Source organism: Streptomyces sp. NPDC004134 (assembly GCF_042874195.1).
In the GTDB taxonomy this organism is placed as follows: Bacteria; Actinomycetota; Actinomycetes; order Streptomycetales; family Streptomycetaceae; genus Streptomyces.
The window spans coordinates 1-230,686 of record NZ_JBIAMS010000006.1 but is presented as its reverse complement, the minus strand read 5'-3'; the positions used below and the strand labels follow the sequence as shown (position 1 = coordinate 230,686).

Annotated in this window: 190 protein-coding genes (1 of these 190 cut by a window edge); 127 read left to right on the top strand and 63 right to left on the bottom strand. The window is 74.6% G+C overall.

Translation table 11 applies throughout. From position 1 onward, the window contains the following. The 3 genes from ACFYVJ_RS11250 to ACFYVJ_RS11240 form a co-directional block, all read left to right on the top strand. On the top strand, positions 1-669 hold the 3' portion of the coding sequence (locus ACFYVJ_RS11250) for a serine/threonine-protein kinase (protein WP_388889087.1). It extends 1,254 nt beyond the left edge of the window; the window shows 669 of its 1,923 coding nt (coding positions 1,255-1,923); the start codon falls outside the window, past its left edge; the stop codon is at positions 667-669. A 65-nt stretch (positions 670-734) separates the two neighbouring features. Further along, complete coding sequence (locus ACFYVJ_RS11245) at positions 735-2,201, top strand: hypothetical protein (RefSeq protein WP_388889084.1); 1,467 nt, start codon at positions 735-737, stop codon at positions 2,199-2,201. Continuing rightward, on the top strand, positions 2,201-4,198 hold the full coding sequence (locus ACFYVJ_RS11240) for an ATP-binding protein (protein ID WP_388889082.1): 1,998 nt from the start codon (positions 2,201-2,203) through the stop codon (positions 4,196-4,198). Before ACFYVJ_RS11245 ends, ACFYVJ_RS11240 begins: the two co-directional genes overlap by 1 nt. Here the strand turns inward: ACFYVJ_RS11240 and ACFYVJ_RS11235 are convergent. Further along, positions 4,111-6,024 (bottom strand): hypothetical protein, encoded by a 1,914-nt coding sequence (locus tag ACFYVJ_RS11235; RefSeq protein ID WP_388889079.1) that lies wholly within the window; start codon positions 6,022-6,024, stop codon positions 4,111-4,113. The genes ACFYVJ_RS11240 and ACFYVJ_RS11235 overlap by 88 nt on opposite strands. Then, entirely contained in the window at positions 6,021-6,968 is a 948-nt protein-coding gene (locus tag ACFYVJ_RS11230) for a TIGR02996 domain-containing protein (protein WP_388889076.1), read from the bottom strand. The genes ACFYVJ_RS11235 and ACFYVJ_RS11230 overlap by 4 nt, the downstream gene beginning before the upstream one ends. A 284-nt stretch (positions 6,969-7,252) precedes the next feature. Between ACFYVJ_RS11230 and ACFYVJ_RS11225 the strand changes: the two genes are divergently transcribed. The 4 genes from ACFYVJ_RS11225 to ACFYVJ_RS11210 all read left to right on the top strand — a co-directional run bounded on the left by ACFYVJ_RS11225 (position 7,253) and on the right by ACFYVJ_RS11210 (position 19,048). Next, positions 7,253-14,839 (top strand): amino acid adenylation domain-containing protein, encoded by a 7,587-nt coding sequence (locus ACFYVJ_RS11225; protein WP_388889074.1) that lies wholly within the window; start codon positions 7,253-7,255, stop codon positions 14,837-14,839. Positions 14,840-14,917: 78 nt separating this feature from the next. After that, a complete protein-coding gene (locus ACFYVJ_RS11220) occupies positions 14,918-17,320 on the top strand; it encodes an ATP-binding cassette domain-containing protein (RefSeq protein ID WP_388889072.1) in 2,403 nt (800 codons plus the stop codon). A gap of 97 nt (positions 17,321-17,417) precedes the next feature. Further along, entirely contained in the window at positions 17,418-17,642 is a 225-nt protein-coding gene (locus ACFYVJ_RS11215; protein ID WP_388889069.1) for an MbtH family protein, read from the top strand. Next, positions 17,639-19,048 (top strand): acyl-CoA dehydrogenase family protein, encoded by a 1,410-nt coding sequence (locus ACFYVJ_RS11210; RefSeq protein ID WP_388889066.1) that lies wholly within the window; start codon positions 17,639-17,641, stop codon positions 19,046-19,048. Before ACFYVJ_RS11215 ends, ACFYVJ_RS11210 begins: the two co-directional genes overlap by 4 nt. A gap of 7 nt (positions 19,049-19,055) precedes the next feature. On the opposite strand, the gene ACFYVJ_RS11205 is transcribed toward ACFYVJ_RS11210, so the two are convergent. Beyond that, a complete protein-coding gene (locus ACFYVJ_RS11205; protein ID WP_388889063.1) occupies positions 19,056-19,241 on the bottom strand; it encodes a hypothetical protein in 186 nt (61 codons plus the stop codon). A gap of 228 nt (positions 19,242-19,469) precedes the next feature. On the opposite strand from ACFYVJ_RS11205, the gene ACFYVJ_RS11200 reads away from it, so the two are divergent. From ACFYVJ_RS11200 to ACFYVJ_RS11190, 3 genes are all read left to right on the top strand, one after another. Beyond that, positions 19,470-19,682: a DUF5132 domain-containing protein gene (locus tag ACFYVJ_RS11200; RefSeq protein ID WP_388889061.1), complete on the top strand. Its 213-nt coding sequence runs from the start codon at positions 19,470-19,472 to the stop codon at positions 19,680-19,682. 60 nt (positions 19,683-19,742) lie between these two features. Further along, the gene (locus ACFYVJ_RS11195; RefSeq protein ID WP_388889059.1) at positions 19,743-20,828 is read left to right on the top strand and encodes an NAD(P)/FAD-dependent oxidoreductase; all 1,086 of its coding nucleotides are present in this window, start codon (positions 19,743-19,745) and stop codon (positions 20,826-20,828) included. A 200-nt stretch (positions 20,829-21,028) separates the two neighbouring features. Beyond that, the gene (locus ACFYVJ_RS11190; RefSeq protein WP_388889056.1) at positions 21,029-21,175 is read left to right on the top strand and encodes a hypothetical protein; all 147 of its coding nucleotides are present in this window, start codon (positions 21,029-21,031) and stop codon (positions 21,173-21,175) included. Here ACFYVJ_RS11190 and ACFYVJ_RS11185 read toward each other — a convergent pair. Beyond that, the gene (locus ACFYVJ_RS11185; RefSeq protein ID WP_388889054.1) at positions 21,130-22,731 is read right to left on the bottom strand and encodes an MFS transporter; all 1,602 of its coding nucleotides are present in this window, start codon (positions 22,729-22,731) and stop codon (positions 21,130-21,132) included. The two genes, ACFYVJ_RS11190 and ACFYVJ_RS11185, sit on opposite strands and share 46 nt — an antisense overlap. A gap of 108 nt (positions 22,732-22,839) precedes the next feature. On the opposite strand from ACFYVJ_RS11185, the gene ACFYVJ_RS11180 reads away from it, so the two are divergent. The 3 genes from ACFYVJ_RS11180 to ACFYVJ_RS11170 all read left to right on the top strand — a co-directional run bounded on the left by ACFYVJ_RS11180 (position 22,840) and on the right by ACFYVJ_RS11170 (position 25,263). Continuing rightward, positions 22,840-23,697, top strand: coding sequence for a helix-turn-helix domain-containing protein (locus tag ACFYVJ_RS11180; RefSeq protein WP_388889052.1), 858 nt, complete (start codon positions 22,840-22,842; stop codon positions 23,695-23,697). A 12-nt stretch (positions 23,698-23,709) separates the two neighbouring features. Continuing rightward, positions 23,710-24,513, top strand: a complete 804-nt coding sequence (locus ACFYVJ_RS11175) for a class I SAM-dependent methyltransferase (RefSeq protein ID WP_388889049.1) — start codon at positions 23,710-23,712, stop codon at positions 24,511-24,513. A gap of 63 nt (positions 24,514-24,576) precedes the next feature. After that, positions 24,577-25,263, top strand: coding sequence for a DUF899 domain-containing protein (locus ACFYVJ_RS11170; protein WP_388889046.1), 687 nt, complete (start codon positions 24,577-24,579; stop codon positions 25,261-25,263). 10 nt (positions 25,264-25,273) lie between these two features. On the opposite strand, the gene ACFYVJ_RS11165 is transcribed toward ACFYVJ_RS11170, so the two are convergent. Both ACFYVJ_RS11165 and ACFYVJ_RS11160 read right to left on the bottom strand, forming a co-directional pair. Further along, positions 25,274-25,801 (bottom strand): universal stress protein, encoded by a 528-nt coding sequence (locus tag ACFYVJ_RS11165; protein ID WP_388889043.1) that lies wholly within the window; start codon positions 25,799-25,801, stop codon positions 25,274-25,276. Positions 25,802-25,804: 3 nt separating this feature from the next. After that, the gene (locus ACFYVJ_RS11160) at positions 25,805-27,064 is read right to left on the bottom strand and encodes an SLC13 family permease (protein ID WP_388889040.1); all 1,260 of its coding nucleotides are present in this window, start codon (positions 27,062-27,064) and stop codon (positions 25,805-25,807) included. Positions 27,065-27,140: 76 nt separating this feature from the next. Between ACFYVJ_RS11160 and ACFYVJ_RS11155 the strand changes: the two genes are divergently transcribed. From ACFYVJ_RS11155 to ACFYVJ_RS11135, 5 genes are all read left to right on the top strand, one after another. Next, positions 27,141-27,929, top strand: a complete 789-nt coding sequence (locus ACFYVJ_RS11155; RefSeq protein WP_388889037.1) for an SDR family NAD(P)-dependent oxidoreductase — start codon at positions 27,141-27,143, stop codon at positions 27,927-27,929. Positions 27,930-28,056: 127 nt separating this feature from the next. Further along, positions 28,057-28,869 carry an SAM-dependent methyltransferase gene (locus tag ACFYVJ_RS11150; protein ID WP_388889034.1) on the top strand — a complete coding sequence of 271 codons (813 nt, stop codon included), beginning with the start codon at positions 28,057-28,059 and terminating at the stop codon, positions 28,867-28,869. 153 nt (positions 28,870-29,022) lie between these two features. Then, entirely contained in the window at positions 29,023-29,934 is a 912-nt protein-coding gene (locus tag ACFYVJ_RS11145) for a helix-turn-helix domain-containing protein (RefSeq protein ID WP_388889031.1), read from the top strand. A 94-nt stretch (positions 29,935-30,028) separates the two neighbouring features. Then, the gene (locus tag ACFYVJ_RS11140; protein WP_388889028.1) at positions 30,029-31,459 is read left to right on the top strand and encodes a dihydrolipoyl dehydrogenase family protein; all 1,431 of its coding nucleotides are present in this window, start codon (positions 30,029-30,031) and stop codon (positions 31,457-31,459) included. 116 nt (positions 31,460-31,575) lie between these two features. Beyond that, positions 31,576-32,292, top strand: coding sequence for a DinB family protein (locus tag ACFYVJ_RS11135; protein ID WP_388889026.1), 717 nt, complete (start codon positions 31,576-31,578; stop codon positions 32,290-32,292). A 60-nt stretch (positions 32,293-32,352) separates the two neighbouring features. Here ACFYVJ_RS11135 and ACFYVJ_RS11130 read toward each other — a convergent pair whose 3' ends face one another. After that, positions 32,353-32,889, bottom strand: a complete 537-nt coding sequence (locus ACFYVJ_RS11130) for a tellurite resistance TerB family protein (protein WP_388889345.1) — start codon at positions 32,887-32,889, stop codon at positions 32,353-32,355. 205 nt (positions 32,890-33,094) lie between these two features. Here ACFYVJ_RS11130 and ACFYVJ_RS11125 point away from each other — a divergent pair, with 205 nt between their 5' ends. From ACFYVJ_RS11125 to ACFYVJ_RS11115, 3 genes are all read left to right on the top strand, one after another. Next, positions 33,095-33,994 (top strand): hypothetical protein, encoded by a 900-nt coding sequence (locus ACFYVJ_RS11125; protein ID WP_388889023.1) that lies wholly within the window; start codon positions 33,095-33,097, stop codon positions 33,992-33,994. A gap of 114 nt (positions 33,995-34,108) precedes the next feature. Continuing rightward, positions 34,109-35,389, top strand: coding sequence for a cellulose-binding protein (locus ACFYVJ_RS11120; protein WP_388889022.1), 1,281 nt, complete (start codon positions 34,109-34,111; stop codon positions 35,387-35,389). 264 nt (positions 35,390-35,653) lie between these two features. Further along, entirely contained in the window at positions 35,654-36,772 is a 1,119-nt protein-coding gene (locus ACFYVJ_RS11115) for an aromatic acid exporter family protein (protein ID WP_388889020.1), read from the top strand. A gap of 77 nt (positions 36,773-36,849) precedes the next feature. Here the strand turns inward: ACFYVJ_RS11115 and ACFYVJ_RS11110 are convergent, their stop codons facing one another. Further along, entirely contained in the window at positions 36,850-37,674 is an 825-nt protein-coding gene (locus ACFYVJ_RS11110; RefSeq protein ID WP_388889017.1) for an LLM class F420-dependent oxidoreductase, read from the bottom strand. A gap of 219 nt (positions 37,675-37,893) precedes the next feature. On the opposite strand from ACFYVJ_RS11110, the gene ACFYVJ_RS11105 reads away from it, so the two are divergent. The 4 genes from ACFYVJ_RS11105 (at position 37,894) to ACFYVJ_RS11090 (ending at position 41,944) form a co-directional block, all read left to right on the top strand. Beyond that, positions 37,894-38,547 (top strand): endonuclease, encoded by a 654-nt coding sequence (locus ACFYVJ_RS11105; protein WP_388889014.1) that lies wholly within the window; start codon positions 37,894-37,896, stop codon positions 38,545-38,547. A 55-nt stretch (positions 38,548-38,602) separates the two neighbouring features. Further along, the gene (locus tag ACFYVJ_RS11100; protein ID WP_388889011.1) at positions 38,603-39,175 is read left to right on the top strand and encodes a GNAT family N-acetyltransferase; all 573 of its coding nucleotides are present in this window, start codon (positions 38,603-38,605) and stop codon (positions 39,173-39,175) included. Between the two features lie 81 nt (positions 39,176-39,256). After that, complete coding sequence (locus ACFYVJ_RS11095) at positions 39,257-40,291, top strand: Ppx/GppA family phosphatase (RefSeq protein ID WP_388889008.1); 1,035 nt, start codon at positions 39,257-39,259, stop codon at positions 40,289-40,291. Positions 40,292-40,381: 90 nt separating this feature from the next. After that, the gene (locus ACFYVJ_RS11090) at positions 40,382-41,944 is read left to right on the top strand and encodes an MFS transporter (protein WP_388889006.1); all 1,563 of its coding nucleotides are present in this window, start codon (positions 40,382-40,384) and stop codon (positions 41,942-41,944) included. A 22-nt stretch (positions 41,945-41,966) separates the two neighbouring features. Here the strand turns inward: ACFYVJ_RS11090 and ACFYVJ_RS11085 are convergent, their stop codons facing one another. After that, the gene (locus tag ACFYVJ_RS11085; RefSeq protein ID WP_388889004.1) at positions 41,967-42,545 is read right to left on the bottom strand and encodes a dihydrofolate reductase family protein; all 579 of its coding nucleotides are present in this window, start codon (positions 42,543-42,545) and stop codon (positions 41,967-41,969) included. 166 nt (positions 42,546-42,711) lie between these two features. Between ACFYVJ_RS11085 and ACFYVJ_RS11080 the strand changes: the two genes are divergently transcribed. The 8 genes from ACFYVJ_RS11080 (at position 42,712) to ACFYVJ_RS11045 (ending at position 51,019) form a co-directional block, all read left to right on the top strand. Further along, complete coding sequence (locus ACFYVJ_RS11080) at positions 42,712-43,389, top strand: lytic polysaccharide monooxygenase auxiliary activity family 9 protein (RefSeq protein WP_101420458.1); 678 nt, start codon at positions 42,712-42,714, stop codon at positions 43,387-43,389. A 286-nt stretch (positions 43,390-43,675) separates the two neighbouring features. Beyond that, a complete protein-coding gene (locus ACFYVJ_RS11075; RefSeq protein ID WP_388889002.1) occupies positions 43,676-44,866 on the top strand; it encodes a hypothetical protein in 1,191 nt (396 codons plus the stop codon). 29 nt (positions 44,867-44,895) lie between these two features. Then, positions 44,896-45,711, top strand: a complete 816-nt coding sequence (locus ACFYVJ_RS11070) for an SAM-dependent methyltransferase (RefSeq protein WP_388889000.1) — start codon at positions 44,896-44,898, stop codon at positions 45,709-45,711. Between the two features lie 378 nt (positions 45,712-46,089). Next, positions 46,090-46,992 (top strand): aromatic prenyltransferase, encoded by a 903-nt coding sequence (locus tag ACFYVJ_RS11065; RefSeq protein WP_388888997.1) that lies wholly within the window; start codon positions 46,090-46,092, stop codon positions 46,990-46,992. Positions 46,993-47,160: 168 nt separating this feature from the next. Next, positions 47,161-48,387 (top strand): FAD-dependent monooxygenase, encoded by a 1,227-nt coding sequence (locus tag ACFYVJ_RS11060; RefSeq protein ID WP_388888994.1) that lies wholly within the window; start codon positions 47,161-47,163, stop codon positions 48,385-48,387. Positions 48,388-48,688: 301 nt separating this feature from the next. Continuing rightward, entirely contained in the window at positions 48,689-49,195 is a 507-nt protein-coding gene (locus ACFYVJ_RS11055; RefSeq protein ID WP_388888992.1) for a PhzA/PhzB family protein, read from the top strand. Between the two features lie 116 nt (positions 49,196-49,311). After that, the gene (locus ACFYVJ_RS11050; RefSeq protein WP_388888989.1) at positions 49,312-49,665 is read left to right on the top strand and encodes a DUF1330 domain-containing protein; all 354 of its coding nucleotides are present in this window, start codon (positions 49,312-49,314) and stop codon (positions 49,663-49,665) included. Between the two features lie 217 nt (positions 49,666-49,882). Further along, positions 49,883-51,019 carry a methyltransferase gene (locus ACFYVJ_RS11045; protein WP_388888986.1) on the top strand — a complete coding sequence of 379 codons (1,137 nt, stop codon included), beginning with the start codon at positions 49,883-49,885 and terminating at the stop codon, positions 51,017-51,019. A gap of 278 nt (positions 51,020-51,297) precedes the next feature. On the opposite strand, the gene ACFYVJ_RS11040 is transcribed toward ACFYVJ_RS11045, so the two are convergent. Further along, positions 51,298-52,194, bottom strand: coding sequence for a S1 family peptidase (locus ACFYVJ_RS11040; RefSeq protein ID WP_388888984.1), 897 nt, complete (start codon positions 52,192-52,194; stop codon positions 51,298-51,300). Positions 52,195-52,978: 784 nt separating this feature from the next. Between ACFYVJ_RS11040 and ACFYVJ_RS11035 the strand changes: the two genes are divergently transcribed. From ACFYVJ_RS11035 to phzG, 6 genes are all read left to right on the top strand, one after another. Beyond that, on the top strand, positions 52,979-53,440 hold the full coding sequence (locus ACFYVJ_RS11035; RefSeq protein ID WP_101420450.1) for a PhzA/PhzB family protein: 462 nt from the start codon (positions 52,979-52,981) through the stop codon (positions 53,438-53,440). A 56-nt stretch (positions 53,441-53,496) separates the two neighbouring features. Further along, on the top strand, positions 53,497-54,666 hold the full coding sequence (locus ACFYVJ_RS11030) for a 3-deoxy-7-phosphoheptulonate synthase (RefSeq protein ID WP_388888982.1): 1,170 nt from the start codon (positions 53,497-53,499) through the stop codon (positions 54,664-54,666). A gap of 93 nt (positions 54,667-54,759) precedes the next feature. Continuing rightward, complete coding sequence (locus tag ACFYVJ_RS11025; protein ID WP_388888979.1) at positions 54,760-55,383, top strand: isochorismatase family protein; 624 nt, start codon at positions 54,760-54,762, stop codon at positions 55,381-55,383. Then, entirely contained in the window at positions 55,380-57,398 is a 2,019-nt protein-coding gene (locus ACFYVJ_RS11020) for an anthranilate synthase family protein (protein ID WP_388888976.1), read from the top strand. Before ACFYVJ_RS11025 ends, ACFYVJ_RS11020 begins: the two co-directional genes overlap by 4 nt. A gap of 77 nt (positions 57,399-57,475) precedes the next feature. Beyond that, on the top strand, positions 57,476-58,315 hold the full coding sequence (locus tag ACFYVJ_RS11015; RefSeq protein ID WP_388888974.1) for a PhzF family phenazine biosynthesis protein: 840 nt from the start codon (positions 57,476-57,478) through the stop codon (positions 58,313-58,315). Positions 58,316-58,379: 64 nt separating this feature from the next. Next, complete coding sequence (gene phzG / locus ACFYVJ_RS11010; RefSeq protein ID WP_388888971.1) at positions 58,380-59,018, top strand: phenazine biosynthesis FMN-dependent oxidase PhzG; 639 nt, start codon at positions 58,380-58,382, stop codon at positions 59,016-59,018. Positions 59,019-59,148: 130 nt separating this feature from the next. Here the strand turns inward: phzG and ACFYVJ_RS11005 are convergent, their stop codons facing one another. Further along, complete coding sequence (locus ACFYVJ_RS11005; protein ID WP_388888969.1) at positions 59,149-60,156, bottom strand: methyltransferase; 1,008 nt, start codon at positions 60,154-60,156, stop codon at positions 59,149-59,151. A gap of 87 nt (positions 60,157-60,243) precedes the next feature. Further along, the gene (locus ACFYVJ_RS11000) at positions 60,244-61,179 is read right to left on the bottom strand and encodes a sigma-70 family RNA polymerase sigma factor (protein ID WP_388888967.1); all 936 of its coding nucleotides are present in this window, start codon (positions 61,177-61,179) and stop codon (positions 60,244-60,246) included. Positions 61,180-61,289: 110 nt separating this feature from the next. On the opposite strand from ACFYVJ_RS11000, the gene ACFYVJ_RS10995 reads away from it, so the two are divergent. Together ACFYVJ_RS10995 and ACFYVJ_RS10990 are read left to right on the top strand one after the other, a co-directional pair. After that, positions 61,290-61,811, top strand: a complete 522-nt coding sequence (locus ACFYVJ_RS10995; RefSeq protein WP_388888965.1) for a pyridoxamine 5'-phosphate oxidase family protein — start codon at positions 61,290-61,292, stop codon at positions 61,809-61,811. A gap of 169 nt (positions 61,812-61,980) precedes the next feature. After that, positions 61,981-62,478: a lamin tail domain-containing protein gene (locus ACFYVJ_RS10990; RefSeq protein WP_388888963.1), complete on the top strand. Its 498-nt coding sequence runs from the start codon at positions 61,981-61,983 to the stop codon at positions 62,476-62,478. Between the two features lie 162 nt (positions 62,479-62,640). Here ACFYVJ_RS10990 and ACFYVJ_RS10985 read toward each other — a convergent pair whose 3' ends face one another. Continuing rightward, complete coding sequence (locus ACFYVJ_RS10985) at positions 62,641-63,444, bottom strand: N-acetylmannosamine-6-phosphate 2-epimerase (RefSeq protein WP_388888961.1); 804 nt, start codon at positions 63,442-63,444, stop codon at positions 62,641-62,643. Then, complete coding sequence (locus ACFYVJ_RS10980; protein ID WP_388888959.1) at positions 63,441-64,373, bottom strand: ROK family protein; 933 nt, start codon at positions 64,371-64,373, stop codon at positions 63,441-63,443. Before ACFYVJ_RS10980 ends, ACFYVJ_RS10985 begins: the two co-directional genes overlap by 4 nt. A gap of 193 nt (positions 64,374-64,566) precedes the next feature. On the opposite strand from ACFYVJ_RS10980, the gene ACFYVJ_RS10975 reads away from it, so the two are divergent. Then, positions 64,567-65,361 (top strand): FadR/GntR family transcriptional regulator, encoded by a 795-nt coding sequence (locus ACFYVJ_RS10975; RefSeq protein ID WP_388888957.1) that lies wholly within the window; start codon positions 64,567-64,569, stop codon positions 65,359-65,361. A 183-nt stretch (positions 65,362-65,544) separates the two neighbouring features. Here the strand turns inward: ACFYVJ_RS10975 and ACFYVJ_RS10970 are convergent, their stop codons facing one another. The 3 genes from ACFYVJ_RS10970 to ACFYVJ_RS10960 form a co-directional block, all read right to left on the bottom strand. After that, the gene (locus ACFYVJ_RS10970) at positions 65,545-66,894 is read right to left on the bottom strand and encodes a hypothetical protein (protein WP_388888954.1); all 1,350 of its coding nucleotides are present in this window, start codon (positions 66,892-66,894) and stop codon (positions 65,545-65,547) included. 135 nt (positions 66,895-67,029) lie between these two features. Next, the gene (locus ACFYVJ_RS10965; RefSeq protein ID WP_388888952.1) at positions 67,030-67,488 is read right to left on the bottom strand and encodes a hypothetical protein; all 459 of its coding nucleotides are present in this window, start codon (positions 67,486-67,488) and stop codon (positions 67,030-67,032) included. A gap of 130 nt (positions 67,489-67,618) precedes the next feature. After that, positions 67,619-68,875 carry a DUF6745 domain-containing protein gene (locus tag ACFYVJ_RS10960; protein ID WP_388888950.1) on the bottom strand — a complete coding sequence of 419 codons (1,257 nt, stop codon included), beginning with the start codon at positions 68,873-68,875 and terminating at the stop codon, positions 67,619-67,621. Positions 68,876-69,078: 203 nt separating this feature from the next. Here ACFYVJ_RS10960 and ACFYVJ_RS10955 point away from each other — a divergent pair, with 203 nt between their 5' ends. Both ACFYVJ_RS10955 and ACFYVJ_RS10950 read left to right on the top strand, forming a co-directional pair. Beyond that, positions 69,079-69,981, top strand: coding sequence for a phosphotransferase enzyme family protein (locus ACFYVJ_RS10955; RefSeq protein ID WP_388888948.1), 903 nt, complete (start codon positions 69,079-69,081; stop codon positions 69,979-69,981). A 72-nt stretch (positions 69,982-70,053) separates the two neighbouring features. Next, on the top strand, positions 70,054-70,710 hold the full coding sequence (locus ACFYVJ_RS10950) for a maleylpyruvate isomerase N-terminal domain-containing protein (protein WP_388888945.1): 657 nt from the start codon (positions 70,054-70,056) through the stop codon (positions 70,708-70,710). Between the two features lie 107 nt (positions 70,711-70,817). Here ACFYVJ_RS10950 and ACFYVJ_RS10945 read toward each other — a convergent pair whose 3' ends face one another. From ACFYVJ_RS10945 to ACFYVJ_RS10930, 4 genes are all read right to left on the bottom strand, one after another. After that, positions 70,818-71,411 carry a DUF4291 domain-containing protein gene (locus ACFYVJ_RS10945; RefSeq protein WP_388888942.1) on the bottom strand — a complete coding sequence of 198 codons (594 nt, stop codon included), beginning with the start codon at positions 71,409-71,411 and terminating at the stop codon, positions 70,818-70,820. After that, a complete protein-coding gene (locus ACFYVJ_RS10940; protein ID WP_388888939.1) occupies positions 71,408-71,953 on the bottom strand; it encodes a HEAT repeat domain-containing protein in 546 nt (181 codons plus the stop codon). Before ACFYVJ_RS10940 ends, ACFYVJ_RS10945 begins: the two co-directional genes overlap by 4 nt. Next, the gene (locus ACFYVJ_RS10935; RefSeq protein ID WP_388888936.1) at positions 71,950-76,467 is read right to left on the bottom strand and encodes a DUF6531 domain-containing protein; all 4,518 of its coding nucleotides are present in this window, start codon (positions 76,465-76,467) and stop codon (positions 71,950-71,952) included. The genes ACFYVJ_RS10940 and ACFYVJ_RS10935 overlap by 4 nt, the downstream gene beginning before the upstream one ends. A gap of 111 nt (positions 76,468-76,578) precedes the next feature. Next, positions 76,579-77,418: an alpha/beta fold hydrolase gene (locus ACFYVJ_RS10930; RefSeq protein ID WP_388888933.1), complete on the bottom strand. Its 840-nt coding sequence runs from the start codon at positions 77,416-77,418 to the stop codon at positions 76,579-76,581. 138 nt (positions 77,419-77,556) lie between these two features. On the opposite strand from ACFYVJ_RS10930, the gene ACFYVJ_RS10925 reads away from it, so the two are divergent. The 4 genes from ACFYVJ_RS10925 (at position 77,557) to ACFYVJ_RS10910 (ending at position 81,424) form a co-directional block, all read left to right on the top strand. After that, positions 77,557-78,309 (top strand): helix-turn-helix domain-containing protein, encoded by a 753-nt coding sequence (locus tag ACFYVJ_RS10925; RefSeq protein WP_388888930.1) that lies wholly within the window; start codon positions 77,557-77,559, stop codon positions 78,307-78,309. Then, on the top strand, positions 78,306-79,109 hold the full coding sequence (locus ACFYVJ_RS10920) for an SRPBCC domain-containing protein (RefSeq protein WP_388888928.1): 804 nt from the start codon (positions 78,306-78,308) through the stop codon (positions 79,107-79,109). The genes ACFYVJ_RS10925 and ACFYVJ_RS10920 overlap by 4 nt, the downstream gene beginning before the upstream one ends. Before the next feature lie 88 nt (positions 79,110-79,197). Next, positions 79,198-79,950: an SDR family NAD(P)-dependent oxidoreductase gene (locus ACFYVJ_RS10915; protein ID WP_388888925.1), complete on the top strand. Its 753-nt coding sequence runs from the start codon at positions 79,198-79,200 to the stop codon at positions 79,948-79,950. A gap of 121 nt (positions 79,951-80,071) precedes the next feature. Beyond that, entirely contained in the window at positions 80,072-81,424 is a 1,353-nt protein-coding gene (locus tag ACFYVJ_RS10910; protein ID WP_388888922.1) for an extracellular solute-binding protein, read from the top strand. Positions 81,425-81,450: 26 nt separating this feature from the next. Here ACFYVJ_RS10910 and ACFYVJ_RS10905 read toward each other — a convergent pair whose 3' ends face one another. Further along, on the bottom strand, positions 81,451-82,920 hold the full coding sequence (locus ACFYVJ_RS10905) for a PLP-dependent aminotransferase family protein (protein WP_388888919.1): 1,470 nt from the start codon (positions 82,918-82,920) through the stop codon (positions 81,451-81,453). A gap of 73 nt (positions 82,921-82,993) precedes the next feature. On the opposite strand from ACFYVJ_RS10905, the gene ACFYVJ_RS10900 reads away from it, so the two are divergent. After that, on the top strand, positions 82,994-83,815 hold the full coding sequence (locus ACFYVJ_RS10900) for a DMT family transporter (protein WP_388889343.1): 822 nt from the start codon (positions 82,994-82,996) through the stop codon (positions 83,813-83,815). Positions 83,816-83,945: 130 nt separating this feature from the next. After that, entirely contained in the window at positions 83,946-84,524 is a 579-nt protein-coding gene (locus ACFYVJ_RS10895) for a TerD family protein (protein ID WP_388889342.1), read from the top strand. On the opposite strand, the gene ACFYVJ_RS10890 is transcribed toward ACFYVJ_RS10895, so the two are convergent. Both ACFYVJ_RS10890 and ACFYVJ_RS10885 read right to left on the bottom strand, forming a co-directional pair. Next, positions 84,511-85,809: an MFS transporter gene (locus tag ACFYVJ_RS10890; RefSeq protein ID WP_388888916.1), complete on the bottom strand. Its 1,299-nt coding sequence runs from the start codon at positions 85,807-85,809 to the stop codon at positions 84,511-84,513. The genes ACFYVJ_RS10895 and ACFYVJ_RS10890 overlap by 14 nt on opposite strands. 212 nt (positions 85,810-86,021) lie before the next feature. Then, the gene (locus tag ACFYVJ_RS10885) at positions 86,022-86,810 is read right to left on the bottom strand and encodes an MBL fold metallo-hydrolase (protein ID WP_388888914.1); all 789 of its coding nucleotides are present in this window, start codon (positions 86,808-86,810) and stop codon (positions 86,022-86,024) included. Positions 86,811-86,895: 85 nt separating this feature from the next. Between ACFYVJ_RS10885 and ACFYVJ_RS10880 the strand changes: the two genes are divergently transcribed. Next, positions 86,896-87,495 carry a CGNR zinc finger domain-containing protein gene (locus tag ACFYVJ_RS10880; protein ID WP_388888911.1) on the top strand — a complete coding sequence of 200 codons (600 nt, stop codon included), beginning with the start codon at positions 86,896-86,898 and terminating at the stop codon, positions 87,493-87,495. On the opposite strand, the gene ACFYVJ_RS10875 is transcribed toward ACFYVJ_RS10880, so the two are convergent. Beyond that, positions 87,462-88,007, bottom strand: coding sequence for a SigE family RNA polymerase sigma factor (locus ACFYVJ_RS10875; RefSeq protein WP_388888909.1), 546 nt, complete (start codon positions 88,005-88,007; stop codon positions 87,462-87,464). The genes ACFYVJ_RS10880 and ACFYVJ_RS10875 overlap by 34 nt on opposite strands. 162 nt (positions 88,008-88,169) lie before the next feature. Then, positions 88,170-89,045: a peptidoglycan-binding domain-containing protein gene (locus ACFYVJ_RS10870; RefSeq protein ID WP_388888906.1), complete on the bottom strand. Its 876-nt coding sequence runs from the start codon at positions 89,043-89,045 to the stop codon at positions 88,170-88,172. Positions 89,046-89,638: 593 nt separating this feature from the next. Between ACFYVJ_RS10870 and ACFYVJ_RS10865 the strand changes: the two genes are divergently transcribed. Then, on the top strand, positions 89,639-90,730 hold the full coding sequence (locus ACFYVJ_RS10865) for a glycoside hydrolase family 5 protein (RefSeq protein ID WP_388888903.1): 1,092 nt from the start codon (positions 89,639-89,641) through the stop codon (positions 90,728-90,730). Positions 90,731-90,808: 78 nt separating this feature from the next. Here the strand turns inward: ACFYVJ_RS10865 and ACFYVJ_RS10860 are convergent, their stop codons facing one another. The 4 genes from ACFYVJ_RS10860 to ACFYVJ_RS10845 form a co-directional block, all read right to left on the bottom strand. Then, positions 90,809-91,495, bottom strand: coding sequence for a glycoside hydrolase family 11 protein (locus tag ACFYVJ_RS10860; protein WP_388888900.1), 687 nt, complete (start codon positions 91,493-91,495; stop codon positions 90,809-90,811). A 264-nt stretch (positions 91,496-91,759) separates the two neighbouring features. Next, positions 91,760-94,564, bottom strand: coding sequence for an ABC transporter substrate-binding protein (locus ACFYVJ_RS10855; protein WP_388888898.1), 2,805 nt, complete (start codon positions 94,562-94,564; stop codon positions 91,760-91,762). 15 nt (positions 94,565-94,579) lie between these two features. Next, positions 94,580-96,775, bottom strand: a complete 2,196-nt coding sequence (locus tag ACFYVJ_RS10850) for an ABC transporter substrate-binding protein (RefSeq protein ID WP_388888896.1) — start codon at positions 96,773-96,775, stop codon at positions 94,580-94,582. Beyond that, positions 96,775-97,626 (bottom strand): hypothetical protein, encoded by an 852-nt coding sequence (locus tag ACFYVJ_RS10845; RefSeq protein ID WP_388888893.1) that lies wholly within the window; start codon positions 97,624-97,626, stop codon positions 96,775-96,777. The genes ACFYVJ_RS10850 and ACFYVJ_RS10845 overlap by 1 nt, the downstream gene beginning before the upstream one ends. Before the next feature lie 401 nt (positions 97,627-98,027). Between ACFYVJ_RS10845 and ACFYVJ_RS10840 the strand changes: the two genes are divergently transcribed. Both ACFYVJ_RS10840 and ACFYVJ_RS10835 read left to right on the top strand, forming a co-directional pair. Further along, entirely contained in the window at positions 98,028-99,857 is a 1,830-nt protein-coding gene (locus ACFYVJ_RS10840) for an ABC-F family ATP-binding cassette domain-containing protein (protein ID WP_388888892.1), read from the top strand. 310 nt (positions 99,858-100,167) lie between these two features. After that, complete coding sequence (locus ACFYVJ_RS10835) at positions 100,168-101,388, top strand: PP2C family protein-serine/threonine phosphatase (RefSeq protein WP_388888889.1); 1,221 nt, start codon at positions 100,168-100,170, stop codon at positions 101,386-101,388. On the opposite strand, the gene ACFYVJ_RS10830 is transcribed toward ACFYVJ_RS10835, so the two are convergent. Beyond that, the gene (locus ACFYVJ_RS10830) at positions 101,328-102,731 is read right to left on the bottom strand and encodes a cation:proton antiporter (protein WP_388888886.1); all 1,404 of its coding nucleotides are present in this window, start codon (positions 102,729-102,731) and stop codon (positions 101,328-101,330) included. The two genes, ACFYVJ_RS10835 and ACFYVJ_RS10830, sit on opposite strands and share 61 nt — an antisense overlap. A gap of 4 nt (positions 102,732-102,735) precedes the next feature. Beyond that, on the bottom strand, positions 102,736-103,209 hold the full coding sequence (locus ACFYVJ_RS10825; protein ID WP_388888884.1) for a cation:proton antiporter regulatory subunit: 474 nt from the start codon (positions 103,207-103,209) through the stop codon (positions 102,736-102,738). Positions 103,210-103,480: 271 nt separating this feature from the next. Between ACFYVJ_RS10825 and ACFYVJ_RS10820 the strand changes: the two genes are divergently transcribed. Continuing rightward, the gene (locus tag ACFYVJ_RS10820) at positions 103,481-104,146 is read left to right on the top strand and encodes a response regulator (protein WP_388888882.1); all 666 of its coding nucleotides are present in this window, start codon (positions 103,481-103,483) and stop codon (positions 104,144-104,146) included. A gap of 126 nt (positions 104,147-104,272) precedes the next feature. Here ACFYVJ_RS10820 and ACFYVJ_RS10815 read toward each other — a convergent pair whose 3' ends face one another. Beyond that, positions 104,273-105,682: an MFS transporter gene (locus ACFYVJ_RS10815; RefSeq protein WP_388888880.1), complete on the bottom strand. Its 1,410-nt coding sequence runs from the start codon at positions 105,680-105,682 to the stop codon at positions 104,273-104,275. 90 nt (positions 105,683-105,772) lie between these two features. Between ACFYVJ_RS10815 and ACFYVJ_RS10810 the strand changes: the two genes are divergently transcribed. Further along, a complete protein-coding gene (locus ACFYVJ_RS10810; RefSeq protein WP_388888877.1) occupies positions 105,773-106,384 on the top strand; it encodes a TetR/AcrR family transcriptional regulator in 612 nt (203 codons plus the stop codon). A 33-nt stretch (positions 106,385-106,417) separates the two neighbouring features. Here the strand turns inward: ACFYVJ_RS10810 and ACFYVJ_RS10805 are convergent, their stop codons facing one another. Then, a complete protein-coding gene (locus ACFYVJ_RS10805) occupies positions 106,418-107,833 on the bottom strand; it encodes a hypothetical protein (protein ID WP_388888874.1) in 1,416 nt (471 codons plus the stop codon). Positions 107,834-107,990: 157 nt separating this feature from the next. Between ACFYVJ_RS10805 and ACFYVJ_RS10800 the strand changes: the two genes are divergently transcribed. The 7 genes from ACFYVJ_RS10800 to ACFYVJ_RS10770 all read left to right on the top strand — a co-directional run bounded on the left by ACFYVJ_RS10800 (position 107,991) and on the right by ACFYVJ_RS10770 (position 117,678). Next, on the top strand, positions 107,991-108,986 hold the full coding sequence (locus ACFYVJ_RS10800; RefSeq protein WP_388888872.1) for a sensor histidine kinase: 996 nt from the start codon (positions 107,991-107,993) through the stop codon (positions 108,984-108,986). A 1,205-nt stretch (positions 108,987-110,191) separates the two neighbouring features. Beyond that, the gene (locus tag ACFYVJ_RS10795; protein ID WP_388888870.1) at positions 110,192-112,696 is read left to right on the top strand and encodes a GH116 family glycosyl-hydrolase; all 2,505 of its coding nucleotides are present in this window, start codon (positions 110,192-110,194) and stop codon (positions 112,694-112,696) included. Positions 112,697-112,998: 302 nt separating this feature from the next. Next, complete coding sequence (locus ACFYVJ_RS10790; protein ID WP_388888867.1) at positions 112,999-114,285, top strand: ABC transporter substrate-binding protein; 1,287 nt, start codon at positions 112,999-113,001, stop codon at positions 114,283-114,285. Next, entirely contained in the window at positions 114,282-115,226 is a 945-nt protein-coding gene (locus ACFYVJ_RS10785; protein WP_388888865.1) for a carbohydrate ABC transporter permease, read from the top strand. The genes ACFYVJ_RS10790 and ACFYVJ_RS10785 overlap by 4 nt, the downstream gene beginning before the upstream one ends. Further along, the gene (locus ACFYVJ_RS10780; RefSeq protein ID WP_388888862.1) at positions 115,223-116,068 is read left to right on the top strand and encodes a carbohydrate ABC transporter permease; all 846 of its coding nucleotides are present in this window, start codon (positions 115,223-115,225) and stop codon (positions 116,066-116,068) included. The genes ACFYVJ_RS10785 and ACFYVJ_RS10780 overlap by 4 nt, the downstream gene beginning before the upstream one ends. Further along, complete coding sequence (locus tag ACFYVJ_RS10775; RefSeq protein ID WP_388888859.1) at positions 116,065-116,823, top strand: hypothetical protein; 759 nt, start codon at positions 116,065-116,067, stop codon at positions 116,821-116,823. Before ACFYVJ_RS10780 ends, ACFYVJ_RS10775 begins: the two co-directional genes overlap by 4 nt. 225 nt (positions 116,824-117,048) lie before the next feature. After that, complete coding sequence (locus ACFYVJ_RS10770; protein WP_388888856.1) at positions 117,049-117,678, top strand: maleylpyruvate isomerase family mycothiol-dependent enzyme; 630 nt, start codon at positions 117,049-117,051, stop codon at positions 117,676-117,678. A gap of 7 nt (positions 117,679-117,685) precedes the next feature. Here ACFYVJ_RS10770 and ACFYVJ_RS10765 read toward each other — a convergent pair whose 3' ends face one another. The 10 genes from ACFYVJ_RS10765 to ACFYVJ_RS10720 form a co-directional block, all read right to left on the bottom strand. After that, on the bottom strand, positions 117,686-120,112 hold the full coding sequence (locus tag ACFYVJ_RS10765) for a hypothetical protein (RefSeq protein ID WP_388888854.1): 2,427 nt from the start codon (positions 120,110-120,112) through the stop codon (positions 117,686-117,688). A 106-nt stretch (positions 120,113-120,218) separates the two neighbouring features. Then, complete coding sequence (locus tag ACFYVJ_RS10760; RefSeq protein WP_388888851.1) at positions 120,219-120,680, bottom strand: LamG-like jellyroll fold domain-containing protein; 462 nt, start codon at positions 120,678-120,680, stop codon at positions 120,219-120,221. After that, entirely contained in the window at positions 120,677-121,198 is a 522-nt protein-coding gene (locus tag ACFYVJ_RS10755; RefSeq protein WP_388888848.1) for a metallophosphoesterase, read from the bottom strand. The genes ACFYVJ_RS10760 and ACFYVJ_RS10755 overlap by 4 nt, the downstream gene beginning before the upstream one ends. A gap of 54 nt (positions 121,199-121,252) precedes the next feature. After that, on the bottom strand, positions 121,253-123,511 hold the full coding sequence (locus tag ACFYVJ_RS10750) for a glycosyl hydrolase family 28-related protein (RefSeq protein ID WP_388888845.1): 2,259 nt from the start codon (positions 123,509-123,511) through the stop codon (positions 121,253-121,255). Positions 123,512-123,554: 43 nt separating this feature from the next. Then, the gene (locus ACFYVJ_RS10745; RefSeq protein WP_388888843.1) at positions 123,555-124,394 is read right to left on the bottom strand and encodes a carbohydrate ABC transporter permease; all 840 of its coding nucleotides are present in this window, start codon (positions 124,392-124,394) and stop codon (positions 123,555-123,557) included. Then, entirely contained in the window at positions 124,384-125,337 is a 954-nt protein-coding gene (locus tag ACFYVJ_RS10740) for a carbohydrate ABC transporter permease (protein ID WP_388888841.1), read from the bottom strand. The genes ACFYVJ_RS10745 and ACFYVJ_RS10740 overlap by 11 nt, the downstream gene beginning before the upstream one ends. A gap of 10 nt (positions 125,338-125,347) precedes the next feature. Continuing rightward, complete coding sequence (locus ACFYVJ_RS10735; protein WP_388888839.1) at positions 125,348-126,643, bottom strand: ABC transporter substrate-binding protein; 1,296 nt, start codon at positions 126,641-126,643, stop codon at positions 125,348-125,350. A gap of 43 nt (positions 126,644-126,686) precedes the next feature. Further along, positions 126,687-128,285 (bottom strand): FAD-dependent oxidoreductase, encoded by a 1,599-nt coding sequence (locus ACFYVJ_RS10730; RefSeq protein WP_388888838.1) that lies wholly within the window; start codon positions 128,283-128,285, stop codon positions 126,687-126,689. A 59-nt stretch (positions 128,286-128,344) separates the two neighbouring features. After that, positions 128,345-129,367 carry a LacI family DNA-binding transcriptional regulator gene (locus ACFYVJ_RS10725; RefSeq protein WP_388888836.1) on the bottom strand — a complete coding sequence of 341 codons (1,023 nt, stop codon included), beginning with the start codon at positions 129,365-129,367 and terminating at the stop codon, positions 128,345-128,347. Positions 129,368-129,715: 348 nt separating this feature from the next. Further along, the gene (locus ACFYVJ_RS10720; RefSeq protein ID WP_388888834.1) at positions 129,716-130,597 is read right to left on the bottom strand and encodes a hypothetical protein; all 882 of its coding nucleotides are present in this window, start codon (positions 130,595-130,597) and stop codon (positions 129,716-129,718) included. Positions 130,598-131,178: 581 nt separating this feature from the next. Between ACFYVJ_RS10720 and ACFYVJ_RS10715 the strand changes: the two genes are divergently transcribed. Continuing rightward, on the top strand, positions 131,179-132,885 hold the full coding sequence (locus ACFYVJ_RS10715) for an FAD-binding oxidoreductase (RefSeq protein ID WP_388888832.1): 1,707 nt from the start codon (positions 131,179-131,181) through the stop codon (positions 132,883-132,885). A 48-nt stretch (positions 132,886-132,933) separates the two neighbouring features. Here ACFYVJ_RS10715 and ACFYVJ_RS10710 read toward each other — a convergent pair whose 3' ends face one another. Beyond that, positions 132,934-134,016, bottom strand: a complete 1,083-nt coding sequence (locus ACFYVJ_RS10710; RefSeq protein WP_388888829.1) for a hypothetical protein — start codon at positions 134,014-134,016, stop codon at positions 132,934-132,936. Between the two features lie 316 nt (positions 134,017-134,332). Between ACFYVJ_RS10710 and ACFYVJ_RS10705 the strand changes: the two genes are divergently transcribed. Beyond that, positions 134,333-135,385, top strand: a complete 1,053-nt coding sequence (locus ACFYVJ_RS10705; protein WP_388888826.1) for a LacI family DNA-binding transcriptional regulator — start codon at positions 134,333-134,335, stop codon at positions 135,383-135,385. A 112-nt stretch (positions 135,386-135,497) separates the two neighbouring features. Here the strand turns inward: ACFYVJ_RS10705 and ACFYVJ_RS10700 are convergent, their stop codons facing one another. Beyond that, complete coding sequence (locus ACFYVJ_RS10700) at positions 135,498-137,303, bottom strand: coagulation factor 5/8 type domain-containing protein (RefSeq protein ID WP_388888824.1); 1,806 nt, start codon at positions 137,301-137,303, stop codon at positions 135,498-135,500. Between the two features lie 244 nt (positions 137,304-137,547). Between ACFYVJ_RS10700 and ACFYVJ_RS10695 the strand changes: the two genes are divergently transcribed. The 4 genes from ACFYVJ_RS10695 to ACFYVJ_RS10680 are packed head-to-tail and all read left to right on the top strand — an operon-like array spanning position 137,548 to position 139,950. Beyond that, positions 137,548-137,763, top strand: a complete 216-nt coding sequence (locus ACFYVJ_RS10695) for a hypothetical protein (protein WP_388888821.1) — start codon at positions 137,548-137,550, stop codon at positions 137,761-137,763. Then, positions 137,760-138,221, top strand: a complete 462-nt coding sequence (locus ACFYVJ_RS10690; RefSeq protein ID WP_388888818.1) for a Clp protease N-terminal domain-containing protein — start codon at positions 137,760-137,762, stop codon at positions 138,219-138,221. Before ACFYVJ_RS10695 ends, ACFYVJ_RS10690 begins: the two co-directional genes overlap by 4 nt. Then, positions 138,218-139,114 carry an ABC transporter ATP-binding protein gene (locus ACFYVJ_RS10685; RefSeq protein ID WP_388888816.1) on the top strand — a complete coding sequence of 299 codons (897 nt, stop codon included), beginning with the start codon at positions 138,218-138,220 and terminating at the stop codon, positions 139,112-139,114. The genes ACFYVJ_RS10690 and ACFYVJ_RS10685 overlap by 4 nt, the downstream gene beginning before the upstream one ends. After that, entirely contained in the window at positions 139,111-139,950 is an 840-nt protein-coding gene (locus ACFYVJ_RS10680) for an ABC transporter permease (RefSeq protein WP_388888813.1), read from the top strand. Before ACFYVJ_RS10685 ends, ACFYVJ_RS10680 begins: the two co-directional genes overlap by 4 nt. A gap of 37 nt (positions 139,951-139,987) precedes the next feature. Here ACFYVJ_RS10680 and sigJ read toward each other — a convergent pair whose 3' ends face one another. Continuing rightward, positions 139,988-140,929: an RNA polymerase sigma factor SigJ gene (gene sigJ, locus ACFYVJ_RS10675; protein WP_388888811.1), complete on the bottom strand. Its 942-nt coding sequence runs from the start codon at positions 140,927-140,929 to the stop codon at positions 139,988-139,990. Positions 140,930-141,120: 191 nt separating this feature from the next. Here sigJ and ACFYVJ_RS10670 point away from each other — a divergent pair, with 191 nt between their 5' ends. Next, the gene (locus tag ACFYVJ_RS10670; protein ID WP_388888808.1) at positions 141,121-141,714 is read left to right on the top strand and encodes a flavodoxin family protein; all 594 of its coding nucleotides are present in this window, start codon (positions 141,121-141,123) and stop codon (positions 141,712-141,714) included. Between the two features lie 78 nt (positions 141,715-141,792). On the opposite strand, the gene ACFYVJ_RS10665 is transcribed toward ACFYVJ_RS10670, so the two are convergent. Both ACFYVJ_RS10665 and ACFYVJ_RS10660 read right to left on the bottom strand, forming a co-directional pair. Then, positions 141,793-143,742 (bottom strand): ABC transporter ATP-binding protein, encoded by a 1,950-nt coding sequence (locus ACFYVJ_RS10665; protein WP_388888805.1) that lies wholly within the window; start codon positions 143,740-143,742, stop codon positions 141,793-141,795. Beyond that, entirely contained in the window at positions 143,739-145,553 is a 1,815-nt protein-coding gene (locus ACFYVJ_RS10660) for an ABC transporter ATP-binding protein (protein ID WP_388888802.1), read from the bottom strand. The genes ACFYVJ_RS10665 and ACFYVJ_RS10660 overlap by 4 nt, the downstream gene beginning before the upstream one ends. A 259-nt stretch (positions 145,554-145,812) precedes the next feature. Here ACFYVJ_RS10660 and ACFYVJ_RS10655 point away from each other — a divergent pair, with 259 nt between their 5' ends. From ACFYVJ_RS10655 to ACFYVJ_RS10620, 8 genes are all read left to right on the top strand, one after another. Beyond that, positions 145,813-147,033, top strand: a complete 1,221-nt coding sequence (locus ACFYVJ_RS10655) for an FAD-dependent monooxygenase (protein WP_388888799.1) — start codon at positions 145,813-145,815, stop codon at positions 147,031-147,033. A gap of 292 nt (positions 147,034-147,325) precedes the next feature. Continuing rightward, positions 147,326-149,899, top strand: a complete 2,574-nt coding sequence (locus ACFYVJ_RS10650; RefSeq protein ID WP_388888795.1) for a nitrate- and nitrite sensing domain-containing protein — start codon at positions 147,326-147,328, stop codon at positions 149,897-149,899. Then, the gene (locus ACFYVJ_RS10645; protein WP_047019156.1) at positions 149,899-150,303 is read left to right on the top strand and encodes a roadblock/LC7 domain-containing protein; all 405 of its coding nucleotides are present in this window, start codon (positions 149,899-149,901) and stop codon (positions 150,301-150,303) included. Before ACFYVJ_RS10650 ends, ACFYVJ_RS10645 begins: the two co-directional genes overlap by 1 nt. A gap of 178 nt (positions 150,304-150,481) precedes the next feature. Continuing rightward, positions 150,482-151,696 (top strand): ABC transporter substrate-binding protein, encoded by a 1,215-nt coding sequence (locus ACFYVJ_RS10640; RefSeq protein ID WP_388888792.1) that lies wholly within the window; start codon positions 150,482-150,484, stop codon positions 151,694-151,696. Position 151,697: 1 nt separating this feature from the next. Further along, positions 151,698-153,791, top strand: coding sequence for a branched-chain amino acid ABC transporter permease (locus ACFYVJ_RS10635; protein WP_388888790.1), 2,094 nt, complete (start codon positions 151,698-151,700; stop codon positions 153,789-153,791). A gap of 136 nt (positions 153,792-153,927) precedes the next feature. Further along, positions 153,928-154,770 carry an ABC transporter ATP-binding protein gene (locus ACFYVJ_RS10630; protein ID WP_388888788.1) on the top strand — a complete coding sequence of 281 codons (843 nt, stop codon included), beginning with the start codon at positions 153,928-153,930 and terminating at the stop codon, positions 154,768-154,770. 8 nt (positions 154,771-154,778) lie between these two features. After that, positions 154,779-155,495 (top strand): ABC transporter ATP-binding protein, encoded by a 717-nt coding sequence (locus ACFYVJ_RS10625; protein ID WP_388888786.1) that lies wholly within the window; start codon positions 154,779-154,781, stop codon positions 155,493-155,495. Between the two features lie 160 nt (positions 155,496-155,655). Next, complete coding sequence (locus ACFYVJ_RS10620; protein ID WP_388888783.1) at positions 155,656-156,552, top strand: universal stress protein; 897 nt, start codon at positions 155,656-155,658, stop codon at positions 156,550-156,552. Between the two features lie 71 nt (positions 156,553-156,623). Here the strand turns inward: ACFYVJ_RS10620 and ACFYVJ_RS10615 are convergent, their stop codons facing one another. Beyond that, a complete protein-coding gene (locus ACFYVJ_RS10615) occupies positions 156,624-158,132 on the bottom strand; it encodes an MFS transporter (RefSeq protein WP_388888781.1) in 1,509 nt (502 codons plus the stop codon). 100 nt (positions 158,133-158,232) lie between these two features. Between ACFYVJ_RS10615 and ACFYVJ_RS10610 the strand changes: the two genes are divergently transcribed. Beyond that, a complete protein-coding gene (locus ACFYVJ_RS10610; protein ID WP_388888778.1) occupies positions 158,233-158,880 on the top strand; it encodes a TetR/AcrR family transcriptional regulator in 648 nt (215 codons plus the stop codon). A 618-nt stretch (positions 158,881-159,498) separates the two neighbouring features. Further along, a complete protein-coding gene (locus ACFYVJ_RS10605) occupies positions 159,499-162,693 on the top strand; it encodes a BTAD domain-containing putative transcriptional regulator (protein ID WP_388888775.1) in 3,195 nt (1,064 codons plus the stop codon). Positions 162,694-162,776: 83 nt separating this feature from the next. On the opposite strand, the gene ACFYVJ_RS10600 is transcribed toward ACFYVJ_RS10605, so the two are convergent. Beyond that, the gene (locus ACFYVJ_RS10600; RefSeq protein ID WP_388888772.1) at positions 162,777-163,373 is read right to left on the bottom strand and encodes a TetR/AcrR family transcriptional regulator; all 597 of its coding nucleotides are present in this window, start codon (positions 163,371-163,373) and stop codon (positions 162,777-162,779) included. A 19-nt stretch (positions 163,374-163,392) separates the two neighbouring features. Further along, positions 163,393-163,524: a hypothetical protein gene (locus tag ACFYVJ_RS10595; RefSeq protein ID WP_388888769.1), complete on the bottom strand. Its 132-nt coding sequence runs from the start codon at positions 163,522-163,524 to the stop codon at positions 163,393-163,395. A 159-nt stretch (positions 163,525-163,683) separates the two neighbouring features. On the opposite strand from ACFYVJ_RS10595, the gene ACFYVJ_RS10590 reads away from it, so the two are divergent. Then, complete coding sequence (locus tag ACFYVJ_RS10590; protein WP_388888766.1) at positions 163,684-164,808, top strand: M24 family metallopeptidase; 1,125 nt, start codon at positions 163,684-163,686, stop codon at positions 164,806-164,808. A gap of 74 nt (positions 164,809-164,882) precedes the next feature. On the opposite strand, the gene ACFYVJ_RS10585 is transcribed toward ACFYVJ_RS10590, so the two are convergent. From ACFYVJ_RS10585 to ACFYVJ_RS10575, 3 genes are all read right to left on the bottom strand, one after another. Beyond that, a complete protein-coding gene (locus ACFYVJ_RS10585; protein WP_388888763.1) occupies positions 164,883-165,548 on the bottom strand; it encodes a TetR/AcrR family transcriptional regulator in 666 nt (221 codons plus the stop codon). A 73-nt stretch (positions 165,549-165,621) separates the two neighbouring features. Beyond that, entirely contained in the window at positions 165,622-165,936 is a 315-nt protein-coding gene (locus tag ACFYVJ_RS10580; RefSeq protein WP_388888761.1) for a nuclear transport factor 2 family protein, read from the bottom strand. Between the two features lie 120 nt (positions 165,937-166,056). Then, complete coding sequence (locus ACFYVJ_RS10575) at positions 166,057-166,707, bottom strand: DUF427 domain-containing protein (protein ID WP_388888758.1); 651 nt, start codon at positions 166,705-166,707, stop codon at positions 166,057-166,059. Positions 166,708-167,074: 367 nt separating this feature from the next. Here ACFYVJ_RS10575 and ACFYVJ_RS10570 point away from each other — a divergent pair, with 367 nt between their 5' ends. From ACFYVJ_RS10570 to ACFYVJ_RS10540, 7 genes are read left to right on the top strand one after another with little or no spacing between them, the layout of a single operon-like run. Beyond that, the gene (locus ACFYVJ_RS10570; protein WP_388888755.1) at positions 167,075-168,613 is read left to right on the top strand and encodes a glycoside hydrolase family 3 protein; all 1,539 of its coding nucleotides are present in this window, start codon (positions 167,075-167,077) and stop codon (positions 168,611-168,613) included. Positions 168,614-168,652: 39 nt separating this feature from the next. Beyond that, a complete protein-coding gene (locus ACFYVJ_RS10565; protein WP_388888751.1) occupies positions 168,653-169,759 on the top strand; it encodes a phytanoyl-CoA dioxygenase family protein in 1,107 nt (368 codons plus the stop codon). Next, on the top strand, positions 169,741-171,054 hold the full coding sequence (locus tag ACFYVJ_RS10560; protein ID WP_388888749.1) for a DUF6271 family protein: 1,314 nt from the start codon (positions 169,741-169,743) through the stop codon (positions 171,052-171,054). The genes ACFYVJ_RS10565 and ACFYVJ_RS10560 overlap by 19 nt, the downstream gene beginning before the upstream one ends. Beyond that, the gene (locus tag ACFYVJ_RS10555; protein WP_388888745.1) at positions 170,997-172,280 is read left to right on the top strand and encodes a type III PLP-dependent enzyme; all 1,284 of its coding nucleotides are present in this window, start codon (positions 170,997-170,999) and stop codon (positions 172,278-172,280) included. Before ACFYVJ_RS10560 ends, ACFYVJ_RS10555 begins: the two co-directional genes overlap by 58 nt. Continuing rightward, a complete protein-coding gene (locus tag ACFYVJ_RS10550) occupies positions 172,243-172,770 on the top strand; it encodes a GNAT family N-acetyltransferase (RefSeq protein ID WP_388888742.1) in 528 nt (175 codons plus the stop codon). Before ACFYVJ_RS10555 ends, ACFYVJ_RS10550 begins: the two co-directional genes overlap by 38 nt. Before the next feature lie 2 nt (positions 172,771-172,772). Continuing rightward, positions 172,773-173,927: an MFS transporter gene (locus ACFYVJ_RS10545; RefSeq protein WP_388889340.1), complete on the top strand. Its 1,155-nt coding sequence runs from the start codon at positions 172,773-172,775 to the stop codon at positions 173,925-173,927. A 60-nt stretch (positions 173,928-173,987) separates the two neighbouring features. After that, positions 173,988-174,875, top strand: coding sequence for a 4'-phosphopantetheinyl transferase family protein (locus ACFYVJ_RS10540; protein WP_388888739.1), 888 nt, complete (start codon positions 173,988-173,990; stop codon positions 174,873-174,875). Between the two features lie 27 nt (positions 174,876-174,902). Here ACFYVJ_RS10540 and ACFYVJ_RS10535 read toward each other — a convergent pair whose 3' ends face one another. Next, positions 174,903-175,409 carry a DUF4188 domain-containing protein gene (locus ACFYVJ_RS10535; RefSeq protein WP_388888735.1) on the bottom strand — a complete coding sequence of 169 codons (507 nt, stop codon included), beginning with the start codon at positions 175,407-175,409 and terminating at the stop codon, positions 174,903-174,905. Between the two features lie 473 nt (positions 175,410-175,882). Here ACFYVJ_RS10535 and ACFYVJ_RS10530 point away from each other — a divergent pair, with 473 nt between their 5' ends. From ACFYVJ_RS10530 to ACFYVJ_RS10405, 26 genes are all read left to right on the top strand, one after another. Then, positions 175,883-176,524, top strand: a complete 642-nt coding sequence (locus tag ACFYVJ_RS10530) for an HAD-IA family hydrolase (protein WP_388888732.1) — start codon at positions 175,883-175,885, stop codon at positions 176,522-176,524. A gap of 90 nt (positions 176,525-176,614) precedes the next feature. Then, positions 176,615-178,177: an acyltransferase domain-containing protein gene (locus tag ACFYVJ_RS10525; protein WP_388888729.1), complete on the top strand. Its 1,563-nt coding sequence runs from the start codon at positions 176,615-176,617 to the stop codon at positions 178,175-178,177. Continuing rightward, positions 178,170-183,347, top strand: coding sequence for an SDR family NAD(P)-dependent oxidoreductase (locus tag ACFYVJ_RS10520; RefSeq protein WP_388888725.1), 5,178 nt, complete (start codon positions 178,170-178,172; stop codon positions 183,345-183,347). Before ACFYVJ_RS10525 ends, ACFYVJ_RS10520 begins: the two co-directional genes overlap by 8 nt. After that, positions 183,344-184,273, top strand: a complete 930-nt coding sequence (locus ACFYVJ_RS10515) for a 3-oxoacyl-[acyl-carrier-protein] synthase III C-terminal domain-containing protein (protein WP_388888722.1) — start codon at positions 183,344-183,346, stop codon at positions 184,271-184,273. The genes ACFYVJ_RS10520 and ACFYVJ_RS10515 overlap by 4 nt, the downstream gene beginning before the upstream one ends. Positions 184,274-184,327: 54 nt before the next feature. Continuing rightward, positions 184,328-185,704 carry a hypothetical protein gene (locus tag ACFYVJ_RS10510; protein WP_388888719.1) on the top strand — a complete coding sequence of 459 codons (1,377 nt, stop codon included), beginning with the start codon at positions 184,328-184,330 and terminating at the stop codon, positions 185,702-185,704. Then, positions 185,701-186,972, top strand: coding sequence for an alanine racemase (locus ACFYVJ_RS10505; protein WP_388888716.1), 1,272 nt, complete (start codon positions 185,701-185,703; stop codon positions 186,970-186,972). Before ACFYVJ_RS10510 ends, ACFYVJ_RS10505 begins: the two co-directional genes overlap by 4 nt. Positions 186,973-187,034: 62 nt before the next feature. Further along, positions 187,035-187,316 (top strand): acyl carrier protein, encoded by a 282-nt coding sequence (locus ACFYVJ_RS10500; RefSeq protein WP_326799658.1) that lies wholly within the window; start codon positions 187,035-187,037, stop codon positions 187,314-187,316. A 9-nt stretch (positions 187,317-187,325) separates the two neighbouring features. Further along, positions 187,326-188,087, top strand: a complete 762-nt coding sequence (locus ACFYVJ_RS10495) for a hypothetical protein (RefSeq protein ID WP_388888713.1) — start codon at positions 187,326-187,328, stop codon at positions 188,085-188,087. After that, positions 188,084-189,004, top strand: a complete 921-nt coding sequence (locus ACFYVJ_RS10490) for a hypothetical protein (RefSeq protein WP_388888710.1) — start codon at positions 188,084-188,086, stop codon at positions 189,002-189,004. Before ACFYVJ_RS10495 ends, ACFYVJ_RS10490 begins: the two co-directional genes overlap by 4 nt. Beyond that, on the top strand, positions 189,001-190,218 hold the full coding sequence (locus ACFYVJ_RS10485; RefSeq protein ID WP_388888707.1) for an acyl-CoA dehydrogenase family protein: 1,218 nt from the start codon (positions 189,001-189,003) through the stop codon (positions 190,216-190,218). Before ACFYVJ_RS10490 ends, ACFYVJ_RS10485 begins: the two co-directional genes overlap by 4 nt. After that, complete coding sequence (locus tag ACFYVJ_RS10480; RefSeq protein WP_388888704.1) at positions 190,211-191,569, top strand: MATE family efflux transporter; 1,359 nt, start codon at positions 190,211-190,213, stop codon at positions 191,567-191,569. The genes ACFYVJ_RS10485 and ACFYVJ_RS10480 overlap by 8 nt, the downstream gene beginning before the upstream one ends. Further along, a complete protein-coding gene (locus ACFYVJ_RS10475; RefSeq protein WP_388888701.1) occupies positions 191,570-192,286 on the top strand; it encodes a 4'-phosphopantetheinyl transferase family protein in 717 nt (238 codons plus the stop codon). Further along, a complete protein-coding gene (locus ACFYVJ_RS10470; protein ID WP_388888699.1) occupies positions 192,271-193,767 on the top strand; it encodes a condensation domain-containing protein in 1,497 nt (498 codons plus the stop codon). The genes ACFYVJ_RS10475 and ACFYVJ_RS10470 overlap by 16 nt, the downstream gene beginning before the upstream one ends. After that, a complete protein-coding gene (locus ACFYVJ_RS10465) occupies positions 193,764-195,605 on the top strand; it encodes a hypothetical protein (RefSeq protein WP_388888696.1) in 1,842 nt (613 codons plus the stop codon). The genes ACFYVJ_RS10470 and ACFYVJ_RS10465 overlap by 4 nt, the downstream gene beginning before the upstream one ends. 39 nt (positions 195,606-195,644) lie before the next feature. Then, positions 195,645-196,943, top strand: coding sequence for a PIG-L deacetylase family protein (locus tag ACFYVJ_RS10460; RefSeq protein ID WP_388888693.1), 1,299 nt, complete (start codon positions 195,645-195,647; stop codon positions 196,941-196,943). Between the two features lie 11 nt (positions 196,944-196,954). After that, on the top strand, positions 196,955-197,833 hold the full coding sequence (locus ACFYVJ_RS10455; RefSeq protein WP_388888690.1) for a formyltransferase family protein: 879 nt from the start codon (positions 196,955-196,957) through the stop codon (positions 197,831-197,833). A 281-nt stretch (positions 197,834-198,114) separates the two neighbouring features. Continuing rightward, positions 198,115-198,858 (top strand): ABC transporter ATP-binding protein, encoded by a 744-nt coding sequence (locus ACFYVJ_RS10450; protein ID WP_388888688.1) that lies wholly within the window; start codon positions 198,115-198,117, stop codon positions 198,856-198,858. 1 nt (position 198,859) lies between these two features. Further along, on the top strand, positions 198,860-199,702 hold the full coding sequence (locus ACFYVJ_RS10445) for an ABC transporter permease (RefSeq protein ID WP_388888685.1): 843 nt from the start codon (positions 198,860-198,862) through the stop codon (positions 199,700-199,702). A 38-nt stretch (positions 199,703-199,740) separates the two neighbouring features. Further along, entirely contained in the window at positions 199,741-200,847 is a 1,107-nt protein-coding gene (locus ACFYVJ_RS10440; RefSeq protein WP_388888682.1) for an ABC transporter substrate-binding protein, read from the top strand. Positions 200,848-200,899: 52 nt separating this feature from the next. Next, positions 200,900-202,048: an FAD-dependent oxidoreductase gene (locus ACFYVJ_RS10435; RefSeq protein ID WP_388888679.1), complete on the top strand. Its 1,149-nt coding sequence runs from the start codon at positions 200,900-200,902 to the stop codon at positions 202,046-202,048. A 15-nt stretch (positions 202,049-202,063) separates the two neighbouring features. Then, positions 202,064-202,672: an amino acid synthesis family protein gene (locus tag ACFYVJ_RS10430; protein WP_388888676.1), complete on the top strand. Its 609-nt coding sequence runs from the start codon at positions 202,064-202,066 to the stop codon at positions 202,670-202,672. A gap of 14 nt (positions 202,673-202,686) precedes the next feature. Next, positions 202,687-203,427: a class II aldolase/adducin family protein gene (locus ACFYVJ_RS10425; RefSeq protein ID WP_388888673.1), complete on the top strand. Its 741-nt coding sequence runs from the start codon at positions 202,687-202,689 to the stop codon at positions 203,425-203,427. A gap of 66 nt (positions 203,428-203,493) precedes the next feature. Next, a complete protein-coding gene (locus ACFYVJ_RS10420) occupies positions 203,494-204,426 on the top strand; it encodes a 3-hydroxyacyl-CoA dehydrogenase NAD-binding domain-containing protein (RefSeq protein ID WP_388888670.1) in 933 nt (310 codons plus the stop codon). Between the two features lie 17 nt (positions 204,427-204,443). Next, positions 204,444-205,379: an alpha/beta fold hydrolase gene (locus ACFYVJ_RS10415; protein ID WP_388888667.1), complete on the top strand. Its 936-nt coding sequence runs from the start codon at positions 204,444-204,446 to the stop codon at positions 205,377-205,379. Next, a complete protein-coding gene (locus ACFYVJ_RS10410; protein WP_388888664.1) occupies positions 205,370-205,831 on the top strand; it encodes a YbhB/YbcL family Raf kinase inhibitor-like protein in 462 nt (153 codons plus the stop codon). Before ACFYVJ_RS10415 ends, ACFYVJ_RS10410 begins: the two co-directional genes overlap by 10 nt. A 43-nt stretch (positions 205,832-205,874) precedes the next feature. Next, positions 205,875-206,639, top strand: coding sequence for an IclR family transcriptional regulator (locus ACFYVJ_RS10405; protein ID WP_388888661.1), 765 nt, complete (start codon positions 205,875-205,877; stop codon positions 206,637-206,639). A gap of 70 nt (positions 206,640-206,709) precedes the next feature. On the opposite strand, the gene ACFYVJ_RS10400 is transcribed toward ACFYVJ_RS10405, so the two are convergent. Then, positions 206,710-207,243 (bottom strand): TerD family protein, encoded by a 534-nt coding sequence (locus ACFYVJ_RS10400; protein WP_388888658.1) that lies wholly within the window; start codon positions 207,241-207,243, stop codon positions 206,710-206,712. Between the two features lie 394 nt (positions 207,244-207,637). Here ACFYVJ_RS10400 and ACFYVJ_RS10395 point away from each other — a divergent pair, with 394 nt between their 5' ends. The 3 genes from ACFYVJ_RS10395 to ACFYVJ_RS10385 are packed head-to-tail and all read left to right on the top strand — an operon-like array spanning position 207,638 to position 209,664. Then, positions 207,638-208,063 carry a hypothetical protein gene (locus tag ACFYVJ_RS10395; RefSeq protein WP_347577311.1) on the top strand — a complete coding sequence of 142 codons (426 nt, stop codon included), beginning with the start codon at positions 207,638-207,640 and terminating at the stop codon, positions 208,061-208,063. 13 nt (positions 208,064-208,076) lie between these two features. Next, a complete protein-coding gene (locus tag ACFYVJ_RS10390; protein ID WP_388888656.1) occupies positions 208,077-208,694 on the top strand; it encodes a cell wall protein in 618 nt (205 codons plus the stop codon). A 31-nt stretch (positions 208,695-208,725) separates the two neighbouring features. Beyond that, positions 208,726-209,664: a MauE/DoxX family redox-associated membrane protein gene (locus ACFYVJ_RS10385; protein WP_388888653.1), complete on the top strand. Its 939-nt coding sequence runs from the start codon at positions 208,726-208,728 to the stop codon at positions 209,662-209,664. Between the two features lie 69 nt (positions 209,665-209,733). Here the strand turns inward: ACFYVJ_RS10385 and ACFYVJ_RS10380 are convergent, their stop codons facing one another. Both ACFYVJ_RS10380 and ACFYVJ_RS10375 read right to left on the bottom strand, forming a co-directional pair. Then, on the bottom strand, positions 209,734-210,864 hold the full coding sequence (locus tag ACFYVJ_RS10380; RefSeq protein WP_388888651.1) for an LLM class flavin-dependent oxidoreductase: 1,131 nt from the start codon (positions 210,862-210,864) through the stop codon (positions 209,734-209,736). 297 nt (positions 210,865-211,161) lie between these two features. Further along, entirely contained in the window at positions 211,162-213,474 is a 2,313-nt protein-coding gene (locus ACFYVJ_RS10375) for a chitinase C-terminal domain-containing protein (RefSeq protein WP_388888649.1), read from the bottom strand. A gap of 389 nt (positions 213,475-213,863) precedes the next feature. Between ACFYVJ_RS10375 and ACFYVJ_RS10370 the strand changes: the two genes are divergently transcribed. Together ACFYVJ_RS10370 and ACFYVJ_RS10365 are read left to right on the top strand one after the other, a co-directional pair. Next, positions 213,864-214,778 (top strand): LysR family transcriptional regulator, encoded by a 915-nt coding sequence (locus ACFYVJ_RS10370; RefSeq protein ID WP_388888647.1) that lies wholly within the window; start codon positions 213,864-213,866, stop codon positions 214,776-214,778. Between the two features lie 215 nt (positions 214,779-214,993). Further along, positions 214,994-216,226, top strand: coding sequence for a S8 family peptidase (locus ACFYVJ_RS10365; protein ID WP_388888645.1), 1,233 nt, complete (start codon positions 214,994-214,996; stop codon positions 216,224-216,226). 94 nt (positions 216,227-216,320) lie between these two features. On the opposite strand, the gene ACFYVJ_RS10360 is transcribed toward ACFYVJ_RS10365, so the two are convergent. Together ACFYVJ_RS10360 and ACFYVJ_RS10355 are read right to left on the bottom strand one after the other, a co-directional pair. Beyond that, positions 216,321-219,236: a glycoside hydrolase family 2 TIM barrel-domain containing protein gene (locus tag ACFYVJ_RS10360; protein ID WP_388888642.1), complete on the bottom strand. Its 2,916-nt coding sequence runs from the start codon at positions 219,234-219,236 to the stop codon at positions 216,321-216,323. A gap of 137 nt (positions 219,237-219,373) precedes the next feature. Then, a complete protein-coding gene (locus tag ACFYVJ_RS10355; protein ID WP_388888640.1) occupies positions 219,374-220,480 on the bottom strand; it encodes a chitinase in 1,107 nt (368 codons plus the stop codon). A 182-nt stretch (positions 220,481-220,662) separates the two neighbouring features. Here ACFYVJ_RS10355 and ACFYVJ_RS10350 point away from each other — a divergent pair, with 182 nt between their 5' ends. From ACFYVJ_RS10350 to ACFYVJ_RS10320, 7 genes are all read left to right on the top strand, one after another. Further along, on the top strand, positions 220,663-221,814 hold the full coding sequence (locus ACFYVJ_RS10350; RefSeq protein ID WP_388888638.1) for a hypothetical protein: 1,152 nt from the start codon (positions 220,663-220,665) through the stop codon (positions 221,812-221,814). Positions 221,815-221,996: 182 nt separating this feature from the next. After that, positions 221,997-222,773, top strand: a complete 777-nt coding sequence (locus tag ACFYVJ_RS10345; protein ID WP_388888635.1) for an ABC transporter ATP-binding protein — start codon at positions 221,997-221,999, stop codon at positions 222,771-222,773. Positions 222,774-222,823: 50 nt separating this feature from the next. Continuing rightward, positions 222,824-224,020: a hypothetical protein gene (locus ACFYVJ_RS10340; RefSeq protein WP_388888632.1), complete on the top strand. Its 1,197-nt coding sequence runs from the start codon at positions 222,824-222,826 to the stop codon at positions 224,018-224,020. 130 nt (positions 224,021-224,150) lie between these two features. Further along, entirely contained in the window at positions 224,151-224,969 is an 819-nt protein-coding gene (locus ACFYVJ_RS10335; RefSeq protein WP_388888629.1) for an SAM-dependent methyltransferase, read from the top strand. Then, the gene (locus ACFYVJ_RS10330) at positions 224,966-225,769 is read left to right on the top strand and encodes an ABC transporter permease (protein WP_388888626.1); all 804 of its coding nucleotides are present in this window, start codon (positions 224,966-224,968) and stop codon (positions 225,767-225,769) included. The genes ACFYVJ_RS10335 and ACFYVJ_RS10330 overlap by 4 nt, the downstream gene beginning before the upstream one ends. A gap of 168 nt (positions 225,770-225,937) precedes the next feature. Then, positions 225,938-226,837, top strand: a complete 900-nt coding sequence (locus ACFYVJ_RS10325) for a DUF5753 domain-containing protein (protein WP_388889338.1) — start codon at positions 225,938-225,940, stop codon at positions 226,835-226,837. A 223-nt stretch (positions 226,838-227,060) separates the two neighbouring features. Continuing rightward, on the top strand, positions 227,061-227,315 hold the full coding sequence (locus ACFYVJ_RS10320; RefSeq protein ID WP_326799689.1) for a DUF397 domain-containing protein: 255 nt from the start codon (positions 227,061-227,063) through the stop codon (positions 227,313-227,315). Positions 227,316-227,339: 24 nt separating this feature from the next. On the opposite strand, the gene glpK is transcribed toward ACFYVJ_RS10320, so the two are convergent. Then, positions 227,340-229,346 (bottom strand): glycerol kinase GlpK, encoded by a 2,007-nt coding sequence (gene glpK / locus ACFYVJ_RS10315; RefSeq protein ID WP_388888622.1) that lies wholly within the window; start codon positions 229,344-229,346, stop codon positions 227,340-227,342. A gap of 69 nt (positions 229,347-229,415) precedes the next feature. Beyond that, positions 229,416-230,183 carry an IclR family transcriptional regulator gene (locus ACFYVJ_RS10310; RefSeq protein ID WP_388888619.1) on the bottom strand — a complete coding sequence of 256 codons (768 nt, stop codon included), beginning with the start codon at positions 230,181-230,183 and terminating at the stop codon, positions 229,416-229,418. A 185-nt stretch (positions 230,184-230,368) separates the two neighbouring features. Here ACFYVJ_RS10310 and ACFYVJ_RS10305 point away from each other — a divergent pair. Further along, on the top strand, positions 230,369-230,686 hold a 318-nt coding region (locus ACFYVJ_RS10305), incomplete at its 3' end, for an FGGY family carbohydrate kinase (RefSeq protein WP_388888616.1).

Below are 230,686 nucleotides of genomic sequence, written 5' to 3'. Positions count from 1 at the left end.
GTCATCGTCGCCCTCCTCATCGACCGGCTCCCCGGCGACGCCCCCGAAGCCCGCGGTTCCGCCCCGCCCGCGTCCCCCGCCGCCGGTACGCCCGCCGCGCAGGACCCGACGCCGCCCCCCACCCCGACCCCGGCACCCACCCCGCCCAAGGACGAGATCGCCGGGGTGGAGAAGGGCGACTGCCTCAGCATCAGCCAGCCCGCCGACCGCAACCTGGCCATGTGGGACCCGTGGTCGGGCGTGGAGGAGCTGGACCCCGTGCCCTGCGGTTCCGCCAAGGCGTACATGAAGGTGACCTCGCTGCGCTGGAGCGAGACCTTCGCCGACCCGGTGTGCCCGCGCAGCGAGGCCCGCGACGAGTTCTCCGTCGACTACGACCCCGGGGACGGCAGTTACAGCGACGCCGCCGTCGCGGTCTGCGTCGCACGGCAGTTCCGGGCGGGGCAGTGCTTCCCCGGCCTCTACGCGCCCGACAATCCCTCCGACAGCGCTGCGAGTCTGCTGTCCGTGACGCGCTGCAGCAAGACGGAGATCCCCGAGATCGACAACCGCATGTACCGGATCACCGGCGTCGAACCGCTGGCGGAGCCGCAGAGCTGCCCACCGGGCTCGGACAGCTACTGGGCCTTCGAGGAACGCGGCTTCGCGCTTTGTGCGGGCATGCTCTGAACCCGCCGCGGGCCGCCCGCCCCGCGCCCTGTAGCGTGCCCGCGAGCGGCGAGGGGAGACCACTGGTGCAGCGGGAAGGGCGGGGCACGCACGGCGCGCCCGACCTGCGGCGGCTCCCGGTCGCAGCGACCGCGGCGACCGCGGCGACCGCGGAGGAGCCGGCCGGCCCCGAGGTCGTGGCGGAGGCGCGGCGCCGGAAGGAAGCCGCGCTGCTGGACTTCGGAACCGGGCAGAGCGTCGTGGCCTCGTGGCTGTACACGAAGTGCCACCGCCACCTCGCCACCACCGTGATCCCGACCGCCGCCGTCACCGCCACCGGCGACGGCCGCTGCGCGCTCCTCTACAACCCGTACTTCTTCGCCTCGCTGGACTTCGAGGGCGTCAAGTTCGTGCTGTTCCACGAGGCGCGGCACCTGATGCACCGGCATCTGTACGTGGACGAGGAACTGCGCTCCGACCCGGTGTTCACGCTCGCCGCCGAAGTGGCGATCAACCACGTCGCGCTGCGCCGGCTGGGCCGCACCTCGTTACCGGAGGCGGTCCCGGAAGGCGGCGGCCCGCCCGAGCCGGTCGGCGTCGACCCGGACGGGGTGTACCGCGCGTACCGGGACGACCTGCGGGGGCAGGGGCTGGCCCCGCTGCCGTACGACGAGTTCATCCGCACCGACCTGACGGTCTACGGCGAACTGCGCCGTATGAAGGCGCACGACACCCCGCGGTCCGGCTACTGCGTCCACCTCGCCGGCGGCGCGGCCGGCACCGAGGTCCCGCTGGACCCGGAGACGGTCGGGCAGGTCGGCGACGACGTGCTGCGCGAGGTGATGCAGTCCGCGCTGCGCGGCGGCCGGTCGGCCCGCGACGAACTGCTCGGCCTCGCCGACCGCACCGCGGACGGCGGCGAGCGGTTCAGCAGGCTCTGGGGCCGCCTCGGTCTCGACAAGCTGCGCGGCAGCACGCCCCGTACGCGCCGGGTCGACTGGTGGCAGCGGTGGCTGACCGACGTGCTCGCCTCCAAGCTGACCGAGAGCGAACGGCTGGTCTACCCGAAGAAGCACGGCGCGATCGTCCTCGCGCTCGGCCACGAGCCGATGCTCACCCGTCGCGGCCCGGAGCGAACGAAGGTCGTGCTGGTCGCGTTCGACACCTCGGGGTCGATGCCCGACGCCGTGGTCGAGTGGCTGACCACCCTGGTCGGGCAGACGGACGGGGTGGAGAGCCACTGGCTCTCCTTCGACGGCGTCGTGATGCCGTTCGTGCCCGGGGAGCGGGTGGCGGGCGGCGGCGGCACGGACTTCCAATGCGTCGTCGACTACGCGGAAGGCCGGCTGGAGATCGCCGGGAAGCCCTTCCCGCACGAGCCGGACGCGGTGATCGTCGTCACCGACGGCTACGCGCCCCACGTCACCCCCGCCGACCCCGACCGCTGGATCTGGCTGATCACCGACGGCGGCGACGACTGGCCGGAGCGGCACCACCGCCCGATGGCCTGCCACCGGGTCGCGTCCGAACGACAGCAGAGGAGAAACGCCTAGTGGCCGCCGCGACACCGCCCGCCGCGACACCGTCTGCCGCGACAGCGCCGGAACCGCCCGCCGCGGGCCGGCAGTGGCGGGCGAACGCCACCTATCCCGACCCGCCGCAGGAGGGGCCGACCGCCAGGCTGGAGAAGTTCATCGACGCGATGATCGCCACCGGCCAGACCGGGCAGATCTTCGGCGAGCACGGCATCGGCAAGACCTCCACCTTCGTCTCGTACGTGCCGAAGCGCTATCCCGGGACCGGCCTGGTGGTCCTGCCCGCGGCCAACCTCGCCCCGGACGACCTGCTGATCAACGCCCCCGTACGCGACGAGCGCAGCGGCGAACTCGCCCTGCGCCAGCTCGTGATGCGCCAGCTCACCCCCGGCACCCCCTTCGTCCTCCTCGTCGACGACTCACTCCAGGCGGGCAACACCGTCCAGTCCCAGCTCATGCAGATGGCCTGCAACTGGACCCTCGGCGAGTACGACCTGCGCGAGCTGGGCTGCGTCGGGGTGTTCCTCACCGACAACGAATCGCTGGCCGAGACCAGCGTGCGCCGCTCCGACCTGGCGATCCTGGACCGGATGGTGACCCTCCGGCTGTCCGCCAACGACACCGCGTGGCGGTACGCGCTGGCCGCCCGGTTCCCCGACTGGGACCTGCGCGAGGTGTTCCGGCAGTGGGCCGCCCTCGACCCGCACCTGCGCGGTCTGCTCTCGCCGCGCACCCTCCAGCACGTACTCGACTGCGCCCGCGCCGGCTTCCCGCTGGCCTGGGGGCTGCCGCTGCACAACGGCCGCCGGCTGGCGCTGGTCGAGACCGGCGCCGAGGGCGCCGGCGGCGCGCCGGGCAGGGACCGTACGGAGGACGTGCTCGACGCCATCGCGGCGGCGGTCGGCGCGGCCAACCCGGCCACGGTGACCGACCCGGTCCGCCGCATCCTCAGGGCCGCCGCCGCGCACCGCTGGGCCGTGCTGCTCCAGGGGCCGCCCGGCTGCGGCAAGACGGAGATCGCCAAACAGGTCGCCCGGGACGAGACCGGCCGCGAACCGGTGTACTTCTCGCTGCCGGTGACCAACGTCGAGGACCTGTGCGTGCCCGTGCCGACCGCGGACGGCGCGCTGGAGGCGATGCTCGCCAGGTCGCTGCTCGACCCGGAGCCGAAGGTGCTCATCTGGGACGAGTACAACCGGCCCAAGGACAAGGCGACGTACGCGAAGCTCATGGAGATCACCCAGGAGTGGACGCTCGCGGGCCGCGCGCTGCCCGGGCTGCGCGCGCAGGTGGCGCTGCAGAACCCGCCGTACCACCTGGGCCGCAAGATGCTCGTCAGCAGCAACAACGTGGCCCAGGCCAGCCGGTTCACGGTCAGCTACGAGGTGCGGCCGGAGGACATCCCGGCCAACGAGTGGCTGATCTCGACGTACGGCGAGATCGCCGAGACCGTCCTCGAATGGTGGAAGAACGACATCGACGACGAGGGCCGCGACTGGGTCACCAAGCGCACCCTGGAGCGGCTCATCAAGCTGCACCGCGCCGGCATCCCGCTGGAGCAGGGGCTGATCTACCTCGGCGACGGCGAGTACGCGCCGGTGCCGCTGTCCGGCCTCGAAGCGCGGCTCGCGGAGCGGCCCCAGATCGGGCTGGCGGAGCTGGCCACCGACCTCGCGGGCTGGCAGGCCCGGCTGGCGGCGGCCGTCGAGACGTCGGCGGAGGGCACCAACGATACCGACTTGGTGCACCAGGTGTTCTCCAACGCGGAGGTGTCGCAGCTCGAACGGCACCTCGACGTGGTGGCGCGGCTGCTGCCGCACCTGCCGCCCAAGCTGCGCGCCACCTACCTCGTGGGCCAGGCGCAGGCGCGCCAGCGCTTCTGGATCTCCGCCCTGGCCCGGATGGGCGAGCTGGCCGCCGCCCCCGCCTACTCCTTGGCCTCTTCCTCCCCTTCCTCTTCCTCCTCGTCGTCCTCCTCGTCGTCCTCGTCCTCGTCCTCGTCCTCGTCGTCGTAGTAGTGCTCCTCCCAGTTCTCGTCGATGTCGTCCTCGCCGAACGGGCGGACCATCGGGACCGCGACGGTGGACTGCTCGTGGTCCACCGTCCAGGAGTTGCGGAAGAAGTCGAACTTCAGGTGGAAGAGGCCGTCGTGCTCGGTGAAGAGGATCGGCGGCACCAGGAAGTGCGCCACGTCCACGGTGGCCGCGGTGGTGACGAAGTCCTGCGCCGGGGGCACCGGCGGACCGCCCTGGCAGGACGCGAAGTTGACCGGCTCCGGCGCCTTGCTGCCCAGCACGTGGATGCGGTTGCCCTCGACGACGAACCGGTCCGGGTCGAGCACCACGTCCTCGCCGAGCATCATCACCGGCGCGGGCAGCACCTCCGCCTTGGCGGCGTCCTGCGCCTGCACGTAGTGCCCGATGACGTCCGCGTTGCGCGAGGTGTCGAAGTGCGGTCCGAGGAGGCCGCCGTCGCAGATGCCGCACGCGCAGTCGGGCATGTCGTCGGTGGCGGGCTCCTCGGGCTCGGGGAACAGCATGCTCTTGTCGAACGGCGCGAGGGGTGACGCGCCGCCGCTCTCCTCCAGGAACGCCGGTATCCAGTCGGTGCCCTCGGCCTCGACCACCGTCGTCTCGCACGCCGCGCGGAACGCCTGGTCGCCGACCTTGCAGTTGAAGTAGTCCAGCAGCGTGATCGCCGCGCACGCGGCCGGCGACAGACCGCCGGACGCGGGGAACCAGAAGTCGTGCCCGTTGGCGACGAAGTCCAGCCCGCGGAACCGCTTGTGCAGGAACGGCTCGCCGGCCGCCCCCGCGCCGAGGTCGCCGCTCCAGTGCGCCGCGGCGACCCGGTTGTAGTAGTCGTCGGCGTGCCGGGCGAGTTCGGGCGCGAAGACGCTCTCGCCGGTCAGGTAGCACGCCTTGGCGAACAGGGCGCCGATCTCCGGGTCGTGCGCGGCGTCCGGTTCGCTGAAGACCAGCTCCGTGCGCAGGAAGACCTTGCGCCCTTCGAGGTACGGGGCGCCTTCGTGCTCGTACCGCTGATCGAAGATCACGCAGGTGAAGGGGGCGATGTCGGTGAGGCCGGCGCCGCCGGTGAGGTCGAGGGCGGGGCTGCCCGTGCCGCCGGTGAGGTACAGCAGGACGGTGTAGCGGGAGACGTGCCCGCGCGACCGGTCGTAGTACGGGGTGTCGCGGTGGCGGTGGAAGTTGGCGTCGTCCGGCTCGAAGCGGTTGCACCGGAAGACGGGGTTGACGTGCGCGAAGCCGTCGAGCCGCGCCCGGGGCATGGCTCCGGCCACCGCCTTGGTCAGGGCCTCGGCGAGCAGAGCCGAGTGGAAGATGAAGCGGTCGCCGCCGCGGGAGCCGCGGTTGAGCGGCGGCACGTAGAGGCCGAGTGCGTCCAGGCCCTCCAGCCGCGCCCGCGCCGCCGCGGGCAGCCCGATCGAGAAGGAGTACGCCCCCTCGGCGAACTCCGTGCGGTCCGTCAGCTCGAACTCCAGCCCGCCGTCGGCGAAGAGCCGGTCGAGCGGCAGGATGTTCTCGTACGTACGGAACGACATCTCCCGCGGGTCCGCGAAGACGGCGGCCAGATACGGCGCCGCCTCGCTGGGCCGCGCGAACAGGTCGCGCACGCCCGCGTCGATGCGCTCGGCGTCGACGAAGCGGACCGCCTTGAACCGGGCCGTCGGATGCCAGGAGACCGCCAGCCCGTCGAGCACGGCGGTGGGCTCGGCGTCGGTGGCGTCGACCAGCGCGCGATACCGGTCGACCTCCTCCGCGGACGCCTGCCCGGCGGCGCTGGACAGGGCGAAGAACCCGTCGCGGAGTTCGGTGCTCACACGCTCCTCCAATAACTGCGCAGTACGGGCGGGAGTGGGGACGCGGCGGCGAGCCGGCGCGCGCCGGCTTCGCCGACGTCCGCGGCGTAGAGCAGCAGCCGGGTGAGCGATCCGAGGAACGGTGCCGCGAGCAGCGCCTCGGCGCCCTCCTCGCCGATCTCGTTGTAACGCAGGTCGAGTTCGGTGAGGTCGCCGAAGGCGTGCAGGGCACGCACCCCCTTCGCGGTGAGCGCGTTGTGCTGGAGGTGCAGGCGGCGGACGCCGGTGAAGAAGGGGTTGGCCGCCAGCGCGGCAAGGCCGCTGTCCCCGACGTGGCAGTACCGCAGGTCGAGTGCCCCGATCCGGCCGGGCGCCGCCGCGAGGGTCTGGCCCCCGGCAGCCTCGCTGCGGAAGTACGAGGACACCGCCAGGGCCTTGGCGCCCAGCGCGCCGACGCGGAGGTAGGACAGGTCGACGGAGGTGAACGGGGCCAGGTCGAGCGTCGCGAGCGTGGCCGCCTCGACCTCGGCGGACGGCAGCGGCTCGCCGTCCTCGTCCGTGTCGTCGTCCCAGTAGCCGAACTCCGCCGGGTCGGCGTCCGGCGGCACGATCTTCAGCGAAGTCGCGAACGGGGCTGCGCGCAGGGCCTGTTCGATCAGCATGGGCGCGTCGTCTTCCCACTCCACGGCGATCGCCGTGGCGAACCCGTGCCGCCGCTCCCGGGCGCTGACCCCCTCCGGCAGCTCCGCGTCCCAGCTCTCCCGGTGCTCCGCCACCAGCGCGTCGATCTCCCGCTCGACGGCCTTCCGGCCGCCGCCGGGAGCGACGCGCGCCCGCCGCTCCGCCAGCCGGATCAACTCCGCGCGGGGGTCGCCGCGCTCCTTCAGCCGGTCGCCGTAGACCAGCCAGGACGCCAGGTCGTCCGGGCGCTCCCGCAGTGTTCTTTCAAGGGCCCCTAAGGTCATTGCCGGAGGCTAACAGCGGGCACTGACACGCCGGTTCGCCCCCCGTACGGGACGCGGACGTGCCGTGCGGGGCCCCGGCCGGGCCGCCGGCCGGACGTTCTGCGATCAACCGATATCCGTCTATCAGACCGCAGATCATTCCTTCGGGTGCTATCTGAGGCCGGGAGAAGGAATATCCCGCACCCGCTGGCACGATGATCCACATCTTCCTCCCCCCGGGGGCCGGAGTGCCCCAAGCCACCGTTCTCCAGCAGAGATTGCCGGCACCAGCAGGAGGTACATCGTTGTCGCGTAGCCAGGTCCCCGCAGCGCACGGCGGCGTCGGCGCACCGCCCGGCGACCGGCCGGCCGACGCACCCGGCACCCTGCCGGTGACCGCGGGGCAGCGGGAGGTGTGGCTCGCCGAGCAGCACTCCCCGCACCAGGGGTCCGCCCTGCGGCTCGGCGAGTACCTGGCGATCGAAGGGCCGGTGCGGCCGGACCTGTTCGAGGCGGCGCTGCGCCGAGTCGTCGGCGAGGCCGACGCGTTGCGCGTACGGCTGGTGCCGGGAGCGGACGGTCCCGTACAGGTGCTGGAGCACGAACCGCCGTGGAAGCTCGCCTTCGTCGACCTGAGCGGCGCACCCGACCCCGAGGCGGCCGGGCGGGCGTGGGCCGGCGCCGACCTGGCCCGGCCCATGGACCTGGCCGGGGGGCCGCTCTTCAGCTTCGCGCTGCTCAAGCTCGCTCCCGACCGGTTCTGGTGGTATCACACGTACCACCACGCCGCGGTCGACGCGTTCGGCTACGCGCTGGTGGCCCGCCGGGTCGCCAAGGTCTACACGGCTCTCGTACACGGCGGGGAACCGGACCCCTCGCCCTTCGGCCCGCTGGCGGCGCTGGTCCGGGCCGACCGCGCGTACCAGGAATCGGCGGGCCGGGCCGCGGACCGGGCGTACTGGACCCGGCAGTTGACCGGCTGGACCCGCGCCGACGCGGGCGCCGGGAACGACGCGGCCGCGCGGCTGCCGCAGCAGCGCCCGGCGCCCGGGGTATCCCCGGCCGAGGGGCGGGCCGCCGCGGATCCCGCGCATCCGGACGTGCCGTGCACCCCGCTGCTGCCGCTGCCGCGCCCGGAGGCGCTGCGCGCCGCGGCCCGGCGCGCCGGGATCTCCCGCTTCCGGCTGGTGTTCGCCGCCGTCGCGCTGTACGAGCACCGCCGCACCGGCGCCCGGGACGTCGTCGTCGGCCTGACCGTCGCGGGCCGGACCGGACCGGCCTCCCGCACCACCCCGGGGATGCTGGCCAACAGCGTTCCGGTGCGCCTGACCGTACGTCCCGGCATGCCGCTGCGGGACCTCCTCGCCCAGGTCGACGCGCGCATGCGGGAAGCCGTCGAGCACCAGCGCTACCGCGCCGAGGACCTGCACCGCGACCTCGGCCTGTCCCGCGGCCCCGGCACGGCGTACGGGCCGATGGTCAACCTCATCGGCTTCGACTACGACATCTCCTTCGCCGGCCACCGCTGCACCGCCCACAACCTGTCGTTCCCGCTGGCCGCCGACCTCATGATCATGGTGTGGGACCGCCGGGACGGCACCGGCCCGCACATGCGGCTGCACGCCCCGCCAGGTGTGCACGGCACGGCGGAACTGGCCGACACCCAGCGGCGGCTGCTGGACGCCGTCGCGCAACTCGCCGACGCCGACCCGGACCTTCCCGTCGGCCGGCTCGACGCGCTGCCCGCCGCCGAGCGGCGGCAGTTGCTCGCGCTCGGCGACGCCACCGCCTCCGCCGCGCCCGCCGCACCGGTCGCGGCGCTCTTCGAGGCACAGGTGCGCCGGACACCGCAGGCACCCGCTCTGGAGTCCGACGGCACCGCCCTGTCGTACGCCGAGCTGAACGCCCGCGCCAACCGGCTCGCGCACGCGCTGGCGGCCCGCGGGATCGGGCCGGAGGACATCGTCGCGCTCGTGCTGCCGCGCTCGGTGGACCTCGTCGTCGCCGAACTCGCCGTGCTGAAGGCCGGTGCCGCCTATCTGCCCGTCGACCCCGTATACCCGGCCGCGCGGCGGGAGTTCATGCTCGCCGACGCCCGCCCGGCGCTGGTCCTGGACGACCCCCGCACCCTCGCCGGACTGGCCGCCGGGCAGCCCGACCGCGATCCGGGCGTCGCCGTCGACCCCCGCCGCCCGGCGTACGTGATCTACACCTCCGGCTCCACCGGGCGCCCCAAGGGCGTCGTGGTGCCGCACACGGGCATCGCGTCCCTCGTCGCGTTCCACACCGAGCGGCTGCGGATCACCCCCGGCAGCCGCTTGCCGCAGTCGGCCTCGCCCAGCTTCGACGCCTGCACCTGGGAGATGTGCGTCGCCCTCCTCGCCGGCGCCACGCTCGTCCTCGCCCCCGGGGACGACCCGCTGGCCGTCCTCACGGAACCCGGCTTCGGCATCACCCACGCCTTCGCGCCCCCCTCCGCGCTCGCGGCGGTCGCCGAGCAGGACAGCCCCGTGACGACGCTCGCCGTCGGCGGCGAGCCGGTGCCGCCGGGGCTGGTCGCACGCTGGGCCCCGGGCCGGCGGCTCGTGAACGTCTACGGACCGACCGAGACCACCGCGATCGTGACCACCAGCCGCCCCCTCCCGCCCGACGGCACCGCCCCGCCGATCGGCCGGCCGCACTCGGGCACCCGCCTCTACGTCCTCGACGGCGCGCTGCAGCCCGTACCCGTGGGCGCCGCCGGCGAGTTGTACGTCGCGGGCGTGTCCCTGGCCCGCGGCTATCTGCGCCGGCCGGGGCTGACGGCCCTGCGGTTCGTGGCCGACCCGTACGGCCCGCCCGGCACCCGGATGTACCGGACCGGGGACGTGGTGCGCTGGCGCGCCGACGGGCAGGTGGACTACGTCGGCCGCGCCGACCGCCAGGTCAAGATCCGCGGCTTCCGCATCGAGCAGGAGGAGGTCGAGGCGGCGCTCCTCGCCTGCCCCGGCGTCGCCCGGGCCGCCGTCCTCGCCCGCCGCGACCCGCCGGCCGGCGAACTGCGGCTCGTCGCGTACGTCGTGGCCGCCGAGGACGGCCTCAGCGCACCCGTGCTGCGCGCGCGCCTGCGCGCCCGGCTGCCCGCCTTCATGGTGCCGGCGGCGTTCGTCATGCTCGGCGACCTGCCGCTGAACGCCAACGGGAAGATCGACCGCGACGCCCTGCCCGCCCCCGGGCAGGACCCAGGCGAGGCCGCGGGCGCGCCACCGCGCACCCCGCGCGAGCGGCTGCTGTGCGAGCTGTTCGCCGGCGTGCTCGGTGTGCCGCGGGTGGGCGCGGACACCGACTTCTTCGCCGCGGGCGGGCACTCGCTGCAGGCGATCCGCCTGGTGGCCAGGATCCGCACCGCCCTCGGCGCCGACCTCGCGCTCAGCGCGCTGTTCGAGGCACCGACCCCCGCCCGGCTGGGCGCCCGGCTCGACGGCGCGGCCCCGGCCAGGCCCGCGCTCACCGCGGAGCCGCGGCCCGCGGCCGGGGCGGTGCCGCTGTCGTACGCGCAGCAGCGGCTGTGGTTCCTGCACCGCGCCGAGGGCCCGGCGGCCACGTACAACATCCCCCTCGTGCAGCGGTTCACCGGCGAGCTCGACCCGGACGCGCTGGAGCGGGCGCTGGGCGACGTCGTGGCCCGGCACGAGTGCCTGCGCACCGTCTTCCCCGGCACCGGCGGCACCGGCGGCACCGCCGACGACGCCGCCGGGCCGCGGCAGCGGATCCTCGGCGCCGAGGCGGCCCGGCCACCGCTGCCCGTCACCGGGGTGGCCGGCGCGGCGGAGCTGCGGCGGAAGCTGGCGGAGGCCGTACGCTACGCCTTCGACCTGGCCGTCGAACCGCCGCTGCGCGCCGAGCTGTTCGTGCTCGGCCCCGCCGAGTCCGTCCTGTGCCTCGTCGTCCACCACATCGCCGCCGACGGCTGGTCCATGACCCCGCTCACCCGCGACCTGGCGACCGCGTACGCCGCCCGCCTGCGCGGCCGGGAGCCCGACTGGGCGCCGCTGCCGGTCCGTTACACCGACTACACCCTCTGGCAGCGCCGCCTCCTCGGCGCCCCCGAGGACCCGGACGGCCTGCTGCACCGCCAGCTCGCCCACTGGAGGGCGGCGCTCGCCGGTCTGCCCGACGAGATCGCGCTGCCCCGCGACAGGGCCCGGCCCGCCGTCGCCTCGTACGCGGGCGGCCGGGTCCGGCTGCATATCGACGCCGAACTGCACGCGGCGCTCGCGGACCTGGGCAGCCGCTCCGGCGCCAGCCTGTTCATGGTGCTGCACGCGGGCCTCGCGGCCCTGCTCACGAAGCTCGGCGCGGGCACCGACCTGCCGGTCGGCAGCGTGATCGCCGGCCGCGGCGACGAAGCGCTGGACGACCTGGTGGGCTTCTTCGTCAACACGCTGGTGCTGCGCACCGACACCTCGGGCGACCCCGCCTTCGCGGAGCTGCTGGAGCGGGTGCGGGACACCGCGCTGGCCGCGTACGCCCACCAGGACGTGCCCTTCGAGCGGCTCGTCGAAGCGCTGGGCCCGCCCCGGTCCCCGGGCCGGCACCCGCTGTTCCAGGTGGCGCTGTCCGTCGACGCCGACGAGACCGCGGAGTTCGCGCTCCCCGGGCTGCGCGCCTCCCGGATCCGGGTGCCCACGCGGACCGCGAAGTTCGACCTGGACATCGGCATCGGCGAACAGCGTTCCGCGACAGGCGAACCCCTCGGCCTGACCGGCACCCTCGACTACGCCACCGACCTTTTCGACCGCGCCACCGTGCAGGAGTTCGCCGACCGCTGGGTGCGCCTGCTGCGGGCGGCCGCGGCCGAACCCGGGCTGCCGATCAGCCGCATCGACGTGCTGTCCGGCGCCGAGCGCCGTCTCCTCGTCGGCAACGCGGAGGCGGACGGCGACGGTGAGCCGGCGCCCGCGCACACGCTGACCGGGCTGTTCGCCGCGCAGGTACGCGCCACCCCCGGCGCGGTCGCCGTCGCGGCGACCGGTACGAAGCTGACGTACGCCCAGCTCGACGCCCGCGCCGGCCGGCTCGCGCACGCCCTCGCCGCCCGCGGCGCCGGCCCCGAGGACGTCGTGGCCGTCGCCCTGCCCCGCTCCGCCGACCTCGTCGTGGCCCTGCTCGCGGTCCTCAAGGCCGGCGCCGCCTACCTGCCCCTCGACCCCGGTTACCCGGCCCCGCGCCTTGCCGCCATGGTCGCCGACGCCCGCCCCGTGCTGCTGCTCACGGACACCGCCACCGCCGCCGCCACCGGGACCCTCGGCGCCGGCGTCCCGCGGCTGCTGCTCGACGACCCGGCGCAGGCCGCGGAACCGGCGGCCCCGCCCGGCACGGAACCCGCGCGGGTACCGCGGCCGGGCCACCCCGCCTACGTCATCTACACCTCCGGCTCGACCGGCGCGCCCAAGGGCGTCGTCGCGCGGCACGCGAGCGTCGCCGCCGTCGCGGAGCGGTACCGGGAGCAGATCTTCGGTCCGGCGGCCAGGCGCGCCGGCGGCCGGCCGCTGCGCGTGGCGCTGACCTCCTCGGTGTCCTTCGACGCCTCCTGGGGGCAGCTCGCGGCCCTCGCCGGCGGCCACGAGCTGCACGTGCCGGACGAGGGCACGTGGACGGACGCGGACCGCTTCGTGGCGTGGCTGGCGGAACGGCGCATCGACAGCGTCGACGTCACGCCCTCGTACATGCGGGTCCTCTGCGACCGCGGCCTGTTCGCGGACGGGCACCACCGCCCCGCCCTCGCCGTCCTCGGCGGCGAGGCGCTGCCGCCGGAACTGTGGCGCGAGCTGCGCGCGGTCCCCGGGCTGACCGCCCACAACATGTACGGGCCCACCGAGTGCACCGTCGACTGCGTGCAGGCGCGGCTCGACGGCACCGGCACGCCCGTCCTCGGCCGTCCCGTCCCCGGCGCCCGCGCGTACGTCCTGGACGCCGCGCTGCGGCCGGTGCCGCCCGGCGTGACCGGCGAGCTGTACGTCGCCGGGGCCGGCCTGGCGCGCGGCTACCTGCGCCGCCCCGGCGAGACCGCCCTGCGGTTCGTGGCCGACCCGTACGGCCCGCCTGGTGCGCGGATGTACCGCACGGGCGACCTCGCCCGCCCCCGCCGCGACGGCCGGCTCGACTTCGCCGGGCGCGCCGACGACCAGGTCAAGATCCGCGGCCACCGCGTCGAACCCGGCGAGGTCGAAGCCGCCCTCGCCGCCCACCCCGAGGTCGCCCACGCCGCGGTCGTCGCGCGCGCGGACCACCGCGGCGACACCCGGCTCCTCGGCTACGCGGTGCCCGTGGTCGGCGACCCCGACGCGGCGGCGCTGCGCGCCTTCCTCCGCGCCCGGCTGCCCGCCCACGCCGTACCGGCCGCGATCGTGGCGCTGCCCGCGCTGCCGCTGACGCCCAACGGCAAACTCGACCGCCGCTCCCTGCCGGACCCGGGCCCCACCGGCGCCACCGGCGCCGGGCGGGCCCCGCGCACCCCGTACGAGAAGGCGCTCTGCGAGCTGTTCGCCGAAGCGCTGGAGCTGCCGGCGGTCGGCGTCGACGACGACTTCTTCGCGCTCGGCGGCCACTCGCTGCTCGCCACCCGGCTCGCCGCCCGCATCGGCGAACGGCTCGCCGTCCCCTTCGGCCTCGCGGCCCTCCTGGAGGCCCCCACCCCGGCCGGACTCGCCCGGCAGTTCGGCGCCGAAGGGCCGCGGGCCGCGCCCTCCTGGGTGCCGGACTCCGAGGCGAAGCTCAGCCCCGCGCTGCGGTTCACCGCCGCCCCGCCGCCGGCCGGCGGTCCCCGCGAGGTGCTGCTGACGGGCGCCACGGGCTTCGTCGGAGCCTTCCTGCTCGCGGAGTTGCTGCGGGCCACCACGGCCCGGGTGCACTGCCTCGTCCGGGCGGGCACCGCCGCCGAGGCGCGCGAGCGGCTGGCAGCGGCGCTGCGGGCGTACGGCCTCGGCGCGGCGGCGGGCGACCCGCGGACCGTCGCCATCCCGGGCGACCTCGGCGCCGTCGACCTCGGCGCCGGGCCGGAGCACTGGGCCCGGCTGCGCGACGGCGTCGACACGATCGTGCACGCGGGCGCGCGCGTCCACCACGTCTCGCCGTACACCCTGCTGAAGCCTGCGAACGTCGAGGGCACCCGCACCCTGCTGGGCCTTGCGGCGGAGGGGCGGCCGAAGGCGTTCCACCACCTGTCGACCCTCGGGGTGTTCCGGGCGTACGGCGCCGGTGCCGCACCCGTCACGGAGGAGTCGCCGACCGGCGGCGAGCGACACCCGTACGGCAAGGGCTACTCCGCGAGCAAATGGGTTGCCGACCGGCTGGTGGAGCGGGCGTTCGCCCGCGGCGCGAGCGGCGGCATCCACCGCCTCGGCCGCATCTGGGCGCACTCCGCGACCGGCGCCGTCAACCGCGACGACATGTTCTCCCGGCTCCTGGCGAGCTGTGCGGAACTCGGCTGCCACCCGGTGGATCCCGCGCTCGACGAGGCGCTGCTCCCCGTCGACGTCCTCGCCCGCGCCGTCGTCGCACTGGTGCTGCGGGACGACGGCCGCCCGGCCGTGCACCACCTCCACCACCCGCGCCGCACCGGCACCGGCGCCTTCATGGCGGGGCACGACCGGTTGCACGGGACGCGCTCCGCGGCGCTCCCGCTCGCCTCCTGGCTGGGGCGCCTGCGCTCCGCGGGCGCACGCGGCCGGGAGCTGCCGATCGCCCCGTACCGCGAATATCTGGAGGACCTGGCCGGCACGGCGGGGACGAGGGCCCACCCGGTGTTCGACAACGGCAGGACGATCGGGCTGCTGCGGCGGTACGGGGTCGGGATCCCGGACGTCGACGAGGCCGCCGTCGACGCCTACTGGACCTTCATGAAGCGCTAGCGCACGCCTGCCGTACGAGACCGACCGTCCGCGCCGCCGCCGCGGCGCGCCGCATGAGAGAACCGGTGGTTGCTTCCGATGACCTCGACCCTGGCCGCAGGCCCCCACGCCAACGGCGTGGCCGTGGCGGCACCGCGCGCCCGCAGCGGGACCGGCGGCCGTGCCGCACCCCGGCCGCGCTCGATCCTGCCCGGGCGGCAGCGCTGGGAAGTCGCCCTCTTCCGCGGCAGACCGGGGCTCGCCCGGGTCGCGGAGGCGTCGCTGCGGCAGGCCCCCGGCATCGAGGACGTACGCGTCAATCCGGTCACCGGCCGGGTGCTGCTGCGGCACGACCACACCCTCGCCCCGCGCGACGCCGCCCGGCTGCTCCACCTCGCGGTCGACCGCGTGCTCACGGCCCTGCACACGCCCGCCGCCCACGGCGGGGGCACCGAGCCCGCCGCCCCGCCCGCGTACCTTCCCGAAGCCCGCTCCCCGCGCGGGTCCGAAGGGACCGCCCGCCGGCTGCCCCGGATCCTGGGCCTGGGCTGCGCGGCAGCGGCGGCGCTCGCCGGCGGGCCGCTGCTGCTGCGGTTCCTCAGGCGTCCCCTGCTCACCCTCGGCGCGGCCGCCGTGGCGACGGCCGTCGTCGTCCGGCGCGCCTGGCGCAGAACCGACAGGGCCCGCGAAGGGCCGGCCGCGGCGGGCCCGCGGCGGCACGCCGTGAGACGCATCATCGGGCGGCACCGGCGCAAGTTCGGCATGGCCGCGCTGCTCTCCGCGCTCTCCACCCTGGCGGAGATGGCGCTCTTCGCGCTCACCCCCTCGATCGTGCTGCTGGTCGCGCGCGGCGGGAGCGCCACCCTCACCCGGTACGGCATCGCCGGCATCTCCGCCCAACTGGGCACCCTGGCCGCCGCCGGCGCGTTCGCCTGCGCCGTCATGGCGGGCACCGGCTACGCCGCCGGGGTCGCCTGGCGCGGGGTGGCCCAGGACGTCGAGGACGACTGGCGGACCCGCACCTACGCCCACGTGCAGAGCGTGGCGCCGGCCGACCTGGAGCACGAGCGCGTCAGCCGCGTCAACGCCGTACTGGCCGAGGACATCGGCCAGCTCGGCACGTTCGTCGGCACGAACATGCACGACGTCGTGCAGATGGGCGCGGGACTGGCGCTTCTCGTCCCGATGTTCCTGCTGCTCGCGCCGCAGCTCGCCTGGATCGCGTTCGCACCGATCCCGCTCGTGGCCTGGCTCTCGTTCCGCTTCCACGAACGCGCGGTGGCCGACACCGCCGCCTGCGGCGAGCGCCGGGCGCAGCTCAACAGCCGGGTCACCGAGAACCTGCACGCCCACACGACCATCAAGTCCGCCACGACGGAGGCGCACGAGATCGCCCGTATCGGCGAGCTGAACGGCCGGTGCAGCGAGGCCAACAGGTCCGCGGGGCGCAGCGCCGCGCTGCCGCCGCAGATCCTGCGGCTGGCCGGCGGCTCCGCGCTGGTGGGCACGGTGCTGCTCGGCGGCCGGGCCGTGCTGCGGGGCGAGCTGGCGACCGCGGCGTTCGGCCCGCTGATCGAACTCCCGGGCATCGCCATGCTGAAGCTCTCCCGCGTCGGCAGCGCCTCCGACCACTACCAGCGCACCCTCGCCGCCCTGGAGCGGATCGAGCGGCTGCACGAGCTGCCCGTGGAACCCGACGGGCCCGCCGGGGACGGCGGCCCGGCCGCCGCGGGCCGGGAACTGCCCATGCGCAGCCTGCGCGGGCGGATCGAGCTGCGGAAGGTGACCTTCGCCTACCCCGGCCGCGCACCCGTGCTGCGCGACACGTCGCTGATCATTCCGCCCGGCCGGACCACCGCCCTCGTCGGCACCACGGGCGCGGGCAAGACCACGATCGCCAAGCTCCTGATGCGCTTCCGCCACCCCGAGCGGGGGCAGGTGCTGCTCGACGGCGCCGACGTGCGCGGCCTGGCCCTGCCCGACCTGCGCCGGGCGATCGGGTACGTCACGCAGGAGCCGTTCCTCTTCGACGCGACCATCGCGGAGAACATCCGCTACGGCACCTTCCACGCCACCGAGGCCCAACTCGTCGCCGCCGCCCGCACGGCGGGAGCGCACACGTTCATCGACGGCCTCCCCGACGGCTACGACACCCGGGTCGGGGAGCGGGGCGCGGCGCTCTCCGGCGGGCAGCGCCAGCGGATCGCGCTGGCCCGTACCGTCCTGCGCGATCCCCCGGTCGTCATCCTCGACGAGGCCACGTCCGCCGTGGACAACGAGACCGAGGCCACCATCCAGCGGGCCCTCGCGGTCTTCGGCACCGACCGCACGATGCTCGTCATCGCCCACCGGCTCTCGACCGTCCAGTGCGCGGACCGCATCTACGTCATGGGCTCCGGGGGAGTGGTCGCGGAGCGCGGGACGCACGACGAACTGGTCGCGCTCGGCGGCGTCTACAGCTCGCTGTGGAAGCTCCAGGCAGGCGGGTCCGCGCGCAATTAGCAGGTGGTCATTCCTTCGGGTGGCAACGACACGCGGGACATCGAGAAATGCCGCTGAACCGAGACAATGAACGTCCGTTGAGAACCAGGAGCGTGGAATGACGCACGCGACCAATCCGTTCGAGGACGACGAAGCCCGTTTCCTGGTGCTCGTCAACGACGAGGGCGAGCATTCGCTCTGGCCGGCCTTCGCCGGCGTACCGCGGGGCTGGCGCGTCGTCCTCGCCGAGGACACCCGGCAGGCGTGCCTGGAGTACGTCGAGAGGACGTGGACCGACATGCGGCCGCGCAGCCTCGCCGAGGCCGGGGACGGTGTCCGATGACACCGCCGCCGACCGGGTCGGCGCCGGCCGCCTCCGCGCCGCCGGGCTCCGCACCGGCCCGCCCCGCCCGCGAACTCCCGCCCGCCGGCGTCCCGTACGCGCCCTCTCCTGAACTCCGCGCCGTCCTCGCCCGCCACCCCGCGCTCGCGGACTTCGCCGCCCGCGTCACGGACTTCCTCGACCGGCATCTGCCCGAGCCCGGTACGGAAGAGGCGCCCCGGCCGCCCTGGCTCGACCTGCGCCGGCACGCGGCCCGGGCCGGGCTGACGGGGTTCGACGTGGCCGCGCGGGGCAGCGACGGGGACCCGGGCGCCGGCGCGGGCCAGGTGCCCGGCGGGGGCCCGGGCGCGGCCGTACCCCCGGGTCTCGAACGGGTCGCGCAGGGGCTCGCGATGTACCTGGCCGGGCGGCGCGACTGCGACGCGCGCGAGGTCTTCAGCTCGGGCCACGGCGCGATGGCCCTGCGCTACGGCGCGCCCGCCGTCGCCCTCGCGGTACGCGACCGGGTGGTCGAGCGCGGCGAGTTGGCGGGCGTCGCCTCCAGCGAGCCGCACTCCGGCTCGGATCTGCGCGGCCTGCGCACCGTGGCGGCGGACCACGGCGACCACCTGGTGCTGTCGGGCACCAAGGGGCTGGTGAGCCGGGTGGAGGAGGCCGTCGGCTTCGTGGTCTTCTGCAAGGTGGTCGCCCCCGAGCTGGCCGCCGCCCTGACCGGGGAGGGCGCCGACGCCGGTGCCCGCGCGACGCTGCGGGAGGTGCCGCTGTCGGCGCTCTGGCTGCCGATGGACGCCCCCGGCGTGCGCACCCAGACGGCCGCGCCGCTGGGCCTGCGCGGCTGGAGCCTGGGTCATCTGCACCTCGACGGCGTACGGGTCGAGCGCGACCTGCTGCTCGGCGCCCCGGGCGACGGCCGCCGGATCTTCGACGCGCACTTCGCCGGCTGGCGGCTGATGATGGCGCTGGTCTGCCTGGGCGCGGCGGGTGCCGCGATCGACGAGGCGATGGCGCGCACCCGCCGGCGCAGTGTCGGCCGTTCGTCGCTGGCGAGCATCCCGTCCGTGGCCTCCCGGCTCGGTACCGCGGCGGCGGAGGTGCAGGCGGCCACCGCCTGGTGCTTCTCGCTGCTCGAGGGTCTCGACCGGGACGCCGAGGGCGTCGACGTGGCGGCCTGCTCCGCGGCGAAGGCCCTGGCCACGGACGCCTCGTACCGCGCCGTCGACCTCGGGCTCCAGCTCCACGGCAGCGACGGGTACACGTGCCACACCCCGATGGAGAAGCGCCTCCGCGACATCCGCGGGCTCCGGATCGCCGACGGCCCGAACGACGTCCTCTACAGCGTGCTGGCGCACTCGCTGCTCGAAGGCGCCCGGGCGGGTGTGCGGGTGGTGCGGCAGCGGCGGGTCTGAGCGGGGGTCAGGGGAGCTTTCCGCGCAGCGCGGAGAGATAGAAGGGGATTCTCTTCACGGCCTTGCGTGACACCGGAAAGACCTCGATCTCGCCGCATCTGTGGTCGTTGATGGTGAGTACGTATTCGCCGTCGGCATGCCGCAGTTCCGCAGAATAAAGAAGGTCGTCGTCCCGGCTTTCTCGTTCATTCACACGGGAAACAATATGTCACGTCGCGATACGGAAGATCGACATAATCCCGCGGCACTCGAAAGAGTGAAGATCCGCAGGTCAGGGTGGTGGCGAGTCCGCTTCGTCCGCTAGTCTCTGAATTGGCAGTCCTGGCAACGTGAAAGAAATTCGAAGGGGCGGGTGCCGACGATGCTCCCAGTGCTTCCAGTGTTTTTGGTCGGGGCGGTTTCCGCGCCTCTTATCAAGAAAGTGATCAGGCCGGTCGTCCGCGGCACGATCAAGACGTCCGTGAAACTCGCGGTTGATGTGAAACGTGCGGCGCACGAGATCAACGAGGACATCAGCGACATCGCCGCGGAGGCGAGCGCCGAAGCCTTCGCCGCGGACGTCAGGGGCGATGCGGAGGTGCCGCGCCAGGGCGCCAAGAAGCCGCGCGCGGGCAAGGCGGTCGCGACCGACTGAGCCGGGCGGCCGGCCCGGCGGATCCGGGCCCGGATGCGACACTGCCGGGGAGGTGGTCGCATGGTGTCCGGGAGCCCGACTCCGCCGCGAAACGGCGTCGTTGTCGTCGGCGCGGGGGTCGTCGGCGCCTCCGTGGCGTACCACCTGGCGCGCCTCGGGGTGCGCGTGACGCTGCTCGACCGCGAGGCGGCCCCGGCCGCCGGCGTCACCGGTGCCTCCTTCGCCTGGATCGGCGGCGCCGCCGGTGACTGGCCAGGCGGCGCCGAGGACTTGCGCGGGTCCGTGCTCGCCGACCACCGGCGGCTGGCAGCCGAGGTGCCGGGCTACGCGGTCCGCTGGACGGGCTCGCTCACGTGGACCGGTGAGCCGACCGCGGGGGACACACCCGCGGTGCCGGGCAGGCACCGGGTCGTACGGGACGAGATCGCGGCGCTGGAGCCCCACCTCCGCAACCCGCCCCCGCACGCCTTCCACACGCCCGGCGACGGGGGCCTCGATCCGGAGGCGATGACCCGCGCGCTGATCGCCGCCGCCCGCGCCCGCGGCGCGACGGTGCTCCTCGGCACGGCGGTGACGGCGCTGGAGACCGCGGCCGGCCGGGTCACCGGCGCGCGTACGGCGACGGGATTCCACCCCGCCACGACCGTCGTCCTCGCCGCCGGCACCGGCGTCACCGCCCTGTCCGCGGCGCTGCCCGCCGAGGTGCCCGTACCGGAGTCCCCGGCCTTCCGGGTCCGGGTCGCGGCGCCGCCTGGCCTGGTCAAGACCATCGTGGCGACACCGGAGTTCGAGGTGCGCGAGGTGACCGACGGCGAGCTCCTCATGACGATCCCGCATGCCGGCGACTCGTCACCGGCAACCCTGGCCCAGACCGCCGAGAACGCCCTCCGCCACCTCAAGGACACCTTCCGGGGCGCCGATTCGTGCCGGCTGCTCGACCACCGCCTGGGCCGCCGCCCGATACCGCCCCACGGTCCGCTCATCGGCTACGCGGCACCGGACCGCTCCGCCTACGTCGCCGTCATGCACGCGGCCGTCACCCTCGCCCCCACCGCGGGCCGCCTGATCGCCGCCGAACTCACCACCGGCGAAGCACCCCCCGGACTCCGGCGCTGCCGCCCGCCGGCCGCGGGAGGGCGCGACTGAGCGCGTACGCAGGCGTCCGGGCGTACGCGGATCCGAGTAGCGAAGGTGTCTCCCCGCGGAGGACGCGGCCCCAGGCCCGCGGGCACCAGGCTGGCCACCCGTGAGGACCACCGGAGCGCAACGTCCCCCTGCTGCTGATCGCCGGGGCACCCTTCCGGGACGAGGAGGCGGGTGGTCCGGCGGCGGACAAGGTGACGGAGATGATCCCGGTCGGCCAGGTCCTCGGCTGGATCGTCAACCTGGCGGTGGCGGAGCTGCTGATCCGGCGCCGGAGGAGGTCCGGAACCGTCCTGCTTCCTTCCTACGGCGGCGGCAAGCCCGACACACGAGAGGCACCGCCCCCGTGAACCCCGTCGTCACCACCCCCGCCGGCCACGTCGACGCGCTCGGCCGGAACCGGGCCGCCCGCCGCGGGCAGCGGCGGCGCGGGGCGGCGACGGCGCGGCAGGTGCCGCAGCGTGAACACCCCGAGCGCCGCGTGCAGCAGCGCCGCGACCAGCGCCGCCGCGTGCAGCCCCGCGACGAACGCCGACTCCGCCTGACCGGCCGCCGCCGCGGTGATCCCCGGTACCTGCAACGTCTCGGTGAGCGTCCCGGCCAGGTCCGGCCCCCGCAGCCGGAAGACCAGCGCCGCCAGCGAGCCGAGCAGCGCGATCCCGAGGGCGTTGCCCAGTTCGTTGCTCGTCTCGGCGATCGCCCCGGCGGAGCCCGCGCGCTCCGGCGGCACCGCGGCGACGGCGGTGTCCGCGACGACGCTGAACGAGATGCCGTAGCCGACTCCCGCGACGACGGTGGCCGCGACGTACCAGCCGGTGCCGCCCGAGACCCCCGTGGGCAGGAGCAGCAGCAGCCCGCCCGCGATGACGAAGTGGCAGGTGAGCAGCGCCGCCCGGGTGCCGCTGCGCGCGACCACCGCCGGGGTGACGACGCAGGTGACCGTGAGCACCAGCGCGCCGGGCAGCGTCACGAGGGCCGCGTCGAAGACGCCGAGCCCGCGCACGGACTGCAGGTAGATGCCGCCCAGGTACGCCACCGCCGACCAGGCCGCCAGCGGCAGCAGCCCGGTGACCGCCGCGATCGCGAACACCCGGTCGCGGAAGAGCCCGAGGTCGATCAGCGGGTGCGCGAGCCGCAGTTGGCGGCGTACGAACCACCACAGCAGGGCGACGCCCGCGCCGGCCGCGACCAGCGGGACGACCGCGGGACCGTGGGCCGCCGCGCGCTTGATCCCGTAGACGGCCAGCAGGATGCCCGCGGCGGACAGCACGACGCTCGGCACGTCGACGCGGCCCTGCCCGCCGGTGCGCACCTCGCGCAGCAGCCGCGGGGCCAGCAGCAGGAACAGCGCCACCACCGGCAGGTTGATCAGGAACACCGAGCCCCACCAGAAGTGCGCGAGCAACTGCCCGCCCACCACAGGGCCGATCGCGAAGCCCGCGGCGAAGGCCGCCGCGAAGATCCCGATGGCCTGCGCGCGCCGCCGCGCGTCGGCGAACAGCTCGCTCAGCACCGCGAGCGCGGAGGGCAGCAGCGTGGCGCCGGCCACGCCCATCAGCACCCGGAACGCGATCAGCAGCTCCGCCGACGGCGCGAACGCCGCGCCCGCGGAGGCGGCGCCGAACACCGCCGCCCCCGCCATCAGCAGCCGCAGCCTGCCGTACCGGTCGCCGATGCCGCCGAACGCGACGAGCAGGGAGCCGACCGCGAACCCGTAGCCGTCGAGTATCCACAGCGCCTGGTCCGCCGACGGCGACAGCTCCGCGGAGATCGAGGTCATCGCCAGGAACAGCACCGAGCCGTCCATCGCGACCAGCAGCACCGGGCCGAGCACCACGAGCAGGCCGAGCCAGGCCCGCGGGCCGGGGGCGGGAGGGGGAGAGGTCCGCTGTACGTCCATGGCCACGACGGTGCTCCGCCGGGCCGCCGCCAGCCATCCCCGCACCGTGGGTACACCCGGCAGGGATACCCGGGGCCGCCGCACCAGCGCCCGCCCCGACGTAGCCTCGGGACCATGGAGCTGGAGAACCTCGGGGCGTATCTGAAGACCCGCCGCGGCCGCGTCACGCCCGCCGCCGCCGGCCTCGGCACCTACGGTGCCGCCCGCCGGGTGCCGGGCCTGCGCCGCGAGGAGCTGGCGCAGCTCGCCGGGGTGAGCGCCGGGTACTACACGCGGCTGGAGCAGGGGCAGGCCGGCACCGCCTCCCGGCAGGTGCTCGACGCGCTGGCCCGGGTGCTGCGGCTGGATCCGGCCGAGACGACCCACCTGCACAACCTCGCCCGCCGCCCGGCCGCACCGCGGCTGGTCCGCCCGGCGCCCGAGGAGCCGCACCCGCGGGTGCTGGCGCTGCTCACGTCCCTGGCCGAGACGACGCCGGCCGTCGTGCTGGGCCGCCGCGGCGACGTGCTGGCCTGGAACCGCACCGGGCACGCGCTGGTCGCCGAGCACGTCGGCTTCGACGCCCCCGGCGACCCCGCCCGCCGTCCTTCGGTGCCGCGGATGTTCTTCCTCGACCCGCTGGTACGGGACCAGCACGCCAACTGGGCGGAGCTGGCCCGCATCCACGTCGCGTACCTGCGGCTGACCGCGGGCCGCTACCCCACCGACGCCCGCCTCGCCGAGCTGATCGGCGAACTCGCCATGGGCAGCGGTGACTTCGCGGAGCTGTGGGCCGCGGGCGATGTCGCCGACTGCACCGTGGGCACGATGCGGCTGCGGCACCCCACCGTCGGCGCGCTCGACGTCGGCTACCAGGTCTGGCTGCAGCCCGACAGCCCCGACCACCGCCTGGAGGTGTACACCCCGGAAGACCCCGCCTCCGCCGACGCCCTCCGGCTGCTGTCCGCCCGGTCGTACCCGGCGGACGCCTGACACGATGCGGGGATGACCTCCCCGAGCGAGCACGCCGACCCCGACGGCGGCAACCGGCAGGACCGGAACCGCCAGGACCGGAACCAGCAGGAGCCGCGCGAGCGGGAGCGGAGCCGGCAGGCGGGCTCCTTCGGCGCCGCCGCCGGCGCGTACGAGCGCGGCCGCCCGCCCTACCCGCCGGAGGCGACCGCCTGGCTGGTGCCGGAATCCGCCCGCGCGGTCGTCGACCTGGGCGCCGGCACCGGCAAGCTGACCCGCGCCCTGCGCGCCCCCGGCCGCGCACTCGTCGCCGTCGAGCCCTCCGCGGGCATGCGCGAGCAGTTCGCCCGCGTACTGCCCGGCATCCGGGCCGTCGCCGGCACCGCCGAGTCGATACCCCTGCCCGACGCCAGCGCCGACACCGTCGTCTGCGCCCAGGCGTGGCACTGGGTCGACCCCGGACGCGCCGTCCCCGAGGTCGCCCGGCTGCTGCGCCCCGGCGGCCGGCTCGCGCTGGTGTGGAACAGCCGCGACGAGTCCGTGCCCTGGGTCGCGGAGCTGGGCCGGCTGCTGCGCGAGTACGCCCCGGCGCCCGCGGAGGACCGCCAGACCGACCGCATCGGCGCGCCGTTCGGGCCGGTCGAGCGCCGGGACTTCCGCTGGCGCCACCCGATGACCGACGCGGAGATCGTCGACATGGTCGCCTCCCGCAGCTACGTGATCACCCTGGCGCCCGCCGTACGCGAGCGGCTGCTGGACCGGGTGCGCGCGCTCCTCGCGGTGGCGCGACCGGGTGAGATGCCGTACGTGACCGAGTGCCATCGCGCCTGGCGATGAGTTCCGCCGGGCCGGCCGGTCTAACCGTACGGAGAAGCGATCCCTGAACACCGGAGGAGCACCATGACCGCCCACGCGATGCCGCCCGTCGTCGACAGCGACACCTGGCGGCGCGAGCTGGACGCGCTGCGCGTCCGCGAGAAGGCCGCGACCCGGGAGCTGGACGCCATCGCCGCGCAGCGGCGCCGGCTGCCGATGGTCGAGATGCCCGACTACACCCTGGAGGGTGCGGAGGGGCCGGTCCGGCTGGTCGACGTCTTCGACGGCAAGTCGCAGCTCATCGTCTACAACCACATGTGGTTCGAGGACAAGGAGTGGCAGTGCGGCGGCTGCACGAGCTACACCGCGCAGTTCACCCGGTTCGGCTTCCTCGACCCGTACGACGCGCGGTTCGTCATCGTCACCCAGGGCCCGATCGACCAGGCGCTGGCGTACAAGAAGCGCGTCGGCAACCAGATGACCTGGTACTCCACCGCGAACAGCCCGTTCGGCGCCGACGTCGACGCCCCGAAGGGCGGCGGGTTCGCGCTCAACGTCTTCCTGCGCGACGGCGACACGGTCTACCGCACCTGGCACTCCAGCGGCCGCGGCACCGAGCAGTTGAGCCACACCTTCCCGCTCGTCGACGTGCTGCCGTACGGGCGGCAGGAGGAGTGGCAGGACTCGCCCGAGGGCTGGCCGCAGTCACCCGCGTACAGCGGCTGGCTCGACTCGAAGGACATCGCCCGCCTCTACGGCGAGGACGCGTAACCCGGCTCTCCTACGGACCGGGAGGGGGCGGCGGAGGCGGCGGGAGCGTCGACGTGCCGGGCGCGGACTCGGGCCACACCAGCAGCAGCGGGCACGGCGCGTGGTCGACCACGAAGCGGCTCGCCGGGCCCAGGCTGCGCGGCCCCAGGTGCGCCCGGTCGCCGTCCCGGGCGACGACCAGCAGGTCGGCGTCCGCCGCCGCCGCGACGACCTCCCGCTCGGCCCGCCCCGTGCGCTTGGCCAGGGTGCAGGGCCGGCCCAGCCGGGCGGCGGCCTCGGCCAGCAGTTCGTCGGCGGAGGCGGCCGCGAGCCGCGCCACCCGCTCGCCCGGGTCGCGGCCGGGGCCCTCGCGCCCCGGCCGCCCGGGCCCGGGCCCGCCCCGGCCGAGCAGCCCGGCGAGCGCGCCGTGCGCCGCGCCGGGCACGTCGGCCGGGGCGACGTGCAGCAGGACGACCTCCGCCGCCCCGGGCGCGTGCGCGCTCGCGGCGGCCACGCAGGCGGGCCAGGTGCCCTCGACGATCCACACCACCACGGCCACGGCTCACCCTCCTCCGATCGCGGTCAGCGAGACCCACAGTGCCAGCACCGCGGCGGCCAGGGCGGCAGGTACGGCGTACACGCCGAGGCGGGTGAACTCCCTCAGTTCCACCTCCGCGTCGTGCGCGTGCACCACGCGCCGCCACAGCAGGGTGGCGAGCGAGCCCGTATAGGTGAGGTTGGGGCCGATGTTCACGCCGAGCAGCACCGCCAGCACCGCGCCCGGGCCCGACGGGGCCGCGAGCGGCAGCAGCACCAGCACCGCGGGCAGGTTGTTGATCACGTTCGCGAGCACCGCGGCCAGCGCCGCCGTCCCCAGCAGCGCGAGCAGCCCCGTGCCGGAGGGCACCAGCCGGCCGAGGGCCGCGCCGAGGCCGTTGTCGACGACCGCGCGGACCACCAGCCCGAGGGCGAGGACGAAGGCGAGGAACGTCGGCGCGGTGGCCCGCAGCAGGGCGGCGGGGGTGGTACGGCGCCGGGCCAGGGCGCGCACCGCGAGGACCGCCGCGCCCGCACCCGCCGCCCACGCCGGGTCGACCCCGAACGCGGACGCCACCGCGAAGCCGGCCAGCGTGCACGCCAGCGTCGCCAGCGCGAACACCGGCACCGCGGGCGGCGCGGCCGCCGCCGGGGCGGTGGCGCCGGCGTCCAGGTCGACGGCGAAGTACCGGCGGAAGACGGCGTACTCGACGGCGATCGCCGCCACCCAGGGCAGCGCCATCAGCGCCGCGAACCGGGTGAAGGTCAGCCCGCTCGCGGCGAAGGCGAGCAGGTTGGTGAGGTTCGAGACCGGCAGCAGCAGGGACGCGGAGTTCGACAGGTGCGTGCAGGCGTACACGTGCGGCCGCGGCCGCGCGCCCAGCCGGGCGGCCGTCGCGAACACCACCGGTGTCAGCAGCACCACCGTGGCGTCCAGGCTGAGCACCGCGGTGATCGCCGAGGCGAGGACGAAGACCTGCGCCAGCAGCCGGCGCGGGCGTCCCGCGGCGGTACGGGCCATCCACACCCCGCACGCCGCGAACAGCCCGTCGTCGTCGCAGAGTCGGGCGAGCACCAGCACCGCCGCCAGGAACCCGACGACAGGCCCCAGCCGCGCCGCCTCGTCGGCCGCGTGACCGGCGGAGAGCGCCCCGGTGGCGACGGCGACCCCGGCCGCCGGCACCGCCACCACCGCCTCCGGCAGCCCCCACGGCCGTACCACCGCGCAGACCAGCACCGCCGCCAGCAGCACGACGGACAGGGCCTCGGCCACCGCAGCACTCACCGGCTCATCCTCGCCGCTCCCGGTCCGCCGCCACGCGAGGCGAGGCCGTGTCGGACCGGCCTTCTAACCTGGTCCGATGGAGCGATTCGAGGGGTACGGCGTGCTGGTCACGGGCGCCGGACAGGGCATAGGCGAAGCGGTCGCCCGCCGCTTCGCCGCCGAGGGCGCGGGCGTGCTGGTCACCGACCGGGACGGCGGGCGGGCCGGGCGGGCCGCCGCCGCGATAGGCGCCGCCGGCGGCAGGGCCGCGGCGCTCGCCTGCGACGTGACGGACGGCGCGGCGGTCCGGGCAGCCGTCGCGTACGCGGCGGAGTCCTTCGGCGGGCTGCACGTCCTCGTCAACAACGCCTACGCCGTCCACCGCGACCCGCCGCGCTTCGAGGACTGGCAGGAGCCCGACTGGTACGAGGACTTCGAGGTCACCCTGCACGGCGCCGCACGCTGCGCCCGCGCGGCGCTGCCGCTGCTGGCCGCCGCCCCGGGCCGGGCCGCGATCGTCAACATCGGCTCGGTCAACGCGGAACGCCACTACGGCGAGCACGCCTACAGCGCCGCCAAGGCCGCGCTCGTCTCCCTGACCCGCACCCTGGCCGTGGAGAGCGCGGCGCGCGGGGTGCGCGTGAACCTCGTCGAGCCGGGCACGGTGCGCACCGCCGTCTGGGCCGATCGGCCCGAGGTCCTGGCGCGGGTCCAGGAGCACTACCCGCTGGGCCGCGTCGGCGAACCGGACGACATCGCCGCGGCCGTGGCGTTCCTCGCCTCCCGCGACGCGGCGTGGATCACCGGGGTCAGCCTGCCGGTGGACGGCGGGCTGCTGGCGAGCCACCTCGCGATGTCCCGGAGCATCGCGGGCGACGGGGCGTGACCGGCCGCCCGGCCACCGCGGCGGCCGGGCGGTCACGCGGGCGGCGCCGACGCGGGCGGCGGTGACGGCCGGCGCCCCCTCGGTTACGTTGTCCGGGCCGCGCCCCCGACCCCGGACGGTGGAGACCATGTCAGAGGAAACGTTCAACGACGGCACGCAGCGGGTGGTCGTCGACACCTCCGTGCCGCACTCGGCGAGGATCTTCAACTACTGGATCGGCGGCAAGGACCACTACGAGCCGGACCGCACCGCCAGCGCCCGGTTCCAGCAGGTCTTCCCGGAGATCGTCGATCTCGCCCGCAGCGGGCGGCAGTTCCTGCGCCGGGTCGTCGGCCACCTCGCCGGGGAGGCGGGCGTACGGCAGTTCCTCGACATCGGCACCGGGCTGCCCACCGCGGACAACACCCACGAGGTGGCCCAGCGCGCGGCCCCCGACTCCCGCATCGTCTACGTCGACAACGACAAACTCGTCCTCGCCCACGCCCGCGGCCTGCTCACCAGCACCCGCGAGGGCGCGACCGCGTACATCGACGCCGACGTCGAGGACCCCGAGGCGATACTCGCGGGCGCGGCGCGCACCCTGGACCTCGACCGGCCGGTCGCCGTCATCCTCATGGGCATCCTGGCGCACGTCGACGGCTACGAGCAGGCCAGGTCGGTGGTGCGGCGGCTGATGGACCCGCTGCCGCCCGGCAGTTACCTGGCGATACGGGACGGCGTCGACGGGAACGAGAAGTACAGCCGCGCCATCGCCGGCTACAACGCCACCGGCGCCGTGCCGTACCACCTGCGCAGCCCCGCGCAGATCGCCGGCTACCTCGACGGGACGGAACTGGTCGAGCCCGGCGTGGTGTCCTGCCCGCTGTGGCGGCCCGAGCCGGTGGAGGTCGGCAGCCCGGTGGAGATGGCGGTCCTGGGCGGGGTCGGCCGGAAGCCGTAGGCCGCGGCGCGCCGCCGCTGCCCGTTGCCGCCGCGGGTATGTCTGCCGCTCGCAAAGATCGGGCCAAGGTGCGCTTTTGCCCCCTGTGGCACGTTACGCTTCCGCGGGTAGCGTGAGTCTCGACGGCGAAGGACCATCGCCTGCGGAGGACCGATGACGGTGCCCATGGCGGCAGTGCACGACCCCGGGATCCCGCTCGCCGGTGAACACGAGCGCGGCGGCCGGCCCGTCTGCAGGTCCGTTCTCGGCTCCCGGCTGCGCCGGCTGCGCCAGGACCGCGGCATCCAGTTGCAGGCCGCCGCCCGCCAGATCGGCGCCTCGGTCGCCAAGCTGTGCCGGCTGGAGCTGGGCCAGGGCGGCTGCAAGGACTACGACATCGCGGCGCTGCTCGACTTCTACGGCGTCACCGGCGAGGACGAGCTGGACGAGTTCGCGGCGCTGACCCGCGGCGCCAACGCGCCGAGCTGGTGGCAGGAGTACAGCGACCTGATACCCAGTCAGGCGGAGACCCACCTCGGCCTGGAGGAGGCCGCCACCGTCATCCGCAGCTACCAGTCCCAGCGCATCCCGGACCTGCTGCAGACGGCCGCGTACGCCCGCGCGATCACCCAGCTCGGCTTCCCGCGCGACCCGGTGCAGACGGTGGAGCGCCGGCTGCACCTGCTGGAGCGCCGCCAGCAGGCCCTGACCCGCGCCGACCCGCCGCGCTGCTGGGTGCTGCTCGACGAGGCGGCGCTGCGGCGCTCCGTCGGCGCCCCGGGCGTGATGGAGGGCCAGTTGCAGCACCTGCTCCAACTGCACCTCGACCACCCCACGGTCACGCTGGACGTGGTGCCGCTGGCGGCCGGCGGCACGGCCGCGGTGGCGCAGCCGCTGACGATGCTGCGGTTCGCCGAGCCCGAACTGCCCGACGTGGTCTGCCTGGACCAGCTCACCGGCACCGTACGCATCGACAAGCCAAGCGAGGTCGACCGCTACCGGCTGGCGCTGGACAACCTGGCCGCGGCCGTCAGCACCAGCACCGACGCCGCGGAGTTCCTCACCCGCCTGCTGCACGGCCACTGACGGCGCCCGTGCGCGCGGCGCGTACCGCGGCCCGGCGACACACCCCGCGGGCCCGCTGTGCCGCCCCCGCGCACCCACCGGCCACACTGGCCCCATGACGGAAACGGAATCCTTTGCGTACGACGTGGTGGTCATCGGCGGCGGTCCCGTGGGCGAGAACGTGGCGGACCGCACCCGCGCGGCCGGCCTGTCCACCGCGGTCGTCGAGAGTGAACTCCTCGGCGGCGAGTGCTCGTACTGGGCCTGCATGCCCAGCAAGGCCCTCCTGCGCCCGGTGCTCGCCCGCGCCGACGCCCGCCGCCTCCCCGGGCTGAGCGGCCTGGTGGCCGGCGACCTCGACGCGGCCGCGGTCCTCGCCCGCCGGGACGCGTTCACCTCCCACTGGGAGGACGACGGCCAGGTGGCCTGGCTCGACGGCATCGGCGCCGACCTCTACCGCGGCCGGGGCCGCCTCGCCGGGCCGCGCACCGTGGAGGTGACCGACGCCGACGGCGTGGTGCGCACGCTGACCGCCGGGCACGCCGTCGCCGTCTGCACCGGCAGCCGCGCCCTGCTGCCCAAGCTGCCGGGCATCGCCGACGTCAAGCCGTGGACCAGCCGGGAGGCGACGAGTTCCGCGGTCGTCCCCGGACGGCTGATCGTCGTCGGCGGCGGCGTGGTGGGCGTCGAGATGGCCACCGCCTGGCAGGCGCTCGGCTCCCAGGTCACCGTTCTCGTCCGCGGCGGCGGCCTGCTGGACCGCATGGAGCCCTTCGCCGGCGAACTGGTCACCGAGGCGCTGACCGAGGCCGGCGCCCAGGTACGCACCGGCACCTCCGTCACCTCCGTGGTCCGCGAGAACGGCACCGTCCTCGCGACCACCGACGCCGGCGACACCATCGAGGCCGACGAGATCCTCTTCGCCACCGGCCGCGCGCCCCGTACCGAGGACATCGGCCTGGAGACCGTGGGCCTGGAGCCCGGCTCGTGGATGGCGGTGGACGACAGCCTGCGGGTCGAGGGCAGCGAGTGGCTGTACGCGGTCGGGGACGTCAACCACCGCGCGCTGCTGACCCACCAGGGCAAGTACCAGGCGCGCATCGCGGGTGCCGCCATCGCCGCCCGCGCGGAGGGCGTGCCGCTGCTGGAGTCGGACCCGTGGGGCGCGCACGCCGCGACCGCCGACCACGGCGCCGTCCCGCAGGTCGTCTTCGCCGACCCGGAGGCCGCGGCCGTCGGGATGTCGCTGGCCGAGGCGGAACGGGCCGGGCACCGGGTCCGCGCGGTGGACGTCGACCTGGGCTCGGTCGCGGGCGCCTCGCTGTACGCGGACGGCTACCGCGGGCAGGCGCGCATGGTCGTCGACCTGGACGCGGAGATCCTGCGCGGCGTCACGTTCGTCGGCCCCGGCGTGGGGGAGCTGATCCACTCGGCGACCATCGCGGTCGCCGGCGAGGTGCCGGTGAGCCGGCTGTGGCACGCGGTCCCGTCGTACCCCACGATCAGCGAGGTGTGGCTGCGGCTGCTGGAGGCGTACCGCGGCTGAGGGTGCCCCCGGAAAGCCCGTCGCCCTCCGGAAACCCCGTCGCCCCCCGCGCCCCGCGGCCGCTAGCCTCCGCAGCGGCGGCGCCGCGAGACTCGCGACCGCGGAGGGAGACGGGGATGGCGGACGGGCGTGCGGGAAGCGGGCGGTTGAGCCTGCTGCTCGACCAGTTCGACATGGCCAGGGAGTCCGCGGAGCTGCGGCTCACCGGCCTGGGCGACGAGGAGTTCCGCTGGGAGCCGGTGCCCGGCTGCTGGTCGGTGCGGCGCCGGTCGGAGGCGGTCACGCCGCGGGCTTACGGGCCGGGGGAGTGGGTGCTCGACAAGGGCGCCGCGGACATCCCCCACAGCGAGTACGCCGGGGTGGTGCAGGACGTCGCCGGGGGCATGTCCGTGCAGAAGGTCGCCCGGGACTGGGACGTGAGCGTCGAGCGGGTCCGCGAAGTCCTCGCCCACACCGGCCCGCTGGCACCCGACGAGGCCCCGGTCACCACCATCGCGTGGCGTCTCGGGCATCTGCACTCGGGCCTCGCGGGCGGCTGGGAGTGGACCTTCGGCGAGCGGCGCCGGGACCCGAGGCTGCTGGTCGACTTCACGCCCTGCGCCGAGCGGGCCGTCGCGCGCTTCTGGGAGGACGTCGACCGCTGGCGCGACAGCGTCGCGACCGTCACCGAGGAGCAGTTGGACACGGTCGGCTTCTCGCAGTACCCGTACGCCTCCGACGCCGACAACCCGTACGCCGAGGTGCTGTGGGCGGGCAACCTGGAGTTCATCCACCACATGGCGGAGATCGCGCTCCTCCGCGACCTGTGGCGGGCCCGCGTCACCGGGACCTGAGGCACCGCGTGCCTCGTACGCCCCCGGGGCGTACGAGGCACGCGAACCACCGGGCGTCCCTCAGAGACCGAACTCCGAGGGCGCCAGCCCGAGCGCGGAGCACGCCTCGCGGAGCACCTGCTGCTCGGCCGGGTCGATGTGGCCGTCCGCACCGGCGATGACGAACCCGGTCTGGATCACCGCGCGCGCCTCCGCCTGCTTCTTCTTGGCCTTGGCGATCTCCTGCAGCGCCTCCGCCTTGCCGCCCTGGAAGTCGACCGTGAGCCGGTCGAGGTGCTTGGTGAACCGCTGCCGCAACTGCTCCGGCGGGAAGTTCTGCAGCACGTCGTTGCTCATGATCATCGACTCCATGCGCTCCCGCTCGGCGGGGTGCACGTGTCCGTCCGCGGCCGCCACGAGCGCGCAGACCGCCATGGTGGCGTCCCGGTACGCGCCGCTCTTCAGCTCCGTCTTCATCGAGCTGAGCTGCGACTTGAACATGCTCACGAGCTGGGCCTTGGAGCCGCCGCCCGAGCCCGTCGAGCCCTGGCTCCCGGACCGCCCTCCGCCCCGGGACTGCTGAAGGCCCTTGGCCTGGTCCTTGATCCGATCAAACATCGACACTGAAATGCCACCTCGGGTTGCGGGCATGCGCCCGGCTCGTCGGTTCCGGTCGTGGTACCGAAGACCGCGGTGCCGCGGTCAGTCTCTCAACGCCTCCGCAGGACGCGGAGGTTCCGCATATACCCGTCCGGGGGAACCGGGGAACCAGGTGGGGCGGGCCGCCGTCGGAGAGGCGTACGGGGGAACGAGGGGGGACGGCATGACGGGGGATCCGGCAGGCGTACGCCTGCGCAGCGGCAGGTGGTTGATCACGGCGGCGATCGTCGCGGGCGCGCTGCTCGCGGGTTGCGTGTGGTGGGCGGTGGCGGACCCGGACGGCCCACCCGTCTCCGGCCCCGACGGCGCCGGCGGGGCGGTGGTGCCCGGGGCGGAGGCGGTGCACTTCGAGCAGGGGCACGGGCTCGCGGCGGTCCGCACGCTGCTGCGGACACCGGCGGACGTGCGGGCGTTCGCCGGCTGGTATCCGCAGGAGGACGTCGGCGAAGAGCTGCGGGAGAAGCTGCTCGCCCGCGACCTGGACGCCGAGGCGCTGGTCGCCACCGGCTGGAGCAGCGGCTGCACCAGCGCCGGGGGCGCGGTGCTGACGTACGACGAGAACACCGGCTACTCGGCGCGGCTGACCGGCACGACGACCTACGAGACGTGCGACAGCCCGTGGGACGTGCTCGCGGTCTTCGCCGTCCCGGAGAAGGACGCCGGCGCGGACCCGAGGATCGGCGGCGCCCCGCCGGGGCCGCCGGGACCCGCGGAACTCCTCGCCTACGCGCCGCTCGACGGCACCGCGGCGGGGCGCGCGCCGCGGGCGGCTGAGGTCAGCCAGCCGGACCAGTTCGACGCCTTCGTACGCCCGCTGCCGCCGGCGGCGTCCGCGGCGCTGGAGAGCGAGCTGGGGAGCCTGTACGACTCGGAGCTGCCGGGTCCCGCGCGGCGCTTCGCCTTCGAGGGGCGCGGCTGCGGTGACGACCTGGTGCTGGAGATCACCTCGCGGCGGCTGCGGCCGGTGGGGGCGGGCGGTGCGTGCGCGGATCCGCGGCCGTACGTCGCGGTGTTCTCGGTGCCGGCGGACCGGGTGCCGTCGAGCGCCGTGATCGGCGGCTGATCCTCTTCGAAAATTTCGTGCACGACCGCGAAAATGACCGGAAACCACCGTTGTCGCGCCGGGGCGCCCTTCCTATCGTATGGGAGCGCTCCCATCCGTTTTGGAGGTCCCCCCATGCGCTTCCACCCGCTCCGCAGGACCCGGCCACTCGCCTGGGCGGTCGCCGCCGTCGTGGCCGCCGCGGCGATGTTCGCCGCCACCCTCGACGCCCGGCCGGGGGTCGCCGCCGACCGCACCGGGACCGGCGCCCAGGCGGCGCCCGGCGTCGAGGACGACGGCGCCGACTGCCCGGTCCCCAGCCCGCCCACCCAGGCGAACGCCCTGTTGCCCGACCCCTTCACGAAGCTGGACGGCACCCGGGTCGCCTCCATGGCCGACTGGCGCTGCCGCCGGGCCGAGATCAGGGAACTGGCCGAGCGCACCGTCTACGGCCAGAAGCCGCCCAGGCCCGCGAGCGTCTCCGGCAGCGTGTCGCGGACCGGGATCACCGTGAACGTCTCCGACCAGGGCCGCGGCGCGAGCTTCTCGGCGAGCGTCGACCTGCCCAGCGGCACCGGCCCGTTCCCCGCGGTCGTCGTCTACGGCGGCTTCGGCGCCGACACCGCCGCCATCAAGGCCGCCGGCGCCGCCGTCGTCAACTTCGACCCGTACGCCGTGGGCCGCGAGGGCACCCCACGCAGCAACAAGCAGGGCGCCTTCTACAGCGTCTACGGCTCCTCCAGCAGCACCGGGCTCCTCATGGCCTGGGCCTGGGGCGTGAGCCGGATCATCGACGTCATCGAGCAGTCGGACGGCAGCGTGCTGCGGGCCGGGGCGACCGGCGTCACCGGCTGCTCGCGGTTCGGCAAGGGCGCCTTCGTGGCCGGCGCGTTCGACCAGCGCATCGCGCTGACCATGCCCGTCGAGTCGGGCACCGCGGGCGCGCCGGCCCTTCGCAGCGTGCCGCGGGAGACCGGCGCGCAGCCGCTGAGCAGCGGGTACGGGGAGCAGCCGTGGCTGGGCGACGCCTTCGGCGCGTACACCGGCAACCCGGCGCAACTGCCCGTGGACACCCACGAGATGGTCGGCATGATCGCGCCCCGCGGCCTCTTCCTCATGGAGAACCCGCACGTCGACTGGCTCGGCGCGCGGTCCGGCAGCGTGGCGGCGCTCGGCGGGGCGGAGGTCTACAAGGCGCTCGGCGCGGGTCGGAACATCAGCTACTGGTCCGACGTGCAGGACGGCACCCACTGCGCCTCCCGGGCCGAGTGGCGCGGGCCGCTGCAGCAGAGCATCGCGACGTTCCTGCGCGGTACGGGCAGCGCCCCCGGCGTCTTCCGGATCTCGCCGAAGAAGCCCGGCAACCTCGCCGAGTGGCGCACCTGGCAGACCCCGGTCCTCACCGGCGGTGGCTGACCCCCGCCGGACCCCCCACGCCACCCCCTCGGCCTACGCGGACCCGAGGGGGTGGCTTCGCGCGCCGGGTCGCGGCGCTCTCTGTGAGACCTTGGCCTTGATCACCGGCGCCGCGGCCGACCACCGCGGCGCCCGCAGCGCGCGACGCCACCGGGAGGAGCGCTGAAGTCGTACCCCGCCGACGCCCTCAAGGGGCGCCCGCGTCTGGCAGGACTCGTCGAGCGGCTCCGCGCGCCCGCCGTGGCGCAGACGATGCGCGCCGCCATGGCCGCCACCCTCGCGTACGTCGTCGCCCTCCAGCTCACCGACGGGCGCAAGCCGCTCACGGCGCCGCTGACCGCGCTGCTCGTCGTCCAGGTCACCTTCTACGCCACCCTCACCACCGGCGTCCGGCGTGTCACCGCCGTCGTGGTCGGGGTGCTGATCGCCAGCGGGTTCAGCGCGCTGGTCGGGCTGAGCTGGTGGAGCCTCGGGCTGATCATCCTCAGCTCGCTGATCGCCGGGCGCCTCGTGCGGGTGGACGAGTTCGTACCCGAGGTCGCGATCAGCGCGATGCTCGTCCTCGGCGTCGCCCATGTGGGGGACACGGCGTTCACCCGGATCCTGGAGACCCTCACCGGCGCCGTCGTGGGCCTCACGTTCAACCTGGTGCTGGCGCCCCCGGTGTGGGTGGAGAGCGCCGGCGACGCCATCGAGGACCTGGCCCGGCGCATACGCCGCCTGCTGCTGCGCAGCACGGAGCAGCTCACCGAGGTCACCCCGCCCTCGGTCGCCGCCGACCGGCTGTACGCGGCCCGCGAGCTGGACGAGTTCGTCGGCGAGGTCGACACCTCGCTGCGCCGCGCCGAGGACAGCCTGCGGCTCAACCCCCGGGTGAGCGAGGGCCTGATGCACCGGGTCGTCCTGCGCACCGGGCTCGACACGCTGGAGATCTGCGCGGTGGTGCTGCGCGTCCTCACCCGGAGCCTGTCGGACCTCGCGCAGTCCCGGCGGAAGGGGGAGCCGCTGTTCCCGCGCGACGCGGGCGCGGCGCTCCAGGACCTCTTCGGCTACCTCGGCGACGCGCTGGTGAGCTTCGCCCAACTGGTCGCGACGGAGGTCTCCGAGAGCGCCGAGACCGCGGCCGGCCGGCTGGAGGCGGACCTCGCCGCGGCCCGTTCCGTACGGGACCGGGTGGAGTCGCTGCTCCTGGAGACCGTGGGGCGCGACGAGGAGAACTGGTTCCTGTACGGCGCGCTCCTCGCCGACGTCAACCGGATCCTCGACGAACTCGACACCGAACACCGCTCGGCCCGCCTGCTGGAGGCGCTCGACCGCAGCAGCCGCGACTACCGCGAGCACATTCCCCGGCTCTCCCGCCTCAGCGCCTGGCTCACCCGCTGACCCCGCGGCCGCGCGGCCCGGGGTCCGGGGTCCGGGGTCCCGGGGTCCGGGGTCCGCTCCGGGCCGTACCGTCCGCTTCAGCGGTACGCCGCGGCCGCCGCCGCCAGCTCGTCCAGCGCCCGCAGCGACTCCGCCTCCGGCAGCGTCGGCAGGTCCAGCAGCACCCGCTCGAGGCCCAGCTCCGCGTACGTCTCCAGGGCCGCCGGCTCGTGCGACGCGGAGTACGGCACCACCGGCGCGTCGCCCGCGACCTCCCGCAGCCGCCGCATCCGCCCGCCCAGCTCCCCGGCCGGCACCCGGCTCGGCAGCCACGTCGCGCCGTACGCCGCGACCCGCTCGAAGGCCGGCTCGCCGCCCCCGCCCACGTAGACCGGCGGATGGGGCCGCTGCACCGGCTTCGGCCAGCAGAACACCGGGTCGAAGTCGACGAACTCGCCGTGGAACTCCGCCTCGTCCTCGGTCCACAGCGCGATCATCGCGCGCATCCGCTCGTCCAGCAGCCGCCCGCGGGTGCGCGGCTCCGTGCCGTGGTTGCGCATCTCCTCGCGGTTCCAGCCCGCGCCGACGCCGAAGGCCACCCGGCCGCCCGAGACCAGGTCGAGCGTGGCGACCTCCTTCGCGGTGACGATCGGATCCCGCTCCACGACCAGCGCGATGCCGGTGCCCAGCAGCAGGTTCCGGGTCACCGGGGCAACCGCCGCCAGGGCCACGAACGGATCGAGCGTGCGGTAGTACTTCCGCGGCAGCTCGCCGCCCGCCGGCAGGGGCGAGCGCCGGTCGACCGGGATGTGGGTGTGCTCGGCGACGAACAGCGCGTCGAAGCCGCGCTCCTCCAGCGCCCGCCCGAGCACCGCGGGCGCGATGCCCTCGTCGGTCAGGAACGTCGACACCCCGAACTTCACGGGCGGCCACCTCTCTCGGGTACGCACGTCGCGTACCCGCTCGGCTACGCGCGCCACGCACGGTCGCACACCCCGGAGGCACCCGCAAGATCGGCCGCCCGCCGGCCACCGCCCGGCGGGCGGGCCCGCCGCCGCGATGGCACAGTGGCCTGCAGAGGGCCGCCGCGTCCCGCGGCTCGCCCGGCCGGCGCCATCCGGGGGAGTCCGGAGGACCCAACGGTGACCCAGAACCAGCAACGTACGGTGCACGCTCTCCTGGACGGCTACGGGACCACGTACGCCGAGGACGCGGGCATCCGGCTCCGCAACACCCCGCAGCCCCTCTACCGGCTGCTCGTGCTCTCCAGCCTGCTCAGCGCCCCGATCCGGGCGGCCGCCGCGGTCGGCGCGGCCCGCGCGCTGTTCCACGCCGGGATGGGCAGTCCGCGGCGGATGGCCGACGCCACCTGGCGGCGGCGGGTCGTCGTCCTCGGCGAGGGCGGCTACCGGCGCTACGACGAGAGCACCGCGACCCGGCTCGCCGAGGGTGCCCGGCTGCTGCTGGACACCTACGGCGGCGACCTGCGCGGCCTGCGCCGCGAGGCGGACGGTGACACCGCCCGGATGGGCGGCCTGCTCCAGCAGTTCCCGGGGCTCGGCCCCGCGGGCGCGGCGATCTTCCTGCGCGAGGTCCAGGGTGTCTGGCCGGAGGCCGCGCCGTACATCGACGCCAAGGTCGTGCAGGGCGCAGGCAAGGTGGGCCTGCCGGAGGACCCCTCCCGGCTCGCCCGGCTCGTGGGGGAGCCGCAGCTCCCGCGGTTCACGGCGGCGCTGGTGCACTGCGCGCTGGACAAGGGCGCGGCGCAGCAGGTCAGGGAGCTTACGCACGCCTGAGGCCGGGCGGTACCGCCGCCCGGGCGGGCGGCGGCCGCATGGCATCCTCGGTGGCATGACCATCGACGTACGCCCCGCCTCGGTCTTCGAGGACGTCCGGGCCGTGCTCGGGCCGAAGTCCCCGGACGCCGGCGTCTGCTGGTGCCTGAGCTACCGGATCCCCTCCCGGCTCAACCAGGAGCTGCGCGGGCCCGCCCGCGGCGAGTACGCCGCCGGGCTGTGCGCCGCCGAGCCGGCGCCCGGGGTGCTGGCCTACGACGGGGACGAGCCGGTGGGGTGGGCGGCGGTCGCGCCGCGCGCGGAGACGACCTTCGCGCGCAACCGCAAGATCCCCCACCTCGACGACCTGCCGGTCTGGGCGCTGTGGTGCGTACGGGTACGCCCCGGCCACCGCAGGAAGGGCATCTCGCACGCCCTTATCGCCGGCGCGGTCGACTTCGCCCGCGGCCACGGCGCCCCGGTGGTCGAGGCGTACCCGCTGGACAACGGGACCGCCCGGGTCGACCTGACGATGGCGTACGCCGGGCTGAGGAAGAACTTCGAGCGCGCCGGCTTCACCCACGCCGCCGACACGACGTCCGTGCTGGCAGGACACCCCCGGATCCTGATGCGGCTCGACCTGCGCTGAGCGTGTACGCGAGCCCGGGGACACCCGGGTCGGAAGAGGAGGGATGTCTAAAATGCCGCCGAATGGGGTACGTGAGGCCGAATGAGAGTCGGCGTGATCGATGCGGGATCCCACACGGTGCGCCTGGTGGTCGCGGACGCGGACGGCCAGGTGCCGCTGCCCGTGCACACGGCCAAGCGGCAACTGCGCCTCGCGGAGCTCGCCGGCCCCGACGGGCGGCTCGGCGACCCGGCGGTCGGGGAGCTGGCCGCCGCCGTGGGCGCCGCCCGCGAGGAGGCCCGGCGCTGGGGTGTGGCGGAACCGTTCGCCTTCGCCACCGCGGTGGTACGCGACGCCCCCAACGCGCGCGACATCGTCCGCGCCGTCCGCGAGCGCACCGACGTGGTCCTGCAACTGCTGCCCGGCGAGACGGAGGCCGAGCTGACGTTCCTGGCGGCCCGCCGGTGGATGGGCTGGCGCGCCGGGCCCATGGCCGTGCTCGACATCGGCGGCGGCTCGTTCGAGGTCGCCTGCGGCCGCAGCCGGCTGCCGGACTTCGCCATCGCGCTGCCCCTGGGCGCCGCCCGGCTGACCCGCGAGTTCTTCCCCAAGCAGGATCCGCCGCCGCCCGCCGCGGTCAAGGCCGTGCGCCGCCACGTGCGGCACCGGCTGCGCGACGTGGCCGCGCGCATCCGCTGGGAGGCGCCCCGTACCACCGTCGTCACCTCCCGCACCATGCAGCAGCTCGCCCGCCTCTGCGGCGCCGCACCCGGCCGGCACGGCCCGTTCGTCCCTCGCACGATGGCGCGGGAGGACCTCCGCCGCGCGGTCGAGCAACTGCGGGGGCTGCCCGCCGCGGAACGCGCCCGGCTGCCCGGCATCTCACCGGCCCGCGCCCGGCAGTCGCTGGCCGGCGCGGTCGTCGCGCACACCGCCATGAAGCTGATGAGCATCGACGTGGTCACCGTCTGCCCCTGGGCGATCCGCGAGGGCATCCTGCTGCGCACCGTCGAGGAGGGCAGCGTGAGCTGGTGGACGGCACCGGCCGGGGACGAGCCGCGCGTACCGGGACAGCGCAGGCCGCACCCGGGCCTCGGGCTCGACCCGCTCAGGACGCAGATCAACCTGGCGAACTGAGCCCGCCCCGGCCCTCTCCAGCGGCCGAACCGGCGGCTGTGGCGGCGCGTTGACCGCGTTGGCGGCGGGCGGCGTGGTACCCCGGATCTCATGGACGCTGAGGCCCAGGACAACGACGGCAGCACGGCCCGGGATCCCGCGGCCCGAAGACGCCACCCCCTGCTCTTCCGGGTGGCGCAGGCCAAGCTGCGGCCCCGGTGGCGGCTGAGCGAGATCACCGTCACCGAGGAGCCCGAGATCCGGCGCGCGGTGCGCGCCGCCGCGCTGGGCAACGCCATGGAGTGGTTCGACTACGGCATCTACGCCTACCTGGCGGTCACCCTCGGCGACGTCTTCTACTCCGGTGCCAGCGAGGGCACCCGCACGATACTGTCGCTGGCGACCTTCGCGGTCTCCTTCGCCGTACGCCCCCTGGGCGGCGCCTTCTTCGGCCCGCTCGGCGACCGGGTCGGCCGCAAGCAGGTGCTGGCGCTGACGATGATCCTGATGGCGTCGGCCACCTTCTCCATCGGCCTCATCCCCAGCTACGACACCATCGGCCTGTGGGCGCCCCTGCTGCTCATCATCGCCCGGCTCACGCAGGGCTTCTCCACCGGCGGCGAGTACGGCGGCGCGGCGACCTTCATCGCCGAGTACGCCCCCGACAAGCGGCGCGGCTACTACGGCAGCTTCCTGGAGATGGGCACCCTCGCCGGCTACATCGGCGCCTCCGGGCTCGTCCTCGTGCTCACCGCGGGCATCGGCGAGGACGGCATGGCCTCCTGGGGCTGGCGGATCCCGTTCCTCATCGGCGGCCCGCTCGGCGCGATCGGCCTCTACCTGCGGCTGCGGCTGGAGGAGACGCCCGCCTTCGTGAAGTCCGAGGCGGGCCGGGCCACCGTGGCGGAGGTGACGGGCGAGGCCGAGCCCGCCCTGGGCCGGAAGGCCGAGGGTGCGAAGGCCGAGGGCGCGAAGGCCGAGGGGAAGCAGGCGCCGGGTGAGCTGCGGCGGATCGTGGCGGGGCAGCGGCAGACGATACTGCTGTGCATCGCGCTGGTGGCGGCGTACAACGTGGCGAACTACATGCTGCTCACGTACATGCCGACGTATCTCACGGAGGTCCTGGACTGGCCGCGGGCCGAGCAGCTCGCCGTCGTCATCGCCACCATGGTCGCGATGATCTCCGTCGTCACGCTCGTCGGCCGCGCGAACGACCGGGTCGGCCGCAAGCCGCTGCTGATGATCGGCATGGTCGGCTTCCTCGTGGTGACGGCGCCGGCCTACGTCCTGGTGCGGCAGGGGTCCGTCCTCGCCGTCTTCGGCGGCATGCTGCTGCTCGGCGGCAGCCTGATCTGCCTCCAGGGCACCATGTCCGCGACGCTGCCGGCGCTCTTCCCGACGGAGATCCGCTACGGCTCGCTGGCCATCGGCTACAACCTCTCTGTCGCGGTCTTCGGCGGCACCACCCCGGCGGTCATCGAGGGGCTGGTGCACGTCCTGGACACGCCGATGGCGGCGGCGTACTACACGATGGCCTTCGCCGTCGTGGGCATCGTCTCCGTGTCGCTGCTGACGGAGACGGCCGGCCTGCCACTGGAGGGGTCACCACCCGCGGTGGCGACGGCGGCGGAGGCGGAGGAGGTCGTACGCACCCAGCGCCGGAACCTGCTCTGACCGCCGCCGCCCGCGGGCGGGCTCAGCCGTGCAGGGTGGGCCGGTAGATCAGCTCCTGGATGTAGCCGTCGAGGGTCCGGGTCTCGATCAGGTCGAGGTCGAAGTCGGCCGCGCCCTCGAAGACCGGAGCGAGCCCGGACCGTCCGGTGATCACGGGAAAGAGCGTGACGTGCACCCGGTCGACCAGGCCGGCGGCCATCAGGGCGCGGTTCATCGACAGGCTGCCGTGCGAGCGCAGCGGCACGTCGGACTCCTCCTTCAGCCGGGCGACCACGTCGACGGCGTCGCCGTGCGCGACGGTCGCGTCCGGCCAGTCGAGGGGCTCCGTCAGGGTGGTCGACACGACGGTCGCAGGCAGTTGCGTCATCCGGGTGACCCACGGGTCGCGCACGTCGTCGCCCTCGGAGCTGCCGGCGATCATCCGGGCGAACAGCCGGTGGGTCTGGGCGCCGAAGACCATCCGCTGGTCCTCGCGGTACAGGGCGAGGCGGCGGTCGAGCAGTTCGGGGCCCTGCTTGCCCCAGTAACCGGTCCAGTCGCCGCCGGCGGCGCCGAAGCCGTCGAGGCTGCTGAAGACGTCGAAGGTGTAGGTGGCGGTCATGATGCTCTCCTCGAAAGGCGGTTGACGGGGTACCCCGATAAGACGGGGACGGTGGGCGAAACTCATCGCCGCGCAGGTTTCGTACGGGCGCCGCGGGGCAGGGTCCGAAGACATGGGAGCGCTCCCAATCCCATGTCCCCCACCCCCTCCCGGAGGAGGAGTCGCAGTGTCATCGCCATCGAACGATCGCACCGACGCGCGGAGCCTGCCCGTCCGCGCCCTCCTGGCCGTCCTGGCCGCCGCCGCGCTCCTGCTGACGCCCTGGACCGGCGGCACCGCCCAGGCCCATGGCTCGGCCGCCGACCCCGTCTCCCGCAACTACGGCTGCTGGCAGCGCTGGGGCAGCGACTTCCAGAACCCGGACATGCAGCAGCAGGACCCCATGTGCTGGCAGGCGTGGCAGCACGACACCAACGGCATGTGGAACTGGAACGGCCTCTACCGCGAGGGCACCGGCGGCAACTTCCAGGCCCACATCCCCGACAACCAGCTCTGCAGCGCGGGCCGCACCCAGGACGGCCGCTACGACTCCATGGACACCCCGGGGCCGTGGAAGACCGACTCCCTCGGCACGAACTTCACCGTCGACGTCCTCGACCAGGCGTACCACGGCGCCGACTACCTCTACGTCTACGTGACCCGGCAGGGCTACGACGCGAAGACCGACGCGCTCGACTGGGCCGACCTGGAGCGCGTGGCAACGGCGGGCCCGTACGGCCCCGCGAACCACTACACGGCGAACGCCAGTGCGCCCGGCCGCAGCGGGCACCACATCGTCTACACCATCTGGAAGGCGTCGCACGCGGACCAGATCTACTTCTTCTGCAGCGACGTGACGTTCTAGCGGCCCCGGAGCCGGCGGAGGTCCGCGACCGCCCGGCGCCGGCCAGCACGTCTGAGAGAGCAGCCCGCCGCCGGCCGGCCGAGCCCGGCCGGCGGCGGTGCGGGCGGTCACGGCACGTCCGGCGCGCCAACGCCCATGTTGCAAAAGGAACTCGACCGGGGAGCGCCCCGAACGTACGCGCGGGAGGCATGTCTATGATCAGGCATCAGTCAGTCCGGCACCCCCGTCAGCCCGACCGGCCCCCGGCCGCCCGATCGTCGATGGATCTCATATGCCTCTGCACCACGTGCGTAGAAAGGCGGTCCCCCTCGCCGCCGCCGTAGCGATGCTGTCCGTGCTGGCCGCCTGTGGCGACAGCGACGACGACGGCGGCGATGACGGCAAGAACAGCGAGAACACCGCCTCCCCGGCCGCCGGGGCCGGCGGCGCCACGGACCTGAGCAAGGAGTGCCCGGAGACGATCGTGGTCCAGACGGCGTGGTGGCCGGACATCACCTCGGCCGGCGCCATGTACCAGCTCCTCGGCGACGACATGGACGTCGACGCCAACGCCAAGAAGGTCACCGCGCCGCTCGTCGCCTCCGGCGGCAAGGACACCGGCGTGAAGCTGGAGCTGCGCTCCGGCGGCCCGGCCATCGGCTTCAACCCGACGTCCTCGCAGATGTACACGGACGACAGCATCCACCTCGGCATCCCCCAGGGCTTCGACGAGGCGATCCAGAACTCCGACAAGCAGCCGACGCTCGCGGTGATGTCGCTGCTGGCGAAGAACCCGCAGGTCATCATGTGGGACCCGGAGAAGCACCCGGACGTGAAGTCGATCGAGGACATCGGCAAGACCGACACCACCGTCGTCTACGTCCCCACGCCCTACATGGACTACCTGACCAGCAAGGGCATCCTGAAGAAGGACCAGGTCGACAGCTCCGGCGACGGCTCCCCGGCGCGGTTCGTCGCCGCCGGCGGCGACATCGCCACCTCGGGGTACGCCACCGAGGACCCGTACATCTACGAGGAGGAGCTGCCCGACTGGGGCAAGCCGGTCGAGTCGCAGCTCGCGTACGAGTACTACCCGAACCCCGGTCCCTCGCCGATGATCCGCCCGGCCGACAAGGCCGAGCTGGCGCCGTGCCTGAAGAAGCTCGTGCCCGTCATCCAGCAGGGCGCGGCCGACCTGATGGAGAATCCGGACCCGGTGATCGACAAGGTCATCGAGCTGCGCGACACCTTCAAGGCCGACCAGCCGTTCTCCAAGGGCGTCGGGAAGTACTCGGTGGAGCAGATGCGGGCGCTCGACCTCGTCGCCGAACCCGGCAAGCCGGTCGGCGAGTTCGACACCGGCCGGGTGCAGGAGCTGATCGACGTCGCCGGTCCGGTCTTCGAGGCGCAGAAGAAGCCGATCAAGGACGGGCTGACGCCCGAGGACCTGGTGACCAACGAGTTCATCGACACGTCGATCACGCTCGGCGGCGAGTGAGACCGGTGGCTGCGGGTACGGAGGCGGACATGACGGTTGACGGGAACCCGGCCGGGCGGGAGGGGAGAATGCCGCTGCCGGACGCGCGCAAGCCCCACCCCTCGCGGTTCTGGGACTACGCGCTGGGCGGCCGTGACAACGTGCACGCCGACCGCGACCTGCTGGCCGAGGCCGAGCAGATCATGCCCGACCTCAAGGTGCTCACGCGGGAGCAGCGGCTCTTCGTCGACCGCACCGTGGAGTACTGGGTCGGCGAGGCCGGGGTGCGGCAGATCCTCGACATCGGCGGGGGCATGCCCACGGACATCTACGACAACGTCCACGAGGTCGCCCACCGCATCGCGCCGGACACGCGGGTCGTGTACGTCGACAAGAACCCCGTCGCCGTCGCGCACATGGCGGCCCTCCAGGCCGACGGCGAGTACACGGTGGCCCTCGAAGGCGACGTGCGCGACCCGGACACCATCCTGTTCGACGAAGTCGTCAGGTCCACCCTGGACTTCACGATGCCGGTCGGCGTCCTGCTGTCGGGGATCCTGCACTTCCTCACCGACGAGGAGGACCCGGCGGCCATCGTGTCCCGGATCCACGAGGCGGTGGTGCCGGGCAGCTTCCTGTCGGTCAACCACATCTCCTCCGACGTCGACCCGCGGGTGCCGGACGTCATCGAGATCTTCCGCAGGGCCAGCGACCCGCTGATCGACCGGGGCCGCGCGGACCTGGAGCGGATCCTGGCGCCCTGGACCGCGGTCGATCCCGGCCTGGTCCCGGTGAGTCAGTGGCGCCCGGCCGGCGAGGTGCGGAACGCGTGCGACGCCTACGGGGCGGTGCTGCGCAAGGTGTGAGGCGAACCGCGCCGTACGGCGCGTGCGGTGACGGCCGCCGCCGGGGACTCCCCGGCGGCGGCCGTCCGCGTCCGGTGCGGGTACGGTCCGGCCGCCGTGAATGCGCGGCCTTCCGGCGACCGTCCGCCGGGAATTGACGAATAGTCCCCGCCCGGGCACCGTCTGTGAATAGAGCCTCATTTTCCGGCGGTTCAGGCTGCTGTCAAGCGGTCGCCAAGCCGCCGTAAAGTCAAAGGCAAGCGGGAGCTGGGAGGATCCGGGCGTGTTCCCAGGCCGATCGCGGGGTGTTCACCCTTGCCCACGCCTGCTTCGGGCAGTACGGCTAGGAATTAGCGGTTCCGATGACTGAAGCGAGGTCGACCCCCCTTGGAGGGAAGAATGCCCGAGGCCGCCAAACTGGAAACCATCTATTCGGCTGTCGAGGAGACCTCCCGGCTGGTCGATGCGCCGTGTTCCCGGGAGAAGGTCTGGCCCGCTCTCGATACCTTCGGAAAATGGCTCGGGGACGACGCCCACATCATCTTCAGCATGGGGACGGGCGAGCGTTACCGGGGTGAACTCGCCTTCGACTTCACCTTGCCCACCGAGACGGGCGACCCTTATGCCGCCGCGGTGGCAGGCGGCCTGCTCGACAAGACCGACCACGCGATCACGGGGCTGTTTCCCGAGATTCGCGACCGCTTTCCCGTCGACGCCTATGCCGTGGATTTCGGCGTCGTCGGCGGCTTCCGGAAAGCGGTGACCTTCTTTCCGCTCGCCAAGCCGCAGAGCATGAAGGCGCTCGCGGAACTGCCGTCCATGCCGCCGGCCCTCGCCGAGCACGCCGATCACTTCGGCGAGTCCGGTCTCGACGGCAAGGTCTCCGCCATCGGCGTCGACTACCGCAGCCGCAGTTGGAACCTCTACGTCAGCGGGCTCACCTCCGAGTACACGCGCCCCGACGCCATCGTCCCCGCCCTCCGCGGCATGGGGCTGCCGGAACCGAGCGAGCACATGCTGGAGTTCATCGGCACCTCGTACGCCATGTACCCGACCTTCGGCTGGGACACCACCCGGATCGAGCGCATGTGCTTCTCCACCCGCACCTCCGACCCGGATCTGCTGCCCTCCCGGATAGCGCCCGAGGTCGGGAAGTTCGCCCGCGACATGCCGACCGTGCACGGCGGTGACCCGACTTACGTCTACGCCGGCACGGTGGCGAGGGGCGAGGAGTTCTTCAAGCTCGCCTCGTATTACCAGATGTCATCTCAGGTTTCCGACCGGGTACGTCCCGCGGACTGACCCCGGCCGGAAAGCACGTGAGCACAAGGAGCCGAGCATGACCGAGACCCGAGAACGCACCGAACCCGAGGACCCGGCCACGCTGTCCGTCCACCTCCGCAACCACCGACCCGCATCTGCCGGAAACGCCTCCACCCGGTGTTCCGGCGCAACCGGGGGAGGCGCCTGATGGCCGCTCCCGTGCTCATCGCAGGCGGCGGCATCGGCGGGCTCACCACCGCGCTGAGCCTGCACGCCGCCGGCATCGAATCGCTCGTCGTCGAGAGCGCCCGCCGCATCGAACCCCTCGGTGTCGGCATCAACCTCCTCACCCACGGCGTCCGCGAGCTGACCGAACTGGGCCTCGGCGACGAGCTCGCCGAACTCGGCGTGCCCACCGGCGAGTACGTCTTCTGCGACAAGTCCGGCAACACGCTCTTCGCCCAGCCCCGCGGCACGGCGACCGGCTCGAACTGGCCGCAGTACTGCATCCACCGCGGCGAACTGCACCTGATGCTCCTGGACGAGGTGCGCAGGCGGCTCGGTGCCGACGCCGTACGCACCGGCACCCGGCTGCACGACTTCACCCAGCACGGCGACGGCGTCGAGGTCGTCGTGACGGACCGCGACAGCGGTGCCACCGAGACCGTCCAGGCCGCCGCGCTGATCGGCGCCGACGGGCTGAACTCCACGGTCCGCGCCCGGCTGCACCCGGACGAGAGGCAACTGGCCTGGTCCGGCCAGCGGATGTGGCGCGGCGTGACCGAGGGCGTGCCGCCGTTCCTCACCGGCCGCTCCTGGGTCGGGGCCAGCGACGGCGACGTGACGCTCGTCGCGTACCCGATCGGCAAGGACCGCACCAACTGGGTCTGCCTGGTGCGGGTCGCCGAGCCGGGACTGCTGCCCGAGGCCGCCGACGGCCCGGTCGACGACCGCCGCGAGGGCCTGCTCAAGGAGGTGCTGTCGCACTACGAGGGCTGGTCGCTGGGCTGGCTCGACGTGCGCGACCTGCTGGAGCGCTCCGGGGACGTCCTGGAGTACCCGATGGTCGACCGCGACCCGCTGCCCGCCTGGGGCAGCGGCCGCGTCACGCTCCTCGGCGACGCCGCCCACCCGATGTACCCGGCGGGCGGCAACGGCGCGGCACAGGCGGTCCTGGACGCGCGGGTGCTCGCGTACGAACTGGCGCGGGCGGACGGGGACGTGCCGGCCGGGCTGGCCGCGTACGAGCGTGCCCGCCTGGAGGAGGCCAACGGCGTCGTCATGGCCGCCAGGGCCATGGAGCGGGCCACGAGCCCCGACACCTGGGACCGCGCCCGGGTCACGCAGATGATGGAGATGTACCGCATGAAGGCCGAGAGCGAGGTGGCGCAGCTCAACTCCCGCCCCTCCTACGCCCCGCCGCGGCGGGAGTAGAGCCGCCGGTCACGACCGGCCCCGGCCGGAACGAGGACTCGGTGCGCGGGCACGCAGCGGTGCCCTGCGGCGTCCCGGCGACGGGAACACCGCGGAGTCGAGACCGAAGGGGCCCGCCGGCATCCGCCGGCGGGCCCCGGCTGCTCTCCGACGCCACCCCCGCACCCGCCCCGGCCGGGGGCCGGCTCCGGCCTCCGGCCGCGGGACCCGCGCGTACGTCCGCAGCCGTCCCCCACGGCGGCGTACGCGCTTCTCCCCACGGCACCACCGACCCAATCCGACACATGCGCCAGGAGACGCCATGACCCCGTCCGTGTCCCGACCACCCGACACCGCCGCTCCGGTGTTCACCGACCACCACGACCTGCGGGCCCGCAACCTCCTGGCCGTCGAGCAGTACATGCGGACCGGCGCGGAGGCCCGGCTGCGGCGCTACACCCTCTACACCGACGAGGGCACCGCGTCGCTCTTCTACACCGACATGGGGCGGCCCATCGTCGTCAGGGGGCGTGAGAAGCTGAAGCGCCACGGCGAGTTGTCGATGCAGGTCCTGCCGGACTGGCAGTGGCACGACGTGCACATCTACCAGACGCAGGACCCGTCGGTCATCTGGGTCGAGTGCCAGGGCGAGGGCACCATCCTCTTCCCCGGCTATCCCCAGGGCCGCTACCGCAACCACTTCATCCACGGCTTCACCCTCAGCGACGGACGGATCGTGGCGAGCCGCGAGTACACCAACCCGATCGAGCACATGCGCGCGCTGAGCATCGAGACCCCCCACATCGAGCGGGACTGGATCCCCTCCTGACGGGCGCGTCCCACGCCGCGTGCCGGGGTCGCCTACCCGGCGGGTAATCGACCCCGGTCCGCCCTGCTGCGAAGATCGGCAGGGTACGGACCGCGCGAGCGAACGGAAGGACCGCCATGACCGCCTACGCCATCGCCAAGCTGCAGGACGCCGCCCCCCACCCGGAGGTGGCCGACTACATCGAGCGGCTGCCCGCGACCTTCGAGCCGTACGGCGGCCGCTTCCTCGTGCACGCCACGCCGCACGAGGTGAAGGAGGGCGACTGGCCCGGGGGCGTGGTCATGATCGGCTTCCCCGGGATCGCCGACGCCCGGGCCTGGTGGGACTCGCCGGCCTACCGGGAGCTGGCGCCGCTGCGTTCGCGGCACATCGACGGCGACATCATCCTCGTCGAAGGCGTGCCGGGGGACTACGTCCCGACCGCCGCGGTCCGCGCGATACGCGAGGCCGCCGCCGGGCACGGCGCATAGCTCCGGGGAGCGGTACGCCGCGGAGGCAGGGACTCCGCGCGGCCCCGTGCACGGAACCCGGATTTCCGGATATGCCGTATCCGTGCGGTGACCGGCGCCGTTTAGCCGCCGCCAGTTCGACGCCAGTTCGACATGTACCGACGGCCTAGACGCGGGGTCGAAACTCGTGGAATCCGCAACTTGCGGACCGATCCCACACATCCACGAGGAGGACATCTTGTCCAGCACCAGAAAGGCGGCCGCCGCGGCGACCGCACTCCCGGAGGGCCCGCGGCCCCGCGCCGGTGGCGGTGGCGCCTCCGGCACGTACTCCGTGCTCGACTTCCTGACCGACGGCGAGAACGACACCGCCGGCCGCCAGTTGGTCCAGCTCTTCTCGGGCTACCTCTACACCCCCGTCGCCGTCGCGATCGTCGAGTTAGGCATCCTCGGCCGGTTAGCGGGCAAGGCGCTCACCCCGGAGGACATCGCGAAGGACGCGGGCACCGACCCGGACGCCACGGGCCGGCTGCTGCGGGCGGGGATGGCCGTCGGGCTGCTCTCCGGCGACGAGGACGGCAGGTTCCGGCTGTCCCCGGCCGGTGAGAGGCTCGGCCCGGACGCCGGGCGGCTCGGCGAGATGGCCGTGCTGTGGCTGGAGCCGATCCGCGAGGCCATGGTCGGCCTCGCCGAGCACGTACGCAGCGGGCAGCAGGTCGATCCGGCCGCCCCCGGCGGGTTCTGGGACTACCTGGGCAGCCACCCGGGCGAGGCGGTGAAGTTCGCCCGCGCCATGGGCTACGCCACCTCCCGGCTGCCGGGCGCCCTGGACGCCGCCGGCTACCGCCCGCCGGCCGCCTCGCGGGTCGTGGACGTCGGCGGCAACCGGGGCACGATGCTGGCCTGGCTGCTCAAGGCGCTGCCCGACGCGGCCGGGGTGATCGTCGACCGCGCCGAGGCGATGGCGACGGCCCCGGACTTCCTCGGCGCCGCCGGCGTCCAGCACCGCACCGAGCTGGTGCCCGGCAGCTTCTTCGAGGAGGTGCCCGAGGGCGACCTGCACCTGCTCAGCCGCGTGCTGCACAACTGGGACGACAAGAGCGTCCGGCGGATCGTCGCGAACTGCGCGAAGGCCGGCAGGCCGGGCGGTTCGCTCGTCGTCGTCGAGTACGTCCTGCCCGCCGTGCCCGAACCTGCGGCCGGCCATCTGATGGACGTCATGATGATGGTCCTCTACGGCGGCAGGGAACGGACCCTGGAGCAGCACCGGGCGCTCATCGAGCCCTGCGGGTACGCGCTGCGCGAGGAGTTCCCCGTCGGGGCGGTGGACGGCGGCCAGCCGCCGCTGCGGGTGCTGGAGTTCGCCCGCACCTGACCCCCGCGCTCACGTCCCACGCGTGCACGTGAGCGAGGCCCGCCGCGCGGGACGGCATCCCGTGGCGCGGCTCGAAGTCCCATCGGTGACCGGTTGCGGACACCGGGGCACGGTTCGTCGGCGTACCCGCGCCGACCGCGCACGAACCGTGCCCGCCCCTGAAACGGACCCGGGGAAGCGCCCCCGCCCGGCCGGGTGCCGGCGGCGGGAAGACGCGAACCCCGGCCGGCGGATGCCGACCGGGGCGAGGTGCCGTGTGCCGCGTGTGCTGCGCCGGGTCAGAAGACGCTGACGCCGTAGGCGTTCAGGGCCTCCACGACCGGCTGGTAGAACGTCGTGCCGCCGGAGGAGCAGTTGCCGCTGCCGCCGGAAGTCAGGCCGAGGGCCGTGCTGCCGGCGAAGAGCGAGCCGCCACTGTCGCCGGGCTCGGCGCAGACGTTCGTCTGGATCATGCCGTACACGATGTCGCCGCCGCCGTAGTTGACGGTGGCGTTCAGGCCCGTGACGGACCCGCCGTGCACACCGGTGGTGCTGCCGCTGCGCCGGACGGACTGGCCGACCGAGGGGTTGGCGGCGTTGGTGATGTCCTGGTACGAGCCGTTGTACAGGTACACCCGGCCGTCCGCTGCTGCGGGGTTGGAGTGCCGGATGATGCCGTAGTCGTTCGTCGGGAAGCTCGTGCCGGTCCTGGTACCGATGGACCACGAGCTGCCGATGTTGGTGCAGTGACCGGCGGTGAGGGCGAACTTGGTACCGCTGCTGTTCTGGACGTTGAAGCCCAGCGAGCAGCGGGCGCCGCCGGTGGTGATGGCTTCGCCGCCGGCGATGTACTTGGTGAACTTGCCGTTGGTGCGCTGGACGTCGACGGCTCCGGCATGCTCGCCGGCCGCCTCGGTGATCCGGGCCACCTCGGCCTTCGAGACGGTGCTGTCGACGGTGACCACGACGGTGTCGCTGGCGCGGTCCACGTACCAGGCGCTGCCCGCGACGTCCGCCTCGCCGACCGCCTGGTCGACGGACCGGAGTTCGGCCGCGCTGAACGAGGGTGAGGCTTCCTGCGCGTTCGCACCCGCGGGCAGCGCGAGCGCTGCGACGGCGGCGAGGCCGGCGGTCGCGGTGATGAACCGCAGTTTGCCGCGGGAAGCCCCGGTGGGGGTGGTGCGAGAGATCTTCACAGATGTCTCCTCTGGTTTTGGGGAGAACCAGGGCTCGCGGTGACGAGCCCGTGAGACACACCGTCAGCGGCCCGGCTTTTGCCGTGCCCCTGACACGTCGTAGGGGAGTCTTGGGCACCCGGCGGCGAAGCGCAAGACCGCCCCGGGACCGGTCCGCCCCGTACGCCCCGCGGGCACGCCCACGCCCCACGCGTACGCCCCGCCGCGCCCGGCCGCGGCACGGACGCCCAAATGCCCCCGGGATCCGCCCCGGTGACGGCCGCCCCAGTGGTTTTCGACCCGTACTCTATGAAGGCGCACATTCACGTCACGACGCCGGACGCGACGTATTGAACATACCGCCGGAATCAGAATGGCAAATCATTGCCACGCATCCGCGCAGAGTCGCTTGCGCGCATGGAAACGGCCCGGCGGGCGGATATGGTGCTGGAGTAGATCCGATCCGTACAAGGGACAAGGGGGGCTCGACCCGGTGGTGCGTGTTTCAGTCCGATCTTCCACCGCGGCCGCACCTCCACTGCGGCACCTCCGGATCCCGAGAACCCGGCCGGTGCAGCGGGTTTGCCCGCGGTCCGCCGAGGCCGGCCGGGAATTCCGCCCGGACCCGCCGACGCGCGGCTCCCGTTCGCTGTACTAAACCGGAATTCCACGGAAACCGCCGGTGCCGCAAGGGCCTCAGACACCCGCGTCCCCGGCGACCGACGACCGTATTCGGGACGACGGAGTCCGCACGGTCCAAACCGCCCCACCCGCCCTGCAGAGTAAAAGGGAAGCGAGAGCACGTATGTCCACGGACAAAGAGGTACGGGACCACAACCGCGCCATCGTCGACAAGTACATGCACTGCCGCGGCCAGGACCGGCTCGAGCGGCACCTGCTGTTCACCGAGGACGGCACCGGCGGCCTGTGGACCACGGAAACCGGCGAGCCCATCGTCATCAGCGGCCGCGACACCCTCGGCGAGCACGCCGTCTGGTCGCTCAAGTGCTTCCCCGACTGGGCCTGGATCAACATCGAGATATTCGACACCCAGGACCCCAACCGCTTCTGGGTGGAGTGCGACGGCGAAGGAAAGATCCTCTTCCCCGGCTACGAACCCGGCCACTACCGCAACCACTTCCTGCACTCCTTCCTCTTCGAGGACGGCAAGATCAAGCAGCAGCGCGAGTTCATGAACCCCTGCCAGCAGTTCCGCGCCCTGGGCATCGAAGTGCCCTCGGTACGCCGCGAAGGCATCCCGACCTGACCGCTGCCGGCCCACCACCCGCGAACCTCGACACGCACACCCGGCAGGGGGAGACCGTGCCAACCTCAGTCCAGGACTTCCACGCACGACCCGCGCTCCAGCAACCCGTGTGGGAGGACACCGGCCAGGTGCGACGGGTACGCGAGGCCCTCGACGCCGCGCCGCCGCTCGTCACCGACGACGGCGCGGCGCGGCTGCGGCGCGCCCTCGCCGACGTCGCCGAGGGACGCGCCCACCTCATCCAGGCCGGCGACTGCGCGGAGGACCCCGCGGAGTCCACCCCGTACCACGTGCGGCGCAAGAGCGCGCTCCTCGACGCACTGGCCGGCACCGCGGCCGGGATCACCGGCCGCCCCGCCCTGCGCGTCGGCCGCATGGCCGGGCAGTTCGCCAAACCCCGCTCCAAGCCCGTCGAGCAGATCGGCGACACCACCCTGCCCGTCTACCGCGGGCACATGGTCAACGCCCCCGAGCCCGACGCCCAGGCCCGCCGCCCCGACCCGTGGCGCATCCTCACCTGCTTCCGCGCCGCCCAGGCCGTCGTACGCGAACTCGACAGCCTCAACGCCGGCCGCCCCGACGCGGAACAGGTGTGGATCAGCCACGAGGCGCTGCTCCTCGACTACGAGACGCCGATGCTGCGGCGCACCGCCACCGGCGCGAGCTACCTCGCCTCCGCGCACCTGCCGTGGGTCGGCGAGCGCACCCGCCGCCCCGACGGCGCCCACGTCGGACTGCTCGCCGGCGTCGTCAACCCCGTCGCGTGCAAGATCGGTTCCGGCACCACCGCCGAGGACATCACCGAACTCGCTGCCCGCCTCGACCCCGACCGCAGCCCCGGGCGCCTCGTGCTCATCGCCCGCATGGGCGCCGGCTTCGTCACCAGCCGGCTGCCCGCCCTCGTCCAGGCCGTGCGCGCCGCCGGCCACCCCGCCGTCTGGATCTGCGACCCCATGCACGGCAACACCATCACCGGACCCGACGGGCTGAAAACCCGCCTCATGGGCGCCATGCTCGCCGAGATCCACGGGTTCTGCGACGTCGTCGGCGCCCACGGCGGTATCAACGGCGGACTCCACCTGGAGACCACCCCCGACCCCGTCACCGAGTGCGCCACCGACGTCGCCGCCATCGGCTCCGCCGGCCGGCGCACCACCTTCTGCGACCCCCGGCTCAACCCCGGCCAGGCCCACCGGCTCGTCGCCGCCTGGGCCGAGGCCCGCTGACAGCCACACCGGGCACCGGATCCACCCCGGCCCCGGCGGCGCGGCCCCTCCCACCAGCCCGCGCACCCACCGCACCCTGAAAGGAGCCCCACCGTGGTCGGCATACCCGCCATCGACCCGTACGAGCTGCCGACGGCAGAGACCCTGCCGGCCAACCTCGCGGCGTGGACCCCCGACCCCGCCCGCGCGGCGCTCGTCGTCCACGACATGCAGCGGTTCTTCCTGCGCCCCTTCCCCGAGCCGGTCCGCGGCCGGCTCGTCCACAACGCGGCGCAGCTCCGCAAGCGCGCCGCCGCACTCGGCGCCCCCGTCGCCTACTCCGCCCAGCCCGGCGGCATGACCCCCGAAGAGCGCGGCCTCCTCGTCGACTTCTGGGGCCCCGGCATGCGCACCGCACCCGAAGACCGCGAGGTCGTCCCCGAACTCGCCCCCGCCGACGGCGACTGGCTGCTCACCAAATGGCGCTACAGCGCCTTCCACAAGTCCGGGCTCCTCGACAGACTGCGCGCCGAGGGCCGCGACCAGCTCGTGCTGTGCGGCGTCTACGCCCACGTCGGCGTACTCGCCACCGCCATCGACGCGTTCACCCACGACATCCAGGTGTTCCTCGCCGCCGACGCCGTCGCCGACTTCTCCGCCGACCGGCACCGCATGACCCTCGACTACGTGGCCCAGCGCTGCGGCATGGTCGTCCCGAGCGCGGAGATATTCGCATGACCACCGCCCCCGGACCCCGCCAGGACGCCCCCGGCGCCGGCACCGAGCTGCTCGACCGGCTGCTCGCCGGGCCCCTCCCGCCCTCGTACGCCCTGCTGCACCGGCCGGAGAGCGGCACCCAGGGAACCGTCGACGTCCTCCTCGGCGACGTCACCCACCCCAGCACCCTCGCCGGGCTCCCCCTGCCCGCCCAGGCCGCGCAACCCCCCGCCGCCACCGCCCACCGCACGCTCCTCGTCGTGCCCTACCGGCAGCTCACCGAACGCGGCTTCGCCGCCCCCGACGACGGCGCGCCCCTCATCGCCATGAACGTCACCGAGCAGGCCGCCGTGCCGCTCGCCGACACCCTCGCGCGGCTCCCCGACACCCCCGCCGCCCTCACCGGCCACCGCTTCGACCTCTCCGACGAGGAGTACGCCGACGTCGTACGGCGCGTCGTGACCGGCGAGATCGGCACCGGCGAAGGCGCCAACTTCGTCATCAAGCGCACCCTCCTCGCCGACGTCGGCGAAGACCCCGCGCGCGCCGCGCTCACCGTCTTCCGGCGGCTCATCTCCCTGGAGCCCAGCGCCTACTGGACGTTCGCCATCCACGCCGACGGCCGCACCTTCGTCGGCGCCACCCCCGAACGGCACCTCTCCGTCCACGAAGGCCGCGCCGTGATGAACCCCATCAGCGGCACCTACCGCTACCCCGCCGGCGGCCCCACCCTCGACGGCCTCACCGCCTTCCTGCGCGACCGCAAGGAGACCGACGAGCTGTACATGGTGCTCGACGAGGAACTCAAGATGATGTCCCGCATCTGCCCCGCCGGCGGCCGGGTCACCGGGCCCGCGCTCAAGGAGATGGCGCGGCTCGCCCACACCGAGTACTTCATCGAGGGCCACACCACCCGCGACATCCGCGACGTGCTACGCGAAACACTCTTCGCGCCGACCGTCACCGGCAGCCCCGTCGAAAGCGCCGCCCGCGTCATCGCCCGCCACGAACCCCACGGCCGCGGCTACTACAGCGGCATCGCCGCACTCGTCAGCGACGAGCCCACCGGCAGCCGCACCCTCGACTCCGCCATCCTCATCCGCACCGCCGACATCGCCGACGACGGCCGCCTCTCGCTCTCCGTCGGCGCCACCCTCGTACGCCACTCGTCCCCGGAAGGCGAAGCGGCGGAGACCCGCGCGAAAGCCGCCGCGCTCCTCGACGCCCTCGGCGCGGACGGCACCGCGGACACCACCGCCGGCCCCGCCCGTACCACCGCGACCGCAGAAACCGCCGCCGCACCGGCCGCGGAACCCCCGGCCGCCGGCACCGCGCCCCCCGCCCCGCGCTTCGCCGACCACCCCGCCATCCGCGACGTACTACGCGGCCGCAACACCGGCATCGCCGGCTTCTGGCTCGCCGCCACCGCCGCCCGGCCGCTGACCGTACCCGCCCTGGAAGGCATGAAGGTCCTCGTCGTCGACGCCGAGGACACCTTCACCGCCATGATGGTCCAGCAGCTCGAAGCCCTCGGCCCCACCGCCGAAGTACGCCGCTTCGACGAGCCCTACGCCGTCGACGACTTCGACCTCGTCGTCATGGGCCCCGGCCCCGGCGACCCCCGCGCCACCGCGGACCCCAAGATCGCCGCACTCGACACCGCCGTCGCGGGACTGCTCCGCGACCGCACCCCGTTCCTCGCCGTCTGCCTCAGCCACCAGGTGCTCAGCCTCCGCCTCGGCCTCCACCTCGTCCGCCGCGACCGCCCCAACCAGGGCGTCCAGCGCGCCATCGACCTCTTCGGCCGCCGCGAACACGTCGGCTACTACAACACCTTCGCCGCCGTCAGCCCCGCCGACGACCTCGACATCCCCGGCATCGGCCGCGTCCGCGCCAGCCGCGACCCCGCCACCGGCCAGATCGACGCGCTCCGCGGCCCGCACTTCGCGTCCTACCAGTTCCACGCGGAATCCGTACTCACCGTCGAAGGACCCCGGCTCATCGGCGACGCCCTCCTCGGGGCGATCGGCCGGTGAGACACCCAGCGCCCACCACCTGAACCCCGCCACCCGGGGCCACCCACGAACCCGTATCCGCCCGTCAGGAGCCGTACATGCCCGAACTCGACTACATGCTGGTGGACGCCTTCTCCCGCAAGCCGCTGAGCGGCAACCCCGTCGCCGTGTTCCTCGACGCCCGGGAACTGACCCCCGACCTGATGCAGCGCATCGCCCGGGAGATGAACCTCTCCGAGACCACCTTCGTGCTCCCGCCCCGCGAAGGCGGCGACGCCCGCATCCGCATCTTCACCCCCGTCAACGAACTGCCCTTCGCGGGACACCCCCTGCTCGGCACCGCCGTCGCCCTCGGCGAAACCCGCAAACAGGACGAACTCCAGCTCGAAACCGCCATGGGCGTCATCCCCGTCCACCTCACCGACGACGAGGGCGCCGTCAAGGTCAGCATGCGCCAGCCCCACCCCGTGTGGGAGCCCTACGCGGAAGCCGACGAACTCCTCGCCGCCCTCGGCGCCGACACCTCCGTCGCCCCCGTCGAGGTCTACCGCAACGGCCCCCGGCACGTCTTCGTCGGCCTCGAAAGCGTCCCCGCACTCTCCGCGCTGCGGCCCGACCACCGCGCCCTGTCCGCCTTCCCCGACATGGCCGCCAACTGCTTCGCGGGACAGGGCCGGCAGTGGCGCGCCCGGATGTTCTCACCCGCGTACGGCGTCGTCGAGGACGCCGCCACCGGCTCCGCCGCCGGTCCGCTCGCCATCCACCTCGCCCGCCACGGCCTCGCCGACTACGGCGAGCAGGTCGAGATACTCCAGGGCGTCGAAATGGGCCGCCCCTCCCTCATGCTCGCCACCGCCGAAGGCGACGGCGAGCGGATCCACGCCGTGCACGTCGGCGGCAACGGCGTCACCGTAGGACGCGGCACCCTCTTCCTCTAGACCTCCCCCCAGGTCTTCCTCAGGACCGGACGCCCGGCGGGCGGCCACCGCAGAAAGGCACCAGATGCACACCAGCAAGTTCGAAAGCCTCACCGTCGAGAACGACGCCGACTTCCCCGAGTACGACGACCCGCCCGCCGACCCCGTGACCCTCGTACAGCGCTGGCTCGACCGCGCCGTCGAACTCCAGGTCCGCGAACCCAAGGCACTCGCCCTGGCCACCGCCGACAAACGCGGCCGGCCCTCCTCGCGCATCGTCCTCGTCAGCGCCGTCGACGACCGCGGCGTGCTGTTCACCAGCCACGCCACCAGCCGCAAGGGCCGCGAGATCGAAGAGAACAACTGGGCCGCCGGACTCCTCTACTGGCGCGAGACCGGCCAGCAGATCAAACTCTCCGGCCCCGTCGAACCCGTCCCCCTCACCGAATCCGACAGCCTCTGGCAGGCCCGCGCCATCCCGCTGCACGCCATGTCCGCGGCCTCCCGGCAGAGCGAACCGCTCGCCGACCCGGCCGCCCTGCGCGCGGAAGCCGCCCGCCTCGGCGCCGACGGCAAGGCCCTCGACCGCCCCGAGCGCTTCTACGGCTACCGGCTCCAGCCCCACGACATCGAGTTCTGGGCCCACCGCCCCGACCGGCTCCACCTGCGGCTGCGCTACGACCGCGACGGCGACGGCTGGACCGCCGTCCGCCTCCAGCCGTAGCCGTAGCCGCGCGCGGCGCCCGCGGGCGCCGCACCCGTACCACGGCCAACGGCGCGGGCGGCCGGCGCCCCGGATCCCTCCGGGCCGCCGGCCGCCCGCGCCGCCTTCGGCGCGCCCCGGCCGTCAGGTCTCAGACCTTCGTCGCCTCGATGATCGCCGCGTGCGGCGAGACGTGCAGCACCTGCGCCGGCACCAGCCCCGCCTTGCGCATCAGAGCCTCGTACTCCGCCTGCGTCCTGCCCTTGCCGTTCAGGACCGTCAGCATCACCATGTCCACGTCCTTCGCCGGATGCGGCTCGTTCCCCTCCGGCACCAGCGCGTTGACCATCAGCATCCGGCCGCCCTCCGGCATGGCGTCCCGGCACACCTCCAGGATCCGCACACACTGATCGTCGGGCCAGCTAGCCAGCACGTGCTTCAGGATGTAGACGTCCCCACCCTCCGGCACCGCCGCGAAGAAGTCGCCGCCCACCGCCTCCCACCGGCCCGACAGCTCCGGCACGTCCAGCACATGCGCCGCCACCACCGGCTCACGGTCCATCAGCGTGCCCGAGAGATGCGCGTTACGCCGCAGAATCGCCAGCAACTGCCCGCCGCGCCCACCGCCCACGTCCACCACCTTGCGGGCGGCACCGAAGTCGTACGCCGCGGCGACCTGATCGCTCAACGCCTCCGAGAACGACGCCATACTCGCGTCGAACCGCATGCCCAGCTCACGGTTGCCGAACAGATACTGGTAGAAGGGCATCCCGAACTCCGCCTCGAACGGATTCCCGCCCGTACGGACCGCCTCGGAAAGCCCCGTCGCCGACCGCAGGAAGATCTCGTGGCCGTGCATCTCCACATACGAGCGCATCGACCCCGGCACGTCCTCCCGCAGCAACTGCGCCAGCGGCGTCAGCGCGAACCGGCCGTCGTCCTCCTGCCGGAACACCCCGTACGCCGCCAGATAACGCAGCAGCCGTGCCAGATACGGACCGTCCAGCCCCGCCTCCGCCGCCAGGTCGTCCGCGCTTCGCGGACCGCCGGCCAGCAGATCCGCGAGCCGCAACTCCGCGGCCGCATGCAACGCGGCCGTCCGCAGATAGCCTTGCGATAATTCCAGCAACTGCTCGGTGACATCGGTAGATTCGTCCATGCACACACCTTAGGTCGCGCCCCGGACGGCTGATAGGAGCCCGACCGTGGCAGGTTCCTGTTATCATTCGCCCCGCATCCGGGGCGCCTACTCGAAAACGATGTCGAGACCGCCGAGATCGGCCTTGATGTCGATCGCCGAGATCCTGCCGTTCTCCGTAGCGAAACAGAACGCCACATGCGGCCGCCCGCGCACCCGCCACACCAGCCCCGCCGCCCCGTCGATGAGCGCCGGATCCGGATTCCACGTCCGCCCCGCGAACACCCGCGTCACCGCGTCCGCACCGCGGACCTCCGGCACATCCGTGATCGGATGCATCCCCCGCAGCCCGGCCTCCAGACTCATCCGCATCGCCGCCGCATCCGTACGCAGCACGATCTCCGGCGCCAGCATCGCCAGCAGCGCCTCGAAATTCCCCTCCCGCGACGCCGCGAGAAACGCCGTCGCCAGATCCGACTTCCCCGACGGGAACGAGGCGGCCGCATCGTACACACCGAAAGCGTCCCCCCGCCGCGCCGTCGGCGTCGACCGCTGCACACGCCGCCGCGCCCGGCTGGCGAGCTGTCGTGCCGCGGCGGGGGAGCGGTCGACGATCGTCGCGATCTCCTCGAACGGCACGGCGAACATGTCGTGCAGCACGAACGCCAGCCGCTCGGCCGGCGTCAGCGTGTCCAGGACGACGAGGAGCGCCAGCCCGACCGAGTCGGCGATCACCGCCTCCTCCTCCGGATCCTCCGGCGACAACTCGTCCTGCGGATCGCCCGCGTCCGACGTGTCCACCAGCACCTCGGGGCGGGACCTGCGGGACTGCAGCATGTTCAGCGACACCCGGGCGACGATCGTCGTGACCCAGCCGCTCAGGTTCTCCACCTCGCTGGTGTCCGAGCGACTGAGCCGGATCCACGCCTCCTGGACGGCGTCGTCCGCCTCCGGGACCGACCCCAGCATCCGGTACGCCACCGCGCGCAACCGGGGCCGATCGGACTCGAAGCGCTCCGCCAGCCAGTCGTGTTCACTCTTCAACGCCCGGTCCTCTCCCGTCGCCTGTCATGTATCTGACCCGCGAGAACACGCCGATGTGACGCGCCCCCGAACACCCGGCCGAGGGCTACCTGCCCCGCTACCGTGACCGGATGCGCGAAACCCCCGAAGAACTCCGACGCCTCCAGGAACTGCTCGACACCTCCCTGGCCCGCTCCACCGGCCACCTCCGCTCGATCATCAACACCGACCGCACACTGACCGCGGAACAGCTCACCCGCGTACTCACCGGCATGTGCACCCTCGGCCTCTCCACCGTGACCGCCAAGGGCGAACCCCGCATCAGCGGCGCCGACGGCCACTTCCTCCACGGCACCTGGTACTTCGGCACCGCACGCACCGCGGCCAAGGCCCGCCACCTCACCGCCCGCCCCGCGGCCAGCGTGGCGCACATGCGCGGCGAGGACCTCGGCGTGTTCACCCACGGCGACGCGGTCACCCTCAACCCCGCCGAGGGGGAGCCGGACCCCGAGTGGCCGGAACTCCTCGCGTACTTCAAGGACTTCTACGGCGAGAACGCCTTCCGCTGGGACGAGGAAGTCGTCTTCTTCCGGCTCACCCCGCACTGGATGACGGTCTTCGCCCCGGACGCCGCCAAACTGGGCCTCGCCTAGGGACGGGGCGCGGCGGGCGTGCCGGGAGTCCGGCGGGCCTGCCCGGGGGCCGGGGCGGGGTGGGGCGCAAGGGCCGGAAAGGCCGTTTCGGATGCCCTCTCGGCACGCCCGCCGTGCGGCGCTACGCGCATAACCTCCTGCCGAATCGAGACATGGGGGGTTCGCACACATGCGCAACCACGGAGTCGTCACCGCCATCGCCGCCGCCGGCGGCGCGCTGACGATGCTCGCCGTCACGCCGGCACAGGCCGCCGAGTACAGCTCGCCGCTGAAGGTCCGCGGCATCCAGTACGACGCACCCGGCCGGGATTCCAACAGGTGCTCCGGCGGGAACACCCACAAGGAATATCTGGCGATCAAGAACTACTCGTCCAGCCGGACGGTGAACCTGAAAGGATGGGTCGTCAAGGACGCGGCCGGAAACCGGTTCACGTTCCGCGCGAACCACTATCTGCAGCCCGGTGACCAGGTGAAGCTGCGGGGCGGGAACGGTCGCGACTCCGACGCGGACAACGTCGTCTACCGCGACAACTGCAACTTCATGTGGAACAACGACAAGGACACGATCTACCTCGTCAAGTCGAGCGGCAGCCGGGCGGACGCGCACAAGTACACCAAGAGCGCCGACGACCGGGACGGCAACGGCTACATCACGTATCACGGCTGACTGCTGAAGGCTGACGACTGAGGGCTGACGGCCGAGGTGGGGGCGGCCGAGGTGGGGGCGGCGCTGGGTGCCCGGTGCGGGTGCCGTCGTTTCGCGGACGATGACAGTCATCTGTTATCTGTCAGTTGTCATCCGTCGATCGTCAGGGCGCACCGGGCGGGGTCACCCGCGGGGGCGGGTGGCGTCGAGCGCGGTGGTGAACTGGCGGGTGAGCGTTGTCGGGTGGGTGATCGCCGTGCCGACGACCACCGCGTACGCACCGCGCGCCAGCGCCTCCGCCGCCTCGGCCGGTGTCCCGATCCGCCCCTCCGCGAGCACCGGCACCGGCACCGCAGCGGCCAGCCGCTCCACCAGAGCGAGGTCGGGGCCCGCGCCGGGGGCGGGGGAGCCGTCGGTGTAGCCCGAGAGGGTGGTGCCGATCAGGTCGGCGCCCAAGTCGGCCGCCCGCAGCCCCTCCTCGTACGACGAGACATCGGCCATCACGAGCCTACCCGCCTGCCGCACCGCCTCGAACGACTCCGCCACGTCCCGGCCGTCCGGCCGCGGGCGGTCCGTGGCGTCGACGGCGACGACGTCCGCGCCGGCCTCCGCGACCGCTCGCGCGTGCGCCGCCGTGGGCGTGATGACGACGCCGCCGTCCCCGTCCTTCCAGAGCCCGATCAGCGGCGCGCCGGTCGCGGCCCGGATCGCCCGCAGGTCCGCGACCCCTTGCGCGCGGATGCCCGCGGCCCCGCCGTCGAGCACGGCCAGCGCCATGCGGCGCATGATGCCGGGGTCGCGCAGCGGCTCGCCCGGGTACGCCTGGCAGGACACCACCAACCGCCCGCGCAGCCGCGCGAGAAGAGCCCCGCCGTCCCGGCCGCCGCCGCTGTCGCCGTCCCGGCCGCCGCCGCTGTCGCCGTCCCGGCCGCCGTCGCCGTCGCTGTCGCCGTCGTGGTCGCCGAAGCCGTCGGCCCGCGCGCTCACGCGACCGTCTCCAGCGCGAGCCGCGCGGCGCCGAGCAGCGCCGCGTCGTCGCCCAGCCCGCCCGGCACGACCGGGACGTCCGCCAGCGGCGGCAGCGCCGTCGCCGCGATCGCCGCGCGCAACGGGCGCCACCAGACCGGGCCGCACCGGCTCACGCCGCCGGTGACGAGGACGAGTTCCGGGTCGAGCGCGTTGACGAGCCCGCCCACGGCCTCGCCCAGCGCCACGGCGCCCTCCGTGAGCACCGCCACCGCCACCGCGTCCCCGGCCGCCGCCCGCTCGGCGACGGCCGCGAGACCGCGGCCCGCCGCGGCCCCTTCCCCCGCCGCCTGGCCGGCGCGCCGGCCGTACTCCGCCGCCATCGCCGGTCCCGACGCGACCGCCTCCGCGTGGCCCGTACCGCCGCAGGCGCACGGGCGGCCCGCCGCGGCCGGTACCGGCAGGTGGCCCAGGTGTCCCGCCGCGGAGCGGGCGCCCCGGTGGGGCCGCCCTCCGAGGATCAGCGAGCCGCCGATGCCGGTGCCCGCGGCGACGAGCAGGACGTGCGCCCGGCCGGCCGCCGCGCCGCGCCAGGTCTCGCCGAGCGCGTGCGCGTGGACGTCGTTGTCGACGGCGACGGGTGCGCCGAGACGGCGGGAGAGTTCGTCGCGGAGCGCGGTGCCGGCCCACCCCGGCAGGGCGGCGGTGGCGGAGAGCACGGTGCCCGCCGCGGCGTCGATCACGCCCGCGCTGCCGACGCCGACGGCCGCGTACGGGCCCCCGGACGCGGCGAGTTCGGCCACGGCCGCAGCCGCGCCGTCGAGGACCGCCGCGGGCCCGGCCGCGGCCGGCGTGGGCGCGGTGCGGCGGTGCAGCAGCCGCCCGTCCTCGTCGACCAGGGCGGCGGCGGTCTTCGTGCCGCCGATGTCGAGCGCGGCGACGACGGTCATCGCGGCCCGGCGGCGGGTCGGTTGCGGCGGGGCACACGGCCTCCCGGTACGTACGGCATGTCAACGAAGGCGGGAGCAGGGTCGGTTGGAGCGGAGCGAGGGGAGCATGAGATCAGATGTCTGATGTCCCATGCCTGATAGCGTGTGACCGTAGCCCGGGGGTCGAAGTGGGTCAAGAGGCGGGAGTGCGCGTGTGACCGAGGCCCGTGCCAGGGAAGTCCGTACGAGCGCGGCCCGCGCGGCCGTGACACCCGCCGGCAGATCCCTCCTCCGGCTGGAGGTCACCGAGGGCATCAAGCGCTACATCCTCGCCAACCGGCTTCGCCCCGGCGACCCGCTGCCCACCGAGGCCGACCTGTGCGCCGCCCTCGGTGCCAGCCGCTCCAGCGTCCGCGAGGCGGTCAAGACGCTCCACGCCCTCGACATCGTCGACGTACGGCACGGGCACGGCACCTACGTCGGCAGGCTGAGCCTGTCGGCGCTCGTCGAGAGCCTCGCGTTCCGCGGGCTGCTCGACCCGGAGGGCGACGTGCACGTGATGGCCGATCTCGTCGACGTGCGCGAGCTGTTCGAACGGGGCATGGCCGAGCGGATCGTGGCCCGGCTCGACGGCGACCGGCTCGACGCGCTGGACGCGCTGGCGGAGAAGATGCGCGCGGACGCGGGCGGCGCCGAGGCCGACTTCGTAGCCGCGGACCGTGCCTTCCACGCGCTGCTGGTCGAGCCGCTGGGCAACGAGCTGATGGGGCAGCTCTCGATGGCCTTCTGGGACGTGTACGCCATCGTCGCCCCGCAGTTGCGGATGGCCACGCGCGAGGACCGGGCGGAGACGGCCGACGCCCACGAGGCCATCGTGCACGCGGTGCGCAGCGGCGACCCGGCCGCCTTCGCCCGGGCCGTCGCGGCGCACTACGCCCCCGTACGCCGCCGCCTCGCGGCCGGCCGCGACGGCGAGGAGGGGGACGGCGGGGCTGCGGCGCCACGCTGACCGGCGAGAAGCCGCGCCCGCGGGCAGCACTGCGTGCAGGGCGGACAGGCGGACAGGGCGGACAGGGCTGACAGGGCTGACAGGGCTGACAGGGCTGTTACAGGGCGGTGCGTACGGTCAACGGCCCGTCCGCGCCCGGGACACGGACGCCGGAACAGCAGGTTCCCCCTGACGCCCGTCCGCTCAGTGCCGCCTGAACTTCCGCACCAGCCGCCCCCACGTGCCCAGCCGCAGCGCCTCGTACGACGCGAACCGCTCCCGGTCCGCCGGCTCCGCGACGTCCTCGAAGACCGCCCGGGCCTCCTCGCGGAGCACCGGGTCCTCGTGCAGCATCAGCACGAACAGCATCCCGTCGCGGCGCAGCGCGCGCAGCGCACCGTCGCGTCCCGGCGGGTACGAGGCGAGCCCGTGCAGGGCGCGGAGCAGGGGCAGGTGCTCCGCCACCCGGTCGGGGTGGAGCCGCAGGGCCAGCCGCAGCGCGAGCTCCAGCTCGGCGTCGGGGGCCCGCGGCTCGCGCGCGAGTACGGCGGTGACGGCGCGCGCCGCGGACGGGGCGTCCTCGGCCATGTGCCGCAGCCGGCGCCGGAGTTCGCCGTCGTGTCCCGGCGGGTTGCCCTGCGCGGCGAGGACGATCGCGGCGTGGACCGCCTCGGCGGGCGGCGGCGCGTCCATGACGGCGCCGCCGAAGTCCGCGTCCCACGAGCCCCGCGCGTCCCCCGGCTCGCCCGGTAACGCGTCGAGGGTGCCGAGCGCCTTCAGCTCCCTGAGGGCCCCGTACCGGTCCGTGGGCGACCGGCTCATCGCGAGGAAGACGAGCGCGTCGGCGATCTCCTCGTCGGCCGGCCTGCCGGAGCGGTCGCCGGGGAGCTTGCGCATCACGTGCATCAGGCTCACCCGGGCCTGCGGCCCCGACTCGGCCTCGAACCGGGCCCGTACCTGCGCCGTCGTGGCGCCGTAGTGCTCCAGCGTGCGCAGCACCTCGGGGAAGGCCATGTCGTCGGGCTCGATGCTCGCGGCCGCGTCGAGCAGCGCGGGCACGGCGTCGTCGAGGTGTGTGCGGCGCAGCGCCGTCGCGGCGTAGTGGATGCAGGCCCGGTCGCGCAGCGCGCGGCCGTAGACGGGCGCGGCCCGGTCGTCGCCGATGCGGCGCAGTGCCTCCACGAGGCCCTGCTTGAGGTCGTAGGGGTCCTGGTAGTGCTCGTCCCGGGGCTCGCGCTGGGGGAGGCTGTCGCTGGGGACGGTGCGGTACCGCTCCAGCTCGAACACCTTGCCCACGCCGTGCTCGTCGACGAGGGCGTCCCCCTCCTCGTACCAGGCGTCCCACACCGCGGTGACGGCCCCGACCCGCTCCAGGTGCGCGGCGTGGTCGGCGAGGAGGGCGTCGAGCCGGTCGACGAGCACGGGGACGACCTCGGGTCCCCGCTCCTGTAACGCGACGATGGCCCGTTCCCGGAGGCTCACCTCGTCGTAGGCGCCGTCCCCGGTCCGCCACAGGGCCAGCCGCTCGATCAGCTCGCCGACGTCGTCCGCCACTGGTTCACCCCTGCGCTACGGGCCGTTTCCGAAGCCAGGAACCGTACCGGAACGGGACGGGGAAGGGTCCCGAACGGCGGAACCCGTCCGGTTCCGCCACGCCCGGGGCGCAGTGCCCCGGGCGCGCGGCCGCGGTCAGTCCGCGATGAACCGGTTGCCCAACCGCCCCGTGCTCTCGCTCCGTTCGCGCTGGCGCCTGATGACGTACGCGCCGGGGGCGATGCCCGTGCCGCCGTGTTCCGGGTGGATGAGGTACGCGACCGCCGTGGCGTCGAGGACGCCGAGGGCCAGGCGCTGCGGGTCGTTCACGCGCCGGCTCCAGCGGCAGGTGCCGGGATCGGCGACGAGCGTGTGCGGGTTGCCGCCGGCGGCGCCGCGCAGCAGCTCGACGCCTCCCGCGGGGACGGCCGTCCAGCGGGTGTGCGGCGGGACGGTCACGTCGTCGAGGAGCGCCAGCGGTACGACGATGAGGTCGCCCTGCGCCTGGAGGCCGGCGACGACGGGGATGGTCACCTCGCGTTCCAGGTGGGCGAGGACGTCGAGGCCGGTCCTGGCGGTGAGGTCGGCGAGGGTCACGGCTGCGGACGTGGTCATGTGCATCACCTCGGGGTGAGAGAAGGGAAGCCGGTGACGGCAGGGAAGCGAGTGAGAGAAGGGAAGCCGGGCAGGGTGAGGAGGCCCGTAAGCGGAGAAGGGGGGCCGGTGAGCGGGGAAGGCCCGCACGTCAGGTGCGGCGGGCGAGTTGCGCGTACTGCGGGCCGCTCAGCCCGTACGACCAGCCGGCCGCGGCGACGGGGTCGTCGATGCCCGGGGGCACGCTCAGCCCGTACCGGCGGCGGCGCCCGTCGGGTTCGACGGAGCCGTTGACGACGAGCAGGACGCGCCCCGGCGAGCCCCACACGCGCCGCGGCACGTGGTAGAGGTGCAGGTGGGACCCGGCGTTGCCGGGGTCGGGGGCCTTGGCGAGCAGGTGCAGTCCTGCCCGGTCGACGTACGTGTCCCAGCCGATGCGCTCGATGGCGCAGCGGCGCACCTCGACGTTCGGCTCGCGGTGGATCCGCGCCACCGTCGGCTCGGTGACGACCCACCGCGGCACGGCGGTGCCGTGCAGCGCGTACACCTCGGCGCCGTCGCCGTACCGGACGGCGGGGCGGCCGGGGTGGTGCAGCCGCAGTTCGCCGTGGCGGGCGCCGGGCAGCGGCTCGGTGTGCACTGCGGCGGGCCGCTCCGCGACGACGCACACCCCGTCTCCGGGCCACCACCAGCCTGCGGCGCGGGCCAGGGCGGCCCACAGGGCGAGTTGGCGGGTGTCGGCGGCCCGGTAGGCGGCGAGGCCGAGGCGGGCGTGGACGTCGTAGTGCCCGATCCAGTGGGCGTCGTGCTGGCCGTGGAAGGTGAGCCCGAGCGGTTCGGCGCCGGTGGCGGGCAGGAGTGCGGATCGGATCGCGGGCCGGGGGCCGTCGAGCAGCGTGGCGGCGAGGGGGTCGTGGACGGCGGTCCACAGGATGTCGCGCAGCGCGTACCCGTCGCCGAGCGCCTCCTCGGCGGCCATGGTGTGCGCGACCTGGCGCCACGGCGGGCGCGGGCGGTGCACGAGCGTCCGGGGGCGCGGGACGCACCGGTCCAGCCGGGTGCGCAGCGCGGACAGCAGCGACGCCAGCCGGGACGCGACGGGCCAGTCGGCCCAGCGTGCGGGGGCGTCGGCGGCCCGCAGCCGCGTGCGGGCGAAGGCGGGTTGCTCGTCCCGTAGCGCCGGCGGGGCCGCCGCGGGGGAGGGGATCCAGACGAACCGCGGTGGCGGCGCGCCGGCCAGGCCGTAGAGCCCGGTGACGGCCGCTTCTGCCGCCGGCCGGTCCGCGGGCAGGGTGGAGAAGGCGTGTCCCAGCCAGTCGTCGCGCAGGGCGACGGCGAGGGACAGGCGTTCGCGGGAAGAGGAAAGTGAACCGTCGAAGCGGGGAGATGCCCCGCGCGCAGAGGTCACCGCGGTCACCAGAGGGAGGCGGTGTGCGCCTTTCCGTGAGTCATGGCGGTCAGGGTGCCAGCGGCGGCGCGGGGGCGCAAGGGGATTACGGACCGCGTGCGCGGGCCGGCGCCGCTGCCGGGAAATGGTGCGGCGCCGCCGCGCCGCTCTGTGATCGAATGCGGGGAGGGCCGGTGCAGGGCGAAAAGAGCAGGTGAACGGGCGTGGTCTTCGTGGAGGTGCCGCTGACGGCGGCGGTGCGGGAGGCGACGGGCGTCACCGGCCCCGCGGAACGGCTCTACGGCGGCGAGGAGTCCGCCGCCTGGCGGGTCGGCGCGCACGTGGTGCGGATCGGCGCGTACGGCAAGGACACCGCGGAGGCGGAGTGGTGCCACCGCGTGGCGGTCGCCGCGCGGACCGGCGGCTGCCCCGAGGCGGTCGCCCCGCTGCCGGTCCCGGGCCGGGACGACGGCGCCACGGTCGTACGGGTCGAGGGCCGCGCGGTGTCGCTCTGGCCGTACGTCGACGGGGTCTGGGCCGATGGCGACGACCCCCGCTCCGCGCCGGCCGCGGCCCGCATGCTCGCCCGCCTGCACCGCGCGCTGGCCGGCGTGCGGCTGCCGCCCCGGCCGAAGCCGGGCTTCCTCGAAATCGGACTCGCCGGCGACGTGGCGTACGACGACCCGCGGCTGCACGATCCGCAACTGGACACGTGGCTGGCCGGGTTCAGCGCCCGCGCCCGGCTGCGGCACCCCCTGCACGGCGACTACTACCACGGCAATCTGCTCGTCGACCGCGACGACCCGGCGCGGATCGTCGCCGTGCTCGACTGGGACGAGTCCCTGATCGCCCCGCCCGAGGTGGAAGTGGGTGGCGCGGCGCTGGAGTTCGCCGACGAGTTCTGCGAGAACCCGGCGGACGCCCGCCGCTTCGCCGACACCTACCTGGAGGCGGGCGGCACCGCCGAGGCGCTGGACGAGGAGTCGCTGACGCAGTTGATGCGGCACCGGCTGCGGCGCGAGGGCGCGTACTTCGCGCTCGCCGTGGCCCGGGGCGTGCGGCACGACGAGGAGGACCTGGAGTACCACCGCCGCCGGATGGAGGCGTTCGCCCGGCTACGGCCGTAGCCGGGCGCGCCCGCGGGCGGGGCGCGGGTAAATCGGGTTGTCCGGTGCGTGGCGGCGAACTACGTTGCCGAGGTGGATCAATTCGTACCTTCCTGGGCGGCGCTGCGCGCGGCGGTCGCCGGCCTGAGCGACGAGGACTTCGCGCAGCCCTCCGGCTGCACCGGCTGGCTCGTCCGCGACCTCGCCTCCCACCTGGTGATCGACGCGCAGGACGTGCTCATCACCCTGGTCACCCCCGCCGACGGCGAGCCGACGGTCGACGCGGCGCGCTACTGGCACGTGAGCGACGAGCCGCCGACCGGCGCGGACCCCCTCGACGCGCTCACCGTCCGGCTGGCCGCGGCGTACGAGGACCCGGCGCTGCTGAAGTTCCACCTCGACGACGTCGGCTCCGCCGCGGGCCGGGCCGCGCAACTCGCCGACCCGGCGCTGCGGGTGAGCACGCAGGACATGGTCCTCACCGCGGCCGACTACCTCGCCGCGTACGTCCTGGAGTGGACCCTGCACCACCTCGACCTGATCGCCCACCTGCCGCACGTGCCGGGGCCGCCCGCCGAGGGCCTGGCCGGGACCCGGGCCCTGCTGGAGCGGATCGCGGGCGCGGCGTTCCCGGAGTCCTTCACGGACACCGACGCGCTCCTGATCGCCACCGGCCGCCGCACCCCCACGGACGCGGAACGCACCGCCCTCGGCCCGATGACGGCGAAGCTCCCCCTGATCCTGGGCTGACCGGAACCGGAACCGGGCCGAGACCGAGCCGGGGACGGGCGGCCGCGGCCCTACCGGGGGGACCGGAGGCCGCCGGCCACCGCCGGCGGCCGGGCCCCGACCGCCGTCTACGCCGCGCCGATGCGGGCCCGGATGTCGTCCGGCAGCGGACAGGGCTCCTCCGGCGGCAGCAGCGCCGCGGCCTCCTCGCGCCGCTGCTCCCGCAGCAGCGCGCGCACTTCCCGCGCCAGCGGCGTGACGTCCTCGATCCCGCGGATCCACTCGTCGACATAGCCACCGACCGCGGGACCGGAGAGTCCGATCTGAATCGCGCGATGCTCCAGGGGCCGCAGCGCCATGTCCCGCTCCGGATCCCACTGGATACGCACCGGGCTGGTCCTCTTCGCCGCCAGCCAGTCGTCACGCGTCGCGTACATGCGGCTGTCGTGGTGGCTCAGACAGGAGTGGCGCAGTGCCCACTCGAACCCCCGCCGGCTGATCTCGACGGCCAGCACCCGCTCCTGGCCGGGCTTCTCGGCCCAGCCGCAGCGGTACATCATCCACAGGAACGACGGCTTGATCCACGTCATGCGCTCGCGCTTGAACGGCGGCACGAACGTGCCCGCCCGCAGCGCCGGTTCGGCGATGGCGGGCGCGTACGCCTGGTAGACGGTGACCGTGTCCGCGCTCTGCTTCGCCCGGACTTCCCGCAGCTCGGTCACCCGGCTGCCCGCGGGTGCCGCGGTCGGTCCTGGGCGGTGCGTCGTGCGATCTGACGTTCCGCTTCTCCCCGGACGATGGGATCGTCCTCTTCGCGGAGCCGCTCCAAAGCGCGGTCCGCTTCGGGGCCCGGGATGCCGCCCAGGGCCCAGACGGCCTTGGTGGCCAGGGCCCTGGCCTCGTCGTAGTCGAGGTAATCGGGAACCCAGTCGGCCATGTGCAGCAGTGTGTCCACGGAATCCGGGTCACGCCACTCGCCGAGAGCCGAGACCACGTCTTCGTGGGTTGTGTGCCAGTCGGCATAGCACAGTTCTTTGAAGAGCCCGTAGTGCTCCGGAGTGAGGCCGAAGGCGGCCGACACGATCAGGGCCAACTCGACTCCGTCCCCGTACTGTCGGGCGATGGCATCCCGAAGAAGTGAGAGACCGAGCGCCTTACCGTCGTCCGCACCGAAGCGGTGAAGGAACTGCTCGGGAGTGATGTCCCGGCGGCCGTCCGCCCCGTGGGCGAGCGCGAGGATCAGCTTCTCCTGCTCCGGTGTCATCTGGGTATCTCCTTGAAGTCCGTGAAGGAATCGTTGAACAGATCGAGTGCCTTCCCCTGGCCGAGCCCGATGTTGACGTGGTCCTTTCCTTCTTTCTTGAAGAATGCGTGGTCACTCACCCATCCCTTGGACACCTGCGGCATGTCCGGGTATTTCCCCGCGGTCAGACTGGACGCGTCTCTGACGCCGATGGCGGCGAGGGCATCTCTCGTTCCCGCGGGTGCGGTGAATTCGACCATCACACCGTCGTAGGAATCAGAGAAACCCTTGGTCGGTGAAGTGAAGGTCTCCTTGGTGGCAGGGAGGCGTCTGGTCGACTTCAGTGTCTCGAAATGTTCCTTGCTCATCGTACGGTAAAAGGTTTCGACGTCCGTCGGCTTGTGGGCGGCCAGGCCGAGCGGGTCTGTCCAGGTGGTGGGGTTGTGCGGGTAGGCGTACGGATTGGGCGCGGGGACCAGGCCCAGGGGGTCGAGGGTGGCATAGCGTCCCGTGGCGGGGTCGTAGTGGCGGAGTACGTTGTAGTGCCAGCCTGTTTCGTCGTCGGCGTACTGGCCCGGGAAACGCAGGGGAATTTCACCGGCGCCGCCACCCGCTGCGAGGGGCAGCCCCCAAATCGTGGCTGCCGGCTGTCGCCACGCCGTCGTGCCGTTCTCGTCGACGAGTTCGGTGGGCGTTCCGACGATGTCGGTGACTATGGCATAGAACTTGCGGTCCACCTCGTCCTGATCCGGAGTGTGCCGGGTCTGGGTGAGGGGACGCAGGCCATGGTGGTTCCAGGTCAGGGTGACCGGGGCTGCGGACCCGCCGCCGCCGGCGGTGGTCTGCTCGACGAGCGTGGGGCCATGCCAGGTGAAATCGGTGCGCTGCGCCACCGCGCCGGCACCGTCCAGGCGTTCCTTGGCGACGCGGCGGCCGAAGCCGTCGTAGTGGTAGCGCCACGCGGTGCCGTCGGGTGTGACGACCCCGGTGAGGCGGTCTTCGGCGTCCCAGGTGTAGCGCCAAGTCTCGGGTTTCTTCGAGAGCCGGCGGCGCTGGCGCAGCACGATGCGGCCGGCGCCGTCGTGCTCGTAGCGGACGCGTCCCGCGCGGGTGAGGAGGGTGCCCTGGAACTCGCGGTCACCGGCGGCGTCCGCCGCGGGCTCCTCTCCGGCAGTCGGCCACCGGGCCGTGGCCTGGTTTCCGGTGGCGTCGTAGGTGTAGGTCTCGGCGCCGGCCGCACCGGCGGCAGCCAGGACTCGTCCGAGGGCGTCGAGTTCGTAGGTCCGGGAGTCCCCGAGACGGTCGTCGAGCGCGGTGAGGTGGCCGTCGGCGCGATAGCGGTACCGGCGTGCGGTGACGGGCCGGTCCGCCGGCCCGGTGACGGACTGGCCCGTGAGTCGGCCCGCCGGGTCCCACTCCTGGCTGTATGTCAACCGGTCTCCGACCCGGCGCCCGGTCTCGCGCCCGACAGCGTCGTGATCGAAGGCGACGGTCCGGCCGTCGGTGGTGAGCGTGGCGGTGAGCCCGTCGAGGGCGTAGGTCCACTCGCTGCGGTGCCCGGAGGGCGTGGTGCGAGTCAGGGGTCGGTCCGCCGCGTCGTAGGTGAGAGCGAGGGCGCGGCCGTTCACCGTCTCGGAGACGAGGTTGCCCAGCGGGTCGTATGCGCGGGCCAGTGTGGCACCGGGGGTGACGGCATGGGTCACCCGCCCCAGCGCGTCGTGCTCGTAGCGGCCGACGACGGTGCCGTCCTCGGCGTTCTTCGTCGTGAGCCGGCCCAGGAGGTCGTAGTCGTACGACAGCCGTTGCCCGGCGGCATTGATACGGGTACGCATCTGGCCGGCGGCGTCGAAGGCGTAGCGGGTGACACGGCCGTCGAAGTCGGACTCCGACACCATTCGGCCCGCCGCGTCGAATTCGTGGTTCCAGGTGCGGCCTGCGGGATCGATGACCTGGACGAGGTTGAGTTCGGTGTCGCGGGTGAAGCGGTAGGTGGCGCCGTCCGGGCCCGTCCTGGAGGCCGGCAGGTCGAAGGCGCCGTATGTGAACGTGGTGGTGGCCCCGCCCGCCTCGTGCCAGCACAGCACGTTGCCCTCGGGGTCCCATTCGAGCGTCTCCACTCCGCCCAGGGGATCGGTACGTTCCAGCAGGCGCCCTTCCACGGACCACCGGCTGTGGAACCGGGCGCCGAGCGGATCCGTGAGCGTGACGGGGCGCCCGAAGGCGTCCCGGGCAAGTGCGGTGGTCTCTCCGGCCGGGTCGGTCACGGTGACCGGCAGCCCGGCTGCGTTGCACCTGACCCGTGTCCGACCGCCGGCGGCGTCGGTGGCCGAGGCCAGTCCGCCGTGCTCGTCGTAAGTGAAGCGGATGCGGTGGCCGGTTGGATCGAGGATGGCGACCTTGTTGCCCCGCCCGTCGTATGCGAACTCCCACCGGGTGCCGTCGGCATCGATGAGTTCCGCGGGCAGCCCCCACTCGTTGTAGGCGGCCTGCCTGCTGCTGCCGTCGGGGTACACGATGGTGGTCAGGGCGCCGCGGGGGTCGTATGCGTAGTGTGTGGTGCGGCCGAGGGGGTCGGTGTAGGCGGAGAGCCGGTCTTCGGTGTCGAATTCCTGCCGGACGGTGTTTCCGAGGGGGTCGGTGCGGGCGATGAGCTGGAAGCTGTCGTTGAACTCGTAGAGGGTGTGGTGGCCGCGGGAGTCGGTCACTGTGGTGCGCAGGTTCTCCGCGTCGTATCGGTAGGCGTATTCCAGGGCCCGGTCTGTTCCGGTGGAGAAGACGCAGCGGCCGTCGTCGTCGTAGTCGTAGCGGTACCAGGTGCCGTTGCGGTCTTCCCAGCGGGCCAGGCGCGCTTCGTCGTCGTAGGAGAAGAGCAGGGGCAGGCCGGAGGAGTTGTAGACCTTCTGCAGCAGGCCGTCGTCGTTGTAGTCGTAGGTGAGCAGTACGGGTTCGTCGGGGTCGGAAAGCAGTCGCAGGGACGTGACGTGGCCGTCGCGGACGGCGACGCCGACGCTGTATCCCCCGGTGTGTACGAGTTCGCGGAGGTGGCCGTCGTGGCGGTAGCGGAAGTCGACGCGGTTGCCGTTGCGGTCGGCGAGGGCGGATATCGGCAGCTCGTTCCCGGGCCGGTTCCGTACCGGGGCGAAGTGCAGCGTCCTGCCTGTGTCGGACTGTTCGACGACGAGAGGGGAGCCTGGTTGGCCGTCCCAGGTCAGGCCCCAGCGCGGTCCCGTGACGGGGTGGACGGCGGTCTCGCCGTCCGCGAGGGGTGTGGGGTAGACGAGGGTCATGCCGTCGGCGGTGAAGAGGTGCACCGCGTCTTCGGTCAGGACCAGTCGCTGATCCAGAGTCGACGCCCAGGAGCGGCCGAAGCAGCGGCCGTCGGCGTAGGTGGTGATGTGGTGCCGTTCGATGACCAGGGGCAGCACGCCGGGGAGTTCGACATCGGTGGCGGAGAGGGTCATCTCGCCGGTGGCGACGTCCACGGGGTCGCCGCAGCCGTTGCGTTTGAACATCTGCACGGCCTTCTTGCGGAAGGACTTGCCCAGGCCCTTGGCGCCCAGGGCCATGCCCTTCAGGCCGCCCTTCGCCAGCGCTTTGAGGCCGCCGGCGAGCTTGCCGAGGGTGGTGAGCCCCTTCATGCCGGGTATGCAGTCGAGCGCGGCGAACGCCACGTCCCACAGGGAGGCTTGGCCGTTCATGTACTTCATGAGGGTGTCGGCCAGCACCACCAGGGCGGCTGCCAGGACCACCAGGGCGATGGGACCACCGATGATCAGGGCGACGACACCCAGGACGGCGACGACGACCTTGCAGACGCTGACGATGGTGTCCCAGTTGTCCTTGACCCAGTCGACCGCCTTCTCCCACCACTTCCGGTTCTGAATACCGGCATCGGAAGCATCTTCCAGCTTGTCCTTCGCCTCCGACGCGGCATCCTCACGCATCTTCTTCGCGTCGGCGGCCATCTTCTTGGCCGCTTCCAGGCCGGACTCGGCGTTGTCGACGGCTGTCTGGGCGCTGGTTTGGGCGGACTTGGCATCGGTGGCGTTGCGGGTGGCGGCACGTACCTCGGACTCGTCGGGCTTTTCCTTGCCCTCTTTCTCGTCGTAGTCCTCGGTCTTCTTCGTCGCCCGGTCGACCCAGGAGTTCGCGGAGTCCAGCCGTCCGTTGGCGGCGGTCAGATCACTCTGCGCCTCCCGGCCTTTTGCCAGTGCCTTGTCGGCCAACGACTGGGCACGCTCCAGCTTCGGCCAGTACGCGGCCAGCGCATCACCGGCGAGGTCGTATGAGCGCTGAAGCTTCTTGAGGTTCTTGGGGACTTCCTCGAACTCGTCCTGGAACGCCTTCGCGGTCTTCCCCGCCCAGCGCAGCAAGGCGTCCTCGCCCGCCATGCCCTTGATCTGCCGCAACGCGTCCGCAACATCGTCGGCAAAGTCGTGTAACTCCCGCGCCAGTTGCTTGACCCGCTCCGGGTCGCCCGGCGTGGGGTCCGCATCGAGATCGAGTATGTGCCAGTCTGTCGGGCGAGTCCCCACGGCTCAGCCTCCAAGTCCACCGACGCCCTCAACTGCCTGGTGATTCCTTGAAGTTACCAGGCGCAAGGGAAGTCGACCGGGCGGCGCGAGTCCTTCCGCCGCGGGTCGCAGTCACTGCGTCAGGAACGCCGCCGTGGCCGCCGTGAAGAGTGCCGGGTCGTCCAGCCACGGGTGGTGGCCGGCGGCGGGCTGGACGGTGTGGCGGGCGCTGGGGAAGAGGGCGGCGTACGCGGCCGTCGCCGGGGGCGGCGAGTTGACGTCCACCTCGCCGGCCAGGACCAGGGCGGGGGCCGCAAGGCGGGCCAGGGCGGCGCGGGTGGCGGGCGGGTCGTAGGCGCCGGGGGCGCCGTAGGCGGCCGCGGCTTCGGCGTTCCGGTCCGCGTCGGACGCGGCGTCGAGCGCGCGGGCCGCGTCGTCCCAGCGGCCGTGGAAGAACGGCGCGATGGCGCCGCGCTCGCCGCCGCGGCCGGCGGTCAGGTCCTCCAGCGCCGCGTACGCGTCGGGGAACCACGGCTCCCGTGCCCGCAGTCGGGCCGTCGCCAGCCGGGCCTCCGCGGTGACGTCGATGCCGACGGCCGCGACGCTCGGCGTGATCAGCGCGAGCCGGCCGACGCGCTCGGGGTGGCGGGCCGCGTACAGCACCGCGAGGTTGGCGCCGGCGCAGTGCGCGAGCAGGTCGAGGCGGTCCAGGCCGAGGTGCGCGCGCAGCGCGTCGACGTCGGCCACGAGCCGGTCGCAGCGGTACGACGCGGGGTCGGCCGGGGTGGCGGAGGCGCCGGTGCCGCGGGGGTCGAGGCGGATCAGCCTGCGATGTGCGGTCAGTCCGCCGAGGTCGCCGAGGTAGGCGGCGGACTGCATGGGGCCGCCCGGCAGGCAGACGACGGGCGCGCCGTCGCCACCGGAGTCGTGGTAGGCGAGCGCGGTCCCGTCGGGGGCGGTGAAGTCCTTCATGGCGACGACCCTGTCAGCGGCGTTCCCCGCGCGGCAACCGGATTCCGGGCCGCCGGCCGGGTGCCCGCGTACCCGATCGGGCGAGGATGCCCAGCTCAGCCCTTGACAAATTTATTTGTCAAGGAGAGTCTTGGCGGCATGGAGGACATCGACGTGATCGCGGACCCGGCCTCGGCCGCCGCCGCCCTGGATCCGGTGCGGGCCCGGCTGCTCGCCGAACTGCGCGCGCCCGCCTCGGCCTCCGCCCTGGCGAGCCGGCTCGGCGTGCCCCGGCAGCGGGTCAACTACCACCTGCGGCTGCTGGAGAAGCACGGCCTCGTGGAGGTCGCGGGCACCCGCGTCTGGGGCGGGCTGACGGAGCGGCAGCTCGTCGCCAGCGCCGCCGGGTACGTGGTCTCGCCGGAGGCGCTCGGGGCCGCCGCCGGAGGGCCGCGGCCGGACGGCGACCGGCTGTCGGCGGCCTACGTCGTCGCGCTGGCGGCCCGGGTCGTCGCGGAGGTCGGCGGCATGGCCCGCAACGCCGTACGGGGACGCAAGCGGCTGCCGGTTTACGGGCTGGACGCCGCCGTGCGGTTCCGCTCCCCGGCCGACCGGGCGGCGTTCGCCGAGGAGCTGACGGCCGCGGTCAACGGACTGGTCTCCAAGTACCACGACGAGGCCGCGCCGGACGGCCGCTGGCAGCGGCTGACGGTCGCCGTCCACCCCGTGCCGAAGGACGTCGACCCCGGCGCACCGGAGGCACAGGAGGCACCGGAAGGGGCGGACACGACGCAAGCGGCGCAAGCGGCGCAAGCGGCGGACGCGACGGGCGAGCCGGAGACACCTGAGACACCTGAGGCGCCGGACGCGCCGGACGCGCCGGACGCGCCGGAGGGTGGCGAGCGGCCGTGACCGAGGACGACCCCACCGCCCGCCTCAGCAGCCACGAGATCGCGGTTCCCGGCACCCCCGACGAGGTGTGGCGCGCCATCGCCACCGGGCCGGGCCACGCCGCCTGGCTCTTCCCCGCCGACATCGACCCCGCCCCGGGCGGCGCGATGACCGTGCGCCGCGAGCCCTACGGCGAGACCGCCCACGCCACCGTCACCGACTGGGACCCGCCGCACCGCTTCGGCTACGAGGAGCCCGCGGGCCCCGAAGCGCCGCCGCTGGCCACGGAGTTCCTCGTGGAGGCCGCGGGCGGCGGCAGTTGCGTCGTGCACGTCGTCAACGGCTTCCGGCACGACGGCGAGGGCTGGGAGGACCTGGTCGAGGGGGCAGGCGAGGGCTGGCGGATGTCGCTGACGGTCCTGCGCGCCTACCTGACGCACTTCGCCGGCCGGCCGGCCGGCAGCGTCGGCGTGCTCGTCGGCCTCGGCCTGCCCGCCTCGGAACGCCCCCGCGCCGCCGCCGTCCTCGACCGCCTCCTCGGCATCGCGGAGGCACCCGCCGGGGCCGCGTTCCGCACTCCCGCGGGCGCCCCGGAGCTGGCCGGCACGGTCGAGGACAGGAGCCCGGGCTACGTACTGCTGCGCGCCGCCGAGCCGTACCCCGCGCTGTACGCCTTCTCCTGCTTTCCGATGGCCCCCGGCGCCCCGCTCTCGGTGAACCTCCTCGCCCGCCTGTACGGCGCCCCGCCCGGCGCCGCCGCGCGCGAGGAGGACAGGTGGCGCACCTGGCTCACCGGCGCCCGGCGCGCGTTCGGCAACTGAGGACGGCGACCGCCACGAGACCCGCGCACCACCACCGCGTACGACAACTGAGGACCATCACAGCCGCGTTCGACAAGTGAGGATCACCATGCTGCTGAAGGACAAGAACGCCCTCGTCTACGGTGCCGGCGGCATCGGCCGCGCCGTCGCGCTGGGCTTCGCCCGCGAAGGCGCCACCGTGCATCTGGCCAGCCGGACCCCCGCGCGCCTGGAGGCCGTCGCCGCGGAGGTGCGCGAGGCCGGCGGGACCGTGTCGACGGCCGTCGTCGACGCCCTGGACGAGACCGCCGTCGACGCGCACGCGGAGGCCGTGGCCAAGGAGGCGGGCAGCGTCGACGTCTGCATCAACCTCGTCTCCGTGGGCGACGTCCAGGGCACGCCCCTGGCCGAGATGACGCTGAGCGACTTCGAAGCGCCCGTCCACAACGCCGTCCGCACCACCTTCCTGACCTCGAAGGCCGCCGCCCGGCACATGATCCGGCAGAAGTCCGGCGTGCTGCTGACCTTCGGCGGTGTCGGCGACCCCATGCACGACTACTTCATCGGCGGCTTCCAGGTCGCGCTGAGCGCCGTCGACATGCTGCGCAAGCAGTTCGCCGCCGAACTGGGCCCGCACGGCGTGCGCGTCGTCGGGCTGAAGACAGGCGGGATCCCGGAGTCGATCCCGGAGGGCTTCGAGGGCCGCGACGAACTGGTCGCCTCGCTGGTCGAGCCGACGATGCTGGGCCGGACGGCGACGTACGAGGACGTCGGCAACGCCGCCGCGTTCGCGGCCTCCGACCGGGCCGCGTCGATCACCGCGTCCGAACTGAACATCACCTGCGGCGCGATCGTCGACTGACCGTCCACGGGGGTCGAAAGATATGCAGATGGGATGACCCGGGAGCGCTCCCACGCTACGCTCCCAAGCCACGCCGCGCCCCGTCACCGGGAGGGGGCGCGGCGGCTCCCGGGGGAGTCCCATGCGCACACGTCCACGTACCAACGCCCGCACCAGCAGCCGCAGCCGCACGTCCCGCGCCCTCGCCGCCGCGCTGGCCGCCGGCCTCCTCGCCGGCTGCGCGCTGCTCGACGACGGCCCGTCCGCCGCCGCGCCGGACGGCGGGGCAGGCGGAGAAGGCGGGCCCGTCACGCTGACGGTCGGCGTCTTCGGCGTCTTCGGCTTCGAGGAGGCCGGGCTCTACGACGAGTACGAGAAGCTCTACCCCGACGTCACCATCGTGGAGAACGCCGCGCCCAGCAACGAGGAGTACTACCCGGCGCTGCGCGACGCCCTCGACTCCGGCCGCGGGCTCGCCGACATCCAGGCCGTCGAGGTCGGCAACATCAGCGAGGTCGTCGCCACCCGCGCCGACCGGCTCGCCGACCTCGGCACCGCGACCGGCGTCGACGAGGGCGCGTTCCTGCCCTGGAAGTGGGACCAGGCGACCACCGACGAGAACAAGACCGTCGGCCTCGGCACCGACATCGGCCCCATGGCCGTCTGCTACCGCAAGGACCTCTTCCGCGCCGCGGGGCTGCCCACCGACCGCGACGAGGTCGCCGCGCTGTGGTTCTCCGACTGGGAGAAGTACCTCGGCGTGGGCGCGGACTACATGGCGAACGCCCCCGCGGGCACCGCCTTCGTCGACTCGGCCGCCGGCGTCTACAACGGCTCGATCAGCAGCTTCCCCGTCCGCTACTTCGGCCGCGAGGGCGAGGCCATCTACGAGGACAGCCCCGCCGTCGAGGTCTCCTGGGACCTGGCGATGCAGGCGGCCCAGGGGGACATGACGGCCCGGCTCAAGCAGTTCACCCCCGACTGGGACGAGGGCTTCGCCGAGGGCGGCTTCGCGACCGTCATCTGCCCCTCCTGGATGCTGGGTTACATACAGGAGAAGGCGGGCCCCGGGGCGGCCGACAAGTGGGACATCGCCACCGCGCCCAAGCCCGCCAACTGGGGCGGCTCGTTCCTCACCGTCCCCGAGGCCGGCGAGCACAAGGAGGCGGCGGCCCGGCTCGCGGCCTGGCTGACCGCGCCCGAGCAGCAGGCCAGGCTGTTCGAGAAGCGGGCGAGCTTCCCCAGCTCGCAGGCCGCGTACGAGCTGCCGCAGGTCGCGGACGCCACCCACCCGTACTTCAACGACGCGCCGACCGGCGAGATCTTCTCCATCGCCGCCAAGAGCATCCCGACGCTCGAACTCGGCGCGAAGGACCAGCCGATCCAGCAGCAGATCACCGACGCGGGCATCCTGCCGGTCGAGCAGGGGAAGCTGACGCCCGCGCAGGCGTGGCAGGCGGCGGAGCGGAAGATCGACGAACTGCTGGACCGCTGACACCGCGGATCAGCGGCTACGCCCCCTCAACCCCCGGCCGCGAGCGGCGAGTCGGCGGGGAACGCGCGGCGCAGCCGGCGTACGCCCTCGCGCAACTGCGCGGTGCCCGTGCCGGCCGCGTAGCTCAGCCGCAGGTGCGGCGCCGGCGCCTCCGCGGTGAAGTACGGGGCCCCGGGCGTGACCGCGACGCCGTGGCGCAGCGCCGCCGCGGCCACGGCCGCCTCGTCGGTGCCGTCCGGCAGCCGCAGCCACAGGTGGTAGCCGCCGAGCGGCGGCCGGTCCGGCACCAGCCCCGGCAACTCGCCGTGCAGCGCGCCCAGCACGGCGGTCCTGCGCTCGCGCAACGCGCCCGCGAGCGCGCGCAGATGGCTCGCCCAGGCGGGGGAGCCGACGAGTTCGAGCGCGGTCTCCTGGAGCGGGCGGGGCACGAAGAGGCTGTCGACGACCTGGACCGCGCGCAGCCGCTCCAGCACGGGCCCGCGCGCCGACAGCGCCCCGACCCGCAGGCTGGGCGAGGCGGCCTTGGTCAGCGAACGGACGTGCACCACCACGCCGTCGGGGTCGTCGGCGGCCAGCGTCGGCGGCAGCGGCGCGGCGTCCGCGTGCGCGAGCCGGCGCGCGAAGTCGTCCTCGACGACGAACGCCCCGGCGGCGCGCGCGGTGCCGAGCACGGCCGCGCGCCGCTCCGGCGCCAGCACGGCGCCGGTGGGGTTGTGGAACAGCGGCTGGCAGACGAACACCCGGGCGCGGGTCGCGGCGAACGCCTCGGCCAGCAGGTCGGCCCGTACGCCGTCGGCGTCGAGCGGCACCGGCACCGGACGCAGCCCCGCCGCGCGGGCCACGGCGAGCAGCCCCGGGTACGTGGGCGACTCGACCAGCACCGCCGAGCCCGGGGCGGCCAGCGCCCGCAGCGCGGTGGTCAGACCGCTCTGCCCGCCGGCGGTGACCAGCACGTCGGCGGCGCCGAGCGGCCCGGCGGGGCCGCCGATGTCGCGGGCGAACCAGTCGCGCAACTCGGCCAGCCCCGCGACCGGCGGCCGGGACCAGGTGCCGGGCCGCCTCCCGGCCCGGGCCAGCGCACCGGCAAGCGCGCGCTCCGGGCGCAGCGAGGCGTGCGGATAGCCGCCGCTCAGGTCGACGACCTCCGCGGGCGGGGCGGCGAGCGTGGCCAGCACCCCGGCGGCGTCGGCGGCGCGCGGGCCGGTGTCGACCGCGGCGTACGGCGGGTCCGCGGTCAGCGCCACCTCCTGCCACGAGACGTCGCCGAGGGCGCGCGCCGGAGCGCGGGCGGGGGCCTTGAACACGCCCGCGCCCGGCCTGCTGGTCACCAGCCCCTCGGCGGTCAGGGCCGCGATCGCGCGGGAGACCGTCACGGGGCTCACCCGGTGGCGCGCCACGAGCGCCCGGCTGGACGGCAGCTTCCCGCCTTCGGAGTAGCGGCTCAGCTCGTCACGCAGGACCGCGACCAACTGGGCGACACTGCTACTGTCGTTCATGACAGCACAAGATAGCGCTACTCTGCCGGCGGCGATATCGGTCCGCACCGGCACGCTCCTGGCGGCCCTCGCCGTGGTGTCCTTCTCCTTCAGCTTCCCCGCCACCGTCTGGGCCCTGGACGGCCTCGGCCCGTGGACGGCGACGGGCGTACGCGGCCTGCTGGCCGGCCTGCTCGCCGCGGGCTGCCTCGCCGCCGCCCGGGCGCCGGTACCGCCGCGGCGCGACCGGGCCGCGCTGCTCACCGTCGCCGGCGGCTGCGTCCTCGGCTTCCCGCTGCTGACCACGCTGGCGCTGCAGACCTCGACCACCGCCCACTCCGCCGTCGTCATCGGCGTGCTGCCGCTGGCCACCGCCGCCTGCTCGGCCGCGCTCACCGGCCGCCGCCCGTCGCGTACGTTCTGGACCGCCGCCGGCACCGGTGCCCTTGCGGTGCTCGCCTTCACGCTGAGCCAGAGCCGCGGCCTGCCCGGCACCGGCGACCTCTACCTCTTCGGCGCGCTGCTGCTGTGCGCGGCCGGCTACGCCCAGGGCGGCCGGCTCGCCGGGCACATGCCCGGCTGGCAGGTCATCGCCTGGGGCTGCGTCGCGGCCCTGCCCGTCACCGCCGCCGTCGCCGCGCTGGCCCTGCCGCGGGAGCCGGTGCACCTGACGGGGCAGTCGCTGGCGGGACTCGCGTACATCGCGGCGGTCGCGCAGTTCGGCGGGTTCGTGCTCTGGTACCGCGGCATGGCCGTCGTCGGGGTGCCGCGGGCGAGTCAGCTCCAGCTCGCCCAACCGCTGCTCACCCTCGTCTGGTCGGTGCTCCTCATGGGCGAACACCTCGCCCCGCTCGCCCCGGTGACCGCGGTGATCGTCCTGGCCTGCATCGCCGTCACCCAGCGGGCGCGGACCTGACGGCGGCCGTGCCGGTACGCCCCCGGACGGCCCGCGGATTCCGTCCCGTACGGCGTACGACAGAAGCTCTCCGCACGTGTGCCGACCGCCTGTAGGGTGGCGAAGGGACATCAGAGGTGGAGGGGTGATCGTGGGAGTTTCCCTGGCCAAGGGCGGCAACGTCTCGCTCAGCAAGGAGGCACCGGGGCTGACGGCCGTGACCGTGGGGCTCGGCTGGGACGTGCGCACCACGACAGGCGCGGCGCACGACCTGGACGCCTCGGCGCTGATGTGCGGTGCGTCCGGGAAGGTGCTGTCCGACCAGCACTTCGTCTTCTACAACAACCTCACCAGCCCGGACGGCTCCGTCGAGCACACCGGCGACAACCTCACCGGCGAGGGCGACGGCGACGACGAGTCGATCAACGTGGACCTCAGCATGGTCCCGCCGCAGGTCGAGAAGATCGTCTTCCCGGTGTCCATCCACGACGCCGATCTGCGCGGGCAGAACTTCGGCCAGGTCAGCAACGCCTTCATCCGGGTCGTCAACCGCAGCGACGGCGTCGAGCTGGTCCGCTTCGACCTGAGTGAGGACGCCTCGACCGAGACCGCCATGGTCTTCGGCGAGCTGTACCGGCGGGCCGGGGAGTGGAAGTTCCGCGCGGTCGGCCAGGGTTACGCCTCGGGACTGCACGGCATCGCCACGGACTACGGCGTCAACGTCGGCTGATCCCGCCGGACGCGGCGACGGCCGCGGGCACGACGGCGAGCGCGAGTATGCCGCCGCCCACGGTCAGCAGCGGATAGCCGGCTCCGGCCACCACCGCGCCCGAGGCCAGGCCGCCGCCGGCGCCCGCGGCCGAGATCGCGACGTCGACGAGGCCCTGGGTACGGGCCCGGGTGGCGGCCGGTATGGCGCTGGTGACCATCGCCGTACCGCTGACGAGCCCCATGCTCCAGCCCAACCCCAGCAGCGCGAGGGCCACCGCGAACACGGCGGTGGACTCGGCGGTGGTGGCCGCGACCAGCCCCGCGGCCAGCATGGCGACCCCCGCGGCGACGGCGACGACGAGCGGGCCGCGGCGGTCCACGAGCCAGCCGGACAGCGGCGCCGGCAGGTACATCGCGCCGATGTGGACGGCTATCACCAGGCCGGAGGCGGCGGTGCCGTGGCCGTGGTCGTGCATGTGGACCGGCGTCATCGTCATGATCGCGACCATGACGAGCTGGGTGACCACCATGACCAGCGCACCCGGCAGCACCCCCGGGCCGCGCCGCCCGGCCGCGGGCTTCGCACGGGGCTCCGCGTCCGCGTCCGGATCCGCCGCGGGCGGCGCGGTGGCGTCTCCAGCGGCGGCGTCCTCCGCGGCGTCGAGTTCGCGCGCGAGCAGCAGCGGGTCGGGGCGTAGCCACAACGCCAGCACCAGGGCGGCGGCGCCGTACGCGGCGGCCGAGACGAGGAACAGCCCGGACAGCCGCGGGACGCCGAGCGCGGCGCCCAGATCGCCCGCGGGCACGGCCAGGTTGGGACCCGCCACCCCGCCCAGCGTGGTGGCGACGAGCACGGTGGACACGGCGCGGCCACGGTAGGCGGGCGCCGCCAGATCGGCGCCCGCGTAGCGGGCCTGGAGGTTCGTGGCGGTGCCCGCGCCGTAGACGACCATCGCCGCGAAGAGCAGCGCCGAACTGCCGGCCACCGCCGCCGCGACCACCCCCGCGCTGCCGACGGCGCCGGCGAGATACCCGGCGGCCAGCCCGGGGCGGCGGCCGTACGCGTCGGAGAGCCGCCCGACGACGGCCGCCGCCAGCGCGGCCCCGGCGGTGGCCAGCGCGCCGAGCAGCCCGGCCAGGCTCGTGGAGCCGAGCATGTCCTGCGCGAGCAGCGCGCCGTTGACCACGCCCGCGGCCAGCCCCGCGCCGCTGAGCACCTGGGCGGTGAACAGGACGGTCAGGGCCCGGCGTTGGGCGCGGGCCCGGGTGCGGACGGCGGGCCCGGCGGGCGCGGTCGTGGTCACCTGGGGTTCCTTCACTCGGGAGTGCGACACCTGTGCGATTCGGCGGTACGGCGCCGACGGTACGCGGCGCCCGTCCGCGATCCAGCGGGCGGGGTACGGGTACGGGCCAGGGCCGCAGGACCCGGACCCGCGCTCCCGCGACCGCCCCGGCCGGACGGTCCGGGCCCGGACCGTCCGGCCGGGGCGCGCCCCGTTCCGGACGGTCCGCGGGATCAGCCCCGCAGCCCCCAGTCGAGCCGGTCCCGCAGCCCGGCCGCGTCGAAGGCGGCGGCCAGTTCGGCGCGGCCCTCGGTGAAGTGCGACCAACTGTCGTAGTGGACGGGGACCACCCGGCGGGCGCCGAGGACCCGGGCCGCCCCGGCGGCCTGCGCGCTGTCCAGGACCAGCGGTTCGCCGCCGAAGAGCACCGGCACCCGCGGTGCGCCGGCGAAGAGGATCGCGGTGTCCACCGGGCCGAACCGCTCCGCCGTCTCCGCGACCGCCGCCGTCGAGGCGTTGTCGCCGCTGACGTAGACGACGGGCAGGTCCGCGCCGGTCAGCACGAACCCGGTGACCTCCCCGATCGCCGCCTCCACGACCGCGCGCGGCCCGGGACCGTGCACGGCCGGCACGGCGGTGACCGTGACCGTGCCGCCGCCGGGCCGGTCCAGCTCGGCCGTCTCCCCGTCGGCCAGCCCCCGGGCGCCCGCGCCCAGCCGCTTTCCGCCCCCGGGCGTGGTCAGCGTCAGCGGCACGTCCGCGAGCAGCGCCCTGCCGGACTCGTCGAGGTTGTCGGGGTGTTCGTCGTGCGAGAGCAGGACCACGTCGATACGGCCCAGCCCGGCCGGCGCCGCCGCCGGGGGCGCGGTCTTGGTCAGCGACCCGCCCGGCACGTCGTAGCCGCGGGGCTCGTCGAAGGTGGGATCGGTCAGGAAGCGCAGCCCGCCGTACTCGAAGAGGGCGGTGGGCCCGCCGAGGACGCGTACGGGGAACTGCTCGGCGGTCGTGCCGGTTTCGGCCATGAAGAACCTCACGGATGGCAGGAGAATTATCCGTGAGGACCATAGCCCCGTCTCACGGATTGCGGCAACCCGTACCATGAGGCGCATGCCCGAGAGCCCGACCGGCGACTTCACCGCCACCCCCGCGCCCGGGGCCGGGGATTACCCCTCGCTCGACTTCGTCAACAGCGCCATGGCGCTGCCCGGGGGGCAGTTCACCGACCTCCTCGGCACCCCCGCCGACGCCAACCGCTGGCTCACCGGGCACGGCCTCGCCCCGGCGGACGCCGGGATCCGGGAGATGTGCGCGGCGCAACTGCGCTCGCTGCGCGAGCATCTGCGGGTGCTGTTCGCCGCCCGCGCCGAGGGCCTGCCCGCCCTGCCGGCGGCGCTGGCCGCCGTCAACGACGCGCTCAGCCGCGCCCCCACCGCCGCGCTGCTGTACTGGGACGAGAAGAACGGCCCCTACCGCGCGGCGCCGTGCCCCACCAACGAGATCCTCGACCGCGCCCTCGCCGTCCTCGCCGCCGACGCCGCCGACCTGCTGACCGCACCCGACGCCGACCGCCTCACCCGCTGCGACTCCAGCCCCTGCAACCGCTACCTGCTGCGCCACGGCCGCCGCCACTGGTGCTCCACCCGCTGCGGCGACCGGGCCCGCGCCGCCCGCGCCTACGCGCGGCGCACCCGGCCGGACGGCGGCTGAGCCCCGCCGCCCAGCGCCGCTTCCAGTTGGGCGACGCCCTTGGCCGTCTGGCTCTTGACGGTGCCCACCGAGATCCCCAGGGTGTGCGCCGTCTCGCGCTCGGAGAGGTCGAAGGCGTGCCGCAGCACGACGCAGGCGCGCTTGCGGAACGTCAGCCCGCGCAGCGCCTCGCGTACGTCCACGACCGCCGGCACGTCCGGTCCTTCCGCGTGCTCCTGGCCGCCGGTCCAGTACAGGGCGACGCGGCGGCGCTCGCGCACCGCGCTGCGGATGCGGCTGCGCACGAGGTTGGCGACCACCCCGCGGGCGTACGCGGCCGGGTGGTCCGCCGCGCGCACCCGGTCCCAGCGGTGCCAGAGCGCGGCCAGCGCGTCGGCCGCCACGTCGTCGGCGCCGTCCGCCTCGCCGCTCAACGAGTTCGCCAGCCGGGCCAGTTCGGCGTAGTGGTGCTCGAAGAACTCGCGGAACTCCGCGGTCGCCGCGGCGTCGTGACCGGCGCTGGGTATGCCCACGGTGGCCTCTCCTCGCCTTCGCGTGTCCAGGCCCCTGTTCACGTCGTGAGCCATCGTTCAAGATGGTGAACGCAATCTAAGGCAGGCCGACCCGGGCGGCAACCCCCGCGGCCGACGCCGTCCTTCACCGGCGGGGGCCGGCCCGCGCACGCGCGGCCGGGCTCAGGGCTCGTCCGTGCGCGACTCCAGCTCCTGCCGGGTCTCCGGGCCGTAGACGCCGCGCTCGTCCTCCTCCAGGCCGTTGACCGACTGGAAGGTGCGCACGCTGGTGCGTACGCCGTCGTCGTACGCGCCGTCCGCGGGCTGCAGCAGGCCGAGACCGACCTGGCGCAGCCGCTGCTGCAACTCGGCCACCTCGGGTCCGGAGTCGCCGGGGCCGAGTACCGGCGGGAGGACGGGGACGACCGGGGCGTCGTCGGTGGGGGAGGAGGACGGCTGCGGATGGGACGTGCCGTCGGCCGGCGGGGCGGTGGGGGCGATCGAGCCGATCTGCCCGTTCGCGCGGTCCGGCGCCAGGTCGCCTGCCCGGTCCTCGCCGGCGGCCCGGCGGCCGTCGGGGGGCGTGTCCCCGTCGCCGCGGTCGCGTCCGGCGCGGTCGCCGGGCTGCGCCCCCGCGCCGTCCACCGGTCCGCCGCCCCCGTCGCCGCCGCCCACCGGGCCGCCGTCCGCCTCGCCGCCGCCGGACGGCCCCGTGCTGATCCGGGCCGGTCCCGGGCCTGCGTCGTCCGACTCGGAACCGCCGGTCAGCAGCCCGGCGGTGACGACCAGTCCGGCGATCACCGCGGCCGCCCCGCCGGCCGCGACCAGCAGCCCGAGGGGGCGGCGGCTGCGCTCGTCTCCGTCCGCGGCGGACGGCGCCTCAGCCGGCTCCTGCTCCGCAGCCTCGACGGGTGCGACAGCCTCGACGCGCGCGACCGTGCCTCTCGGCGCCACCTCCGGCAGGAACGCGGCGCGCGGCACCGGCAACAGCCCGGTCCCGGGCGCCGGTTCGCTCCCGCCGTCCGCGTCCTGCCCGCCGCCCGCCTCGGTCGCGCGCATGACGTACGGTCTGATCAGCCGGGGCTCGGCGTGCTGCCCGGTCGCCGGCGTGCCGCCGGCCGTCGGCATATCCGATTGCCGCGCCGCGTCCGCCGCACACGCACAACTCGGCCTGCCGTCCTCCTTGAGCGGTGCGAAGCACCGCGGACATCCGTCGGATGGCACTGGCGTTCCCCTCCAGTTCGATGCCGACGATTATGCAAGCAGGTGGCGGTTCGCGCGGCGGATTCGCCCCCCGTCCGCGGCCTGTTTGCCGTACATGTGCTCGGGCAAAACGCCCCACCACCCGCGCAATCCGTCGCATACTGGCGTCGCCCCCCTCTCGGCCGAGCTTTCGGCTGCACCTGGGAGGCCCGCGTGGACAACGACCGCACTTTCGGCGTCACGGCCTGGATCATCGCGCTGACCATCACGGTCGTCGCGCCGCTGGCGCTGGTCTTCTACCTCGTGCTGTAGCCGGCCGGCGGCCCGCTCTGCGGGCGTAGTTAGGAAAGTTTCCTTCCAGTCTTGACGGCGTGCGGAAAGGACCTTAGCTTTCCGGCCACGCCCATCTGCGCTCCGGATGGGACGACCCCCAAAACTGGAGACCCCCCATGCGAAGGACCAAGCCCCTCCTGCTCGGTTCCGCCAGCGTCGCGACCGCCGCGCTGCTGTTCGCCCTCACCCCGCAGCTCAGCGCAGGAGCCGACGAGGACTCCGCCGCGACCGGCCGCGCCGCCCGCGGCACGACCGCGGCCCAGGACGCCGCCCGTGCCGCGGCCCCGGCGGGCTCGCCGGTCGCCGAGAACGGCCGGCTGGCGGTCTGCGACACCACGCTCTGCAACGAGCAGGGCCAGGCAGTCCAGTTGAACGGCATGAGCTCGCACGGCACGCAGTGGTACGAGCAGTGCCTCACCGGCGGCTCCCTCGACGCGCTGGCGCAGGACTGGGACGCGGACGTGCTGCGCGTCTCCACGTACGTCCAGGAAGACGGCTACGAGACGGACCCCGCGCGCTTCACCGCCCTCGCGCAGCGCGTCGTCGACCAGGCGATGGACCGCGGCATGTACGCGGTCATCGACTGGCACATGCTCAGCCCGGGAGACCCCAACGCCAACACCGCCCTCGCCAAGCGCTTCTTCACCGACATGGCGAGCAGGTACAAGGACCAGCCCAACGTCTTCTACGAGATCGCCAACGAGCCCAACGGCGTCGGCTGGAGCTCGGTCAAGCGGTACGCCGAGGAGATCATCCCCGTCGTCCGGCAGCACGACCCGGACGGCGTCGTCCTCGTCGGCACCCGCGCCTGGTCCTCCTTCGGCGTCTCGGACGGGGCGGACGAGCGCGAGGTGATCAATAACCCCGTCGACGCCGACAACATCATGTACACCTTCCACTTCTACGCCGCCTCGCACGGGGACGAGTACCTGCAGACGCTCTCCCGCGCCGCCGACGCGCTCCCGGTGTTCGTCACCGAGTTCGGCACCCAGAACTACGCGGGCGAGGGCGCGAACGACTTCGCGATGTCGCAGCGGTACCTGGACCTCATGAAGCAGAAGGGCATCTCCTGGACCAACTGGAACTTCTCCGACGACTTCCGCTCGGGCGCGGTGTTCAAGGAGGGCACCTGCGACGGGAACCAGTGGACGGGCACCGGCGTGCTCAAGGAGGCCGGGGTCTGGATCCGGGCGCGTATCAAGGAGTGACGGCGCGCCCCCGCGGCACCGCGGGACCGGCTCGGTGCGGGCCGGTCCCGCGGCTTTCGCGTTCCGTCTTCCTCCGCCTCAGCCGACGTTGATGTTGGAGCTGCCGCTGCTCTGGTAGCCCTCCGTCGCCATGATCATGTAGTAGCTGAAGTTGCCGAGCTGCATCCCGGCCCGGGACCAGGCGTCGAAGTGCGTGCCGATGCTGATCGTGCCGCCGGCCCGCCTGGACCTGTTGACGCTCCAGAACTGCGGGAAGGTCTTCGTGCCCTCGACGGACGGTGCGTTGTAGCGCATCGTCCGGTAGATGTCGTACGTGACGCCGTCGCTGCTGACCGAGCCCCGGTTCTCGCCGGTGGGCCGGTAGGTGCCGTAGCTGTCGACGATGTAGTACTCGACGAGCGGGTTCGAGGTCCAGCCGTAGAGGCAGAGGTAGCCGTTGCCGGACGGGCTGAAGCTGCCGGAGTAGTTCACGCTGCGGCGGCTGCCGTTGCTCCAGCCCTTGCCGCAGACGAAGTTGCCGGTGTTGCGCCACGAGGTGCTGTAGTTGCCGCCGTTGCCGAGCGTCATCGAGACCGTGCCCTGCGCGTCGGTCCAGAACGAGTAGTAGTACCCGTTGTGGGTGCCGGTCTGGTTGGTCGTGATGGTCTGCGCGTGCGCGACTCCCGCGGGCAGGAGCGTGGCCGCGGACGCGCCGAGGGCCACGGCGCCGGCGCGGCCGACGAACTGCCGGCGGCTCACGCCGTGGGGGGTGCCGTTCGTGTTCATTCTTCCTCCTCGAGGCGGCGGGCCGGAGGGCCCGCCGCCGGGCCAGGGTGGCGCCGAACGGGTCGTGCGTCAGTGTTGGACCGCCGGGAGGGGGTGTCAACAGTTTCGACGGTGATTCCGAAACATTGCAGCGGTGTTCCGTCGGGCCGGATAACTGTCGCCGCAGTTCAGCAAGTTGAATGCAAGAAAGGGACAACGCGAGCTCGTCAGACGAGTGAGGGGAAGATCCGGATTATGGATCGGATCAGCGAAAGTTTCGAACAGTCAGGTGACCTGGTCGTGCCGGCCGAGGAAACGGAACGCTCCGCCCCGGGCCTCGTACAGGAACGCCGCCTTGTTCGGCTCCAGCGTGTGCACCAGGTCCGGGGTGAAGCGCAGCGGCTTGGCCACGCCCGCGTAGCTCACCTCCACGATCCGCTCCGCGATCTGGCCCGGCACGATCTCCGCGCCGCCGCCCAGCGCGTCGAGCGCGGCGGCGATCAGGCCCACGGCGTCGTGCGCCTCGGCGGCCCAGCGGGGCGGCGGGGTGTCGTAGCGCTCACGGTACGCGGCCGTGAAGGCGCGAGCCGCCCTCGACGTCGCCTGCTCCGCCGCCGTGTACGGTGCGCCGAACACCCAGCCCTCGGCCGCCGCTCCCGCCTCCCGAAGGAACGCCGGCCGCATGACCGGCTCGAACGACGTCCGCGGCCCGTCGAAGCCGGCCGCGGCGAGCGCGCGGGCGCACGACGCCGCGCGCTCGGGGGAGGCGCCGGCGTAGACGACGGCCTCCGGCCGCCGCGCGAGCGCCGCGGCGACCGCCGCGCCGAACCCGTCCGCAGCCACCGGGTGGATGCTCGACTCGCCCTCGCCGGGCGGCGACTCGCGCAGGGTGTCGACGACGCCCTGGACGGCGCCGCCCGCCTCCTCGTCCTGCACGACCGCGGTACGGACCACGCCGTGCACCCGCGTCAGATAGTCGAGGACCGGGTGCGTCTGATAGGCGCCCGACACCCGGGTGCCGATGAGCGACAGCGCTTCGGTCCTGCCCACGTCGGCCGCGTCGGTGTCGACCGACACGTTCACGGCGGCCAGCGACTCCTCTCCGTACAGCGGGGCCGCGGCGCGCAGGGTGGCGACGGTGGTCGGGCCGAGCACCGCGCGTACGGACCGCTCGCCGCGCACCTGCCGGGCCACGTCCGCGGCCCAGCCGGGGTCGCCGCGGTCGTCGTAGGGGATGAGCGAGAGCCGGTAGCGCGCGTCGTCGCGGGCGTTGTGCTGCGCCACGGCGAGCCGGGCGCCGCGCTCGTGGGCGGTGCCCACGGCTTGCTGATCACCAGTCAGGGCGGCATGCAGGGCGATGGCGTGGGTGGGCAGGCGCTGCGCCGCACCGGCGTCCGTGTCGTCGGAGCCGCCTCGGGACGCGAAGAGCGCCGCCGCTCCGGCCCCCGACGCGGCGAGCACCGCGGCGGCCGACCCGCCGACGACGAGGAACCGCCGCCGGGTGGTCCCGCGCCGGCCCGCGGCGGTGGTGTCCACCGCCTCCGGCACGACGACTGCAAGCGCAGACTGCCGCGGCGGCGGGTCGAGTGCCCGGGCGGACCGCTCGGCGACGAGCCGCAACACGGGCGACGGCAGCCAGTCACGCGGGTCGGCCGGCAGACCGGCAACGGGCGCGGGCGGCGCGGCGGCCGGGATCCGGGGCGCGCGGTCACGGGGCCGGTCGGCGGCGGGGGCGCGGGGCAGCCCCGGATCGCCCGCGCCGTCCGAGGCAGCGGCGCCCGTGGCGGGCCGCGCCGCCGGGGGCGGCCCGGCGTCGGCGGGCCGGTCCGCCGCGGCGCGTACACCGGGGGCCCGTCCATCGCCCGCGCCGTCCGCGCCGTCCGCGCCGGACATCCCCGCGGAGCCGTCCCCGGGCCCCGGCGGATCCGCGGCTTCGCCGGGGAGACCCGCCGCCGACGAGCCGTCCGCACCCTCGTCCCCGTCCGACTCCGGGTCCCCGGGGCCGTCTTCGGCCACCGCGCGGCGCTCCCTCGCGGGTCCGTCCGTCTCCGGCCGGCGGGCCATGCCGTGGACCGCGGCCTCCGTCGCCTCGTACGGCAGCGTCTCCGACGCCGGTCCTGCCTCCCGGTCCCGCAGGATGCGCGTGGCCGCGTCCGGTGTCGGGGGCGCCGGGACCCGCGGGTCGACGGGTCCCTCCGCCGGTCCCGCGGACGGCCGGGTCGGCTCCGGGACCGCCGCGGCCTGTGGCCCTCCGGCGGCGCCCGGCTCCCCGGCCCCCGGCCCCGCGGCCAGCGCCGTCCGCAGCCCCGCCGCCGTGGGCCTGCCGTCCGGGGCCTTCGCCAGACACGCCGTGATCGCCGTCCGCAGTCCCCGCGGCAGCACCTCAAGACCCGTCAGGTCCGGTGCCTCGTGCACCGTGCGGTAGAGCACCGCCGCCGCGTTGCCCGTGCCGTACGGGCGGCGGCCCGTGGCCGCGTACGCCAGCACGCAGCCCAGCGCGAACACGTCGCTCGCCGGCCCCGCCCGGCCGCCCGCCCTGATCTGCTCGGGCGCCAGGTACCCGGGCGTCCCGATCACCGCGTCCGGCGCCGTCAGCGCCGTCGCCCCGGAGTCGTGCGCGATGCCGAAGTCGATCAGCCGCGGCCCGTCGAGCGCGAGCAGCACGTTGCCCGGCTTGACGTCCCGGTGTACGAGCCCCGCCGCGTGCACCTCCGCCAGCGCATCCGCCAGCCGCGCGCCGAGCGCCGAGACGGCGTACGGCGGCAGCGGCCCGTACCCGTCCACCGCCTCCACCAGCGCGGGCCCCGGCACGAACGCCGTGGCCAGCCACGGCGCCCGGGCCTCGGCGTCGGCCGCGGTCACCGGCACCACCCAGCGGCCCGCCAGCCCCGTCGCCAGCCGCACCTCGCGCCGGAACCGGGCGCGGAACGCCGGGTTCGCCGCGTGCTCGGGCCGGATGACCTTCAGCGCCACCAGCGTGCCGTCGCCGGCGCGCGCCAGGTAGACCACGCCCATGCCGCCCGCGCCGAGCCGGGCGAGCAGCCTGTGCCCGCCCAGCTCCTCCGGGTCGTCCGCGCGCAGCGCCCGCATCGTCCGCTTCCCCCGTCAGGAGCCGGGGAGCGTCACCGGGCCGACGTAGCCGAACCGGCCGTCCTCGACGCGGTAGTGGTGGACCTTCCCCTGCTCGATCTCCCCGCTCTCGTCGAACGTGTACGTCGCCGTCAGCCCCTTGAACCGGGCCGCGGTCAGCGACGCGGCGAGTGCCTCGCGGGTGGGCCTGCGCCTGCTCCTGCGCGCGAGCGCGGTCAGCCGGTCGGCGAGCAGCCGCGTGACGTCGTACGCTTCGGCCGCCCACGGGCCGGGCGCGGCGTCGAACCGCTTGCGGTACGCGGCGGTGAAGTCCCGTACCGGCTCGGCGTCCGCGCCGGTGTACGGCGTCAGTGTCTGCCAGCCCTCCGCGGCGGCGCCCGCCGCGGCCGTGAACGCGCCGCCGGCCGCGGGCTCGTCGAGGAACCGCGGCCCGTCGAAGCCCCGCTTCGCCAGCTCGCGCGCCACCGCCGCGGCGCGCTCAGGCGTGCCGGTGTAGAAGAAGCCGTCGACGCCGTGGTCGACGATGTCCGCCACGACGGGGCCCAGCGCGCCGGCGTCCGCGGCGGCGGGTACGACGCGGAAGTACAGGCCCAGCTCCGCGCCCGCCGCCGCCTTGTGCGCGATGGTGCTGTGCTCGAAGGCGCGGATCCCGCCCGCCCGGTCGGACAGCAGGCCGACGTTCGCCGCGCCCTGCCCCAGGAGCACGTACACGGTGGTGAAGGCGTGCCGCAGGCTGAGAGCGGTGGCGTGGAAGTACGCCTTCGGCTCCGCGTTGGCCAGCGCCGCCTGCGCGGCGCTGTACGACCCCTCCGAGACCGTCAGCAGCGGCATGCCCGCGCCGTCGTAGGCGTCCAGGGCCGCCTGCGTGGAGGCGTAGCCGGTGGGGCCGAGGACGGCGAGCACGTCGCGGTCGCCGACGAGCCGCCGCGCGACGGCCAGCGCGCGGGCCGGGTCGCCGCGGTCGTCGGCGACGGTCAGCTCCAGCGTGAACGGCGCGCCCTTGCGGGCGTTGAACTGCTCCACCGCCAGCCGGGCGGCCCGCTCCTGGGCCGCGCCCGCCTCCTTCTGAGGTCCCGTCAGATCTGCGTGCAGCCCCAGCGTGCGGCGTGGGCCGCGGGTCTCCGCCGGCGGCTCGCCGTCGTCGCGCAGCACCGCCCACAGCGCGGCGCCGCCGCCCGCGGCGAGGAGCGCGGCGCCGCCGCCCGCCAGCGCGAGAACCCGGCGGCGGCCGGGGCGGGCGGGCGCCGCCGGGGCCACGGTGGTGTCCACGTCCGCCGCGTCCCCGGAGGGCGTCCCGGTGACCTCGGTGGGCTCCACGCCGGGCAGTTGCAGCATCTCCGCCGACCGCTCGGCGACCATCCGCACCACCGCGTCCGGCAGCCAGTCGATGTCGCCCTCCGGCGCGTCCGCGTCCAGCTCGGCGTCCAACCCGGCCGCGGTCGGGCGCCCTTCGGGCGCCTTGGCGAGGCACCGCAGGAGCAGCGCCCGCAGTCCCTCGTCCGCGAGGCCGTCGAGATCGGGCTCGTCGTGCACCGTGCGGTAGAGCAGCGCGTCCGCGGCGCCGGTGCCGAACGGCGGCCGGCCGGTGGCCGCGTACGCCAGCACGCAGCCCAGCGAGAACACGTCGCTCGCCGGGCCGACCTGCTGCGCCCGTGCCTGCTCGGGGGAGAGGAACCCGGGCGTGCCGACGACCATGCTGTCGGACGTCAGCTCCGTCTCCTCGGCCGCGGTGGGCCGGGCGATGCCGAAGTCGATGAGCCGCGGGCCGTCGAGCGCCAGGAGTACGTTGCCGGGCTTGAGGTCGCGGTGGACCAGGCCGGCGTCGTGCACCGCGGCGACCGCGCGCGCGAGCACCTTGCCCAGGACCCGTACGCCGTGGCCGGGCAGCGGGCCGCACGCGGCGACCGCCTCGGCCAGCGCGGGGCCCGGCACGAACGCCGTGGCCAGCCACGGCGCGTCGGCCTCGGTGTCCGCGTCGAGCACGGGCACCACCCACGGGCTGGCGACCCGCCGGGCGGACGCCGCCTCGCGGCGGAACCGGGCCCGGAACTCGGGCCGTTCCGCGTACTCCGGCTGGATGACCTTGACCGCGGCCGGGGCGCCGGCCCGGGTGCGGGCGAGGTAGACCACGCCCATGCCGCCGGCGCCGAGCCGGCCCAGCAGCCGGTTCCCGCCGAGGTGCGCGGGGTCGGAGGGGTGCAACCGCTCCATCAGTCGCCCTCCTTCGTCCCCGCCGAGCCGTCCCCGGTGTCTCCCGGTTCCTCGCGGGCGATCGCCTCCTGGGCCCGCTGCATCATCGTCACCAGCGGCTTGACGCTCTTGCCCGCGATGTCCCCGGCGGCGGTCTTCTCCCCGGCGCAGACGGACACCCCGACGACCACCGGGCCGAACGTCGACTGGTCCCACGCGTACGGGTACGGCCCGCCCCGGCTGTCGCCGAGGCACTCGCCGCGCTCCGACAGCGAGTCGTCGCTCGTCTCGTTGGCGCCCTCGCCGTACGCGAGCGCCAGCGACGTCAGGCCCGTCAGCCGCTCGCCCGCCCGCAGCGTCTGCTCCGGGCAGCCGACGGCCTCCTCCAGCATCCGCGCCTGCTCCCACGCCGCGTCGAGGGTCGTGCGGTGCACGGTGACGGTGGCCGAAACCTCCATGGCCCCCTTGCCGCCCGCGGCGGGTATCTCGAAGTAGCGCGTGCGCGTGGCCAGTACGTCCTCCGGCAGCCCCTGCGTGCGCCACGCGCAGTCCTCGGCGAGCACGGTCCAGCGCGCCGGGTCGCTCTCGTACGGCGTCGCCCGTACCGTCTCGGGGCCGAAGTGCTGCGGCTCGGCGAGGACGTCCCGGACCAGCCGCCGGGCCTCGGCCGCGGTCCGCGGGACCTTCTCCGGATCGGCCTCGGGCCGCGGTGCCCGCGTCGGCGCCGCATCGCCGTCCGCCGGCGCGCTCTTGCTCGCGGTCGCCCTACCCTCCGCCTCGCCGCCGCTGTCGCACGCCGCCGTGCCCGCGAGCAGCATCGCGGCTAACGCCGCCGGAACGCCCCGGCGACGCACGCGTCTTCCGTACGCCATGACTCCCACCCCTTGACCTCCGCACCACCCGGCCGACGGACCGAACGCCCGCGGGGCGGCCACCCATACGGATGCCGCTCCGGTGGCCGGCGGTTCCGCCGGCCACCGGAGCGGCATCGCGTCGTCGTCGTGAACTCTACAAGGGCCCGGAGCTTCCGGCCCCGCCGGAAATGGACATTGCCATGGCGGGGCGGCGTCGCGTACGTTGACGGTATGGGAACGCTGTGATCACCCCCGGGCGCACGACCGCGTAGAGCCACGCTCCGCACGTCGTCGCGCCCGTCCGTGCGCGAGTCCCGCTTCCCCCGCACTTCGGCGCGGCGCCGCGGTGCGCTCTCGTGCCCGGACCCGTCCTCGATCCGTCGCGAGCGGCCACGGCCGGGAACAGGGGCATCCACCTCATGACCACCGCACAACTCACCCTCCACACCGTCACCAAGCGCTACGGCGAGCGCACCGTCCTCGGCGACGTCACGCTCACCGTCCGTCCCGGCGAGAAGGCCGGCGTCATCGGAGACAACGGCTCCGGCAAGTCCACGCTGCTGCGTCTCCTCGCCGGCCGGATCGGACCCGACACGGGCGAGGCGACCCTCGCCACCCCCGGCGGCCTCGGCTATCTGCCGCAGAGCCTCGGCCTGCCGCCGGAGGCCACCGTCCAGGACGCGGTCGACACGGCGCTCGCCGAACTCCGCGCGCTCGAGGCGGAGCTGCGGCGGGCCGAGTCGGGGCTCGCGGGAGCGGCGCAGGGCGCGCCGCTGGACGCGGCGCTGGCCGCGTACGGGCGGCTCGTCGAGGAGTACGAGACCCGCGACGGCTACCGCGCGGACACCCGCGTCGACGCCGCCCTCGCCGGCCTCGGCCTCCCCGCCCTCGCCCGCGACCGCCGGCTGGGGACACTCTCCGGCGGCGAACGCTCCCGCCTCGCGCTGGCCGCGACCCTGGCGGCCCGCCCGGAGGTCCTGCTGCTCGACGAGCCGACCAACGACCTGGACGACCGGGCGGTCGCCTGGCTGGAGGACCACCTGCGCGCCCACCGCGGCACGGTCGTCGCGGTCACCCACGACCGGCTGTTCCTGGAACGGCTGACGACGACGGTCCTGGAGGTCGACGGCGGCCGGGTCACCCGCTACGGCGACGGCTACGCCGGCTATCTCACCGCGAAGGCCGCGGAACGCGCCCGTCTGCTGCGCGAGTACGAGGAGTGGCGCGCGGAACTCGACCGCAACCGCCGCCTCGCCGAGTCCGCCGCGACCCGCCTCGCGGCGATTCCGCGGTCCCAGCCGCTGGCGGTCTTCGGCCACGGCGCGTTCCGCACCCGCAGCAGGACCCACGGCGCCTCGGTCCGCATCCGCAACGCGAAGGAGCGGGTGGCCCGCCTCACCGCGAACCCGGCCCCGCCCCCGCCGCAGCCGCTGGTGTTCCGCGCCCGGCTGGAGTCCGGCGGCCCGGGCGCGGTGGCGCCCGGCGTGGGCGGCACGGGTGCCGCGGACGGGGGAGGGCCGGGCGGCGGACCGGCTGCCGGGGATGCGGGGACGCGGGAGGCGACGCCGACGGCGGGCGGCGCGGCCGCCGGCCGGCGAGAAGCCGAGGTGCCCGGTCCGGCGGCCGCGGCCGCCGGCACCGCCGCGGATCCGGAACCCGCTGCGGAAGTCCCCGCCGCCGAACTGGCGGACGTCGTCGTCGGGGACCGGCTGCGGCTGCCCTCGCTGCGTCTCGGGGCCGCCGAACGGCTGCTCGTCACCGGGCCCAACGGCGCCGGGAAGACCACTCTCCTGCGGGTGCTGGCCGGTGAGCTGCGCCCGGACTCCGGGACGGTGCGGGTGCCCGGCAGGGTCGGGCACCTGCGGCAGGAGGAGACCGTGTGGCCGGCCGGCACCACGGTGCTGCGGGCGTACGCCGCCGGCCGCCCCGGCACCCCGGACGAGCACGCCGCGCAACTCCTGTCGTACGGCCTGTTCCGCCCGGCGGACCTGCGGCTGCGGGTGCGGGAGCTGTCGTACGGGCAGCGCCGCCGCATCGACCTCGCCCGGCTCATCGCCGAGCCGGTCGACCTGCTGCTCCTGGACGAGCCGACGAACCACCTGTCGCCGGCGCTCGTCGAGGAACTGGAGCAGGCGCTCGCGGACTACGCGGGCGCGCTGGTCGTGGTCACCCACGACCGCCGCATGCGCGCCCGCTTCAGCGGCACCCGCCTGCACCTGGACGCGGGTACCGCTCGCCCACCGGAGTGACGCCCGCGGGCCCGCCGCGGCCGCACGCGGCGGGCCCGGTGGCGGCCGCGCACGAAACGCGGCGGCCACTGCGCGCTCGCGGCGCCGCGCCGCCGACGAGGTTGCGGCCGGCCGCCGCACCGCGGCGGGCCGTTCCGCGGGGTCCCGCCCCCGGCCCCGCCGCCACCGCACCACCTCCCCGCCCGGTCGCCCGACCGGCGGCCGGGCCGGGTCCGTACCGCGGCCTCCCGGCCGCCGTCGCGCCCGCCGCTGGGGGTACCGCCCGGCGGGCCGTCCCCCCGGGCGGGGGTCCGCCGCGCATGCTGGGGGGATGCCCGCCGCCGCGATCGTCTCGTCCCAGTGGTTCGTGGCGACGCTCTTCGTCGTCATCACCCTCGCCGACATCGTGACCTCCGAGGGGCACTCGCTCGGCGCGCTGTTCTCCGTCATCCCCGTACTCGTCGCGGTGAACGGCGGACGGCGCGCCGTCATGGCCGCCGGGGCGCTCGGGGTGGCCCTGGCCGCGCTGCTGAGCTGGTACAACCACGACGCCGGGCACGCCCAGTTCTTCGCCCGGTTCATCGCCGTCGTCGGCGCCACCGGGCTCGGGCTCGTCGTCCAGGCCGTGCGTGTCGACCGCGAGGCGCGGCTCGCGCGGGCGCAGCGGATCGCGGACGTGGTGCAGCGGGCGCTGCTGCCGGTGCCGCCCCGCCGGGTGGGGCCCTTCGAAGTCGCCGCGACCTACGCGTCCGCCGCCCACGACGCGCAGGTCGGCGGCGACCTGTACGACGTCGTGGACACCGGCTCCGGGCTGCGCGCCGTGATCGGCGACGTACGCGGCAAGGGGCTGCCCGCCGTGCGCATCAGCGGCGGCGCGCTCGGCGTCTTCCGCGCCGTCGGGCACGACGAGCGGAACCTGCCGCTGATCGCCCGCCGGATGGAGCACAGCGTGCTGCGCGAGGCGGGTCCCGAGGACTTCGTCACCGTGCTGCTCGTCGAGGTCACCACGGGGGGCCGCTGCACCCTCCTGTCGTACGGGCATCCCCCGCCGCTGGTACGCAACGTCGCGGGCGAGGTGCGCGAGGTCCCCGTCGCCGCGCACCCCCCGATCGGCCTCGGCCTGCTCCGCGACCCCGCCCCCGAGGACAGCTCCGGCGGCGAGTACGGGGACTCCGCCGCCGCGGGCGGACCCGACGACGCCGGCTTCGTCACCGCCACCGACCCCGCCATCGACCCCGCCGCCGCCCCCGGCGGCACCTCCGCGAGGACCACCGAGCTGATCCTCGCCCCCGGCGACGAACTGCTCCTCGTCACCGACGGCGCCCTGGAGGCCCGCAACGCCGCCGGCGAGTTCTACCCGCTGGCCCCGCGCTACGCCGCCTGCCTCGGCCCGGACGACCCGCCCGCCGAGGTGCTCGCCGCCCTCAACGCCGACATGCGCGTCTACTGCGGCGGCGAACTGGACGACGACTCCGCGCTCGTCCTGCTGCGCTACACGCCGCCGCTGCCCGGCGAACGCTCGTCCTCCGCCGGCGCCGTCTCGCCCCGCTGAGCCGGCAGCCGCGGCACCTCGGCCGCACCGGCCTCCGCGAGGGCTTCCCCGTCCCCGGCCCGGTCCGCGCCGGCATCCGCCTCCGCGTCCGCCGCCGCCTCCGCGTCCGCCCCGGCCGCGTCCGCCCCGGCCGCGGCCGCCGCGTGCTCCGCGGCCAGCGCCTCCCGCTCCGCCTGCCGTTCCTCGCGCCACGCCGTGACCCGCAGCGCGACCGGCTCCGTGTACCGCGCCGCCAGCGGTCCGACGATCACCAGCACCAGCACGTACGCCGTCGCCAGCGGCCCCAGCTCGGGCTCGACCCCGGCGGTGACCGCGATCCCCGCGATGACGATGGAGAACTCGCCGCGCGCGACCAGCGTGCCGCCCGCCCGCCAGCGGCCCTTCGCCGAGATCCCGGCGCGTTTCGCCGCCCAGTGCCCCGTCGCGATCTTCGTCAGCGCGGTCACGACCGCCAGCGCCAGCGCCGGCAGGATCACCGGCGGGATCGACTGGGGGTCGGTGTGCAGGCCGAAGAAGACGAAGAACACCGCCGCGAAGAGGTCCCGCAGCGGACTGAGCAGGTTGTGCGCGCCCTCCGCGACCTCGCCCGACAGGGCGATGCCCACCAGGAACGCGCCCACCGCCGCCGACACCTGGAGCTGCTGCGCGAGCCCGGCGACCAGCAGCGTCAGCCCGAGGACGACGAGCAGCAGCTTCTCGGGGTCGTCGCTGGAGACGAAGCGGGAGATCAGCCGCCCGTAGCGGACGGCGATGAACAGCACCGCGCCCGCCACGCCGAGGGCGATGGCCAGCGTGGCGCTGCCCTGCGCGATGCCGACGCCGGCGACCAGCGCGGTGACGATCGGCAGGTACACCGCCATCGCCAGGTCCTCCAGGACCAGCACGCTGAGGATCACCGGAGTCTCGCGGTTGCCGAGCCGGCCGAGGTCGCCGAGGACCTTGGCGATGACGCCGGAGGAGGAGATCCAGGTGACGCCGGCCAGCACCACGGCCGCCACGCCGCCCCAGCCGAGCAGCAGCGCCATGACCGCGCCCGGCAGGGCGTTGAAGGTGAAGTCGACGACCCCGGCGGGGTACTGGGTCTTGAGGTTCGAGACCAGGTCGCTGGCCGTGTACTCCAGGCCCAGCATCAGCAGCAGCAGGATGACGCCGATCTCGGCGCCGATCGCCACGAAGTCCTCGCTGGCGCCCAGCGGGAGCAGCCCGCCCTCGCCGAAGGCGAGCCCGGCCAGCAGGTACAGCGGGATGGGGGAGAACTGGAAGCGGCCCGCGAACCGCCCGAGCAGACCGAGCCCGAGGATGATCGCACCGAACTCGATGAGGAAAACCGCGTAGGAGTGCAAGCGCTCACTCCCGCCCGAGCAGCGCCGCGGCCGCCTCGATGCCCTCGCGGGTGCCGATCACGATGAGCGTGTCGCCGCCGGCGAACCGGAAGTCGGGGGTGGGGGAGGGGATGGCCTCCGCGCGCCGCAGCACGGCCACGATCGACGCGCCCGTCTCGGTACGGATCCGCGTCTCGCCCAGCACCCGGCCGTTCCAGTACGACGTGGCCGACAGCTCGACGCGCTCGGCGACCAGCCCCAGGTCGGTGGTGTGCAGCAGGTTGGGACTGTGGTGCGAGGGCATGAGCGCGTCGATGAGCGCCGCCGTCTCGGCGCCGTTCAGATGCAGCGACTGCATGCAGGCGTCCGGGTCGTCGGAGCGGTAGACGTTGATCGACCGGGTGCCGTCCCGGTGCGCGATCACCGACAGGTGCTTCTTCTGCGCACGAGTGGTGAGGTCGTACTTCACACCGATGCCCGGCAGTGGCGTGGTGCTCATCCTTGGAGCAGGCACGGCCCGTCCCCTTTCCGGCTTTCGCTGATTGTCGCGCGTCCGCGGCCCCGGGATTCGGGCAGCCGATCCCCCCGCGCGGCGCAGCGGATATCGTGCCATCCCGTCGTACGGCGGGAACATGGGTGTCAGCACGGATGGACAGCCGGGCTCCCGCCGGGCCACCATCAGTGCCGGGACAGTCGTCTTCTCCGCCGGTCGCAGCCCCGGTCAGGCCCGGTCCCGCCCGCTGCGTCCACCGTCCCCAGGGAACCCGCGAATGAACCGAGCGGTCAAGGCCCGCGTCCTGCTCGCCGACGACCACGCCCTCGTACGCCGCGGGATCCGCCTCATCCTCGACGCGGAACCCGACCTGGCCGTCGCCGCGGAGGCGGGCGACGGCGCCGAGGCCGTCGCGCTCGTCCGGGACCGGGCGGTGGCCGTGGACCTGGCGATCCTGGACGTGGCCATGCCCCGGCTGACCGGGCTCCAGGCGGCGCGCGAGCTGAGCCGCCTGCGGCCGGGGCTGCGGATACTCATCCTGACGATGCACGACAACGAGCAGTACTTCTTCGAGTCGCTGAAGGCCGGTGCCGCCGGCTACGTGCCGAAGTCCGTCGCCGACCGGGACCTCGTCGAGGCGTGCCGGGCCGCGCTGCGCGACGAGCCGTTCATCTACCCGGGCGCCGAGACGGCCCTCATCCGCCGCTACCTCGACCGCGCCCGGCAGGGCGACCCGCTGCCGGCCCGGCCGATCACGGAGCGGGAGGAGGAGATCCTGAAGCTCGTCGCCGAGGGACACACCTCGAAGGAGATCGGGGACCTGCTGGTCATCAGCGCCAAGACGGTGGAGCGGCACCGGGCCAACCTGCTGCAGAAGCTGGGCCTGCGCGACCGCCTGGAGCTGACCCGGTACGCGATCCGCGCGGGCCTGATCGAGCCCTGACACCGCACCGGGCGCGAGCGGCGGACGGCCCGGCGGCGTGCCCCCGGCCGGGAGACCGGCGGGGTACGGCCCGGTGGCCGCACCCCGCCGCCCCCCGTACTGCGGCAGCCGTCCCCGGCCGCCCGCTCAGGCCGCCGGCTCCGCGGCCGCCGGTGCCGTCCGTCCCGGGGTGAGCGCCCCCGCGACCGCCGCCGACACCGCCGCCGCGACGGCCGCCACCGTGAACGCCTCGGTGAACCCCGCCAGCGTGCTGCCGACGAGGCTCGCCGCCGCCACGCTGGAGACCACCGCGGCGCCCAGCGAGGCGCCGAACTCGTGGAACGTGCTCACGATGCCGGAGGCGATCCCCGCCTCGTGCGGCGCCACCTGCCCCAGCGCCGTCGCCGAGGCGACCACGAACATCGCGCCCGTGCCCAGCGCCGCGACCGTCACCCCGATCGCGACCGTCACCGGCCGCATCGAGAGCGCGGGCACCGCGAGCCCGGCCGCCGCGGCGGTCAGCGCGGCGACGGCGGGCGCCCGCGCGCCCGTCCGGCCGATCAGCCGGCCCGTCAGGTCCGCGCCCAGCATCGCCGCGAACGCGACGGGCAGGAAGAGCAGCCCGGTGCGCAGCGCCCCGTAGCCGCGGGCGTGCTGGTAGTAGAACGTGCCCAGGAAGAACACGGCCACCATCAGCGCCGTCGCCATCAGGATGAGGAACGCGCCCGTGGCCACCGGCCGCCTGGCCAGCAGCCGCACGTCCATCAGCGGGCTGCGGGCGCGCCGCTGCCAGACGGTGAACAGCAGGTAGCCGACGGCCGCGAGCAGGACGAGCCCGGCGGTGCGGGCGGTGAGCCAGCCGCGTTCGCCGGCGTCGATGAGCCCGTAGATCAGCGTCGCCGTCGAGGCGGTCACCAGCGCCGCGCCGAGCAGGTCCACCCGCGGCCGCGCCGCGGGCGCGGGGCGGTCCGGCAGCAGCACGGCGAGCACGGCCACGATGACGAGCCCGATGGGCACGTTGACGTAGAAGACCCACGGCCAGCCGGGGCCCGCGGTCAGCAGCCCGCCGAGGAGGACGCCGAGCGCCGCGCCGCCGCCGCCGAGCGCGGACCAGATGCCCAGGGCCTTGTTGCGCTCCTCGCCGTCGAAGAGCGTGACCACGAGCGACAGCGCCGCGGGCGACAGCAGCGCCGCGCCGACGCCCTGCGCGATGCGCCCGCCGACGAGCGTGCCGCCGGACTCGGCGAGCCCGGTGGTCAGGGACGCCGCGGTGAAGACCAGCAGCCCGGCGAGGACCACGCGCTTGGGGCCGATCAGGTCGGCGATCCGGCCGCCGAGCAGCATGAGCCCGCCGAACGTCAGCGTGTACGCGCTGACCGTCCAGGTCAGCGCCGCGCGGCCGAGCCCGAGGTCGGAGCCGATGTGCGGGAGCGCGATGGCCACCACGGTGACGTCGAGGATCAGCATGAGCTGGGCGACCCCGAGGAAGCCGAGGATGCGCCAGCGGGCGGGGTGCCGCCCTTCCTTGGTCGTGTGCCCGGCCTCGTGCGAAGTCATCAGTGCCCTCCCGGTATCTCGTACGTTGGTGTACGAGTTCTAACCGAGGACTGTAACGCAAACATTCCCGTACGAGTTAAGCTGGCCCGCGTGACCGCCTCCCCCCGCCCCCGGGCCGCCGCGCGCCCGCGCCGCCGCGCCGACGCCGAGCGCAGCATCGCCCGCATCGTCGCCGCCGCCCGGGAGGAGCTGCGCTCCGATCCCGCCGCGACCACCGACGACATCGCCAAGGCCGCGGGCGTGGGGCGGATGACGCTCTACGGGCACTTCAAGACCCGCGCCGACCTGGTCGACGCGGCGCTCGGGGACGCGGTGGAGGACGGCGACCGGACGCTGGCGGCGGTGGATCTGACGGGCGACGCGTACGAGGCGATGCACCGGCTGCTGGTGTCGAGCTGGGCGCTGGTGGCCGAGTCCGCGGCGCTGCTGACCGCCGCCCAGGGCGTGCTGCCCGCGGGCCGGGTGCGGGAGCTGCACGCGGGCCCGGCGGCGCGCGTCGACGAACTCGTCCGCCGCGGCCGGGACCAGGGCGTCTTCCGTACCGACATGCCGACCGCCTGGCTCGTCGGCGTCGTGCAGCACATCCTGCACGGGGCCGCGGAGGAAGTCCGCGCCGGCCGGCTGGAGATGGCGCCGGACGAGCTCTCCGACGTGGTCACGAAGTCGGTTCTCGCGGTGCTGGCGACGCCGCCCGGCCCGTAGCCCGCCTGCCGGCCGGCAGGCAGGGCGGTGGGGTCAGCTTCCGCCCGGGTACGCCCTGTTCGTGATCTCCACCGCGTCCTGGTGCACCAGCCAGCGCGTCAGATACGCCCAGCCCGCGTGCATCGCCACCCACTCCTCCCGGCCCTGGTAGGGGTCCGCGTCCTCGGGCGCGTACGTCCGCCCGTCCGCGTGCCGCTCCTGCATCGCCAGCGCGCGGCCCGCGTGCAGCCGCTCCCAGTACGCGCCGCCGGTGCTCGCGCGGCCGTCCAGCCGCAGTTCGCGCGCCACCACGTCCATCGCGACGAAGTCCATCCGGCGCGACGGGCCCCAGCTCGTGCCCTGCGGGAAGTAGATCTCGTCCGAGCCGCGGACGTACATCGTGCCGCCGGGCGCGGCGTACGGCGGGCTGGTGAACCGCCGGTCGGCGAGGGCGGCGTAGACGACGTCGAAGTTGTGCAGGGCCGCGCGCGGGGCGGGTTCGCCGGCGAGCGCGGAGGTGAGGACGGCGTGGGTGTTCTGCACGGCGGTGGCCATGTAGTCGGGGTGCACGATGCCGTGGTTGACGACGAGGCCGTCCTCCTCGGCGTTCCAGCCGCCGACCCAGCGGGACACCGGCCTGCCGTGCAGCACCCGGCGGTTGCCGAGGTCGGAGGGGCGGGCGAAGGCGGAGATCATCAGCTCCAGGTTCGCCTGCCGCCAGGCGGGCGCGTTGCGGTGTCCCGGCATCATCGCGGTGGCGACCTGGAGCAGCATCGCGTTCCACGAGTTCTCCTCGGCCTTGCTGTCGCCGGGGGTCTGCTCGACGCCGTCGCGGTCCTTCCAGTACGGCACGTCGTAGCCGCGGAAGCGGTCCGCTTCGTACTCGGTCATCGCGCGCACCCACTCCCGCTCCGCGGGCGCCAGGTCGTCCCAGAGCAGCCAGCCGGCGAACCCGGCCATCGCCGCCCACAGCGCGCTCTGCCACGCGTCGCCCCAGCCGCCCGCCTCGGTGGCGCGGTGGTGCCCGGCCACCGAGGTCAGCAGGCGCACGGCGGTCGCGCGGGCCTCCGGCTCGGCGACGCCGGTGTCCTCCGCGTCGTACGCGCCGGTGGCCAGCGCGGCGGCGAGCGCGAACGCCTCGGCGGCGACGGGGCGCACCGAGTGCTCGCCGGTGCCGCCCAGGTCGAGCAGGCCCTCGCCGCCCTGGTCCCCGAAGCGGTCGCCGTACCAGGTCGTCAGCGCGTAGCGGTTGGCGTTGGCCAGGATCGCGCCCAGCCGCGCGGCGTCCGCGCCCGGCGGCAGCCCTTCGTCGAAGTCCCGCCAGTCGACGGGCACGACCCGGGCGGACGGCGGTGGCGCGGGCGGCGCCGCCGCGCCCGCGGGCAGCGCCGGGAGTCCGGCGAGGAGCGTCGCGAGCAGCGCCACGACGAGCACGAACCGCGGCCGCCTGCCGCTTCCTGCAAGACCCATGGCGCTGCCTCCTCCGGAGCCGTACGACCCGTCCTCTCCGGAAAGTAACCGCTTGCTACGACCTCGTGAACCCCTCCCGCACCCGGCCCGCCCGCGGCCGCCGTCCGCCGATCGCACATAGTGGTACGCACCGTACGAACCGAGGAGGCCCCGCCCCGTGTCCCTGTTCTGGCGGATCTTCGGGCTCAACGCCCTGGTACTCGGCACGGCCACGGGCGTGCTGATGCTGGCGCCCGTGACCGTCTCCGCGTCGGTCCTGCTCGCCGAGGCCGTGGTCCTCGTGACCGGCATGGGCGTCATGCTCGTCGCCAACGCCGCCCTGCTGCGCGTCGGCCTCGCCCCGCTCGAACGCCTCACCGGGCTGATGGCCACCGTCGACCTGCTCCGCCCCGGCCAGCGGCTCGCCGTGCCGGGCACCGGCGACGTCGCCGACCTCATCAGCACGTTCAACGCCATGCTCGACCGGCTGGAGGCCGAGCGCGCCGCCAGCACCGGGCGCGCGCTGTCCGCGCAGGAGGCCGAGCGGCGGCGCATCGCGCAGGAGTTGCACGACGAGGTCGGGCAGAGCATGACCACCGTGCTGCTGGAGCTGAAGCGCGCGGGCGAGCGCGCGCCGGAGGCGCTCCGCGAGGACCTGCGGCGGGCGCAGGAGACGACCAGGGAGAGCCTGGAGGAGGTGCGCAGGCTGGCCCGCCGGCTGCGCCCCGGGGTGCTGGAGGACCTGGGCCTGGTCAGCGCGCTGACCTCGCTGGGTACCGATCTCGCGGGGCACACCGGGATGCGGGTGGAACGCCGCGTGGATCCCGGCCTGCCGGCGCTGGACCCGGATGTGGAGCTGGTGCTCTACCGCGTCGCGCAGGCGGCGCTGACGAACGTCGTACGGCACGCCGCGGCGGACCGGGTCGAGCTGAGCCTCCTGCGCACCGGCGCCGCGGTGCAACTGCGGGTCGCGGACGACGGCCGCGGGGTGGGCGTGGCCCGCGAGGGCGCCGGGATCCGCGGCATGCGCGAACGGGCCCTGCTCGTCGGCGCGGACCTGGACGTCACGCGGGCCCCGGGCGGCGGCACGCAGGTGGTGCTCACCGTCCCGGATGCCGGACGCGCCCGCGGCGGGGCGCCGCCCGGACCGGCCCCGGGCCGGATCGTGCGGTGAGCCTTCGCGGCGCGGTGACGCCGCCACGCACCACGCGCACCGGTGGGCGTCTCCGGGTGCGGGAGGGGCAGTGTCGGGGTGGGGCGGTGTCGTGCGGGCCTCTCGGGTGCGGGAGGGCCGTGCCGGGGTGGGCGGCTTCGTGTGTGAGCCGGGTGACGTGGGGTTTGAGCATGGGCCCACCTCGGACGTGGGCCGCCGCAGCGGAGCAGCCCGCTCCGGCCACAGCGGCGATGGTCCGGAGCGGGCAGCGCTCAGCCCTCCGGCCCCACCCGAACCAGGGGCGCCGCAACCAGTCGTTCCGCGACGCGCTCTCGGTCTGGTTTACCGGCCCCGGCGGAGGAATCCGGACGTAACTTGCGGTAACCGCCCCCGCAGATCCGGGCAAAGCGGGCACTCGGCCCGACTTTCGCCCGTCCGCGTCCCTTTACTTGTCCCGTGTATACCGGTTGCCGCCTGGGCCGTTCCGAGTGCGCAGTGGTGCGAACTCGTGGACACAGCCCCTGCGAACTAGGGCAAATCCCCCACAGGGTCGGAGTTTTGCCCAGCGCCGCGTATTCAACCGTCCCGCAGGGGCGGCTTCGGGCCTTGGTTCGGGTTGGGTGGGAGGGCGTGATCCCCGGTTGTTCCCGTTCATCGCCGCTTTCGCCGGAGCCCGGCTGTTCCGCTGCGGCGGGCCGCCGCCGAGGTGGGGCCCATGCTCCAAACCCCCGTCCGCCCAGCTCACATATGAAGCCGCCCACCCCGGCACCGCCACCCCGTAGCCCCGGCACCGTCCCCGGCGCGCCCGCCCGGCACCGGCTGCCGCCCCGTAGTCCGGCGCCGTTCGCCGGACGCTCTTCCTCCGCGCCGGCTGCCGCCCCCGTAGCCCGGCGCTGTCACCGCTGGGCCGAGCGCGAAGGCGCCTGCGGCCTCGGCGTACAGCGCTCCCGCGCTCTCGCCACGCTTCCCGGGCGTCAAGGCTGACGCCCTGCCGCCGCTCGGCGGCCGCCCCGCTTTCCCCGCCCCCGGGCGGCGACGCCATCCGGACACGGACCCCTCCGCCGCTCCCCTCGCACCCGGCCGCGATCACCCGCGTACGGCACCTGCCGGATGAAATCGATTTCGGATACGGTCCCCTACCAGCGGGCGCCCCGGGGACGTACGCCGCGCACACGGGGGGTGTACGTCCCGGGCGTCCGCACCGGCACCCGAGGAAGCGAGGAACCATGCACGACACCCCCTGGCCGGTGGTACGCCGCTACCGAGGCGACCGGCTCGCCCACATCGCCATGCCGGTCGGCGGCATCGGCACCGGCTCCATCGGCTTCGGCGGGCGCGGCCAACTGCTCGACTGGGAGCTGTTCAACCGGCCCGCCAAGGGCTTCACCCCCGACTCGTTCTTCTGCCTGCGGGCCGAGGGCGCCGCCGGGTCCTTCACCCGCGTCCTCGAATCGGCCCTGCTCCCCGGCGAGTACGCGGGCCACGCCGGCAGCACGTCCGCGCTGCACGGCCTGCCCCGGTTCCGCGAGGGCGAGTTCGCCGCCGCCTACCCCTTCGGCCAGGTGCGGCTGACCGACCCGGAGCTGCCGGTGGCGGCGACCGTACGGGTCTTCAACCCGCTCGTCCCCGGCGACGCCGACGCCAGCGGCATCCCCGCCCTCGTCTACCGCGTGACGGTCCGGAACACCGGCGCCGAGGAGCTGGCCGTCGACGTCTGCGGCAACCTCCAGCACGTCGCGGGCCGCCGCCACACCGGCGGCCTGCCCGCGGGCAACGCCTTCCGCCTCCTCGAACTCGACGGCGCCACCGTGCTGTCCGGGCACACCACCGAGGTCGCCGAGGGCGACGAGAGCTGGGGCACGCTGGCCCTCGCCGCCCTCGGCGGGCCCGTCACCAGCCACCGGCTGACCTGGGCGCGCCGCTCCTGGGGCGACTCGCTGCTGGACTTCTGGGACGACTTCGCCGAGGACGGCCGGCTGGCCGAGCCCGCCGAGGGCGCCCGCGTACCCACCGGCTCCCTCGTGGTCTCCGACCGCCTCCCGGCGGGCGCCGAGCGGGAGTTCACCTTCGCCGTCGCCTGGCACTTCCCGCACCGCCGCGGCTGGAGCCACCGCTTCCAGGGCCCGCCGGACTACGGCCACAGCGCCGACACCGTCGGCAACCACTACGCCACCCGCTACTCCGACGCCGCCGACGTGGTCCGCGGGCTCGCGCCCCGGCTGCCGGACCACGAGCGCCGCACCCGCGCCTACGTCGAGGCCGTCACGACCTCCAGCCTGCCGCCCGCCGTCCAGGACGCCGTGCTCTCCAACGCCGCCGTGCTGAAGACGCCGACCTGCTTCCGCATCGCCGACGGCACCTTCCTGGCCTGGGAGGGCGGCAACCCCGACCACGGGAGCTGCCACGGCAGTTGCACGCACGTGTGGAACTACCAGTACGCGCTGGAACAGCTCTTCCCCGACCTGGCCTGGACGATGCGCGAGGTCGAGTTCGCGCACGCGCTGGACGAGCGCGGCATGATGAGCTTCCGCGCCGGGCTGCCGCTGGACCGCGAGGGCACCGGCTGGCGCATCGCCGCCGCCGACGGGCAGATGGGCGCCCTCGTCCGGCTCTACCGCACCTGGCGGCTGACCGGCCGCGACGACCTGCTGGCCGCGCTCTGGCCGGGCGCGCGCCGGGCGCTCGAGTTCGCCTGGATCCCGCTCGGCTGGGACGCGGACCGCGACGGGCTGATGGAGGGCTGCCAGCACAGCACCAGCGACGTCGAGTACTACGGGCCGAGCGGCGTCAACCAGTCCTGGTATCTGGCCGCGCTCGCCGCCTGCGAGCGGATGGCGCGGGCCCTCGGCGACCACGCGTTCGCCGCCACCTGCGCGGAGGTGCTGGCCGGCGGCGCGGCCAGGACGGACGCGGAGCTGTTCAACGGCGCATACTACGGGCAGAAGGTGCTGCCCGCCGGCTCCGCGGACAACATCGCCGAGGGCCTGCGCATCCGCTACGACGGCGACAACCCCGACGTCGGCTCCGACGACCTCGTCGACCCCGACCTGCAGATCGGCCCCGGCTGCATGGGCGACCAGCTCGCCGGCCACACGTACGCCGTGCTCTGCGGGCTCGACGACCGGCTCGATCCCGCGCACACCAGGACGGCGCTGCGCAGCGTGCTGCGGCACAACCACCGCGCGGAGTTCCACTCGCACATGAACCATCTGCGCACCTTCGCGCTCGGTGACGAGCACGGGCTGCTGAACTGTACGTATCCACGCGGCGGCCGGCCGACGCGACCGTTTCCGTACTGCAACGAGGTATGGACGGGCGTGGAGTACACCGCGGCCCTCGGGCTCGCCGCGCAGGGCGACAGGGAAGCGGCGGAGCACGTGGTGGCGGACGTCCGGGACCGCTACGACGGGCGGGTGCGCAACCCGTTCAACGAGGTGGAGTGCGGCAACCACTACGTGCGCTCGATGGCCTCGTTCGGGCTGGCGCACGCGTGGCCGCGGACCGTGGTGGACGCCGGTGCCGGGACCGTCGAACTCGACCCGCTGCCGGGCCGCTGGCCGGTCGTCGCCGGGGGGCACGTGGGGGTCGTGCACGTCACCGCGGGCCCGGACGGGGCCGCGGCGGAGGCGGTCTGGGAGCCGTCCGCGGAGGGGAGCGGCGGGCCGCTCGCGGTGCGGCTGCGCGCCGCGGCCGCGGGCGCGGGGGAGGCCGCCGCGCCGCCGCCCGCGTAGCGGGGACGCGCGGTCCGTACGGACGAGGGCGCCCGGCTCGCACGGCCGGGGCTCCCGGTCCGTACGGGCACGGGCGCCCGGCCCGTACCGGCGCGAACGGCCGCCCCCGCGGCGGCCGTACGGCGATTGCGCGTGCACGCCTCTTGACCCCCGCGGTGACGCGCTGCTTGCATGGCTGGCCATCAGGCAAGAAATCGATTTCACGCCCTGTTCCGCCCGTACATGCCGAAAAGTCCGCGCTGCCGGAAACCGGTGCCGGACCAGTGAGAGGAGCCGCAATGGGTTGGGTCGGACCGGGAGGAATGTCGCGCCGTCAGGTGCTGCGGTCGCTGGGCGCGGCGGCGCTCGCCGCGCCCGCCGCGGGGAGCCTGGCGGCGTGCGGGGGATCGGCGTCGGGGGACTCGTCCTCGCTCGACCTCGTGTATCTGGGCGACGCCACCCAGCAGGAGGCGTTCAACGCGCTCTTCGCCGAGTTCAACAAGTCCAGGCCGAAGGTGAAGATCAAGGCCCGCGGCATCGCCGCCGAGACCTGGGGCAACTTCGCCAACACCGTCTCCACCCAGATCGCCGGCGGCAAGGTCCCCGACATCGTCCAGGTCGCCACCGAGGGCCAGCGGCTGTTCGCCTCCAAGAGCCTCCTGGAACCCCTCGACGCGTACATGGACAGGGACAGGAAGACCGTCGAGGACTACTTCTCCGACACCGACCCCAAGCTGAGGGAGTGGACCGAGACCTACGGCTCCACCGACGGCAAGACCTACTACATACCCGGCGGTTACAACACCTCGGTCCTGTACTGCAACACCAAGGTCTTCGCCGACGCCGGCGTCGACCTGCCGGAAGCCGAGTGGACCTGGGACGACTTCCGCGCCGCCGGCGAGCGCATCAAGGCGAAGACCGGCGCGTTCCTGCTGCCCGCCGGCTTCGCGTTCCCGTTCCTCGACATCATGCCCTGGCTGCTCACCAACGGCGCCAGCACCCACAACGCCGCCTGGGACGAGGCGACGTTCGACAGCCCCGCCGCCGTCGAGGCCGCCGAGTACGTCAAGAGCCTCATCGACGAAGGGCTCTCGCCCAAGCCGGGCGGCAACTTCAACGCCGCGGGCCAGCTCCGGAAGGGCAAGCTCGCCACCTTCGGCGCCGGCCGGTGGGCCACGCTCGACATGCGCCGGCTGGAGCTCACCGACTCCGTGCGCATCGTGCCCTGGCCGAGCAACACCCGGGCCGGTGCCACCGTCGGCTGGGACGGCTGGCCGATCCTGCGCGCCTCCAAGAACAAGGACGCCGCCTGGGAGTTCCTCAAGTGGATGATGTCGAAGGAGGCGTCCACCTTCTACGCCGCCTCCGGCGGCACCAACATCCCCGCCCGCAACTCCGTCGCCGCAGGACCCGCGTTCACCGACGACGCCCCGGCCGGCACCGAGAACCTGCCCGCCGCCCTCGGCTACGGCACCCCCATCCCGTCGCCCGAGCGCGGCGCGGAGGCCCAGGCCGCCATCACCCAGGGCTGGCAGGCGGCCATCCTCGGCAACCAGCCCGCCGCCGAGGCCCTGGGCAGTGCGAACGACAAGCTCAGCGGGCTGCTGTGACCCTGACCCAGGCACGGCCCAAGCGGGCCGCCGCCCCGCGCCGGGCGGCGCGCGGCGGCGGCCGGTTCCGGCGCGGCGAGTGGGTCGGGTACGCGTTCCTCAGCCCGGCGCTGCTGCTCTTCCTCGCGTTCGTGGCCGGGCCGTTCGTCGTCGCCGTCGTGCTGGCCTTCTTCAGTTGGGACATGCTCACCCCGGCCGAGTTCAACGGCGTCGGCAACTTCACCGAGATGTTCTCCGACCCGCTGCTCTACGAGGCGCTGGCCAACACCTTCGTCTTCGCCTTCGCCTCCGTCGTCACCCACCTCGGCGGCGGGCTGCTGCTCGCCATGGGCGTCAACCGGATGATGAACAGGGCGCTTTCGTACTTCGTCCGCACCACGCTGTTCTTCCCGTTCGTCATCTCCTGGGCCGCGGTCGCGCTCCTCTGGAAGTACGTGCTCGACCCGACGTTCGGGCTCGTCACCCACTACGCCGGCGAGATCGGCGTCACGCCGCCCGAGTGGTTCACCGACCCGGCGTGGGCGCTGCCCGCCATCATCGCCATCGACTTCTGGCACACCATCGGCTTCACCTTCGTCATCATGCTCGCCGGGCTGCAGACCGTGCCGCGCGAACTCCACGAGGCGGCGCGTGTGGACGGCGCCCGGCCGCACCAGGTCTTCTGGCGGGTGACCCTGCCGATGATGTCCCCGACGATCTTCTTCGCCGCCGTCGTCACCTTCATCGGGGCGTTCCAGATCTTCGACCCCGTGCAGATCATCACGCCCGACGGTGGGCCCGAGAACTCGACCATCACCATCGTCATGTACCTCTACCAGAAGGGCTTCCAGTCCTTCCAGATCGGCTACGCCGCGGCCGTGTCCATCCTGGTCTTCGTGATCATGACGGCCGTCACGCTGCTGCAGTTCTGGGGCTCGCGGAAGTGGGTGCACCAGCAGTGACCGTACGGATCCGCAGCCGCCGGCGCGTACGCCCGGCCCACCTGCTCCTCGAACTCCTCCTGGTCGCCGTCGGGCTCGTCATGATCGCCCCGCTCGTCTGGCTCGTCGTGCAGAGCCTCACGGCGGAGGAGGCGGCCTTCGAACTGCCGCCCAACTGGATCCCCAAGCCCTTCACCACCGACAACTTCGCCGCCGTGCCGGACGCCATCCCGTTCGGCCGGATGGCGCTCAACAGCCTCCAGGTCGCGGTGATCGCCACCGCCGGCTCGCTGCTGGTCAGCGTGCTCGCCGCGTACGCCTTCTCCCGGCTGGCCTTCCGCGGCCGGGACGGGATCTTCCTGGTGCTGCTCAGCGCGCTGATGATCCCGGCGCAGATGACGGTCATCCCCGTCTTCGTGCTGATGCGCAACCTCGGCCTCATCGACTCGCTGCCCGCGCTCTGGCTGCCCGCGCTGATCAACGTCTTCTCGATCTTCTTCTTCCGGCAGTACTTCAACACCATCCCGCGCGAACTGGACGAGGCCGCGCGCATCGACGGCGCCGGGCACCTGTGGATCCTCTTCCGGATCATCGTGCCGCTGTCGGGGCCCGCACTCGCGGCGATGGCGATCCTGACGTTCCAGGCCGTCTGGAACAACTACCTCGGCCCGCTGATCTTCCTCAGCACCCCGGAGCACATGACCCTGCCGGTGGGCCTGGTCACCCTCCAGGCCAGCCACGGCGGTTCGCCGGTGGTGGTGTTCGCGGCGATCACGGCGGTGGTGGTGCCGGTGCTGGCGCTGTTCCTGGTCTTCCAGCGCTCGTTCGTGGCCAGCATCGCGCAGGCGGGACTGCGCGGATGAGGCGGCACGCGACGGCGGTCCCGCGGACCGGGCCGATCCGGTACGCGGCCACCGCGCAGGCGCCGGCGCCGGTCGCCGAGGACGACGTGCTGCGGCGGGTGCTGCGCGGCGCCTGGCCCAGCCTGCCGGCGCTGGCCGTCGCGGGGGCGGCGGTCTGCGCCGCCGGCACCGTCGCCGTCCTTCTCGCGCCGGGCGTCACCCCCGTCTCCGTACTCGTCGCCGCCGTGCTCACCGGCCCCTGGCTGGCCGCGCTCACCGCCGCCGCCGACCGCATCGCCGCGGACGGCGAGGCCGGGCTCCGCGACTGGGGGCGCGGACTGCGCGCGCTGTGGCGGTTCGGTGCGGCGCAGACGCTGGTGCCCGCGGTGCCGGCGGCGGCGTTCCTGGCGGCGCTGTCGCTGTGGCAGCAGTCGCGGAGCGGGTGGCTGCTGCCGTCGCTGGCCGCCGGGGGCGCGTGCGCGGTGGCCGGGCTGCTCGCCCTGCCGGCCGTGCTGTCCCTCGGCGCGGCCCGCCCGGCGCTGCGCGGCCGGCTGCTGTGGGTCTGCGCGGCGCACCTGGTCGCCCGCCATCCGGCGCGGTTCCTCGCCGCTCCGTCGCTGGCGCTGCTGGGTCTGTGGGCCTCGCTGCGCTGGACGGCCTCACTGCTGCTCCTCGTCCCGCTACCGGTGGCGCTGGTCGCGGCCGCCGCGACGGCGACGGCCCTGGCGCGCCACGGCGCGGCCACCGCCGGGGGAGAGGAGCAGGACCGGGGCTGACGCGCGTACGGCCCGGCGCCGGCACGCCACCCGTACGCCGTCAGCCCCTCCCGCCGCGCGGGGTGCCGGCGCACGGCACCATCTCCGTACCCGGGCCGGCAGACGCCCGCTGAGCGCGGGACGCGCGAGGCCGGGGTGGTCCCGGTCACACCCACCGGGCGATGAGTTCCTGCGGTGGCGGTGGTCCTACGGGGCGAGTGATGTGGTCGGGTGGAGGAGACGCCGATGAAGAACGATGTCTGGCCGATGGTGCACGCGGAGCGTGCGGCGCTGATCGAGGACCTCGCGGGCCTCGACGACGAGCAGTGGGGGCAGCCGTCGCTCTGTGAGGGGTGGACGGTGCGGGACGTGGCCGCCCATCTGGTCGACACGGCCCGGACGACCCGCCTGGGTTTCGTGACCGGCCTCGTCCGGGAGCGGTTCGACTTCGACCGTCAGAACGCACGTGGCGTGGAACGCGAGCGCGGTGCCTCACCGCAGGAGACGTTGCAGCGGCTCCGGCAGGTGGCGTTGCGGACGTCGGCCCCGCCGGCGCCGCTGGACACGCGGCTCGTCGAGGAGGTCGTCCACGGTGAGGACATCCGCAGGCCGCTGGGGCTCACCCGCTCCTACCCGGCGGAGGCCGTCGCGCGGTCGCTGCGCCTGCAGGCCCGTACTCCCGCGTCCTTCGGCGGAGCCAAGGAGCTGACGGCCCGGGTCCGGCTCACGGCAGTGGATGCCGACCTGTCCGTCGGAGACGGTCCGGAAGTCAGGGGACCCGCGCTCTCCTTGCTGCTGGCCGTCTCCGGGCGGCGGGTGGCGCTGGAGGAGCTGGAGGGGCCGGGAACCGCCGCGCTCGCGACACCGGGCCGGTGACACCCGCTCAGTCCTCGTGGCGGGCGACGCGTTCGTCGTTGAGTGCGTTCACGGCGCCGCGGGCGTCGCCGATCGTGGCGTAGTCGACGGCCACCAGGTTCACCGGCCGGCCGCGGGCGCGCTCGCACTCGCGGGCCCGGTCGAGCACGAAGTCGCGGGCGTTGATGCGGCCCGCGTCCAGGCGGCTGCCACCGCTGTTGGTGATGAAGTGGTTCATGAGGAAGAGCCGCTTGTTCTCACCGCCGCGGTTCGGCGCGCACGTCATGGCCTCAGGCGTACGGAACGCGAACGGCGTCTCCATGCCGTACCGGTAGAAGTTGCGGTACCAGGGCGCCGGGCCGTCCGCCTTCTCCGCGAACACCACCAGGCGCCGGTCCTCGTCGATCATCTCGCCGAGCGTCGGCCAGGGCTTGTCCGGATCGTCGTCCGGGGTGAAGAGCACGTCCTCCAGCCCGGCCTCGCGCATCGCGGCGGCGGTGTCGGCGCCGCTGATGCCGTCCTGGACCACCAGCGTGACCACGTCCGACGGGTTCTGCTCCAGCCAGTCGCCGATCTTCTCCAGCTCCGGCACGAGCGGCAGCGCGCCGCCGCGGCAGACGGCGTGGCAGAGCCAGGTGCCCTTGCGGGGCGGGTCGACGGTGTTGAGCACCGAGCGGATCTGCCGCTGCATGGTCGGGGTGAAGTCCGACTCCGCCAGCCGTTCGGTGATCTCCGGCGGGGTCTCCCAGCGGTGGGTGTCGATCAGCAGGGCGCGGACGCCGTCGTTGAGCTGGCCGCTGATCGACGGGTCCTGCAAGGGGGCGATGAAGCGGTCCTGGGAGGTGGCCATCGCGTTGTGAGAGGCGAGCTGGGCCACCTCGTCGTAGCGCAGCTCGCACAGTTCCTCGCGCCCGTTGCAGCGGCGGTCGGACTCGCCGCCGAAGGCGTTGGGTACGAAGACGGCGCCGGCCAGCGCGGCGACGACGACGCCGACCGCACCCCAGCGGTAGCGCGGCGGCATGGGCGGAGCATGTCCGGCAGTGCCGGGCGCGGCGGGGGCGGGCGGTTCGGCGGCGCCGGGTTCCGGGGCGCCGGGGGCGCCCGTTCCCGGCTCTCCGGCACCCGGCTCCCCGGCGCTCTCCGGCTCGCCGGCCCCCGTGGCCGCCGGCTCCGCGGTCGTCCCCGCCTCGGCCGCCGCCGCCCGCGCCGCGGCGATCGCCGTCGCCCTGCGGTGCCACAGCCAGCCGCCGGCGGCCAGCAGCACCCCCGCCGTCAGCGGTACCGCCGCCGTCGTCAGCGCGACCGTGTAGAGCCGGTCCAGCGCCGTGCGCTGCACGTCGGCCAGCAGCCGGGCGGCGGAGTCCGGCCAGTTCCGCGGCGCGGCGGCGATGCTGCCGCCGACCATCCCGCGCACCACCAGCGCCAGCACGAACGTCAGCGCGCCGCCGCACGCCAGCGCCCCGCCGATGCGCATCAGCCGGCGGCCCGGGGCGCGCGGCCCGTACCGCCACAGCACCGCCAGCGAGGCCAGCCCCAGCAGGACCGCGCCGGTCTGCACCCAGCCCAGGCCCAGCTTGGTGAAGGCGCGGGCCTCGCGCGCCGGGCGCAGCTCGTCGTCGCCGGAGCCGAACTCGGAGGCCAGGTCCCAGGACACCCCGTCCGCCGTGTTCCGCAGCGCGGAAGCGGCGCTCTCCTCCCGTCCGGAGAAGAGCGCGGGCCCGACCTCCGCGAGCGCCGTGGCCAGGTCGCCGACGCCGAGCGCGGCGAGCAGCCGCGGGCGCAGCTCGGCCCGCTCGTCCGCGGGTACGGCCCGCAGCACCGTGTCGGTGGCGGTCCTCGCCTGCTCCTCGGTGAGGTCGAGGGTCGGCAGGCCCTCGGGGCGCTCGCCGTCGGCGATCCGGTTCACGGCCTCGCCCAGATCGGACTGGAAGGCGGCGTAGTCGGGGGCGGGCTTGTCCTGGAGGTTCGCGACGACGTCGGCGAAGTGGACGTTGCCCACGGCGCCCAGGTTGTCGAGCACCGGCCGCAGGTCGACCTCCAGGGTCAGGTCGTCCTTCTCGCCGCGCAGGTACGCCACCGCGTCCCCGATGACGTCCTCGGCCAGGGCCCGCGCGGTGGTCGGCGGCAGGACCGTCTTCAGGTTCGAGGTGACGACCGCCTCGGGCACCGGCAGCCGGGCCAGCAGGTCGCGGGTGACGCCCGACGCCTCGGGGTCGACCAGCACCTGGTCGTAGAGCCGGTCGTAGGCGTGCTCCCGGTCGAGCGCGGCCCGGTAGAAGCCCGCGTCGGCGACGGTGGAGCGGGCCGTACCCGCGATGACCAGGACCGCCGTGGCGAGCGCCGCGACCACGAAGGCGAGCCACCGCAGGACGACGGCGTCCCGCGGCGGCGCGGCCTGCCCGACCCGCCGCACGACGCGGGCGAGCCGGGCTCTGAGCTTGTCGAACAGGGTCATACGCGGTTCCTGCCTGCTGTTGCCCTCCGAGCCTACGGGCTGCGCGCAGGAAACGCCCCGGACCGTGATCGGCGCCCGCCGCCGGGCGCCGCCGGGTCCCGCCCCGTCAGGGGGCGGCGGGGGCGAGGAAGTCCCGCGGGGACAGCGCCCTGGCCACGATGCGGGTGTCGCCGATCCAGCCGTAGAAGCCCTGCCCGAACCGCTCGTCGAACTGCGTGGCGCCGATGACGAAGGGCTTGCCGAGGGTGGCGATGCCGGTGGAGCGCTGGGCGGGGTTGCGGGCGATCTTCGAGCCGTCCACGTACACGATCGTGCGGCGGCCGTCGTTGACGACCGCCAGGTGCATCCAGCGGCCCACCGGCAGCGTGTGGCTCCACGAGGTGGGGTCGGCGTCCTGCCGGTGCGGGTAGACGACGAACTGGAGGAAGCGCTCCGGGGAGAGGTTCAGGCTGCACGTCGGCTCGTCCGGCGACCAGCCGGTGGTCTTGCCCGCGTCGCCGTTGCGGCCCTCCCAGCTCAGGATGCCCATCCAGGCGTGGTCGCCCTCGAAGGGCTCCGGCAGCCTCACGAACGTCTCGATCGTGTAGCCGGAGGTGAGAGCTGCGCCGCGCCGTCGTCGTCCGACCAGGCGAGGTCGTGCGTGGTCAGGATCGCCGGCAGCTTCGGGAACCGGTCCAGGACGCCCTGCGCCCAGCTCAGCCCGCGGTCGGAGAGCCGCCAGTCCAGCGCCAGCACCAGCCACTCGCGCCCGCCGCCGCGGAGCACGTGGCAGGTGTTGTAGCCGTCGTCCGAGGCGCCGCGGTACGTCTCCATGCGGCGGTAGCGGTCGGGGCCGAAGGCGCCGAGGTACGGGCTGTCGCCCCGCTGGTCGTCCTTGGAGCCGTCGACGTCGTGGTTGCCCGCGAGCACGCTGTACGGGACCGAGCCGTCCAGGGTGCGGAAGGTGGCGGCGGCGAGGTCGATCTCGTCGGCCGTGCCGTGCTCGGTGACGTCGCCGAGGTGCGCCATGAACGCGATGTTCGCCTCCCGGCGCTCGGCGGCCAGGTACCGGAACGTCGCGCGCAGCGGCTCCGGGTCGGCGCTCATCGCCGGGCCAAACCCGCCCGGGACCGGGCCGGTCGGGGCGCGGTCAGGTCGCGATCAGCGTGAACTCGGCCTCGGGCACGGTCCGTCCGGTACGGGTGTCGCTGAGCGCGGCGCCCCACTGCGTGAACTCCGGTGTCTTGTCGCGGTAGCCGCGGTTGCCGCGCAGGGTGATGCGCTTCGAGTCGCGCACCCCGACCGCGTACGGGTACGGGCCCTGCACGGTGGCGACGCGGAAGAGCACCGAGCCGGCGAGCAGGATGTCGGCGCAGCGCTCGATCTCCACCGCCTGCGAGCGCCAGCCGTAGATGTGGTCCTCCGTCGGCAGGCCGAGGAACGACCAGTCGCGGACCCGGCGCAGCACCACCTCGCGCGTCTCGTGGTGCTCGACGGAGACCTCGTACAGCCGCGTCGGCACGTCGGTGTCCTCGACCAGCAGCCCGTTCTCCGCCCAGCCGTTGATGCTCCACACGTGGCCATCGCGCCGCCCCCGCCGCGCACCCAGATGCCGTACTTGTGCGCGCCGCGGTACGCGTAGCCGGGGTCGCCCGACTGCACGTCCTCCGGGTGCCACTTCACGAACTGCGTGACGATGTCCGCCAGATACGAACCGGCGCCGGACCGCCACAGCAGGTTCACGGAACCCGCCGTCCGCCGCGCGGTGTCCAGGCCGAGCCCGCTCACCGTGTTGCGGCCGCCGCGCGGGGTGGCGAGCAGCGCGCGCGGCGCGTCCGGGTCGGCGAAGTGCGGGTGGCCGTCGGCGGCGAGCAGCCAGGTCTGCCGCGGGTGCAGCCCGATCAGGCTGGTTCCGGCCCGCAGTTCGAGGGTGTCGGTGAACAGGTACTGCCCGATCGGCACGAACACCGTCTCGTGCCGGTCGACCGCCGCCTGGAAGACGTCGAGGTCGTCCTCGCCCGCGCCGATCGTCCGGCCCATCTCCGCCGCCACGTCGGCGACGCTGACCCACTCGCCCACCGGCGGCGGTGCGGGCGTGTCGGCGCGCAGCCCGGCGCGGACGAGGGCGCCGGGCGCGCCGCGGGCGAGGTCGGCGTACACGCCCTCGCGGCGCGACTCGCGCCGGCCGAGCGCGTTCTCGACGCGCAGCCCGTACGTCAGCTCCCGGATCCTGCCGGACGGCCGCGGGCCGGAGGTGCGCGCGCCGCTCTGCGCGAGGAGCAGCAGGTCGCGGGTGCCGGTGGCGGTGCAGTCGAGCAGGGTGAGCTGGTTGCTGCGCCGGATCAGGTCGTTCCCGGCGCCGGGCAGCGAGTCGCTGTCGTTGAGCACGGCGACGGCGTCGCTCACGCCCTCGAAGTGGGAGTCCTGGACGTGGAGGTGCTGCCACTGGTCCGGCGCCGACTCGAACGCCCGCGGCGTACCGGAGAACGCGGTCCGCACGACGACCAGCTTGGCGTCGTTGAACATCGACACCGCCGCCCGGCGCTGGCCCTCGAACCGGCAGTCCAGCAGCGTCGTCTGCCAGCCCGCGGACGCGGCGTACGCGTGCAGCCCGACCTCGCCGCCGCGCACCCGCACGCGGTGGATCAGGTTGGCGTTGTGGTCGATGCCCGCGCGGGCGCTGCCCGCGTCGATGTCGAGGTCCTGGAGCAGGCACGACTGCGCGCCGCCGAAGCGCACGGCGATCGCGTCCGGGTTGCCGGGGCCGATGCGGATGTCGAGGTTGACCAGGCCGGAGCCGAAGGTGTCGTTGTTCGCGTACGACACGGGGCCGCCGACCGGCCGCCGCCGGAAGGAGAACACGTCGCGCGCCGTTCCCGCGGCGTACCCGGGGGTGGCCGCGCCGAGCACGAACACCGGCCGGCGGGCGCCGAACCCGACGATGCGCACCGAGTCGTGTACGTCGACGGGCCCGGTGAGCCGGTAGCCGCCGGCGGGGACGAGGACGACGCCGCCGCCGTCGCCGTGCGGGAAGTCGCGGGCGCCGCCGAGGATGTCGCCGAGCTTGCCGGCGATGCCCCGGCGGGACGCCTCGTCGACGGCGGCCTGGAGCGCCGCGGTGTCGTCGCCCTCGCCGTCGCCGTGGACGGCGAAGCCGGGCCCGCCGAGGAGGACGGCGCCGGGGTCCGGCGGGCGGGCGGTGTACGACGAGCCGAAGCGGACCGGGTCCCACGACGGCCCGCCGGCCGCCGCGGCGGCACCGGGAGCGGAGCCGGCGAGGGCGGTGGACGCGGCGGTGGCGGCTCCGCTGGCGAGGGCGCCGAGGGCGAGCGCCGTGCCGCCGGCGGTGGCGCCGCGCAGCACGCCGCGGCGGCTCATGGCGGACGGGGACGAGGACGGAGAGGACGGTGACGGGGACATCGCGGCTCCTGCGGCAGGAGGGAACGTACGGGAAACAAGGCGGTCACTTCAGACCGGTGTGCGCGAGGCCCTCCACGAACTGGCGCTGCGCGAAGACGAACACGGCCAGCACCGGCAGCGCGGTCAGCGACGCGGCGGCGAGCTGCACGTCCCACATCGGGCCGCCGTAGGCGTCGGTGAACTGCGTCAGCGCCTGCGGCAGCGTGAACTTCTCCGGCGTGGAGAGGTACACGATCGGCTCCAGATACAGGTTCCAACTGTGCAGGAACGTGAAGATCCCGACCGCCGCAAGCGCCGGCCGCGCCAGCGGCAGCGCGATGCGCCAGTAGATGGCGAAGCGGCCCAGGCCGTCCATCCGCGCCGCCTCCTCCAGCTCGGCCGGCAGCGTGATGAAGAACTGCCGCATGATGAAGGTGGCCAGCACGCTCGGCGCGCCGAGGACCGGCACCAGGACCAGCGGCCAGTGGGTGTCCGTCAGCCCCCAGTCGTTGAACGTCTGGAACAGCGGCACGATGGTGACCTCGCTGGGGATCAGCAGGCCGGTGAGCACCACCAGGAACAGCGCGTTCTGGCCGCGGAACCGGATGCGCGCGAAGGCGTAGCCGGCCATGGACGACACCGCGAGGGTGCCCGCGGTCACCACGACCGCGATGTACATGCTGTTCCAGTACTGCTGCGCGAACGGCTGGAGGTCGAAGACCCGCTCGTACGCGCCGAACCCGGGGTCGCCGGGCAGCAGCGACGGCGGGAACGCGAAGATCTCGCTCGCCGGCTTCAGCGACGACGTCACCATCCACCACGTCGGGAAGACGAAGGGGACGAGGAGCACCAGCAGCACCCCGTAGAGCACGAGCCTGGCGCGCCGGGGCAGCTTATGACTCATGGAAGACCCACTTCTTGCGCATCTGCCACTGCACGACGGTCAGCACGAGCACGATGAGGAAGAGCAGCACGGAGAGCGTCGCGCCGTAGCCGAAGTGGTGGAACTCGAACGCCTGCTGGTAGAGGTAGTAGACGAGGACCGTGGTGGAGTTGCCGGGGCCGCCCTGGGTGAGCACGGCGATCTGGGCGAACACCTGGAGCGAGCCGACCACCGTGATGATCGAGGTCAGCAGGATCGTCGGGCTGATCAGCGGCACCGTGATGCGCAGGAACTGCCGCCACCGCCCGGCGCCGTCCACCGTGGCGGCCTCGTACAGCTCGCGTGGCACGCCCTGCAGCGCGGCCAGGAACAGCACCATGTTCAGGCCCACGTTCTTGAAGACCTGCACCACGACCACCGAGATCATCGACGAGGTCTCGCCGCGCAGCCAGTTGGGCCCCTCGGCGCCGATCAGGTCGAGCCCGGCGTTGATGCCGCCGTTCTTCTGCAGCAGGAAGCCCCACACGATCGTCCAGGCGACCAGCGAGACCACCACGGGCGAGAAGAACAGCGTGCGGAAGACGATGCTGCCGCGCAGCTTCTGGTTGAGCAGCACCGCGAGCGCCAGCGCGAGGCTCAGGTTCAGCACCACCAGGCCGACGGAGAAGAACGCGGTGGCGCGCAGCACGCCCGGCAGCTTGGGATCGTCGGCCAGCGCCCGGTAGTTGTCCGCGCCGACCCCGTGGAAGCTGCCGGCCAGCACGTTCCACTCGTGGAAGCTGTACCAGAAGACCAGGGCCAGCGGGATCAGGACGAACAGGACGCTGCCCAGCAACTGCGGGGCGATGAACAGGTAGCCGGCCAACTGGTCCCGGCGGCGGGCGGTCCAGAAGGGCCGCCGGGGGCCGTCCCCGCGCGGGCGCGGGTCCGCCGCCCCGGCCCGGGCGCGTTCCAGGGTCGCCATGGCGGCGCCGTCACTTCTCCAGTTGCGGCTGGATCGCCGAGCAGACGTCCTGGAGCGTCTTCGCCACGTCGGCGTCCGGCTTCCACAGCGGGTCGAGCGCGGCGCGTACGGCGTCGAAGAGCTCGGCCTGGTTGGTGTGGGTGGGCTTGACCTTCCCGTTCTCGATGCCGCCGATGACGACCTCTTCGAGCTGCGCGGGCTTGAGCTGCGGGTTGCTCTTGGCGAGGGTGTCCGCGTCCAGTTGGGAGCCGCGGGCCTGCGGGAAGTAGCGGCCGAGGGCGGCGGAGTTCTTCTCGTTCGTCATGAACGCGAGGAAGTCGACGGCCTCCTCCACGTGGTCGCCGTTGCCGAGCACCCCGAGGCCGGCCTGTCCGATCACGTCGTACGAGCCCGCGGGGCCCTCCGGCAGCGGCACGAAGTCCCAGCCGAAGCTGTCGTCCAGCAGCGAGGCGCGGCTGATCTGGGTGACGGTCATCGCCGCCTCGCCGGCGAAGAAGTCGGCGGTGGTGCCCGGCGCGGGCATCGCCTCGTCGGCGAAGATCGCGTCGTGCAGGAAGGTCATCGCCCCGGTCATCTCCGGCTCGTCGAACGCGCAGGTCGTGCCGTCCTCGCTCCAGGGCTCTGCGCCCCAGCCGTCCCAGACGGTGGCCAGGTTGTCCCACAGCTTGTAGTCGAAGTCGCGGATGACCATGCCGGCCTCGCCGGTCCGGGCCCGCACCGCGCCGCCGGCCTTCGCGACCTCCTCCCAGGTCCACCTGCCCTGCTCGATCAGCTCGGCGGGGGTGGGCTGGCCGGCGTCCTCGAGCATGTCCGTGTTGACGAAGACGCCGAACGGGGAGGTGGAGAAGGGGTAGGCATAGAGCTTGCCCTCGTGCTCCCACAGCTTCTTCGCCGCCGGCAGCACGTCCTCGTCGTCCTCGATCTCGGCGAGCGCCCCGGAGGCGACGAAGTCGGGCGCCGAGTTCTCGAAGATCCAGGCCAGGTCCGGGGCCTTGCCGCCGGCTATCTGGGTGGTCAGCGCGGTGGTGTAGCTCTCGACCGGCAGGGTGTCGAACTTGATCTCCTTCACCTCCGGGTGCTGCTTGCGGTAGTCCGCGGCGATCCCGTTCAGGAGCTTCAGATGCTCCTCGTTGCCGGTCCAGATGGTCATGCGCAGCGTGACGGGGCCGCTTCCGGAGCCGGAGCCGCCGTCGGAGCCGCCGCACGCGGTGAGCGCGAGCAGGCCGGCGGCGGCGAGGGCGACGGGCTTGCCGCGGACGAGGGTTCCCCGGCCGGGCCGGGTGCGGAGCCGTGATGGCGAAGACATGCGGGTGCCTCCTCGGATGTCGGGTCGGTTCGGTGACCGTCGGTCAGTAACCGGTGATGTCGGGCCAGCGCAGCTCGACGCCGTGGGCGGTCAGGGTGCGCTGGAAGTCCTGGAGCAGGCGGGGGGTGTTGCGTACGGCGCGGGGTGTGAGGCCGTGCGCGACGCAGTGGGCCGCGAGCAGTCCCGCGGCCTCGCCGATGTTCCACTCGACGGGGTGCAGGCGGTAGCAGCCGTTGGTGATGTGGGTGGTGCCGATGTTCTTGCCGGCGGGCAGCAGGTTCTCCGTACGCCGCGGGAGCAGCGCGCCGAGCGGGATCTCGAACGGGCTGGAGGGCACGTCGATGTAGGTGTCGCGGCCGGTGGAGGGGTGCAGGTCGATGCGGTACATGCCGATGCCGGCCGAGTCCGGGTAGCTCACGGCGCCCTTGCCGCCGCGCACGTCGAGCGACAGGTCCTGCTCCACGACGGTGTACTCGGCCCGGATCCGCCGCGACTCGCGGATGTACGGGGCCATCGCCAGCCCGTCCGCGCCGCCGCCGGTGACGTCGCCGCGCAGCCGCAGCCCGGGGAAGCCGGTGCCGCCGTCGGGGCGCGGGGCCTCGGTCTGCATCCAGTACAGCAGCGACAGCGAGAGACCGCGGGCCTCCGCCAGCCGGTCCGCGGCGTCCGGCACGTCGACGACCGGGGCCTCGAAGTAGTCGACCATCGGCCAGTTGACGAGCGTGACGTCGCTGGCGTACGTCCCGGGCGCGAACTGGTCGCGGGCGGCGATCCGGCGGAACGTCCACAGGTTCGTGTCCCCGCCGCTGCGCCGCTGGTCGGCGACGACGGCGAGCGGGTCGTCGCCCGGGTTCGGGGTGAACTCGCGCTCGACCAGCTCCAGCGTCCGCGGGTGCGGTGCCCGCCAGGACAGCAGCGGAGCACCCCAGAACTCCGGCTCGTAGTCGCGCCAGAAGCCGTACGAGGCGGGCCGGTCGATGGTGTGGTCGCCGTCGACGTGGTCGACCGCGAAGCAGTACGACACCGCCTGCATGTTGAGCGGCTGCGCCTCGTCGGGACCGCTGGGCTCGCCGGTCTCGGCGCCGGACTCGAAGCCGGTGACGTACTCGGTGCCGGTCAGCGGCAGCAGTTCGCCGGTCTCGGTGGCGTCGAGCACGTACGGCGCGGTGAGCACCAGCGGCTCGCCGCCGCCGGGGCGCTCCACCGTCACCGACGTGACCCGGTCGCCGTCCGTCTCCGCGGCCGCCGGGCGGTAGGGCTGCAGCACGGTCAGCCGGCCGGCCCCGCGGTACGGGGCCAGCAGCTCGTCGATCACCGCGACGGCCACCCGCGGCTCGTGGCAGAGCCGGCTGACGTGCCCGGCGCCCGGGTTGAGGTCCGGCTTGGCGCGGGCGGCGGCCGTGAGCGGGTAGTGGCGGCGGTAGTAGTCGCGGATGCCGTCGCGCAGCGCCCGGTACGAGGCGGTGGCGCCGAACTGCTCGATCCAGGTGTGCTCGTCGGGGGGCACGGCCTGGCTGGTGAGCTGGCCGCCCAGCCACTCGTACTCCTCGGTGAGGATCACCGAGCGGCCGGCGCGCAGGGCGCCGAGCGCGGCGGCGACGCCTCCGGTGCCGCCGCCGACGACGAGGACGTCCGCGTGCATGGGTCTCCTTGGGGTGCTGAGTCGGAGGTGGGGCAGGGTGGGTGCGGGCAGGGGGCCGGTCAGCGGGCGGGGGCGGCGAGCGTGACGCCCTCGACGAGGCGGCAGTCCAGCAGCCGGCGGGTGTGCTCGGCCCGGCCGTGCAGCATGCCGGTGAGCAGGTCGACGGCCTGCCGGCCCATCTCGGTGCGGCGCAGCCGGAAGCCGGTGAAGTCCACCGGCGGGTCCACCGGCGCGGTGGGGTCGCCCAGCGCCAGCATCGACAGGTCCCGCGGTACGTCCAGGCCGCGGGCCGCCGCCGCCTCGTACAACTTGACCGCGTCGTGCAGGAACTCCACGAACACCGCGGTCACGCCCGCGTCGAGCAACTGCTCCAACTGCTCCGCGGCCGGCTCCCCGCGCGCGCCCAGATGCGCCGCGCCGGGGCCGGCCACCTGCCGGAACCCGGTGAGCCGGTCGTCGGACGACTCCGCGCCCGCACCCGGCCCGGCGAACGCCAGCCGCCGGTGCCCCAGCGCCCGCACCCGCTCCACGAGCCGGGCGGTGGCGGAGACGTAGTCGGCGCCGATGTAGGGCACGGGCCCGCCGTCCGCGTCGTCGCGGCGGCCCACGCAGACGAAGGGGTAGCGCTCGGCGACCAGCCGGCTCAGCTCCTCGTGCGGGATCTCGCGGCCGAGGAGCACGCAGCCGTCGGCGACCCGCAGCCGGTTGTTCTCGTGGAAGATCCGGCGCCGCCCGGCGGTCACCGGGGCGGAGGTGAAGAGCAGCAGGTCGCAGCCGCTGCGCTCGGCGCTCTCCTCGATGCCGCGCAGGAACGGGTGGTAGAAGTCGGCGCTGGTGCTGGGGAAGACGGGCTCGTAGGTGAAGACCCCGAGGATCTGGTTGAGCTGCTTGGTCAGCCGGCGGGCCATGGGGTCGGCGGCGTAGCCGGTCTCGCGGATCACGCGCAGCACCCGCTCGCGGGTCTCGGGGGCGATCCTGGCGGCGTCGGGGCGGTCGTTGAGCACGAGCGAGACCGTGGTCTGGCTGACGCCGGCGAGCCGGGCGATGTCGCGCTGGGTGAGCCTGCCGGGGGCTTCTGGCATGGGAGTCGGGGCCTTCACAGTGGGTAGCTAATGCGTATTGCCTGACTGCTGTGCGAGGAACCTAGAGCTGCCCGCGGAAGGCCGTCAAGGGGTGTTGCAGCAGCGGTAATGCGAATTAGCAGATTACCGAGAAGGGTTGGCGCCCCGAGTGCCCCGAGTTCGGGGCGTACGCGAGGGAATGTGCACCGCGACGCCACGGCGGCGGCCGACCGGGCGCGGACCGGCCCGCCTTCGCCGTCGCCGCGGCCTGCCGTGGCCCGCGTGTTCTGACCCGGGGGCGGCGGCCCACGGGTGTCCCGCGGCAGCGGCCCCGCCCGGCCGCGAGCGGCACCGGCACCGGCCGCGTCCTCACGCGCCGGGTACGGGCCCCCGGTGGGTCAGCGCGACGGCCGCCCCGCGCGCCGCGGACCCCGGCGGCGCGATCTCCTCCGGCTCGCGCCAACTGCCGTCCCGCAGCGTCCACATGGCGTGCACGGCGCCGTCCGCGCCCGCGAACACCGCGTCGAGCCGCTGCGCCGCCGCCCGGTGCCCGAGGCCGATCGCGGTCGCCGGCGCGCACGTGCCCGGCGGGGCCGCGGTCACCGGCCCGCGCCAGCCCGCCTCGCCGGCCGCCGACAGCGCCAGCACCGAGCCGTCGACACCGGCGACCACCGCGGTCAGCCGCTCCGCGGACTTCCCGTGCGCGAGCGACACCGGGGAGCCCGGCGCGCAGTTGCCCGCGGGCGCGACGACCTCGGGGCCCGTCCACGGGCCGCCGCCGTCGGCCCGCATGACCTGCACCGAGCCGTCCGCGCCGGTGAACAGCGCGGTCAGCCGGCCGGCGTCGACCTGGGACGCGAGTGTCACCCCCGTACCCGGCGCGCAGGTGCCGGGCGGGGCGAGGACCGCGGGTCCGTGCCACGGGTGGTCGACGTCCGCCCACAGCGCCTGTACGGATCCGTCCGCGCCCGCGAACACCGCCTCCAGCCGCTCGGCGGGACCGCTCCGGCCCAGCCCGACCGGGGTGCCGGGCGCGCAGGTGCCCGCCGGGGTGAGCGGCGCGGGCCCGTGCCACGCTTCGCCGCCCGCGGCCCACAGCGTCAGCACCGCGCCGTCGGCGCCGGTGCACAGGGCGTCCAACTGGTCCCTCGTCCGCTGGTGCGCGAGCGTGACGGCGGCGCCCGGCGGGCAGGTCCCCGGCGCGGCGGCCTCGTCCGGGGCGTGCCAGCCCCGGCCCCGTACGGACGACATGACTTGAATCGACCCGTCCGTGCCCGCGTACCCTGCGTCCAGCCGGCCGGCGGACGCGCGGTGGGCAAGGCCGATGGGGGCGCCGGGGCGGCAACTCCCCGCGGGTGCGGCGACGGTGGGCCCGCGCCAGGGGCCGCCGTCCGCCGCCGCCAGCGAACGCACCGTTCCGTCCGGTCCGGTGAAGAGCGCACGCGCCTGGGAAAGTGCGTCCGATTGCGGCATCGTGGCCTCCGGGTCAGAGGCCGCCGGCCCCGTATCGAGCGCGACGACCTGGGGGGACCGGACCACGTGTTCGACGGCAATCATGCCGTACGGCAACGGATCCGGGAATGCGGAACCGCCGTCGTGTCGGAAGTGCGTCACGTCATCCCCTTCAGATGGCACGGTGCTGTCACCGTGCGGTGCCCCTTGTTGTTAACACCCTGACTCCCGGCAGTCGATCGTCGTTTGAGGCTATGCCGCGCCGCCGTGGGACGGCGGCTGTCAAGACCGCGGAAACGCCTGAAGGGGTGATCACGTGGGGGGAATTCCAGCCATGATGGGGCCGGATTCGGCCCCGGGCGCGGGGGAAGGAGGGGCGTATGACGCGATCCTGGTGGGGCTGGGGCACGGTCGAGGACGCCGTGCGGGGCGCCGAACTCGCCGCGCTGCTCGGCCGGGTGCGGCTGCTGTCGGCCGCCGAGCCCGCCGACCACCCGCCCCCGCCCGCCGCCTCCCTCGGCCTGCCCCCGCCCCGGGTCGAGCCGCCCGCCGCGCTGGCCGGCCTCTGCTCCGCGGACCCCGCGGACCGCGCCGCGCACACGCACGGCAAGGCGTTCCGCGACGTCGTACGCAACCTCCACGGCGACCTGCGCCACCCGCCGGACCTCGTCGCCCGCCCGCGCCACGAGCGCGACGTCGCCGACCTGCTCGACTGGTGCACCCGCGCGGGCGTCGCCGCCATCCCCTACGGCGGCGGCAGTTCGGTGGTCGGCGGTATCGAGCCGCGCTTCACGGCCGGGCGCCCGGCCGTCACCCTCGACCTGGGGCGGCTGGACGCCGTGCTGGAGGTCGACGCGACCAGCCGCGCCGCCCGCATCCAGGCGGGCGTGTACGGGCCGCATCTGGCGGCGCAACTGCGCCCGCACGGGCTGGCGCTGCGGCACTTCCCGCAGTCCTTCGAGTTCTCCACCCTCGGCGGCTGGCTGGCCACCCGCGCCGGCGGCCACTACGCCACCCTCCACACCCACATCGACGATCTCGTGGAGTCCCTGCGGGTGGTCGCACCCGCCGGCACCGGCGAGTCCCGCCGGCTGCCGGGCTCGGGCGCGGGCCCGTCGCCCGACCGGCTCTTCCTCGGCAGCGAGGGCGCGCTCGGGGTGATCACCGAGGCGTGGCTGCGGCTTCAGGCGCGGCCCCGGTGGCGCGCGCGGGCGTCGGTGCGCTTCGCGGACTTCACCGCGGCGGTGGCGGCGACCCGGGCGGTCGCGCAGAGCGGCCTGCACCCGGCGAACTGCCGGCTGCTCGACCCGGCCGAGGCCCTGGTCAACGCGGGGGTGGACACCGGAGGCGGCGTGCTCGTGCTGGGCTTCGAGTCCGCGGACCACCCGGTGGCCGACCGGCTCGCGCGGGCGCTGGAGCTGTGCCGCGACCACGGCGGCACACCGGACGCGCCGGATGTGCCGGGGGAGTCGGGGGAGTCGGGCGTACGGGACGAATCCGGCGGTGCTGCGGAACCGGGCGGCCGGCCCGGCGCCGGCGGGCCGGGCGAGCCGGGTCCCGACGGCGGTCCCGACAGCGGTCCCGACAGCGGTACCGGCGGCGGTGCGGGCGCGGCCTGGCGGTCGGCGTTCCTGCGGATGCCGTACCAGCGCGACGCCCTCGCCCGGCACGGCATGATCGCCGAGACCTTCGAAACCGCCTGCACCTGGGACGCCTTCGGCGCGCTCCACCACGCCGTGACCGACGCCGCGCACCGCGCGGTCCGCGCGGTCACCGGCGGCGCGGGCGTGGTCACCTGCCGCTTCACGCACGTCTACCCGGACGGCCCGGCGCCGTACTTCGGCGTCATCGCGCCGGGCCGCTGGGGCAGCACCGTGGCGCAGTGGGACGACATCAAGGCCGCGGTCTCGGAGGCGATCGCGACCCACGGCGGCACGATCACGCACCATCACGCCGTCGGCCGCGACCACCGCCCGTGGTACGACAGGCAGCGCCCCGGCCCCTTCGCCGCGGCGCTCGCCGCCGCGAAGTCGGCGCTCGACCCGGCCGGCATCCTCAACCCCGGGGTGCTCGTCCCCGAGCGCTGACCGCGCGCCTCGCCGCGGGGCCCGTGGCCGGGCCGCGCGGCGGGAGCGCTACTGCCCCTGCTGCCCGGTCACGGGCTGCTGCGCGGGCTGCGGCGGCACGGGCGGGGGCCGGTGCTGCGGCTGCTGCGGCACGGCCTGCGCGGGCCCCTGCGACTGCCGGGGCTCCTGCGCGTGCGCGGACTGCTGTGCCTGCGGGGCCTCTTGCGGCTGCCGGTCCTGCGGCTGCCGGTCCTGTGGGCGGCGGTCCTGTGGCTGCCGGTCCTGTGGCTGCCGGCCCAGGCGCCGCCCGGCCGGGTCCGCGATGGCGACCACCGACTGCTGCGCCTCCGCCAGCAGCGTACGCGCCTCCTCGATGTGCTTGGCGTAGCGTTCCTGCTCCACCGCCGCCCGGATCTCGATCCGCTCCGCGGCCTGCCAGGCCCGGTCCCGCAGGTCCGCCGCCTCCAGCTCCGCCTCGCGCAGCAGCCCGGTCGCGTACTTCGCGTTGCCGTCGCGCCGCCGCAGATACTCCGACCGCACCGCCTCGGCCTGCCGCTCCGCCGCTCCCAGCGCGTCCTCCAGATCCTGCAGCCGCGAGCCCGTCTCGCCGGACAGCTTGCCCTCGCGCTCGGCCTGCGCCGCCTGCTGCGCGCCGATGTGCGCGGCGGCCTCCAGCGTCACCTGCTGCGCGCGCTGGCGGGCGTCCTCGCGGGCGCCGTCCGCCTGCCGCTGCGCGTCTGCGACGATCTGCCCCGCGGTCTCGTGCGCCTGCTTGATCCGCTGCCGCGCCCGCTGCTCGGCGTCGGCCCGTATGCGCTCGGCGTGCCGCTCCGACTCCTTGCCGCGCTCGGTCGCGGCCGCGCGGGCGGCCTCCTTCAGCTCCCGGCACTCCTCCGCGGCCCGGGCGAGCACGCGGTCCGCCTCGGCCTTGGCGTCGAGGAAGAGCTTGCGGGCGGTCTCACCCAGCGACTCGTACGTCTGCGGGCCCAGCGCGGCGGCCTGTTCGAGGAGCTGTGCCAGATGCCGCCCGCTCGCCTCCACCTGCGCTTCCAGGTCTCTGGCATGGCGTACGGCGGCCTCCCGCTCGGCGAGCAGGTCGCCGACGACGCGGTCGACCTGCTGCGGCGAGTAGCCGCGGCTTCTCGTGGCCATCATGAAATCGCCGGGTTGCATCATCTCGCCCATCGTGCCCTGTCGTCTCGGCTTCGCACTTCATCCCATGATGCTGCATCCGCAACCCGGAACCGGCGCCCGGGCCCGGGTCGCAGGCGGGTAGCGTGGCGTCGTCGGCGCGCTCGCGCAAGTCCCGTGGCAGGGCGGCGTGGTGGCGCCCCCCCGGGAGCGCCGCGGCGCCGCGGCGGGCGGCGCGGCCCGCGGTGTCGGACACGTCACATTTCGGCGGCGTACGGTCCCGGGTGGAGGAGAGAGCGCTCTCTCACGGCCGTCCGCCGGACGGTATAAAGGCTGCATGGCAACAGAAGCCCGGCCGCCCGGCCGCCCCGCCACCCTGGAGGACGTGGCCCGGGTGGCGGGGGTGTCCCGGGCGACGGCCTCGCGGGTCATCAACGGCTCGCCCACGGTCGACGCCGCGCTGCGCCGCAAGGTGGAGGAGGCGATCACCGCCACCAGCTACGCGCCGAACCGGGCCGCCCGTTCCCTGGTCACCCGGCGCACCGACTCCGTCGCGCTGGTGGTCTCCGAGCGCGAACAGCGCCATGTCGCCACCCCGTTCATCGGCCGCATGTTCACCGACCCGCACTTCGGCCGCGTCCTCAGCGGGCTGCTCCAGGTGCTCCGCCCGGCCGGGATGCAGACCGTGCTGATGGTCGCCGACGACGACGCGTCGCGCCGGCAGGTGCTCGCGTACCTGCGCCAGGGACACGTCGACGGCGTCGTCCTCATCTCCTCGCACCCCGACGACCCGCTGCCCCGGATGCTCTCCGAGACGGCGCTGCCCACCGTGCTGGCCGGCCGCCCGAACCGCGCGGCGCCGCTGCCCTACGTCGAGGTGGACCAGCGCGCGGGGGCCAGGCTGGCCGCGGAGCGCCTGGTCGCCCAGGGGCGGCGGCTGATCGGCACGGTGGCGGGACCGCAGGACATGCCGGCCGCGCAGGAGCGCCTCGAGGGGTTCCGCGCCGCGCTCGCCGCGCTGGGCGTGGCCGGACTGCCGTGGGCGGAGGGCGACTTCACCCGGGCGGGCGGCGCCGCCGCGATGCGCCGGCTGCTCGCGGAACACCCCGGCGTGGACGGGGTGTTCGTCGCCTCCGACCTGATGGCGCTGGGCGTGGTGCCGGTGCTGCTGCGCGCCGGCCGCCGGGTGCCAGAGGACGTGGGCGTGGTCGGGTTCGACGACAGCGAGGCCGCGGAGGCGTCGGAGCCGGCGCTGACGACCGTGCGGCAGCCGGTGGAGGACATGGCCTGCGAGATGGCGCGGCTGCTGCTGCGGCAGATCAGGGAGCCCGCGGCCGCGCCGCCCTCGGTGGTCTTCCGCCCCACGCTGGTCGTACGCGAGTCGTCCTGAGCCCTGAGCCCTGAGCCCTGAGCCCTGAGCCGCCCGGGCCCGCGGGCCCCCGCGGCCCCGCCCCCGGCGTCCGCATGACCGGGGGCGGGGCCTGCGCACCCGCCGGTGCGGCTCAGGGGTAGGAGACGACCTTGGACGGGATCGTCGACGTACCCGAGGTCGGCGCGCCGTGGTCGTTGATCACGTGGGCGTACTGCCCCTGACCGCCGAGCGAGACGACCATGATGTTGTGGAACTTGATCCCGGAGCCCCTCGGGGTGGCGAAGCCGTGCTCCTGGACGATGCTCGGGGCGACGTTGTAGTAGCAGTAGCTGCCCATGCCCCAGCCCTCGTGCTGGCCGACGTCGTCGGCAACCTTGTACGCCGCGTAGCCGCGCAGGCTGCCGTTCTGGATGGCGGCCTGGTTGGGCGCGTCGTACGCCTTCTCGTTCTGGAAGAAGATCGTCCGGCCGCGCTCGCCGTTCCACTGCACGTCGTACTTGTTGAAGTGCTCGACGAAGAACCCGGTCGCCAGCACGTCGTCGCCGTTGACCACGACGCCGTAGTCGCACCGGTTGGTCTCCCAGCCGACGCCGTCGCCGTGGTCCGCGCGCCACACCCAGGTGTGGTCGACGACCACGTGCCGGCTGTTGATCACCATGCTGGTGGTCGCCTTGCCGGGGCCCGCGCCGCCGATGCGGATGAACACGTCCTGGAGCGTGGTCGGGTTGTTCGCGTGGTCCGCGGCCGAGCCGTCCGGGCCGACCTGGAGCAGCACGTCGGAGTTCTGCGGCCCGGCGTCCAGCAGGAAGCCGGCGAGGCGCACCCCGTCGACGTCGGCGACGGTCATGGCGCGCACGCCGCCGTCCGGGATGATCGTGGGGTAGCCGATCCCGAGCACCACGGTGTTCGCCCGCTCGATCGCGATCGGCGCGTCGACGTGGTAGATGCCCGGGGTGAGCAGCAGGTGCTTGCCCTCCCGCAGGGCGGCGTTGATGCTCGCGGCGGTGGCGCCCTGCTTGACGACGTGGAAGTCGGACAGCGGCAGTGACTGGCCCTGCGGGCTGCCGCCGCCCCAGGTGGTGCCGCGGGCGTTGCGGCGCAGCGCGGGGAGGAAGACGCGGTACTCGGCGCCGTCGAGGTAGAGGAACGGCTTCTCGCGGGAGATCGGCGTGGTGTCGAGGGTGGTGTACGGCGGGTCGGGGAAGGACTGCGCCGGGGCGCCCTCGACGCCGGAGAAGACCATGTTCCACACGGCGTTGAGCCAGCCGCCGATGCTGCTGTCGCGGGTGTACCACTGCTGCTGCGAGTACGGCTGCACGGTGCCGTCGATGCGGCTGTCGGCGATGTAGCCGCCGCTGGCCCAGCCGTAGCCGTCGGGCGCGAGGTTGAGGTTGCCGCGCACGTGCATGCGGCGGAACGGGGCGGCCTGGGAGACGGCGAAGCGGTTGGTGCCGTTGACGGGGCTGAGCGACAGGTTCTCCGCGGAGCGCCAGAAGTTCTGGGTGGCGTTGCCCTGGAACCAGCCGGCGTCCACGGTCACGTCCCCGTTGATGTGCGTGTCGTCGGGGGAGAGGCCCAGGCCGATGATCGAGGTGTAGAAGCCGAGCTGGGCGTTGAGGCCATTGTACGTGCCGGGCTTGAAGAGCAGTGCGTAGCGGCCGGTGCCGAACTGCGCCGACTCCTGCTGCCGGAAGATCTGGTCCAGCCGGCTCTGGATGCCGGGGGTGGACGGGTCGAAGAAGATCACGTTGGGCCCGAGGTCCGGGTCGGCGAGCGGCCGGGCCGCGGACCGCTGCGGCGCCGCGGTCGCCTGGGAGACCGCCAGGCCCGTGGCCGGCACCGCGGCCGCCGCCGCGGCGGCGGCGAGCAGGGCGCGGCGGGACGGGCCGGATCTTGCGGGCGGAGCGGGCGAGTCACCGGTGGGGGGTACGCGCATGGGTCACGTCTCCTGAGTCGTCGGCTCTTCGATCAGGCTTCAAGGAATGAACGGTCGAGCGGGAGAGAGCGCTCTCTCGCGCCTGATTCGGTTTACGCCCGCGGGGGCGCGCCGTCAAGGGGATGCGCACACAACGGCCTTAGCGGCGCGGTGAGTTCAAGGAGTGTGCACAGGCGGGCCCGCCTTCGCCGATGTCAAGCAACCGGGGTTGACTATCCTGTGTTAGTCAACCTAGGTTGCCTGTATGGCAGACGAGGATCCGGCAGACGCGCTGGCGGCGGTCGCGGCCCTGCGCCGCCTCGCCGACCGGCTGGAGGACGCCGCGGTGGAGCAGGCGATGCGTACCGGCTGGAGCTGGCCGCAGGTCGCCGAGGCGCTCGGCGTCACGCGCCAGGCGGTGCACAAGAAGCACGCCAAGCGGCTCATCGCCGCCGGCGTGACGCTGAGGAGGCGGGGATGAGCACGTTCGACAGGTATCTCCAGGCGGTGCTCCTGACCGCCGAGGCCGAGGCCCGCGAGGACGGCTCCGCGGCCATGGAGGCGCGGCACGCGCTGCTCGCGGTCGCCGCCCAGGACGGCACCGAGCCGCAGCGCGTCCTGGCTGCCGCCGGGCTCGGCCGGGGGGAGCTGAAGGCCGCGCTGGACCGGGAGTTCGCGCACAGCCTCGGCGCCGCGGGCGTCGCGCCCGGCGCGTTCGACCTGCGCGCCACGCCGGACCCCGGCCGCCGCCCGCAGTTCGGCGCCTCGCTCAAGCTCGCCCTGGACCGGATGGCCGGCACCCACCGCAAGAAGGACCTCACGCCGCTGCACGTGCTGGACGCCCTCCTCCAGGCCGAGGTCGGCACCGTGCCCCGCGCGCTCGACCTCGCGGGCGTCGACCGGGCCGCCCTCGCCGCGCGCGTACGGGAGGCGCTGTGAGCGCCGCCGCGGCCGTCACGGTCGCGGGCCTGCGCATGCGCTACGGTGCCGCGGACGTCCTCCACGGCGTGGACCTGCACGTCCGGCACGGCGAGACGGTCGCCCTCCTCGGGCCCAACGGCGCCGGCAAGACCACCGCGATCGAGATACTCGAAGGCTTCAGGACCCGCTCCGCCGGCGAGGTCACCGTCCTGGGCGCCGACCCCGCGCACGGCGACGAGCGGTGGCGCGCCCGCGTCGGCGTCGTGCTGCAGTCCTGGCGCGACCACGGCAAGTGGCGGGTCCGCGAACTGCTCGCCCACCTCGCCTCGTACTACGCCTGCGTCGGCCGCACCCCCTGGGACCCGGGCGAACTCGCCGACGCCGTCGGCCTCGGCGGCCGGGACGGGCAGAAGATCCGCACCCTCTCCGGCGGCCAGCGCCGCCGCCTCGACGTCGCCATCGGCATCGTCGGCCGCCCCGACCTGCTCTTCCTCGACGAGCCCACGACCGGCTTCGACCCCGACGCCCGGCGCGGCTTCCACCGGCTCGTCGGGGACCTGCGCGCCGCCGGCACCACCGTGCTGGTCACCACCCACGACCTGCACGAGGCCGAAGTCCTCGCCGACCGCATCGTCATCCTCGACGCCGGCCGCGTCATCGCCGACGGCACCCCCGCGGAGCTGGCCCGCCGCATCGCGGGCGCCGACCGCGTCCGCTGGCGCCACCGCGGCCGGCCCCGCGTCCACGCCACCGACGACTCCACCGCCTTCGTCCGCGGCCTCTTCGAGCGCCACGGCGAGGAGATCGCCGAACTGGAGGTCAGGCGCGCGTCGCTGGAGCAGACCTACCTCGCCCTCGTCCACGCGGCGGAAAGCGCCCCCGCGCGCGCGGCGGAGGGCGGCGAGCGGTGAACGCCTGCGTGCTGCGCGCCGGGCTGCGGCGCGGCGCCATCGAGCTGCGCCAGTCGTTCACCAACGGCGCCGAGCTCTTCAGCCACCTGTTCTGGCCGCTGCTGATGCTGGGCGTCCTGTGGTTCCTGCGCGGGCGGGAGTTCGACTCCACCGGCTTCATGCTCGGCGCCCTGACGCTGCCCGGCATCCTCGGCATGAACGTGTCCTTCGGCATGGTCACCATGAGCCAACTGCTCACCGCCGAGCGGGAGGACGGCACCCTGCTGCGCGCCAAGGCCACCCCGAACGGCATGGGCGGCTACCTCGTCGGCAAGGTCGTCTCCGTCGCCGGCGGCCTTCTCGGCGACCTCGCGCTCTTCCTGGTCCCGGCGCTGTTCCTGGTCGACGGCCTGCACCTCGACGGCGGCGGCTGGCTCCACCTGGCGGGGATCGTCGCGCTCGGGATGGTGGCGACGCTGCCCGCCGGGGCCGTGCTGGGCTCGGTGTTCGGCGACGCCCGCGCCCAGGGCCTGATCCAGCTCCCGGTGCTCGCGCTGATCGGGATCTCCGGCATCTTCTACCCGGTCACCGCGCTGCCCGACTGGCTGCAGTGGACCGCGCAGGTCTTCCCGCTCTACTGGCTCGGGCTCGGCATGCGCGCCGCGATGCTGCCCGACGCGGCGGTGGCGGTGGAGATCGGCGACTCCTGGCGGCAGGCGGAGACGGTGGGCGTGCTCGGCGCGTGGGCGGTGCTGGGCCTTGCGGTGGCGCCGGTGGTGCTGCGCCGGATGGCGCGCCGGGAGTCCGGCTCCAAGGTCGCCGCCCGCCGCGAGCGCGCGCTGCAGCGCGTGCTCTGAGCGCCGGTACGGGCCGTGCCCCGGCCCGTACCGGCGCTCAGGCCGCCGTCCAGGCGCGGAGCTTCTCCGGGTTGCGCATCGCCCAGATCCGCGTGATCCGCCCGTCCGCCACGTCGAACGTGAGCACCGACACCGTGACCCCGTCCAGCCGCGCCACCACGCCGGGTTGCCCGTTGACCGTACGCACCAGCAGCTCGATTCCGGGCTGCTGCTCCCGTACGTCCGCCAGCCCCCGCACGATCGCCTCGCTGCCGACGACGGGCCCCAGCACCGCCGGCACCACCCCGCCGCTGTCCGGGGTGGACACCGCGGCCGGGTCCAGCAGCCCGACCAGGGCGCCGATGTCCTTCGCCGCCCACGCCCGCCGGAACTCCCGCACCAGCGCGGCGTGGTGCTCCGCCGCCGCGGGCCGCCGCGCCGTACGGACCCGGCGCCGGGCCGACGACGCCAACTGCCGGCACGCCGCGGGCGACCGGCCGACGATCTCGGCCACCTCAGGGAACGGGTAGCGGAACACGTCGTGCAGCACGAACGCCACCCGCTCCGCCGGGGTCATCGACTCCAGCACCACGAGGAACGCCATGTGCACCGACTCGTCCATCGTCACCTGGTCCGCGGGATCCGCCGCGTCCGCGGCCGCCCCGCCCACCCGGCCGCCGACCAGCTCCGTCCGGTCCGGCAGCGGCTCCGGCAGCCACTCGCCCACGTACCGCTCCCGCCGCACCCGCGCGGAGCCGAGCAGGTCCAGGCAGACGCGCCCCGCGACCTTCGTCAGCCAGCCGCCCGGGGAGACCACCGCGGCCCGCCGCTCCGCGGACATCGCGTACCAGCGGGCGTACGTCTCCTGCACCACGTCCTCGGCGTCGGCCAGGGAGCCGAGCAGCCGGTAGGCGAGGTTGGTCAGCCGCCGCCGCTCGCTCGCGGTCCCGGCGGGCCCCGGGTCGAGGCGGCCGTGCTGCGGCGCGGACGGTGTGGTCATGGTGCGGGTGCTCCTCGGTCGCGTGACAGGTCTCCCCCGTATGACGAAACGGCCCGCCGGACCGTGAGGCCGGGCTGCCGTCTCACACTTGGGGCGCCCGGCACGTCTTAGTCACAGGGCTCGCGCCGGGGAGGCGGGTGCCCCATCGTGAACCATCCCCCAGCCGGGGACCCCGGAGTGAGAGGCCCACCATGGAACCCGAGAGCCCCGTCAAGGCGGCCGTCATCTACTACAGCGCCACCGGCACCGTGCACACCCTCGCCCTCGCCGCGGTGGAGGGCGCGGAGAAGGCGGGTGCGCAGGTGCGGCTGCGCCGCGTGCCGGAGACGGCGGGGGAGGCGGCGATAGCGGCGAGACCCGACTGGGCCCGGCACCGCGGCCGGACCGCCGACGTGCCCGAGGCCGCCGTCGACGACCTGGACTGGGCCGACGTGGTGCTGTTCGGCACCCCGACGCGGCTCGGGAACATGTCCGCCCAGGTGAAGGCGTTCATCGACACCACGGGACCGCTGTCGTCCGCGGGCGGGCTCGCGGACAAGGTGTACTCCGCCTTCACCTCCGTCGACACCGCCCACGGCGGGCAGGGCGCCGGCCTGCTGACGCTGGCCAACGTCTTCTACCACTGGGGCGGCATCATCGTGCCGCCCGGCAGCCCCGAGCCCGTCCCGGACGGCTCCGGGGACGGGCCGCCCGGCGACGTGGCGCTGGAGGCGGCCAGGTACCAGGCGTGGCGCGCCGTCACGACCGCCGCCGCGCTCGACGCCCGCCGCCCGCACCCCGTCTGAGGGCCGCGGCGGTACGGGCCTGGGGCCGCCGCCCGTACCCGTACCCCCGCCGACGGCAGGCGTGATCCGGACGATCCGCTACGGCCCGGAGCGCCCGGCGCCGTCCGCGTTCCGCCCGGTGTTCCGCCGGGCGTCCCGCTCCGTCTTCCGCTCGGCGTCCTGCTCCGGGTCCTGTTCCGGGTCCCGCTGCCCGGCCTGCTCCGCGTCCGCCGCGCGCCCCGCCGACCACGCCCGCCACAGCGCCGCGTACGGCCCGTTCGCGGCCCGCAGTTCGTCGTGCGTGCCGCTCTCCGCGACCCGGCCGCCCTCCATCACCACGACCCGGTCGGCCGCCGCCGCCTGGCTCAGCCGGTGCGCGACGACCAGCGCCGTCCGCCCCTCGAGCGCGCGCTCCGCCGCCTCCTCCAGCCGCCGGGCGCCGAGGCTGCCCGCCTCCGCGGTCGCCTCGTCGAGCACCGCGACCGGCGGATCGGCCAGCACCAGCCGGGCGAGCGCGAGCTGCTGGGCCCGGTCCGCCGTCAGCCGGTGACCGCCCTCGCCCACCACCGTCTCCAGCCCCTCCGGCAGCGCCTCGGCCCAGCCCAGCGCGCCCACCCGGGCCAGCGCCTCGCGCAGTTCCTCGTCGCCGGCGCCGGGGCGGGCCAGCCGCAGGTCGTCGGCGAGCCGGCCGGCGAAGACGTGCACCTCCTGGGTGACCAGCGCGACCGTGAGGACCGACTCGTCCGGCGCCGCCCCGCCCACGTCGATGCGCCCGGCGGCCGGGACGTGGATGCCGGCGAGCAGCTTGGCCAGCGTGCTCTTGCCCGCCCCGCTCGCGCCCACCAGCGCCACCTTCTCCTTCGGCCGCAGCTCCAGGTCCACGTCGTGCAGCACGGGCCGGCCCGGCTCGTACGCGTGGGACACCCCGCTGACCGACACCGCGACGGCGGGCCGCGGGCCCTCCCCGGGCCCCGCCCGCCCCGGCGCCGTCTGCTCCCGGGCGTCCACGACGCCGACCAGCCGCGCCAGCCCCGCCGTCGCCGCCTGCGCGTCGTCGAGGAGCACCAGCGCCACGTTCACGGGCCCGAACAGCGAGTGGAAGTAGAGCGCGGCGGCCGTCGCCGTGCCGATCGACGCGGAGCCGTCGCGTACCAGCAGGTACCCCGTCACCAGCACCGCGGACAGCCCCAGGTACTCCGCCACGTGCAGCCGGTTGTAGAAGCCCATCAGCAGCCGCACCCCGCGCAGCCTGAGGTCCACCGCCGCGCGCGAGCGCGCGTCCACCCGCCCCGCGTGCAGCGCCTCCAGCCGGTGCGCGCGTACGGTGGCCGCGCCGCTGACGGTGTCGAGGAGCTGCTGCTGCTGCGCCCCGGTGGCGACGCGCTCGCGCGCGTAGAGGGGCACCGCGCGGCGGACGTACCAGCGGGCCGTGTACGCCTGCACGGGCACCGCGAGCAGCGCGGCGAGCAGGAAGCGCCAGTCGAGGATCGCGAGCGCGCCGAGCGTGAGCACGATGGCCAGCACGGAGGACGCGAGTTGGGGCAGCGCGCCGCGGACCGCCTCGGCGACGCGGGAGACGTCGCGGGTGACGCGGGCGGTCAGGTCGCCGGAGCCGGCCTTCTCCAGCCGGTCGAGCGGCAGCCGCAGCGCCCGCTCGACGAACCGCTCGCGCAGCTCGGCGAGGACGGTCTCGCCGAGCCGGGAGACCATCGTCCGGCCGATCGCGGTCAGCACGCCCTGGCCGGCGGCCACGGCGACCAGCAGCACCACGGGCAGCGTGAGCGCGCCGGCCTCGCGCCGGTCGGTGACCAGGTCGACGATGTGGCCCAGCAGCGGCTGGGTGAGCAGCCCGACGGCGGTGGCGGCGGCCATCATCGCGAACGCGGTCCACGCCAGGGCCCGGCGCGGGCGCAGCAGTTCGCGCACCGCGGCGCGGGTGCGGGCGGGGGTGGCGGTGGGGAGCAGTTCGCGGGCGTCGTCGCCGCGCAGGTCCCCGGGCCCACCGGGGCCTTCGTGCCCGTCGTCGTACGGGCCGGGCGTCGCGGTCATGCGAGCACCGCCGCCCGGTAGGCCGCCTCGTCGCGTACGAGGTCGGCGTGCGGTCCTTCGGCGGCGACCCGGCCGGCGTCGACGAACACGACCCGGTCGGCGACCGCGAGCAGGGCGGGGCTGTTGGTGACCAGCAGAGTGGTCCTCCCGGCGCGGTGGTCGCGCAGCCCCTCGGCTATCCGGGCCTCGGTGACCACGTCCACCGCGGTGGTCGGGTCGTGGACGACGAGCACGGGCCGCCCGGCGTGCAGCGCGCGGGCCAGAGCGACGCGCTGCCGCTGCCCGCCGGAGAGCGCGCGCCCGGCCTCGCCGACCTCGGTCCCGCTGCCGCGGGGCAGCGCCCGGCACACCTCGTCGGCCGCCGCGGCGGCCAGCGCCGGTCCCGGGTCCCGGCCGGGCGGCTCGGGCCCGGAACGGGCGGCGCCGGCAGGCGACTTGCCGTCGGTGCGTCCGGTACGGCCGGCTCCGGTACGGGCACCGTCCGCGGGCCCGCCGCCGGACGCCGCATCCCACTGCCCCTCGCCGGCCGCCGTGACGTTCTCGCCCACCGTGCCCGCGAAGAGGTCCGCGTCGTGCGCCGCCACCAGGACCGCCGTCCGCAGCTCCGCCGGGTCGAGCCCCGTCAGCGGGACCCCGTCCAGCTCCACCACCCCCGCCGCCGGGTCCTCGATCCGGCCCAGGCACCGCAACAGCGCCTCCGCGGCGGCCGGTTCCGTCGTCGCGACCCCGACCAGCTCCCCGGCCGCGACCGCCATGTCCACCTCCGCGAGCGGCCCGAGTTCCACGCCGCGCAGCCGCAGCTCGCCGCGGACGGGCTCCGCCAGCCGCCGGTCGCCGGGGACCACGGCCGGCGCCGCGGCCAGCACCTCGGCGACCCGCGCCGCCGACGCCCGCGCCTGGGCGAACTCGGCGTTGACGTACGCGAACACCTGCAGCGGCGTCAGCAGGAACTGCGCGAGCCCGACGGCCGCGACGAGCTGCCCCAGCGTGATGTCGCCGCTGAGCGCCAGCCGGCCGCCGACCAGCGCCACCAGCGCGATGAAGCCGCCGGTCAGCGCGAGCACGACGCCGTTCTGCCAGCCCTCGGCGCGCGCCGCGCGCAGCGTGGCGGCCAGCGAGTCGCGGCTGGTGGCCCGGTAGCGCTCGACGGCCGCGTCCCGCGCGCCGATGCCCTTGAGCACCCGCAGCCCGGCGATCAGGTCGGCGGCGACGCCCGAGGCGGTGGCCGCCTGCTCCTGCTCGGCGGCGCTGCGGTGCTCCAGCGGCTTGCTCAGCAGATGCCCCAGCCACAGCAGCACGGGCGTGCCGGCCAGCACGAGCAGTCCCAGGGGTACGGAGATGAGCAGCAGCGCCACCGCGCTGACCGCCGCGCCGGCCAGCCCCGAAACGCCTACGGTCACCACCATGACGATGTAGCCGACGCGCTTGGCGTCGTCGGTGGCGATGTTCGCCACCGCGCCCGGCAGCCGGCCGCGCTCGGCGCCGCCGCGCGGGTCGAGCACCCGGCCGACCAGCTCCAGCCGCACCCGGTGCGCGGCGAGTTCCGCGGCCCGCTCGGACGCCTTGACCCCGAGGCGGAAGCTCAGCGCGAGCATGACGTACACGGCGACGAGCACGAGGAGCCAGCGCACCAGCGCGCCCGCGTCGTCCCCGGCTACCGCGTCGTCGATGACCATGCCGATGAGCACCGGTACCAGCGCCTCACCGAGCTGGTGCCCGACCGCCAGCACCGAGCCGATCGCGACACCGCGCCGCTGTCCCGCGATCGCGCCCTTCAGCACGTCCCGCCCCGACGGTATCTGCGCAGCCACCCGCCACCCCACCTCTTCTTCTGCTCATTCCGGACCGAGTAGGTAAGGCTAGCCTAAGTATCTGTCGGGTGATCCGGATCCCCGGCGTCCGCCGGCGGGTACGCGGTCCCGACTCGGCTGCGTACGGCGGTGGTTGGGGCTCCGCCGATCTCTTGACGCGGTGATCGCGTTGGGGAAGGTTGTTGCCCCGGACGTGCGGGAGAGCCGGCCCGGCGCGAAGCGCCGCGCCGCCGGCCCGAGGAGCAGAGGGGAGACCGTGGTGGACGAGGACTCCGTCGCCGTGGTGGGCGGGAGCATCGCGGGGTGCGCCACGGCGCAGGCGGTGGCGCGGGCGGGTGCGGGGCGGGTCACCGTCTTCGAGCGGGCCGGCGGCGAGCTGCGCGACCGCGGCGTGGGCATCGGCCTGCACGACGCGCGGTTCGCGGAGCTGGAGGCCGCGGGGTACGTGGACTCGTCGATGCCCTGGTCGGCACTGAACCGCCGGGTGTGGACGATCCGCGACGGAGACGCCGAGCTGGGCCACGGGTTCGCCGAACAGCACTTCCCGTTCCGCTCCTACAACTGGGGCTCGCTCTGGCACGAGTTGCGCAACCGGGTGCCCGAGTCGGTCACGTACCACACGGGCGCGGCAGTGACCGCCGTCGAGCAGGACGCGGACGGCGTCACCCTCAAGCTCGCCGACGGCCGCCAGGAGCGCTTCGGCGCGGTGATCGGCGCGGACGGCTACCGCTCGGTGGTCCGCGAGGCGATGTTCCCCGGGCTCGCCCCCGACTACGCCGGCTACCTCGGCTGGCGCGGCACCTCCGCCCCGGTCGCGGGCGACCCGGAGACGGACGGCGCCGAGGCGCGCGTGGTCGTCTTCCCCGGCGGCCACTGCATGATGTACCTCATCCCCGCCGCGGGCGGCGGCTTCCGGATGAACTGGGTGCTCTACGCCGTCCCGCCGGACGACCCCGACCTGCTGCTCGACCTGCGCACCCCGACCTCGCTGCCGCCGGGCCGGGTCGCCGCCAAGCTCACCGCGTACCTGCGCGACCTGGTCGCCGAGCACTTCCCGCCGTTCTGGGGCCGCTGCGTGCTGCGTACCGCGCCCGAGGACTCCTTCATCCAGCCGATCTACGACCTGGAGGTGCCGCGGCTCGCCGTCGGCCGGCTGCTGCTCGCGGGCGACGCCGCCACCGTCGTCCGGCCGCACACCGGCGGCGGCAGCGTCAAGGCGCTCCAGGACGCCACGGCGCTGGAGGCCGCCTGCCGCGCCGGGGGCGACTGGCCGCGGATCGCCGCCGCGTACGACGCGGACCGCACCGCCGTCGGCGCCGCCATGGTCGCGCTCGGCCGCCGGCTCGGCCGCGCCCAGGTCGAACAGACCCCGGACTGGCAGAAGATGGGGCAGCCCGAGTTCGACGCCTGGTGGCAGGAGCAGAACCGGGGGCCCGACCGCAGCAGCGGCTTCGGCGGGCACGCGCTCAAGCGCGGCTGAGGGGTGCGGACTTGACCGCAAGGGCGTTCGAACTGCCCGCCCATCTCTGAAATTTCAGACGGAACCTGATCGAATCGGATTGATCAGAGGTAGAGATTGCATCTCCCTCTTGCATATTTTGATGTTGTACTCGCCCGTAACTTATACTTCCGACTTAGCATCAGACACATCGCTCAGCCCACCCTCAGCAGGAGCGATGCATGCACCGACCCCCACATGTCACACCCTCCCCATCGCAAGGTAATCCCGTGTCAGCTTTACTGTGTCATGACCCCGACGTAGGGGTTGCGTAGTGAAGATCAACCGTCGACTCGTCCTTCTGGTCGCCGTGCCCCTTGTGGTGGCCATCGCCTTTTCCGTGCGCGCACTCGCGCCGGCGACGACCCAGGCGTTCCAGGCCAACAGGCTGGCGCAGATGGTCGATGCCGCCGAGTCCGCCGCGGAGCTGACCGCCCGGTTGCAGGACGAACGTGCTGCCGCAACCGCGCTGGTCGCCTCCCAGGGCGATGCCACCAGTTTCCGCAAGGCAACCGACGCCACGGACGCAGGTATCTCGGAGTACACCGAGAAACGCAGGAAGCTCGACTCCCTGCCGCACAACGCCGACCTCGCCGTGCAGCGGATCGACCGCTCGCTGGCCGAACTGCCCTCGCTGCGCGCCCAGGCGCGCTCGGGCAGCGGCACGCTGTCCGCGCTCGCGTTCGGATACCGGATCACGATCGCCGACCTGGTCGACTACCGGGAAGGCATCGCCCAGGCCGACGGCGTCGACGCCGACATCGCCGACCGGATCCGGGCCTCCGCCTCGTTCGCACGCGCCGAGGAGCACTCGGCGCAGCAACAGGTCGTGGTGCTCAGGGCGCTGGACGGCGGCGGCTTCACGTCGGCCTCCCGGCGCACCTTCGACGCCACCGAGATCGGCTTCTTCGAGACGATGAGCGCCTTCGTCGCCCTCGGTCCGCAGCAGTGGCGCGCCTGGCTGGAACACGCGCTCTCCGCTCCCGGCACCCTGCCCGCGCAGGGGATGCAGGACCAGGTGAGCCGCACCCAGATCGGAGCGGAACTCGGCATCTCCGCCGCCGACTGGCAGGAGGCCACGGCCGACCGGCTGACCGAGCTGCGCTCGGTGGAGCGCCGCGTCATCGAGTCCGTGCACAAGGACGTCACCGAGGAACGGTCCACGCTCATCTGGTGGGCGGTCATCGAGATCATCGTGGTGCTGGTGACGCTGATCGGCGTGCTGCTCTTCGCGCTCCGCGTCGGCCGCGTGATCATCCGCCGGCTGCGCGACCTGCGCAACGCGGCGCACTCGGTGGCCACGGAGCGGCTGCCGCAGATCGTCACCGACCTCTCCCAGCCGGGAGCCCTGGGCGGCGCCACGCCGGAACAGGTCGCCGACAGCTCCGGCAGCCCGGTGGAGACCACCGGCGAGGACGAGATCGGCGAGGTCGGCGAGGCGTTCAACTCCGTCCACCACGAGGCGGTACGGCTCGCGGCCCAGCAGGCGCACGCGCACGAGCAGTTCGCGGAGACCCTGGTCGGCGTCGCCCGCCGCGGTGCGCAGCTCACCTCCGTCATGGTGTCCGAGCTGGACGCGGTCCAGCGCGACGAGGCCGACCCGGAGCGGATGAAGATCCTCTTCGCGCTCGACCACCTCGCCATCCGCATGGAGCGCAACACCAACAACCTGCTGGTGATGGGCGGTTACGGACACGCCCGGGTACGCGAAGCGGACGCGCCCTGCGCCACCGTGGTCGTCGCCGCCGCCCAGCAGATCGAGCGGTTCGAGCGCGTCGCCATGGGCATCGTGGAGCAGGGGATCGGCATCGCCGCCCGCGGGGTGCACGACCTCGCGCACATCCTCGCCGAACTCCTCGACAACGCCACCCGGTTCTCGCCCCCCGACAAGCAGGTGGGCGTGGCCGTCTGGCGGCTGTGGGACCGCGCGGTGGTGCAGATCGTCGACGAGGGCGTCGGCATGACCCCCGAGCGCCGGGACGAGCTGAACGCCCGGCTGGCCAACCCGCAGACCGGCGTCGGCGCCGTGCGCTCCATGGGTCTGCACGTCGTCGCCCGGCTCGCCGCCCGGCACGGCATCGTGGTCGAGCTGCGCTCCTCCGCGGGCCCCGGCACCATCGCCGAGGTCACCCTCCCGCCGACGGTCCTCGTGGCTGTCGAGGAGGAGACGATGGTGGAGGGCGAACGGCCGCTGGTGGAGGGGGAGCCGAGCGTCTTCGCCGCCACCCCGCGCGGCGTGCCGGGACCGCGCAAGCCGATGGACGAGCCCGTCGCCGCCGCCGCGCCCCGGCGCGGCGCGGCCGCCGCGGGCGGCACCGTTCCCGGCACCACCCCGCCGCGCGGCACGACCCCCGGTGCCGCTCCGGGCGGGGCCGTGCCGGGTGGCCGGGAGGCGCAGGCCGGGGACGACGGCGGCGCGCGGCGCAACCTGCCGTTCGGCCCGGACTACGACCCGGCCGACCGCGTCGCCGGCGTCAGCCCCTCGGGGCTGCCCGTGCGGATGCGCCAGCCGGCGGACCAGTGGCCGCGGTTCCCCAAGCGCGACGGGGAGAACAGGCCGGGCGGCCGGAGCGAGCGGAAGGCGGCGCCCACGAAGCGCCGGGACTCCCGGCAGATCTCCGACGTGCTGGCCGCGTACACCCAGGGCATCAGCAGGAGCACCGGCCGCCGTGAGGGAGCCGGGGGGGCCGCCGATCGCGGCCGCCCGGCAGGTACGGGCGGCAGCGGTGACAACGGCAGCGGCGACGGCCGTCCCCGTAACGACGACGGAGGCCGTGCCCGTACCGGCAGGAACAGCGGCCGTACCCCCCGGACCGCAAAAGACGACGACTCGCAACGGAGCACGTGATGACTACCCCATCCACCGCCGACCTGAGCTGGCTGCTGAGTGACTTCGCGCGCCGTATCCCCGAGGTCACCCAGGTCATCGCCGTGTCCGTGGACGGCCTCGCCCTGGCCTTCACGGGGGTGGACCAGGACGACGCGGACCGGCTGGCAGCCATCGCCTCCGGCATCGTCAACCTGCTCTCCGGCGCTGCCCAGTTGATCGAGGCGGACCCCGTCGAGCACAGCCTGACCGCCATGGAGGGCGGCTACATGTTCTCCATGGCGGTCTCCAGCGGGGCGTCCCTCCTGGTCACCACCAACCGGGACGCCGACATCGGCGAGGTCAGCTACATGATGTCCGAGCTGATCAACCAGGTGGGCGACGCGCTCAGCCCGCAACTGCGCGACTCGCAGCCCGCTTCCTGACGCCGCCGCACGGGCGGGACTCCCCTCACCCCGCCCGCGCGCCCGGCCGCAGGCTCCGTCGTCGTCTGCCCGTCGTCGTTCCCACCCTGTTGCCACCCTTCTGCCTCCCCCACCCCCGATACCCCCCCCGGATCAACCCCCCCCAGCCCATCCCTCATTTTTCCCTCGGGAGCCTTTCGTGTTCGTCAACGCATCCATACGCCGTCCCGGCCGTAGCAGAACCCGGGCCGTCGCCGCCACCGCAGCAGCAGTCTCGCTGGCACTCGCCGGCTGCAGCGGCGGCGGCGACAGCGGCTCCGGCGACGACACGGTGAAGGTGGGTCTGCTGGCCGCCCTCTCGGGGACGTACGAGGCCGTGGGCACCGACCTGCGCAACGGCTTCCAGCTCTACCTGGACACGCACGACGGCAAGCTGGGCGGGCGCGAGGTCGAACTGTCGGTGGGCGACGAGGGGGACGGCCCGCCCACCGCGGTGCCGGCGGCCACCAAGCTGGTGAAGAAGGACCGGGTCGACGTGATGACCGGCATCGTCGCCAACGGCTCCTACCAGGCCGTGCTGCCGATGCTGGAGCAGAACAAGATCCCGCTGGTCAGCTCCAACGGCCGCCCCGAGCTCAAGGACGTCTCCCGCGTCTGGCACACCAGCTTCCTGTCGAAGGACTACGGCACCGCCATCGCCCAGTACGTCAAGGACGAGGTCGACGGCCCGGTCTACGCGATCGGCCCCGACTACCAGGGCGGCTACGACCAGCTCGGCGGCTTCACCGACACCTTCGCCGAGATCGGCGGCGAGCTGGCCAACTCCGACGGCGAGACCACCTGGACGCCGTTCCCCGACACGACCAACTTCACCCCGTACTTCGCCGACATCGCCCAGTCCGACGCGAAGGCGGTGTACACCTTCTACGCGGGCAAGGCCGCGATCGACTTCGTCAAGCAGTACGCCCAGTCCGACGTCGCCGACCTGCCGCTGTACGCCTCCGGTTCGCTGACCGAGGGCAGCATCCTCCAGGCCCAGGGCGACTCCGCCGACGGCATCCAGTCCGTCTCCAACTACGTGTCCGACCTGGACAACGACGCCAACCGGAAGTTCGTCTCCGACTGGACCGCCAAGCACGACACCCCGCCCACCGGGTACGCCATGGCCTCGTACGACGCCGCCGCCGTGCTCGACATGGCGATCGCCACGGCCGCCGAGAAGGGCGAGGTGAACTCGGAGACCATCAACGACGCCCTCGGCAGCCTCGGCCAGATCGAAAGCCCGCGCGGCACCTGGGCGTTCGGCAAGAAGTCGCACGCGCCGGTGCAGAAGTGGTACCTGCGCGAGGTCCGCAAGGACGGCAAGCAACTCTCCAACGTCACGGTCCAGGACCTGGCCACGCTCGGCGACTGACATGGGGGCGCTCGATGCCCAGCTCGTGCCGGCGGTCGACGGCGTCGCCTACGGGCTGCTGCTGTTCGTCGTCGCCGCCGGCCTGAGCCTGGCGTTCGGCACTGCCGGGGTGCTGAACCTGGCGCACGGCACGCTGTACGCGGTCGGCGCCTACACCGGCGCCGAGCTGAGCGACGGGACCTGGGGCGGCCTCGTCCTCGGTCTCGTCGCCGGCACCGCGGCCGCCTGCGCGGCCGGGGCGCTGCTGTCCGCGGCCACGGCGCCGCTCGCCCGCCGCGGGCATCTGGACCAGGCGCTGCTGACCTTCGGCCTCGCGCTGATCGGCGGCAACCTGCTCGTGGAGGGGTTCGGCGCGGACGAGATGCCGGTACGCATCCCGGACGCGCTGGACACCTCCGTCGACCTCCTCGGCCACCGCTACCCCGCCTACCGGCTCGGGTTCATCGTCATGGCCGTCGTCCTCGCCGCGGCCGGCACCTGGGTGCTCACCCGCACCCGCGCGGGCGCCGCCGTACGGGCCGCCGCCGACGACCCCGAGATGCTGGCCACCACCGGGCTCAGCCCCCGGGTCGTGCACACCGGCGTGCTCGCCGCGGCCGGCGCGCTGGCCGGCGCCGCCGGCGTGCTCGGCGCGCCCATCATCGGTCCCGGTCCCGGCACCGGGGACACCGTGCTGATGCTGTCCCTCGTGGTCGTGGTGCTCGGCGGACTGCGCTCGCTGTGGGCGACCCTGGTCGCCGCCATCGGCGTCGGCGAGGTGCAGACGCTGGGGGTGTCGGTCGCCCCCGACTGGGCGCCGTACCTGCTCTTCGCCGCCATGGCCGTGGTGCTGATCCTGCGCTCCGGCCGCGGGCTCGCCGAGCCGCACGGCCCGGAGCACGACGCCGACCCGCCGCCCGACCCGGCGGAGCGGCTGCGCCGCAGGCTGGCCCGAGTGCCGTGGCCCTGGCGGGGGAAGCAGGCGGCGCGCCGGGCCAAGGCGGCTGCCGCCGCCGGCGGTTCCGGCGCCGGGCGGGTCGCCACGGCCGCCCGCGCCGCCGCCCCGCTGCTCGCCCTGGTCGTCGTGCTGGCTGTGCTGCCGACGATGCTCGACGCGTACGCCCTCTCCCTCGCCGGCTACGCCCTGGCCCTCGGCCTGCTCGCGGTCAGCGTCACCGTGGTCACCGGCTACGCCGGGCTGCCCACCCTCGGGCAGACGGCGCCGTTCGCGGTCGGCGCGTACACCACCGCCAAACTCGCCGAGAACGACTGGACGGTCGGGCCCGTGCAGGTGGTGATCTCCGCCGCCGTCGCCGCCGCGTTCTGCGTCGTGACCGGCCCCGCGGTGATCCGTGCCCGCGGCACCACCGTCCTCATGATCACCGTCGCGGTCGGCGAGCTGACCGCCATCGCCATCGGCCAGTGGAAGTCCGTGACCGGCGGCACCGACGGCCTCGCCGGGTTCCCGTCCACGCAGGCGTTCTGGGGCGGCGAACCGCTCTTCGAGGAGCTGGCGATCTACCAGTACGCGGCGGTGGTCGTCGTCTGCGTCGTCGCCGTGGCGCTGGTGCTGCTGCGCTCGCCGGCCGGCAAGCTGCTCACCGGCTCGCGGGAGGCCGAGGAGCGGATGCGCGCCTCCGGCCACCCCGTCACGCGGTACCTGCTGCTGGCGTACGTCGGCGCCGGTGCCCTCGCGGGCGCGGGCGGCTCGCTGCTCATCGCCGTGCAGAGCTACGTCTCCCCGGCCGACGTCGGCTTCGAGATCGCCGCGCTCGCCCTGCTCGCGGCCGTCATCGGCGGCATCACGTCGGTGATCGGCGCGCTTGTGGGCGCGGGGCTCATCGTCTACACCCGCGACTGGCTGGCAGGTTCGTGGCCGGGCCACGGACCGCTGCTGCTCGGCGTGCTGTTCGTCGCGGCGGTCTACCTGCTGCCGCGCGGGCTCGCCGGGCTGGTCTCCGGGGCACCCCGCGCGGCCGCCGCGGACGGCGACGACGACGGCGGCGCCGGGGGGCGGTTGCCCGCGCCGCGCGGTCCCGTCGACGCGGAGCCGCAGGATCCGCCGGAGCCGGCGGAGGCGGGCCCGCCGTCCCGGGCACGGAAGGGGACGACGTGACCGCGCCCGCCGCGGGCCGCCCCGCCCGTCGTACGGGCCGGCAGGCGGCGCTTGCCGCCTCCCGCCCCGCTCCTCGTACGGAAGGCGGCAGTGTGACCGCATCCGGCCCCGCCGCCCGCGTACGGAAGGGCACCCCGTGACCGCGACCACCGCACCCGCCACCGGGTCCACCGCCCTCGAACTCGCCGGTCTCACCCGCCGCTTCGGCAGCCTCACCGCCGTCGACGACGTCTCGCTCGACCTGCCCGCCGGCGCCAGGCACGCCCTCATCGGGCCCAACGGCGCGGGCAAGACCACCCTGCTCAACCTCATCGCCGGCACCGAGCGCCCCGACCAGGGGTCCATCACCTTCCTCGGCCGGGACGTGACCCGCACCGCGCCCGCGCGGCGCAGCCGCCTCGGCGTGGCCCGCAGCTTCCAGCAGCCCACCGCCATCGCGGACCTGACCGTCCTGGACAACGTGCTGCTCGCCTCCTGGCGGCACCACCCCGAGCGCCGCGGCGCGTGGCGGCGGAGCGCGCGCCGGGGGCGGCTGGCCGAGGCGGCGGCGGAGCGGCTCGCGGACGTCGGCCTCGCCGGGGTGGCGGACCGGCCGGCCGGCTCGCTCTCGCACGGCCAGCGCCGGCTGCTCGACCTCGCCGCCGCGCTCGTCGCCCGCCCGCGGGTGCTGCTGCTCGACGAGCCCGCCGCCGGGCTCACCGACCGGGACGTCGTCCGGCTGCTCGACGTACTCGGCGCCCTGGACGACGGCATCGCCGTCCTGCTGGTGGAGCACAACACCGAGGTGGTCGCGCGGCTGGCCCGTACCGTCACGGTCCTGGTGACCGGGCGGGTGCTGGCCTCCGGCGAAGTACAGGAGGTCTTCGGGCTGCCCGAGGTGCGCAGCGCGTACCTGGACGCCGCCACCACGGCCGACGCCCCGGCGCCCGCCGGCCCGCCGGATGCCGCCGGCGCCCACGACACCGGCGGGAAGAGGTGACCCGACCCATGCTCCGCATCTCCGGGCTGTCCGCCGGCTACCACGGCGGCACCGTCCTCCACGACCTCGACCTCGACGTCCCCGAGGGCAGCGTGCACGCCGTCGTCGGCCACAACGGCGCCGGCAAGACCACCCTCGTCCACACCGTCGCCGGCCTGCTGCGCCCGGGCACCGGCACCGTCGAGGTCGCGGGCCGCGACGTCACCGGGCGCCCGGCGCACCGCATCGCGCGGGCCGGCGTCGGCCTCGTACCCCAGGGCCGCCGGGTCTTCGCCCGGCTGACCGTCGCCGAGCACATCCGCCTCGCCCACCGCCCGCCCCGCGACGGCGGGGCCGTCCGCCCCTGGACGCCGGAGCGGGTGCTCGACCTGCTGCCCCGGCTCGGCGAGCGCGGCACCCACCGCGGCACCGACCTGTCCGGCGGCGAGCAGCAGATGCTCGCCCTGGCCCGCGCGCTGCTGGGCTCGCCGCGCGTGCTGCTGCTGGACGAGCCGACGGAGGGCCTGGCGCCGGTACTGGTGGGGCAGATCCTCGACTTGGTCCGCACGCTGGCGGGGGAGGGGCTCGCGGTGCTGCTCGTCTCGCCGAGCCCGGCGTCGGCCGCCCAGTGCGCCGACACGGTGACGGTGCTGACGTCGGGCCGGGTCACGGCCCGGCTGGCCGGTCCCGCGGTGCGCAAGGACCCGGCGGAGCTGCACGAGGCGCTGGCGCTGACGGCGCACTGACGCGCGGGAGTCCCGGGCCCGTGTCACCCGCAAGTCGGGGGACGGCGCCGCTCACCCGCTCACCCGCCGCCGGCTGGCGGGACCGGCGGCGGTGGGCAAGTCTGGTGACCGTACGTGGATCCAGCGGCGCCCCGCGCGCCGTGCGCGCAGACGGAGGCCGATGGTGAGTGCACCGGTGCTGGTGGGCGTCGACGGGTCTCCCGAGGGCCTGGAAGCCGTCACGGTGGCGGCCCGCGAGGCGCGGCTGCGCGGTATCGGGCTGCGCGTCGTGCACGCCTTCTTCTGGCCGATGATGCGGGTCCCGCTGGAGCCGTCGTCGATGGGCCCGCCCGAGGGCGGGCTGCGCAACCAGGCGGAGCAGGTCGTCGCCGAGGCGGTACGGCACGCGCGCGGGGCCGAACCCGGCGTCGAGGCGGAGGGCGCCGTCGTCACCGGCGACACCCTGCCGGTGATGGTGGAGGAGTCGCGCGGCGCGGCGCTGACCGTCGTCGGCAGCCGCGGGCTCGGCGCGTTCGTCGGCCTGCTGCTGGGCTCGACGGCCGTGCACCTGGCGGCGCACGGCCACTGCCCGGTGCTCGTCGTACGCGGCGAGGGCGACCCGGCGCGCGAGGGCCCGGTGGTCGCGGGCGTGGACGGCTCGCCGTCCGGCGAGGCGGCCATCGAATTCGCCTTCGCCGAGGCGTCGATGCGCGGCACCGGACTCGTCGCCGTACACGCCTGGTCGCCGTGGAAGGCCGAGGCCCCGCCGCCGCAGGACCCGGCGGAGCCGTACGCGAGCGGGTCGGGCGACCTGGCCGCGAACGAGGAGCGCGTGCTCGCCGAGGCGCTGGCGGGCCGTCAGGAGCGCTACCCGGACGTGTCCGTCGACCGCCGCGTGCTGCGCGGCGGCCCCCGGGAGGCGCTGATCGAGGCGAGCCGGGAGGCGGCGCTGGTGGTCGTGGGCGCGCGGGGCCGCGGGGGCTTCGCGGGAATGCTGCTGGGCTCGGTGAGCCAGGCGCTGCTGCACCACGCGGACTGCCCGGTGGCGGTGGTGCGGGCGGAGCCGGACAAGCGCTGACGGCCCGTACGGAGGGGGCGTGACCCAGCGCTCTCCGGCGAGGACCGCTCTCTTCCCGCTGCCCGGCCCGGCTACCGGACCCGCCGCAGCAGGGCCACCGCCACTCCGCCGCCCAGCAGGACGACGGCGAGCCCGCCGACGAGGGCGCTGGACATCCCGGAGTTGAACGCCTCCCGCGCCGCCCCTGCGAACTCCGCGCCCCGCGCGCCCCCGACCTCGTCGGCGACGCGCAGCGCACCGGCCAGCGAGTCGCTCGCGGTGCCGGAGGCACCGTCCGGCAGCCCCTCGGCGGCCCGGCCGACCTCGCTCCGGTAGGCGGAGTTGAAGACGCTGCCGAGGACGGCGATGCCGAGGACGCCGCCCAGTTCGCGGGTGAGGTCGTTGAGCGCGGAGGCGACGCCCTGCTTGCCGGCGGGGAGCGCGGCGACGATCGCCTCCGTCGCCGGGGTCGCGGCGAAGGCGACGCCGGCGCCGAGGACGGCGGTGGCGACGAGGAAGCCCCGGATCCCGTTCCCGGAGCCGCCGACGACGGCCGCGAGCACCAGCAGCCCGGCGGCGATCAGCGCCATGCCGAGCCCGATGACGACGGCCATGCCGTACCGCTTGGCCAGCGCGGGGGCGACGGGGGAGAAGACCATGGCGCCGACGGCCATGGCGACGAGCGCGAGCCCGGCGCGCATCGGCGAGTAGCCGAGGATCTCCTGGAGGTACTGCAGGCCGAGGAAGAAGAACCCGAACATGGCGAGCGTTTCGGCCGTGATGATCAGCGACCCGGCCGAGACGCCGGGCAGCCGGAACACCCGCAGATCGAGCAGCGGATACGGGGTGCGCAGCTCCCACCGTACGAACGCGCCGAGCGCCGCGGCCCCGACGGCGAAGCCGCCGAGCACCGCGCCGTGCGCCCAGCCCCGTTCCGGCCCCTCCACGATGCCGAAGACCACCGCGCCGATGCCGGTCACCGAGAGCAGGGCGCCCACGGCGTCCAGCGGCGCGGCACAGGCGGCGCGGGAGGGCGGGGCGAGCACGGCGGCGGCGAGCAGGGCGACGGCGGCGAGCCCGGCGTTGACGGCGAAGACCGACCGCCAGGAGTACGCCTCCAGCAACCCGCCGGCGAGCAGCACGGCCAGCAGCGCGGAGCCGAAGCTGACGCCGGACCAGATGCCGACGGCCCGCCCCCGGCTCTCCGGCGGGTGGACGGCCGTGATGATCGACAGGGTCATCGGCATGACGAGCGCGGCGCCCACCCCGGCCACGCCGCGGAGGACGATGACGAGGGCCACGTCGTCGACCAGCAGGACGGCACCGGAGGCGAGGCCGAAGACGGCGAGCCCGCTGAGGAGGACGCCCTTGCGCCCGTAGCGGTCGCCGAGCGCGCCGCCGGCGAGGAGGAGACCGGCGAAGGTGACGCCGTACGCGTTCATGACCCACTGCAGTTGCGCCTCGGTGGCCCGGAGGTCGCGGGCCATGCCGGGCACGGCCACGAGCAGCGAGGCGAGCATGCCGACGACCACGGCGAGGGCGAGGCACATCACGGTCAGCACGGCGGTGCGGCGGCCGGGGCCGACGGCGGGTGGCGGCATGGGGCACTCCGGGGGTATCAAACGATTGATTGAAGCGGGCGTTTGAATCTCTACCACGGGTCCGGCACCGTCTTCAAGCGAGCGTTTAAACTCGCGATCGATGTCCACGCCACGCTCCACCGCCACCCGCACCCGCCTCCTCGACGCCGCCGAGCGGCTGTTCGCCGAGCACGGGTTCGCCGCGACCTCCCTGCGCACCGTGACCGACGCCGCGGAGGCGAACGTGGCCGCGGTGAACTACCACTTCGGCTCGAAGGAAGGGCTGCTTCGCGCCGTCGTCGAACGCGCGATGGCCGCCGTCAACGGCGAACGCCGGCGCCTCCTCGACGAACTCCGCACCCGCGCCGACCCCCCGGGGGCGGCGGACCTGGTGCGCGTGTTCGTCGCCACCGGCGCGCACGTCGGCGACCCCGGTACGGGCGGCGCGGACCTGCGCCGCTTCCTCGGCCGGGTCGTCTGCGAACCGGACCCGGCGATCCGCCGCCTCTTCGGTGCGGAAGTCGCCCCGGTGGAAGGCGAGTACCTGGCCGCCCTCACGGCGGCGCTGCCCCACCTCACCCCGGCGGAGGTCGCGTACCGCTACCGCGCCATGGTCGGCCTCCTGGCCCTCCACCAGTCCGGCACCCTCACGGACTTCCACCCGGGCCGGCCCCCGGCGGAACCGCCGGGCGCGGACGACGTGGAGCGCCTGACGGCACTGCTGACGGCGGCCTTCGGGGCCCCGGCGGCGGGAGCGTCGGCGAGTTGAGCGCAACAGATGGGCCGAGATTGGCTCATCTGTGCGTCGATCTGGCATCCGTCGAATACACGGCCGGGTAGGGTGCTGCTCGTCCGGGCGCGCCAGCGGTCCCGGACGAGTCAGCTACGCGATATCGAGGAGACGCACGTGATCATCACGTCCAGCCGCCGCCGTAGGGCCGGATACGACCTCGATGCCTTCATCTGGCGCCCGTGGCAGTGGATGTGGCGGGTCCTGGACCGCGCGGCACGTTCCGTGCAGCGCCCTGTCCTGCGGCGCCCCGTCGCGGGCTTGTCGGTCTGACCCTATCTGTCGAATCAGCGCGGCGGAACCGGTAACCGGTGGTGCCGCGCTGATCCGTGCGCGGCGCGCATCGGCTGGCCGGCGATGGCGTGCACCTGTACGCGGCCGCTCGCTTCGCGTCCCTGTCGATCTCCGTCCGTCTGCTCCGGCCGGGACGGACCCGCGCGCCTGGCGCGCAACCGTGCGCCCCGTCCCGCTCCCCTGGTGCATCCGTACCGGCGTGGCGATGGTGTGGTGTCCCCGGCGTGCGGGCGGGGCGCCGCCGTCACGGGAGGGGATCCGGCCGCGGGGCGAGGGTCCCGCGGGTCGATGGTGGAGCGACGGGTGGAACTACGGGCTCTGGGACCGCTGGAACTCTGGCAGGGCGAGCAGCGCCGCGACCTCGGGTCGGTCAAGGAGCGCTGCGTCCTGGCCGTGCTGGTGCACGCGCGCGGGCGGTCGGTCACCGCCGAGGCGCTGACGGAGCGCGTCTGGGACGGCTCCCCGCCGCCGAGCGCGCAGGGCACGCTGCACAGCCTGCTCTCGCGGCTGCGCAAGAAGCTGAAGCCGTACCGGGACGCGATCGAGCTGGAGCGGCCCTCGCCCGGCGTGTACCGGCTGCGGGTCCGGCCGGGGAGCGTCGACCTGCTGCGCTTCGAGGAGTTACGGGCCCAGACCGCGACGGCCGTCGCGCAGGGCGAGCGGCGGCGGGCGGTCGGGCTGCTGCGCGCGGCCGAGTCCCTGTGGCGCGGCGAGCCGCTGGCCGAGTTCCCGGGGACGTGGGCCACCGCCACCCGCGCCCGGCTGCTGGAGGATCTGCGCCGGGTGCGGGAGCAGCGGATCCGGCTGGAGCTGGAGGCGGGCCGGCACTCGGATCTGATCGGGGAGTTACGGGAACTGGTGGCGGAGAACCCGCTCGCCCAGCGGCTCGTCGCCTCCCTGATGCTGGCGCTCTACCGCTGCGGCCGGCACGCCGAGGCCCTGGACCTCTACCGCACCACGCACCGCAGGCTCGACGAGGAACAGGGCATGGCGCCTTCCGCGGAGCTGCGCGACCTGCACCGGCGCATCCTGGAGCAGGACCGCGAACTGCTCGCCGCGCCCACGCCCGCCGCCGGCACCCCGGTCGACGCGGCGCCGACGCCCGCGCCCCGCACCAACCTGCCGCGCGACACCCACGACTTCACCGGCCGGACGAGCGAGCTGAGCCTCCTCCTCACCGATACGGGCACGGGCGCCGGCACGGCTGCGGGGCCGGGGGCGGCTGACGGCGGGCGGGAGAAGCGGGCGTTACCGCTCACCCTGATCCAGGGGATGCCCGGCGTCGGAAAGACCAGCCTGGCCGTCCACGTCGCGTACGGGCTCGGCCGCGCGTACCCCGACGGGCAGCTCTTCCTCGACCTGCGCGGGTTCAGCGGGCAGCCGCCCTACGACCCGGCCGAGGCGCTGGCCGTGCTGCTGCAGACGTGCGGGGCGCCGAAGCTGCCGGACACGCTGGACGAGCGCGCGAGCGCGTGGCGGGAGTGGACGGCGCGCCGGCGGCTGCTCCTGGTCCTCGACAACGCCCGCGACGCCGCGCAGGTCGAGCCGCTGCTGCCCGCCTCGCCCGACTGCCGGGCGATCGTCACCAGCCGCAACCGGCTGCGGCTGGACGGCGCCGGAGAGCTGCACCTGGACGTGCTGTCGGCGGCGGAGGCGGCGGAGTTGTTCACGCGTGTCGTCGGCGCGGCCCGGCTGCCCGGCGACGGTGCGGCGCTCGCCGGCGTCGTGGCCGCCTGCGGCTGCAACCCGCTCGCCGTGCAACTCCTTGCCGGCCGCTTCCGGCACCGCGGCTCCTGGGACCTCGCGCACCTCCTGGACCGGCTCGCCCAGGCCACCGACCCCCTCGACGAGCTGGACCCCGCGGTGGCCGCCGCCTTCCGGCTGTCGTACGAGGAACTCGGCGCCCCGGCCCGGGAGATGCTCTGCGCGCTGGCGCTGGCCCCCGGTCCCGACCTCCCGCCGACCGCGATACTGGCGCTCGTGGGCGCCGCGCCGGACGTACCGCCGGCGGGTCCGCGGCGCAGCATCGACGAACTGCAGGACTGCAACCTGCTGGACGAGCCCGTACGCGACCGCTACCGCCTGCACGACCTCACCCGCCTCTTCGGCCGCCAGGCCGGCCGCCGCACCCTGCGACCGGCCGCGCGGCAGGCGGCGTTCGACCGTCTCGCCGCCCACTACCTGACCGCGGCCCACCGTGCGACCCGCCTCGCCCACCCGCACCACCGCATCCTGCCGCTGCCGCCCGGCCTGGTCTCCCCGTACGCACCGCGGTTCGCGGACGCGGACGTCGCGTCCGTCTGGCTGTCGGTGGAGCGGGCCAACCTCCTGGCCACCGCCGCCCACGCCGCCACCGCGTCCCCGGCGGCGGCGGCGCTCTTCCCGCACGTACTCGCCCCGTCCCTGGAGCGCTGGGGCGCCCGCGAGCCCGCGGCCGCCCTCTACGACGCGGCCCTCACCGCCCTGCGCACCCGCGGCGACACCGCCACCCTGGCCCGCACGCTGGTGGACCGTGCGGCGCAGCTCGCCAAGGAGAACCCGGAGGAGGCCCTGCGCAACGCCCGCGAGGCGCTGGCGGAGTTCCGCCGGCGTGGGGACGAACTCGGATGCGCCGACGCGCTGTTGCAGACCGGAAGGGCGCAACTCGCGGCAGGCGGCGGCGTGGAGTCGCTCAGGGCACTGGACGCGGCCCTCGCGCGCTACCGCGGCGCGGGTGACCGGCACGGGGAAGCGGCCTGCCTGAACGTACGCGGCCTCGCCCTCCTGCACGGCGGTCAGTACGCCGAGGCGCTGCGCACCGCGCGCACGACGCTGGACCTGCGACGGGCGCTCGGCGACCCGTACGGGGAGGCCCAGGCGCTGAACAACCTGGGCGATCTGCGCCGTCTCCAGAGCCACTTCGAAGCCGCCCTGGACTACTACGAGCAGTCGCTGACCCTCATGCAGCGCTACGGAGCCCGCCGGGATCTGGCCATACTCGCCACCAACATGGGTGAGGTCCACCAGGCGACCGGCCAGACCTCCCGGGCACTGAAGTCGTTCCACCGGGCGCTGACCAGCCACCGCGCGGCCGGGGACGCGCTGGGGGAGGTGAACGCGCTGCTCGGCCTCGGCGGCGCGTACGCGTCCGGCGGCCGCCGAGGGGAGGCGTTGCTGCACTTCTCCATGGCCGAGCGCATCGCCCGTGCCATCGGCACCCCGTACGAGCGCGTCGCCGCGCTCCTCGGATCCGCCGATGTCCAGCGGGAGTCGGGCCGGCTGTCGGCGGCGCGCGAGCGGTACGAGTCCGTGCTGCGCATCGCCGGTGACGCGGGCATCCCGCGGAGCGCCGCGCAGGCCCTCTCCGGGCTGACCCTGCTCGCGCTGACCTCGGGCAGCATCGACGACGCCCGACGGCACGCGGCGCGCGCGGTAGAGCTCTACCGCAGTGCGGAGGCGGACGACGAGGCCGACAGGCTGCTGCGTCTGCTGCGGGATCACGGCCTGACCGGCTCCTGACCACGGCGCCCCGGCCGCCCCGGGAGGCCGAGCGGTTCCTCCGCGTCGCCGACCTCGCGAACCCCCGCTCGCCCCGGCGGGGTTCAGGTGCCGATGCCCGTCAGCAGCAGGTCCACCGTGCCCTCCAGGAAGGCGTCGTCCAGGGGGGCGCGGGTCAGCAGCAGGCGGGTGTGGAGCGGGCCCGTCAGGGCCTCGAAGGCCAGGCGGCGGTCGACGCCGGGGCGGAGTTCGCCGCGGGACTCGGCCCGGTCGAGGACCGTCGCGCCGACCGCGAACCGGGTGGTCCAGAACTGGTCGCGGGCCGCCTCGTACTCCGCGAGGTCCTCCTGCACCGCCATGCGCAGCAGCAGACCGCCCAGCGGGGTCCGGACGAAGGCGGCGGTGTCGTGGAGGAGGGCGAGGAGGTCGGTGCGGAGGCTGCCGGTGTCGGGGGTGGGGAGGTCGGCGGCGGTGCGGTCGAGGACCGCGTCGAGGGCGAGGGCGGACTTGGTGCCCCAGCGGCGGTAGATCGACGTCTCGTGGACGCCGGCGCGCTGGGCGACCTCGGCGATCGACAGCGCGTCGGCGCCGCGCTCCAGGACGACGTCCACCGTCGCCTGCAGCACGGCGGCGCGGACGCGGGCGCTGCGGCCGCCCGTTCTGCGGGCGGCGGTGGCGGGCTGGCGGCTGCTTTCCGGCATCCCGCCAACGTAGCGCAGGTCAGTGCGGCGCCGGCCGGTCGGCGCGGGGGCGGGGGAGAGCGGCGACGAGCGCCGCGGTCGCGGCGGTGAGTGCCATGCCGCCGGCCGCGAACACGGTGAACAGCGTCCAGAAGTCCGGGGTGAGAACCATCGGGGGTGCCTCCAGCCAGTTAACGCAGTAGGTCTTGCTTTAAGGTACGACTCCGCTCGCATCTAATGCAAGTTGACTTGCGTTACGTGCATCACCGTGATGTGCGGAGTACGTTCATGGCAGCCCGGCACACCCCGCCGACCAGCCCGAGGAGCCCGCATGACCGGCGACTTCGCCCCGTTCACCGCCGACGACTACCGCGCCCGCATGCGCCACGCCGCCCGCGCCGCAACCGGCGCCGGGCTCGCCGGGCTGCTCGTCGCGCCCGGCCCCGACCTCCTCTGGCTCACCGGCTACGCGCCGCCCGCCGCCACCGAGCGGCTCACCCTGCTCGTGCTCGCGCCCGGGGCCGATCCGGTGCTGGTGGTGCCGAAGCTGGAGGCCGGCGACGCCGCCAAGGCGGCCGGCGGGCCGGCGTTCACCCTGCGCGACTGGACCGACGGCACCAGCCCGTACGCCGTGACCGCGCCGCTGCTCGACCCCCGCGGCCGGTACGCCGTCAGCGACGACGCCTGGGCGCTGCACCTGCTCGGGCTCCAGCGCGAACTGCCGGACTCCGGCTACGCCGCCGTCTCCGACCGGCTGCCGATGCTGCGCGCCGTCAAGGACGACGCCGAACTGGCGCGGCTGGCCGCGGCCGGCGCCGCCGCGGACGCCGCGTACGAGGAGATCAGGAAGGCGCGCTTCGCCGGCCGCAAGGAGTCCGACGTCGCCGCGGAACTGGCCGCGCTGCTGCGCCGGTTCGGGCACTCCCAGGTCGACTTCACCGTCGTCGGCTCCGGCCCCAACGGCGCCGACCCGCACCACGAGGCCGGCGAACGGGTCATCCGCGACGGCGACATGGTCGTGCTCGACTTCGGCGGCCTCGTCCACGGCTACGGCTCCGACACCACCCGCACCGTGCACGTCGGCGAGCCCACCGCCGAGGAGCGGGAGGTCCACGACGTCGTGCGCGCGGCGCAGGAGGCCGGCTTCCGTGCGGTCCGTCCCGGCGCCGCCTGCCAGGACGTCGACCGGGCGGCGCGCCGGGTCATCGACGACGCCGGCTACGGCGAGTACTTCATCCACCGCACCGGGCACGGCATCGGCACCACCACCCACGAGCCGCCGTACATGATCGAGGGGGAGGAGCAGCCGCTGGTGCCCGGCATGTGCTTCTCCGTCGAGCCCGGCATCTACCTGCCGGGCCGCTTCGGCGTACGCATCGAGGACATCGTCACCGTCACGGAGACCGGCGGGCGGCGGCTCAACGACACGGCCCGCGAGATGGCGATCGTGTCGTAGACGCCGATCCCCACCCGGTGCCCGGTCGGTCCCCAGCCGGTCCCAGCCGGTCCCAGCCGGCCTTCGGCCGCTCCTCAGCCGGTACGGCCGCGGCGCCGCCCGCGCGCCCGCGGCAGCCGCCGCAGCCCGTTCTCCAGCAGCGCGAACGCGTGCTCGGCGGCCGCCACCGCGCCCGGGTAGCGGTCGGCTGCGGACTCCCCGTACGCCAGCCGCTCGGCGTTCTCCCGGGCCAGCGCCCACTGCACCGCGACGATCTGGGCGGCGGCCAGCCGCGCGGTCGGCTCGGGGACGGCCGCGGTCTCCCGCAGCGCGTCGGCCAGCGCCCGCTCCGCCCCGGTCCTGAACCGCTCCATCCGGGCCGCCAGCGAGGGCGTGTCCAGGATCATCCGGTACAGCGCCCGGACTTCGGGCCGGTCGTCGAGTCCGGTGGCCGTGGCCCGCTCCCGCAGCCCGCGCAGGACGTGCTCGCGCAGCGCGGCCACCGGCGCGGTGCGCGGCGGGCGGGCGCGTACCGCGCGGGCGGCGTCGGTCTCGTGGTCGGCGAGGCGGTGTGCGACGAGGTCTTCCTTGCTCGGGAAGTACGCGAAGAGCGTGCGCTTGGACACCTCCGCGGCCTCGGCCACCTGGGCGACGGAGACCGCGGCGAAGCCGTGCCGCAGGAACAGGGTGACCGCCGCCTCGGAGAGCGCCTCCCGGGTCCGCTGCTTCTTGCGCTCGCGCAGCCCTGGTTTGCCGTCCACGGCGTCACCGTAGCAAACGGGTATCCCGGGAAGATTTCTCCACCGGGTGCAGGTTTGCGCCCGGCGCGCAGGCTCACGCCTGCCCGGTGTCGAAGTGGCTGATGCGGTCGCCGTCGACGGTGAAGGACCAGCGGGTGCGCATGCCGCCCCAGGTGGAGTTCGTGTACGTGGCGACGAGCGACCGGCCGTCGGGGGCGACGGACTCGACGTCCATGTGGCCGGCGGAGGAGAAGACCTCCTTGTCGGTCCACGCGGCCAGGTCCCGCTCGGTGCCGTCGTCGGTCATGGTCGCGTCGTCGGTCAGGAGCGCGAAGAAGGCGTCCCTGTCACCGGCGTTGAGCGCCGCGACGAAGGCGGCCACGACGGGGTCGGTGGACTGGGCGGCCATGGGGCACCTCCGGATTTGCTGCCGTGACGCGCACGCGCCGCGTGCGCCACCTCGCCGTCATTGTCCCGCCGACCCGCCGCCGCCGCAGTTCCGCGGCCGCCGCCCGGACGGGGGCCGGGCTCAGCCGCCCCGCTTGACCCCGTCCACCACGACGTCCGCCACCGAGTCGTAGAACGCCACGTACCCCGCCAGCGGCGCGGCCTCGGGCAGCGGCTCCTCGTACGACCACGCCACGTCCGCGCGCTCTTGCGTCCCCTCGCCGCGGTACGTCAGGTAGGACGCGAAGCCCTTGTACGGGCAGCCCGTGCGCGTCTGCGTGGGCTCGAAGAGCTCCAGCCGCACGTCCTGGGGCGGCAGGTAGAACTGCGCCGGCAGCCCGGTCTCGAAGACCGCCAGCGGCCGGCGCGACTCCGCGACCACCCGCCCGTCGATCGCGACCCGCACGTGCCGCGCGCTGCGCACCGCGTCCACCCGGTGGTACGGGTCCTGCGGGCCCACCAGCCGTTCCTCGTCCTCCTCGTACCAGTGGTCCAGCGCCGACCACCGCACCGACACGTGGTCCGCCAGGGCGGCGTCCCCTTCGTACGTCCGCACCGCGTCCGGCACGAGGTCGGTGCGGACGTCGCGGCGCGGGAAGGCGTACGTCACGTACGGCTTGCCCGCCTCCCGCACCAGCAGCGCGGCCCCGCTGTCGACCACGAGTTCGCCGCCGAGGGTGCCGCGCACCCGCCGCTCGCTCGGCTCCCAGGTCCTGGTGTCGAAGGTCAGCATCTTCCTACCTCCCGGCGGTCAAGATCTGTCAAAGGCTGTCAACGTCAACACCCGCGAAGGACCGGGGCTTCCCGGCCGGGAGCGCGCCCATGCACCGCCCCGCCGGAGCGTGGTCCGCAGGCCACCCGCAGGTCGGCCCCCGGCCGCCGACCGTTGCGGAGCAGGGCGTTCCGCCTCCGCCCGGATCGCGGACTTCCTTGACACTCCCGATTGGTATAGGCCAGTATCCGGCATTGGTCTGTACCAAGTATCTCCTCGCCACGTCAGCCCGTTCCGACCCGCCTTCCACTCCACTCGCACCCGTCGCGCGCCCGGCCCCGCAGTCCGCCGCGGCCGCCGTCCCGCCCCTGCTCCCGCGGAGGTCTCCATGGCAGCCAACAACCCCGAACTCGCCCGGCTTGCCAACTCGGTTCTCCAGCCGGGGTTCGTGGGCACGACCGCGCCCGACTGGCTGCGCCGCAGAATCGGCGAGGGCCTGGCGTCCGTGGTCCTGTTCGGCCGCAACATCGTCCACCCCGAGCAGGTGGCCGCCCTCACCGCCGAGCTGCGCGCCGAGAACCCCGGCCTGATCATCGCCATCGACGAGGAGGCCGGCGACGTCACCAGGATCGAGGCCGGCACCGGCGCCACCCGCCCCGGCAACCTCGCCCTCGGCGCCGTCGACGACGTCGAGCTGACCGAGCAGGTCGCGTACGACATCGGCCGCCAACTGCACGCCATGGGCGTCTCGCTCAACTACGCCCCCTCCGCCGACGTCAACTCCAACCCCAAGAACCCCGTCATCGGCGTCCGCTCCTTCGGCGCCCGCACCGACCTCGTCTGCCGGCACACCGCCGCCTGGATCCGCGGACTGCAGTCCGCCGGCGTCGCCGCCTGCGCCAAGCACTTCCCCGGCCACGGCGACACCAGCGTCGACTCCCACCACGGCCTGCCGCACGTCGCCGCCGACGCCCGCGAGATCGCCCGCACCGCGCTGCCGCCGTTCACCGCCGCCATGGAGGCGGGCGTACGCACCGTCATGACGGCGCACATGCTCATCCCCGCCTACGACGACACCCTCCCCGCCACCCTCAGCCCCCGCATCATCCGCGACCTGCTGCGCGACGAACTCGGCTTCACCGGCCTCGTCGTCACCGACGGCATCGAGATGGGCGCCGTCTCCGACCTGTACGGCATCGACGGCGCCACCGTCCGCGCGCTCGCCGGCGGCGTCGACGCCGTCTGCGTCGGCGGCGAGAACGCCGAGGAGTCCGTCACCACCGGCCTGACCGACGCCATCGTCGCCGCCGTGCGCGACGGCAGCCTGCCCGAAGAGCGGCTCGCGGAAGCCGCCGCCCGGGTGCACGAGTTCGCCGCCTGGTCCGCCGCGCTGACCCGCGGCGTCCCGGCCGGCGACCCCCGCGGCGGCGACGGCTCCGACCACGAGATCGGCCTCGTCGCCGCCCGCCGCGCCGTCCGGGTCCACCACGACCCGGCGGGCCCGGCCCGCTTCCCGCTCGCCGGCGATCCGCACGTCGTCGAGTTCTCGCCCGTCACCAGCCTCGCCATCGACGGCCGTACGCCCTGGGGCGTCGCCGAACCGCTGCGCGCCCTGCGCCCCGGCACCACCTCGGTGCGCATCGGCGAGTCCGAGCTGACCGGCGCGGCCGGCGCCGCGGACGTGCTCGACGGCCGGGCGCTGCGCCCGGCCGACGGCCGGGAGCTGGTCGTCGTCGTCCGCGACGCCGCCCGCCACCCGTGGATGTGGCAGGCCCTGGCCGACCTGCTGCGGCGCCGGCCCGACGCGCTCGTCGTCGAGATGGGGCTGCCCGCCGAGGACCGGCTCGGCGCCGTGCACCTGTCGACCCACGGGGCCACGCGCGTCTCCGGCATCGCCGCCGCCGAGGTGCTCACCGGCGCGGTGTGACGGCAGCACGCAACGAGTTCCACTTCTGGAGGACGTTCCATGCCCGACCCCGGCCCGTACCTTTACCGTGCCGCTTCCGACACCCCGTACTTCAGCGCCGACGGCGAGTCCTACCTCGCCCGCACCCCCTTACGCGACATCCGCAAGTCCCGCCCCCTGCGCGTGCTGTCCGACGAGGACCACGCCCACTGGCAGACCTACGGCTACGTCGTGGTCAGGGAAGCGATACCGGCGGCAGCCGCCGCCCTGCTGCTCGACTTCGCCTGGGACTTCCAGGGCCTGGACCCCGACCGCCCCGAGACCTGGTACGAGGACCGCGAGTTCCGCTCCGACCTCGACCGCGACCTGCACGTCTACGGCTTCGTCGAGGCGTACCAGCACCAGTTGATCTGGGACAGCCGCCAGACCCGCCGCGTCTACGACGCGTTCGCCGACGTCTGGGACTGCGACGAGCTGTGGGTGACGCTCGACCGGCTGAACCTCAACCCGCCCAACGTCGGCAACCGCAGCCGCACCCTCATCGAGCCCACCGACACCGGCTTCGACATCGAGCTGCACTGGGACGTCGACACCACCCTCGCCGTCCTCCCGCAGCGCGTGCAGGGCATCATCGCGCTCAACGACACCCGTCCCGACCACGGCGGCTTCCAGTGCGCGCCCGAGCTGTTCCGCGACTTCGAGAAGTGGAAGCTCGGCCAGCCCGCGGACCGCGACCCGATCCGGCCGGACACCGACCGGGCCGAGTTCCCCGTCGTACGCCCGGAACTGGCCGCCGGCGACCTGCTGATCTGGAACGGGCTGCTGGCCCACGGCGTCGCCGCGAACGCCTCGGAAAACGGCGTACGCGCCGTGCAGTACCTCTCGATGATGCCCGCCCTGGAGGAGCACGAGCGGCTGCGCCGCTCGCGCGTCGAGTCCTGGCGCACCCTGAGCACCCCCGACTGGAACGCCACCCTGCTCGGCGACTCCCGGCGGCACGAGTCCGAGCGCTACGGCCCCGCCGCGCTGACCGGCCTCGGCCGCAAGCTCCTCGGGCTCGACTCCTGGCGCGGGCCCGCGCCCGACGCCGCCCCCGGCGGCACCGCCGGGGGCCGGGCCGCGGCGGAGCCGGAGCGGACGGGGGAGCCGTGGCACGCATCTGCCTGACGCTGCCCACGAACCGCGCCTGCGCGGCGGCCATCGCCGCCGTCCACGAGGAAGCCGTCCACGCCGCCGCCCACTTCGGCGCCGAGGTGCACTTCCTGATCCTCGACTCCGCCGCCGCCCGCGACCGCGAGGGCCACGCCGCCGCGGTCGCCGGGCTGCCCCGGGTGCCGGGGGTCGTCGTGCACCACCTCGGCGAGGCCGAGCAGCGTACGTTCCTCGCCGCCGTGCTCCGCCGCGCCCGGGTCGCGGGCGCGGAGAAGCTGCTGCGCCTGCTGCTGCCCGACGCCGTCTCCTACGGCGCCTGCACCGACCGCGCGTTCCTCCTCGCCGCCGCCCTCGGCTGCCGCTCGGTGCACCGCCGGGACTCCGACAGCCGCTACCAGACCGCCGGCGGCCGGCCCGTCTTCCCGGTCCACCACGAACTCGCCACCCTCGGGCTGCCCGCCGCCGACGCGGCCCGCCGGGTCGACGCCGACGCGCTGGACCCGCTGCACGCCCACAAGCCCGTCTCGCTCGTCGGCGCCTCCTTCGTCGGCGAGATGTCCGTCGACATCGCGGAGATCCACGACCTCGACCCCGCCGTCTACCACGACGTCGTGAGCCTCTGGGCGCCGCCGCACTGGCCCGAGGAGGACAAGCGGGCGCTGGTCGAGGAGTCCTTCAAGGGCGCGGGCACCGAGGCGTTCGGCGGCGACCACGCCGTCCTCGGCGCCGTCGACCCGATGCGCGTCGACATGTGCAACGTCGCCTTCCACCGCGGCGTGTACGAGGCCGTACCGCTGCCGCCCGCCACCGACACGATCGGCAGCGACTACTTCCTCCTCCACCTCGTCCACGACGCCACCCTGCCCGGCGTCCTGCACAACCGGCACATCGTCAACTACCACACCGGCGAGCGGAAGACCGGCGCCGGCTTCACCGCCTACCAGATGCGGTTCGCCAAGTTCCTGCTGTCGATGCGGTACTTCAACGTCGTCTACGGCGAACTCGCCGCCGCCGGCGCCGCGCTCCTCGACGACCGGCACCGCCCGCGCGCCGCCGCCGTCGGCGAACCGGTCGCGCGCAGCGCCCGGCTCGACCGCGACGAGAACGTCATGCGGCTGACGGCCCTGGAGATCGCGTACCGCAAGCTCGGCGGCAGATACGCGGAGTTCGCCGGCGTGCTGGCCGCCCGCGGCCCCGACCTGCTGGACGAGGCAGCCCGCGACATGGCCGACTTCGCGCTGCTGATCGCCGCGTGGGAGCCGCTGGTACGGGCGTGCGCGGCGACGGACGTGCCGGGGACCGCCCGGTGACCGCGGCGGTACGGCCCGCCCGGCCGGCCCCGCCGGCGCCCCCCGCGACCACCGCCGCCGTGACCGAGCGGCTGCGCGCGGCACTCGCCGCCGCCGACGACGACCGGATCATCTACGACCTGCCCGGCATCGAGGAGCGCTACGACGAGCTGCGGCGCCGGCTGCCCGGCGCCGACGTCAGGTTCGCGATGAAGGCGTGCCCCGTCGACGAGGTGCTGGCCCGGCTCGCGCAGAAGGGCGCCGGATTCGACGCCGCCAGCCCCGGCGAGGTCGCGCAGGCGCTCGGCGCCGGCGCGCCCGCGGCCCGTATCCACTACGGCAACACCGTCAAGTCCGACCGCGGCATCCTCGCCGCGCACCGCCTCGGCGTCCGCGACTTCGCCACCGACAGCCCCGAGGACGTCCTCGCCATCGCCGCACTCGCCCCCGGCGCACGGGTGTTCTGCCGGCTCGCCACCACCGGCGAGGGCGCGCTGTGGGGGCTCAGCCGGAAGTTCGGCTGCACGCCCGAGGAGGCGGTGCGGGTGCTCGCCGGGGCGCGGGCCGCGGGGCTCACCCCCTCCGGCCTCTCCGTGCACGTCGGCTCCCAGCAGATGACGGCCGCGGCGTGGCGCCGCGCCTTCGACACCTTCGCGGACGTGCTGGCGGCCCTGGCCCGGCGCGGCATCCACCTCGACCACGTCAACCTCGGCGGCGGCCTGCCCGCGCTCGGCTACCGCGACCTGCGCGGCCGGCCGCTGGTGCCGGAGCTGGACGAGACGTTCGCGGCGATCCGCGCCGGCATGGCGCGGCTGCGCGCCGCGGCCCGCGACCCGCTGCGCTTCGTCGTCGAGCCGGGCCGTCACCTGGTCGCCGACCACGGTGCGATCAGGGCGCACGTCGCGCGGCTCTCCTCGCGCCGGCAACCGGACGGCGGGCGGGGCTACTGGCTCTTCCTGAGCTGCGGCAAGTTCAACGGCCTCTACGAGGTCGACCAGTTGCAGTACCCGCTGGTGTTCCCCTCCCACGGCGCCGCCGCGGAGCTGGTGCCGGCGGTCGTCGCCGGACCCACCTGCGACAGCGACGACGTCGTCGCGGAGGGCCGCGTACCGGTGCAGGTGCCCAGGGCGGCCGCGTCCGGGGATCCGGTGTGGATCCTCTCCAGCGGCGCGTACGCCGTCAGTTACATGACCCGGGGGTTCAACGGTTATGGCCCGCTACCGCACACCTGCCTGCGCGCCGGCTGACGTGCGCGTCCGGCACATCGCCGCCCACGACTGGGGCGCCATCGCCGCGCTGGAGGACCGCACGTACGCCGACCGGGCGCTCGCCGAGGGCCGGGCGGCCCTGGAGTCCCGCGGCCGGGCCTCGCCCGGCACCTGCTTCGTCCTCGACGCCGACGGCGCCCCGGAGGGCTACTTACTGGCGCTGCCCTACCCGGAGTTCCGCTGCCCCGACCTGCGCGACGCGGAGGAGTCCCGGCACGCGACCGACAACCTGCACCTGCACGACATCGTCGTGGCCGAGCACCTGCGCGGCACCGGGCTCGCGGGGCGCCTGCTCGCCCGGCTCGACGCCACCGCCCGCGCCCGGCGGTTCCGCCGGATCTCCCTCGTCGCCGTCGCCGGCACCGCGGCGTTCTGGACCCGCCGCGGCTACCGCCCGCACTACGACGTGGCACCCCCGGCCGGCTACGGCCCGTGGGCGGTCTACATGTCCAGGGAAGCGGGCCGGTGACGATGCCGCGGATACGCGACGAATTCCGCCGCGCCCAGGTGGCCATCGCGGCGCTCTTCTGCTTCCTGGGCTTCCAGTACGTCACCTGGGTGTCCCGGCTGCCGCGGGTCAAGGACGAACTGGACCTGACGGCGACCGAGCTGGGGCTGCTGCTCATGGCCTGCGGCGCGGGCGCGGCGGCCTCCTTCCCGCTGGTCGCCCACCTCATGAAGGCGATGGGGGCCAAGCGGCTCGCGTTCGCCTCGGCCGGCGCCCTGCTGCTGTTCCTGCCAGCGTTCGCCGCCGCGCCCGGATACCCGGTCGCGCTGGTCGTCGTCGCGGCCGACGGCGTCGCCGTGGGCTGCCTGAACGTGGCGATGAACGCCCAGGGCGCCGCGCTGGAGAAGATCCACGGGCGCACGGTGATGGCGAAGATGCACGCCACCTTCAGCGCCGGGTCGCTGGCCGCCGCGCTGCTGGCGTCCGCCGTCCAGACCGCGACCGGGGAGATGGCCGCGCACTTCGCGGTGGCCGCGGTGCTGCTCCTCGCGCTGCTCGCCGTCGCCCGCACCGGGCTGCCCGCCGAGGACGGCTTCCGACAGCCGGAGAAGGAGCGGCGCCGCCGGCGGCTGCCGTCGCGCGTCACGCTGTGGATGGGGTGCGCGATGGCCTTCGGCACGATCACCGAGGGCGCCATGAACGACTGGTCGACGCTCTACCTGGAGGACGTCGCCGACGCGGCCCCGGAGATCGCGCCGCTGGGCATCGCGGTGGTCTCCGTGATGATGGTCGTCGCCCGGCTCTTCGCCGACGGCTGGCGCACCCGCTGGGGCGACGGCACCGTGGTCAGGCTCGGCAGCGCGCTGGCCGGCACGGGCCTCGCCCTCGCGGTCCTCGCGGGCGGGGTGGTGCCGGCGCTCCTCGGGTTCGCGTGCGTGGGGCTGGGCGTCGCGGCCGTGACGCCCTGCGTGTACGTCGCGGCGGCCCGGGAGGGGCCCGACGCGCTGTCCCTGGTGGCGTCGATGGGCACCACGGGGCTGCTGGGCGGGCCCGCGCTGATCGGCTTCATCGCGGGTGCGGCCGGGCTGGCGTGGGGCATGGCCGCCGTCGCCGCGTCCGCGCTGCTCGTCTCGCTGTGTACGACGCGTATACGCTGGCCTGCGCTGAGCAGCGCCTGAGTGCCGGGGGCGCGAACGGGGCTGCGCGGAGGGGCTGTTCGAAACGGGGGTGAGACGGCGATGGCGGAGCACGCGCGAGGCCGGCCGCCGGAGCGGGGCTGGGGCGTACCCGGGGAAGCGGCCCGGGCGGCGGGGGCTGGGGCTGCGGTTGCGGGCGGCGCCGGCGCGGCCGCGGGCGGGCCCGGGGCGGCGGTGCGGGTCGCGGACGCGCCCGGCGGTGCGTTCGCGGGCGTACGGGTCACGCCCGGCGCCGCCGCGCCGCCGGGGCTGCCCGGAGGCGCGCGGGTCTGGGCGTTCGACGCCGGGCCCGGCGCCGAACCGGACCTGGCGGCGCTCGACGACGCCGAGCGGCAGCGGCACGCGAGCTTCCTGCGCCGGGCCGACCGGATCCGCTACGGCGTCGCCCACGCCGAGCTGCGCAGGCTACTGGGCGAGCTGACCGGCACCGCGCCCGCGGCGCTCCGCTTCGGCCGGAGCGCCTGCCCCCGGTGCGGCGGCCCGCACGGCCGGCCGGTGCTCGAACGGCCCGCGGACGGCCCGGAGTTCTCCCTCTCGCACGGCGGCGGGCTGGTGCTCGTCGCCGTCGCCCCCGGCCGGGTGGGCGTCGACGTGGAGCCGGTCAGGGCCGCGCCGCCCGAGCCGGGCCTGGTGGAGCGGCTGCACCCGGCGGAGCGCGCGGTGGTGCGGACGGCGCCCGAGGCGCTGCGCTCCGCCGCGTTCACGCGGCTGTGGACGCGCAAGGAGGCGTACCTCAAAGGGCTCGGCGTGGGCCTCGGCCGGGCCCTCGACGCGGACGACGTCTCCACCGGCGTGCCGGGCTGGCACCTGGTCGATCTGGCGCCGGGGAACGGCCACACGGGGGCGCTGGCCGTGGCGTCCGCGGGCGCCGTGGACAACGCCGTGGACACCGCCCTCGAAATGCGCGAACGCGGCGCCGAATTACCCTGATCCGGTGCCGCCCGCAGCCGTCCGGGTTCATTCCGGTTCGGCTCTGCGGCCCGGTTCCACGCCGAAAGCGGCACCGAGCCCGAATTCCGGCATGTTGATATAGCGGGCCTCGTAGGATCCCGGCCGCACGTGGTACAGCTCGTGCCAGATGCCGACGTCCCCGCCGCTGCCGACGGCGCGGTTGAACCACTTCCAGTACGCCCTGTGCCGGTGTTCCTGTGATTTCGAGAATTCCTCGATGTGCGCGGCGGAACGCCAGTACTGCACGACCGTGATCGTACGCCCTCTGCGGCTCATTCTGCTGCCCAGCAGCCCGAGTTCCGGATCCTCGCCGAGTTCCCCCAGCAGCTTCGGCATCGCGGTGAACGCCGGCCACCACCTGTGCACCTTCCAGAGGTAATTGATCCGCATTCCCACCAGGAAGAGCACGAATCCATGGCCGGTGTCGACATTCACCCTGCCCTGCTCTATCCGCGCCATGTCGTCCGGGTCCTTTCCGGGGGTCGTCGCGCTCGCCGAGCCGGTCGCCGTCATCGTAGAGCGTCCACCCCCGGGCAACATCCCCTGTACAGGGGGCAGTTGAGGTGCCTAATAGGCCAACATCCGCTGTTGCCCCCCGAGTGCGGACATGTCCGGCAAATATTTTGCGAAAAAAGAATGGTTCAGACCAACGGATTGCATGTACGATGACGCTCGCTCGAACGAAGAACCGAACGTGCGTTGGCCTCCGGTCACCGCCCGACTACTGTTCGTCACGCTCTGGACACGGCACCACATAACCCTCGCTGCACGGCCTGAAGTTCATCATGCACCCGAACGGACAGGTACTTATGTGGAAGGCGGCCCGCGTGGAGATTCCGGTGGACTCCGCGCAACAGCCGGGAAGAAACGGCAACGAACTCGACGAAGGCGCAGCGCCCTTGCCCGCGCGGGCGGGGAAGGTTACCGGCAAGTTGTTCACAGAAACCCCCAAGGCGGGTGCGAACAGGACGCATTCACTGCTGAATGTGGGATTCCGCGATGTCGGCGACCCCGGCAGGACACGCTCGCTCGACGTCCACGCCCTGCTGTTCGACATGGACGGCACACTCGTGGAATCCGCGGCCGCAATGGACCGCCACACCCGCATGTGGGCGAGGCGCCATTCCCTCGATCCCGAGAAGGTCATACGCGCCTCCCACGGGCGCCGCGACATCGACGTCATCCGCGAACTGGCCCCGCACGCCGACCCGCACGCCGAGCTGGCCTGGTTCGACCACCTGTCCTGCACCGACGCCGCCGGCGTCCGCGCCGCACCCGGCGCCCCGCGGCTGCTCGACGCCCTGCCCGCGCGCCGCTGGGGGCTGGTGACCTCCGCGACCCGGAGCGTCGCCCGCAGCCGCATGGCGGCGGCCGGACTACCGCTGCCCGACGTCCTGGTCTGCGCCGAGGACGTCACCGCGGGCAAGCCCAGCCCCGAGGGGTATCTGACCGCCGCCGCCCGCGTCGGCGCACCCCCGTCGTACTGCCTCGTGATCGAGGACGCCGACGTCGGCCTGCGCGCCGCCCGCGCCGCGGGCATGCCCGCGCTCGCGGTCGCGGGACCGCCGGGCCCCGTCCACGGCCACCGGATCGCGGGCCTCGGCGCCCTCTCCGTCACCGCCGACTGACCCACCACCCAGCCGTACATGCCGCCCCCCGTGCCGACGGGGGCCGCGGTCACGGCTGCCGTTCTCACGCCACGCGAAGGGGAGGCGGAGATGGACCTCAGAACCGCACTGCTGCTGCCGGGCCAGGGCGCTTACCGGCCCGGCGCGTTCGCCGGGCCGGTAAGCGCCCCGGTCGCCGAGCTGCTGGCCGTCGTCGACGGAGTCGCCGCCGAGTTCGGCCACGCCCCGGTCTCGCCGCTGCTCACCGACGCCGGCGCCGGCGCCGATGCCGCGGACGGCCGCCGGCTCGCCGAGACCGACCCGTTCGCACTCCAGCTCGCGATCTACGCGGCGGCGCTCGTGTACGCCCGCGAGGTCGACCTGCGCGCGCCCGCCGACGTCGTACTCGGCCACAGCATGGGCGAGATGGCCGCCGCCGCCCACGCCGGCTGCTTCACCGCCGCGGACGGTGCCCGCATCGCCGCCCACCGCGCCCGCGCCCTGGATCACGGCGCGGCCGGCACCGGCGGCATGCTCGCCCTCACCCTGCCCGCCCGCCGCGCCACCGCGCTGCTCGCCGCCGCGGAGCTGCCGGGCGCCCGGCTCGCCGTCGTCAACGCGCCGCGGCACGTGGTCGTCTCAGGACCGGGGGACGCCCTCGGCCGCCTCGCCGCGCTCGCCGACGTCCTCGGCGTACGGGCCGTCCGGCTCACCGCGCCGTACCCGTTCCACAACCCGCTGCTGGCCACCGCCCAGGCCGGGTTCGCGGCGGCGATCGAGGACATCCCCGAGCGCCCGGCGCAGCGCCGCCTGTACTCGCCGGCCCTCGGCGGACTCGTCACGGACGACACCGACGTGAAGGCGTCGCTGGTCGCGCAGATGACCCGGCCCGTCGACTTCCTCGCCGCGCTGCGCGAGTTGCAGACGTACGGGCTGGAGTCGGTGGTGGAGTGCGGCCGCGCGGGACTGGGGGAGCTGGTGCGGCAGGCGGCGGGCTGCGGGGCGCAGACGGCGGACAGATGGCTCGCGACGGGTACGGGGGAGGGGACCGCGGCACCGGTCGCGATGCCGCCGGCGCCTCTGGCGCCTCCGGCGCCCGACCCCGGTGCGCGGGCGGCGGTCCCGGCGCCCGCGGCGCGGGAGTTGCCCGCGGCGGCGGTACCGGCGGCGGAGCCCGCCCCCGTGCACGTACCCGCGACGGCGCCCGTGGCGCCGGATCCCGCGGCGGCCCGGCCCGCGGCGCGAGTCCCCGGTCCCGCACCCGTACGTGCGACGGAGTCCGGCGGGGCGGCGGACCCGGCCGCCTCTTCCGCACCCCCCACCGGGGCCGTGCCACCCGGTTCTGCCGCGGCCGGGCCCGGCCCCGTACCCGCGCCTGCACCCGCGGGGCCCGCCGCAGGCCCAGACGTGCTCGCCGCGCTTCAGCAGGTCTACGCCGACCGGCTCGGGTACCCCGTCGAAGCCATGGACCCCGACGCCGACCTCGAAGGCGACCTCGGCATCGACTCGCTCAAGCGCATGGAGGTGCTGAGCACGCTGATCGACCGCTTCGGGCTCCACCACGTGGCCGACGACACCCGCTTCGCGCTGCAGTCCACCCTCGGCGGCCTCGCCCGCCTCATCGACGAGACCGGCCGCACCACCGCCCCCACCGCCGTACGGGCCGATGGCTGACGGCACCGGGGACGGCGCTCCCCGCCCGCCGCGCTACCGCGTCGCGGCCGCCGCCGCCGACCGCGCCGCCGCCGAAGCCGCCGCGGCCGCGCTGCGGGCGCGCGGCCTGGACGCCGCCGTGACGACCGCGGGCTCCCTGCCGTCGCTCGCGGCCGGTGAACCCGTCGACCCCGGCGCGATCGTCGCCGTCGGCATGGGCCTGGCCGTGCCGGGCGCCGGCTCGCCCGACGAGCTGTGGGACCTCCTGCGCGACCGCGTACCGCAGTTCGGCGAGCCCGGGGACCGCATGGACATCGACGCGCTGTGGTCCGCGGACCCGGCCGCGCCGGACAAGACGTACACCCGCACCTCCGGCTTCATCCACGACCTGCGCCCCCACCCGCGGCTGCGCGCCGAACTCGCCGCAGGCCGCGCCCCGCAGCGCGAACCGAGCGGCTGCTGGCTGCGGCACAGTGTCCTCCAGGCGCTCGACGGGGTGCGTCTCGGCGCCGGTACGCGCACCTTCGCCGCCGTCGGCATGACCGCGGACGGCGGCCACGCCGCCGAGCACAGCCTCCTGCGGCACGGCGCCCGGCTGCTCGCCGGGCCGGCGGCCGCCGATCCGGACCCGCTGGCCGCGCTCTACCCGGCCGGCTCGCCCGACCTCGCCGACACCGCGCCGTACCGCGTCGTGCGCGACGCGCTCGCCGGCATCACGGACCCGGTGGAGACCGTCGTCGTCGACACGGCCTGCTCCTCGTCCCTCTACAGCTTCGACTTCGGCATGCGCGCGCTGCGCGAGGGCCGCGCGGACGTCGCACTCTGCGGCGGCACGTACTCCGTCAACGCCCAGACCATGGTGCTGTTCGCGAAGCTCGACGGGCTGGCCAGGGGCGGCCGCGTGCGCTCGCTGGACCGCGGCGCGGACGGCGTGCTGTTCTCGGACGGCGCCGCGGTCGTGGCGCTCAAGACGTACGCGCGCGCCCTCGCCGACGGCGATCCGGTCCTGGGCTTCGTCCGCGGCTTCGGCGGCTCGTCCGACGGGCGCGGCAAGGCGGTGTACGCGCCGAACCCCGCCGGGCAGCGGATCGCCCTCGAACGGGCCTGGGCGGCGGCCGGCGTCGGGCCCGGGGACGTCGACTGGATCGTCGCCCACGCGACCGGCACCGCCGCCGGCGACCAGGCGGAGCTCCAGGCGCTGGCCGCCGCGGCGCCCGGCAGGCGGTGGACGCTGACGTCGAACAAGTCGCTGATCGGCCACACCGGCTGGGCGGCGGGCGCGGTCAACGTCATCCACGCGCTGCTCGCGCTCCGCCACGAGGCGATCCCCGCGCAGCACCTCCACACGGAACCGATCGCGGGCGCGGCCACCGTTCCCGTACGGACCCTGCCGTGGCGGCCGTCGGCGGGCCGGGCCCGTACGGCGGGGGCCTCGGCGATGGGCTTCGGCGGCACGAACGCGCACGTCGTCGTCAGCGACCGCCCGGGCCCCGCCGCCTCCGCGGCCGCGGAGGCGGCACCGGTCGTGGTCGTGGCGACGACGGCCCTGGAGCCGCCGTCGCCGGCCCCGGTCTTCGGCGCGTCGTTCCCGGCGCCCGCGCCGCTGGAGGTGCGGCTGCCGCCCGCGGTGCTGGAGCGGCTGGACCGCAGCCAGCTCATGGCGCTGCGGTGCGCGCTGGAGCTGCGGTCCGGGTGGGAGGATCCCGAACTCCTCGCCAGTACGGGAGTGTTCGTCGGCCACAGCGGTCAGGTGCGGCAGGCGCTGGCGTGCACGCTGCGGGCGTACCTGGACGACATCGGGGCGCGGGCGGAGGGGGACGTGTCCGCGCTGGCGGCGGGCGTACGGGCGCTGGCACCCGCGAGCAACAGCGACTCCCTGCCGGGGCTGATGCCCAACATCATCGCCTCCCGCGTGGCCCAGCTCCTCGACCTGCACGGCCCGAACATGACCCTGGACGCAGGCCCCGACTCCTCCCACGCGGCCCTGGCGGCGGCCTGCCGCCACCTCGCGACGGGCGGGCTGTCCGCGGCGGTGGTGATCGGCACGACGGCGGCGGCGGAGATGGTGACGCCACCGGCGGGCGGGATCACGACGGAGACGGCGGCAGCGGCGGTCCTGATGCGCCGGGAGGAGGCGGAGGCGCGGGGACTGCGGGTGCTGGGGGAGTTGCGGGTCTCGCCGCCGGCGGGGGCGGGAGCGGACATCCGCGGAGTCGACGGTACGGCCGCGGCGGAGGAGCCGGCGGTGGCCGGCGGGCCGGGTGCCGTGCCCGGCGCATGCCGGGCTGCGGCGCCGCGGCCGGCGGCCGACCGCCCCCTCGCCGCGTCGAGCGCCGGCACGGCGGAGACGGTGCCGTACTTCCACGCCGCCGAAGGGCTCGTCGCCCTGCACCGCGCCGTGCGCGCGAACGACGCGGCGGCCGAGCTGACCCCGGTCCTGCCTGGCACCCCCGCGCTCACCTACGCACCGGAGTCGCCCGCGGCGCCGGACCGGCTCGGCGACCTGCGCCCGTACGTCCTGCGCCTGAAGCGCCTGGACCGCCCCGAGGTGCGCCCCGCGCTGCCCGCGCTCCCGCCGGACTCCCTGGTGCTGACCAACGCCCCGGAGGCGCTGGCCGGTCTCGAACTGCCGCCCGGCTGCGCCGTCGCGGCGCCGCGCGCCGCGCACCCGGCGCCGGCACCGGACGTCCACGTACTCGACGCCCCGGAGGACCTGGCCGGCATCCTGGCGGGCCGCGGCCTCCGCCACGTACGCGTCCTCTTCGACACGTCGCACCGCCCGGGTGCCGCGGCGGACGCGGCGCCGGGGCGCGTGTCCGTGCCGAGGGCGGCGGACGGCGACGCCGTCCCACCCGGGGGAGTGGCGCACCCGCCCGCGGTGCCGCCGGGCGGCGAACCCGCCCCGGCGCACGCGGCGTCCGCGGCTCACGGCATCCACCGGCCGTCGGGCGCTCCCCGGCCCGCCGCCCTGCCGGGCGACGCCCTCCCCGCCGCCGCCCTCGAACTGCACGACCTCGCCTTCGCCGCCGCGCACCTCCTTGCCGAACCCCTCGGCACCCGCGGGTCCTTCGCCGTCCTCGTCCTCGACCCCGGCGCGCCCGCGCCCGGCCCCGCGACCGGGCTCTTCACCGGGCTCGTACGGGCGCTCGGTGCCGATCTGCCGGGCGCACTCGTCTACGCCGTCGTGGCCGACGTCCCGGACCTCGCCGCCGGTCTCGACCTGCTGCACCGGGAGTCCGCCGTCGAGCGGCATCTCGGCGTCGCCCACCACCGCCGCGGCGTACGGGCGGAAGCCGTGCTCGCGCCCGCCGGCGAGCGGCCCGCCGCCGCCCCGCTGCCGCGATCGCCCGTCGTCGTCGCCACCGGCGGCGGCCGGGGCATCACCGCCGAACTCGTCGACCAGCTCGCCGGGCTGTCCCGCCCCGCCGCGATCTGGCTGCTCGGCTCCGGACCCGCCCCCGGCCCCGGGGACCCCGCGGAACCCCCCGCCGACCGGGCCGCCGCCCTGCGGCGGCTGATGGCCGAGCACCCCGGTGCGAAGCTCGCCGAGCTGAACCGCCGCCACAACCGGGCGCTGCAAGCCGCCGAGCGCGGCCGCACCCTCCGCCGGCTCGCCGCCCGCTACGGCGCCGACCGCGTGCACTACCGGCAGTGCGACGTGCTCGACCCCGCCGCGCTGCGGGCCGTGGCCGCCGAGATCGCCGCGGCCGGGGGCGCCGACGTCGTCGTGCACGGCGCCGGCGTCGAGCGGGCCACGGCGCTGCGGCGCAAGACGCCCGCGGAGTTCCGGGCCGTACGGGACGTGAAGGTACGCGGCTGGCTCCACCTCCGCGCCGCCTTCGCCGCCCACGACCCCGCGCTGTGGCTGGCGATCAGCTCGGTCACCACCGTCGTGGCCCGGCCCGGCGAGGCCGACTACATCTCCGCCAACGAGTTCCTCGCCCACGCCGCCGCCCACGCCCGCGCCACCACGGGCGCCGACGTGCACGCCCTGGTCTCCGGCCTGTGGACCGAGAGCGGAATGGTGACGCACACCCAGGTCCAGGACGCGTACCTCGCCCGCGAGGACAACTTCACCCACCTCGACGACGCCCTCGGCCGCCGCTACTTCCGCACCGAGCTCCTGCACCGCGGCGGCGGCGCCCGCACCTCCGTGTGGCTCGGGGAGACCGAGTGGCGCATGCTCGCCGCCGCCGCGCCGGAGCTGCGCGCCGCGGGCGCGCCGCCGGCGCCCCCCGCGGGGGCCTTCGTCCACGGGCCAGGCGCGCCCGCGGAAGGCGGCGGCACGGCCTGGGAGGTGTGCCTCGGGCTGGACGATCACGGGTACCTGCGCGACCACCGGGTGGACCGACGGCCCACCCTGCCGGGGACGTTCATCATGGAGATCGCCGCCGAGGCCGCCGCCGCGGCCGGTGCCGGACGGCCGGTGGCGATCGTGGACGCGGTGTTCGCGCGGTTCGTGCGCGCGGCGGACGAGCAGTGGCCGCGGCGGCTGGTGGTCACCGCCCGGGCGGAGTCGGCAGGACGTGTCCGGGTGGTCGTCGCCGGCCCGCCCAGGGGGCCCATCCCGGCGCAGGAGTACAGCCGGATGACGGTCCTCCTCGACGCCTCGTACGGTCCACCGCCCGCCCCCGGGCCCGCCGCGGACGGCCTCGTGCCCGCCCGCGACGCCTACGCGCTCGCCGGTTCCCCGGTCCTGCTCCGCGGCGTGTTCGACTCGCTCCGCGAACTCCGTACGGGCCCCGCCGGCGGCTCCGCGCAACTGCACCTGCCGGCCCCCGGACACCTCGGCCCGCTACGGGACTTCCTCCTGCCCGCGCTGGCCATGGACAGCCTCCTCCGGGCCACCGCCGCCGCCACCGCCGCCGAAGCCACCGCCGCCGAAGCAGCCGCCGTGCCCGTCCCCGTGCCCGTCCGCATCGACCGGTTCGACCTCTTCGCCCCCGGCAACGACGCCGTGCTCGCCGAGGCCCCCGCCCCGGTAGACCTGCGCCACCGCACCGCCGCCGACGGCACCGTCGCGCGCTGCGAGGCGGTCGGTGACGGGGGCAGGGTGCTGTTCGCCTTCACCGGGCTCGCGACCCGCGACAAACGGGCCGCGGCGACGCTCGCCCCCCGCCCCGCGGAGCCGCGGCGGGACCCCGGCCCGCCGCCCCCGTCCCGTACCGCCGCCGGAAGGAGCGCCCGATGACCGCCCTGTACGACGTGGCCGCCCACATCGCGCCCGTGTCGGTGCCCATCGCCGACCTCGCCCCCCGCCTCGGCGTCGGCGACCGCGACCTCGCCCTGTTCCACCGCTACTTCGGCCTCCGCGACGTCCGCATGTCGCCCGGCGCGGGACTGCGCGAGATGACGGTGGCCGCCGCCCGCGAGCTGACCGCGCTCCCGGGCAACGAGCACCGTGTGTCGTACGTCGTCAGCGCCCGCACCATCCCCATCGGCTCCCGCGCCTCGCAGAACGCCGTGCACGACGCCGCCGACGAACTCGGCCTCGGACACGCCGCCGTCTTCACCGTCACCCAGCAGGCGTGCTCCTCGGGACTCGCCGCCGTGGACCTCGCCGGGCGGCTCCTCGCCGAGGACGGCGACCCCGGCGCGCTGGCGCTCGTCGTCGCGGGCGAGAAGGCCGACTGGCCCACCGCCCAGCTCATCCCGGGCACCACCGTGATGGGCGAGTCCTCGGCCGCCTGCCTGGTCTCGGCGGGCGGCGGCGGCGACGTGCTGCGCAGCTACGTCACCCGCACCTTCGGCGAGTACCACGACGTGAAGCTCCCGCCGCCGCGCGGCGAGGAGTTCGAGCGGCGCTACGCGGAGCGCCTGACGACCGTGATCCGTGAGGCGGTGGCCGCGGCCGGGATCTCACTGGAGGACCTGGCGTGGATCCTGCCGCACAACGTCAACCGCATCTCCTGGGCCAAGGCCGCGCAGCTCCTGGACTTCCCGCGCTCGCGCATCTGCCTGGACAACGTCGCCGCGCTCGGGCACTGCTTCGGCGCCGACTCCTTCATCAACTACGTGACCCTGCGCGACGCCGGCCGGCTCCGCGAGGGCGACTGCTACCTGATGGCCGCGGTGGGGCTCGGCGCCACCTTCGCGGCCGCGGTGTTCCGCCACTGACGGTGGGCCGCCCGCCACGGACACCGCCACGAACGCCACGAGATGGGGGACGACATGACGGCCGACGACTTCATGAGCGGCGTCCGGCGCGCCTGCACCGGCGACCCGGCCGCACCGCTCGTACTGCTCGGGAACATCGAGGTCGAACGCGACTGGGCGCGCGGCGAGCCCGGCGTGCCGGCCGTCGGGGACAACGCGCCCTCCGCGGTCGTCGCGCGCATGGACGAGTTCGCGCTGCTGCTCGGCGGCGCGGGCGACCACGTGATCCTCAAGTCCGCGCCCGACCCCGGCTATCTGGACTACCTGCGCGGCCTGGGCCTCGACCTGCCGCACGTGCAGGTCACCGACCGGTGCGGGCCCGCCGTGCCCGTCACCGGGGAGGCACTGGACTCTCCCGCCCTGCTCGCCCGGCTACGCGCGCTCGGCGACGTCCGGCTCCTCCCGCACGGGATGTCCGCCGCCGAGGAGGAGCTGTGCCGGCGCGCGGGCCTCGCCGCCGCGCTGCCGGCCGCGGCGCTCGCCAAACGCGTCAACAGCAAGATCTACAGCCGCCGGGTCACCGCCGAGCTGGGCGTGCCGCTCGCCGAGGGCTGGGAGTGCGAGTCGGTCGCGGAGTTCGAGGCCGTGGCGGAGAAGGCCGCGGCCCGGATCGCGGACGGCGCGGTCGTCGGCGTCAAGGACGCGTACGGCGTCTCCGGCAAGGGCATCGTCGTCGCCGACCGGGCGCGGCGGCTGGAGCAACTGGTGCGGATGGTGCGGCGGCGCGCGGAACGCACCGGGGACGACCGGCTCGCCGTCGTCGTGGAGGTGTGGGCCGACAAGGCCGCCGACCTCAACTACCACCTCACCGTGGGCCGGGACGGCTCCGTGCGCTTCGACTTCGTCAAGGAGGCGCTGACCGCGGGCGGCGTCCACCAGGGCCACCGCTTCCCGGCCCGGCTCACCCCGGAGCAGCACGCCGTCGTGCGGGAGACCGCGGAACTCCTCGGCCGGCGGCTCGCCGCCGACGGCTACCACGGCCCCGTGGGCGTCGACGCCCTCGTACGGACCGACGGCTCGCTGCTGCCCGTGCTGGAGATCAACGCCCGCAACAACATGTCCACGTACCAGACGCGGCTGCAGGAGCAGTGCGTTCCCGCGGACGCGGTCGTCCTCGCCCGGCAGTACGACGTGCGGCTGCCCGCGCCCGTCCCGTTCGGCCGGCTCGCCGCCGCCCTCGGCCCCCTCCTCTTCGACCGTGCCGCCGGCCGCGGCGCGCTCCCCGACAACCACGCGACCGTCAACGCGGCCTTCGCCGGCCAGGAAGCGTCCCCGGCCGCCCCGGCGGACGGCCGCTTCTACTTCCTGCTCACCGCCCCCGGCCAGGCGGCGGCCGACGCCCTGGACGCCGAAGTGGCCGCGCGCCTGACCGAGTTCGGAGACGTACGATGACCGACGCCACGCCCGCGGCCCACTGCCAGGGCCTCGCGCTCACCGACCTGGCCGCCGAGTTCGGCACGCCGCTCTACCTCTACGACGCCGACCTGCTGCGCGCCCAGTACACCGGCCTGCGGGAGCGGCTGCACCCGGCGCTGCGCCTCTTCTACTCCCTCAAGGCCAACCCCAACCTCGCCGTCACCCGCACCATGCGCGAGCTGGGCGCGGGGCTGGAACTCTCGTCGCTGGCGGAGCTGGCCACCGCGCAGCGCGCCGGCGCCACCGGCGCGGAGATGCTCTTCCTCGGCCCCGGCAAGAGCCGCGACGAGATCGCCGCCTGCCTCAAGGCGGGCGCCCGGCTGATCGCCGAGTCGCTGCCCGAACTGGCCGTCATCGACGAGGAGGCCCGCCACCGCGGCACCACCGCCGAGGTGCTGTTGCGCGTCAACCCGGCGTTCGAGCTGAAGGGCGGCGGGCTGACCATGGGCGGCAAGCCGCGGCAATTCGGCATCGACGAGGAGGTGCTCGCCGGGCTCGCCCCCGCCGGCCTGCGGCGGTACGGGAACGTCCGGGTGACCGGCGTGCACGCGTACATGGGCACCCGCATCCTCGCCGCCGCCGCGATCGTCGAGAACACCCGGCGCATCCTGGAGCTGGCCGAACGGCTCGCCGGGCGGCTCGGGTTCGCGCTCGGCACGGTCGACGTCGGCGGCGGCCTCGGCGTGGCGTACCACGCGGCGGAGAGCGACATCGACGCCGGCGAGCTCACCGCGGGCCTCAACCCCGTCGTCGCCGCCTTTCACGCCGCGCATCCGGACACCCGGCTGGTGATGGAGCTGGGCCGCTACCTCGCCGCGCCCGCCGGGACGTACCTCACCCGCGTCCGCTACACCAAGGAGTCGCGCGGCGAGCGCTTCGCCGTCTGCGACGGCGGCACCAACCACCACATGGCGGCCGTCGGCATCGGCTCGCCCTTCCGCCGCAACTTCCCCATGCACCGCGTCGGCGGCGGCGGACCCCTCGTCCCGTGGAACGTCACCGGGCCGCTGTGCACCCCCAACGACACCCTCGGCAAGGCCGTCGGCCTGCCCGCGGACCTCGCCCCCGGCGACCTCGTCGCCGTCGCCCGCTCCGGCGCGTACGGGCCGAGCGCCTCGCCCGTGCTGTTCCTCAGCCACGGCCACCCTGCCGAGGTGCTGGTCGCCGGCGGGCGGGCGCGTCTCGTACGGCGCCGCGACACCGTCGACGACCTGCTGGCGCGCCAGCAGGACACCGCGCCGTAGCCCCGCCCGCGACCACCGCACGAAGCACGCACGCACCACCGTTCCCCCTCAGGAGGCAGAGCATGACCACGCACGTCGACGAGGCCCGGGCCGACCTTGCGGCCACAGTCATCAAGTCGCTGGAGGTCGTGCTGCGCAAGGACCTCGGCGAGGCCACCGCGCAGACGAAGCTCTTCGAGGAGCTGGGCCTGGACTCCACCAGCGTCCTCGAACTGCTCATGACGCTGGAGGACGACCACGGCATCGAGATCGACCCCGAGACCCTGGAGCCCGAGCACCTGGAGACGGTCGGGGCCGTGTGCGCCTTCATCGAGGCGTCCGCGGGACCGGGCGCGGCGGGCTAGGCGGTGGCGATGCCCGTCGCACTGGAGCGGCTGACCGCCGTCGGCCCGCCGCCGGCGGGACACGGCGGCACCACGGCCGCGGACCTGCGGGAGTACGCCGACGACCTGGAGACGGTCTACGGCCCGCTGCCCGACCGCACCTGGCTGGAGCACGGCGAGCGGGTCTCGTACCCGGACCTCGTGACGGCCGCCGCCGGCGTGCTCGGCGGCCGGGACAGCGGTGTGGACCTGCTGCTCACCGTCACCCCCGTGCCGGACTGCCAGGCGCGGGTGCTGCCCGGCTGCCTGCTGGCCGAGCTGCTGGGCGGCCGGCCGCAGGTCGTCGGCGTCAACGACCAGGGCGCGGCCGGGGCGTTCACCGCCCTGCGCCTCGCGCGCGGCAGGATCGCGGGCGGCGAGGCGCGGCGGGCCGCGATCGTCGTCATGGAGCAGTCGACGCTGCCGCCCGAACCCGGGTACGCGCTGCCGCCGGGCAGCGGCGCGGCCGTCCTCGTGCTCGGCACCGGCACCGGGCCGTACCTCGACGGGCTGACCGTTCGCCGCCTGCCCGCCGCGGCCCGGCGTCCCGGCCGGCGCCCGGGCGGCTGGCTGCGGCCGTGGTACGAGGCCGCACTGCGGTACGCCGCCGACCCGTGCGGCGCGCTCGCCGTCGCCGACCGCGACGAGGCCCTGGGCTACGACTGCCGGGCCCGGTTCACGCCGGTGCCGGACGCGGGCGGCCCGCTCACCACCCCCTTCCCGCGGCAGAGCGCACTGGAGGCGCGGACGTGACCGAACGACCCACCCGGCACCCGGGACCGGCGCTCGACACCGCGCTCGGGCTGCGCTGCCGCGCCCGCGCCAAGGCCGAGGGCCCGGCGCCCGCCCTCGCCGAACTCCGCGCGGGACTCGGCCCCGGCGCCCGCGCCTGGGGCCCCGGCGGGCACGCCGTGCTGCCGCTGGCCGCCGCCGAGGCACCGGGCGCCGCGCCGGTCGCCACCCTGGAGTTCGCCTCCGGCGACCTCGGCGTGTGGCGCGACGCGCGCCACCGCGACGGCACCGCGGGCCCCTGGGCCACGGGCGTGCTGTGGATCCGGCTCGGCCTCACCGAGCAACTGCTGCGCACCGCGGCCGACCACCTGGCGGGCCGCCGGGTCGGCGGCGAGGTGCTGGCCGGCATCGCGTCCGTACGCACCGCGCTCGGCGAAGCCGCCGCGGACCTCCTGGAGGCCCGCCTCCTGCTGGAGGACGGCCCGGCCGGCGGCGGGCCCGGGACGGCGGGGGCCGCACCGCCCGGTGCATCCGCGACCGGACCTGACCACCGGCCGGCGTCCGGGCCCGGCGCCGCGGAAGGCGCCCCCGGGACGGCGCAGGCCCAGCGCACCACCGACTCCGGCGCGTCCGCTGCCGCACCGGGCCGCACGGCCGTGTCGGGGCGGGCGGGGCGTGCGGACGCCCTCGAGCCGCCCGGCCCCCGGGCCCCCGCCGGCCACCCCGACCCGCTCGCCGCGTCCCGCGCCGACGGCGCCTGCCGCGCGGCCGAAGTCCTCGTACGGGCGCAGCGTGCCGTGCTGCGGCTGCTCGGGGCCGCCGGGTATCTCGACACCGGGCCCGGGCGGCTCGCCCGCGCCGTCGACCTGCTGGCCGACGTCCATCCCGTCGCCCCGGAGCCTTCGCCCCGCCACCACGCCACCGAGGTGAGCCCATGACCACGACCCCGGCCCGCAGCCGGCCGCCCGCCGGGCACCGGCCGCCGCCGCCCCCCGACCCCGCGCGGCTCTGCGCCGCCGTCGAGGAGTACGCGCAGGCGTTCCGCGCCACCGCACTCGCCATGGACGAGCCCGGCGCCGACCCCCGGACCCTCAACCCCGTCGTCCACGACGCCTACTTCCCCGTCCTCCTCGGCCTCCCGCCCGCGTACAACCCCGACCCGCTCATCGTCGACGGCCGCCCCTGCCACCTCCACACCTGCGTCGAGCGCGTCGTCGTCTACGAGCGCCTCGCCTGGGGCGACGCCGCGCTGATGGTCGCCGCCCCCGGGCCCTCCCTCTCCGGCGTGCTCACCGAGGAACTGGGCGACGACGACCAGAAGGAGCGCTACTACACCACCCTCGCCGCCCGCCCCACCTGGACGTTCTTCGCGCTCACCGAGCCGCACGCCGGCTCCGACGCCACGGCGCTGACCACCGCGCTCACCGAGACCGGGGCCGACGCCGGCACCCCGGCCGCGTACCGGCTCAGCGGCGTCAAGAAGTACATCGGCAACGCCGTCCGCGCCGACCTCGGCGTCGTCTTCGCCCGCATCAAGCCCGGCCCCGTCGGCGTCGTCGCCGTGCTGGTCGAACCCACCAGGCCCGGCTTCACCGCCACCGCGCTGCCCACCACCGGGATGCGCGCCGTCGGGCTCGGCGAGATCCGCCTCGACGGCGTGCCCGTCGCCCGCTCCGACATCCTCGGCATGCACCTGTCCGCGACCCGGCGCGGCATCGTCGGCGCGATGCGCACCTTCAACCGCGCCCGTCCCGTCGTCGCCGCCATGGCCCTCGGCATCGCCCAGGCCGCCTGGGACTACGCCGCCGGCCACCGCCGCACGCTGCGCGCCGACGAGTCGTACGCCATGGACGCGCTGCGCCGCCGGCTGGCCGGCACCCGGCGGCTGGTGCTGGCCGCCGCGGAGCAGGCCGACCGCGACCCCGGCGACGGCACCGTCGCCTCGGCCGCCAAGTACCGGGCCGCCGAACTCGCCCTGGAGACCGCCGAGTACGCCCTCGGGCTCCTCGGCCCCGGCGCCCGGCTCGACCACCCGCTGCTCGACAAGCTGCACCGCGACGCCCGGGCCTTCGAGTTCATGGAGGGCACCGGCACCATGCAGCGGCTCAACCTCGCCCTGGGCCACCGGAAAGGCAGGATCCTCGATGACTGACGTCAAGGAGCACGGCGACCCGGCCCCGGGCGCCGCCCCCGCCCCGCCCGGCGACCTGCGCGCCAGGCTCCGCGGCCTGGCCGTCCCCATCTGCCTCGGCGTCGTCACCGGCCTCGGCGCCCAGTTCGCCATCTCGGCGCTGCTCGGCAACATGGGCGGCGACGCGCTCTACATCCGCGCCCTGTTCATCCCCGTCTCCTTCTTCTTCCTGGCGCTGGAGGAGGGCATCGAGATCAGCAGCCAGGTGGTCTCCGCCCGTCGCCGCGGCGCCGGCGCGGGCGACGACTCGCAGCCGCCGCTGGTACGCATCGGGGCCATCGCGCTCGGCTGCTTCGCCGTCGCCGCCGCTGTCATCGCGCTCGCCGCACCGCGGATGGCCGGCACGCTCGACGTCGACGCCGCCTCGCACGACGACTTCGTGCTCTTCGCCCGGCTGGTCGCCGCGTCGTTCCTGCTGGCCGTCCTCACCTCGGTGGTCGCCGGCACGCTGCGCGGCTGGGGCAGCGCGCGGTCGGCGTCGGTCATCACCATCGCCGTCGCCGGGATGCAGGTGCTCGGGGTGTGGCTCCTCGGCTTTCACGCGGACATGGGCGTCTTCGCCGTGCCCGCGTCCATCGCCGGTGCCTCGGTGGTCGGCCTCATGTCGGGGCTGGTGCTGCTGGCACGCAACGGACTGCTGCGCCTCGGCGGTCCCTCCGAGCCGCTGAGGCAGACCGTGGGGATCCTGGTCACCGTCGGCGTGCCGGTGGCGGTCTCGTACCTCTTCATCGCCGGCATGAACTACACCTCGCTGTGGGTGCTCTCGGACTTCGGTGCCGACGCCGTCGCCGGCTACGGCGGCGCGCACGCCGTCCAGGTGCTGTCCCTGTCGCCCGCGATCGCGCTCGGCTCGGCCGTCGCCATCACCATGAACCAGGCCCTCGGCGCGGGCGAGAGCCACCTGCTGCGGCCCGTCCTGCGCGAGGGCGTGCGGTACGTGCTGATGGTGTACGCGGTCCTGGCCGTCGCCGGCTTCGCGCTGGCCGGGCCGCTCGGCAGGCTGATGAGCGACGACGCCGGCACCGCCGCGTTCACCGACGACTACCTGACGGTCGTCGCGCCGAGCTGGCTGGCGTTCGGCCTGCTCAACATGGTGACGATGAGCCTCCAGCAGGTACGCAACGGGCACCTCACCATCGCCTCCGACATCGTCTACCTCGGCGCCGTCAACGTCGGCGGCGGGCTGCTCGCGCGCGCCGTGGACCACGCGGAGGCGTACTTCGTCGCCCTGGCCGTCGGCAACGTCGTCATCGGCGCGCTGCTGCTCGCCACCGCCTGGCGGCGCTTCGGCCGCGCCGCGGAGGCGGCCTAGGTGGGCGGGGCCGGGGGAGGCGACGCGGTACGGGTCTGGGACGTCGACCTGTCCGGCGACGCGGGTGCGGCGGGCCCCGCCGCGGGGCTGCTCACCGACGCCGAACGGGCCCGCGCCGCACGGCTGGCCGACCCCGTACGCCGCGCGGCGCTGCTCCGCTCGCACGCCGCCGCCCGGCGGCTCCTCGCCGGCCACCTGCGGCTGCCGCCCGGGGAGATCGGCTGGACCGCGGGCCCGAACGGCAAGCCGGCGCTGACCGGCGCGGGCCGCGGCTGCGAGTGGAACCTGTCCCGCTCGGGGCTGCGCGCCCTCGTCGCCGTCGGCGGCGCCGCGCCCGTCGGCGTCGACCTCCAGGCGGAACACCCGCACGGCGACCCGCTGGCGCTGGCCCGGCGGTTCTTCGCCCCCGCCGAGGCGGCCCAGCTCGCCGCGCTGCCCCCGGGCGGCGCCCGGGTGCGGCGGCTGTGCCTGCTGCTGGCCCGCAAGGAGGCGTGGGCCAAGGCCGCCGGCGGGCGGCTGCTCGACTTCCTGCGCCGCGACGTCGGCGCCGACCCGGCGGCGCCCGGCACGCCCCGGCCGGTGGGCGGCGCCGGGCACGCCGTCGCCGACCTCCCGATCGGACCGGGGTACGCCGCCGCGGTCGCCACCACCGGCCGGACGAACGGCCGCATCGACTACCGCAGTTGTGACTGGAGGGACCTGTGCGTACCGAACTGAGCGAGGTGGCGGGCCACACCGCCCGCGTCGTCACCGTCGGCATCGCCGGAGCACCCGCGGGCCGCGGGCCCGTGACCTGGGGCCAGTGGGCCATCCGGCGGGCGATGCTCGACACCGAGCCCGACGACCACGGCACCAACGTCAAGGTGCTGGTGCCCGTCGAACCCGCCGTCCCCGCGGGCCGCGCGGCCGAGGCCGTACGCGGGCTGCTCACCGTGTACGACGCGCTGCGTACCCGTGTGCACGTGGACGGCGACGGCGCGATGCACCAGGAACTCGACGGCGGCGGCACGTTCGGCGTGCACCTCTTCGACGCCGATGACACCGAAGCGGCCGCCGCGCTCGCCGACGCCGTGGAACGCCGGTGGCGCGCCGTGCGGTTCGCGTACGACCGCGAGTGGCCGGTGCGCGCCGCGCTGGTCTGCGTCGACGGAAAGGCGGTGCGCGCCGTGCTCGTCCTCGCGCACGTCGCCACCGACGCGATGGGCCTGACCCTGCTGCACCAGGCGCTGACCGGGTTGCTGCACGGCGCGGAGCCCGCGGCGCTGCGCGCCGCGAGCCGCGGCCACCAGCCGCTGGCGGAGGCCGGGTTCCAGGCGTCGGAGAAGGGCCGCAAGCGCGACGCGGCGGCCCGGCGGCACTGGGTGGAGTCCCTGCGCGACGCCCCCGAGCGGCTGTTCGCCCGCCGGCCGGGCGCACGTCCGCGGTTCCGGCAGGCGGTGCTCGCCTCGCCGAGCCTTCCGGAGGCGCTGCGGACGCTCGACGAGCGCTGGCGGATCGGCTCCTCTGCGGTCCTGCTCGCCGCCGCCTCCGCGGTGGTGGCCCGGCAGTCGCGGCACGACCGCGCGGTGTTCCAGGTGATGGTGAGCAACCGGTTCCAGCCCGTGCTGCGGGAGGCGGTGAGCACGGTGACGCTGGAGGGCCTGTTCACGCTGGACGCGGGGCTCGCACCCGGCTCGGGGCCCGCGGCGTTCGAGGCGCTGGCCCGGCGCGCGGCGCGGGCGGCGATGAAGACGTACTACCACGCGTACTACGACAAGCAGGCGCTGCTGGCGGACCTGCGCGGGCTGGACGAGCGGCGTGGCCGGCCGACGGACCGCACCTGCTGGTACAACGACCTGCGCGACATGCTCACCGAGGCGCGGTCGGTGGACCGGCGTGAACACGAGGGCGTGCGGCCGGAGAAGTCGGTCATCGAGTGGCAGACGCTCGGCCGGCAGTCGGAGACGTCGGTGGCCTGGCACGTCTACAGCAGCAGGCACTTCATGCCGGTGTCGCTGACCGTGGACACCGGCCTGATCGACGAGCCGGCCGCGGAGGCGATGCTGACGGGGTTCGAGGCACTGATCGTCGACGCGGCGGCCGCCACGGAGCCGGCGGACGCGGCGGCGGCGGGGAGCGCGGCGGAGGCGGCGGAACGGCACGCCGGATCGGCCGCCGACGCGGGTGCCGCGGGCCGGAGCCGGGCGGCCCTCGCATGACGCGACCGCCCGTCCGGCTCAGCACCGTCGTCATGTGCCACCCCTCGCGCCTCGCCGGCGCCGAGCGGGTCGCCGCCGGGTGCGCGCCGCTGCCCGCCCGTATCGTCAGGGACCCCGAGCCCGGCGGCTTCCCCAGCCCGCTGCGCACCGCGAAGGTCGCCTGGGCGGCGGTCGCGCCGGGCGCCACCCACCACATGGTGGTGCAGGACGACGTCCACCTCGCCTCCGGCTTCGCCGGACACGTCACCGCGCTCCTCGAACGGCACCCGGACCGGGCCGTGTCGCTGAGCGTGCTGTGGGTGTCGCCGTACAACTCCTACCGGGTGCGGCAGGCGGCCGTGGGCGGCTACGCGGCGGTGCGGCTGGCGCCGTGGGAGTGGGTGCCGTCGCTGGCCCTGGCGCTGCCCGCGGACACCGCCCGCGAACTCGCCGCCTATCTCGCGGAGTTCCCCGACGACACCCGCGACGACGACGAGCACATCGCGGTGTTCTGTGCCGAGCGCGGCATCCCCGTGGTGGCGCCGGTGCCGCACGTGCTCGACCACGGCACCGGGCCCTCCGTCGCGGGCAACGACCACCACGGCATCCGGCTCGCCGTCGCCCGCGCGGCCGGGCCCGTCGCCACCGCCCACTGGGACGGCCCGGAGCTGACCGACCCCGCGCGCCACGGCGGCCTCGGCTACGCCGTCGAACTCGCCGGGTCCCGCTGCCACGTACGGATCCGGCGCAGCGGCGAACAGGAGGCGGCGGAGCAGCCGTTCACCTGGCCGTGGCGCCCCTGGTCGGCCCTGCTCGGCGTGGCGCACGAGACGATCGCCGCCGCCGCCCGCGCGGCCGGACCCGCGCCCCGGGCGCTGCCCGCGGAGCCCGCCGGGGAGGTGTGGGCCGCGGGCTACCTCCTCGGCGCGCTCACCCCGGCGGGCGGCGACGAGCGGGCGGAGCACCGCCGCGTCCGCGAGGACGCCCGCGCGGCGGCGCTGCGGAGCTGGATCACGGCGGGGCTGCGCCCCGGCGACCTGGCGGAGCTGGGAGAAGAGGGCTGCGCGGCGGCGGCGGAGTGGGCGGCGCGCGCGGTCGCCGCGGGCCGGGCGGCGAGGGAGGCGGGGGAGGCGAGGCAGACGGGGGAGCGTCCGGTGGCGTACGGAGCGGGCGTACCGGTGCCGTACGAAGAGGGCCCCGCGGCAAGGGAGGACACGGCCGCGGCGGACGAGTCCGAGCCGGTCCCGCCCCAGGGCACGCCCGCTGCGTACGGGAGCGCGCCGGTCGCGCCCGCCCCTGCCGGCCCCGCGGCCGGCCCCCCGCACCACCCCGCCGTGGAGCGGATGGCGCGCCGCGAGGCGCGCCTCCTGCTCACCCCCGCGCCCGCGGAACTGCCCGACGTGCGGCTCAGGGTCGTGCCCTGCCCGGAGCACCCCGGCGCCGATCCGGCGCTGCCCACCCGCGACCTGCCGGTGCGCTGGCTCGGCGAGCACCTGAGCGAGGCGGCCGGCGACTCCACCCTCGTGGTCCACGCCTGCGAACGCCTCGAACCCCGCCCGCTCGCCGGCCTCGCCGCGCTCCTCGACGGCGGCTGGAAGGGCACCGTCGAGACCCGCGCCGCCACCGTGGCGCGGCTGCGCGCCGCCGGGCTGCGCGGCGCCGCGCTGACCGCGGCGGTCGACGACGCCGAGCGCCGGTTCGCGGCCGGAGACGGCGCCGTCGTCACCCTGCCCGCGGCCTGCCGTCCGGCCGGCGGCACCCCGCGCCGGCTCTGGCCGCACGACGACCCGGAGCTGTCCGCGGCCGACGGCGCGTACGCGCGGCTGCGGCTGCGCCACGTACGCGAGATCGCGCTGTAGCCCGACCAGCACGACGAACGGACAGAAGGTGGTGCGGCCTTGACCGAATCCCCGAGGAAGCCGGCCCACGGCGGCCGGCTGCGGATGCTGGCCGTCGGGGCCCACCCCGACGACATCGAACTGGGCGCGGGCGGACTCGTCGCCAAGGCGCACGAACTCGGCCACCGGGTGGCGTTCCTGATCCTCACCGACGAGGGCGCACACGGCCCGCAGCGCCGCCGCGAGGCGGTACGGGCCGCCGGGGCGCTCGGCGTCGCGCCCGGGGACGTGCACTTCGCGGGCTTCCCCGACGGCCTGCTGCGGGCCGACGGGCCCTCCGTCGGCCGGGTGCGGCAGCTCGTGCGGCGCCACGGCATCCGCCCCGACCTGGTCGTCACGCACACCCAGGCGGACAGCCACAACGACCACGCCGAGACCGGCCGGATCGCGCACGCCGCCTTCCGCGACACCGCGTACCTGCACTTCTCCATCCACATCTCCGCCGAGAGCGACCGCTTCTCGCCGCGCGTCTTCGTCCGCCTCACCCCCGACCGGCTGCGCGCGAAGAGCCGCGCGCTGGCCTGCTACGGCTCGCAGGCACGCCGGATCGGGCGGCTGGAGCTGGCGAAGTACGAGGAGAAGCTGGGGCAGTCGGCCCGTCTGGGCCGGGCGGAAGGCTTCGAGGTCGCCGTGCAGTACGGCACGCCCGACGCGCTCCGCCGGACGGTGGGGCTCAGTGACTCGGCGTTCCACCGCTTCTGGCAGCCGGTGGTCGCCGACGACACGGTCACGCTGCTCTACGGCGTCCCGGACCTCCGGGACCGGGACGCCCTGGTGCACCGGCACGCCGCGCAGGACGGTTTGCGCCGGGCGTTCATCGACTGCTGGCCGCCGCCGTACCCGCTGCGCGAGCAGTTGGCCGACACCGACGAGGCGCTGACCGTCGCCGCGGCCGGCAGCGTCGTCACCACCTGCGGCCCCGAGGACAACCGGATCGCCGCCCGGCTGCGCGCGTCCGGGCGGCTCGCGTGGGCGGCGGAAGCCGACGGGGCCGGCGGCGGGCTGCGCGACCTGCGCACCGGCCGCCTGCTGCGCGGCGGCGCCCGCCGCCATCTCGGCTGCGTCGCCCGCGTCGAGAGCCCGTTCCGGCGCGGCGCGTACGCCGTGCTCACCGGCGGTGCCACGGAGCCGGCCACCAGGGCGGGCCTCGGGCTGCTCGCCGATCCCGGCCGCTGCCCCGGGCTGCTCGATGTCTTCGACCGGGAACCCGTCGCGCACGTCGCCTACGCGGTGGACCCGGTGACCGGCGGGCTGACGCTCGTCGAGGCACGGCACGGCCACGGCACGCCACCCCTGTGAGGAGCCCGACGATGACCGCACGACTGGCCCTGATCACCGGCCACACCTTCGGCCGGCGCGCGTACGAGGGCGTGTTCGCCTCGTCCGCCTACCTCGACGGGCGGATCGAGGTGCCGCTGATGGTCGGGCTGCCCGAGGAGCGGGCGGCCGGCACCGCCGGCTACGCCACGGTCGCCGGTCTCGCCCGGGAACACGGCGCGGAGTTCGCCGCGGCGAAGGACGGCACGCTGCGCGAGCTGGCACCGGTGATACGGGCGTGCGAGCCGGACTACCTGCTGGTCGTCGGCTGGTCGCGGCTGGTGCCCCCGGAGGTGGTGGGCATCGCCCCGTACGGCGGCATCGGCATGCACCCCACGAAGCTCCCGCTGGGCCGCGGGCAGGCGCCGATCCCGTGGACGGTCATCAAGGGGCTGCGCAGCACGGCGCTTTCGGTGTTCTTCCTCGAACAGGGGGCGGACACGGGACCGTTGATCGCGCAGTACGACCTGGAGGTACGGGCCAGGGAGACGGCGTCGTCGCTGTTCGACCGGATGGCGCAGACGCACTTCACCGCCGGTCTCGAACTGGCACCCGCGCTCGCGGAGCGCCGGGTGCGGGGCGAGGCCCAGGACGGTGCGACGGCGACGCGGTGGCCCAGGCGGCGCCCGGCGGACGGGCGGCTCGACCACGCGATGTCCGCCGCCGAGGCCGACGCCCTGGTACGCGCCCTTCTCGGCCCGTACCCCCGCGCCTTCGTCTCCGTGGGCGGCACCGACTACCCGGTGCGCGCGGCCCGTTTGCTCACGGGCGAGGCCGCTCCGGCCAGCGCGCCGCGCGCGGAGGTGACCGCGACGCGCGTCCGCTTCGGCTGCCGCGACGGGGTACTCGAACTGGTCCGCGATCTGCCGTGACCACCTGATCCACCCGCGCAGGCGCGCGGCCTTCCGCACCGAAGGGGCGGTCGGAGTCCGGTCGACCACCGGGCTCCGGCCGCCCCTTCGTGTGTCCCCCGCTGGGCGGTGCGGGGGAAACCCGTGTCGCATCCCTTGACGGTCTCAGGGTGACGTGCCTAACGTTCCTGATAACACATTCTTAGACAGTGATAACCCGATCGGCCAACTCCGGTGTCGCTCTGATGCGCGGGGAGGAGCTTTCCATGGAATCCATGGGGATTTCAGCGCAGGGTATCGCGATGAGTTTTGCTCGGCGCGAGCAGGAACAGACGGTTCTGGAGAACCTGGACCTCGACATCACCCCCGGCAGCTTTGTCACGCTGCTCGGCCCTTCCGGCTGCGGCAAGAGCACGCTGCTGAAAATTCTGGGCGGCATTCTCGAACCCACGGCGGGGACCGTGCGGATCGGCGGGCAGCCGGCCGCCGACGCGGTCAAGGACCGCGTGATCGGCCTCGTACCGCAGCGGCCCGCGCTGCTGCCCTGGAAGTCCGCGCTGCAGAACGCGAGCATGCTGCGGCAGATCGCCGCGGGCGAGCGCGCCGCGGAGGCCGCCCCCGCGGCGCGCCGGGCGCTGGAGCTGGTCGGCCTCGCCGCGGCGGAGGACAAGCTGCCGCACGAGCTGTCCGGCGGCATGGCGCAGCGCGTGTCCATCGCCCGCGCGCTGGCCATGGACCCGGCCATCCTGCTGATGGACGAGCCGTTCGGCGCGCTGGACGCCATCACCAGGGACGAGATGAACCTGAAGCTCGCCGAGATCTGGGCGACGACCGGCAAGACCGTCGTCTTCGTCACCCACTCCATCTCCGAGGCGGTCTTCCTCTCCGACACCGTGCACGTGATGGGCCTGGACCGGGGGCGCTTCCTGGAGACGCTCGACGTCGCCCTGCCCCGGCCCCGCACCCGCGAGGTGCTCGACGACCCCGTGTTCACCGAGTACTCGGCGCGGCTGCGCGGCCACCTGGAACCGAAAGCGACGGTCTGACATGGTGCTCGCACAGGACGACGTGAAGAAGCCGGCCGGGCGCCGTCCCGCCGGCGGGGCCGGCGGCGCGGTGCGCGCCTGGATCCGGCGGGCGTGGCCCAGCCTCGCCGTGTTCGTCGCCGCCTTCCTGCTCTGGGAGCTGGCCGTCGAGGTCTTCGGCATCTCCAGCTTCGAACTGGCCAAGCCGAGCGAGTTCCTCGGCGAGATGTGGCGCTCGCGCGACATGCTGGGGGACGCCGCCTGGGTCACCACCCAGGAGATCCTGTACGGCTTCCTGCTCAGCTTCGCCATCGGCGTGCTGCTCGCCGTGCTGATCGTCCGCTTCGGCTGGCTGGAGCGCGCGCTCTATCCGCTGATCGTGCTCTTCCAGGTCGTCCCCAAGGTCGCCCTGGCGCCGATCTTCATCCTCTGGTTCGGCTACGGCCTCGCGCCGAAGCTGCTGCTCATCGTGGTGATCACGTTCTTCCCGATCACCCTGAACACGATCGTCGGCCTCAAGGCCATCGACCAGGACCTGCTGCTGCTCATGCGATCCGTGGGCTCGTCCAGGAACCAGATCCTCACCCGGATCCAGATCCCCACCTCGCTGCCGTACCTCTTCGCCGGCATGCGCATCGCGATCACCCTCGCCGTCATCGGCGCGGTGGTGGCGGAGTTCTCCGGCGCCCAGAACGGCCTCGGCTACCTCATCCAGTTCGCCTCGACGCAACTGGACACCCCGCTCATGTTTGCGGCCCTGACCCTCGTGTCCCTGCTCGGCCTGATCCTCTATTACGGGATGTCGCTGCTGGAGTTCCTGCTCCGCAAGCGATTCCCGCACATCACGGCCGACACCACCCGTTGAATCCGGCTTTGCATTCTCTCCTGCACTAGGAGCCCATCATGTTCCCCTCCGGAAAGAAAATCAGGAAGAGCAGGAAAACCGTCGCCGGTATCGCGGGCGCGACGGCCGCCGCACTCCTTCTCGCCGCCTGCGGCGGCGACTCGGGAAGCGACTCCGCCGACGGCGGACTCGACAAGGTAAGCGTCCAGCTCGACTACCAACTCCGCGGCAACCACGGCATGTTCTACGTCGCCGACAAACTCGGCTACTTCGAGGACGAGGGCATCGACGTCGACGGCATCAAGACCGGCACCGGCTCGCCCGACGCGCTGCGTATCGTCGGCACCGGCGGCGCCGACTTCGGCTTCGCCGACCTGCCGTCGCTCGTCACCGCGCGCTCCCAGGAGGTGCCCGTCACCACCCTGGCGGCGGTCAACCAGACCTCGCCGCTGGCGATGTGCACGGTGAAGGACAAGAACAAGCTGACGTCGATCGACGACCTGAAGGGCATGACGGTCGGCATCCACGCCGCCGGCTCCACCTTCCTCTTCTATCAGGCGCTGCTCGCGGACAACGGCCTGGACCGCGGGGACCTCAAGGAGGTCAGCGTCACCCCGCCGTACGAGAACTACCTGATCCAGGGCAAGGTCGACACCGTCCCCTGCTACATCGACGCCGAGGTGCCGCAACTGGAGGACGCCGCCGGCGGCGAGGGCTCCCTCGACGTCCTGCTCGGCTCCGAGCACGGCTACGAAGCCTACGGCTCCGGCCTGTTCACCAGCGACGACATGGTCAAGAACGACCCCGATCTGGTGCAGCGCTTCACCAACGCCTACATCAAGGCGTTCGGCTACGTGATGAAGCACCCCGACAAGACGGCCCAGATCCTCGCCGAGTCCTCCCCGGAGACCCGCGACAAGGCCGACCTGTTCGAGCGGCAGATCCAGGCGGACATCGACCACACCTTCACCAGCGCCGTCACCGAGAAGCACGGCCTGGGCGCCATGGACAAGCAGGCGTGGCAGGCGACCATCGACGCCCTCGCCGACCAGGACGTGCTCAAGGGCGGCACGCCCAGCGTCGCGGACGTCCACCAGGAGAAGTTCGTCGAGAAGGCCGCGAAGGCCGGCGCCGGATCCGGTGCCGGGAACGACGCCGGCAACTGAAGGCGCGGCCGGCCGCCCCCGGGCGGCCGGCACGACGAGTGAGAGCGGAGCTATGGAAACCACGGTTGACAGGCGGAAGCGCCACGCGGAGGTGTCAGGCGCCGGGTTCGCGGGGCTGACCGCCGCCGCGGCGCTCGCCCGGCGCGGGTGGTCGGTGCGGGTGCACGAGAAGGGGGCGGAGCTGCGCGAGCAGGGGGCGGGCATCGTCCTGTGGCACAACAGCCTCAAGGTGCTGAAGGCCATCGGCGCGTACGAGGCGGTGATGGCCGACTCGATGACGCCCCCGTACTACGAGACCCGCTTCCAGCACGCCAGCGTGTCACACGAGGACTTCGGCGGCCTGCCCTGGCGCACCATGACCCGGCCCTACCTGCACAAGTGCCTGCTGGAGGCCGCCCTCGCGGCCGGCGTGGAGATCCGCACCGGCTCCGAGGTGGTCGCCGCGGACCCGCGCGGCCGGGTCACCCTCGCCTCCGGCGAGACGCTCTACGCCGACCTCGTCGTCGGCGCCGACGGGGTGAAGTCGAAGGTCCGCGACTCCATAGGCTTCGAGCAGGAGCGCTGGAAGTCCCGCGACGGCATCACCCGGTTCCTCGTGCCGCGCCACAAGGCCGAACTCGGCCCCGGCGAGTGGGACAACGTCATCGACTTCTGGAACCTCGAACCCCGCTACCTGCGGGTGCTCTACGTGCCCTGCAACGACCGCGAGCTGTACCTGGCCCTCGGCGCGCCCCGGGCCGACGAACAGGGCAGCCGCACCCCCATCGACCTGGACCTGTGGACGTCCGCCTACCCCGAACTGACCCCCGTCCTGCGGGCCGCGGCCACCGCCGCGGACCCCCGCTACTACGGCTACGAGACCACCGCCGTCGCCGAATGGCGCCGCGGCGCCGTCGCCCTCGTCGGCGACGCCGCCCACGCCATGCCGCCCGCCCTCGCGCAGGGCGCCGGCTGCGCGATGGCCAACGCCTACACCCTGGCGGTCGCCGCCACCGAGGCCGCCGACGGCGAACTCGACGCGGCGCTGGCCGCGTGGGAGGAGCTGGAGCGGCCGTTCACCGACCGCTGCCAGCGCCGCTCCGCCGACTTCGCCGCCACCCGCGCGATGTCCGAGGGCAACCAGTTCACGCTGGAGAACCTCGAAACCGCCCTCTACGACCCGACCAACCCCAACCGCCACGCGCTGTCCGTCAGCCCCTGAGAGGAGATGCCCCCGATGAGCCCCGAGGAGCAGGTGACCAAGGACTACCAGGTACGGCGCTGGGTCGGCCTGGTCGAGGAGACGCTGCACGAGAACGGCCCCGCCGCCGCCGTGCCGCTGCGCAAGGCGGTGTGCGGCGTCGTCGTCGGGAACCCGTTCGCCGGCCGGTACGCCGACGACCTGTCCGCGCTCACCGCGCCGAGCGCCGCGCTGGGGACGGCGCTCGGCCTGCGGGCCGCGGCCCTCCTCGGCGCGCCCGTGGAGAGCTACGGCAAGGGCGGTCTCGCCGGTCTCGCGGGCGAGCAGGAGCACGTCGTCGCCTGCGTCACCACCGTCTTCGGCAACGCGCTGCGCGAGGCGATCGGCGGCGGCGAGGCGTGGATCTCCTCGGCGACCAAGACCGCCGCCGCCGGCGCCTCCCTCGACATCCCGCTGGCGTACAAGGACGAGGTGTACGTCCGTTCCCACTACGACGCCGTCACCGTCTCCGTGCCCGACGTGCCGCGCCCCGACGAGCTGTTCGTCTGCGTGGCCGTCGCCAGCGGCGGCCGGGTCCACGAGCGTGTCGGCGGCCTGACCGCCGCCGAGGCGCGCGAGCGGACCGCGGCCGGCCGGGCCCGGTGAGAAGGAGCAACCCGATGCAGACCAGCGATGCGCTGTACTCCCAGGACGACTCCGTCGCCAACGTGCTCGACAACCTCGCCAGGGCCCACCGGATCCTGGAGATGGAGGGCCACGGCGACATGTCCATGGGCCATCTGTCCTACCGCGACCCGCACGGCCGCGGGCTGTGGCTCAAGCGCGGCAACCTCGGCATGGAGGAGGTGCAGGCCGGCGACTACATCCTCATCGACTTCGACGGCACCGTCCTCGAAGGCCAGGGGCTGCGCCACCTCGAATGGCCGCTGCACGCCGAGATCATGCTCGCCCGGCCCGACGTCAACGTCGTCGGCCACTCGCACCCGTTCCACGCCACCGTCTTCGGCGCCGGCCGGGCGCGGATCGAGCCGGTGAACAACCACGGCGCGTGGTTCGCCGAGCACGGCGTCCCGCGCTTCGACGCCACCAGCCACATCATCACCACCCAGGAGCTGGGCCGGGACCTCGCCCGCGTGCTCGGCGAGGCCGACGCCGTACTCCAGGCCAACCACGGCGCCTCCTTCACCGGCCGCAACGTCCGCGACGCGACGCTCGCCGGGATCTTCCTGGAGAAGGCCGCCGCGTTCCAGCTCGCCCTGGCCGGCTCCGGCCTGCCGTACGACCCGCCGGACGCGGCCGAGAGCGTCGAGAAGAACCGCCGCATCTATCCCGAACGCGCCCGTGAGAACTACTGGATGTACTTCAACCGCAAGCTCGACCGGCTCGAAGCCGCCCGCTGAGCCGGTCCGCTGAGCCCGCCCGCGCGGCCGACGCGGCCGCCGCGGCACGGCACGAAAGGAACCATCGTGAGCATTCCCACCACCAGCGCCGTCCTCGGCTCGGGGAGCATGGGGCCCGGCATCGCCGCGCTGCTCGCCCGCTACGGGTCCGACGTACGGCTCTTCGACGTCAGTGAGGAGGCCCTGGCGCGGGCGGAGGGGACCTGCGCCGGCGTCGTCGCGCACCTCGACCGCCTCGACGTGCCGGTCACCCCCGGCGGCTCCGTCACGTTCGAGCGTGACCAGGCCAAGGCGCTGGCCGGCGCCGACCTCGTCATCGAGGCGGTGCCGGAGCAACTGGAGCTGAAGAAGACCGTGCTCGCCCAGGTCGAGGCCGCGGTGCGGGACGACGCGATCATCGCGACCAACACCTCCGGCATCCCGATCTCCGACATGGCGGTGGACATGGCCCACCCCGAGCGCCTGATCGGCATGCACTGGTCCAACCCGCCGCACCTGATCCCGATGATCGAGATCGTCAGGGGCGCACGCACCGGCGCCGCCGTCGAGGACCGCCTCGTCGGCATCGTCGAGTCGTTCGGCTACGAGGCCGTGGTCGAGAAGGAGGTGCCGGGATTCGTCGAGAACCGGGTGCTGTACGCCGTGCTGCGCGAGTGCATGGCCCTCGTCGAGGAGGGCGTGGTCTCCCAGCGCGACCTGGACACCGTCGTGAAGTGGGGCGTCGGCTACAAGCTCGCCGTCATCGGCCCGATGCGGCTGGTCGACATGGCGGGCCTGGACATCTACCAGGCCGTCGGCTCCTATCTGAACCGCGACCTGTCCACCGAGACCGGCGTCTCCTCCCTGGTCACCGAGCTGACCGCGGAGGGCAGGCTCGGCATGAAGACGGGCGGCGGCCTGTACGAGTACGGCGAGGGCGAAGTCGCCGCCAAGCGCGCCGACATCGTCGACGGACTGGTGAGCGTCCGCAAGGCGCTCTCCGCGATCAAGCCGGTCTGAGCGGACGGGAGCCGACCGTGAACCGCGCACCCCAGCCGGCCGACCCGGCACCGAACGCCACCCCCGCCGCGCACCCTGACGCGCCGCAGGGCCTGACGTTCGTGGCCGCCGGTGAGGTCGAGTTGTGCGTACGCGACGCGGGCGCCGGGCCGGCGGTCGTGCTGCTGCACGGCACGACCGCCAGCCTCGGCGTCTGGGACCCGGTGGTCGAGCACCTGGGCGGGACGGTACGTACCGTTGCCGTCGACCAGCGCGGCCACGGCCGCAGCGGCAGGCCCGCCGCCGGCTACGGCGCCGCCGCGTACACCGCCGACGTACTCGCCCTGGTCCGGGCGCTGGGGATCGGCCCCGTGGTCGTCGCCGGGCACTCGCTCGGCGCCCGCAACGCCGTCGTGCTCGCCGCCGCGCACCCCGACGTGGTCGCAGGCGTCGTCGCCGTCGACTACACCCCGTACGTCGAACCCGCCGTGCTCGACGCCCTGGAGACCCGGGTGCGCGGCGGCGACCGCACCTTCGCCTCCGGCACGGACGTCGAGACGTACCTGCAGGAGCGCTACCCCCTGCTGCCCCCCGGCGCGGTACGCCGCCGGCGCCGCTACGGCTACGCCCGGGCCGGCACCGGCCAGGCGCTGCGCCCGCTCGCCGACCCCGCGGCCATGGTCCGCACCGTCGACGGGCTGCGCCGCGACTTCGCCGCCGAGACCCGGGCCGTCGGCGTCCCCGTCACCCTGCTGCGCGGCGAGCACAGCGCGATCGTCTCCCCGCGCGCCTTCGCCGCCACCCGGGCGCTGCGCCCGGACTTCCGCGCCGTCGAACTCCCCGGGCTCGACCACTACGTGCCCGAGGAGGACCCGCGCACCGTCGCGGACGAGATCGTCCGCATGCTCGACCGGACGACGGGCCGACCCCGCCCGCGTCCCGCCACCGAGAGGAATTCGGACCCATGCCCCTGAACATCGAGGACCTCGCCGTCGCCGTCCGTGGCGTCGCCCCCGGCGAGCGGATCCCGGACCGGCACGCCGGGGACCACGGCAACGCCGCCCCCGAGGTCGAGATCACCGGAGTGCCCGCCGGCACGGCGGAACTCGCGCTGATCGTCCACGACCCGGACGCGCCGCTGCCGCACGGCTTCACCCACTGGGTGGTCTACGGCATCGACCCGGCCGCGCCGGCGGTGGCCGTCCCGGGTCCCGCGGGCACGGTGCGGGAAGGCCCCAACTCCCTTGGCGACAAGGCGTATACGGGACCCCAACCGCCGCCGGGGCACGGCACCCATCACTACTATTTCTGGGTGTACGCCCTCGACACCCCGGTCGCGGGCGAGCCGACGCGCGAGGAGTTCCTCAGCGCGTACGGCGATCGCGTCATCGAGCAGAACCGGCTCGTCGGCACGTACTCGGCCTGACGCACCCGGGGCCACACCACGAGCACAGAAGGGCGAGCGCATCGTGTCTGAAGGGCGGGAGCGGACCCCCGGCGTGGACAGCGCCAGGAGGGTGCTGAAGATCCTTCTCCTCTTCACGGAGAAGGGGCCGGAGCTGAGCGTGGAGGAGATCGCGCACTCCGTCGGCATCTCGGTGCCCTCCGCGTACCGGTTCGTCTCGCTGCTGCGCGAGATGGACATGGTGGAGGACAACGGCGGCGGCACGTACGTGCTCTCGCCGCGGATCTTCCTGCTGGCCCGCAGCGCGGAGCAGGCGTTCCCCGTCTCCAAGGTGCTCCGCCCGCTCGTCGAGCGGCTGTCGAAGGACACCGGCGAGGCGGCGCTGGTCATCCGGCGCGTGGGCGACTTCGCGACCTGCGTGGAGATGAGCCAGCCCGAGCACACGATCCGGCTCTCGTTCGAGCCGGGGCAGATCATGAGCCTGCATCGCGGTGCCGGGCCCAAGGTGCTGCTCGCCGCGATGGGCGAGGCGTGGGCCCAGCGCTACTTCGACCGGCTGCGCCCCGCGCCGCCGGCCGCCGAGCGGGACGGGGTGCTGGCCGAGGTGCAGGCCGTGGCCGCGCAGGGGTGGTCCAAGAGCGAGGCGGAGGTCGACGAGGGCGTGTGGGCGGTGGCCGCGCCGATCGGGGTGGGCGAGAAGGTCGTCGCCGCGGTCACGGTCGCGGGCCCGCACTTCCGCATCGACGACGAGCGTGCCGGGCACATCACGGAGCGCGTCGTGGCCGCCGCGGCGGAGCTGTCCGACTCGCTCGGCACCTGGCGGCGCTAGCGGCCGCCCCGGGGGTGTCGCCGCCGGCCTCGCGTGGCGCGGCGGCATCCCCCGGGGCGGCCGCCGGCCGTCAGCTCCCGGCCACGGTCCCCATGAGGGCGGAGAAGGACGCGGGGTCGGTGTCGAAGCCCTGCACCACCGGGCGGAACCGCCAGGTGCCGGGGGCCTCGCGGACGAACTCCGCGACGGTGGCCGCGGTCGCGCCCGCCACTCCGGCGAAGTCGTCGGCGGCCAGGTCGGCGTAGCCCTCGCGGACCTGCACGCCGGTGTTCGCCACCTCGCCGAACGTCCGCCGGCCGGAGCCCTGCTGGATCGCGACGCCGACGACCACGCGCCCGTACGCGGGGGCGATCCGCGCGAACTCCAGCGTCATCACCTCGTCGGCGCCGAAGCCCTGGCCGGTCTGGCTCTGCCGCTGCAGGGTGATCGTGCCGTCGGGGGAGCGGCTGTCGAAGTGGACCAGGTAGGCCGGCTCGCCCCGCGGGTCGTCGGCGCGGTACGTCGCCGCGATCAGGTCCAGGTCGTGGGGCGGCGCGCCGAGGGGGCTGGGGTCCCACTTCAGCGCGATCTCCACCTTGCCGACACCCCTGTTGAGACCGGTCACCGGGCTCCCCTCTCCCGTACTCCTGCGTGCTCCTGGCACAACTGCCCGGCGCGGTCCGCCGGTTGCCCTATCGTGTCACGTCCCACCGCGCGGGGGAGCGGCGCGCGGGGAGCGCGGGGCGGCACGCGGGGGCGGGAGCGGCCCGCGCCGTACGGGGGCGCCGGGGCCGTAAGGGCGGTGCGCCCGGGGCGGTGCGGAGCGCCTTGCGCGGCGGTTACACCAGAGGACCTGTCCACTGGCGCCGCGGCGCCGGATTGACGGAGCGTGTGCGGCGCGTCACGCTCGGGCCGTCCGCCACCCATGTCCGACCGGCGGGCTCTCGGTACCCGTACGCCACCCCCACATGGCACTTCGGACTGTCATGTACGGGCCAATCTGAAGGGAGCTCGAACACATGGCTTGCAGTACGAACTACCTCTGGCGCGGCGAGGCCACCTGGTTCTGCTGCGGCGCCGCCTGGGGCCCCTGCGGCTCCGCCGGCGGCGGCGCCTGCGGCAACTGCCGCTCCGCCTCGAACCACGGCGCCTGGCCGAACGCCTCCGCGGCCTGCTGGGACATCACCCGGCCCGACCTGTGCGGCGAGGGCGGCATCCCGCGGCGCGGCTGCGGCGCCGTCATGCGCGTCGTCCAGGAGTGCTCCAAGGCGGCGGTCTGCATCACGATCACCGACTGCGGCCCGCGGACCAAGAGCTTCTGCGGCGAGGCGTCCTGCTGCAACGGCGTCTGCCGCACCAACCGCATCCTGGACCTGACGCCCGCGGCGTACTCCCAGATCGCCAGCCTCAGCTCCGGCAAGACCGGTGTCTGGATCTACGAGTGAAGGAGGCGCGGCCATGAACGACGCAACGGGCTCGACGTTCGACCGGCGGCGCTTCCTGTCCGCCAGCGCACTCGGCGGTGCCACCGTGGTCGGCGCCACGGCGCTCGGCGCGGTGGACCCCGACGCCGCGTTCGCGGCGCCCACCCCGCCGCTGGACCCGGCGGTCGCCGCCACCTCGTTCGCCGAGGGCCTGATCACCGGCATCGACGGCGGCACCCTGCTGCACGTCAAGGGCTCCTACGGCGAACGGCACCGCATCCAGCTCACCAACGCCACGAGCGTCTGGAAGCTCCACCCCACCACCGCGGCGGACGTCGAGACCGGCGACGGCCTCTACGCCCGCGGCCTGGAGATGCCCGACGGCACCATCGCCGCCGACGCGGTCTGGGTGAACATCGTCAACCTCGACGTCACCGTCCGCGGCATCGGCAAGGACCGGCTCGCGCTCGGCTACCACGGCGGCGAGCTGATCGGCCGCATCGTCCCCGGCCGCTCCACGGCCTCGTACGCGGGCGCCGCGCTCACCGACGACCTGTCGGGCGTGCGGATGGGCCAGCACGCGCTGGTGCTCGGCGCCTGGCGGCCGAAGGACGGGGCGGTCGACATCGCCAGGATCACGGTCGGGCACTGACCGCCGCGGCCACTTCGAGGACGGAGGCAGCATGATCGCACTGCTGGTCGGCGGCGTGCTCGGCTGGAGCGGGAGCACCAAGCTGTTCGGACGCAACACCCCCGTGCAGGCGTCGGGCACCGTGCTGGAGCGCAAGCTCGGCGGGCTGCCGCGCGCCACGGTCGCGCTGCGCGCGGTCGGGGCGGCGGAACTGCTCGTCGCGCTCGCGCTGGTGGCGCTGCCGGTGCCGCTGGTCACCGGGGCGCTCGCGGCGCTCGCGGGCGCGGGCTTCGCGGCGTACCTCGGCTACGCCAGGGCCACCGCGCCCGACTCGTCCTGCGGCTGCACCGCGCGGGACAAGGCGCCCATCGGCGTACGGGCCTTCGCCAGAGCCGGGTTCGTCCTGGCCGGCGGTGCGGTCGTGCTGGCCGACGGCCTCGCCGCCGCGGGGCTGCCGGCACCGGCCGGCGGGCCCTGGTGGGCGGAGCTACGGGACCGGCCGGGCGCCGCGCTCGGCCTGCTGGCCGCCGGCACCGCGCTGGCCTGGCTGCTCTTCGGCGACCCCGACCGGGCCGTCCGGCTGCCGCTGCGCCGGCTGCGGCTGCGGCTCTTCGGGCACCCGCTGCACGGCGGGCCGGGCACCGGCGGCGACCCCGAGGCGGTGCCCGTCGAGGGCTCCGTCGAGCTGCTGGAACGCTCGCTGGCGTGGCAGACGGTGATCCACGTCGTCCGCTCCGGGCTGCGCGAGCACTGGGACGACGAGGGCTGGCGCTTCCTGCGCTACACCGGCCTGCACGACACCGGTCCAGGCGGCGCCGAGGGCGCCGGCCGGCCGGTGTCCGTGGTCTTCGCGATGGACGCGAAGGCCGGCCTCGACAGCCCGCGGCCGCCGGTGATCCGCGTCGGCGTCGTGGACGAGGAGACCGGCGAGCGCGTGGACGTCACCGCCGGCCGGGAGCGCCCCGGCGCGCTGCTCGGCGAAGGCGTCTGAGAGCGGTGCCCGGAGCCCGTACGGGGCCGGGCTCCGGGCACCGTCCCGGCTGCTGCTCCGCCGCTGCGGCTACTTCTGCGCCGCCGCGGTGGCGGGCATGCCGTAGGCGTCGGCGATCAGCTCGTACGAGCGCAGCCGCGCCGCGGGCCCGTGCACGTTCGTGGTGAGCATCAGCTCGTCTGCGCCCGTGCGCTTGCGCAGGTCGTCGAGACCGGTGGTCACCTCGTCCGGGGTGCCGTGCACCACGTTGCCGATCCAGGAGTCGGCGAACTCCCGCTCCAGCGGGCTGAACTCGTAGGACTCCGCCTCCTCGGGCGTGGGCACGAGGCCGGGCCTGCCGGTGCGCAGCCGCAGCATGTTCAGCGCTCCCGCCATGACCTGCCGCCGCGCCTCCCGGTCGTCCTCCGCGGCCATGACCGAGACGCCGATCAGGGCGTACGGGGCGGAGAGCACGGCCGACGGCTGGAACGCCTCGCGGTACAGCTCCAGCGCGGGCCCCGTGTGCTGCCCGGCGAAGTGGTGCGCGAACGCGAACGGCAGCCCCAGCTCGGCGGCGAGCCGGGCGCTGAACATCGACGAGCCCAGCAGCCACACCGGCGGCCGGTGCACCGACTGCACCCCGCCGGGCGCCGTGCCCTGCACCGGGCCCGGCACCGCGTGGATCCTGCGGTACGGATGCCCGTCGGGGAAGTCGTCGTCGAGGAACCGGATCAGCTCGGCCAACTGCTGCGGGAACTCCTCCGCGCCCTCGCGCAGCCGGTCGGTGCGGCGCAGCGCCGCCGCCGTCGCGCCGTCCGTGCCGGGCGCGCGGCCCAGGCCCAGGTCGACCCGGCCGGGGGCGAGCGCCTCCAGCGTGCCGAACTGCTCGGCGACGACCAGCGGCGCGTGGTTGGGCAGCATCACGCCGCCGGAGCCGAGCCGGATGGTCGTCGTGTGCGCGGCCAGGTGCGCCAGGATCACGGCGGGCGAGGAGGAGGCGACGCCGGGCATCGAGTGGTGCTCGGCGACCCAGTAGCGGTGGAAGCCGCGCGCCTCGGCGAGCCTGGCCAGCGCGGCCCCGGTGCGCAGCGCGTCGGTCGCGGTGTACCCGGTGCCCACGGTGGCCAGGTCCAGCACGGACAGCGGCACGGGGGCGGAGCCGCCCACCCGGCCCCGTATCTCGTCCTGCGCGTCGGGTGCCGTCACGTCCGCTGCCGCCACGTGGTCCTCCTGGTCTCCGGTGGTGTCTGGTCCTCCCCATGCCGACAACAGGAGGAGGGCTCCGTATTCCCGTATTCCCGGATCCGGGAATACGGGCGGCGGATCCGGGACCGGGGATCCGGCGGGGAACGGCGCCGCCGCCCCCCGTAGCGACGGCGCTGCCGCCCGCGGTGACGGCGCGGGCGGCAGCGGGGGGCGGCGGGCGCGTGGCGGGGTGGGTGACGCGCCCGCCGCGGCCGGAGCGGAAGGCCCGGGCGGAGGAGTGCCGGGCCTTCCGCGGTCCGCGGGGGACCGGGGTCAGCAGGCCCGTACGTCCTGCCAGACGCCCCACTCACCGGTGGTGCCGGGCTCCTGGCCCTGCGTCCACCACTTGGCCCGCCAGACGCGGCCCTTGTGGGAGACCTCGGTGCCGGAGTTGTACACCGTCGCGCTCGCCCAGGCGGGCACGATGCAGGTGCCGGGGTCGCCCCCGCCGCCGCCCGGGTCGCCGGGGGTGGTGCCGCGGGCCAGGTCGCCGGCGAGCGCGAAGGTCTTGCCGCCGAGCGCGACCGTCCAGTTCGACGGCGTGGAGACGGGCAGGTAGTAGACGAAGTCCATGTCCACGGACGCGCCGGGTGCCAGCGACTGGTGGGCCGGCAGCTTCACCGAGACCCGGTGGTAGTCGCCCTTCAGCCCGCCGACGTTCCCCGTGCCCGGATGGTCGCTGCGGATCACCTGGGCGCCCCAGCCGGACTGGTCCCTGGCGTTGTTCGGCGCGGAGGTGGCGTAGTCGAACCGGAACTCGGTGCCGCCCGGGACGGTCACCTTGGTGTTGTTGGTGAACCTGACCTTCGGGTTGATCGGGTAGTTGGAGTCGCCGAGCGCGAAGCCGTGCAGCTCCACGCCGATGTCCACGGTCTCCGCGGGCATCGCCGTGGTGGCACGCTTCGCGCCGTAGCCGGGCGCGGCCCTGAAGGCGTCGTGCAGCGTCGTGGTGAGCGTGTCGCCCACCTCGTACTGGCCCTTCGCCGCGTTCCAGCCGTAGTCGCCGGCCAGCTCCCAGATCATCGCGCCGCCGAGGCCCTTGTCGACGATGTACTTCGCCTTCGCGGCGATCGACTGCTCGTCCTCGGTGGACATGAACACCTTCTTCTCGGCGTTCCACAGCCACGGCGCCTCCATGGTGGCGCTGTACTTGCGGGCGTAGGTGCCCGTCAGCTTCGTGTCCGCGGGCAGCCCGAATTCCGGCAGGTAGTCGCCGGCGATGCCGCGCTCCAGGTTCTTGGCGTGCCACATCGGGTTGAACCCGGCGGGGGACTCCTTGCCGTCGTCGTCGAGGTCGTGCCAGATGTTGTCCACCCCGACCGCGCCGTCCCCGCAGCTCGTCAGCCCGGAGCCGGCCGGGCAGGCGGCGGTCTTCGAGGTGCCCCAGAGCCCGTCGGTGCCGCCGGTGACGTTCTTCCAGCCCCGGGTGTAGTACGGCAGCCCGAGGTTGATCCGGCCGGCCGGCATCAGGCCGCGGAAGTAGTGGTACGCCCAGTCCCCGTTGAGATACCCGATGCCGCCGTACTGCGGGGTGCCGTAGACGTTCCAGCGGGCGAGTTCCGCGTCCTTGCCGTCGTCGTAGAGCGCGGCGTTGGGGCCGACGAACTCGTTCCAGGTGCCGTGCAGGTCGTACGACATGATGTTGACGTAGTCGAGGTACCTGGCCGTGTCGTACGTCTCCATGCCGCGCAGCAGATAGCCGGAGGAGGGCCCGGCGGCGGTCAGCAGGTAGTGCCTGCCGTCCGCGGCGCTCGCGCGGTCGAGCTTCTCGCGCAGGGTCTTCATGAGGACGGCGTAGCTCTTGTTGAGGCCGCCGCGGCGGGCGTTGGCCACGGGCCAGTCCAGCGGGTGGCCGGCGTCCTTCATCGAGGTGGGGTACTCGTAGTCGATGTCGACGCCGTTGAAGCCGTAGGTGCGCACGAAGTCGACCGCGGAGTTCGCGAACGTCTCGATGCCCTGCTGGTTGACCGAGCCGTCGGCGTTGGTGGTCATGGTGTAGAAGCCGCCGGAGGCGACGCGCTTGCCGCTGTCGTCGAAGTAGCCGCCGGTCTCCGCCCAGCCGCCGACCGAGACGAGGGTCTTCACGCCCGGGTGTTGCTTCTTGTACTTGTTCAGCAGGTTGAAGTGCCCGTTGTACGCGTACGCCGGGTCCATCCCGGCGCCGGGGACGCCGGGCCAGGTCATCCCCGTGCTCGGGTTGGCGGGTGTGTCGCCGCCGACGGACAGCCGGTTGCCGGGGGAGACGTGCGCGAAGGCGTAGTTGAGGTGGGTGACCTTGTTCCAGGGGATGTCGGAGGGCAGATAGCGGTCCCGGCCGTTCTGGCCGGTGCGCCAGTTGGTGAAGTAGCCGATGGTGCGGCGCTTGCTGCCGTTGGGCAGCAGCTCGCGGCCCTCGGTGTCGTAGACGGTGCAGTACGGCACGTTGACGCCGGGCGTCTGGTACAGCCCGTCGGGCCGGCACGCGGCGTCGTCCGCGGCGGCGGCCTGTGCGGTGTGCGGGGAGAGGAGGCCGAGCACCAGCCCGGCCAGCCCGGCGGCGGCTCCCGCCAGGGTGCGTCTCGCGCGACTCGGGAACGGCACGATCATTTCCTCCCGTAGAGGTGTGTCGATCGAGCGGGGCACGTGCGCGTCCGCCCGGGCGTGCACGCCCGGACAGGCACCTCTGAGGCTGCGGAGCAGGTTAAAAGGACTAGACCAATGCGTCAAGAGGTCTGTACCACTGCAGTTCTCCGTGCCGCGCCCGGGCTGGTACGGAAGGGGGGAGCCCGCCCTGGCCCCTGCGGCCGCGGTGCCGAGGTGTCACGGAGTCGAAATACCGCGTTCACAAACCTTCCTGACAAGGCATTTCCGCGTCCCGCGGGGGTATTTCCGGAACCCCTTACGCCGATTTCCGGTCACGGCCCCCCGTCGCGGCCCCAGGTGCCGGCCGCCGGCCGCGCTAGGGTGTTCGACCTGCGGCGGAGCAGGGAGTCGGGGTGCGCATACAGCAACTGGAATACGTGGCCGCGGTGACCCGGTTCGGTTCTCTGCGGCGCGCCGCGGAAGCGCTGCACCTGTCGCAGCCGGCGCTCAGCGAGACCGTACGGAATCTGGAGCGCGAACTCGGCGTCGACCTGCTGGACCGGCGCCGCTCCGGGGCCAGGATCAGCGACGCCGGGCGGGAGTTGCTCCCGCACATCGCCGCCGTGCTCGACGCCGTGGACCGGCTGCGGCGGGCCGCCGACGAGCAGCACCGGGTCAGCCGGTCGATCCGGCTCGGCACCGGCGGCGCGGTCGCCGCGCCGCTGCTGGCGCCGGCCGTGCGGGAGTTCCGGGCCGGCCATCCGCAGACCGGGGTGGAGATCGTCGCGGGCGCCGAGGAGGCCGTACGCCGCGGGCTCGTCGAGGGCGGGCTCGACCTGGGGCTCGTCGTCCGGCTCGCCGGCGAGGAGCCGTACCCCGACCTGCACGACACCGAACTGCTGCGCGGCCGCCCGGTGGTGTGCCTGAGCCCCGGCAGCCCGCTGGCGGAGCTGGACGAGATCGGCGCCGTGGAACTGCTCGCGGAGCCGCTGGTCGGGGCGCGCTCCGGCTGCCTCGTGCACCGGCTGCTGCACCGACTCGGAGCCGCCCGCCCGCCGCTGCCCGCGTACGCGGCCGACACCCCCGACGCGGCGAAGCACCTCGTCGCAGAGGGGCTGGGGGTGACCGTGCTGCCGGACTTCGGGGTCGTCGGCGATCCGCTGGAGCGGCACGGCGCGGTCACCTGGCGGCCCCTCGCCGGCGCCGCCGTCCCCGCCGTCCACCTGATGCTCTGGCGCAGCCGTACCCGGGCCATCCCGCCCGCCGCCCGCGTGCTGCACGACGCCCTCGCCGCCGCCGCGGCGGCGGCCGGGCCCGTATCCGCCTGACGCCCGGCCCGGGACGGACCCGAGGCCCCGTCGGCCCCGCGGGTCGTCCCATGCCCCGCCCGCCACCAGGATCTTCGGTCGGTATTTGGCGTGAACCTGCCACTTGTGGCGCCGTCCGGCATGCGAGACGCTGCCGGGGCACCGCCCGTATCCGGGCGTGTCACCCGCACCGCACTACGCCTCATTGCCCGTAATCCGGTCAACGAAAGGTTCTGGTGCACGAGATGAGACTCACCCCCACACCCCTGCGCCGCGCGGCCACCGTGCTCACCGCGCTCGGCCTCGCCGCCGGCCTCCAACTGGCCGCCGGCACCGGCGCGAACAGCGCACCCGCCGACGGCGACCTCCGGCTCGCCCCGGCCGCCACGGCCCTCGACGGCCAGTGGATCGTCGTGCTGAAGAACGGCGAGGTCGCCAAGTCCGACACCCGCTCCGTGGCCCGCGACCTGGCCGGCACCGCGGACGTCAGGCCCGAGCACGTCTACCGCACCGCGCTGCGCGGCTTCTCCGCCGAGATGAGCAAGACGGAGGCGGCCGAGGTGGCCCGCGACCCGCGGGTGGCGTACGTCGAGCAGGACGCCGTCGTCCGGACCGCGGAGACCCAGACCAACGCCACCTGGGGCCTGGACCGCATCGACCAGCGCGACCTGCCGCTGAGCACCACGTACACGTACAACACCACCGCGGCGAACGTCACCGCCTACATCATCGACACCGGCATCCGCACCACGCACAGCGAGTTCGGCGGCCGCGCCTCGGTCGGCACCGACACCGTCGGCGGCGGCCAGAACGGCCAGGACTGCAACGGCCACGGCACCCACGTCGCGGGCACCGTCGGCGGCAAGACGTACGGCGTGGCCAAGGAAGCGAAGCTCGTCGCGGTACGCGTCCTGAACTGCAGCGGCTCCGGCAGCACCGCCGGCGTCGTGGCCGGCATCGACTGGGTGACCGCCAACGCCACCAGCCCGTCCGTGGCCAACATGAGCCTCGGCGGCGGCGCCAGCACCACGCTCGACAACGCCGTCAAGCGGTCGGTGGCCGCCGGCGTGACGTACGCGATCGCCGCCGGCAACGGCGACATCTTCGGCACCCCGCAGAACGCCTGCAACTACTCGCCGGCGCGGGTGCCCGAGGCCATCACGGTCGGCGCCACGGACAACGCCGACCGGCGCGCCTCGTGGTCCAACTTCGGCACCTGCCTCGACCTGTTCGCGCCCGGCGTGAGCATCACGTCCGGCTGGTACACCTCGGACACGGCCACGAACACCATCTCCGGCACCTCGATGGCCACCCCGCACACCGCGGGCGTCGCCGCGCTGTACCTCCAGGGCAACCCCTCGGCCAGCCCCGCCCAGGTCAGCCAGGCCATCGTGAACGGCTCCACGCCGAACAAGGTGCAGGACCCGCGCACCGGTTCGCCGAACCGGCTGCTCTACTCGCTGTTCTGACAGCCGTGCCGGCCCCGCCGGCGACGCCGGCCTGAAGACGGGCGCCACGGCCCGCCCCGCCCCGGGAGGATCCGGGCGGGGCGGGCCCCGCGCGTCAGCGCCCTTCCGCGGCCGAGAAGACGAACGTGAACGCCGCCGGGCGCGCGGCCAGTTCGTACTGCGGCAGCACGCCGGGGCCGCAGGACGCCGAGCCGATGCCGTGGCGGGCGTGGTCGAGCGTCACGTGCACCCGGTCGCCCGGCACCAGGTCGGGGCGGTGTGTCGCCGCGTCCAGCTCCGCGGTGGTCCAGCGCCTGGCGGTCAGCGCGAACTCCGGCTCGCCCTCGATCCGCAGCCCGGCACGGGCACCGGTCCCGGTCCCGGTGCCCGTCAGCTCCGCCCAGCGCACCCGGGCCCGCGCGCCGTTCTCCTGCGGGCGCACGTACGGCGTCTGCAACTCGTCCACTCCGGCCGACCACCGCCCCAGCAGCGCCGCCGTGCCCGTGTCCGGGTACGCCTCGCCGGGGCCGCCGCCGTACCAGCGCACCGCGCCGTACGCGGCGGGCAGCGCCAGGCGGATCCCCAGCCGCGGCAGCGGCACCCGCCAGTCGCCCTCCGGCGCCACCGACACGGTCAGCGCCACCCGGTCCGCGTCCGCGGTCCAGCGGTACTCGGCGGCCAGGCCCAGGTCGGTGGCCGCGGGCGCCACCCGGGTACGCACCGTCAGCCCGCCGTTCGCCGCCTCCACCGCGTCCGTCCGGTGCCGCATCCGGTGCAGCCCCGCCTTGCGCCAGCGCCGCGCCAGTTCCGTCTCGGGCTGCCAGTCGGCGCCGAGGTCGTTGTCGGTCGGCGCCCGCCACACCTCCAGCCGCAGCCCCTCCACCGGCACCCCGGCCAGGGTCCGCGGCTCGCCCGTCCGTGCGTCGAAAACCGCGGGGCCGAGCCGGATCAGCGCGTCGCCGGACAGGAGCGCCGCCCCCGCCGGCCGCGTGAGCGGCGGGCGCGGCGCGGCGGACCACTGCCCGCGCGCCACCACGTGCCCCGCCGGTGCCCACGCGGTGTCCGCGGCGAGCCGCGCGGTGACGGTCCACTGCGCCTCGCCCGCGGGCGGGCTGCCGGGCGCGGGCAGTTCGACCTTCGCGCTCTCGCCCGGCGCCAGCGGCGGCACCGCCGCCGGGCCGCCCGCCGTCTCCGCGCCGTCCACGGCGTACGACCAGGAGAACGCGAGGTGGTCCAGGCCGGCGAAGTCGTGCAGGTTGGTGACGACGGCCTGGCCCGGGGAGTCCCCGGGCCCGATGCGCACCGGCTGGATGACGTGGCCGAACTCGGTGAGACCGGGCGACGGCGTGCGGTCGGGGAAGACCAGGCCGTCGCAGACGAAGGCGCCGTCGTGCAGCTCCTCGCCGAAGTCGCCGCCGTAGGCGAAGCCCAGCTCGGGGTGGGCGAGGCCGTGGTCGATCCACTCCCAGACGAAGCCGCCCTGGCAGCGCTCGTACGTCTCGAACAGCCGCTGGTAGTCCGCCAGTCCGCCGGGGCCGTTGCCCATGGCGTGCGCGTACTCGCAGAGCACGAACGGCTGCGCCCGGCGGCGGGCGTCCAGCGCCGGATCTTCGAGGGGGTCCTCGGTGCGCTCGCCGATGCGGCGGACCTCGTCGTGGCCGGCGTACATCCGCGAGTAGACGTCGGTGTCGCGGCTGGTCGGGTCGCCCTCGTAGTGCAGGAGCCGGCCGGGGTCGCGGCCGCGGATCCAGTCGGCCATGGCCGTCAGTCCCGCGCCGGAGCCGCACTCGTTGCCCAGGGACCACATGATGACCGACGGGTGGTTCTTGTCCCGCTCGACCATGCGCGCGGCGCGGTCCAGCAGGGCCGGGGTCCAGCGCTCGTCGGCGACGGGGTTGCCGCGCCAGCCCAGCGCGCCGAAGCCGTGCGTCTCCAGGTCGCACTCGTCGACCACCCACAGCCCCAGCTCGTCGCAGAGGTCGAGGAACGCGGGGTGCGGCGGGTAGTGGCTGGTGCGTACGGCGTTGACGTTGTGCCGCTTCATCAGCAGCACGTCCGCGCGCATCGTCACCTCGTCGACGGCGCGGCCGTGCTCGGGGTGGAACTCGTGCCGGTTGACGCCGCGCAGCAGGATGCGGCGGCCGTTGACCCGGAGCACGCCGTCCTCGACGGCCACGGTGCGGAAGCCCACCCGCAGCGGGATCCGCTCGCCCGCGGTGGCCAGCTCGGCCGCGTACAGCCGCGGGAGCTCCGCGGTCCACGGCTCGGCCGGCAGCGTGACGGACTCGCCGGTGGCGATGTCGACGCCCAGCTCCGGCAGGGTCACCCGGCCGCCGGGCGCGCAGTCCACGCGCAGGGTGCCGGTGCCGGTCACGTGGTCGTACGAGGCGTGCACGAAGAAGTCGCGGACGGCGCCCGCGGGCCGGTGCAGCAGTGTGACGTCGCGGAAGATGCCGGGCATCCACCACTGGTCCTGGTCCTCCAGGTACGAGCCGGAGGACCACTGGTGGACGCGGACGGCCAGCACGTTGCCCGCGGGGCGCAGCAGCGCGCCGACGGCGAACTCGTGCGGCAGCCGGGAGCCCTTGAACTCGCCCAGCTCCGTGCCGTTGAGCCAGACCTCGGCGTGCGAGTCCACGCCGTCGAAGCGCAGCACGGCTTCTCCGTCCGCGGGCCAGCCGCCGGGCAGGTCGAAGGTGCGCAGGTGGTCGCCGGTCGGGTTGCCGTCCGGCACGCGCGGCGGGTCGACCGGGAAGGGGTACGGGGTGTTGGTGTACGCGGGCGCGCCGTGCCGGCCGCCGCCCTGGAGCACCCAGTGGCCGGGGACGGCGATCTCGTCCCAGCCGGAGGTGTCGTGGCCGGGTTCCGCGAAGGACGTGTCGTGGGTGGTGGCGGTGGGGGAGAGCCGGAAGCGCCAGGCCCCGTGCAGCGGCAGCCGGGCGGCGTCGGAGCGGGCGTACCACGCGCGCGGCGGCAGGGTGCCGGTGCCGGGTGCGGGGTCTTCGTGGGCGGGGAGAACCGGATCACGCATGAGATCAATCTGATCCCGCCGGGAGGCGCGGCACAACAGACGCCGCGCCCGGAGCCATTGGACTTTCCGGACACCGGTTGGACTTCTGTGCCGCCCCGGCCGCTCGCCGTGGGGGACGAGCGGCCGGGGCGCGCCGGTCAGCGGCCCTGCAGCGACTTGACGTTGTCGCCGAAGGACCAGCCGCGCGAGCCGTCCCAGTTGATCGACCAGGTCATCAGGCCCTTGAGGGCGCCGCCGAAGTGGCTCCACGCCTGGGAGACGAGGCCCGGCGCCATGTGGCCGCCGCCCGCGCCGGGCTGGGCGGGCAGGCCGGGGGCCTGCTTGTCGTACGGGACGCGGATGGTGGTGCCCTGCACGACGAGGCCGCGGTTCAGGCACTCGGTCTGGGCGACGAAGCCCTGGACGGTGCCCGCCTGGTACGAGTCGCCGGAGCAGCCGTACATGCTGCCGTTGTAGTACTGCATGTTGAGCCACCACAGCCGGCCGTTGTCGGCGTACTTCTTGATGATCGGCAGGTACGCGCCCCAGATCGAGCCGTAGACCACGCTGCCGCCGGTGACGTACGCCGTCTCGGGGGCCATCGTCAGGCCGAAGCCGGGGGGCATCTGGGCGAGCACGCCGTCGATGATGCGGATGAGGTTGGCCTGCGAGGGGGAGAGCTGGTTGATGTTGCCGCTGCCGACGAGCCCGGTCTCGATGTCGATGTCGATGCCGTCGAAGTTGTACCGCTTGAGGATCGGCACGAGGGTGGCGACCACCCGGTCGGCGACGGCACTGGAGCTGAGGTCGACGCCGGCCGCGGCGCCGCCGAGCGACATGAGGATGGTGGCGCCGCTCGCCTTGGCCGCGCACATCTCCGCGGGAGCGGCGACCTTCACCGTGCTGTCCATGCCGTCCTCCCACTTGACCGTGCCGTCCGAGAGGATGACGGGGAAGGCGGCGTTGATGACGTTGTAGCCGTGGGTGCGGAGATCGGGGTTGGTGATCGGCGTCCAGCCGAACGGCGGGTGGACGCCGTTGGCGGCGCCGTCCCAGTTCTCCCAGTAGCCCTGGAGGACCTTGCCCGCGGGCCTGGGTTTGGTGGGACAGGTCTCGGCCGCCGGAGGTGCTGCCGCCGCCGGTTCCGGTGCCGCCGGCCCGGCCGGTTCCGGCGGGGCCGCCGCCGCGGCGGGGAGCTGGGCGGCGAGCACCAGCGTGAGGCCGATGCCGAAGAGACGCAGCGTCCGGCTGATCGCAGACTGCATGACACGCTCGCCTTCTGGGCTGTGGGGTTGCCAGGAGAGGTACGTGTTGCGCTGCGGCACAAGGTAAGTTGGTCCAGACCTTTCGTCAAGAGGTCTGGACCAAAGGTCGCGAGGCGGGCCGCGGGGAAGCTGTTCGCGCCGCGTTCACCTGCGAGTTCGCGGCGTTGCCTAGCGTGCCGCCCATGCCCACCACGTACGACGCGGGAGTCCCCGCAGCCCCGGACGTCCTCGAAGTCCCCGCCGCCGCGGCCGGATCCGCCGTTTCCGCCGGGTCCCCGACCGCGCCGTCCCGCCGCCGTGTGCTGCGCGGGCTCACCGCCACGGCCGGTGCCGCCGGGCTCGCCGCGCTCGGCGCCGGCCCCGCGCTGGCCGGCGGCGGCCGGGGGCGCCCCGGGCGCCCGTTGCGGCTGCTCGTCGCGACGAACGAGCCGTGGGGTACGTACCACGTCAAGCCGCTGCTCGCGGAGGCCGCGCGGCGCGGCGCACGGATCACCCAACTCGTCCCCGACACCTCGGGAGTCCAGCCCGGCGACCCCGTGCCCGTCGCCACCCCGCAGACCGCGCCGCCCGCCGATCTGCTGGTCGTCACCGGCGCCGGTGACTGGCCGCTGGAGTGCGTCGCGCGCTTCCCGCGGCTGCCGGTGGCGGCCGGCTCGCTGGCCTACCTCGGGCCCCAGCAGGCCCCGGGCGCACGGCTGCTGCGGCCCCGGCTGCGCGCCGTCACCTCGTCCTCGCCGGCCGAGGCGCGCGCGTTCGGCGGCTATCTCGGCGTCCGGCGCCGGATCCGGGCGGTCGGCTCGCCGCAGACCGACACGCTGCCGGAGCACCGTCCCGAGCCCGGCCTCGTGCTCGTCCTGACCAGCGTCACGCACCCCGACGGCACCGGCGGCGCCGCGCCCGGCACCGAACTGCTGCTCGACGCGGCCGGGAAGCTCCAGGCCGCGGGCAAGCGGATCCTGGTGGGCCTGCACCCGCGCGAGGACCCCAAGCTGTGGGACGCGTACGAGATCAGCGACGTGCCGTCGCTCCAGGCCGCGGCGCGGGCGGAGGCGGCGGTCGGCATCCCGGGCACCGTCTTCCCGCTGGTCGCGGCAGCCGGCGTGCCGCTGGTCGGCGTCACCGGCGCCGGGCTGACGGTGCCGGACTACCTGCTGGCGGTCTGCTCCTCGACCATCGACGACCCGGCCGAGGCGGTGCCGGCCGTCACCTCCGCGCGGCTGCCCGCACCGGACGTCCTCGCCGACGCCGTCGGCCCGATCGGCGGCTCGGCCGCCCGGCTGCTGGACGTCTGGCAGCGCACCGCCCACCCCGCCCACCCGCACGACGAGCGCTGACCCGGCTCCCGGGGTGCCCTCTTCCCTGCCGGCTTCCCCGCCGGCCGCCCGGAGGGCACCCCGCGTACCGGCGCGCGTTCTCATCCCGTAGCCTCTGTGGCCCCGAGCCCGCGGCGCCCGCCGCGGCGCAGGAATCTGCCCGGCGGCCCTGACCACCCGCCGGGGCGCCGGGAGGTGGGCCCATGACCGTCGCCGACGCCGACGAGGCCGCACCCGTGTCCGGTACCGGACCCGTCCTCTCCCTCGGCGCCGTCGAGAAGCAGTTCCCCGACGGCACCCGCGCGCTCGACCCCGTCGACCTCGACGTCGGCGCCGGCGAGTTCGTGTCCGTCGTCGGCCCCTCCGGCTGCGGCAAGACCACCCTGCTGCGCATCGCCGCGGGCCTCGTCCAGCCCACCGCCGGCGCCGTGGCCGCGCGCGCCGACCGCCTCGGCTACGTCTTCCAGGACCCGACGCTGCTGCCCTGGCGCTCGGTGCGCACGAACGTCGAGCTCTTCGGCGAACTGCGCGGCGTCCCGCGCGCCGAGCGGCGCAAGCGCGCCGACGCCGCGCTGGAACTGGTCGGGCTCACCGACTTCGCGGGACACCGGCCCCGCGCGCTGTCGGGCGGCATGCGCATGCGCGTCTCCCTGGCCCGCTCGCTCACCCTGCGCCCGGAGCTGTTCCTGCTGGACGAGCCGTTCGGCACCCTGGACGAGATCACCCGCGAGCGGCTGGACGACGACCTGCTGCGGCTCTTCGCCGCCGAGCGGTTCGCGGCCGTCTTCGTCACGCACTCCGTGCTGGAGGCGGTCTACCTGTCCACCAGGGTCCTGGTGATGTCCCCCCGGCCCGGGCGCGTCTGCGGCGAGTTCACCGTCCCGTTCGGCTATCCGCGGACCGAGAGCCTGCGCTACGACCCCGGGCTGAACCGCATCGCGGCCGAGGTGTCCGCCTGCATGCGCGCCTCCGCCCGCTGAGCACCGTACGAAGAACCGACCGGTCCCCGACCCCCTCCGGAGGAACCCCGATGCCCCTGAAGAGTCACCTGCGCTCCTTAGCCCTGCCGCTCGTCGCCGGCGTGCTGCTGACCACCGCCGCCTGCGGGGACGACGGGGACGGCGAGGCCGGCGGCAAGGAGTCGGCTCCCGCGGCGAAGAGCGGCGCGGGCTCCCTGGCCGGCGTGTGCCCCGAGACCGTGACCGTGCAGACGTCGTGGCTCCCCAACGCCACCGCCTTCGGCCCGCTGTACGCGCTCCTCGGTCCCGAACCCGAGGTGGACGCCGACCGCAAGCGGGCCACCGCACCGCTGGTCGCGGACGGCAAGGACACCGGCATCTCGCTCGAACTGCGCGCCGGCGGCCCGGCGATCGGCTTCGCCGCCACCTCCGCGCAGATGTACACGGACGAGGACATCGACCTCGGCGTGGTCGGCGGCTTCGACGAGATCGTCCAGCTCTCCGCCACCCAGCCCACCACCGCGGTGCTGGCGCTGCTGGAGAAGGACCCGACGATGATCTACTGGGACCCGGAGACCTACCCGGAGTTCGAGACCATCGAGGACGTCGGCAAGTCGGACACCACCGTGCTGTACTCCGGCGGGGACACGTACATGGAGTATCTGACCGGCACCGGGATCCTCAAGAAGGACCAGGTGGACGGCTCCTTCGACGGCTCGCCCGCGCGCTTCGTGGCCTCCGGCGGCAAGATCGCCTCCTCCGGTTACGCGGCCGAGGACCCGTACATGTTCGAGAACGAGATCGACGACTGGATGAAGCCCATCAAGGGCCAGCTCGTCTACGAGGCCGGCTACCCGATCTACGGGCCCTCCCTCGTCGTCCGCCCCGAGGCGAAGGCCGAACTGGCGCCCTGCCTGGAGAAGCTGATCCCGCTCGTCCAGCAGTCGCAGGTCGACTACCTCCGCGACCCGGACGCGTCCATCGCCACCATCGTCGGCATCGCCGAGCAGTACAAGGGCGGCGACGTGCTCACCGAGGGCATCGCGAAGTACGGCATCGGCGAGATGAAGAAGCTCGGCATCGCCTCGGACGACGCCGAGGGCGGGGACGCCACCGTCGGGAACTTCGAGACCGGCCGGGTCCAGGAGATCATCGACATCGGCGAGCCGATCTTCACGGAGCAGAAGAAGCCCGTGAAGGACGGCCTGAAGCCCGCCGACGTCGTGACCAACGAGTTCGTCGACCCCGCCGTCGGGCACGGCGGATGACCGGCCGCCCGGCCGCCGGGCCCGCGCACCGCGGGCCCCGGCGGCGCGGTGGAGTACGCTGCCCTACCGGCCCGCACCGCGGCGCGCGCCGGCACAGCCACGGCCGTACGCGGCCGACGCGGAGAGGAACATGAGCGACAACGGCATAGCCGACGGGCCCCACGGCACGTCGCCCCTGCCCGACCCCACGGCCCCCCACGCCTCCCGCACGTACGACTACCACCTCGGCGGCAGCGACAACCTCGGCCCGGACCGCGCGCTGGTGGACGAGGTCGAGTCCACCTTCATGCCGGACGTGAAGATGCGGGTACGCGCCCAGCGGCTCTTCCTGGAACGGGCCGTGCGCTTCCTGGTCGGGGAGGCCGGCATCCGCCAGATCCTCGACATCGGCTGCGGCCTGCCGCAGCGGCGCATGCCCAACGTCCACGAGATCGCGCACGGCATCGCCCCCGACACCCGGATCGTCTACGTCGACTACAACCCCGTCGCCGTGGCGCACATGCAGGCCCTGCACAGCGACGGGGTCCTGACCGTCGCCTTCGCCGGCGACGTCCGGAAACCCGAGCTGATCCTCACCCACCCGGACACCCGCGCGTGCCTGGACCTCAACCGGCCGGTGGGCGTGCTCATGGTCGGGCTGCTGCACTTCCTGCTCGACGAGGAGGACCCGGCGGACCTGGTGGCGCGGATCCGCCAGGGGGTGGTCCCGGGCAGCTACCTCGTCGCGTCCCAGATATCCGCCGAACTCGACTCCCGGGTCAGCAGGCTCACCAAGGCGTGGGCGCGCGGCGCGACGCCGATGGTGGAGCGCGGCCGCGCCGAACTGGAGCGGATCACCGACGGGTGGGAGCCGGTCGACCCCGGCGTGGTGGTCGCGCACCGCTGGCGCCCCCGGCACCCGGACCGTACCGAGGGAAACGCCTACGCGCTGGTGGCCGTCAAGCCATGAACCCGCGCTCGCTGCTCCGGAGGCTGCCCGCCGTGCTGGTGGCCGGTGCCGCCGTGGGCGTGTGGTACCTGATCAGCATGGTGGTGCTGGCCGAGGACCGGCGGTTCCTCTTCCCGCCGCCGCACGACGTGGTGCGCGTGGGGTTCCTCGACGGCGACAACCGCGCCGAACTCCTCGACGCCCTGCTGCTGTCCGCGCAGGTCGCCTCGCTCGGGCTGCTCATCTCGGCGGCCGGGGCGATCGCGATGGCGATCCTCATGAGCCAGGCCCGGTGGCTGGAACGTTCCCTCTTCCCGTACTTCGTCGTGCTCCAGGTGACGCCGATCCTCGCCCTGGTCCCGCTCTTCGGCTTCTGGTGGGGCTACGGGTTCTCCACCCGGGTGCTCGTCTGCGTCATCATCGCCTTCTTCCCCATCCTCACCAGCACGCTCTTCGGCATCCGCTCCGCCGACTCCGCGTACCACGACCTGTTCAGGCTCCAGAACGCCGGCCGGCTGACCCGGCTGTGGAAGCTCCAACTGCCCGCCGCGCTGCCGCACATCTTCACCGGGCTGCGGATCGCCGCCGGAATGTCCGTGGTCGGCGCCATCGTCGGCGACTTCTTCTTCCGCCAGGGGCAGCCGGGCATCGGCGTGCTCATCGACCTCTACCAGTCGCGGCTGCAGTCCGAGCAGTTGCTCGCGGCGGTGCTGGTCTCCTCGCTCTTCGGCGTGCTGGTCTTCTGGTTCTTCGGCCGGCTCGCCCGGATCGTCGTCGGCGGCTGGCACGAGTCCGCGGACGAGCCGGGCGCCGAGAACTGATCTCCGCCGGTAACCCGCCCGGTCCGGAAGCAACGGGTCCGCCTCCGATCCGGTAGGCGAAAACCGGACGAAGGTTCGGGAAAGAGGCCCCGGACGGGTATGATTCCGCGCTGGCGACGGGATGGTGAACCGACCGGCGGGGGAGGGGAGATGGCGGGGTCAGTACCGGTGGCCGGCGGGCGCCGGCTGCCCGGGGGCGGCGTGGACCCCGGCCGGGGCGGGCCCACGATCCGGCGGATCGTCCTCGGCTCCCGGCTGCGCAGGCTGCGCGTGAGGCGCGGCGTCGGACTCGACGCGGCGGCCCAGGCCATCCGGGCCTCGGTGCCCAAGATGAGCCGGCTCGAACGCGGCCAGGGCGGCTGCAAGGAGCGCGACATCGCGGACCTGCTGACGCTCTACGCGGTCACCGACATCCGGGAGCGCGAAACGTACCTCGCGCTGGCCCGGGGCGCCAACACCCCCGGCTGGTGGCAGCAGTACGGCGATCTGACGCCGCGCTGGCTGGAAACGTACCTCGGGCTCGAAGAGGGCGCGACGCTCATCCGCGGCTACCAGTCGCACCGCGTGCCCGACCTGCTCCAGACCCCCGCCTACGCCGCCGCGCTGGCGCGGCTCACGTACCCCGACGACAGCGCGAACGCCGTGGCCCGCCGCGTCGACCTGCTGGCGCGCCGGCAGCAGGTCCTCGCCAGGTCCGACCCGCCGCGCTGCTGGCAGCTCATCGACGAGGGCGCGCTGCGCCGCAGCGTGGGCGGCCCCGCGGTGATGCGCGAGCAGATACGCCATCTGATCCGGCTGTCCAGCGCGGAGTTCCCGGAGGTCGCGGTGCACGTCGTGCCGCTGGAGACCTCCGCCGCGACCGTGCTGGCCGGCTCGGTGACGCTGCTGCGCTTCGCCGAGGCGGACCTGCCGGACATCGCGTACCTGGAACAGCTCACCGGCGCGCTCTACCTCGATGACGCCGACGACGTCGAGCGGCACCGCCTCGCCGTGGACCGGCTGGCGGCGCCGGCCACGGAGCTGACGAACACCGACACGTTCCTGCGGCAGCTCCTGCACACCACCTGACGGGCCCGCAGCCCGCACCGGCTCAGCACCGGCCCCGCAGCCCCGGGACCCCGCGGTCCGCGGGGCTTTTCCCTGCTCCCGTACGGCCGTTCGGCCGATTCGATCACCGTGCGCCACGGCTCTCCGAGCACTCGGTGACCGCCGAATGAAATTTCATCTGTAAGTGCATCCGCAAGCACAGACGCAAGTACAGTACGCGGAAGATCAGTTGGAGGGAGCAGCCATGCAGGTGGAGAACGGTGTGCCCGCGGGCCGGCTGGGGAACGTCGAGTGGCGCAAGAGCCACCACAGCAACCCCAACGGCGAGTGCGTGGAGCTGGCCGGGCTGTCCGGCGGAGAGGTCGCGGTCCGCAACTCGCGGGATCCGCAGGGCCCCGCACTGGTCTACGGGACCGCGGGGCTGGCCGCGTTCCTGCGGGCCGCCAAGGAAGGGGACTTCGACGACCTCGTCACCGGCCGCGGCACCGCCGGCGCCTGACCGGCGCCCCACGGAGGTGCGCGGCTACGTCACGGACTCGCCCGCCAGCGCCGCGATCCGGGCCGCGCTGTCACAGCCGGAGGCGCGCAGCCGCCCGCGCGCCACGGCGTACGCGCGGCCCAGGGCGGTGCGCTCCGGCGCGGAGGCGCCCCGGCGCAGCGCGTTGAGGTGGACGCGCTCCCCGGCGGCGATGTGCCCGGCGGCCACGGTGCCCAGGTGGTCAAGCGCGGCGTCGAACTCCGGCCCGGCGGGCTCGGCCAGGCGCAGCAGCGCCAGCATGGCGCGTGCCAGCGCCGCCGGCCCGTGGCCGGCGTCGTCGGGGCAGAGCGCGTACGCCGCCCGGCCGGCCCCCGCGTGCGCCGCCGCCCGGCCGGCCTCCACGTGCGCCACCAGCAGCCCCGCCAGCTCGCGCAGCACCGCGCGCCGGTCCGCCTCCTCGCTGCGCAGCGCGCTCAGCAGGTGCTCCACCCCGCGGTGGTCGGCCAGCACCAGGTCGACCACGTCGGCGCCCGACGGCGGCGGGCTCTCCGCGGGACGGGTCCAGCCGAACGTCAGGCCCACCGCGTGCCGCCAGTTGGCGTACTCCGCGGACCTGCGACTCTCCGGCATCCGTGGCAGCCACTGCGCCGCCCGGTGCCAGTTGCGCCGCAGCCCCTCCAGGTCCGGCCAGTAGCCGACCGCGAGTCCCGCCGCGTACGCCGCGCCCAGGGAGACCGTCTCCGCCATCATCGGCCGGACGACGGGCACGTCGAGGACGTCGGCGACGAACTGCATCAGCAGGTTGTCCGCCGTCATGCCGCCGTCGACGCGCAGGCCGGTGAGCGCCAGACCCGAGTCGGCGTTCATCGCGTCCACCACCTCCCGCGTCTGCCAGCCCGTCGCCTCGAGCACCGCCCGCGCCAGATGCCCCTTGGTGATGTACGAGGTGAGCCCGGCGATCACGCCCCGCGCCTCGCTGTGCCAGTGCGGCGCGAACAGCCCCGAGAACGCCGGCACGATGTAGCAGCCGCCGTTGTCGTCGACGGTCTGCGCCAGCGTCTCGATCTCCGGCGCGCTGCCGATCAGCCGCAGCCCGTCCCGGAACCACTGCACCAGTGACCCCGTCACCGCGATCGAGCCCTCCAGCGCGTACACCGCCGGCTCGTCCCCGATCTTGAAGCCGACGGTGGTCAGCAGCCCGTGCCGGGAGGCCGCCGGGGTCTCACCGGTGTTGAGCAGCAGGAAACTGCCCGTGCCGTACGTGCACTTGGCCTCGCCGGGCGCGAAGCAGGTCTGGCCGAAGAGCGCCGCCTGCTGGTCGCCGAGCGCCGCGGCGATGCGGATGCCGGGGACGACGGTGGTGGTCGTGCCGTACGTCTGCGTGGAGGAGCGGATCTCCGGCAGCATCGCCTTCGGCACGCCGAAGAAGTCCAGCAGCTCGTCGTCCCACGACAGGGTGCGCAGGTTCATCAGCATCGTGCGGCTGGCGTTGGTGACGTCGGTGATGTGCAGCCCGCCCGCGGGCCCGCCGGTCAGGTTCCAGATCAGCCAGCTCTCCATCGTGCCGAACAGCACGTCGCCGCGCTCCGCCCGCTCCCGCAGCCCCGGGGCGGAGTCCAGCAGCCAGCGGATCCGCGGCGCGGAGAAGTACGTGGCCAGCGGCAGCCCGCAGAGCGCGCGCACCCGGTCGGCGCGCGGGTCCCGGGCCAGCCGCGCGGCCAGCTCGTCGGTACGGGTGTCCTGCCAGACGACGGCGCGGGCGGCCGGGCGTCCGGTGTGCCGGTCCCACAGCACCGTCGTCTCCCGCTGGTTGGCGATGCCCAGCGCGACGACCTGGCCGGCGTCGGCGCCCGCCTCCGCCAGGGTCCGCGGCACGATCCGGCGCAGGTTCCGCCAGATCTCCACGGCGTCGTGCTCGACCCAGCCGGGCCGCGGGAAGTACTGCTTGTGCTCGCGCTGCACCACGGAGACCAGCCGGCCCTGGGCGTCGAAGAGGATGCACCGGGTGGACGTCGTGCCCTGGTCCACCGACATCACGTACCGCTGCACCACGCCGCCCCCGCTCCGTACCGGCCGCCCCGCCCGGACGGCCCGTCTCGTCTCCTCGGTCCCGCACGGCCGTCACCGCCGGGACGCGCCCAGGTCCCGCGACACCGACCTGGCCGTGCCGAGCACCAGCCCCACCAGGTCCTCGCGCAGCGTGCCGGAGCGCTCGCAGAGCCGCTCGGCCGGCCCCGAGATGCCGAGCGCGCCGACGACGAGCCCGCCCGGGCCGCGCAGCGGCGCCGCGATCCCCGCCTCCTCCAGGCGCCGTTCGCCGTGCTCGCCGGCCCAGCCCGCCTCGCGCACCCGCCGCAGCTCCGCCAGGATCGCGGCGGGCGCGGTCAGCGTCCTGGGCGTGTACGCGGCCGGGGGCTCGCCGCCCAGCGCCGCCGGGGCGTTCACGTCGTACGCGAGCAGCACCTTGCCCAGCGCGGTCGCGTGCGCCGGCAGCGTCGCGGCCACGTCGAGGGTCTGCTGCGGGTCACCCGGCCGGAAGACGTGGTGGACGACGAGGACCCGGCCGTCGGCCGGGACGCCGATGCGCACCGCCTCACGGCTCCTGGCCGCCAGCCCGTCGGCCCAGTTCAGGGCGCGGGAGCGCAGCTCGTTGGGGTCGACGTGGCCGGAGCGGAGGTCGCGGAGCGCGTCGCCGATCCGGTACTTGCCGGTGTCGCGGTCCTGCTCGACGAACCCCACCTGCTGCAGCGTCCGCAGCAGTCCGTGCACCGTGCCCTTCGCCAGGCCAAGGGACCCGGCCAGCTCGCTGACCCCGAGGCGGCCGGAACCGCGCGCCAGCACGTGCAGTATCGCCGCGGCGCGTTCGACCGACTGAACCGGACCTGGCACGCGCCGACCTTAAGCCTCCGCGCCCCGCCGGTGAAAGCGGGGTGCAGCAGATTCGTTCGACAATGTCGGCAGGGCGTCGTTGACGGCGGGATTCTGCGCTGGTCATGTACTCACCACGGGCCGGGGTGCCGGCGCAGCGGCACGGTCCCGGCGACCGATGCGACGTTTCGGAGCAGGAGCAGACCGTGACCGACGATTACAGCGCCCCCTCCCCGCAGCGCCCCGGCCCGTTCATTGCGGCTATCGATCAGGGGACGACTTCGAGCCGGTGCATCGTGTTCGATACCGATGGCCGGATCGTGTCGGTGGACCAGAAGGAACACGAGCAGATCTTCCCCAAGCCCGGCTGGGTCGAGCACAACGCCACCGAGATCTGGCGCAACGTCCAGCAAGTCGTCGACGGCGCCGTCACCAAAGCCGGCATCACCCGCGCCGACGTCAAAGCCATCGGCATCACCAACCAACGCGAAACCACCCTGCTCTGGGACAAGAACACCGGCGAA

Excerpts from the sequence above, each read along its gene's own strand:
- ACFYVJ_RS10910 (WP_388888922.1), top strand. The coding sequence starts at position 80,072 with ATGCGCACACGTCCACGTACCAACGCCCGCACCAGCAGCCGCAGCCGC.
- ACFYVJ_RS11220 (WP_388889072.1), top strand. The coding sequence starts at position 14,918 with ATGACCTCGACCCTGGCCGCAGGCCCCCACGCCAACGGCGTGGCCGTG.
- ACFYVJ_RS10865 (WP_388888903.1), top strand. The coding sequence starts at position 89,639 with ATGCGAAGGACCAAGCCCCTCCTGCTCGGTTCCGCCAGCGTCGCGACC.
- ACFYVJ_RS10845 (WP_388888893.1), bottom strand. The coding sequence starts at position 97,626 with ATGGCGTACGGAAGACGCGTGCGTCGCCGGGGCGTTCCGGCGGCGTTA.
- ACFYVJ_RS10350 (WP_388888638.1), top strand. The coding sequence starts at position 220,663 with ATGCCCACCACGTACGACGCGGGAGTCCCCGCAGCCCCGGACGTCCTC.
- ACFYVJ_RS10775 (WP_388888859.1), top strand. The coding sequence starts at position 116,065 with ATGAGGCGGCACGCGACGGCGGTCCCGCGGACCGGGCCGATCCGGTAC.
- ACFYVJ_RS10915 (WP_388888925.1), top strand. The coding sequence starts at position 79,198 with ATGCTGCTGAAGGACAAGAACGCCCTCGTCTACGGTGCCGGCGGCATC.
- ACFYVJ_RS10730 (WP_388888838.1), bottom strand. The coding sequence starts at position 128,285 with ATGCACGCGGACGTCCTCGTCGTCGGCGGCGGCACCGGAGGCGTCGCC.
- ACFYVJ_RS11020 (WP_388888976.1), top strand. The coding sequence starts at position 55,380 with ATGACCACCGCCCCCGGACCCCGCCAGGACGCCCCCGGCGCCGGCACC.
- ACFYVJ_RS10610 (WP_388888778.1), top strand. The coding sequence starts at position 158,233 with ATGTCCACGCCACGCTCCACCGCCACCCGCACCCGCCTCCTCGACGCC.
- ACFYVJ_RS10580 (WP_388888761.1), bottom strand. The coding sequence starts at position 165,936 with ATGGCCGCCCAGTCCACCGACCCCGTCGTGGCCGCCTTCGTCGCGGCG.
- ACFYVJ_RS11230 (WP_388889076.1), bottom strand. The coding sequence starts at position 6,968 with ATGACCTTAGGGGCCCTTGAAAGAACACTGCGGGAGCGCCCGGACGAC.
- ACFYVJ_RS11195 (WP_388889059.1), top strand. The coding sequence starts at position 19,743 with ATGGTGTCCGGGAGCCCGACTCCGCCGCGAAACGGCGTCGTTGTCGTC.
- ACFYVJ_RS11215 (WP_388889069.1), top strand. The coding sequence starts at position 17,418 with ATGACGCACGCGACCAATCCGTTCGAGGACGACGAAGCCCGTTTCCTG.
- ACFYVJ_RS10840 (WP_388888892.1), top strand. The coding sequence starts at position 98,028 with ATGACCACCGCACAACTCACCCTCCACACCGTCACCAAGCGCTACGGC.
- ACFYVJ_RS10430 (WP_388888676.1), top strand. The coding sequence starts at position 202,064 with ATGAGCCCCGAGGAGCAGGTGACCAAGGACTACCAGGTACGGCGCTGG.
- ACFYVJ_RS10480 (WP_388888704.1), top strand. The coding sequence starts at position 190,211 with ATGACTGACGTCAAGGAGCACGGCGACCCGGCCCCGGGCGCCGCCCCC.
- ACFYVJ_RS10625 (WP_388888786.1), top strand. The coding sequence starts at position 154,779 with ATGCTCCGCATCTCCGGGCTGTCCGCCGGCTACCACGGCGGCACCGTC.
- ACFYVJ_RS10855 (WP_388888898.1), bottom strand. The coding sequence starts at position 94,564 with ATGCGGGCGCTGCGCGCGGACGACCCGGAGGAGCTGGGCGGGCACAGG.
- ACFYVJ_RS10355 (WP_388888640.1), bottom strand. The coding sequence starts at position 220,480 with ATGCAGTCTGCGATCAGCCGGACGCTGCGTCTCTTCGGCATCGGCCTC.
- ACFYVJ_RS10805 (WP_388888874.1), bottom strand. The coding sequence starts at position 107,833 with ATGGGTCTTGCAGGAAGCGGCAGGCGGCCGCGGTTCGTGCTCGTCGTG.
- ACFYVJ_RS10575 (WP_388888758.1), bottom strand. The coding sequence starts at position 166,707 with ATGCTGACCTTCGACACCAGGACCTGGGAGCCGAGCGAGCGGCGGGTG.
- ACFYVJ_RS10995 (WP_388888965.1), top strand. The coding sequence starts at position 61,290 with ATGCGCGAAACCCCCGAAGAACTCCGACGCCTCCAGGAACTGCTCGAC.
- ACFYVJ_RS10770 (WP_388888856.1), top strand. The coding sequence starts at position 117,049 with ATGAAGAACGATGTCTGGCCGATGGTGCACGCGGAGCGTGCGGCGCTG.
- ACFYVJ_RS11120 (WP_388889022.1), top strand. The coding sequence starts at position 34,109 with ATGCGCTTCCACCCGCTCCGCAGGACCCGGCCACTCGCCTGGGCGGTC.
- ACFYVJ_RS11130 (WP_388889345.1), bottom strand. The coding sequence starts at position 32,889 with ATGTTTGATCGGATCAAGGACCAGGCCAAGGGCCTTCAGCAGTCCCGG.
- ACFYVJ_RS10515 (WP_388888722.1), top strand. The coding sequence starts at position 183,344 with ATGACCGCCCTGTACGACGTGGCCGCCCACATCGCGCCCGTGTCGGTG.
- ACFYVJ_RS10445 (WP_388888685.1), top strand. The coding sequence starts at position 198,860 with ATGGTGCTCGCACAGGACGACGTGAAGAAGCCGGCCGGGCGCCGTCCC.
- ACFYVJ_RS11135 (WP_388889026.1), top strand. The coding sequence starts at position 31,576 with ATGGCGGACGGGCGTGCGGGAAGCGGGCGGTTGAGCCTGCTGCTCGAC.
- ACFYVJ_RS10835 (WP_388888889.1), top strand. The coding sequence starts at position 100,168 with ATGCCCGCCGCCGCGATCGTCTCGTCCCAGTGGTTCGTGGCGACGCTC.
- ACFYVJ_RS10755 (WP_388888848.1), bottom strand. The coding sequence starts at position 121,198 with ATGAGCGCCGACCCGGAGCCGCTGCGCGCGACGTTCCGGTACCTGGCC.
- ACFYVJ_RS10930 (WP_388888933.1), bottom strand. The coding sequence starts at position 77,418 with ATGAAGGACTTCACCGCCCCCGACGGGACCGCGCTCGCCTACCACGAC.
- ACFYVJ_RS10375 (WP_388888649.1), bottom strand. The coding sequence starts at position 213,474 with ATGATCGTGCCGTTCCCGAGTCGCGCGAGACGCACCCTGGCGGGAGCC.
- ACFYVJ_RS10925 (WP_388888930.1), top strand. The coding sequence starts at position 77,557 with ATGGAGGACATCGACGTGATCGCGGACCCGGCCTCGGCCGCCGCCGCC.
- ACFYVJ_RS10360 (WP_388888642.1), bottom strand. The coding sequence starts at position 219,236 with ATGCGTGATCCGGTTCTCCCCGCCCACGAAGACCCCGCACCCGGCACC.
- ACFYVJ_RS11035 (WP_101420450.1), top strand. The coding sequence starts at position 52,979 with ATGTCCACGGACAAAGAGGTACGGGACCACAACCGCGCCATCGTCGAC.
- ACFYVJ_RS10550 (WP_388888742.1), top strand. The coding sequence starts at position 172,243 with ATGGCCCGCTACCGCACACCTGCCTGCGCGCCGGCTGACGTGCGCGTC.
- ACFYVJ_RS10535 (WP_388888735.1), bottom strand. The coding sequence starts at position 175,409 with ATGACGGCGACCGGCTCGGCGAGCGCGACGACCCCCGGAAAGGACCCG.
- ACFYVJ_RS10320 (WP_326799689.1), top strand. The coding sequence starts at position 227,061 with ATGCAGGTGGAGAACGGTGTGCCCGCGGGCCGGCTGGGGAACGTCGAG.
- ACFYVJ_RS10435 (WP_388888679.1), top strand. The coding sequence starts at position 200,900 with ATGGAAACCACGGTTGACAGGCGGAAGCGCCACGCGGAGGTGTCAGGC.
- ACFYVJ_RS10335 (WP_388888629.1), top strand. The coding sequence starts at position 224,151 with ATGAGCGACAACGGCATAGCCGACGGGCCCCACGGCACGTCGCCCCTG.
- ACFYVJ_RS11180 (WP_388889052.1), top strand. The coding sequence starts at position 22,840 with ATGGAGCTGGAGAACCTCGGGGCGTATCTGAAGACCCGCCGCGGCCGC.
- sigJ (WP_388888811.1), bottom strand. The coding sequence starts at position 140,929 with ATGACCACACCGTCCGCGCCGCAGCACGGCCGCCTCGACCCGGGGCCC.
- ACFYVJ_RS10765 (WP_388888854.1), bottom strand. The coding sequence starts at position 120,112 with ATGACCCTGTTCGACAAGCTCAGAGCCCGGCTCGCCCGCGTCGTGCGG.
- ACFYVJ_RS10790 (WP_388888867.1), top strand. The coding sequence starts at position 112,999 with ATGTCGCGCCGTCAGGTGCTGCGGTCGCTGGGCGCGGCGGCGCTCGCC.
- ACFYVJ_RS11125 (WP_388889023.1), top strand. The coding sequence starts at position 33,095 with ATGACGGGGGATCCGGCAGGCGTACGCCTGCGCAGCGGCAGGTGGTTG.
- ACFYVJ_RS10710 (WP_388888829.1), bottom strand. The coding sequence starts at position 134,016 with ATGGCCACGAGAAGCCGCGGCTACTCGCCGCAGCAGGTCGACCGCGTC.
- ACFYVJ_RS10645 (WP_047019156.1), top strand. The coding sequence starts at position 149,899 with ATGACTACCCCATCCACCGCCGACCTGAGCTGGCTGCTGAGTGACTTC.
- ACFYVJ_RS11150 (WP_388889034.1), top strand. The coding sequence starts at position 28,057 with ATGTCAGAGGAAACGTTCAACGACGGCACGCAGCGGGTGGTCGTCGAC.
- ACFYVJ_RS10815 (WP_388888880.1), bottom strand. The coding sequence starts at position 105,682 with ATGACTTCGCACGAGGCCGGGCACACGACCAAGGAAGGGCGGCACCCC.
- ACFYVJ_RS10450 (WP_388888688.1), top strand. The coding sequence starts at position 198,115 with ATGAGTTTTGCTCGGCGCGAGCAGGAACAGACGGTTCTGGAGAACCTG.
- ACFYVJ_RS11190 (WP_388889056.1), top strand. The coding sequence starts at position 21,029 with ATGATCCCGGTCGGCCAGGTCCTCGGCTGGATCGTCAACCTGGCGGTG.
- ACFYVJ_RS10980 (WP_388888959.1), bottom strand. The coding sequence starts at position 64,373 with ATGACCGTCGTCGCCGCGCTCGACATCGGCGGCACGAAGACCGCCGCC.
- ACFYVJ_RS10825 (WP_388888884.1), bottom strand. The coding sequence starts at position 103,209 with ATGAGCACCACGCCACTGCCGGGCATCGGTGTGAAGTACGACCTCACC.
- ACFYVJ_RS11050 (WP_388888989.1), top strand. The coding sequence starts at position 49,312 with ATGACCGCCTACGCCATCGCCAAGCTGCAGGACGCCGCCCCCCACCCG.
- ACFYVJ_RS11210 (WP_388889066.1), top strand. The coding sequence starts at position 17,639 with ATGACACCGCCGCCGACCGGGTCGGCGCCGGCCGCCTCCGCGCCGCCG.
- ACFYVJ_RS10615 (WP_388888781.1), bottom strand. The coding sequence starts at position 158,132 with ATGCCGCCACCCGCCGTCGGCCCCGGCCGCCGCACCGCCGTGCTGACC.
- ACFYVJ_RS10345 (WP_388888635.1), top strand. The coding sequence starts at position 221,997 with ATGACCGTCGCCGACGCCGACGAGGCCGCACCCGTGTCCGGTACCGGA.
- ACFYVJ_RS10870 (WP_388888906.1), bottom strand. The coding sequence starts at position 89,045 with ATGCGCGCGACCGAGGCGGGCGGCGGGCAGGACGCGGACGGCGGGAGC.
- ACFYVJ_RS10330 (WP_388888626.1), top strand. The coding sequence starts at position 224,966 with ATGAACCCGCGCTCGCTGCTCCGGAGGCTGCCCGCCGTGCTGGTGGCC.
- ACFYVJ_RS10750 (WP_388888845.1), bottom strand. The coding sequence starts at position 123,511 with ATGTCCCCGTCACCGTCCTCTCCGTCCTCGTCCCCGTCCGCCATGAGC.
- ACFYVJ_RS10340 (WP_388888632.1), top strand. The coding sequence starts at position 222,824 with ATGCCCCTGAAGAGTCACCTGCGCTCCTTAGCCCTGCCGCTCGTCGCC.
- ACFYVJ_RS10390 (WP_388888656.1), top strand. The coding sequence starts at position 208,077 with ATGAACGACGCAACGGGCTCGACGTTCGACCGGCGGCGCTTCCTGTCC.
- ACFYVJ_RS10510 (WP_388888719.1), top strand. The coding sequence starts at position 184,328 with ATGACGGCCGACGACTTCATGAGCGGCGTCCGGCGCGCCTGCACCGGC.
- ACFYVJ_RS11060 (WP_388888994.1), top strand. The coding sequence starts at position 47,161 with ATGGCCGCTCCCGTGCTCATCGCAGGCGGCGGCATCGGCGGGCTCACC.
- ACFYVJ_RS10740 (WP_388888841.1), bottom strand. The coding sequence starts at position 125,337 with ATGGCGACCCTGGAACGCGCCCGGGCCGGGGCGGCGGACCCGCGCCCG.
- ACFYVJ_RS10600 (WP_388888772.1), bottom strand. The coding sequence starts at position 163,373 with ATGCCGGAAAGCAGCCGCCAGCCCGCCACCGCCGCCCGCAGAACGGGC.
- ACFYVJ_RS10965 (WP_388888952.1), bottom strand. The coding sequence starts at position 67,488 with ATGACCACGTCCGCAGCCGTGACCCTCGCCGACCTCACCGCCAGGACC.
- ACFYVJ_RS11085 (WP_388889004.1), bottom strand. The coding sequence starts at position 42,545 with ATGACCGCCACCTACACCTTCGACGTCTTCAGCAGCCTCGACGGCTTC.
- ACFYVJ_RS10425 (WP_388888673.1), top strand. The coding sequence starts at position 202,687 with ATGCAGACCAGCGATGCGCTGTACTCCCAGGACGACTCCGTCGCCAAC.
- ACFYVJ_RS10635 (WP_388888790.1), top strand. The coding sequence starts at position 151,698 with ATGGGGGCGCTCGATGCCCAGCTCGTGCCGGCGGTCGACGGCGTCGCC.
- ACFYVJ_RS10565 (WP_388888751.1), top strand. The coding sequence starts at position 168,653 with ATGCCCGACCCCGGCCCGTACCTTTACCGTGCCGCTTCCGACACCCCG.
- ACFYVJ_RS10540 (WP_388888739.1), top strand. The coding sequence starts at position 173,988 with ATGGCGGAGCACGCGCGAGGCCGGCCGCCGGAGCGGGGCTGGGGCGTA.
- ACFYVJ_RS10700 (WP_388888824.1), bottom strand. The coding sequence starts at position 137,303 with ATGCGCGTACCCCCCACCGGTGACTCGCCCGCTCCGCCCGCAAGATCC.
- ACFYVJ_RS10570 (WP_388888755.1), top strand. The coding sequence starts at position 167,075 with ATGGCAGCCAACAACCCCGAACTCGCCCGGCTTGCCAACTCGGTTCTC.
- ACFYVJ_RS10940 (WP_388888939.1), bottom strand. The coding sequence starts at position 71,953 with ATGACACCGGAGCAGGAGAAGCTGATCCTCGCGCTCGCCCACGGGGCG.
- ACFYVJ_RS10465 (WP_388888696.1), top strand. The coding sequence starts at position 193,764 with ATGACGCGACCGCCCGTCCGGCTCAGCACCGTCGTCATGTGCCACCCC.
- ACFYVJ_RS11095 (WP_388889008.1), top strand. The coding sequence starts at position 39,257 with ATGAGAGTCGGCGTGATCGATGCGGGATCCCACACGGTGCGCCTGGTG.
- ACFYVJ_RS10690 (WP_388888818.1), top strand. The coding sequence starts at position 137,760 with ATGAGCACGTTCGACAGGTATCTCCAGGCGGTGCTCCTGACCGCCGAG.
- ACFYVJ_RS10735 (WP_388888839.1), bottom strand. The coding sequence starts at position 126,643 with ATGTCTTCGCCATCACGGCTCCGCACCCGGCCCGGCCGGGGAACCCTC.
- ACFYVJ_RS10495 (WP_388888713.1), top strand. The coding sequence starts at position 187,326 with ATGCCCGTCGCACTGGAGCGGCTGACCGCCGTCGGCCCGCCGCCGGCG.
- ACFYVJ_RS10880 (WP_388888911.1), top strand. The coding sequence starts at position 86,896 with ATGCCCGAGAGCCCGACCGGCGACTTCACCGCCACCCCCGCGCCCGGG.
- ACFYVJ_RS10885 (WP_388888914.1), bottom strand. The coding sequence starts at position 86,810 with ATGGCCGAAACCGGCACGACCGCCGAGCAGTTCCCCGTACGCGTCCTC.
- ACFYVJ_RS10545 (WP_388889340.1), top strand. The coding sequence starts at position 172,773 with ATGCCGCGGATACGCGACGAATTCCGCCGCGCCCAGGTGGCCATCGCG.
- ACFYVJ_RS11170 (WP_388889046.1), top strand. The coding sequence starts at position 24,577 with ATGACCGCCCACGCGATGCCGCCCGTCGTCGACAGCGACACCTGGCGG.
- ACFYVJ_RS10410 (WP_388888664.1), top strand. The coding sequence starts at position 205,370 with ATGCCCCTGAACATCGAGGACCTCGCCGTCGCCGTCCGTGGCGTCGCC.
- ACFYVJ_RS10705 (WP_388888826.1), top strand. The coding sequence starts at position 134,333 with ATGGCAACAGAAGCCCGGCCGCCCGGCCGCCCCGCCACCCTGGAGGAC.
- ACFYVJ_RS11175 (WP_388889049.1), top strand. The coding sequence starts at position 23,710 with ATGACCTCCCCGAGCGAGCACGCCGACCCCGACGGCGGCAACCGGCAG.
- ACFYVJ_RS11070 (WP_388889000.1), top strand. The coding sequence starts at position 44,896 with ATGACGGTTGACGGGAACCCGGCCGGGCGGGAGGGGAGAATGCCGCTG.
- ACFYVJ_RS10385 (WP_388888653.1), top strand. The coding sequence starts at position 208,726 with ATGATCGCACTGCTGGTCGGCGGCGTGCTCGGCTGGAGCGGGAGCACC.
- ACFYVJ_RS10520 (WP_388888725.1), top strand. The coding sequence starts at position 178,170 with ATGGCTGACGGCACCGGGGACGGCGCTCCCCGCCCGCCGCGCTACCGC.
- phzG (WP_388888971.1), top strand. The coding sequence starts at position 58,380 with ATGCACACCAGCAAGTTCGAAAGCCTCACCGTCGAGAACGACGCCGAC.
- ACFYVJ_RS10485 (WP_388888707.1), top strand. The coding sequence starts at position 189,001 with ATGACCACGACCCCGGCCCGCAGCCGGCCGCCCGCCGGGCACCGGCCG.
- ACFYVJ_RS11005 (WP_388888969.1), bottom strand. The coding sequence starts at position 60,156 with ATGGACGAATCTACCGATGTCACCGAGCAGTTGCTGGAATTATCGCAA.
- ACFYVJ_RS11155 (WP_388889037.1), top strand. The coding sequence starts at position 27,141 with ATGGAGCGATTCGAGGGGTACGGCGTGCTGGTCACGGGCGCCGGACAG.
- ACFYVJ_RS10795 (WP_388888870.1), top strand. The coding sequence starts at position 110,192 with ATGCACGACACCCCCTGGCCGGTGGTACGCCGCTACCGAGGCGACCGG.
- ACFYVJ_RS10620 (WP_388888783.1), top strand. The coding sequence starts at position 155,656 with ATGGTGAGTGCACCGGTGCTGGTGGGCGTCGACGGGTCTCCCGAGGGC.
- ACFYVJ_RS10820 (WP_388888882.1), top strand. The coding sequence starts at position 103,481 with ATGAACCGAGCGGTCAAGGCCCGCGTCCTGCTCGCCGACGACCACGCC.
- ACFYVJ_RS10905 (WP_388888919.1), bottom strand. The coding sequence starts at position 82,920 with ATGAACGACAGTAGCAGTGTCGCCCAGTTGGTCGCGGTCCTGCGTGAC.
- ACFYVJ_RS10665 (WP_388888805.1), bottom strand. The coding sequence starts at position 143,742 with ATGACCGCGACGCCCGGCCCGTACGACGACGGGCACGAAGGCCCCGGT.
- ACFYVJ_RS11100 (WP_388889011.1), top strand. The coding sequence starts at position 38,603 with ATGACCATCGACGTACGCCCCGCCTCGGTCTTCGAGGACGTCCGGGCC.
- ACFYVJ_RS10670 (WP_388888808.1), top strand. The coding sequence starts at position 141,121 with ATGGAACCCGAGAGCCCCGTCAAGGCGGCCGTCATCTACTACAGCGCC.
- ACFYVJ_RS11145 (WP_388889031.1), top strand. The coding sequence starts at position 29,023 with ATGACGGTGCCCATGGCGGCAGTGCACGACCCCGGGATCCCGCTCGCC.
- ACFYVJ_RS10590 (WP_388888766.1), top strand. The coding sequence starts at position 163,684 with ATGACCGGCGACTTCGCCCCGTTCACCGCCGACGACTACCGCGCCCGC.
- ACFYVJ_RS10720 (WP_388888834.1), bottom strand. The coding sequence starts at position 130,597 with ATGTCGTCCGTACGGGGCCGGGGCTGGCACGCCCCGGACGAGGCCGCC.
- ACFYVJ_RS11055 (WP_388888992.1), top strand. The coding sequence starts at position 48,689 with ATGACCCCGTCCGTGTCCCGACCACCCGACACCGCCGCTCCGGTGTTC.
- ACFYVJ_RS11140 (WP_388889028.1), top strand. The coding sequence starts at position 30,029 with ATGACGGAAACGGAATCCTTTGCGTACGACGTGGTGGTCATCGGCGGC.
- ACFYVJ_RS10505 (WP_388888716.1), top strand. The coding sequence starts at position 185,701 with ATGACCGACGCCACGCCCGCGGCCCACTGCCAGGGCCTCGCGCTCACC.
- ACFYVJ_RS11015 (WP_388888974.1), top strand. The coding sequence starts at position 57,476 with ATGCCCGAACTCGACTACATGCTGGTGGACGCCTTCTCCCGCAAGCCG.
- ACFYVJ_RS10990 (WP_388888963.1), top strand. The coding sequence starts at position 61,981 with ATGCGCAACCACGGAGTCGTCACCGCCATCGCCGCCGCCGGCGGCGCG.
- ACFYVJ_RS11090 (WP_388889006.1), top strand. The coding sequence starts at position 40,382 with ATGGACGCTGAGGCCCAGGACAACGACGGCAGCACGGCCCGGGATCCC.
- ACFYVJ_RS10715 (WP_388888832.1), top strand. The coding sequence starts at position 131,179 with ATGACGCGATCCTGGTGGGGCTGGGGCACGGTCGAGGACGCCGTGCGG.
- ACFYVJ_RS10745 (WP_388888843.1), bottom strand. The coding sequence starts at position 124,394 with ATGAGTCATAAGCTGCCCCGGCGCGCCAGGCTCGTGCTCTACGGGGTG.
- ACFYVJ_RS10695 (WP_388888821.1), top strand. The coding sequence starts at position 137,548 with ATGGCAGACGAGGATCCGGCAGACGCGCTGGCGGCGGTCGCGGCCCTG.
- ACFYVJ_RS10440 (WP_388888682.1), top strand. The coding sequence starts at position 199,741 with ATGTTCCCCTCCGGAAAGAAAATCAGGAAGAGCAGGAAAACCGTCGCC.
- ACFYVJ_RS10500 (WP_326799658.1), top strand. The coding sequence starts at position 187,035 with ATGACCACGCACGTCGACGAGGCCCGGGCCGACCTTGCGGCCACAGTC.
- ACFYVJ_RS11115 (WP_388889020.1), top strand. The coding sequence starts at position 35,654 with ATGGCCGCCACCCTCGCGTACGTCGTCGCCCTCCAGCTCACCGACGGG.
- ACFYVJ_RS10395 (WP_347577311.1), top strand. The coding sequence starts at position 207,638 with ATGGCTTGCAGTACGAACTACCTCTGGCGCGGCGAGGCCACCTGGTTC.
- ACFYVJ_RS10850 (WP_388888896.1), bottom strand. The coding sequence starts at position 96,775 with ATGGAGCGGTTGCACCCCTCCGACCCCGCGCACCTCGGCGGGAACCGG.
- ACFYVJ_RS10860 (WP_388888900.1), bottom strand. The coding sequence starts at position 91,495 with ATGAACACGAACGGCACCCCCCACGGCGTGAGCCGCCGGCAGTTCGTC.
- ACFYVJ_RS10595 (WP_388888769.1), bottom strand. The coding sequence starts at position 163,524 with ATGGTTCTCACCCCGGACTTCTGGACGCTGTTCACCGTGTTCGCGGCC.
- ACFYVJ_RS10725 (WP_388888836.1), bottom strand. The coding sequence starts at position 129,367 with ATGCCAGAAGCCCCCGGCAGGCTCACCCAGCGCGACATCGCCCGGCTC.
- ACFYVJ_RS10455 (WP_388888690.1), top strand. The coding sequence starts at position 196,955 with ATGACCGCACGACTGGCCCTGATCACCGGCCACACCTTCGGCCGGCGC.
- ACFYVJ_RS11065 (WP_388888997.1), top strand. The coding sequence starts at position 46,090 with ATGCCCGAGGCCGCCAAACTGGAAACCATCTATTCGGCTGTCGAGGAG.
- ACFYVJ_RS10525 (WP_388888729.1), top strand. The coding sequence starts at position 176,615 with ATGGACCTCAGAACCGCACTGCTGCTGCCGGGCCAGGGCGCTTACCGG.